The organism is Streptomyces corchorusii, from assembly GCF_001514055.1.
Lineage (GTDB): Bacteria > Actinomycetota > Actinomycetes > Streptomycetales > Streptomycetaceae > Streptomyces > Streptomyces olivaceoviridis.
This window is the reverse complement of record NZ_KQ948362.1, coordinates 100,340-321,497: the sequence shown is the minus strand read 5'-3', so window position 1 is coordinate 321,497 and position 221,158 is coordinate 100,340. Positions and strand designations below refer to the sequence as shown.

Annotated in this window: 205 protein-coding genes, 1 tRNA gene and 11 pseudogenes (1 of these 217 only partly in view); 118 read left to right on the top strand and 99 right to left on the bottom strand. The window is 71.0% G+C overall.

The genetic code is table 11. The features are described 5' to 3' along the window. Positions 1–60: 60 nt before the first annotated feature. Positions 61–1,314: a PP2C family protein-serine/threonine phosphatase gene (locus tag AQJ11_RS30155; protein WP_059265260.1), complete on the bottom strand. Its 1,254-nt coding sequence runs from the start codon at positions 1,312–1,314 to the stop codon at positions 61–63. Between the two features lie 302 nt (positions 1,315–1,616). On the opposite strand from AQJ11_RS30155, the gene AQJ11_RS30150 reads away from it, so the two are divergent. Then, positions 1,617–2,258 (top strand): carbonic anhydrase, encoded by a 642-nt coding sequence (locus AQJ11_RS30150; RefSeq protein ID WP_059265259.1) that lies wholly within the window; start codon positions 1,617–1,619, stop codon positions 2,256–2,258. A 271-nt stretch (positions 2,259–2,529) separates the two neighbouring features. Here AQJ11_RS30150 and AQJ11_RS52795 read toward each other — a convergent pair. After that, positions 2,530–2,772 (bottom strand): annotated as a pseudogene (locus tag AQJ11_RS52795) (hypothetical protein); the annotation flags it as partial. 87 nt (positions 2,773–2,859) lie between these two features. Here AQJ11_RS52795 and AQJ11_RS30145 point away from each other — a divergent pair. Continuing rightward, positions 2,860–4,788 carry a maleylacetate reductase and hydroxyquinol 1,2-dioxygenase domain-containing protein gene (locus AQJ11_RS30145; RefSeq protein ID WP_059265258.1) on the top strand — a complete coding sequence of 643 codons (1,929 nt, stop codon included), beginning with the start codon at positions 2,860–2,862 and terminating at the stop codon, positions 4,786–4,788. 19 nt (positions 4,789–4,807) lie between these two features. Next, positions 4,808–6,580 carry an FAD-dependent oxidoreductase gene (locus AQJ11_RS30140; RefSeq protein ID WP_059265257.1) on the top strand — a complete coding sequence of 591 codons (1,773 nt, stop codon included), beginning with the start codon at positions 4,808–4,810 and terminating at the stop codon, positions 6,578–6,580. A 359-nt stretch (positions 6,581–6,939) separates the two neighbouring features. Here the strand turns inward: AQJ11_RS30140 and AQJ11_RS30135 are convergent, their stop codons facing one another. The 3 genes from AQJ11_RS30135 to AQJ11_RS30120 form a co-directional block, all read right to left on the bottom strand. After that, a complete protein-coding gene (locus tag AQJ11_RS30135) occupies positions 6,940–7,809 on the bottom strand; it encodes an AraC family transcriptional regulator (protein ID WP_059265256.1) in 870 nt (289 codons plus the stop codon). Between the two features lie 491 nt (positions 7,810–8,300). After that, positions 8,301–8,849 carry a phosphatase PAP2 family protein gene (locus tag AQJ11_RS30125; RefSeq protein ID WP_059265305.1) on the bottom strand — a complete coding sequence of 183 codons (549 nt, stop codon included), beginning with the start codon at positions 8,847–8,849 and terminating at the stop codon, positions 8,301–8,303. A gap of 115 nt (positions 8,850–8,964) precedes the next feature. After that, positions 8,965–9,363, bottom strand: a complete 399-nt coding sequence (locus AQJ11_RS30120) for a winged helix-turn-helix transcriptional regulator (RefSeq protein WP_059265254.1) — start codon at positions 9,361–9,363, stop codon at positions 8,965–8,967. 174 nt (positions 9,364–9,537) lie between these two features. Here AQJ11_RS30120 and AQJ11_RS30115 point away from each other — a divergent pair, with 174 nt between their 5' ends. After that, complete coding sequence (locus tag AQJ11_RS30115; protein ID WP_079082463.1) at positions 9,538–10,263, top strand: alpha/beta fold hydrolase; 726 nt, start codon at positions 9,538–9,540, stop codon at positions 10,261–10,263. Between the two features lie 79 nt (positions 10,264–10,342). Here AQJ11_RS30115 and AQJ11_RS30110 read toward each other — a convergent pair whose 3' ends face one another. Beyond that, positions 10,343–10,543 (bottom strand): hypothetical protein, encoded by a 201-nt coding sequence (locus AQJ11_RS30110; RefSeq protein ID WP_244218423.1) that lies wholly within the window; start codon positions 10,541–10,543, stop codon positions 10,343–10,345. Between the two features lie 209 nt (positions 10,544–10,752). On the opposite strand from AQJ11_RS30110, the gene AQJ11_RS30105 reads away from it, so the two are divergent. Together AQJ11_RS30105 and AQJ11_RS46605 are read left to right on the top strand one after the other, a co-directional pair. Beyond that, a complete protein-coding gene (locus tag AQJ11_RS30105) occupies positions 10,753–11,619 on the top strand; it encodes an alpha/beta hydrolase family protein (RefSeq protein ID WP_079082462.1) in 867 nt (288 codons plus the stop codon). A 42-nt stretch (positions 11,620–11,661) separates the two neighbouring features. Further along, positions 11,662–11,754: pseudogene (locus AQJ11_RS46605) on the top strand (transposase); the annotation flags it as partial. 146 nt (positions 11,755–11,900) lie between these two features. On the opposite strand, the gene AQJ11_RS52490 reads toward AQJ11_RS46605, so the two are convergent. Next, complete coding sequence (locus AQJ11_RS52490; RefSeq protein ID WP_059265252.1) at positions 11,901–12,665, bottom strand: Rid family hydrolase; 765 nt, start codon at positions 12,663–12,665, stop codon at positions 11,901–11,903. Positions 12,666–12,737: 72 nt separating this feature from the next. On the opposite strand from AQJ11_RS52490, the gene AQJ11_RS30095 reads away from it, so the two are divergent. After that, entirely contained in the window at positions 12,738–13,667 is a 930-nt protein-coding gene (locus AQJ11_RS30095; RefSeq protein WP_059265251.1) for a LysR family transcriptional regulator, read from the top strand. 518 nt (positions 13,668–14,185) lie between these two features. Then, positions 14,186–15,529 carry a N,N-dimethylformamidase beta subunit family domain-containing protein gene (locus tag AQJ11_RS30090; protein WP_341846298.1) on the top strand — a complete coding sequence of 448 codons (1,344 nt, stop codon included), beginning with the start codon at positions 14,186–14,188 and terminating at the stop codon, positions 15,527–15,529. On the opposite strand, the gene AQJ11_RS30085 is transcribed toward AQJ11_RS30090, so the two are convergent. Both AQJ11_RS30085 and AQJ11_RS30080 read right to left on the bottom strand, forming a co-directional pair. Then, positions 15,508–15,840 carry an antibiotic biosynthesis monooxygenase family protein gene (locus tag AQJ11_RS30085; RefSeq protein WP_014677096.1) on the bottom strand — a complete coding sequence of 111 codons (333 nt, stop codon included), beginning with the start codon at positions 15,838–15,840 and terminating at the stop codon, positions 15,508–15,510. The genes AQJ11_RS30090 and AQJ11_RS30085 overlap by 22 nt on opposite strands. Positions 15,841–16,273: 433 nt before the next feature. After that, positions 16,274–16,495: pseudogene (locus AQJ11_RS30080) on the bottom strand (ADP-ribosylglycohydrolase family protein); the annotation flags it as partial. A gap of 290 nt (positions 16,496–16,785) precedes the next feature. On the opposite strand from AQJ11_RS30080, the gene AQJ11_RS30075 reads away from it, so the two are divergent. Then, entirely contained in the window at positions 16,786–17,334 is a 549-nt protein-coding gene (locus AQJ11_RS30075; protein WP_014677098.1) for a GNAT family N-acetyltransferase, read from the top strand. 54 nt (positions 17,335–17,388) lie between these two features. On the opposite strand, the gene AQJ11_RS30070 is transcribed toward AQJ11_RS30075, so the two are convergent. Next, complete coding sequence (locus AQJ11_RS30070) at positions 17,389–18,588, bottom strand: YbfB/YjiJ family MFS transporter (RefSeq protein WP_244218418.1); 1,200 nt, start codon at positions 18,586–18,588, stop codon at positions 17,389–17,391. A gap of 280 nt (positions 18,589–18,868) precedes the next feature. Further along, positions 18,869–19,435, bottom strand: coding sequence for a CGNR zinc finger domain-containing protein (locus tag AQJ11_RS30065; RefSeq protein WP_059265248.1), 567 nt, complete (start codon positions 19,433–19,435; stop codon positions 18,869–18,871). Between the two features lie 193 nt (positions 19,436–19,628). Between AQJ11_RS30065 and AQJ11_RS30060 the strand changes: the two genes are divergently transcribed. Both AQJ11_RS30060 and AQJ11_RS30055 read left to right on the top strand, forming a co-directional pair. Further along, positions 19,629–20,843 (top strand): MFS transporter, encoded by a 1,215-nt coding sequence (locus tag AQJ11_RS30060; protein ID WP_059265247.1) that lies wholly within the window; start codon positions 19,629–19,631, stop codon positions 20,841–20,843. A 113-nt stretch (positions 20,844–20,956) separates the two neighbouring features. Further along, complete coding sequence (locus AQJ11_RS30055; protein WP_059265246.1) at positions 20,957–22,195, top strand: alpha/beta hydrolase family protein; 1,239 nt, start codon at positions 20,957–20,959, stop codon at positions 22,193–22,195. Between the two features lie 77 nt (positions 22,196–22,272). On the opposite strand, the gene AQJ11_RS51405 is transcribed toward AQJ11_RS30055, so the two are convergent. Further along, the gene (locus AQJ11_RS51405; RefSeq protein ID WP_244218417.1) at positions 22,273–22,656 is read right to left on the bottom strand and encodes a hypothetical protein; all 384 of its coding nucleotides are present in this window, start codon (positions 22,654–22,656) and stop codon (positions 22,273–22,275) included. 331 nt (positions 22,657–22,987) lie between these two features. Between AQJ11_RS51405 and AQJ11_RS30045 the strand changes: the two genes are divergently transcribed. Beyond that, complete coding sequence (locus AQJ11_RS30045; RefSeq protein ID WP_059265245.1) at positions 22,988–24,166, top strand: Cmx/CmrA family chloramphenicol efflux MFS transporter; 1,179 nt, start codon at positions 22,988–22,990, stop codon at positions 24,164–24,166. 46 nt (positions 24,167–24,212) lie between these two features. Here AQJ11_RS30045 and AQJ11_RS30040 read toward each other — a convergent pair whose 3' ends face one another. Next, positions 24,213–24,674 (bottom strand): hypothetical protein, encoded by a 462-nt coding sequence (locus AQJ11_RS30040; RefSeq protein ID WP_059265244.1) that lies wholly within the window; start codon positions 24,672–24,674, stop codon positions 24,213–24,215. Between the two features lie 317 nt (positions 24,675–24,991). Between AQJ11_RS30040 and AQJ11_RS30035 the strand changes: the two genes are divergently transcribed. Both AQJ11_RS30035 and AQJ11_RS30030 read left to right on the top strand, forming a co-directional pair. Further along, entirely contained in the window at positions 24,992–25,762 is a 771-nt protein-coding gene (locus tag AQJ11_RS30035; protein WP_079082461.1) for a transposase, read from the top strand. 82 nt (positions 25,763–25,844) lie between these two features. Further along, positions 25,845–26,417 carry a GNAT family N-acetyltransferase gene (locus AQJ11_RS30030; protein WP_059265243.1) on the top strand — a complete coding sequence of 191 codons (573 nt, stop codon included), beginning with the start codon at positions 25,845–25,847 and terminating at the stop codon, positions 26,415–26,417. 215 nt (positions 26,418–26,632) lie between these two features. Here the strand turns inward: AQJ11_RS30030 and AQJ11_RS30025 are convergent, their stop codons facing one another. After that, entirely contained in the window at positions 26,633–27,034 is a 402-nt protein-coding gene (locus tag AQJ11_RS30025; protein ID WP_041665641.1) for a hypothetical protein, read from the bottom strand. A gap of 109 nt (positions 27,035–27,143) precedes the next feature. Between AQJ11_RS30025 and AQJ11_RS52485 the strand changes: the two are divergent. Both AQJ11_RS52485 and AQJ11_RS46595 read left to right on the top strand, forming a co-directional pair. After that, positions 27,144–28,277, top strand: a pseudogene (locus AQJ11_RS52485) (IS630 family transposase). Positions 28,278–28,627: 350 nt separating this feature from the next. Next, positions 28,628–29,638: a helix-turn-helix domain-containing protein gene (locus AQJ11_RS46595; RefSeq protein WP_398780915.1), complete on the top strand. Its 1,011-nt coding sequence runs from the start codon at positions 28,628–28,630 to the stop codon at positions 29,636–29,638. Positions 29,639–29,957: 319 nt separating this feature from the next. Here AQJ11_RS46595 and AQJ11_RS30005 read toward each other — a convergent pair whose 3' ends face one another. Both AQJ11_RS30005 and AQJ11_RS30000 read right to left on the bottom strand, forming a co-directional pair. Next, positions 29,958–31,193, bottom strand: a complete 1,236-nt coding sequence (locus tag AQJ11_RS30005) for an epoxide hydrolase family protein (protein WP_059265241.1) — start codon at positions 31,191–31,193, stop codon at positions 29,958–29,960. A gap of 365 nt (positions 31,194–31,558) precedes the next feature. Next, the gene (locus tag AQJ11_RS30000) at positions 31,559–32,434 is read right to left on the bottom strand and encodes a sigma-70 family RNA polymerase sigma factor (protein WP_059265240.1); all 876 of its coding nucleotides are present in this window, start codon (positions 32,432–32,434) and stop codon (positions 31,559–31,561) included. Between the two features lie 86 nt (positions 32,435–32,520). On the opposite strand from AQJ11_RS30000, the gene AQJ11_RS29995 reads away from it, so the two are divergent. The 7 genes from AQJ11_RS29995 to AQJ11_RS50455 all read left to right on the top strand — a co-directional run bounded on the left by AQJ11_RS29995 (position 32,521) and on the right by AQJ11_RS50455 (position 36,633). Beyond that, a complete protein-coding gene (locus tag AQJ11_RS29995) occupies positions 32,521–32,979 on the top strand; it encodes a carboxymuconolactone decarboxylase family protein (protein ID WP_059265239.1) in 459 nt (152 codons plus the stop codon). Between the two features lie 584 nt (positions 32,980–33,563). Then, positions 33,564–33,767 carry a cold-shock protein gene (locus AQJ11_RS29990; protein WP_014677112.1) on the top strand — a complete coding sequence of 68 codons (204 nt, stop codon included), beginning with the start codon at positions 33,564–33,566 and terminating at the stop codon, positions 33,765–33,767. Between the two features lie 48 nt (positions 33,768–33,815). Next, a tRNA-Met gene (locus tag AQJ11_RS29985) sits at positions 33,816–33,886 on the top strand. 341 nt (positions 33,887–34,227) lie between these two features. Continuing rightward, entirely contained in the window at positions 34,228–34,530 is a 303-nt protein-coding gene (locus tag AQJ11_RS29980) for a hypothetical protein (RefSeq protein ID WP_059265238.1), read from the top strand. A 218-nt stretch (positions 34,531–34,748) separates the two neighbouring features. Next, positions 34,749–34,994: a DUF5133 domain-containing protein gene (locus tag AQJ11_RS29975; protein WP_059265237.1), complete on the top strand. Its 246-nt coding sequence runs from the start codon at positions 34,749–34,751 to the stop codon at positions 34,992–34,994. 382 nt (positions 34,995–35,376) lie between these two features. Beyond that, positions 35,377–35,679: a hypothetical protein gene (locus AQJ11_RS29970; protein WP_244218416.1), complete on the top strand. Its 303-nt coding sequence runs from the start codon at positions 35,377–35,379 to the stop codon at positions 35,677–35,679. A 642-nt stretch (positions 35,680–36,321) separates the two neighbouring features. After that, positions 36,322–36,633 carry a hypothetical protein gene (locus AQJ11_RS50455; protein ID WP_208616645.1) on the top strand — a complete coding sequence of 104 codons (312 nt, stop codon included), beginning with the start codon at positions 36,322–36,324 and terminating at the stop codon, positions 36,631–36,633. A 118-nt stretch (positions 36,634–36,751) separates the two neighbouring features. On the opposite strand, the gene AQJ11_RS29960 is transcribed toward AQJ11_RS50455, so the two are convergent. Further along, positions 36,752–37,021 (bottom strand): hypothetical protein, encoded by a 270-nt coding sequence (locus AQJ11_RS29960; protein WP_148282116.1) that lies wholly within the window; start codon positions 37,019–37,021, stop codon positions 36,752–36,754. Between the two features lie 262 nt (positions 37,022–37,283). Here AQJ11_RS29960 and AQJ11_RS29955 point away from each other — a divergent pair, with 262 nt between their 5' ends. The 4 genes from AQJ11_RS29955 (at position 37,284) to AQJ11_RS29940 (ending at position 44,195) form a co-directional block, all read left to right on the top strand. Further along, complete coding sequence (locus tag AQJ11_RS29955; protein WP_059265234.1) at positions 37,284–37,655, top strand: hypothetical protein; 372 nt, start codon at positions 37,284–37,286, stop codon at positions 37,653–37,655. A 507-nt stretch (positions 37,656–38,162) separates the two neighbouring features. Beyond that, the gene (gene bdeA / locus AQJ11_RS29950) at positions 38,163–39,122 is read left to right on the top strand and encodes a bis(hydroxyethyl) terephthalate hydrolase (protein ID WP_014677117.1); all 960 of its coding nucleotides are present in this window, start codon (positions 38,163–38,165) and stop codon (positions 39,120–39,122) included. Positions 39,123–39,455: 333 nt separating this feature from the next. Beyond that, on the top strand, positions 39,456–42,866 hold the full coding sequence (locus AQJ11_RS29945) for a helix-turn-helix transcriptional regulator (protein ID WP_059265300.1): 3,411 nt from the start codon (positions 39,456–39,458) through the stop codon (positions 42,864–42,866). Between the two features lie 66 nt (positions 42,867–42,932). Beyond that, positions 42,933–44,195, top strand: a complete 1,263-nt coding sequence (locus AQJ11_RS29940) for a PucR family transcriptional regulator (RefSeq protein WP_059265233.1) — start codon at positions 42,933–42,935, stop codon at positions 44,193–44,195. 19 nt (positions 44,196–44,214) lie between these two features. Here the strand turns inward: AQJ11_RS29940 and AQJ11_RS29935 are convergent, their stop codons facing one another. From AQJ11_RS29935 to AQJ11_RS29900, 8 genes are all read right to left on the bottom strand, one after another. Next, the gene (locus AQJ11_RS29935; RefSeq protein ID WP_167360883.1) at positions 44,215–44,466 is read right to left on the bottom strand and encodes a Rossmann-fold NAD(P)-binding domain-containing protein; all 252 of its coding nucleotides are present in this window, start codon (positions 44,464–44,466) and stop codon (positions 44,215–44,217) included. Continuing rightward, the gene (locus tag AQJ11_RS29930; protein ID WP_059265232.1) at positions 44,463–45,215 is read right to left on the bottom strand and encodes an SDR family NAD(P)-dependent oxidoreductase; all 753 of its coding nucleotides are present in this window, start codon (positions 45,213–45,215) and stop codon (positions 44,463–44,465) included. The genes AQJ11_RS29935 and AQJ11_RS29930 overlap by 4 nt, the downstream gene beginning before the upstream one ends. Further along, the gene (locus AQJ11_RS29925; RefSeq protein ID WP_059265231.1) at positions 45,212–46,183 is read right to left on the bottom strand and encodes a fumarylacetoacetate hydrolase family protein; all 972 of its coding nucleotides are present in this window, start codon (positions 46,181–46,183) and stop codon (positions 45,212–45,214) included. The genes AQJ11_RS29930 and AQJ11_RS29925 overlap by 4 nt, the downstream gene beginning before the upstream one ends. 94 nt (positions 46,184–46,277) lie before the next feature. Further along, complete coding sequence (locus AQJ11_RS29920) at positions 46,278–47,210, bottom strand: VOC family protein (protein ID WP_059265230.1); 933 nt, start codon at positions 47,208–47,210, stop codon at positions 46,278–46,280. 4 nt (positions 47,211–47,214) lie between these two features. Beyond that, positions 47,215–48,216: an amidohydrolase family protein gene (locus tag AQJ11_RS29915; RefSeq protein WP_059265229.1), complete on the bottom strand. Its 1,002-nt coding sequence runs from the start codon at positions 48,214–48,216 to the stop codon at positions 47,215–47,217. Beyond that, positions 48,213–49,343 carry an FAD-dependent oxidoreductase gene (locus AQJ11_RS29910; RefSeq protein WP_059265228.1) on the bottom strand — a complete coding sequence of 377 codons (1,131 nt, stop codon included), beginning with the start codon at positions 49,341–49,343 and terminating at the stop codon, positions 48,213–48,215. Before AQJ11_RS29910 ends, AQJ11_RS29915 begins: the two co-directional genes overlap by 4 nt. A 24-nt stretch (positions 49,344–49,367) precedes the next feature. Next, the gene (locus tag AQJ11_RS29905) at positions 49,368–50,324 is read right to left on the bottom strand and encodes a cyclase family protein (protein ID WP_059265227.1); all 957 of its coding nucleotides are present in this window, start codon (positions 50,322–50,324) and stop codon (positions 49,368–49,370) included. Continuing rightward, positions 50,321–51,316 carry a fumarylacetoacetate hydrolase family protein gene (locus AQJ11_RS29900; RefSeq protein ID WP_059265226.1) on the bottom strand — a complete coding sequence of 332 codons (996 nt, stop codon included), beginning with the start codon at positions 51,314–51,316 and terminating at the stop codon, positions 50,321–50,323. Before AQJ11_RS29900 ends, AQJ11_RS29905 begins: the two co-directional genes overlap by 4 nt. Before the next feature lie 133 nt (positions 51,317–51,449). On the opposite strand from AQJ11_RS29900, the gene AQJ11_RS29895 reads away from it, so the two are divergent. Together AQJ11_RS29895 and AQJ11_RS29890 are read left to right on the top strand one after the other, a co-directional pair. Further along, positions 51,450–52,367, top strand: a complete 918-nt coding sequence (locus AQJ11_RS29895; RefSeq protein WP_059265225.1) for a LysR family transcriptional regulator — start codon at positions 51,450–51,452, stop codon at positions 52,365–52,367. Positions 52,368–53,010: 643 nt separating this feature from the next. After that, entirely contained in the window at positions 53,011–55,038 is a 2,028-nt protein-coding gene (locus tag AQJ11_RS29890; RefSeq protein WP_059265224.1) for a HelD family protein, read from the top strand. A gap of 96 nt (positions 55,039–55,134) precedes the next feature. Here the strand turns inward: AQJ11_RS29890 and AQJ11_RS29885 are convergent, their stop codons facing one another. After that, positions 55,135–59,220, bottom strand: a complete 4,086-nt coding sequence (locus tag AQJ11_RS29885; RefSeq protein ID WP_059265223.1) for a CHAT domain-containing protein — start codon at positions 59,218–59,220, stop codon at positions 55,135–55,137. A gap of 471 nt (positions 59,221–59,691) precedes the next feature. Here AQJ11_RS29885 and AQJ11_RS29880 point away from each other — a divergent pair, with 471 nt between their 5' ends. Continuing rightward, complete coding sequence (locus AQJ11_RS29880) at positions 59,692–60,621, top strand: hypothetical protein (protein WP_059265222.1); 930 nt, start codon at positions 59,692–59,694, stop codon at positions 60,619–60,621. Between the two features lie 142 nt (positions 60,622–60,763). Further along, positions 60,764–60,946: pseudogene (locus tag AQJ11_RS46585) on the top strand (hypothetical protein); the annotation flags it as partial. 3 nt (positions 60,947–60,949) lie between these two features. On the opposite strand, the pseudogene AQJ11_RS51400 reads toward AQJ11_RS46585, so the two are convergent. From AQJ11_RS51400 to AQJ11_RS51395, 5 genes and pseudogenes are all read right to left on the bottom strand, one after another. Next, a pseudogene (locus AQJ11_RS51400) lies at positions 60,950–61,288 on the bottom strand (sensor histidine kinase); the annotation flags it as partial. Continuing rightward, positions 61,285–61,947, bottom strand: coding sequence for a response regulator transcription factor (locus AQJ11_RS29870; protein ID WP_059265220.1), 663 nt, complete (start codon positions 61,945–61,947; stop codon positions 61,285–61,287). The gene AQJ11_RS29870 and the pseudogene AQJ11_RS51400, both read right to left, overlap by 4 nt. After that, on the bottom strand, positions 61,901–62,632 hold the full coding sequence (locus AQJ11_RS29865) for a phosphatase PAP2 family protein (RefSeq protein WP_059265219.1): 732 nt from the start codon (positions 62,630–62,632) through the stop codon (positions 61,901–61,903). The genes AQJ11_RS29870 and AQJ11_RS29865 overlap by 47 nt, the downstream gene beginning before the upstream one ends. Then, a complete protein-coding gene (locus AQJ11_RS29860; protein ID WP_014677132.1) occupies positions 62,629–63,237 on the bottom strand; it encodes a phosphatase PAP2 family protein in 609 nt (202 codons plus the stop codon). The genes AQJ11_RS29865 and AQJ11_RS29860 overlap by 4 nt, the downstream gene beginning before the upstream one ends. Then, positions 63,234–63,865 (bottom strand): annotated as a pseudogene (locus tag AQJ11_RS51395) (DedA family protein). Before AQJ11_RS51395 ends, AQJ11_RS29860 begins: the two are co-directional and overlap by 4 nt. 513 nt (positions 63,866–64,378) lie before the next feature. Between AQJ11_RS51395 and AQJ11_RS29850 the strand changes: the two are divergent. From AQJ11_RS29850 to AQJ11_RS29815, 9 genes are all read left to right on the top strand, one after another. After that, a complete protein-coding gene (locus AQJ11_RS29850) occupies positions 64,379–65,632 on the top strand; it encodes a L,D-transpeptidase (RefSeq protein ID WP_208616644.1) in 1,254 nt (417 codons plus the stop codon). Between the two features lie 702 nt (positions 65,633–66,334). Beyond that, complete coding sequence (locus tag AQJ11_RS51385) at positions 66,335–66,784, top strand: AraC-like ligand-binding domain-containing protein (protein ID WP_341846297.1); 450 nt, start codon at positions 66,335–66,337, stop codon at positions 66,782–66,784. Next, positions 66,778–67,383 (top strand): helix-turn-helix transcriptional regulator, encoded by a 606-nt coding sequence (locus AQJ11_RS51380; protein ID WP_244218415.1) that lies wholly within the window; start codon positions 66,778–66,780, stop codon positions 67,381–67,383. The genes AQJ11_RS51385 and AQJ11_RS51380 overlap by 7 nt, the downstream gene beginning before the upstream one ends. A 266-nt stretch (positions 67,384–67,649) precedes the next feature. Then, positions 67,650–67,769 (top strand): hypothetical protein, encoded by a 120-nt coding sequence (locus AQJ11_RS52790; RefSeq protein WP_107120896.1) that lies wholly within the window; start codon positions 67,650–67,652, stop codon positions 67,767–67,769. 420 nt (positions 67,770–68,189) lie between these two features. Next, entirely contained in the window at positions 68,190–69,023 is an 834-nt protein-coding gene (locus AQJ11_RS29840) for a PIG-L family deacetylase (protein WP_058083508.1), read from the top strand. Positions 69,024–69,688: 665 nt separating this feature from the next. Next, positions 69,689–70,090, top strand: a complete 402-nt coding sequence (locus tag AQJ11_RS49355) for a site-specific integrase (RefSeq protein ID WP_159061705.1) — start codon at positions 69,689–69,691, stop codon at positions 70,088–70,090. Between the two features lie 87 nt (positions 70,091–70,177). Further along, entirely contained in the window at positions 70,178–70,483 is a 306-nt protein-coding gene (locus AQJ11_RS29825; protein ID WP_244218414.1) for a hypothetical protein, read from the top strand. A 644-nt stretch (positions 70,484–71,127) separates the two neighbouring features. Next, the gene (locus tag AQJ11_RS29820) at positions 71,128–71,553 is read left to right on the top strand and encodes an ATP-binding protein (protein WP_059265216.1); all 426 of its coding nucleotides are present in this window, start codon (positions 71,128–71,130) and stop codon (positions 71,551–71,553) included. A gap of 426 nt (positions 71,554–71,979) precedes the next feature. After that, positions 71,980–72,381 carry a hypothetical protein gene (locus AQJ11_RS29815; RefSeq protein ID WP_059265215.1) on the top strand — a complete coding sequence of 134 codons (402 nt, stop codon included), beginning with the start codon at positions 71,980–71,982 and terminating at the stop codon, positions 72,379–72,381. Here AQJ11_RS29815 and AQJ11_RS51375 read toward each other — a convergent pair. Next, a complete protein-coding gene (locus tag AQJ11_RS51375; protein ID WP_244218420.1) occupies positions 72,348–72,659 on the bottom strand; it encodes a DUF6233 domain-containing protein in 312 nt (103 codons plus the stop codon). The genes AQJ11_RS29815 and AQJ11_RS51375 overlap by 34 nt on opposite strands. 151 nt (positions 72,660–72,810) lie before the next feature. Here AQJ11_RS51375 and AQJ11_RS29810 point away from each other — a divergent pair, with 151 nt between their 5' ends. The 6 genes and pseudogenes from AQJ11_RS29810 to AQJ11_RS29790 all read left to right on the top strand — a co-directional run bounded on the left by AQJ11_RS29810 (position 72,811) and on the right by AQJ11_RS29790 (position 75,703). Continuing rightward, the gene (locus AQJ11_RS29810; protein ID WP_059265214.1) at positions 72,811–73,830 is read left to right on the top strand and encodes a DNA polymerase Y family protein; all 1,020 of its coding nucleotides are present in this window, start codon (positions 72,811–72,813) and stop codon (positions 73,828–73,830) included. A 442-nt stretch (positions 73,831–74,272) separates the two neighbouring features. Beyond that, the gene (locus tag AQJ11_RS29805; protein ID WP_244218413.1) at positions 74,273–74,434 is read left to right on the top strand and encodes a hypothetical protein; all 162 of its coding nucleotides are present in this window, start codon (positions 74,273–74,275) and stop codon (positions 74,432–74,434) included. Beyond that, positions 74,431–74,541 (top strand): annotated as a pseudogene (locus AQJ11_RS52785) (ATP-binding protein); the annotation flags it as partial. The gene AQJ11_RS29805 and the pseudogene AQJ11_RS52785, both read left to right, overlap by 4 nt. A gap of 154 nt (positions 74,542–74,695) precedes the next feature. After that, the gene (locus tag AQJ11_RS29800) at positions 74,696–75,022 is read left to right on the top strand and encodes a PadR family transcriptional regulator (RefSeq protein ID WP_058083514.1); all 327 of its coding nucleotides are present in this window, start codon (positions 74,696–74,698) and stop codon (positions 75,020–75,022) included. Next, positions 75,019–75,375 carry a DUF1048 domain-containing protein gene (locus AQJ11_RS29795; protein ID WP_014677144.1) on the top strand — a complete coding sequence of 119 codons (357 nt, stop codon included), beginning with the start codon at positions 75,019–75,021 and terminating at the stop codon, positions 75,373–75,375. The genes AQJ11_RS29800 and AQJ11_RS29795 overlap by 4 nt, the downstream gene beginning before the upstream one ends. A gap of 1 nt (position 75,376) precedes the next feature. Next, on the top strand, positions 75,377–75,703 hold the full coding sequence (locus AQJ11_RS29790; RefSeq protein ID WP_059265213.1) for a DUF1048 domain-containing protein: 327 nt from the start codon (positions 75,377–75,379) through the stop codon (positions 75,701–75,703). Here the strand turns inward: AQJ11_RS29790 and AQJ11_RS29785 are convergent. Continuing rightward, complete coding sequence (locus AQJ11_RS29785; protein WP_059265212.1) at positions 75,658–76,044, bottom strand: hypothetical protein; 387 nt, start codon at positions 76,042–76,044, stop codon at positions 75,658–75,660. The two genes, AQJ11_RS29790 and AQJ11_RS29785, sit on opposite strands and share 46 nt — an antisense overlap. A gap of 418 nt (positions 76,045–76,462) precedes the next feature. Here AQJ11_RS29785 and AQJ11_RS29780 point away from each other — a divergent pair, with 418 nt between their 5' ends. Next, a complete protein-coding gene (locus AQJ11_RS29780; RefSeq protein ID WP_059265211.1) occupies positions 76,463–76,999 on the top strand; it encodes a hypothetical protein in 537 nt (178 codons plus the stop codon). Between the two features lie 433 nt (positions 77,000–77,432). Here the strand turns inward: AQJ11_RS29780 and AQJ11_RS29775 are convergent, their stop codons facing one another. Then, positions 77,433–78,110: a DUF4142 domain-containing protein gene (locus AQJ11_RS29775; protein ID WP_244218412.1), complete on the bottom strand. Its 678-nt coding sequence runs from the start codon at positions 78,108–78,110 to the stop codon at positions 77,433–77,435. Between the two features lie 629 nt (positions 78,111–78,739). On the opposite strand from AQJ11_RS29775, the gene AQJ11_RS29770 reads away from it, so the two are divergent. From AQJ11_RS29770 to AQJ11_RS29750, 5 genes are all read left to right on the top strand, one after another. Next, positions 78,740–79,909, top strand: a complete 1,170-nt coding sequence (locus AQJ11_RS29770; protein WP_208616643.1) for a sensor histidine kinase — start codon at positions 78,740–78,742, stop codon at positions 79,907–79,909. Then, the gene (locus AQJ11_RS29765; RefSeq protein ID WP_059265210.1) at positions 79,906–80,565 is read left to right on the top strand and encodes a response regulator; all 660 of its coding nucleotides are present in this window, start codon (positions 79,906–79,908) and stop codon (positions 80,563–80,565) included. Before AQJ11_RS29770 ends, AQJ11_RS29765 begins: the two co-directional genes overlap by 4 nt. A 113-nt stretch (positions 80,566–80,678) precedes the next feature. Further along, positions 80,679–81,317, top strand: a complete 639-nt coding sequence (locus tag AQJ11_RS29760) for a GOLPH3/VPS74 family protein (RefSeq protein ID WP_059265209.1) — start codon at positions 80,679–80,681, stop codon at positions 81,315–81,317. A gap of 15 nt (positions 81,318–81,332) precedes the next feature. After that, complete coding sequence (locus AQJ11_RS29755) at positions 81,333–82,895, top strand: carboxylesterase/lipase family protein (RefSeq protein ID WP_059265294.1); 1,563 nt, start codon at positions 81,333–81,335, stop codon at positions 82,893–82,895. A 90-nt stretch (positions 82,896–82,985) separates the two neighbouring features. Further along, positions 82,986–83,651, top strand: a complete 666-nt coding sequence (locus tag AQJ11_RS29750; RefSeq protein WP_059265208.1) for a hypothetical protein — start codon at positions 82,986–82,988, stop codon at positions 83,649–83,651. A 258-nt stretch (positions 83,652–83,909) separates the two neighbouring features. Here AQJ11_RS29750 and AQJ11_RS29745 read toward each other — a convergent pair whose 3' ends face one another. The 3 genes from AQJ11_RS29745 to AQJ11_RS29735 all read right to left on the bottom strand — a co-directional run bounded on the left by AQJ11_RS29745 (position 83,910) and on the right by AQJ11_RS29735 (position 86,665). Further along, complete coding sequence (locus AQJ11_RS29745; protein ID WP_059265207.1) at positions 83,910–84,455, bottom strand: hypothetical protein; 546 nt, start codon at positions 84,453–84,455, stop codon at positions 83,910–83,912. A gap of 486 nt (positions 84,456–84,941) precedes the next feature. Continuing rightward, positions 84,942–85,832 (bottom strand): SDR family oxidoreductase, encoded by an 891-nt coding sequence (locus AQJ11_RS29740; RefSeq protein WP_398780896.1) that lies wholly within the window; start codon positions 85,830–85,832, stop codon positions 84,942–84,944. Next, positions 85,832–86,665: a DUF1990 domain-containing protein gene (locus AQJ11_RS29735; protein ID WP_244218410.1), complete on the bottom strand. Its 834-nt coding sequence runs from the start codon at positions 86,663–86,665 to the stop codon at positions 85,832–85,834. Before AQJ11_RS29735 ends, AQJ11_RS29740 begins: the two co-directional genes overlap by 1 nt. A gap of 104 nt (positions 86,666–86,769) precedes the next feature. Here AQJ11_RS29735 and AQJ11_RS29730 point away from each other — a divergent pair, with 104 nt between their 5' ends. Then, complete coding sequence (locus AQJ11_RS29730; protein ID WP_014677155.1) at positions 86,770–86,982, top strand: hypothetical protein; 213 nt, start codon at positions 86,770–86,772, stop codon at positions 86,980–86,982. Next, the gene (locus AQJ11_RS29725) at positions 86,979–87,710 is read left to right on the top strand and encodes a DUF1990 family protein (protein ID WP_059265205.1); all 732 of its coding nucleotides are present in this window, start codon (positions 86,979–86,981) and stop codon (positions 87,708–87,710) included. The genes AQJ11_RS29730 and AQJ11_RS29725 overlap by 4 nt, the downstream gene beginning before the upstream one ends. A gap of 445 nt (positions 87,711–88,155) precedes the next feature. Here AQJ11_RS29725 and AQJ11_RS29720 read toward each other — a convergent pair whose 3' ends face one another. Beyond that, positions 88,156–89,181 carry an SLAC1 family transporter gene (locus tag AQJ11_RS29720; RefSeq protein WP_059265204.1) on the bottom strand — a complete coding sequence of 342 codons (1,026 nt, stop codon included), beginning with the start codon at positions 89,179–89,181 and terminating at the stop codon, positions 88,156–88,158. A gap of 434 nt (positions 89,182–89,615) precedes the next feature. On the opposite strand from AQJ11_RS29720, the gene AQJ11_RS29715 reads away from it, so the two are divergent. Further along, positions 89,616–90,755, top strand: coding sequence for a major royal jelly family protein (locus tag AQJ11_RS29715; protein WP_244218409.1), 1,140 nt, complete (start codon positions 89,616–89,618; stop codon positions 90,753–90,755). A gap of 63 nt (positions 90,756–90,818) precedes the next feature. Continuing rightward, complete coding sequence (locus AQJ11_RS29710; RefSeq protein ID WP_014677159.1) at positions 90,819–91,427, top strand: ester cyclase; 609 nt, start codon at positions 90,819–90,821, stop codon at positions 91,425–91,427. A gap of 89 nt (positions 91,428–91,516) precedes the next feature. Here AQJ11_RS29710 and AQJ11_RS50450 read toward each other — a convergent pair whose 3' ends face one another. The 3 genes from AQJ11_RS50450 to AQJ11_RS29695 all read right to left on the bottom strand — a co-directional run bounded on the left by AQJ11_RS50450 (position 91,517) and on the right by AQJ11_RS29695 (position 93,999). Further along, complete coding sequence (locus tag AQJ11_RS50450; protein ID WP_208616642.1) at positions 91,517–92,320, bottom strand: 8-oxoguanine DNA glycosylase OGG fold protein; 804 nt, start codon at positions 92,318–92,320, stop codon at positions 91,517–91,519. Positions 92,321–92,750: 430 nt separating this feature from the next. Beyond that, complete coding sequence (locus AQJ11_RS29700) at positions 92,751–93,527, bottom strand: IclR family transcriptional regulator (RefSeq protein ID WP_059265201.1); 777 nt, start codon at positions 93,525–93,527, stop codon at positions 92,751–92,753. A gap of 10 nt (positions 93,528–93,537) precedes the next feature. Beyond that, positions 93,538–93,999, bottom strand: a complete 462-nt coding sequence (locus AQJ11_RS29695) for a MarR family winged helix-turn-helix transcriptional regulator (protein ID WP_014677162.1) — start codon at positions 93,997–93,999, stop codon at positions 93,538–93,540. Between the two features lie 239 nt (positions 94,000–94,238). Here AQJ11_RS29695 and AQJ11_RS29690 point away from each other — a divergent pair, with 239 nt between their 5' ends. Genes AQJ11_RS29690 through AQJ11_RS29675 form a run of 4 tightly spaced genes read left to right on the top strand, consistent with a single transcriptional unit; the run spans position 94,239 to position 98,018 of the window. Next, positions 94,239–95,156: an SDR family NAD(P)-dependent oxidoreductase gene (locus AQJ11_RS29690; RefSeq protein ID WP_059265200.1), complete on the top strand. Its 918-nt coding sequence runs from the start codon at positions 94,239–94,241 to the stop codon at positions 95,154–95,156. Then, positions 95,156–96,031, top strand: coding sequence for an amidohydrolase family protein (locus tag AQJ11_RS29685; RefSeq protein WP_059265199.1), 876 nt, complete (start codon positions 95,156–95,158; stop codon positions 96,029–96,031). The genes AQJ11_RS29690 and AQJ11_RS29685 overlap by 1 nt, the downstream gene beginning before the upstream one ends. A 12-nt stretch (positions 96,032–96,043) precedes the next feature. Continuing rightward, positions 96,044–97,549 carry an o-succinylbenzoate--CoA ligase gene (gene menE, locus AQJ11_RS29680; RefSeq protein WP_059265198.1) on the top strand — a complete coding sequence of 502 codons (1,506 nt, stop codon included), beginning with the start codon at positions 96,044–96,046 and terminating at the stop codon, positions 97,547–97,549. 13 nt (positions 97,550–97,562) lie between these two features. Next, a complete protein-coding gene (locus tag AQJ11_RS29675; protein WP_014677166.1) occupies positions 97,563–98,018 on the top strand; it encodes a MaoC family dehydratase in 456 nt (151 codons plus the stop codon). Positions 98,019–98,166: 148 nt separating this feature from the next. On the opposite strand, the gene AQJ11_RS29670 is transcribed toward AQJ11_RS29675, so the two are convergent. From AQJ11_RS29670 to AQJ11_RS29660, 3 genes are read right to left on the bottom strand one after another with little or no spacing between them, the layout of a single operon-like run. After that, positions 98,167–99,102, bottom strand: coding sequence for a PDR/VanB family oxidoreductase (locus AQJ11_RS29670; RefSeq protein WP_059265197.1), 936 nt, complete (start codon positions 99,100–99,102; stop codon positions 98,167–98,169). After that, positions 99,099–99,281, bottom strand: a complete 183-nt coding sequence (locus tag AQJ11_RS29665) for a hypothetical protein (RefSeq protein WP_014677168.1) — start codon at positions 99,279–99,281, stop codon at positions 99,099–99,101. The genes AQJ11_RS29670 and AQJ11_RS29665 overlap by 4 nt, the downstream gene beginning before the upstream one ends. Beyond that, a complete protein-coding gene (locus AQJ11_RS29660) occupies positions 99,278–100,342 on the bottom strand; it encodes an aromatic ring-hydroxylating dioxygenase subunit alpha (RefSeq protein ID WP_059265196.1) in 1,065 nt (354 codons plus the stop codon). The genes AQJ11_RS29665 and AQJ11_RS29660 overlap by 4 nt, the downstream gene beginning before the upstream one ends. 255 nt (positions 100,343–100,597) lie before the next feature. Here AQJ11_RS29660 and AQJ11_RS29655 point away from each other — a divergent pair, with 255 nt between their 5' ends. Both AQJ11_RS29655 and AQJ11_RS29650 read left to right on the top strand, forming a co-directional pair. Next, on the top strand, positions 100,598–101,890 hold the full coding sequence (locus AQJ11_RS29655; RefSeq protein ID WP_244218408.1) for a hypothetical protein: 1,293 nt from the start codon (positions 100,598–100,600) through the stop codon (positions 101,888–101,890). A 515-nt stretch (positions 101,891–102,405) separates the two neighbouring features. Next, entirely contained in the window at positions 102,406–103,008 is a 603-nt protein-coding gene (locus AQJ11_RS29650) for a LysE family translocator (RefSeq protein WP_059265194.1), read from the top strand. Between the two features lie 127 nt (positions 103,009–103,135). Here the strand turns inward: AQJ11_RS29650 and AQJ11_RS51365 are convergent, their stop codons facing one another. Continuing rightward, a complete protein-coding gene (locus tag AQJ11_RS51365) occupies positions 103,136–103,858 on the bottom strand; it encodes a LuxR C-terminal-related transcriptional regulator (protein WP_237281082.1) in 723 nt (240 codons plus the stop codon). Positions 103,859–104,085: 227 nt separating this feature from the next. Here AQJ11_RS51365 and AQJ11_RS29640 point away from each other — a divergent pair, with 227 nt between their 5' ends. Genes AQJ11_RS29640 through AQJ11_RS29625 form a run of 4 tightly spaced genes read left to right on the top strand, consistent with a single transcriptional unit; the run spans position 104,086 to position 107,965 of the window. After that, a complete protein-coding gene (locus AQJ11_RS29640; protein ID WP_079082458.1) occupies positions 104,086–105,633 on the top strand; it encodes a tryptophan halogenase family protein in 1,548 nt (515 codons plus the stop codon). Next, a complete protein-coding gene (locus tag AQJ11_RS29635; RefSeq protein WP_244218407.1) occupies positions 105,633–106,907 on the top strand; it encodes a cation:proton antiporter in 1,275 nt (424 codons plus the stop codon). The genes AQJ11_RS29640 and AQJ11_RS29635 overlap by 1 nt, the downstream gene beginning before the upstream one ends. 58 nt (positions 106,908–106,965) lie before the next feature. Then, entirely contained in the window at positions 106,966–107,478 is a 513-nt protein-coding gene (locus tag AQJ11_RS29630; protein WP_244218406.1) for a flavin reductase family protein, read from the top strand. 1 nt (position 107,479) lies between these two features. Further along, positions 107,480–107,965: an aminoacyl-tRNA deacylase gene (locus tag AQJ11_RS29625; RefSeq protein ID WP_014677176.1), complete on the top strand. Its 486-nt coding sequence runs from the start codon at positions 107,480–107,482 to the stop codon at positions 107,963–107,965. 122 nt (positions 107,966–108,087) lie between these two features. Here the strand turns inward: AQJ11_RS29625 and AQJ11_RS29620 are convergent, their stop codons facing one another. From AQJ11_RS29620 to AQJ11_RS29600, 5 genes are read right to left on the bottom strand one after another with little or no spacing between them, the layout of a single operon-like run. Further along, positions 108,088–109,275: an NAD(P)/FAD-dependent oxidoreductase gene (locus AQJ11_RS29620; protein WP_059265192.1), complete on the bottom strand. Its 1,188-nt coding sequence runs from the start codon at positions 109,273–109,275 to the stop codon at positions 108,088–108,090. Further along, complete coding sequence (locus AQJ11_RS29615) at positions 109,265–110,272, bottom strand: hypothetical protein (protein ID WP_059265191.1); 1,008 nt, start codon at positions 110,270–110,272, stop codon at positions 109,265–109,267. Before AQJ11_RS29615 ends, AQJ11_RS29620 begins: the two co-directional genes overlap by 11 nt. Continuing rightward, positions 110,269–110,769: a VOC family protein gene (locus AQJ11_RS29610; RefSeq protein ID WP_244218405.1), complete on the bottom strand. Its 501-nt coding sequence runs from the start codon at positions 110,767–110,769 to the stop codon at positions 110,269–110,271. Before AQJ11_RS29610 ends, AQJ11_RS29615 begins: the two co-directional genes overlap by 4 nt. Positions 110,770–110,793: 24 nt before the next feature. Continuing rightward, positions 110,794–112,596, bottom strand: coding sequence for a gamma-glutamyltransferase family protein (locus tag AQJ11_RS29605; RefSeq protein WP_059265190.1), 1,803 nt, complete (start codon positions 112,594–112,596; stop codon positions 110,794–110,796). A 9-nt stretch (positions 112,597–112,605) separates the two neighbouring features. Then, on the bottom strand, positions 112,606–113,973 hold the full coding sequence (locus AQJ11_RS29600) for a TrpB-like pyridoxal phosphate-dependent enzyme (protein WP_014677181.1): 1,368 nt from the start codon (positions 113,971–113,973) through the stop codon (positions 112,606–112,608). 232 nt (positions 113,974–114,205) lie between these two features. Here AQJ11_RS29600 and AQJ11_RS29595 point away from each other — a divergent pair, with 232 nt between their 5' ends. From AQJ11_RS29595 to AQJ11_RS29585, 3 genes are all read left to right on the top strand, one after another. Beyond that, the gene (locus AQJ11_RS29595) at positions 114,206–114,580 is read left to right on the top strand and encodes a nuclear transport factor 2 family protein (protein WP_041665653.1); all 375 of its coding nucleotides are present in this window, start codon (positions 114,206–114,208) and stop codon (positions 114,578–114,580) included. Positions 114,581–115,418: 838 nt separating this feature from the next. Beyond that, positions 115,419–116,819: an isopeptide-forming domain-containing fimbrial protein gene (locus AQJ11_RS29590; protein ID WP_208616641.1), complete on the top strand. Its 1,401-nt coding sequence runs from the start codon at positions 115,419–115,421 to the stop codon at positions 116,817–116,819. A gap of 434 nt (positions 116,820–117,253) precedes the next feature. Then, positions 117,254–117,739, top strand: coding sequence for an SMI1/KNR4 family protein (locus tag AQJ11_RS29585; protein WP_159061704.1), 486 nt, complete (start codon positions 117,254–117,256; stop codon positions 117,737–117,739). 31 nt (positions 117,740–117,770) lie between these two features. Here AQJ11_RS29585 and AQJ11_RS29580 read toward each other — a convergent pair whose 3' ends face one another. Together AQJ11_RS29580 and AQJ11_RS29575 are read right to left on the bottom strand one after the other, a co-directional pair. Beyond that, entirely contained in the window at positions 117,771–119,039 is a 1,269-nt protein-coding gene (locus AQJ11_RS29580; protein WP_107120894.1) for an MFS transporter, read from the bottom strand. A 165-nt stretch (positions 119,040–119,204) separates the two neighbouring features. Beyond that, positions 119,205–119,993, bottom strand: coding sequence for an MBL fold metallo-hydrolase (locus AQJ11_RS29575; protein ID WP_059265188.1), 789 nt, complete (start codon positions 119,991–119,993; stop codon positions 119,205–119,207). A gap of 85 nt (positions 119,994–120,078) precedes the next feature. On the opposite strand from AQJ11_RS29575, the gene AQJ11_RS29570 reads away from it, so the two are divergent. Beyond that, positions 120,079–120,678 carry a CGNR zinc finger domain-containing protein gene (locus tag AQJ11_RS29570; protein WP_014677186.1) on the top strand — a complete coding sequence of 200 codons (600 nt, stop codon included), beginning with the start codon at positions 120,079–120,081 and terminating at the stop codon, positions 120,676–120,678. 472 nt (positions 120,679–121,150) lie between these two features. On the opposite strand, the gene AQJ11_RS29565 is transcribed toward AQJ11_RS29570, so the two are convergent. Together AQJ11_RS29565 and AQJ11_RS51360 are read right to left on the bottom strand one after the other, a co-directional pair. Beyond that, on the bottom strand, positions 121,151–122,197 hold the full coding sequence (locus AQJ11_RS29565; protein WP_208616646.1) for an alpha/beta hydrolase: 1,047 nt from the start codon (positions 122,195–122,197) through the stop codon (positions 121,151–121,153). 167 nt (positions 122,198–122,364) lie between these two features. Beyond that, positions 122,365–122,859 (bottom strand): hypothetical protein, encoded by a 495-nt coding sequence (locus AQJ11_RS51360; RefSeq protein WP_244218404.1) that lies wholly within the window; start codon positions 122,857–122,859, stop codon positions 122,365–122,367. Positions 122,860–123,277: 418 nt separating this feature from the next. Between AQJ11_RS51360 and AQJ11_RS29555 the strand changes: the two genes are divergently transcribed. Genes AQJ11_RS29555 through AQJ11_RS29545 form a run of 3 tightly spaced genes read left to right on the top strand, consistent with a single transcriptional unit; the run spans position 123,278 to position 126,580 of the window. After that, a complete protein-coding gene (locus AQJ11_RS29555; RefSeq protein ID WP_059265186.1) occupies positions 123,278–124,468 on the top strand; it encodes a DUF4185 domain-containing protein in 1,191 nt (396 codons plus the stop codon). Between the two features lie 49 nt (positions 124,469–124,517). Beyond that, on the top strand, positions 124,518–125,558 hold the full coding sequence (locus tag AQJ11_RS29550) for an LGFP repeat-containing protein (protein WP_059265185.1): 1,041 nt from the start codon (positions 124,518–124,520) through the stop codon (positions 125,556–125,558). Between the two features lie 14 nt (positions 125,559–125,572). Then, the gene (locus AQJ11_RS29545; RefSeq protein WP_059265184.1) at positions 125,573–126,580 is read left to right on the top strand and encodes a hypothetical protein; all 1,008 of its coding nucleotides are present in this window, start codon (positions 125,573–125,575) and stop codon (positions 126,578–126,580) included. A gap of 49 nt (positions 126,581–126,629) precedes the next feature. On the opposite strand, the gene AQJ11_RS29540 is transcribed toward AQJ11_RS29545, so the two are convergent. Next, the gene (locus tag AQJ11_RS29540; protein WP_059265183.1) at positions 126,630–128,972 is read right to left on the bottom strand and encodes a helix-turn-helix domain-containing protein; all 2,343 of its coding nucleotides are present in this window, start codon (positions 128,970–128,972) and stop codon (positions 126,630–126,632) included. 184 nt (positions 128,973–129,156) lie between these two features. On the opposite strand from AQJ11_RS29540, the gene AQJ11_RS29535 reads away from it, so the two are divergent. From AQJ11_RS29535 to AQJ11_RS29525, 3 genes are all read left to right on the top strand, one after another. Continuing rightward, positions 129,157–130,233 carry an AfsR/SARP family transcriptional regulator gene (locus AQJ11_RS29535; RefSeq protein ID WP_244218402.1) on the top strand — a complete coding sequence of 359 codons (1,077 nt, stop codon included), beginning with the start codon at positions 129,157–129,159 and terminating at the stop codon, positions 130,231–130,233. Continuing rightward, positions 130,230–130,928, top strand: coding sequence for a DUF6585 family protein (locus AQJ11_RS29530; RefSeq protein ID WP_059265181.1), 699 nt, complete (start codon positions 130,230–130,232; stop codon positions 130,926–130,928). Before AQJ11_RS29535 ends, AQJ11_RS29530 begins: the two co-directional genes overlap by 4 nt. A gap of 114 nt (positions 130,929–131,042) precedes the next feature. After that, entirely contained in the window at positions 131,043–131,273 is a 231-nt protein-coding gene (locus AQJ11_RS29525) for a hypothetical protein (RefSeq protein ID WP_014677195.1), read from the top strand. 832 nt (positions 131,274–132,105) lie between these two features. Here AQJ11_RS29525 and AQJ11_RS29520 read toward each other — a convergent pair. Continuing rightward, positions 132,106–133,116, bottom strand: coding sequence for a ScbA/BarX family gamma-butyrolactone biosynthesis protein (locus AQJ11_RS29520; RefSeq protein ID WP_059265180.1), 1,011 nt, complete (start codon positions 133,114–133,116; stop codon positions 132,106–132,108). Positions 133,117–133,207: 91 nt separating this feature from the next. On the opposite strand from AQJ11_RS29520, the gene AQJ11_RS29515 reads away from it, so the two are divergent. The 4 genes from AQJ11_RS29515 (at position 133,208) to AQJ11_RS29500 (ending at position 136,523) form a co-directional block, all read left to right on the top strand. After that, positions 133,208–133,831, top strand: coding sequence for a ScbR family autoregulator-binding transcription factor (locus tag AQJ11_RS29515; RefSeq protein WP_059265179.1), 624 nt, complete (start codon positions 133,208–133,210; stop codon positions 133,829–133,831). Positions 133,832–133,833: 2 nt separating this feature from the next. Then, the gene (locus AQJ11_RS29510; protein WP_244218401.1) at positions 133,834–134,697 is read left to right on the top strand and encodes an NAD(P)H-binding protein; all 864 of its coding nucleotides are present in this window, start codon (positions 133,834–133,836) and stop codon (positions 134,695–134,697) included. 72 nt (positions 134,698–134,769) lie between these two features. After that, positions 134,770–135,537, top strand: coding sequence for an SDR family NAD(P)-dependent oxidoreductase (locus tag AQJ11_RS29505; RefSeq protein WP_059265177.1), 768 nt, complete (start codon positions 134,770–134,772; stop codon positions 135,535–135,537). 404 nt (positions 135,538–135,941) lie between these two features. Then, complete coding sequence (locus tag AQJ11_RS29500; RefSeq protein WP_079082457.1) at positions 135,942–136,523, top strand: TetR/AcrR family transcriptional regulator; 582 nt, start codon at positions 135,942–135,944, stop codon at positions 136,521–136,523. A gap of 155 nt (positions 136,524–136,678) precedes the next feature. On the opposite strand, the gene AQJ11_RS29495 is transcribed toward AQJ11_RS29500, so the two are convergent. Beyond that, a complete protein-coding gene (locus AQJ11_RS29495; protein WP_059265176.1) occupies positions 136,679–137,791 on the bottom strand; it encodes an IS701 family transposase in 1,113 nt (370 codons plus the stop codon). 388 nt (positions 137,792–138,179) lie between these two features. On the opposite strand from AQJ11_RS29495, the gene AQJ11_RS52170 reads away from it, so the two are divergent. From AQJ11_RS52170 to AQJ11_RS29450, 10 genes are all read left to right on the top strand, one after another. Further along, complete coding sequence (locus tag AQJ11_RS52170) at positions 138,180–138,311, top strand: hypothetical protein (RefSeq protein WP_279616957.1); 132 nt, start codon at positions 138,180–138,182, stop codon at positions 138,309–138,311. 214 nt (positions 138,312–138,525) lie between these two features. Then, positions 138,526–139,605 carry a ParB/RepB/Spo0J family partition protein gene (locus AQJ11_RS29490; RefSeq protein ID WP_244218400.1) on the top strand — a complete coding sequence of 360 codons (1,080 nt, stop codon included), beginning with the start codon at positions 138,526–138,528 and terminating at the stop codon, positions 139,603–139,605. 299 nt (positions 139,606–139,904) lie between these two features. Continuing rightward, on the top strand, positions 139,905–140,900 hold the full coding sequence (locus tag AQJ11_RS29485) for an NAD(P)/FAD-dependent oxidoreductase (protein WP_244218399.1): 996 nt from the start codon (positions 139,905–139,907) through the stop codon (positions 140,898–140,900). Continuing rightward, complete coding sequence (locus AQJ11_RS29480) at positions 140,897–141,199, top strand: 2Fe-2S iron-sulfur cluster-binding protein (protein WP_058083556.1); 303 nt, start codon at positions 140,897–140,899, stop codon at positions 141,197–141,199. Before AQJ11_RS29485 ends, AQJ11_RS29480 begins: the two co-directional genes overlap by 4 nt. 46 nt (positions 141,200–141,245) lie before the next feature. Then, a complete protein-coding gene (locus AQJ11_RS29475) occupies positions 141,246–141,998 on the top strand; it encodes a hypothetical protein (protein ID WP_014677206.1) in 753 nt (250 codons plus the stop codon). Between the two features lie 66 nt (positions 141,999–142,064). Continuing rightward, positions 142,065–143,450: an ATP-grasp domain-containing protein gene (locus tag AQJ11_RS29470; RefSeq protein WP_244218398.1), complete on the top strand. Its 1,386-nt coding sequence runs from the start codon at positions 142,065–142,067 to the stop codon at positions 143,448–143,450. Next, entirely contained in the window at positions 143,447–144,772 is a 1,326-nt protein-coding gene (locus AQJ11_RS29465) for an ATP-grasp domain-containing protein (RefSeq protein ID WP_059265175.1), read from the top strand. The genes AQJ11_RS29470 and AQJ11_RS29465 overlap by 4 nt, the downstream gene beginning before the upstream one ends. Next, entirely contained in the window at positions 144,769–146,031 is a 1,263-nt protein-coding gene (locus AQJ11_RS29460) for an ATP-grasp domain-containing protein (protein ID WP_059265174.1), read from the top strand. The genes AQJ11_RS29465 and AQJ11_RS29460 overlap by 4 nt, the downstream gene beginning before the upstream one ends. A 70-nt stretch (positions 146,032–146,101) precedes the next feature. Next, a complete protein-coding gene (locus AQJ11_RS29455) occupies positions 146,102–147,808 on the top strand; it encodes a DUF885 domain-containing protein (protein WP_059265173.1) in 1,707 nt (568 codons plus the stop codon). 16 nt (positions 147,809–147,824) lie between these two features. Continuing rightward, positions 147,825–148,343 (top strand): hypothetical protein, encoded by a 519-nt coding sequence (locus AQJ11_RS29450; RefSeq protein ID WP_059265172.1) that lies wholly within the window; start codon positions 147,825–147,827, stop codon positions 148,341–148,343. 20 nt (positions 148,344–148,363) lie between these two features. On the opposite strand, the gene AQJ11_RS29445 is transcribed toward AQJ11_RS29450, so the two are convergent. Next, on the bottom strand, positions 148,364–148,837 hold the full coding sequence (locus AQJ11_RS29445) for a winged helix-turn-helix transcriptional regulator (RefSeq protein WP_014677212.1): 474 nt from the start codon (positions 148,835–148,837) through the stop codon (positions 148,364–148,366). An 86-nt stretch (positions 148,838–148,923) separates the two neighbouring features. Between AQJ11_RS29445 and AQJ11_RS29440 the strand changes: the two genes are divergently transcribed. From AQJ11_RS29440 to AQJ11_RS29430, 3 genes are all read left to right on the top strand, one after another. After that, on the top strand, positions 148,924–150,192 hold the full coding sequence (locus AQJ11_RS29440) for an MFS transporter (RefSeq protein ID WP_059265171.1): 1,269 nt from the start codon (positions 148,924–148,926) through the stop codon (positions 150,190–150,192). 98 nt (positions 150,193–150,290) lie between these two features. After that, on the top strand, positions 150,291–151,598 hold the full coding sequence (locus AQJ11_RS29435; protein ID WP_244218397.1) for an aminotransferase class V-fold PLP-dependent enzyme: 1,308 nt from the start codon (positions 150,291–150,293) through the stop codon (positions 151,596–151,598). Positions 151,599–151,826: 228 nt separating this feature from the next. After that, entirely contained in the window at positions 151,827–152,672 is an 846-nt protein-coding gene (locus tag AQJ11_RS29430) for an EamA family transporter (protein ID WP_059265170.1), read from the top strand. Between the two features lie 23 nt (positions 152,673–152,695). Here AQJ11_RS29430 and AQJ11_RS29425 read toward each other — a convergent pair whose 3' ends face one another. Genes AQJ11_RS29425 through AQJ11_RS29400 form a run of 6 tightly spaced genes read right to left on the bottom strand, consistent with a single transcriptional unit; the run spans position 152,696 to position 161,946 of the window. After that, entirely contained in the window at positions 152,696–154,132 is a 1,437-nt protein-coding gene (locus AQJ11_RS29425; RefSeq protein ID WP_014677216.1) for an aminobutyraldehyde dehydrogenase, read from the bottom strand. Next, a complete protein-coding gene (gene thpD, locus AQJ11_RS29420) occupies positions 154,129–155,040 on the bottom strand; it encodes an ectoine hydroxylase (protein WP_059265169.1) in 912 nt (303 codons plus the stop codon). Before thpD ends, AQJ11_RS29425 begins: the two co-directional genes overlap by 4 nt. Next, positions 155,037–157,043, bottom strand: coding sequence for a primary-amine oxidase (locus tag AQJ11_RS29415; protein ID WP_059265168.1), 2,007 nt, complete (start codon positions 157,041–157,043; stop codon positions 155,037–155,039). Before AQJ11_RS29415 ends, thpD begins: the two co-directional genes overlap by 4 nt. Continuing rightward, a complete protein-coding gene (locus AQJ11_RS29410; RefSeq protein WP_059265167.1) occupies positions 157,040–157,867 on the bottom strand; it encodes a thioesterase II family protein in 828 nt (275 codons plus the stop codon). The genes AQJ11_RS29415 and AQJ11_RS29410 overlap by 4 nt, the downstream gene beginning before the upstream one ends. After that, on the bottom strand, positions 157,860–160,808 hold the full coding sequence (locus AQJ11_RS29405) for an amino acid adenylation domain-containing protein (protein WP_059265166.1): 2,949 nt from the start codon (positions 160,806–160,808) through the stop codon (positions 157,860–157,862). The genes AQJ11_RS29410 and AQJ11_RS29405 overlap by 8 nt, the downstream gene beginning before the upstream one ends. A gap of 1 nt (position 160,809) precedes the next feature. Further along, the gene (locus AQJ11_RS29400) at positions 160,810–161,946 is read right to left on the bottom strand and encodes an acyl-CoA dehydrogenase family protein (protein ID WP_079082455.1); all 1,137 of its coding nucleotides are present in this window, start codon (positions 161,944–161,946) and stop codon (positions 160,810–160,812) included. A 455-nt stretch (positions 161,947–162,401) separates the two neighbouring features. Between AQJ11_RS29400 and AQJ11_RS29395 the strand changes: the two genes are divergently transcribed. From AQJ11_RS29395 to AQJ11_RS29380, 5 genes are all read left to right on the top strand, one after another. Beyond that, positions 162,402–163,718, top strand: a complete 1,317-nt coding sequence (locus AQJ11_RS29395) for an arginine deiminase (RefSeq protein WP_244218396.1) — start codon at positions 162,402–162,404, stop codon at positions 163,716–163,718. Positions 163,719–163,776: 58 nt separating this feature from the next. Continuing rightward, a complete protein-coding gene (locus tag AQJ11_RS29390) occupies positions 163,777–164,625 on the top strand; it encodes a class I SAM-dependent methyltransferase (RefSeq protein ID WP_059265165.1) in 849 nt (282 codons plus the stop codon). A 77-nt stretch (positions 164,626–164,702) separates the two neighbouring features. Continuing rightward, positions 164,703–164,879 carry a hypothetical protein gene (locus tag AQJ11_RS49350; protein WP_159061703.1) on the top strand — a complete coding sequence of 59 codons (177 nt, stop codon included), beginning with the start codon at positions 164,703–164,705 and terminating at the stop codon, positions 164,877–164,879. Between the two features lie 348 nt (positions 164,880–165,227). Next, positions 165,228–165,719, top strand: coding sequence for a hypothetical protein (locus AQJ11_RS29385; RefSeq protein ID WP_059265164.1), 492 nt, complete (start codon positions 165,228–165,230; stop codon positions 165,717–165,719). Between the two features lie 626 nt (positions 165,720–166,345). Continuing rightward, a complete protein-coding gene (locus AQJ11_RS29380) occupies positions 166,346–167,443 on the top strand; it encodes a metalloprotease (RefSeq protein ID WP_244218395.1) in 1,098 nt (365 codons plus the stop codon). Positions 167,444–167,932: 489 nt separating this feature from the next. On the opposite strand, the pseudogene AQJ11_RS52780 reads toward AQJ11_RS29380, so the two are convergent. Continuing rightward, positions 167,933–168,127, bottom strand: a pseudogene (locus AQJ11_RS52780) (DUF6233 domain-containing protein); the annotation flags it as partial. Between the two features lie 83 nt (positions 168,128–168,210). After that, positions 168,211–168,885 (bottom strand): TetR/AcrR family transcriptional regulator, encoded by a 675-nt coding sequence (locus tag AQJ11_RS29375; RefSeq protein ID WP_059265163.1) that lies wholly within the window; start codon positions 168,883–168,885, stop codon positions 168,211–168,213. Between the two features lie 135 nt (positions 168,886–169,020). On the opposite strand from AQJ11_RS29375, the gene AQJ11_RS29370 reads away from it, so the two are divergent. Then, positions 169,021–169,779: an SDR family NAD(P)-dependent oxidoreductase gene (locus tag AQJ11_RS29370; RefSeq protein ID WP_244218394.1), complete on the top strand. Its 759-nt coding sequence runs from the start codon at positions 169,021–169,023 to the stop codon at positions 169,777–169,779. A 121-nt stretch (positions 169,780–169,900) separates the two neighbouring features. Here the strand turns inward: AQJ11_RS29370 and AQJ11_RS29365 are convergent, their stop codons facing one another. Beyond that, the gene (locus AQJ11_RS29365) at positions 169,901–171,019 is read right to left on the bottom strand and encodes an FAD-dependent oxidoreductase (RefSeq protein WP_059265161.1); all 1,119 of its coding nucleotides are present in this window, start codon (positions 171,017–171,019) and stop codon (positions 169,901–169,903) included. A gap of 54 nt (positions 171,020–171,073) precedes the next feature. Between AQJ11_RS29365 and AQJ11_RS29360 the strand changes: the two genes are divergently transcribed. Beyond that, the gene (locus AQJ11_RS29360) at positions 171,074–171,760 is read left to right on the top strand and encodes a TetR/AcrR family transcriptional regulator (protein ID WP_059265160.1); all 687 of its coding nucleotides are present in this window, start codon (positions 171,074–171,076) and stop codon (positions 171,758–171,760) included. Between the two features lie 836 nt (positions 171,761–172,596). Here AQJ11_RS29360 and AQJ11_RS29355 read toward each other — a convergent pair. From AQJ11_RS29355 to AQJ11_RS29345, 3 genes and pseudogenes are all read right to left on the bottom strand, one after another. Then, positions 172,597–173,125: pseudogene (locus AQJ11_RS29355) on the bottom strand (alpha/beta hydrolase); the annotation flags it as partial. Continuing rightward, positions 173,121–173,606 carry a hypothetical protein gene (locus AQJ11_RS29350; RefSeq protein ID WP_059265159.1) on the bottom strand — a complete coding sequence of 162 codons (486 nt, stop codon included), beginning with the start codon at positions 173,604–173,606 and terminating at the stop codon, positions 173,121–173,123. The gene AQJ11_RS29350 and the pseudogene AQJ11_RS29355, both read right to left, overlap by 5 nt. A 1,794-nt stretch (positions 173,607–175,400) precedes the next feature. Further along, entirely contained in the window at positions 175,401–175,877 is a 477-nt protein-coding gene (locus tag AQJ11_RS29345; RefSeq protein ID WP_059265158.1) for a hypothetical protein, read from the bottom strand. Positions 175,878–176,844: 967 nt separating this feature from the next. Here AQJ11_RS29345 and AQJ11_RS29340 point away from each other — a divergent pair. Both AQJ11_RS29340 and AQJ11_RS29335 read left to right on the top strand, forming a co-directional pair. Next, positions 176,845–177,273: a VOC family protein gene (locus AQJ11_RS29340; RefSeq protein ID WP_059265157.1), complete on the top strand. Its 429-nt coding sequence runs from the start codon at positions 176,845–176,847 to the stop codon at positions 177,271–177,273. Between the two features lie 464 nt (positions 177,274–177,737). After that, complete coding sequence (locus AQJ11_RS29335) at positions 177,738–177,974, top strand: hypothetical protein (RefSeq protein ID WP_059265156.1); 237 nt, start codon at positions 177,738–177,740, stop codon at positions 177,972–177,974. Positions 177,975–177,978: 4 nt separating this feature from the next. Here the strand turns inward: AQJ11_RS29335 and AQJ11_RS51355 are convergent. Continuing rightward, positions 177,979–178,068: pseudogene (locus AQJ11_RS51355) on the bottom strand (helix-turn-helix domain-containing protein); the annotation flags it as partial. A 678-nt stretch (positions 178,069–178,746) separates the two neighbouring features. Then, positions 178,747–179,211, bottom strand: coding sequence for a DUF6461 domain-containing protein (locus AQJ11_RS29330; protein ID WP_244218393.1), 465 nt, complete (start codon positions 179,209–179,211; stop codon positions 178,747–178,749). A gap of 245 nt (positions 179,212–179,456) precedes the next feature. Between AQJ11_RS29330 and AQJ11_RS29325 the strand changes: the two genes are divergently transcribed. Together AQJ11_RS29325 and AQJ11_RS46535 are read left to right on the top strand one after the other, a co-directional pair. Then, positions 179,457–179,765 carry a transposase gene (locus tag AQJ11_RS29325; RefSeq protein WP_244218392.1) on the top strand — a complete coding sequence of 103 codons (309 nt, stop codon included), beginning with the start codon at positions 179,457–179,459 and terminating at the stop codon, positions 179,763–179,765. Next, positions 179,762–180,280: a DUF6262 family protein gene (locus tag AQJ11_RS46535; RefSeq protein WP_079082452.1), complete on the top strand. Its 519-nt coding sequence runs from the start codon at positions 179,762–179,764 to the stop codon at positions 180,278–180,280. Before AQJ11_RS29325 ends, AQJ11_RS46535 begins: the two co-directional genes overlap by 4 nt. A gap of 114 nt (positions 180,281–180,394) precedes the next feature. Here AQJ11_RS46535 and AQJ11_RS29320 read toward each other — a convergent pair whose 3' ends face one another. Next, complete coding sequence (locus AQJ11_RS29320; RefSeq protein ID WP_059265155.1) at positions 180,395–180,862, bottom strand: hypothetical protein; 468 nt, start codon at positions 180,860–180,862, stop codon at positions 180,395–180,397. A 678-nt stretch (positions 180,863–181,540) separates the two neighbouring features. On the opposite strand from AQJ11_RS29320, the gene AQJ11_RS52480 reads away from it, so the two are divergent. Both AQJ11_RS52480 and AQJ11_RS46525 read left to right on the top strand, forming a co-directional pair. Beyond that, the gene (locus AQJ11_RS52480; protein WP_341846300.1) at positions 181,541–182,191 is read left to right on the top strand and encodes a hypothetical protein; all 651 of its coding nucleotides are present in this window, start codon (positions 181,541–181,543) and stop codon (positions 182,189–182,191) included. After that, the gene (locus tag AQJ11_RS46525; protein ID WP_244218391.1) at positions 182,076–182,435 is read left to right on the top strand and encodes a TspO/MBR family protein; all 360 of its coding nucleotides are present in this window, start codon (positions 182,076–182,078) and stop codon (positions 182,433–182,435) included. The genes AQJ11_RS52480 and AQJ11_RS46525 overlap by 116 nt, the downstream gene beginning before the upstream one ends. A gap of 44 nt (positions 182,436–182,479) precedes the next feature. Here AQJ11_RS46525 and AQJ11_RS29310 read toward each other — a convergent pair whose 3' ends face one another. Continuing rightward, positions 182,480–184,909 (bottom strand): glycoside hydrolase family 65 protein, encoded by a 2,430-nt coding sequence (locus tag AQJ11_RS29310; RefSeq protein WP_059265154.1) that lies wholly within the window; start codon positions 184,907–184,909, stop codon positions 182,480–182,482. 56 nt (positions 184,910–184,965) lie between these two features. Beyond that, the gene (locus tag AQJ11_RS29305; protein ID WP_059265153.1) at positions 184,966–185,841 is read right to left on the bottom strand and encodes a universal stress protein; all 876 of its coding nucleotides are present in this window, start codon (positions 185,839–185,841) and stop codon (positions 184,966–184,968) included. Between the two features lie 227 nt (positions 185,842–186,068). Here AQJ11_RS29305 and AQJ11_RS29300 point away from each other — a divergent pair, with 227 nt between their 5' ends. Further along, the gene (locus AQJ11_RS29300; RefSeq protein WP_059265152.1) at positions 186,069–186,713 is read left to right on the top strand and encodes a CBS domain-containing protein; all 645 of its coding nucleotides are present in this window, start codon (positions 186,069–186,071) and stop codon (positions 186,711–186,713) included. 80 nt (positions 186,714–186,793) lie between these two features. Here the strand turns inward: AQJ11_RS29300 and AQJ11_RS29295 are convergent, their stop codons facing one another. After that, positions 186,794–187,714, bottom strand: a complete 921-nt coding sequence (locus AQJ11_RS29295) for a pyridoxamine 5'-phosphate oxidase family protein (RefSeq protein ID WP_059265151.1) — start codon at positions 187,712–187,714, stop codon at positions 186,794–186,796. A 116-nt stretch (positions 187,715–187,830) separates the two neighbouring features. Here AQJ11_RS29295 and AQJ11_RS29290 point away from each other — a divergent pair, with 116 nt between their 5' ends. Beyond that, on the top strand, positions 187,831–188,505 hold the full coding sequence (locus AQJ11_RS29290) for a CBS domain-containing protein (RefSeq protein WP_014677303.1): 675 nt from the start codon (positions 187,831–187,833) through the stop codon (positions 188,503–188,505). 11 nt (positions 188,506–188,516) lie between these two features. Here the strand turns inward: AQJ11_RS29290 and AQJ11_RS29285 are convergent, their stop codons facing one another. Then, complete coding sequence (locus AQJ11_RS29285; protein ID WP_014677304.1) at positions 188,517–188,804, bottom strand: DUF1876 domain-containing protein; 288 nt, start codon at positions 188,802–188,804, stop codon at positions 188,517–188,519. Positions 188,805–189,042: 238 nt separating this feature from the next. Next, positions 189,043–189,861 carry a universal stress protein gene (locus tag AQJ11_RS29280; RefSeq protein ID WP_014677305.1) on the bottom strand — a complete coding sequence of 273 codons (819 nt, stop codon included), beginning with the start codon at positions 189,859–189,861 and terminating at the stop codon, positions 189,043–189,045. A 417-nt stretch (positions 189,862–190,278) separates the two neighbouring features. Here AQJ11_RS29280 and AQJ11_RS29275 point away from each other — a divergent pair, with 417 nt between their 5' ends. Further along, on the top strand, positions 190,279–191,754 hold the full coding sequence (locus tag AQJ11_RS29275; protein ID WP_059265150.1) for a bifunctional aminoglycoside phosphotransferase/ATP-binding protein: 1,476 nt from the start codon (positions 190,279–190,281) through the stop codon (positions 191,752–191,754). A 73-nt stretch (positions 191,755–191,827) separates the two neighbouring features. Beyond that, positions 191,828–192,868, top strand: coding sequence for an alcohol dehydrogenase catalytic domain-containing protein (locus AQJ11_RS29270; protein WP_014677307.1), 1,041 nt, complete (start codon positions 191,828–191,830; stop codon positions 192,866–192,868). 122 nt (positions 192,869–192,990) lie between these two features. On the opposite strand, the gene AQJ11_RS29265 is transcribed toward AQJ11_RS29270, so the two are convergent. Genes AQJ11_RS29265 through acsA form a run of 5 tightly spaced genes read right to left on the bottom strand, consistent with a single transcriptional unit; the run spans position 192,991 to position 198,715 of the window. Further along, the gene (locus AQJ11_RS29265; protein WP_058084418.1) at positions 192,991–193,257 is read right to left on the bottom strand and encodes an acyl carrier protein; all 267 of its coding nucleotides are present in this window, start codon (positions 193,255–193,257) and stop codon (positions 192,991–192,993) included. Between the two features lie 5 nt (positions 193,258–193,262). Then, the gene (locus tag AQJ11_RS29260) at positions 193,263–194,780 is read right to left on the bottom strand and encodes a 2-oxo acid dehydrogenase subunit E2 (RefSeq protein WP_059265149.1); all 1,518 of its coding nucleotides are present in this window, start codon (positions 194,778–194,780) and stop codon (positions 193,263–193,265) included. Between the two features lies 1 nt (position 194,781). Beyond that, complete coding sequence (locus AQJ11_RS29255) at positions 194,782–195,861, bottom strand: alpha-ketoacid dehydrogenase subunit beta (protein ID WP_059265148.1); 1,080 nt, start codon at positions 195,859–195,861, stop codon at positions 194,782–194,784. Further along, positions 195,858–196,883: a pyruvate dehydrogenase (acetyl-transferring) E1 component subunit alpha gene (pdhA, locus tag AQJ11_RS29250; RefSeq protein WP_208616640.1), complete on the bottom strand. Its 1,026-nt coding sequence runs from the start codon at positions 196,881–196,883 to the stop codon at positions 195,858–195,860. Before pdhA ends, AQJ11_RS29255 begins: the two co-directional genes overlap by 4 nt. Next, complete coding sequence (acsA, locus tag AQJ11_RS29245; RefSeq protein ID WP_059265147.1) at positions 196,880–198,715, bottom strand: acetate--CoA ligase; 1,836 nt, start codon at positions 198,713–198,715, stop codon at positions 196,880–196,882. Before acsA ends, pdhA begins: the two co-directional genes overlap by 4 nt. Positions 198,716–199,427: 712 nt before the next feature. Here acsA and AQJ11_RS29235 point away from each other — a divergent pair. From AQJ11_RS29235 to AQJ11_RS29205, 7 genes are all read left to right on the top strand, one after another. Then, a complete protein-coding gene (locus tag AQJ11_RS29235) occupies positions 199,428–200,612 on the top strand; it encodes a 4Fe-4S dicluster domain-containing protein (RefSeq protein WP_059265146.1) in 1,185 nt (394 codons plus the stop codon). Then, on the top strand, positions 200,609–201,427 hold the full coding sequence (locus tag AQJ11_RS29230; protein WP_059265145.1) for an FAD/NAD(P)-binding protein: 819 nt from the start codon (positions 200,609–200,611) through the stop codon (positions 201,425–201,427). Before AQJ11_RS29235 ends, AQJ11_RS29230 begins: the two co-directional genes overlap by 4 nt. A 1-nt stretch (position 201,428) precedes the next feature. Continuing rightward, positions 201,429–202,277: an NADH-quinone oxidoreductase subunit B family protein gene (locus AQJ11_RS29225; RefSeq protein ID WP_059265144.1), complete on the top strand. Its 849-nt coding sequence runs from the start codon at positions 201,429–201,431 to the stop codon at positions 202,275–202,277. 24 nt (positions 202,278–202,301) lie between these two features. Continuing rightward, the gene (locus tag AQJ11_RS29220; protein ID WP_059265143.1) at positions 202,302–203,648 is read left to right on the top strand and encodes a Ni/Fe hydrogenase subunit alpha; all 1,347 of its coding nucleotides are present in this window, start codon (positions 202,302–202,304) and stop codon (positions 203,646–203,648) included. Continuing rightward, on the top strand, positions 203,645–204,124 hold the full coding sequence (locus AQJ11_RS29215; RefSeq protein WP_059265142.1) for a hydrogenase maturation protease: 480 nt from the start codon (positions 203,645–203,647) through the stop codon (positions 204,122–204,124). The genes AQJ11_RS29220 and AQJ11_RS29215 overlap by 4 nt, the downstream gene beginning before the upstream one ends. Before the next feature lie 138 nt (positions 204,125–204,262). Then, a complete protein-coding gene (locus AQJ11_RS29210; RefSeq protein WP_398780863.1) occupies positions 204,263–205,123 on the top strand; it encodes a universal stress protein in 861 nt (286 codons plus the stop codon). A 280-nt stretch (positions 205,124–205,403) separates the two neighbouring features. Next, positions 205,404–205,847 (top strand): universal stress protein, encoded by a 444-nt coding sequence (locus AQJ11_RS29205; RefSeq protein ID WP_014677320.1) that lies wholly within the window; start codon positions 205,404–205,406, stop codon positions 205,845–205,847. 33 nt (positions 205,848–205,880) lie between these two features. Here the strand turns inward: AQJ11_RS29205 and AQJ11_RS29200 are convergent, their stop codons facing one another. From AQJ11_RS29200 to AQJ11_RS29165, 8 genes are all read right to left on the bottom strand, one after another. Then, a complete protein-coding gene (locus AQJ11_RS29200; RefSeq protein ID WP_059265140.1) occupies positions 205,881–206,537 on the bottom strand; it encodes a potassium channel family protein in 657 nt (218 codons plus the stop codon). Next, complete coding sequence (locus AQJ11_RS29195; protein ID WP_059265139.1) at positions 206,534–207,193, bottom strand: potassium channel family protein; 660 nt, start codon at positions 207,191–207,193, stop codon at positions 206,534–206,536. Before AQJ11_RS29195 ends, AQJ11_RS29200 begins: the two co-directional genes overlap by 4 nt. Further along, positions 207,190–210,036: a cation-translocating P-type ATPase gene (locus AQJ11_RS29190; protein ID WP_244218390.1), complete on the bottom strand. Its 2,847-nt coding sequence runs from the start codon at positions 210,034–210,036 to the stop codon at positions 207,190–207,192. The genes AQJ11_RS29195 and AQJ11_RS29190 overlap by 4 nt, the downstream gene beginning before the upstream one ends. Next, entirely contained in the window at positions 210,026–210,484 is a 459-nt protein-coding gene (locus tag AQJ11_RS29185; RefSeq protein ID WP_058084406.1) for a CBS domain-containing protein, read from the bottom strand. The genes AQJ11_RS29190 and AQJ11_RS29185 overlap by 11 nt, the downstream gene beginning before the upstream one ends. 41 nt (positions 210,485–210,525) lie before the next feature. Continuing rightward, a complete protein-coding gene (locus AQJ11_RS29180; RefSeq protein ID WP_059265138.1) occupies positions 210,526–211,515 on the bottom strand; it encodes an Acg family FMN-binding oxidoreductase in 990 nt (329 codons plus the stop codon). A gap of 30 nt (positions 211,516–211,545) precedes the next feature. Beyond that, positions 211,546–212,424: a universal stress protein gene (locus AQJ11_RS46520; RefSeq protein ID WP_079082448.1), complete on the bottom strand. Its 879-nt coding sequence runs from the start codon at positions 212,422–212,424 to the stop codon at positions 211,546–211,548. Next, a complete protein-coding gene (locus tag AQJ11_RS29170; protein WP_014677327.1) occupies positions 212,408–212,698 on the bottom strand; it encodes a DUF1918 domain-containing protein in 291 nt (96 codons plus the stop codon). The genes AQJ11_RS46520 and AQJ11_RS29170 overlap by 17 nt, the downstream gene beginning before the upstream one ends. A gap of 135 nt (positions 212,699–212,833) precedes the next feature. Beyond that, a complete protein-coding gene (locus AQJ11_RS29165) occupies positions 212,834–214,228 on the bottom strand; it encodes a nicotinate phosphoribosyltransferase (RefSeq protein WP_059265137.1) in 1,395 nt (464 codons plus the stop codon). Between the two features lie 20 nt (positions 214,229–214,248). Here AQJ11_RS29165 and AQJ11_RS46515 point away from each other — a divergent pair, with 20 nt between their 5' ends. Continuing rightward, positions 214,249–214,593 (top strand): Hsp20/alpha crystallin family protein, encoded by a 345-nt coding sequence (locus AQJ11_RS46515; protein ID WP_107120893.1) that lies wholly within the window; start codon positions 214,249–214,251, stop codon positions 214,591–214,593. Positions 214,594–214,656: 63 nt separating this feature from the next. Here AQJ11_RS46515 and AQJ11_RS29160 read toward each other — a convergent pair whose 3' ends face one another. The 8 genes in view from AQJ11_RS29160 to AQJ11_RS29125 are tightly spaced (each overlapping or abutting the next) and all read right to left on the bottom strand, a layout consistent with a single transcriptional unit that may run on beyond the window. Then, the gene (locus AQJ11_RS29160) at positions 214,657–215,277 is read right to left on the bottom strand and encodes a V-type ATP synthase subunit D (protein WP_078611901.1); all 621 of its coding nucleotides are present in this window, start codon (positions 215,275–215,277) and stop codon (positions 214,657–214,659) included. Beyond that, the gene (locus tag AQJ11_RS29155) at positions 215,274–216,668 is read right to left on the bottom strand and encodes a V-type ATP synthase subunit B (RefSeq protein WP_058084402.1); all 1,395 of its coding nucleotides are present in this window, start codon (positions 216,666–216,668) and stop codon (positions 215,274–215,276) included. Before AQJ11_RS29155 ends, AQJ11_RS29160 begins: the two co-directional genes overlap by 4 nt. After that, positions 216,665–218,464, bottom strand: coding sequence for a V-type ATP synthase subunit A (locus AQJ11_RS29150; RefSeq protein WP_059265279.1), 1,800 nt, complete (start codon positions 218,462–218,464; stop codon positions 216,665–216,667). The genes AQJ11_RS29155 and AQJ11_RS29150 overlap by 4 nt, the downstream gene beginning before the upstream one ends. Further along, positions 218,461–218,970, bottom strand: coding sequence for a hypothetical protein (locus AQJ11_RS29145; RefSeq protein ID WP_159061701.1), 510 nt, complete (start codon positions 218,968–218,970; stop codon positions 218,461–218,463). The genes AQJ11_RS29150 and AQJ11_RS29145 overlap by 4 nt, the downstream gene beginning before the upstream one ends. Further along, on the bottom strand, positions 218,967–219,200 hold the full coding sequence (locus AQJ11_RS29140; RefSeq protein WP_014677334.1) for a V-type ATP synthase subunit F: 234 nt from the start codon (positions 219,198–219,200) through the stop codon (positions 218,967–218,969). The genes AQJ11_RS29145 and AQJ11_RS29140 overlap by 4 nt, the downstream gene beginning before the upstream one ends. Beyond that, positions 219,197–219,610: an ATP synthase subunit C gene (locus AQJ11_RS29135; RefSeq protein WP_014677335.1), complete on the bottom strand. Its 414-nt coding sequence runs from the start codon at positions 219,608–219,610 to the stop codon at positions 219,197–219,199. Before AQJ11_RS29135 ends, AQJ11_RS29140 begins: the two co-directional genes overlap by 4 nt. Further along, positions 219,595–221,037, bottom strand: coding sequence for a V-type ATPase 116kDa subunit family protein (locus AQJ11_RS29130; RefSeq protein WP_244218389.1), 1,443 nt, complete (start codon positions 221,035–221,037; stop codon positions 219,595–219,597). The genes AQJ11_RS29135 and AQJ11_RS29130 overlap by 16 nt, the downstream gene beginning before the upstream one ends. Continuing rightward, positions 221,024–221,158, bottom strand: partial view of a hypothetical protein gene (locus AQJ11_RS29125; protein ID WP_059265136.1) — the 3' end only. The gene runs 789 nt beyond the window's last position; 135 of the gene's 924 nt are visible here — the last part of the coding sequence; its start codon lies off the right edge, out of view; the stop codon is at positions 221,024–221,026. Before AQJ11_RS29125 ends, AQJ11_RS29130 begins: the two co-directional genes overlap by 14 nt.

Genomic DNA, 221,158 nt, shown 5'->3' with positions numbered 1-221,158 from the left:
GCTAGGTCCTCGTCGCCGGGCGTTCACCGGCAGGGGCCGGCGGACAGGTCTGGTCGCCGGTCAGAGCCGGGCGACGACCAGCGCGATGTCGTCGCGACCGCCGCTTGAGACGCCGAGGCGGGCCAGGACGGTGTCGGCGAGTTGTTCGGTGCCGAGCCGGCCGCATGCACTGAGTACGTCGGTCAGGCGTCCCAGGCCGGCGTCGATGTCCTCGCCGCGGCGCTCGATCAGCCCGTCGGTGTACAGCACGAGGGTGTCACCGGGGCTGTAGGGCAGGCTCGCCTGCGGGCGGGGGACGTGCTGGGGGCGGGCGCCGAGCGGTGGGTCGGTGGCCTGGTCGAGCAGCTCCCAGCCGCCGTCGGGGTGGAGGAGCATCGGCGGTGGGTGGCCGGCGTCGCTGTAGGTGATCAGGCGGCTTCGGGTGTCGGCGAGCACCTGGACGGCGGTGGTGCCCAGAGCGTCCTCGATGGACCGGGCGTACAGGCCGAGGACTTCCAGCGCCTGGGCGGGGCGTTCCAGGGCGCGGGTGGCGGCGGACAGGGCGCTGCGGAGCATGCCCATGACGGCCGCGGCCTGAAGGCCGTGGCCGATGACGTCGCCGACGGCGAGGGCGAGCCGGTCGGGCGGGATGTCGACGACGTCGTACCAGTCACCGCAAACGTTGAGGGAGCCGGTGGCGGGCAGGTAGCGCACGGTCACATCGTGGGGGTGCTGGGCAAGGTCAGGGGCGTGGAGCATGGCTTCCTGCAAGGCGAGGGCGACCTCGCGTTCCCGCGTGTGGGCCTGGCGCAGTTCCTCGTTCAGCCGTTGCAGCTCCCGCGCCCGTGCGTACAGCTCGGCCTCCAGCGCCTGGGTCTCCTCCAGGTACTGGCCCACCCGGACGGCGGCGGGCTGTGCGGCCTGGTGGGCCTTGACGAAGGCGGTGACGTCCTCGACGCGGTGGATGATGTAGGCGACCTGCCCGTCCGGGCCGAGGACGGGAGTGTTCACCGGGGACCACCACCGTTCTTCGAAGACGCCGGGCCGGTCCATGACGGGGATGTCGTACTTCTGCAAGCCCATCGTGTCGGGCCGGCTGGTGGCCAGGACCCGGTGCAGGGAAGCGCCGAGGTTGCGGACCCCGTCGGCCTCCGGGTCGGCGGGGTTGTCGGGGAACGCGGTGAAGATGTGCAGGCCGAGCAGGTCCTCGCGGGTGCGCTCGGTGGCCTCCAGATAGGCCTGGTTCACATCGACGATGACCAGGTCCGGGCCGAGTACCAGGTACGGGCTCGGTGTGGCGGCGAACAGTGCCGCGTGATCAACGCGCGATGCCACCGGCGGCACTCCCTTCCGGCCCCAACATCCCTTACCCTCAACTTACGGTCCGTCCTCCGTCCGCGCCCGCCGTCTCCTCCCCCCCTCAGCCGAGCCGTGACGGCCGGTAGGCGCTTCCGGCGCGGGCAGCGGGCCCGCCGTACGGGACCGGCGGCAGCGCCGCGCGCCGAGGTTCCGTGGCGGGGCGGCCACCCCGGGCGGGCGCCCGGGAATGACGCCCGGGCCGTGAGCATCACCCGACCCGGCGATGACCGAGGGGGCCAGGCGGTGCGACCACCGGAGCCGGGTTCTAAGCTGCGGTCATGACCGAGATCCAGACCCCGACGCCCCGCGACGCCTTCGAGCTGCTGCTGAGCGGCAACCAGCGCTTCGTCGCCGGCACCCCCGAGCACCCGAACCAGGACGCCACCCGCCGCGCCGAGATCGCACCGTCCCAGCAGCCCTTCGCCGTGCTGTTCGGGTGCTCGGACTCCCGGCTGGCCGCCGAGATCATCTTCGACCGCGGCCTGGGCGACCTGTTCGTGGTGCGCACCGCGGGCCACGTGGTGGGCTCGGAGGTGCTCGGCAGCATCGAGTACGGCGTGGACGTGCTGGGCTGCCCGCTGGTCGTGGTCCTCGGGCACGACTCGTGCGGCGCGGTCGGCGCGGCGTGCGCCGCACTGGAGGACGGCATGACACCGGCCGGGTACGTCCGGGACGTCGTCGAACGGGTGACCCCCAGCGTGCTGGCGGCGCGGGCCGCCGGACGGGTCGAGCCGGACCAGATCCTCGCCGAGCACATAAGGCACACCGTCGACCTGCTGCTGGACCGCTCCCGGGTGCTCGCCGAGAAGGTCGCCGCCGGCCAGGCCGCCGTGGTGGGCCTGTGCTACCGCCTGGCCGACGGCAGCGCACAGCTCGTCGCCTCGCACGGCCTCGACGCGGTGGTCCCCGCAGCGTCCTGACCACCCCGCCCCGGCTGCCGCAGTGACGCGCCGGGGCCGGAGGCACCGGAGGGGTACCGCCCGATGGCCCACCGATCCGGCCCCGCGCCGACCTGGCAGGGGCCGTGGGCAGCGAGGTGTGCCGGGGGACGGGCGAACCGGCCGTCCCCGACGACCGACGTAGCCGTCGAGGCTCCTGTCGGCACGCGCGACCACCGGTGCCGGGCCGATTTCCGAGACCTGCCCCCGAGCGACGGACCACCTGGGAGCACGTCGGCCCCTTGCGGCTGATGCCCTCGACCCGGTCGCGCAGCTCGCCGAAGCGCGGGGTGCCCTCACCCAGGGCCTCGACGACCAAGACCGCCCACCTGCCGGTGACGGCGTCGACGGGGCTGCCGGCACGATGCCCCCCGCGGCTCCTTGCTGACCGAACCGGCCTCACAAGATCGCACCGGCGCCGCGCACCGGGGCGGCAAGCCCTCCAGTGCGCCGGCCTCGGAATACACGCGCGTTTCGTGCAGCGCGGCGCGCGCATCGTGCAGGACGACGTGCCGTCCTCCTCCGCACACTCGGTGATCGAAGCCATCGACGCACACCGGATGACAGGCGGAGGCAGAACTCAATGCGGACGTTCGTCCACACATCCCGTCCCTCGCGGGTCGTCTTCGGATCCGGCACGGTGAGCCGGCTCCGCGAGGAGGTCGAGCGGCTCGGCCGCTCCCGTGTCCTGCTGCTGTCCGGCCGGTCCCTGGCCCGGACCGCCACCCGGGTCCGCGAGGCGCTCGGGGACCTCGTCGTGGCGGAGTTCGACGGCGCCGCCATGCACACCCCGGTCGAGGTGACCGAGCAGGCGCTCGACGTGCTCACCCACGCCTCGGCCGACGTGATCGTGGCCGTCGGCGGCGGCTCGACGACCGGCCTGTCCAAGGCGCTGGCCCTGCGCACGGACCTGCCGCAGGTGATCCTGCCGACCACCTACGCCGGCTCCGAGGTGACCCCGGTGCTCGGCGAGACCCAGGACGGGCGCAAGGTCACCCAGTCCTCCCCGGCGATCCTGCCCGAGACCGTCGTCTACGACGTCGACTTCACCCTCACGCTGCCGCTGCCCATGACGGTGACCAGCGCCGTCAACGCCCTCGCGCACGCCGTCGAGGCCCTCTACTCGGCCGACGCCAACCCGGTGACGGACCGGCAGGCCCTCGACGCCATCTCGGGCATCGCGCGGGCGCTGCCCCGGCTGGCCGCCGACCCCGTCGACCCGGAGGCCCGGGCCGACCTGCTGCACGCCGCCTGGCTCGCCGGGACCTGCCTCGCCACGGTCGGCATGGGCCTGCACCACAAGCTGTGCCACACCCTCGGCGGCAGCTTCGGCCTGCCGCACGCCGAGACCCACACCGTCGTGCTGGCGCACGCCATGGCCTACAACGCGCCCGCCGTCCCCGAGGTCATGCGCCGCATCGCCGACGCCCTGGGCGTGCCCGACGCACCGAGCGGCGTGTACGACCTGATCGTCTCCCTGGGCGGCCCCACCTCGCTGCGCGAGCTCGGCATGGCGGAGTCCGACCTGGCACGCGCGGCCGAGCTGGCCACCTCGACGCCGTACCCCAACCCGCGTGAGCTGACCGCCGAGGGCATCGGCGAGCTGCTGGCCGGCGCCTGGCAGGGACGCCGCCCGCAGGGCCCGCCCTCGACGGAGGCGAAGCTGGCCCGGCTCACCGAGGAGGTGGTCGCCAGCTTCGCGCACGCCCCCGACCCCCGGGTCCGTACGCTGATGAGCGACCTCGTCCGGCACCTGCACGCCTTCGTCGCGGCCAACGACGTCACCGACGCCGAATGGCAGTACGCCATCGACTTCCTCACCCGCACCGGACAGCTCTGCGGCCCGACCCGCCAGGAGTTCGTGCTGCTGTCCGACACGCTCGGCGTCTCCAGCGCCGTGGACCTGCTCACCAACTCCCGCACGCCCGACACCACGCCGTCCGCGGTGCTCGGCCCCTTCTACGTGGAGGGCCCGCCCGAGACCGCGCTCGGCAGCGACATCTCCGGCGGCCTGCACGGCACCCCGCTGTGGGTGGACGTACGCGTCACGGACAGCGAGGGCGAGCCCGTCAAGGACGCGGTGGTGGACGTGTGGCAGTCCAACGAGGACGGCTTCTACGACGTACAGCTCCCCGACCTCGACGGACCGGTGCTGCGGGCCCGGCTGCGCAGCGACAGCGAGGGACGGGTCACGTTCTGGTCCATCCTGCCCGCGCACTACCCGATTCCCGCCGACGGACCGGTCGGGCAGATGCTGGACGCGGTCGGCCGCCACCCCTACCGGGCGCCCCACCTCCACTTCATGTTCGACGCGCCCGGCCACCGCCGGCTCGTCACGCAGCTGTTCGTGGCCGACGGAGCGTACCTGGACAGCGACACCGTCTTCGGAGTCAAGGACGAACTCGTCGTCGACTTCACACCGCGGTCCGGCCCCACCCCCGACGGCCGTCCGGTCGACGGCCAGTGGTGCCGGCTCGACTACACCTTCCGACTCGCCCCCCAGGCCGGATGACCGAGGAGCGCACACACACATGACGACCACCGATCCGCTCGACGCCTACGACACCGACGTCCTCGTCGTCGGCAGCGGACCCGCAGGCGGCTCGGCCGCCCTGCTGCTGGCCACCTACGGCATCCGCACCCTGCTGGTGACGAAGTACGGGTGGCTCGCCAACACCCCGCGGGCGCACATCACCAACCAGCGCACCATGGAGGTCCTGCGCGACCTCGGCGTCGAGTCGGAGGCGCTGGCCCTCGGCAGCCCCTCCCACCTGATGGGGGACACCGTGCTGTGCACGGCCCTGACGGGCGACGAGATCGGTCGCATCCGCAGCTGGGGCACCGGCCCCGCGACGGCCACCGAGTACTCCGCCAAGAGCCCCTGCGAGATGATCGACCTGCCGCAGACCTATCTGGAGCCGATCCTCGTCGACAACGCGGCGGCCCGCGGCGCCAAGGTCCGCTTCGACACCGAGTTCGTCAGCTTCGAGCAGGACGAGGACGGCGTCACCGCCCTGTTGCGCGACCGGGTCCGAGGCGACGAGTTCACGGTCCGCGCCCGCTACCTGATCGGCGCCGACGGCGGGCGCAGCGCGGTCGCCGAGCAACTCGGCCTGCCCTTCGCCGGTCGCATGGCCAAGGCCGGCAGCATGAACATCGTCTTCAAGGCCGACCTCACCCAGTACTGCGCCCACCGCCCGAGCGTCCTGTACTGGGTGCTCCAGCCCGGCGCGGACACCGGAGGCATCGGCATGGGCCTCGTCCGGATGGTCCGCCCGTGGAACGAGTGGCTGCTGGTGTGGGGCTACGACATAGAGCAGCCGCCGCCGCGGGTCGACGAGGAGGCTGCGCGTAAGATCGTCCGCGACCTCGTCGGCGATCCCGACCTGCCGGTGGAGATCACGTCGACCTCGCTGTGGACCGTCAACCACGCCTACGCCGAGGAGTACGCGAACGGCAGGGTCTTCTGCGCCGGAGACGCCGTGCACCGCCATCCGCCGTCCAACGGACTGGGCTCCAACACCTCCGTCCAGGACGCGTACAACCTCGCGTGGAAGCTCGCGATGGTGATCCGCGGCGAGGCGGGACCCGCGCTGCTCGACAGCTACACGACCGAACGCGCCCCCGTGGGGCGGCAGATCGTCGAGCGGGCCAACCTCAGCCGCGACCAGTTCGGGCCGATCTTCGACGTGCTCGGCGTCGGCGGCGGCAGCGACGCGGAGGCCATCGCCGAAGGGATCGCGGCGCTACGGGAGCGGACGCCCGAGGGCGCCAAGAAGAGGCGGCAGCTCGAAGAGGCGATCCAGCTGAAGAACTACGAGTTCAACGCGCACGGTGTGGAGATGAACCAGCGCTACGTCTCCACCGCGGTGCTCCCCGACGGCAGCCCGGACGAAGTGTGGGCGCACGACCGCGAGTTGGTGCACCAGCCGACGACCCGGCCCGGCGCCAAACTCCCGCACGCCTGGCTGGTCGACGCCGAGGGCGAGCGGGTCTCCACGCTGGACGTCGTCGGCCGCGGTGTCTTCACCGTGCTGACCGGTCTGTCCGGCGGTGTCTGGGAGACCGCCGCGCGCGCCTGCGGCGACGCCCTCGGCGTACCGCTGCGCGTGGTCCGCGTCGGTGACGACAACCACCGCGACGCCTACGGCGAATGGAGCCGCGTCAGCGAGATCGCCGAGGACGGCGTACTGCTGGTACGCCCGGACGGACACGTCGCCTGGCGCCGCACCACCGCCGCCGAGACCGCGGAGGCGGCAGGGGAAGACCTCCTCGGCGCGCTCCGCCATGTCCTGGCGCGTTAGGGGAGGTTGCGAGGGGAGGCCCTCGGCGATGCCCTGATCGCGCCAGGGGGCGACGAGCCTCGCGGTCGTGTCGCACGACCGCGGGGCCGGCGGGCGGGACCTCGGCGTCCCGCCGCCGGCGGACGCATCGGCCGGGTCACGGGCTCGTCCGTCAACGGACGCTCCGTGCGGACGGCACCCACCACCGTCGGCAGCGCCTCGCCGCTCGACGACGGGGATCGCGGTGATCCGGCGCGAGCCGTAGGCGTGGCTGCGGGTGCGGGTGCGGGTGCGGGTGCGGGTGCGGGTGGCGGGGGGGCGGGCATCGAGCCGCAGGCACTGGTGCTGGTGCTGGAGCGCTGAGAGTCGCGGCGCCCCGGTCAGCCGGAGCGGCGCAGCGCGGCGGGGGTGGTGCCGAGCCGGGCGCGCATCACCCGGGTGAGGTGCTCCTGGTGGGAGAACCCGCAGGCGACGGCCACCTCGGCGATCGGGTCGGTACCGGTGCGCAGCAGCCGGCAGGCCCGCTCCAGACGCAGCGCGAGCAGGAACTGGTGCGGCGACTGTCCCGTGCTCTTGCGGAACTGCCGGGTGAACTGGCTGGGGCTCAGTGCGGCCGCGTCGGCGAGGTCCGCGATCGGCAGGGGTTCGGCCAGCCGCTCCTCCATGAGCGCGCGGACGGCGGCGAGCCGGCGTGCGGACAGCCCGGACCGGCTGTCCGCGGGCACCGCCTCCCGAACGTTGTGCCGGCGGGCGAGCTGTGCGGCGAGCATCCCGGTCAGGTGGTCGGTGTAGGTACGGGCCGACGGCTCCCAGGAGCGCACCGCGCCGGCCAGCGCGAGCAGGAGTTGCTCGGCCAGGGGATCGGTGGCGCCGAGTTCCTCGGACAGCTCCACGGGCCGTCCGTCGTTCGCCTCGCACAGCGCGTCGTCGGTGAGGTAGGCGTGGACCGTGTCAAGCGTGCCGCCGAGTTCGACGGAGAGAGTACGGCCGGCCGGTTGCAGGAAGAGCCCACCGGCCGGGATCGTCCGCGACCGGGTGCCCGCCCCGCGTCCCCGCCGCACGGTGACGGGGCCGCTCAGGTGCAGGATCAGCAGATGCGTGGGCGCCGGGTCGAAGGCGGCGCGATAGGGCTGCTCCTCCTGGGTGGAGAGGAACAGCCGCTCCCACCCGAGCCCAGCGCTGCTGTGCCGCGTCCGCACGCCGGGTTGCCGCAGGATGCCGACCGTGTCGGCCAGACCGAGCTCCGCCATGGTGCGACCTCCTCGTGGCACCGAATGTAGTTGAACTATAAACCGCAGCGGGGGGAGTGGAAGGCACTCGCCACCACGCCCTCGACGCGGCTGCCGCCACACGTCGTACGCCCCACCCCGGAGGCTGGACGCACGTGCGGCGGAGGAGGCGGCCGGGCCGCCACCGCCGTCCGACTCCGCGGTCAGGCGGCTGACGCCCCTGCCCCCACGCCACGGCATACGACCGCCACGATCGGGGCCACTACGGCCGCCAAGCCCGCCAACTCAAGGAAAGACTCTACCGTGTTGAGCGGGGAGGCCAGCAGGCCGGCCGTCCCGGCGAGGCCCCACGGCTTGGCGAAGGCGATCGGCATCATGAACCAGGTGAGCCCGACGGAGAACCCGCGGTGACAAAACCCAGAGCACCGCGTGGCCGACACCCCTGTTCAAACGCCGGGTCCTTCTCGGTGAGCACGTGATCGGCGACGTAGCTGCCGAAGCGGAGGACCCTGTCACCGCCACACGCGCAGCACCAGCCGCGGAAGCTGCCTGACCAGCCAGGCGCTGACGAGTCCGATTGCGGCGCCGGCGGCGACGTCACTGGGGTAGTGGGCACCTGACTGCACCCGCTCCACGGCCACCAGCGCGGCCGGCACCGCGCAGACCGCCCCGGCCGACGGCCACGAGGGGGCAACCGCAGCGGAGAAGGCCAGCGCCGCCGCGGTGTGCCCGGAGGCGAACGACGAGGAATCAGGCCGGTCCTCCACCTCATCGTGGGGAATCCACTCCTTGGGCGGGCGCGGACGGTCGATCACCTGCTTGCACACACCGTTGCACACCAACTGCGCCAAGGTGAGAGCCGCCAGACCCGCCACCGCCGCCTTGCGGCCCCTCCACCCGCCGGCCCAGACCATCACCGCGGCAGCACCGCACCACAACTTGGTGGCTTCCGCCGATTCCTCCACCACCGACAGCGTCCGATGGAGCCCGGGTTCCCGCCAGGAAGCCATCCGCTTGGTCAGACGACGGTCCATTTCGCGCACTGTGGCAAGCAACCTCATGACCTGCTGGTATCCCGCGCTCACCGGATCACGCGCGTCCGGATTCGACCACCGGCAAGGAGAGACACCCCGGCCCGTCCACCCTGGCTGGACTGGCACCCGACTTGCCGTCCCGCTATGAGGTCATCGATGGATCCCTGCGGGCGTCGTAGACGGCGCGGGCCTCGTCGATCCGGGCGAGGTGCGCGACGCTCCATTCGAGCAGAGGCGCGGTGGCCTCGCGCAGGGTGACGCCTATCTCGGTGAGCTCATAGCTCACATGCGGCGGCATCACGTCGTGGACGGTGCGGGTCAGGATTCCGTCGCGCTCCAGGCTGCGCAGCGTCACGGTGAGCATGCGCTGGCTGATTCCGTCGATGGCCCTTTTCAGCTCGGTGAAACGGCGCGGTCCGTCCTTGAGATTGCGCACGACCAGCAGCGACCACTTGTCCCCGACGATGTCGAGCACCACCCGGGTCCGGCACGCATCGCTGGGCCGCGCCGCCGACCGCGGATCGCCCTGTACCGCGTCCATGGTTACCTCCAGAGAACCGAGTCACCGAAAAGTGCCTTATTGCCTGCGGCGCGTCGTGTGCACCAGCATGCCCTTGGTACTCGAACAGTACCGAGGCATGAAAGGTAACTGCCAGAGCCGCGAACCAGCGGCATGCGCGTAACCGTGCTCTTCTGCTCCTGCGAAGGAAGATCGATGTCAACATTTCTACTGGTACACGGTGCTTGGCACAGCGGACGGTGCTGGGAGCGGGTGGTACCGCTGCTGGAGGCCGCCGGGCACCGGGTGTTCGCGCCGTCCCTGACCGGCTTCGGCGACAAGGCGCACCTGCTCGGTCCGGAGGTGGGTCTCGATACGCACGTCGACGACGTGGTCGGGCTGATCACCGAGGAGAACCTCAGGGACGTCGTACTCGTCGGCCACAGCTACGCAGGGCTGGTGATCTCCTCCGCGGCCAACCGGATTCCGGAACGCATCGCGCATCTGGTCTACCTCGACGCGATGGTCCCCGAGGACGGCGAGTCCGCAGTCGACGTCCAACCCATGACACGGCAACTGATCGAGCTCGCTGAGAAATCCGAGAGCGGCTGGCGCGTGCCGCCGATGCCCGAGCAGCCCGCGCCCTTCGGCCTGTTCGGCGTCACCGACCCCGCCGACGTCGCCTGGCTGCGCGGGATGCTCTCGGACCAGCCGGTGCGCTGTCTGCAACAGCCGGTGCGACTGGGCAACCCAGCCGCTCACGCGATCCCGCGCACGCACATTCACAATGTCGGCGCCATGCCGGCGGGCGTCACCCGTCGTCCCGTCCCCCCGATCCAACCCAACGGCACTGCCGCGCAGGTCTGGGAGCTGCCGACCGGCCACGACTGCATGATCACCATGCCGAGCGAACTCAGCGAACTGCTTCTCAAGCTCTCCTAGCCAGGGGTCACCGTCAATGTGTCACGCGGCGCGGGGCTGGGGGAGAGGCGCTGTGCCAGCCGCCGGTTGAGCGCTGACGTCAGATGGAGGAACCGTCGGCGGACGGGGCGGGCGGGGCGGTCTCGGCCGCGCGGCAGGCCGCACAGACGACCTGCGCGGTGGGCCCGTAGCGGCGCGTCAGCCCCTGGCAGCGTGCGCAGTAGCCGACCTGGTTCGGAGCGCATCCGAGCAGTACGGCGGCTGCGGCCCGGTCCGTCGAAGGGTCGATGCGCTGAGGCATCTCCTCCACGTATCCGAATGTACGACCGTCCGCCGGTCGGAGCAGTTCGTAGGGGACTGGGCGCGCACGCCGGGCCCATGCCCAGTGCGGTGTCCGGCCGGCGGAACCGGCACGGTTCGACGGTCGGGTCGGTGAGCGCACCCCCCGTACCTCGTCTGCCCTGGCAGTGACCTGATCCTCGTCGTTCGGGCCGAACCTACGATGTCGCCATGACGATCTCCGGGCAGCAGCCGCTGGTACGTGTTCTGTACGACGAGTCCCGCAGTGACCTGCGGGATCCGGCCCGTCCGCGCCCCGTCCGTATCTACGTGTGGGAGCCGCATCAGCCGCTGGCTCTCCTCGCGCCCCTGGTTGTCGTCTCGCACGGCACCGGAGGTTCCGGCAGCAGGATGGAGTGGTTGGCAGGACCGCTGCACGAGGCGGGTTTCCGCGTCGTGGCTCTGGACCACCACGGCAACAACTTCGTCGACGGCTACGAGCCGGAAGGCTTTCTGCATGTGTGGGAACGGCCTCGCGACGTTTCCTTCGTCCTCGACGTACTCGCTCGCGAGCAGCCGCTCGGGCCGGTTGGTGTGGCGGGTTTCTCCCTGGGCGGCTATACGGCTGCGGCACTCGCCGGTGTTCGTGTCGATCCGCGGCTTGTGTGGGCGGTGATGACGGGGGCGGTTCCCTTGCCGGAGATTCCCGAGTTCCCCGGCGCGCTGGAGGCGCTGCGGAAGAAATACCCGCTGGACGAGTCGTTGCGGCCCGCGCTCGACAGCGCCGGCGCCGACTTCTCGGATCCCCGAGTCCGGGCGGTCTTCCAAGTGGCTCCCGGAGTCGGCGGTCTCGTGACCCGAGAGAGCCTGGAAACCGTGCAGGTGCCGGTAGGCATTCGCTGGGGTGGAGCGGACACGGTCAACCCCTACGAGGTCGACACCCGGCCGTACCTGGACCACATCCCCACGGCAAGTGGCCGCTCAGCCGGCCCCGACGTTCGCCACGAAGACTTCTTCCTCCCGGAACCTGCCCACTCCGCCGTCCGTGCACGGGTGGGCGGGGAGGCTGCCGCCTTCTTCGAGCAGCACCTCGCCTGAACCTCGCCGCGTTCGGGAAAGGCGTCTTACCTCGACGAGCCGGGGCTGCCCTGGAGAGACCTGCCGTCCCGCTGCGGGCAGTGGCAGACGGTTCGCGACCGTCATCGCAGGTGGTCAGCGGACGGAACGTGGGAGGAGTCCCGCGGGCGATCCAGGACAGGATCCGCCTCGCTGTGAGGGCGGCCGTCGCCCGCTCACCTCCACCCACACGCCCGGCCAGGGGGGCGATGCCCCTCAGGTGGTCGTCGTGCTCGGCCGGCCGGCCGTCTTGTCGTCGGGCTCTACGGAATCCCGGCGCGCGTGAACCCGTGGCTGCGCTCCACTTTCGCCACATGCAGTGTGTAGCTCTGGTACCACTCGGCTCGCCCGCGCTGTTGCGCCGCGCGGTGCTCGACGTCGGTCCGCCACTGGGTGAGGGCGTCGGCGTCGCGGAAGTACCCGACCGTGATGCCCAGGCCCCCGGGAGTCTGCGCGTGGTCCATCCCCAGGTACCCGGGGACGTCCTGGACCAGCTCTTCCATGCGTGCGTTGGTCTCGCTGTAGCCGCTCTGGTCCGGGGTCCGCACCGTAGTGAAGACAGCCACGTAGTAAGGGGGTTCGTACGCCTCGACGGGCACGACCGGCGCTACCGAGTGCTCGCTCATGGCCCTACCGTGAGGCGGGGTGCGCCGCCGCGCGTACACCTCAATTTCGATCTTCATCCGAGGGTCGGCGAGACCGCACACGAGCATCGTGGCGGCCGGCTGAACGTCGCCGAAGCAGCGACGCAGGACCGGCCAGCAAGGCTCGAAGTCTTCGCGGTCGGGCAGCAGGTAGCGCACCCGCACCACGTCGGCGAAAGTGCACTCCGCCTCGGCCAGCGCGGCCTCGATGTTGCGTAGACACTGCTCGGCCTGCACCACCACGTCGTCGGAGATCGTCATGGTGGTGTAGTCGAAGCCGGTCGTCCCGGACACATGCACCCAGTCACCGTCGACCACGGCACGGGCATAGCCGATCTGCTCCTCAAAGGTCGAGCCGCTGAGGATCGCGTGTCGCTCTGTCATGCGCCGAACGCTAAGTGACCAGCACAGATACGTCTAATACAGCTGAAGGGATGGCCTGATATCTCTAGGCGTATGGAGCGCCCCGAACTTCCCCTGCCGCAGCTGCACGCCTTCGTCGTGCTCGCCGAGGAACTCCACTTCGGCCGCACGGCCGCCCGGCTGGGCATCGCCCAGCCGCCGCTGAGCCAGCAGATCCGCCGCCTGGAGGACAAGGTCGGTCACGCGCTGTTCACCCGTGAACCGGGACGCGTCACGCTCACCCCGGCCGGCCGCGAACTGCTGCCGGCCGCCCGGCGGGCACTCACCGACCTCGCGGACGGCCTGGCCGCAGCCAGGGCCGTCGGCAGCGGCCGGGCCGGCCGCCTAAGGATCGGCTTCGCCGCCTCCCTGGCCCTGACCGTCCTGCCCGGCCTGCTGCGCACCTTCCGGCAGCGGTACCCCGGCGTGCACCTGGACATCCACGAGATGACCACCGCTCCGCAGATCGCCGCCCTGCACGACAAGACCATCGACATCGGTCTACTGCGCGAACCCCCCACCGACGAGACAGGGCTCGGCTTCGCTACCGTACTCAGCGAGCCTTTCGTGGCCGTGCTGCCGTCCACCCACCCTCTGGCCACCCATCGGACCGTACAGCTCGCACGGCTGGCGGACTCGCCCTTCGTGCTGCTGCCCCGCACGGTCGGCCCGACACTGTACGACCAGATCATCGGCCTGTGCACCGCGGCAGGCTTCACACCGCGGATCGCCCAGCACGCGGTGGAGTGGCAAACCGTGTGCGCCCTCGTGGAAACCGGCCTGGGCGTCTCCCTGGCCCCGGCGAGCACCCGACGCATCCGCCTCAAAGGCGTCGCCTTCCGCGGGATCGAACCCAACACCGCCCGTACCCGAGTGGCCGTCGCCTGGCGGAAGAGCGACCACAACCCCCTGGTCGCACACCTGCTGGCGACCATCAGCCCAGATCCGCCGGACAGCACACCCAGCGCTTGCGGGCCGTCGTGAGGCTCATCGAACGGAAGCCTGGTGCCGCGCCGTCGCTCGCGGCCCCCGTGGGCTGTCGGTGAGGGGCCGTGTCCGGGGCGGGCCACAGCGCACAGCCGGTGACGGTGGTGTGCGGAGGGCTGATGTGTCCCGTCCGCCCGCGCCCCCGTGACGTCTGGCGGCCGTGTGCGGGGCGCGCCGCCCGTATGGCTGTGTCACCTTGGCCCGGAGAGACGGGTGACACGCGAGCCGCGACTACGGGAGGCGTCATGGGGATGGGTCCTGCCGCGCAAGGGGGTCCGGACCACGGGACAGCACACGCGGGGCAGCCCGGACGCAGGCGCTTTCTCGGAGCCTGCACCGGCCTTGGGCTCGCCTCGGTGACGGCCGCGGCCTGCGACGCGTCCGCTCCCACGCACGAACACTCCCCGGCGGCGTCCTCCCACCGGCCCGAAGCGGAACGGGACCGGTCCGGGACACCCGATTGGCGTATCACGTCCCGGGGGCCTGCCCCGGCCGTCGCCGGCTACGCCGACCGGGTGAGCGTGACACCGGGCGAGGAATGCGGCCTGTACGTGTCGACGACCGCGTCGTCCTTCCGGGTCTCGGCCTTCCGCGTCGGCTGGTACGGCGGCACCCAGGCCCGGCTCGTATGGTCGTCCAAGCCCGTACGTGGCCGCGCCCAGTCGGCACCCCGCTTCCTGCCGGACACCCGCACCGTGCGCGCGGACTGGCCGCGCACGCTCACCTTCGGCACGGCCGGCTGGCCGGAGGGCGCGTATCTGCTGCGGCTGGAGGCGGACAGCGGCCACCAGCGCTACATCCCGCTCATCGTGCGCTCCGCGCAGGGCACGGGCCGAACGGTCCTGATGCACGCCCCGGCCACCTGGCAGGCCTACAACCGGTGGGGCGGCTACAGCCTCTACGCCGGTGCCTCCGGCGCGTACGCCACCCGTTCCCTGGCCGTCAGCTTCGACCGCCCCTACGACGCCGACGGCGCGGAGAAGTTCATGGTGTACGAACGAGCGGCGGTGGTGTTGGCGGAACGGCTCGGCATACCCCTCGCCTACACCACCGGCATGGACGTGCACCGCGACCCGGAGGTCCTGCGCGGCGCGACCGCGGTGGTCTGTCTGGGGCACGACGAGTACTGGACCCCGGAGCAGCGCCGGCATGTCACCCAGGCCCGCGACGCCGGCGCCAACGTGGTCTTCCTCGGCGCCAACACCTGCTTCCGCCGGGTCCGCATCGAGCAGGGGCGGACACAGCCGGACCGTACGGTGGTCTGCTACAAGTCCTCCGCCGGGGCCGACCCGTTCTACACCACCAAGCCCGCCCTGGTGACCACCGACTTCCGCCAGGCCCCGGCACCGGACCCCGAGTCCTCGCTCACCGGAGTGCTCTACGAGGGCTACCCGACGGACGCGCCGTACGTCGTCCACGCGGCGGACCACTGGCTGTACGAAGGAACGGGCGTACGGCCCGGCGACGGCTTCGCCCATCTGGTCGGCGTCGAATACGACAGGGTCACACCCGCGGCCCCCGTCCCCGAGGCACTGGAGATCACGGCGCACTCTCCGCTGGTGTGCGGTGGCCGCCGCAGCCACAGCGACTCGGCCTACTACACGGCTGCCAGTGGCGCGGGTGTGTTCGCCACCGGCACCATGCGCTGGGTGGAGGCCCTCATGGCCGGCACCCCCGACGGCGGGCGCGACCACGGGATGGACGCCCGGACCCGCACGTTCGTGACCCGCACCACGGAGAACGCCCTGCGAGCCTTCGCACAGGGCCCCGCCGCCCATCACCGCCCGGCTGCCCGCCCGAACATCAGCGAGCTGTACAAGACCCGGACACAAGACCCTCAGTCACGACTGAAGGCGTAGACGCGCTCCACCCGCGCGACTTCCACGCTGTACGAGGAGTACCAGCGTTCACGTCCGAGCCGCTGTGCCTCAAGGTGTTCGGGGTGAGCCTTCCACGCGGCTATCGATGCCTCGTCCGAGTAGTAGATGACGACGAGGTCCCGGCCGTCCTCGTCCGTCAGCGACTCGCGGCCGAGATAGCCGGGCTGCGTCTCACCGAGTTCGGCCATGCGCTCGCTCATCGCTGCGTAGCCCTCCAGATCCGCGGCCGGCCGGGTAGTGATGATCACCGCGTAATACGGCGGCTCGGGACGGACGAACGAGGTGGTCATGCGAGAAGCCCTCCGTCAGTCAGGAGCACAGGGCGCCAAGGCTACTGACGTGATCGTTCGGTGGCTACCGCCTCCGCCGAGGAACACCGCCAGGGGCTGGTCGGCGCCGCACGCCGGTTCCCGCAAGGCGCGTCGCGGAGCAGGATCCGGTTCAGCCTGCGAGGCGGTGTGCGAGGTGGAGCAGATCTGCCAGGTGGAGCACCCGTCCGGCGAATCCCGGGAGGGGGACATGGAGCGCCCGCGGTGGTCGGGGTGGACGTGACCAACGGCATGCCCTGGGACCTCGCCGCCGCGATCAATTTCCAGGCCAACCAGCGAGCAGCCGGAAACGGCCCCTTGATGCGAGCGTCGACCTCCGCGGTCCACGACGCTGCCGCCGACCCAAGGGGCAGCATGGACGCGGCCCGCCGCATCGCTGCCCTCATCCATAGTGACCGCGCGGCCGCAGGGACTCCGCGACCAGAACGGCCATCTGCGTGTCGTCAGTGGCCTCGCCGGGGTCCCAGCCACCGCCTCCGCACATCTCGCCACCGGCACCAGGCGCGGGAAACCGCGCGGAGAACGCTCCCTGGGGACCGAACTCGAAGGGACCGCCCAGGGCGTCACCCACCGCCGACCCGACGACCGTGCCCGCGGCCCGCTGGATCCGCTTCATACGCGCAGGTTACCCGTGCCGCACCGACGGGCCCGCGGCCCGATTCCTTCTTCGGCTCCCCGAACCACCGGCGAGCGAACGCGTCCGGCTCACGGCGGCGTAACCCCGTCCGGCGCTGCCCCGTCCGGCAACTGCGCGCTCCCGACCCGCACTTCCGGGAACACCGGCAAGAGGTTGGTGTCTGTCCGGACCGTGATGTGTCTCGGAGACACGGAGCCCAGGTCTCCTTCGCCCCCCCGTGTCGTCCGGGCGGTGGCACCGCACACCTGTGAAACGACTAGGTTTGCACCATGTTCGAAGGAATGCTGGTAAGACTGCGCGCGCTGCGCCCCGAAGACGCCGAGCACCATGTGCGGTGGCGCAATGACCCCGAGGTGGTGCGCTGGGCCGCGGGCGGTGACCCGTTGTTCGGCCCGGTCACAGCGGAGGCGATCCGGCTCGGCTTCGACACCATGCTGCGACTGAACCCCAGGGAGTCGGCCGTGTTCACGGTCGAGGACCTGGCGGACGGCACGGTGATAGGCATGGCCGACTACCGGGACCTGGACCCCTACGCCGGAGTGGCCACGCTCGGAGTCACCATCGGCGAGCGGGAGTTCTGGGGCCGCGGCCACGGCAGGGACGCGTTGCGGCTGCTCGTGGACCACCTGTTCGGTGCGTACGGTCTGAACCGGCTGGAGCTGGACACCTGGAGCGGCAACGAGCGTGCCGTGCGCGCCTTCACCAAGCTGGGCTTCCGCGAAGAAGGCCGCCGCCGGTCGGCTGTCCTGGTGGAGGGGGAGCGCTACGACCGCGTGCTCTTCGGAATGCTCCGCGAGGAGTGGGCGAACCCCGCGTGACGCCGTACACGCCCTTCACGGGTCTTCATGCCCGTTCGGCTGACCGGGGGCACCTCACCGTTCGCGGGAGACGACTCCCGCCTCCTGCCCACGCGTCACGTCGTCCTCCGACCGCCGCGCGGGGGGCCGGAAAGCCAGGCTGATCAGTGCCACGGCCGCCGCCACGAGGAAACCCGCTCGCAGGCTGTAGTGGTCCGCCACCGCGCCGAGCGTGGCGGGCCCCGTCAGGGTCCCCAACCCGAGCGCCAGCACGGTGGCACTGAATCCGGTCGACGGCTGCTCGGGGAAGACGCGGTAACTCCACAGGGCGAGCAGCGACGACGTGGCCATGAACGCGGGCCCGTACAGCACGGCCGACGCGATCACCGGGCCCAGGGCGTCAGGGGCCAGCCCGAGGAGGGCGATCGCGGCGGACAGCGCCAGGAACAGCACCGCCTGCCCGAGCCGCAGTCCCAGCCGCAGGAAGAAGGCACCGGCGAAGACACCGCTGAGCCCGGCCAGCCCCATCAGCGTCCAGAAGAGCGGCGCCACCGGGGAGCCTTCTCCCGCCGCGTCCGAGACGGCCTCCACGGCGAAGGCCCAGTAGAAGGCGCCGATGACGCCGTACACGAACGCGGTGACGTACAGCGGTACGGCTGCCGGGCGCAGGAACCAGCGTGCCGTGACGGCATGTCCGCCACCGTTCCCGCCGGCGTCCCCCCGGTGGCGTCCGGCGGGCAGGACCCGCGCCGCGTACCAGGCCATCGCGAAGGCGACGAGCGCGAAGCCGATCCAGGCGTACCGCCAGTTCGCTCCCCGGGCGGCCAGGGCGAGCGGCCCGGCCACGGTGACACCGAAGGCGGTGCCGCTGGGAATCAGGGCCATGACCCGCTCGCGTGTACGGTCCGGCAGCAGGCGGTCGGCGGTGTCGGAGAAGGGCGCCCAGGAGAAACCCGAAGCCATCCCCGCCACCACGAGCCCCACGACGAGGACCCAGGTGCTGCGGGCCACAGCCACCGTCACCATGCCGATCCCCGCCGACACTCCCGCCGCGACCACCATGGGGCGTGGACCCAGACGCGAGACGAGCGCCCCCACCGTCACGAGCGCCAGCAGATACCCGCTGTAGGAAACGCTGTTGACCAGGCCGAGGACCGAGGTCGAGAGTCCGAAGCGGTCACGCAGACTCGGCAGGAACAACCCGTAGCCGTACCGGGCGAAGCCGTAGGCCACCGCCTGGGCCGCCACCCCCACACCACCGACCTGCCAAGCCACGCTCGACACCGCTGACTTACGCCGTCCGGTCACACGGACACTCCTCGTGCTCGGGCCGATTCCGCAACGCCGGTTATCCAGGTGGCGCCCTGATACACCGTGGCCCGCCGTGACACGAGTCGAACCCGGCCAAGGTCACACGACTGCCTCGCAGTTCCTCCGGCGGAAGAGGCCGGGTGGCGGCACGGCCGGTTGCAGGGCGCTCGGACGGTTCCGGGACGGGGGCGGAGCGTCGCTGTTCGCGGCTCCCTCGACCGTCGGGGTGAGCTCGATCCTCGGGTCAGGTCTGTACGTCGTCACGGGTGCGGCGGCGGTAGGCAGCGGCGTTGATCCGGCTGCCGCAGCTTCGCTTGGAGCACCAGCGTCGGGTACCCGCCTGGGAGCGGTCGACGAACAGCCGGGTGCACGGCTCGCCGGCGCAGTGCCGGATGAGCAGGTGGTCGGGGCCGCCGAGCAGGTCGCTGGCGCTCGCCGCGAGGGTGGCCAGCACCTCCTGGACCCCACCCCGGCGTTCCACCCGGCCCACGGCCTGGAGCGTGAGACGGACGGGTGGGTGCGCGGCGGCCCGTCGGACCCGTGCGACGTCCGCGGAGTCGGATGGTCCTCCCGCCGCCGGCGCTCCTTCCGTGGCCGCCAGGGCCAGCCGGTAGATCGCCTCACGCAGCGCCCGTGCCTTGGCCAGTTCCGCGTGGCTCACCGCCTCCAACCGGTCCACCACCCCGGCCTCGACAGCCCACCGGGCGAAGTCCTCCGGCTCGGCCAGCAGTTCCTTTGGCTGCGTCGTGCGCCAGGCCACGGTGGCGGCGAAATCAAGGGCGAGGTGATCACTGACGAAGGCGAAGCTCACCCCCCGAGTATGAGCGGTTCGGACGCCGGACACACATGTCGTCATACCTTCAGGGTATGACGAAGGGAGGAGTCGTGCGGAGCGCCGCGCGGCAGAGCCGCCACGTGAAGCGCCCGAGCAGCACAGTCCCGGTCCGGTCTGGAGGCATGCAGTGCGTACGCAGACGTCAGTGAAACCGGAGGGGCGTCCAGGCGTGCGGAAGTGGGTGCTCGTCCGCTACCTGCACGTGGCCCTGCTGGTCCGCCTCGCCTGCGAAGGAGCACGAGTCGGCCTGGTGGTGCTCGCCGTGGACCGTACTCGAAGTACCGGCTTCGGGGGTGCTCTCGTCGCGGCACTGCTGGTGCCCGGCGTCATCGCCGCCCCGCTGGCCGGCGCCCTCGCCGACCGGGTCCGGCGACGCAGGCTGTTCCACGGCGGCTGCCTGGTCTTCTACGGAACGGGACTGGCCGCCGTCGCGATGCTGGCCGGGCGGGCCTCCGCTCCTGTCGTCCTGGCCGTGGCGGGTACGGCGGGCTGCTGCACCCCCCTGCTGACGGGAGGTCTGACCAGTCTGCTGGGCGACCTGCTGCCGCCCACGGCGCTGAACCGTGCCTTCAGCCTGGACGCCGTCTCCTACAACCTGGCAGGGATCGCCGGGCCGGCCCTCGCCTCTGCCCTCGCGGCGGCAACCGGTCCCGCCCGCGCCCTCGCAGCACTGGGCGCCGCAGCCGCCGCAGGCGGTGTGCTCGTCTTCGCCTTACCGCTGGCACCCCGCGCCGGCGGAACCCCTGCGCCGCGCCCCGCCGATTTGGCAGCCGCGGCCGTCCTGCTGCTGCGCAACCCGCCACTGCGCTCGCTCACCTGGGCCAGCGGAGTGGGCCAGCTCGGGATCGGCGCCCTCCCCGTGGCCTGCGTGATGCTCGCCGCCCGCTACCAGACACCCTGGGCCGCAGGCGGTCTCATGACCGCCATGGCGCTCGGCTCGCTGACCGGCTCCCTGGCGTACGCATGGCGACCGTGGGGCACCCGCCGTCCCGAACGGACCGTCATCATCATGCTGCTCGCGACCGGAGCGGCGCTGGCCACCGTGCCCTGGGCGGACAGCGCCGCCGCGACAGCCTGCGGCTTCGCCCTGGCCGGGTGCTGCACCGGCCCGCTCTTCGCCGCGCTGCTCACCGGGCGTGACCGCTACGCGCCCCCCACCACCCGCACCCAGGTGTTCACCCTGGGAGCGAGCATCAAGACCGCCTTCGCCGCGGGCGGGGCCGCACTCGCGGGCGGCTGGCAGTCCGCCGGGTCGGGAAGCCTCGTCCTGGCTGTGGCCGGTTGCCAGGTCGCTGCGGCCGTCCTGGGCGCGCTTCTGCTGAAGGAACACCGGGCCGAGGCGGACGGCCCGCTCCCGGAGACGAGCTCTCAACCCCTTCGATAGGGGCGGGTTACGGGTAGCCCCCGTGTGCGTCGACCGGCCTGCCGGATGGTGGTGACCGAGTCGATCCGCAAAGGTGAAAGGGCTGTGAACACGTACAGACGAGGAGGCTTGCCATGCAGACTCGCCGCGCCGCCCTGCGATCGGCTGTTGCCGCCGTCACCCTGTCCGCCATCTCCGCGCGCACCGCTTCCGCCGCGCCGCGCGAGGCCGGGCGTGTGCGGCTGACGTTGCCCGCACCCAGTGGGCCGTACCCCGTGGGGACGATCTCACTGCGCCTCGTCGATGCCTCACGTCCCGATCCCTGGATGACATCGCAGCCGTACCGGGAGCTCATGATCGGCATCCGCTACCCGGCCCGCGCCGTCGGCGCGTACCCGACCGCACCGCAGATGCTCCCCGGGGAGGCCGCCGGATTCGCCGCTCTGAACAACTTCTCCGATGTGCCCAGCGATCAGGTCGACTGGGCGGCCACGCGCACCCACGCTCATGAAGGCGCCCCAGTCGACCGGAACGCGGGCCCGTACCCGGTCGTCTGCTACTCACCCGGTGCCGGGGACCCGCGTTCCCTGGGCACCACGCTCTGCGACGACCTTGCCTCCCGGGGCTACGTCGTGGTCACCCTCGATCACACCTACGACGCCACGGCTGTTCAGTTCCCCGGCGGGCGCGTCGAAAGCACGGTTCTTCCCGCGGAGTTCGCCAAGGCGTACCCGGACCCGGACCGCATCACCGCGCTCCTGCGAAAGACGCTGGCCGTACGGGTGGCCGACATCCGCTTCGTCCTCGACGAACTGCCCGGTGCGCTGCCCCGGGAGCTGCGCGGCACGCTGGACCTGGCCCGCCTCGGCATGTTCGGCCAGTCGGCAGGGGGTTTCACCGCCTTGCAGGCGATGTACGACGACCCACGCATCGCGGCGGCAGCCGACCTCGACGGCGTTCTCGCATACGTCCAGGAGGACAGCACCCCCGGCAACCTTTCCACCGTCGCGGCCAACGGCCTCGACCGCCCTTTCCTGCTGATCGGCAAGGAGGGTAACGACCTCGGCACCGTGCCGTCCTGGGACTCCCTGTGGCGGCACAGTCACGGCTGGCACCGGGGCCTGACCCTGCATGGCGCGGAGCACGCGACCTACACCGACGCGGAGGCGGTCATCCCGCAGATCGCCCATCGGCTCGGCCTTCCCCGGAAGACCGTCGTCGAGAACATCGGCACCATCGCACCGAGGCGCGCGATCAGCGCCCAACGGGCCTACCTCGCCGCCTTCTTCGACCGCTGGCTGCGCGACCGGGACGACCAAGGTCTGTTCGACGGGTTGTCGGACCGCTACCCGGAGGCGCGCTTCTTCTCCTGATGGCCGACCGGGTCGGCGCTGACGGCCGGCGATCCAGCGCATGCCGGAAACGGCCGGTCTCCTCGGCCAACGGCGTATCAGTGGGCCAGCAGGACCGCGGCACCCAGCATGACGAGCACGGAGGCGCCACAGAACGCGAGGTGTGAGCGGGGATAGTCGTACCGCTCGCGCGTGACTCCCTTGTTGATCTCGTGCGCCCACACCGTGAACAGCTTGCGGGTCGGGTACATGCCGATCGTCAGTCCGATGAGCGCGAACGAGCAGAGGACGAGCATGTCTGCCAGCGCGAAGCCGCGCCATGATCCGAGGGCCACCGCTCCAGTGCCGCACACCACCCAGATGAAGGGATAAACCGTCCAGAACCTCTGGATCGGTATCCACTTCGCCATCGCGGAGCAGTGGATCACCAGTGCGGTGACAGCCAACAGCCACGGCCAATCCGTGGTGACCGACGTGAACACGGACTTCCCCCTGAGTCAGTTCGAACCCGCGAAGAGTAGCAGCGAGGCGAGAGGAGGCTTGTCGGTCGGCGTTGGCGGTGCCGGGGTGCGGCAAGAGGAGGCCGAGGGTCTCCTGGAGGTGCTTCGACCGGCATCGGTCGGGTAGCGTGCGGATCATGTCGAGTCCTGAGTCAGACAAGGTGGGGGCTTTCGGTCACGCCGTCAGCCCCCTGAACCACTGAGCTCGTAGCCCTGCCGTCGCGCCGCTTCCGCGGTGGGACGCGTGTGCGCTGGGGGCTGGCCGCGGTGACGAGATGACCTTCTCGTGCCTCTCTCACCTCGGAGCCACTCGATGCCTCTGCCGCTGTATCTGCTTGCCATGGCGGTCTTCGCCATGGGGACCTCGGAGTTCATGCTCGCCGGCCTCTTGCCGGACATCGCCTCAGATCTTGACGTCACAGTCCGGACAGCAGGCGCCCTCACCTCGGCCTTCGCGATCGGCATGATCGTCGGTGCGCCTCTTGTGGCCGCGACCGCCCGCAACTGGCCCAGGCGCGCCGGCCTTGTCGGGTTCGTGCTCGTTTTCGCGGCAGCTCACGCCGTGGGCGCCATCACCACGAGCTTCCCCATCCTGTTCGCTACCCGAGTCGTCGCCGCGCTCGCGAACGCAGGGTTCCTCGCCGTCGCCCTGACGGCAGCCGCCACGCTGGTCCCGCCCGACAGGAAGGGACGCGCGCTGGCCGTGCTGCTGTCGGGCACGACGGTGGCCACGATCGCCGGTGTCCCTGGTGGGTCGGTGCTCGGCACACTGCTCGGCTGGCGAGCCGCGTTCTGGGCCGTCGCCGCTCTCTGTCTGCCTGCGACTCTCGGCATCCTCAAGGGAATCCCAGCAGGACGTGGTGAGGACGAGGCGACTGGCAGGCCAGCCCTGCGAGCGGAACTCGCCCAGCTCACCAGGCCGCGGTTGATCCTGGTGATGCTGCTCGGTGCGCTGGTGAACGCGGCGACGTTCGGAAGCCTCACCTTCCTCGCCCCCGTGGTGACCGACAGCGCCGGGCTGGGCCAGTTGTGGATCTCCGTCGCTCTGGTGCTCTTCGGCGCCGGTTCCTTCGCAGGCGTCACCGTCGCCGGCCGGCTGTCCGACCGGCGTCCCGGTCTGGTCATCGCAGTCGGCGGTCCGTTGCTGCTCATCGGCTGGCCGGCCCTGGCGGTGCTGGCCGACGAGCCGGTCGCCCTGTTCATCCTCGTGTTCGTGCAGGGCGCACTGTCGTTCGCGCTGGGCGGCACGCTGATCACGCGGGTCCTCTACGAGGCCGCCGGAGCCCCCACCATGGCCGGTTCGTATGCGACCGCGGCGCTCAACGTGGGAGCCGCAGCCGGCCCCGTCATCGCCGCGGCCGGCCTCACGACCGAAGCCGGGACCCTCGGGCCGCTCTGGGCGAGCGGACTCCTCGTCGCCGTGGCGTTGCTCATCGCGTTCCCCCTCCTCACCGCCATCACGGCCGCCCGCAGCACCGAGGTGCCACGGTGACACATGGTGTGGCCCCAGTCCTCAAGTCCAGGCAGACAACGGCTTCTTACGGCAGATCAGAGCGGCCCAGCCACTTCGGCCTCACTGGCACGCCGTCGGGGTATCGCTCATCGGACGGCGAGGCGGGCGGCACGGTGTCCACAGGCTCCGGCTCAGGCTCGGTGGCCTCGCCCTCGCGTGTGTCCGTCGACTCCCTCGTGTCCTCGCGCGCATGCGTTGGCTTCGCCGGTGCGGCGGTGTCCTCCAGCAGCTCCGCGACCGTGTACCGGATGCCCGAGGACCGCCAGGCAGCGTCATCGACGACCATCAGGAAGTCGTCGCCGTTACGGAAGAGCCGACGGCGCTTGCGCTTCTTGGGGTGATGAGCCATTGCGTGCCGAGCATGCCGTTCCAGCTCCACCAGAGCTTCTTCGTACGTACCTTCCACATATGCGAACACATGTGTCTCCGTGATGTAGCTGTCCCAGTGCTTGACGCTTGCCTCGCGGATCAGCCCCCAGGTCGCCATCGGCACCTCTTTCCGTCGGGATCAATACGAAGTGCGGCCCGTACGTCGGCGTGCGCTGCCGACATCGCCAAGCCTGTGATGCCCAGGCACGCGGCAGCGAGAACCGGGGTGGCCCGATGTGATCCCGACAGCCGAGAGCCGACCTGGGCCGGCCCGTTGGAGCGGCTGATGCACCTCCTGTGCTGGGCCGGTAGAAGGCCGAGCCGCACAGGGGGCTCATACGGGGTGGCACGCATCCCTCCTAAAGGCTGTCCCGCAAAGATCGCGCTGGTCGGGTGAGCGGCCCGGACGTTATCTGACCCTGCGAAGATCTTGCTGTGGCAGGACTGATCACCGCAGCGGAACCATCATGGATACACCCGTTCACCGGGCTACGGCCGCGTGACTTCCGCAAGTTGATCACGACGCTGCGCAGAGAGGGGGCCGATCGGACTCGCCGAGGGCGTCCCTGGTCATTGCCGCTGGACGACCGGGTGCTCCTGGTCGCCGCGTACTGGCGGACCAATCTGACCCTGCGACAGCTCGCGCCACTCTTCGGCGTATCAAAGTCCAGCGCCGACCGGATCATCGATCGAACCGCCCCGCTGTTGGCCCTCAAGCAGCGCCAGCGTCTCCGCAGGGACACCGTCCTGATCGTGGACGGCACCCTGGTACCCACCCGCGACCACTCGATCGCCGAGCAGTCCAAGAACTACCGGTACTCCACCAATCACCAGGTCGTCATCGACGCTGACAGCCGTCTTGTCGTGGCCGTTGGTGTGCCGGTGCCAGGAAACCGCAATGACTGCAAGGCATGGACCGAGTCCGGCGCCGCGGCCGTAGTCGGCACGACGACGACCATCGCCGACGGCGGCTACCGAGGCACGGACCTGGTGATCCCGCATCGCCGTCCTGCGGGCGGAAAGCTTTGCGGCTGGAAGGAGGAACACAACCGCTCTCACAAGCAGGTCCGGGCTCGCGTCGAGCATGTCTTCGCTCGGATGAAGACCTGGAAGATCCTGCGTGACTGTCGCCTCAGGGGCGACGGCGTGCACTACGCCATCCTCGGCATCGCACGCCTTCACAACCTCACGCTGAGCAATTCGTAGCCTGGCTCCTCAGGCGGACGTCTGCCCGTTCACACGCAGTAATGACGTTGCGCGTTACCTTCGAGGCAGGAATAGTCCACGAATGGCACAAGCATCGATTCCGCAGCCCGTCCTGCGCCCTGGCGACGTACCCGAGCGCATCGTGATCGAGGGCCTATTGCTGCGGCGTTGGCAGGCCGGGGACCGCGAAGCAAGATACCGCGCGATCTTGGCTTCCTTCGACCACCTGCACGCCTGGATGGATTGGGCTGACAACCCGCCGACCGAACACCAGGACGCGGAGCGCCTCGAAGAAGCGTTGAACTGGCCGAGCGACCGTAGCTACAACTTCGCCATCTTCGACGAGCATGAGCAAACGATCCTCGGCATGGCCGCCATCCACGACAACCTCGGCGGCAAAGCCGTTGAGATCGGCTACTGGTGCCACGTCGATCACGTGGGCCGCGGGGTCATTACCAGGTCCGCTCGCGCGCTGACCCAGCTTCTGCTCGGCCTGGACCACCTTGCCCGAGTCGAGATCCACTGCGACGAAGCCAACGTCCGCAGTGCCGCGGTCGCGCGACGCCTGGGTTACCGCCTCGACCGTATCGAGGAGGACGGCATAACGGCGCCGCACGAGTCTGGCCGGAGCATGATCTGGGTCAAGGAGCGCTGACGAACCCCTACCGCCCGGTGGGCAATGCGTGCAGCCGGGGGGCCTGCTGACGATGTAGCCGGCTGAGCGTGCCGGGCCTTTGACTTGGCCGTACTTTCTCCAGTTGCGGGACAGCCCTTAGTGCCGCATCAGGCAACATTTGCCCTTTAGTCGACGGCGCGGGGATGTTGTGATCCTGGGGCTGCTGGTCGCGCTGCGATGTGCGGACGCCGTGGTCAGATCCCAGGTCCGTAACCGGGGTCTGGCTGCCGGCGGGGGGTCCACCACTCGGTGAGCCCCCACACCGCGAGCGCGAGCGTGGCCAAGGCTACGAGTGCCGCGACCCAGGGGCGGTGCACCCATCTGGTGGCCAACGCCCAGGCGAAGAGCGGAACCAGTGCGCCGCCGAGCACGATGAGCGGCAGGTCGATGAAGAGTACGCTCAGATCGCGGGCATGGCCCTCGAATCCTCCGTCGATACTGACCGCGGCGCGCGGTGCCCAGACAAGCGGCGCGGCTGTCGCACCGAGGCCGGCGAGTAGGCATCCGGCGCCGCCCTCAGTCTTCGGGTTCATACCCGTGGCCCGTTCCGCGGTTCTCTCGCCCATGCCCGTGATAGACGCGGCGGCGTGGTGCACGGTTCCGACAGAGCGGCCGCGTGTTGTGACAGCGAACGTTGGGCCTGTTGTGATGTGACGCGCCGTCCGGGTGCTGTACCGGGTGGTAGGGGGCGGCCACTCTGTGCTGATGGCGATACGCGTACAGGTCCGAGAGATTGACGATGCCGAGGGCCAGCGGTTACTGCGGATCATCCGCAGGGGCACTGGATCGGTGGTGACCTGGCGGCGGGCCCAGATGGTACTGCTGTCCGCGCAGGGCATGCCGGTGGCGAAGATCGCCGGGGTGACCTTCACCAGCGCCGACCGGGTTCGCGATGTGATCCACAACTTCAACGCCGACGGCTTCGACTCGCTCTACCCGAAATACAAGGGCGGTCGGCCGAAGACGTTCACCCTGCCCGAGCGCCGCGAGATCAAGAAGTTCGCCAAGTCCAAACCCGTCGAGCACGGCCTGCCGTTTTCCACCTGGAGTCTGTCCAAGCTGGCGGAGTTCCTAGTCGTCGAGGGGGTGGTCGACGACATCAGCCACGAGGGCCTGCGCATCTTGCTCCGCGAGGAAGGCGTCTCCCTTTCAACGCCTGAAGACCTGGAAGACCTCCCGTGACCCCGACTACGCGGCCAAGAAGGCCCGCGTCGAACACCTCTACGCGATCGCCGACGGCGAGGTCATACCCGAGGAGGGCGAGCCCGAAGGATCTTGTGCATGGACGAGTTCGGGCCGCTCAACCTGATGCCGCACCCTGGATGGCAGTGGGCCGAACGCGGCGGCAGGCACAAGGATCAAGGCCGTGAACCTCGCCGTAGACGCCGGGCCACCTACAACCGCTACGGCGGCGTGCGACACCTGTTCGCCGCCCTGGACCTGGCCAAGGACAAGCTCTACGGCCACATCAAGCCCATCAAGAGGCACACCCAGTTCCTGGAATTCTGCCGCTACCTGCGCACGCTCTATCCTCCGACCGTGCGGATCGCGATCGTGTGCGACAACTTCTCCCCGCACCTGACCACGAAGAAGTGCCAACGGGTGGGCACCTGGGCGGCGGCAAACAATGTCGAGATCGCCTACACACCGACCAACTCCTCCTGGCTCAACCGCATCGAGGCCCAGTTCACCGCCCTGCGCTACTTCACCCTCGACGGCACCGACCACGCCACCCACAAGGAGCAGGGCAGCATGATCCGCTGCTACATCATCTGGCGGAACCGCAACACCGACGACCGGCGCCTACGGACCGTCGTCGACAGGGCAGACGTTGCCTGATACGGCACTAGACTGCCGGACGAATCGCCGGGGTGTCGTTAGCGCTGAGTCTTCGGTTGGCTTGGAGATGCGTCTACTCGTGTCGAAGAGTCAGCGCTGATTGCGGGTAGCCGCCGGATCCACGGCCGAGGAGCGCAGCCGCTGGTCGATGGCGGTGCCCGCTTCGGGCGCCGGCAGCCTCGCGGCCGGCCGTGCGCATCGCCCGCGGGCCAGCGGCCGTTGACACGGTTGTTTCGACGAATTTAACCTCCACCTCAGGACTTGACCTGCGATTATTGCCAGACAGCCAGTGACGTGGAACGTCTGACCAGCGCCCCTCGTCCCTGCTCGGCCGCTTCCCAACGGGGTTTTTGATGATCGAGAAGACGTTCCGGAGCCACGACGTTCCCTCGACCGATCGCTTCGATGCCTGGCGGAAACGGCTGGGCAGACATGTCTCGCCTCTCGGCTCCGGCAGTGACGAGGGAGAGGGTTTCCGGGCGGAGACACGTCTGCTCAGGCTCGGTGGCTCACGCGTGTGGTCCACAACCGTGGACCCCGCGACCATCCGGCGCACACCGGAACTCGTTCGGCAGTCCGATCCCGGGGTCTACACGTTGATCCTGCCGCTCAGAGGCGAAAGCGAAGTGGCCCAGGGTGACCGGGAAGCCGTCCACGGCCCCTTCGACATGCACGTCCTGGACTCGTCCCAGCCCGTTCACCTCCGTCTCCTCGGCGGCCCATCGGTATATCTGATCGGCGCCGACGTACCCAAGGCCGGATTTCCGCTGCCCCCTTCATGGATGGACCAGCTCCTCACCCGACGATTACCGGGCCGGGAAGGCGTCGGGGCCTTGCTGTCGGGATTCCTCATGCAACTGACCGACGACTCCCAGTCCTACCGCTCGTCAGACGGTCCGCGACTTGAGGCGGCACTCCTCGAACTGCTGACGGCGCTGTTCGCCCATCACCTCGACGCGAACGACAGCGGCGCGCCCAACAGTGCCCGGCACGCTCTGGTCCTGCGGATCCAGGCTTTCATCCGCCAGCATCTGCGAGATCCCCAACTGACCCCGTCGGCCATCGCCGCCGCGCACCACATATCCGTCAGCTATCTGCACCGTATCTTCCAGGGAGAGGGCACCACCGTCTCGTCCTGGATCCGTGAGCAACGTCTGGCGAACGCCCGCCGAGACTTGGCCGACCCCACATTGCGTGACACACCCATCCACGTGATCGCCTCTCGCTGGGGCTTCCCCCGAGCCGCCGACTTCAGCCGTGTGTTCCGCAACGCCTACGGCATACCGCCAAGGGACTACCGGGACCACGCACGCCTCAACCCAGCTCTCCCTGCCTCCCACTCCGTGACACCAGCCAAGTAGAGCCAACCCACTCCCACTGACCCCGGATACGGTCCGCCTGAGTGAGCGGGGGAGGAGTGGGCGGTGGAGCCCGGGGCGTGTCCCTGCCGCTACGTTCAGCCCGGTCAGTCTTCCGGGCCGGGTAAGCCTTGTGAGGCTGCCGACGGGTGTTGAGGTGCGGTGGCGGACGTGAGCGCCTGTGCGCCCCGCCTGCGCTGGGGGATCCGGGGGAGGCCGGCCAGGGAACCGCGGCGTAGTCCGATCGCGTGCCCGCCTTTGTGGGCTGCCCCCGCCCGGACCCCGGCTCCCACCCGTTGCCGGACGAGCCCCCCGAGGTCGTTCAGGGCCTGCGGCCGCGGAAGGTGCGGCGCAGGTCGTTCACCCAAGCGTCGGGGTTCTCCCAGGGAATGAAGTGGCCGCCGTGGTCGTGGGCGTTGACGTTGACGTGGTTGAACCAGTCGGCCTGCGGGCCGGACGTGAAGGCCCGGACGCGCTCGTCGGCGGTGTGGATGCCCGGCGGGTTCTCGTACGTGACGAAGGTGAGGCCGACCGGGGCCTGCACGACCGGGGTGCGGTCGTGGGCGGGGGACCAGGGATAGCGGTTGGCGTTGGCGTAGTAACGCATCGACGTGGCGATGGAGTTGTTCACCCAGTAGATCGTGGCGTGGGTGAGCAGGTCGTCCTTGGTGAAGACGGATTCGAGGTCGCCGCCGTTGTCGCTCCAGGCGTTCCAGCGCTCCAGCAGCCAGGCGAGCAGTCCGGCGGGTGAGTCGCTCAACCCGTGGGCCAGGGTGGCGCCGTCGAGCATGTGCACGGCGAGGTGGGACGCGAAGTGGTGGTCCAGCTCGATGATGCGGGCGCGGATGTCGGCGGGCTGGTCGTCGGTGAGGGGCCGGTTCCGGGCGAAGTCCCAGGCGCGGGGGCCGGTGAAGAAGTCGAGCGGGAGCCCGGAGCCGATGTGGATGCCGTAGAGCTCGTCGGCGTACTTGTGGCCGAGCTGACTGGTGACGATTGCGCCGATGTCGCAGCCCCCGGCGGCGAACTTCTCGTAGCCCAGGGTCTCGGTCATCAGGGTGTGCCAGAGGTCGGAGACCTTCCAGAAGTTGACGTCCGGAAAGCCGGTGAGCGGGCCGGGGAAACCGAAGCCGGGCAGGGACGGCACGATGACGTCGAACGCGTCGGCGGGGTCACCGCCGTACGCGGCCGGGTCGGCGAGCGGGTCGATCACCTTCGACCAGTGCCAGAACGTCCACGGCCAGCCGTGGGTGAGGATCAACTGGATGGGGCGGGGGCCGCGGCCGGGCTTGCGCATGAAGTGCACCGGGACCCCGGCGACGCTCACCTCGTAGTGCTCGTAGACGTTGATGGCGGCCTCGGCCTTGCGCCAGTCGTAGCCGTCGCGCCAGTAGGCCACCAGCTCGCGGAGGTAGCTGTCCGGGACGCCGTAGGACCAGTCCTCGTTCCCCTCGTCCAGCGGCGCACGGGTCAGCGTGAGACGGGCGCGCAGGTCGTCGAGGGCCTCGTCGGACACACGGATCGAAATGGGCTCCAGGGGGAAGGCGCGCGGGACGGTCATGCCGTGATTCCTTACTGGATGACTGGATAACTGGTGACTGGATAAGGGGAAGCGGTGCTGTCCGCCGGTTGGATGGGTGGGCCGGACCACCGATGCACCCCCCTTCCGTCGCGACGCGACCATCTTGGCACCGGCGGGCGCGACGCGCGCCGGCACCGCCCGGCTGTCGGAGAGGCCCCGGAACCGCAGAGGCGATTGAGTTGCGGACCCGCGCCTTGCGCGAGTTCAGCCGGTACGCGTTCCCCACCTGCCCCCCGGCGGCCGGTTTGCCCGATCGAAGCCGCCTGTTCCGAGGCCGAGTTGAACGTCTATGCAGGATCGGGCGGGGACCACTTCGAGTACGCGGAACCTTCGTCGGCAGGGAGTCAGAACGGGTCCGGTAGGTCCATGAGCGCGAGTTCGGCCGGGTCGACCACGGCGGTGATCTCGGTGATGAGGCCTTCGGCGACGGTGAAGGCAAGGAGGGAGCGCGGGGTGCCGTCCTCGTTCCAGGAGATGACGCCGGGGCGGCCGTTGACGGTTGCCGCATGTCCGCGTGCCGCGCTGCCGGCCACCCGCGCGCGGATGGCGACTTCGGTGGCCCCGAGCGTGACGAACGTGCCGTTCGCGGTGTGTACGGTGAACTTCACCTCGGGGTGGAGAATCTCCAGCAGTTGCTCGAACCGGCCGTCGCGGGCCGCCGTCAGGAAGGCCCGCACCACCTCGCGTTGCTGTCGTCCGCCGCTTGCCGGCTGCCGGGCGGCCCGTACCTTCCTGCGGGCTCGGCTGGTGAGCATTTTGGTCGCGTCGGCGGATTTGTCGAGGATGGCGCCGATCTCCCCGTGGGGCACGGCGAACACGTCGTGCAGTACGAACGCCAGTCGTTCGTCAGGGCGCAGCGAGTCGAGGACCGTGAGGAGCGCGAGGCCGACGGAGTCCCCGAGCGTCACGAGGTCGTCCGGAGCAGGAGCGGCGTCGAGCGTCACGGTGAATTCCGGCAGCCGGGCGTCCAGGGGAACATCCGGCTGGGTACGGCCCGCCCTCAGGACGTCGAGGCTGATGCGGCCGACCACGGTGGTCAGCCAGCCGCCGAGGTTGTCGATGGTGTCGGTGTCCTGGCGGGAGAGCCGCAGCCACGCCTCTTGGACCACGTCTTCCGCATCGGCATGTGATCCGAGCATGCGGTAGGCGACGGCGCGGAGCCGGTCACGGTGGGACTCGAAGGCATGGGCGATCGGGTCGGCGGGATGGGTGCCGGCCATGGTGTTACCTCCTTGGAAGCTGCTCCGTCATAGGGATGACGCGCACAGGCGCCGCAACGTAACCCGATGAAGGAGAGCACTCCCGCATGGAAAACCGGCTCAAGAACAAGAACACCGACAACCCCGATGTGTGGACCGCGATCCAGCACCTCCAGAAGGCGATCGCCGTCGGCGGCGTCGACCCGAAGCTACTCGCGCTGGTCTACCTGCGAACCAGTCAGATCAACGGCTGCTCGGCGTGCGTCCACGCCAGCGTCGTCGGCGGGAAGAGGGCCGGTGACACCGACGAGCGGCTGCACAACGTGGCGGCGTGGCGTGAGGCGCCGTTCTACACCGATGCGGAACGCGCGGCACTGGCGCTGGCCGAGGCCGCCACCCGGCTCCAGGACGGTGCGCAGGGCGTCACCGACGAGATCTGGGAAGAGGCCAACGCGCATTTCACCGAGGAACAGATCGGCGCGATCAACCTGGAGATCGCGCTGACGAACTTCTTCAACCGGATCAACCGCACCATCAAGGAACCGGCCGGCAAGACCTGGGGCTGAGCCCAGCGCGGCACGCACCCACTGAGGCTTCGCCAGCGAAATGCATCTTCGGGTGGGCCGCGGGGCCAGGGGTGGGCCGCCGGGCCGGGGTGGGCCACGGGGCCGGGCAGAGGTGAAACCCCTGGCAGGGCCGGGTGGCCAAATGTGCGGTGGAGCGCACAGCCACAGGCTTGTGCAACCCCCGCTTGCAGTAACGCGAGCAAATCCGCACCGGCTCCGACCTGGCCGACGGCATTCACCGGATCCGGGACCGTCGTCCGGGACCGTTGTCCGTGACCGTCGTCCGGGACCGTTGAAATGCAGCGTCCCGGTGGTACGGGGGAGACCACCGGGACGGCGCGGCCAGCCTACTCAGCACTGTTCGCCCGCGTGGGGAGATTGCGGGACGTGTCCGGAAGCGGTCGTCCGGGCCGGCCGCTGCGCGGGCCGACGCCTGCCACCGGACGACACCGCATCCGACTCATGGACGAATGATCGAATGACACGGCCCTGGTCGGGGTAGAACGGACGATGGCGTCTTCCCGTAGGGGGAGATGCCGCTACTCACCCCGGCCGGCACCCCCGGCAAGATCGAAGGACGCAGTATGGCCAGCGGCACCGTGAAGTGGTTCAACTCTGAGAAGGGCTTCGGTTTCATCGCCCAGGACGGCGGCGGACCGGACGTCTTCGCCCACTACTCCAACATCTCCGGCAACGGCTACCGCGAGCTGGTCGAGGGCGAGACGGTCACGTTCGACGTCACCCAGGGCCAGAAGGGGCCCCAGGCCGAGAACATCGTTCGCGGCTGACATCTGCCGCTGGCCTGCGGAGCATGTGCGGAGCGGCACCACCGACGAGGCGTGGAGCAGCTCGGTAGCTCGCTGGGCTCATAACCCAGAGGTTGCAGGTTCACCTCCTGTACCCGCTACGAACGTCAGGAGGCCCGGCATCAGCCGGGCCTCCTGACGTGTCGGACAGCCGCAGCCACAGCGCCTACGAGGCGGGCCCCGTCCCTCGAAGGGACGAAGCCGAGCTGCCCGATCACCCGCTGACCGGTGGCTGGCTTGGGCTGCCACGGCTGGGCCGGCCGGGTGAAGGAGTTCGGCCGGGCCGTCGGCGGCACGAGCAGACAGTCGGCCCTTGGACAGCCGACGAGGCGCAAGCACTTCATCGGCACCCCGTGAGGCACGGCCTTCGGCGGGGTAGCCGCTGCTGTGATCGACACATGGCGCTGACGGCGTCCGCTTCGCGGGAGAGGAGAGCGCGCGCATGGCTACCGGCGCGGACTCGGCGAGGATCACGGCGAAGGTCCACGGCAGGGACATCACCTTGGACGGCCCCCTGACGAAGGACGAGATCCGCAACAGGATCTGGTGGTGGCAGAGCGCCGACCCCCGGACTTCCGAGGAACAGGAAGACGGTCAACACGAGCGCGACAACCCCCACGACGACTCCCGCAAGGATGTGATCATCACCCTGGGCGGGTACTACGAGGTCTCCGCCGACCCTCGTACGCCCGAGGCCGAGAGACTGGTGGAGCTGGTGTACGACGAGCTCCACCCGGACGAGTGACAGCGCGGCACAGACAGAGCAGCTGGGAGCCAAGTCTCCGCAGTGCCGGAACGTCCTCAGCGCGGTGCGGCAGCAAAGTGCATACGGTGATCAGCTCGGGGCAGACGACTCCCTGAGCACGCATCCACCGTTCCCGACCGTGCAGCCACCCGGCGGGTGCGCGCTCACGGACGTCGCGGGCCCCGTGGAACGGCCCGCCTTTCGAGAAGGTTGTCGCTGTGTTGCTGCCTGCGGAGAAGGAACTACGCGGGGTACTGGCCCGTTTCGCCGACGCCCGCTTTCGCCATGATCTGCACCCCACCGGCCACTCCAGCCGGGAGCTTGAGGACGCCTCCCACACGCTGTGCGTCATGACCGGCACCGAGTCGGTGGACCAGGCCCTCATCGCCGCCGACGCCCTCCTGGAACGGCTGCGCGCGGACCGCACCGCGGCGACCAAGGTGACGCAGCCTTTGGCCGCCTGACGCCCCTGCAATCCACTCAGTGATCAATCCGGACAGGCTCACCCACGCTCGGACCGGGCGCCGGCGCGTGGGCCATCGGCCGAGAGGCGGAGCAGGCCCGCCGCCGGACGCTGGGACCTCGGAGGGCGTCGACATTGCCATGTGCGGTGCGTGCCGTGTCAAGGCTGGCCGGCCATCGGAACCCTTGCACAGCGTGAGCAGTCTGCACCGCTGGTGAGGAGATACGGAAATAACTCCGATGCCTGAAATATCACCGTGTGTGCGAGGCGTGGGGAACGGGTATGCGCCGTCTGGCCGCCACCGCACCACTGCCGGAACACGCGTCACGCGTTGTGCCGCCGAGATGGACAGCGCGACGCGGCCCGGCAAGAAGGAGAAGATCATGCAGATGACTCGACGGATCGCGATCGTCGGCGCTTCCACGGTGCTCGCCGCAGGCGCCATGGCGATCGGCAGCGGTCCCGCGACGGCGGCCACAACCCAGACGCCCGAACACCACCCGGCCGTCGGCGTACCGGGTGGCGCTCAGCGCTCCACCGACCGCCCCCATGCCGCCCGGCAGCCTACGGACCGGTGGATCGAGGACCAGCTCGCGACCTTCTACCCGTCGTCCAAGCACCGGCTCGCGGTGTTCGACCCCTGGGTTAAGGACCAGCTCGCGCTGTTCCAGAAGACCGGCCGGTGAGCGGGGCGACGGCCCCTCTCAAACCTCGGAGGCCGCAGTTGCCGGTCCGGCGCAGTCGGTCCGGTCCCTCGGCGCCGTGGTGCGTCCCTCCGGGCCGGCGCACTGTGCCGCGCTGATCAACCGGGTGCCGCACGAGTGCGTCCGGTCCGTCGGCGGCGGTCAGGCCGGAGATGCTGCTGGCTATAGAGATGCCGCCTGCCAATACGTGGCCCGCCCCGCCGTAGCTTGCCTACGCCAGCCCTGATGCCTGCTGTGTGAGTACCCCGCCCTGCTCGGCCTCGGCGCTCCTCGCCGACGCTGTCGCCCGCCGCAGTCCGGCACGGTCGTGTGCACATGGTGCGGCACGGCAGGGACCGCTGCTGCGGCCGTGCCTGCTGTGCCGATTGCGGCGCCGCCTGCCATCAGAAGAGAGCACCCCCGGGCTGCGGCCCTACTTCCCATGCGCCAGTGGCGCCCTTCTGGATTCCTCGGCGCCAAGCGCAACGCGGAAACATGGTTCCCCCGCAGGGCGCGCCGCTGCGGTGGACGCCGCTTACGCTGGGAGGACGGGCCGCTCACGGCAGCCTGGGAGGTGCGCCCGTGTCCCGCTGTCACCGCTTCCATCTGGACGTGGCAGGCCACTCCGTCACGGTGCAGACACGCATGGCCGCACATGAGACCGAGCTACTGGTGGACGGCAAGGTGGTCGGCTACCAGGGCGCGCGGGCGGGACACCGCAGGCCCGTCGCGCTCACTGCCGAACTTCCCGGCGACCCGCCCCAGCCCTTCGGCGTCACTGTCCATGCCGGCGATGCCGCCGTCTGTGTGCTGGAGATCGCCGGGCGCAGACAGCCCATGCCCGAGGTGCCCCTGGGACGAGGGGACGGCCCGCGGCCCGGTGTGGACCGGCCCGCACTGCGCCGCATACGCAGACTTCTGCGCCACACTCTCCCGCGACGCGCCCGCCGTCGCTGAAAACGGGGCATCCGTGGGACGGTGCGGCCCGGCGCTACCCGCGGTGGTTCGTGCCCGTGTTCCAGCCCGACCTCCGGTGGCCTGACCCGCCGCCCACGGCTTCCGGAGGCGATCCCCGCTATGCGGCGGTACGCGTGCCGGAGCCGGCGAGAGGAGTCGCCGCGGTCGCGAGCGGCACAGGCGTGCTCACCTCACTGTTTGTGTCCCGTAGCTGCTGGGTGGTGTGCAGCGCGGCGTGAAGCAGGAGACGTGCGGGCAGTCCCAGGCCGCTGGCGTCGATGGCCATGCCAAGGAGAGGCGCGGCAAGGGGGGTGAGGGTGCGGACGAGCGACCGCACCGGGGGAACGAGCGAGGTGCGGGGGAGCGTGATGACGAGCGTGAGGGGCACTGCGGTGTCCTTGAGCCGATCAAGCCACATCGAAGGCGGCTGGTTTTGCCGGTTTTCCTCAGGAAAATCCGCTTCCCAGGCGCGTAAATGGCCCCAATCTCTCAACTGTGCCAACAAAAGGTGAACAGGAGTGGTGAGCTGCTCGGACGCTGATCGCCGACTCCTGCGCGGTCGGTCGGCCGATCCGCAAGCGGACGGACTCCGAGATATGCATGTATCGGACATAATGTAGAAGGGTCGGTAAAAGTGATGGGGTGATCACATGACCCAGACGACAGCTCAGCCCCCCGCAGCGGCCCCCACGGACGCGACCGTCGACCAGACGCGGCATGACCACGACCGGCATACGATCACCATCCCGCTCGACAGCGTCGCCCACGCCGCGCAAAAGGCGGTCACCCTTCCCGTCACCGCCGCCCAGCGCATCCTGCCGGCCAAGGGGGGACTTCCCCTCTATGCCGGGCTCGGCGCCCTCGCGCTGGCAGGTGCCCTTGAGTGGCCCGTCGCCGCCGGAATCGGCATCGGCTACGCCGTTCTACGCCGCGGAGGGGCGTTCCCGCCCCCACCACCGGCACCACAGACGCCCGCAGAGGCGATCGACAAGCCCACAACCTCAGCCCCCGGAGCCGACTGAGGAATATCTCGCGGTCGAGGTCGGCGAGGCCGGTGCGTACGGCCTCGCCGACCTCGACCTGTTGTCAGCGGTGTTCGCCTGGTCATCGGGGTGATCGCGGCCAGGTGATCAACGACTCCGAATGCTGGGTGTGCCGTTCTCGGTCCCGCGTGTTTCGACGGGGCGTGCATGATCCGGGCCGGCGACCGTTCGACTACACAGCGACGGGGCGGATGACGCATCCCGGGATGCTCGGGGGTCGGGCCGGGGGAGGGCCGGGCGGGCTGGACGGCGGATGGCCGTTGCGGGGGAGTGGGAGGCCCCCCGTCGGCAGCGGACCCGGTGGAGTGGGCGCGGTTCGCCGGGCGCGTGATTGACGAGACCGGTGACATTGCCGGTCCCCTCACGCCCGCCCGGCGTCGACAGTGGCACCGCCAGCCCCATGGCGGTGCCCTTCGACCGTCGGACGCATGCGCGCGCCGTCGACGCCGAACGGGCAGCTCGCCGCGACAGAGAGGACGACTCGTCGTGCAGCACCCGCACACCGGCACCACGTCACCGGTCCACCGTCCGCACCCGGCCCTCCCCGACCCGCGTACCGGCCGTCGTGGCCGTCGCACCGGACGGCTCGCGGCCCTCGCCGCCGCCGTCAGCGCCGTCTTCACCCTGACCGCACTCGGCGGGCCGGCGGCCCACGGCGCGGACAACCCCTTCGAACGTGGCCCCGCGCCGACCGAATCGAGCATCGAGGCGCTCCGCGGGCCGTACGCGGTGTCGGAGACGACCGTCTCCCGGCTCGCCGTCAGCGGATTCGGCGGGGGCACCATCTACTACCCGACCAGCACCGCCGACGGCACCTTCGGGGCCGTGGCCGTCTCGCCCGGCTACACCGGCACCCAGTCCTCCATCTCCTGGCTGGGCCCGCGCCTGGCGTCACAGGGGTTCGTGGTCTTCACCATCGACACGCTCACCACACTGGACCAACCGGACTCCCGGGGGAACCAACTGCTCGCCGCGCTCGACTATCTGACAGGGAGCAGCTCGGTCCGCGGTCGTATCGACTCCACCCGTCTCGGCGTGATGGGCCACTCGATGGGCGGCGGCGGCAGTCTGGAGGCCGCGAAATCGCGTCCCTCGTTGCAGGCGGCGATCCCGCTGACCCCGTGGAACCTCGACAAGACCTGGCCCGAGATCAAGACACCCACCCTGATCTTCGGTGCCGACGGTGACACGATCGCTCCCGTCGCGACCCACGCCGAACCCTTCTACACCACTCTCCCCAGCTCCCTCGACCGCGCGTACCTGGAGCTGAACGGCGCCACCCACTTCACGCCCAACACCTCGAACACCACGATCGCGAAGTACAGCGTGTCGTGGCTGAAGCGGTTCATCGACAACGACACCCGCTACGAGCAGTTCCTGTGCCCGCTGCCGCGGCCGAGCCTGACCATCGAGGAGTACCGGGGCAACTGCCCGCACACCAGCTGAACGCGTGCGCGCACCCGTGAACTGATCGTCCGTCAGTGACCCGGCGGCGGTCGCCCGTGACGGCGACCGCCGCCGGCGTTGTGCCGGAACGCCGCTCGAAGCCCTGCGCGTTGTGCCGCAGCACCGTTCGGAGCCGCGCGCGGTGTGCCGCGGCACAGACCGCTTCCCGCCAACTCACCCGGAACGCGCAGGTGATGTCCCTGAGACTGTGTGCAAGCGGCCCGGACGCCGGGCTTCCACGCTTACTTACGCGTCAGTAAGGTCGTGGGAATGACCGGACAGACGCCCATGGGACTCGCCTCACCGCGGTACCGGCCGGGTCCCCAACGGCACGTGATGGCAGCGCTGTCGGACCGGCTGCGTGGCGGCGGTGCCTGTGTGGTGACCGGCGAGCCGGGGGGTGGCCGCTCGGCTCTCCTCGCCCACGTCGCCCGCGCCTTCACCGCCGGGCCCGTCGTGACCGTGCGCGCCCGCGCCGGGGAGTCCCGGGAGCCGCTGACCGGGATCCGCTCGTTGTGCCACGCGGTCGGGACGACCCTCGTCGGCGCCGCCGACCCGGTGCGGGAACTCGTCGGTGCGCTGCGGTCCACGGCCGCGCACCGGACCGTCCTCCTGTGCGTCGACGACGCCCACCTGTGGGACGCCGCCTCCCGGTCCGCACTCGGCCGACTCGCCGCTCACCTGTCCGACGGGAGCCGTGTCGCCCTCCTGCTCACCGTCGCCGGACACCGCCCCGTGGACCCGGAGTTCACCGGCCTGCCGCTGCTGCGCCTGGCTCCCCTGTCCCCGCCGGACGCCGCCGCCCTGCTGGACGACATCGCACAGGACGGACTCGACCCTGGCGTGCGCGACGAGATCACGGCCGCGGCGGAGGGCAATCCGGCCCTCCTGCTCAGAGTGTTCCACCGCCTGACCCCGGCCCAGTTGCGCGGGCTCGCGCCCCTGCCACGGCCCGTGATCGATGCCGAGACGCTGACCGCGCTGGTCGGCGGCCACCTCACCCGGGCGCTCCCCGGACAACGCGACCTTCTGCTCGTGACCGCCGCTGCCTCACAGGTGACGGGAGAGGCCACCGTCGACGCCGATCTCGCACGGCGCGCGACCGCGTGGATCTCCGCGGGCGCCCCCCGCCTCGGGCCACCGCCGCGGCCACTCGCCGACAAGAACCGTTCCGCGCCGAACTCCGGCCCGCCGTCCTGGCGGTCCGACGGCTCCGAGGGACGGTGTGGTCCGCCGCGCGGGCCGCATGCCGCCGACAGCGGCCGACCGGAGTCGTACCGCGACCCCGCTCCGTACGACAGTGGCGACAGCGGTGACGGCCGGCTCTCACCGTACGTCGCCCCCCTGCCCGAGTTGCTCCATGCTCGCGACGGCCGGATCGGTTTCCGCAGCACGTTGTTGTGCCGCACCGTGTACGCCGACGCGTCGGCCGAGCGGCGCCGTGCCGCCCACGACGCGCTGGCCCGTGCGCTGCCCGACGGGCGCGGCCTCATGGCGCTGCTGCACCGCTCGTGGGCCGTCGCGGGTCCGGCTCCGTCGCTGGCGTCCGACCTCGCCGCCGCCACGACCCAGGCGGATCCGGCGGTGTCGCCCGCACTGCGCTGCACGGCCCTCACCCGCGCCGCCGACCTCACCGCGGACGGCGCTCGGCAGGTCCGGTGGTACACGGCCGCCGCCGAACAGGCGCTGCTGGCCGGGCAGTCCGACCGGGCCCTGCGGCTGCTCGACACGGCCCGCGATCGCCCGGCGCCGTCGACGGTACGCGCGCGTGCCGAGCTGCTGCGCGGAACGGTGCTGCGATGGGACGGCCCCGTCGACGACGCCCGCGAGACCTTGCTGCTCGCCGCGGAGTTGTTCGCTCCGCATGACCCTGAGCGGTCCGCCGAGGCCGCCTTGGCCGCCGCGGACGCCGCCTGGTCGGCGGGCGACCTGGCAGCGTGCCTGAGCGCGCTGGCGGCTGAGGGCACGGCCAGGGTCTGCTCGAGGTCCGGAACTCACAGCGGGGGAGACGCGAGCGGCCCGGATGGCGGGGCGCAGTCGCCCGGGGGCCGGGGCCTTCTCCCGTCGGCCGGTCCCCGCTTCGCGGGCGAGCCGGTCGGCACCGTCGTACCGTCCCCGGCCCTGCGCGACCACCGCGCGGGCATGCGGGCCGTCCTGCAAGGCCGCTTCGACCTTGCCGCCGCGCCCTTGCGGCGGGTGGTGGACCGCGCGTGGACGACGACCGAACGTGAACGGCTCGCGCACACGACTGACGCCCATGACGGCGGGCTCGTGCCTGCTGCCGGCGACCATGACGGCGGGCTTGCGCGCACTGCCGACCACCACCACGACCAGTTCGCGCACACAGCCGACGACCGCCGCGAAGAGCCGCACACCACCGACGACGGCCCCGCGCAGGCGCATACCGCATCCGCATCCGCATCCGCATCCGGAGGCGGAGCCGCAGCTCCAGCCGGAGCCGCAGCCGAACCGCTTTCGCCCCCGACGGCCGACCACCCTCGGCAAGCGCACATCTCACGCTCCCCCGATCAGTTACCCCGCACGACAGGCACCCTTCGACAGCCCCCGCCCCCACCGAACGCCCCCGACACGCTCCTGCGAGCGGCCTCGGCGGCCCTGTTGCTCGGTGACACCACCGCCGCCCGGCGGGCCGGTGCGCGGGCGCTCGCGGTGGCCCGTGCGGACGGGTCCGCCGTGCACGAGGCGCGGGCTCTGGAGTTCCTGGCCTACGGCGAACTCCGGGCGGGACGGCATGCGTCTGCCCGGGCCCATGCCGAGGAGGGCCTGCGCAGCGCGTACCGCACCGGGCAGCGCAACACGGCCGCCCATCACCACGCCGTGCTGGCCCTCGCGGCGTCGATCGAGGGCGAGGCGCACACCGTCGCCGAGCACGTGACCGCCGCGCTGGCCACCGCACGACGCCACGGGCTGGCGCAGGCCGCCACGCTGGCCCAGTGGGCCGCCGCCCGCGCCGATCTGGGCCACGGCCGTCCGCGTGAGGCCGCCGAGCGGCTCGGCCCGCTGGTGCGGCCCGGCACGGGGCGCGGGCACTTCGCCGTCTGGATGCTCGCCGTGCCGTGTTACGTCGAGGCGTGCGCGTTGGCCGGGCAGCCGGACGAGGCACGGGAGGCGGTCGAGGACTTCGCGCGCTGGGCCGCGTGCGACGCCGACCGCCAGGCCCCGGCCCAGCTGCTGCGCTGCCGCGCCCTGCTGGCTCCGCCCGAGCCGGCCGACGCGCTGTACCGGGAGGCCCTGCGGCGGCACGGGGAGGCCGCCGGTGACTTCGAGCGCGCCCGCACCGAGCTGCTGTACGGCAAGTGGCTGCGCAGGCGCCGTCGGCTCCGCGAGGCACGCGGCCAGCTGCGGGCCGCCCTGCTCGGCTTCGAACGCTGCGGCGCTCGCCCGTGGGCGCAGCAGGCGGCGGCCGAACTGCGGGCGAACGGCGTGGCCGGGACGGCGAGGACGGCCGGGGCCGGGGCGGGCGCGGCGGTGCGAGGGGGCGGCGCCTCGGCCTCGGGCGAACTCCTGCCGGACGGGCTGGACCGGCTCACCCCGCAGCAGTTGCGCATCGCCCGCCGCGTCGCCCAGGGCCTCACCAACCGGGAGGTGGCCCTGAGCCTGTCGGTGAGCACCCGCACCGTCGACTACCACCTGCGCAACGTCTTCGCCGCCCTCGGCGTCCGCTCGCGGGTGGAGCTGGCACGGCTGGTGGAGCAGGCGGAAAAGACTGGTGCACACCTCTAGGGACCGACCGGACGGTATGTCATTCTTCGGAACACGACGCGTCAGCCGACCCTGGGGGAGACTTCCATGCGCCCTGCCGTACGGCCACGACCCGCCTTCCGCCCGGGACCCCAGCCCGCACCCCGGCCGCGCGCACCACACCCCCGGTCGCTGATCGACGCCGAGGCCCTGCGGGTGCTGCACCGCGCCGCCCGGGCGCTGCTGGACGACCTGCCCGCTCTCACCGACCGGTTGGTCTCCGCCCTGCGGGAGAGGGAACCGGCCTACCGGGCCGCGCTGGACGACGACCGCCCGGGCGTCTGGCAGGAGGCGCACCGCTCGTTGCGGCACAGCGTCTCCTCACTGCTCGACCCGCGCGGCACCCGCGACTCCGCATACCGCTGCTCCTGGCGCATCGGGGTCGACCGAGCCGAACAAGGGCTGCCCCTGGACGCCCTGTTGCACGCCTTCCGGCTGGGCGGCTCGCTGGTGTGGCAGGAACTCGTCGACGTCACCTCCCGCAGCGCTCCGGAGGACGTACGGCTGCTGGTGCACGTGGCCGGCGACGTCTGGGACTTCGTCGACGAACACTGCACGCTCGTCGCGGACGCCTACCGGCAGACCGAACGACGCCTCGCGTGGCGGCGCGAGAACCGGCTGCGGCTGCTGGCCGCCGCGCTGCTGGACGGTACCGGCCGCATCGCCGACCTGCCGGAGACCGCGCAGGCCCTCGGTCTGCCCGAGCAGGGGCGGTACGTCGTCGTCGCGGTCGCGGGCGAGCGGTCCGCCGAAGCCGTACGGGCCCTGCTGCCCCCGAGAGTGCGGGCCCACTGGCACACCGGTCCGGAGACGGACCACGGCATCGTCCTGGTCGAGGACGGCGTCGTGCCGGCGCCGGACCAGCCGCCGCCCGGGCTGCGCGTCGGGATCGGGCTCCCCTCCGACGGACTGGCCGGCGTCGGCGAGGCGCGCCGGCTGGCGGACACCGCCCTGCGGCTGTGCGGCGACGCGGGCGGCACGGTACGGCTCGACGAGCATCTGCCCGAGGCGCTCGTCGTGTCCTGCCCGGAACTCGCCGGCCTGCTCGTCGAGCGCGCGTTCGGTCCGCTCGCACGGCTGGAACCGGCCGACGCGGACGTGCTGCTCGACACGCTCGCCGCCTGGCTGGCCTGCGACGGCTCGGCCCAGCGGGCGAGCAGGGGGCTGTACTGCCACCGCAACACCGTTCTGAACCGCCTGCGCCGCTACGAGAAGCTGACCGGCCGTTCCCTGTCCCGCCCCGCCGACCTGGTCGAGATCGCCCTCGCCCTGACCGTCCGCCGCCTCGGCCGTCAGCGGCCAGCCTCCTGACCGCCCGCCGACTCGCCCCTCAGCGTGCGTCGACCACGTCGTCGGAGGTGCCGGTGCGGCCGAGGGGGATGGGGCGGGCGATGCCGCGCAGCGGGTGGTCGTCCGCGAGGAGATTGGCGCGGGAGCCGTCCGTGTCGATCCTTCCGAGGATGACGCAGTTGGCGCGGATGCCGAACGGCGCGCCCTCGGCGGCGAACCGCAGCGCGGCGGCCCGGCCCTGGCCGCGGGCCGTGCCGGAGATCAGCGCGACCTTGCCCTCCAGCCGCTTCACGAGGGCTCCTCGCGCAGCGCGTCGGAGACCGACTTGACCCCGCCGTGCGCGGTCAGTCCGCCGTCGACGGGGATCTCCGCGCCGGTGATGAACGACGACTCCTCCGACAGCAGGAACACGACCAGCCCGGCGACCTCGTCGACGGTCCCGGTGCGGCCGAGCGGTGTCTCGCGGACGTTGGCCTCGCGGAAGGTAGGAGCGGCGGAGGCGGTCATCTCCGTCTCGATGTAGCCGGGGTGGACCGTGTTGACGCGGATGCCGCGCGGGCCGAGTTCCAGCGCCGCCGTCTTCGACAGACCCCGCAGCGCCCACTTGCTGGCGGTGTAGGCGACCGGGTAGTGGGCGGTGAGGGCGGCCGAGGAGCCGATGGTGACGATCGAGGAGCCGGGCGGCATCAGCGGGGCGAGGTACTGGATTCCGAGCAGCGGGCCGGTGACGTTGACCGCGTGCACACGGTCGAAGTCCGCGGCCCGTACGTCGCCGAGGCGGGCGCGCCAGGTGATGCCCGCGTTGTTGACCAGGCCGTGCACCTGCCCGTACGACTCCTTGAGTTCGGCGGCGAGGTCGGCCCAGTCCTGTTCGCTGCTCACGTCGAGGCGGCGGCAGTCGCCTTCCGGCCGTACGTCCGTGGCGATCACCCGCGCGCCCTCCCGTGTCAGCGCCGCTGCCTCGGCGGCGCCCTGGCCACGGGCCGCGCCGGTGACCACGACCACTTTGCCCAGCAGTCTCGTGGAGTGCGGGGCGCTCACGACCGCTCCCGGGACCGGCGCCGGCCGTAGGGCAGCGGAACCGGTTCCGCGCCGGGCACGACGGTGTTGGACACGCTGCCGATCCCCTCCACGGTGAGGGTGACGGTGTCACCGGGTTCCAACGGCGGCGGCGTCCGCTCGCCGCGCAGCCCCCACAGTTCGGCGAGGCAGCCGCCGTTGCCGCAGGTGCCGGAACCGAGCACGTCACCCGGCACGACCCGGGTGCCGCGCGAGGCGTAGGCGGCCATCTCCTCGAAGGTCCAGCTCATGTGGGACAGCAGATCCGTGCCGACCGTCTCGCCGTTGACCTCGGCGGTCAGGGCGAGACGCAGGAAGCCGTCGGCGTCCCGGTGGGGCTCCAGCTCGTCGGCGGTGACCAGGACCGGGCCCAGCGTGGTCGCGGTGTCCTTGCCCTTGCAAGGGCCGAGGCCGACCGCCATCTCCGCGGACTGGAGGTCGCGGGCCGACCAGTCGTTGAAGACCGTGTAGCCGACGATGTGATCACGGGCCCGCTCGGGCGTGAGGTCGCGGCCCTCCCGGCCGACGACGGCGGCGACCTCAAGTTCGAAGTCCAGCGCACTCGACCCGGGCGGGACGGGGATGTCGTCGTGCGGGCCGTAGATCGCGTGCGGGTTGGTGAAGTAGAAGGTCGGCGCGGCGTACCACTGCTCGGGCACGCCGACCGCGCCGCTCACCGAGCGCCGTACGCCCTCGACGTGCTCCTCGAAGGTGACGAAGTCCCGGACGGAGGCGGGCTCAAGCGGCGGCAGCAGCCGGACCTCGGACAGGTGCGGACCCGGCGGTACGTCGAGCGCCGCCGCGCCTGCGGCGAGCAGGCCGGACAGCCCGCCGGACTCCCGCAGCAGGCCGGTGAGCGAAGTGGTGCCGGGCAGCGGCAGCAGGGTGCCGTCGTCCTCCACGACGGCCACGCGGCGGCGGTGATGGTGTTCGTAGGCGGCGAAACGCATGGTGCGGCTCCGGGGAGGCTGGCCCGAGGGCGCGGCGGGACTGGGTCGGGGCAGGTGGCAGGGCCGGCCGCGCCCCGGGAGCGAGGGGGTGGGATCAGACCGGCGGGGCGACGAAGACGCCCCGGTCGGGGTCGTTGAAGGACTCCTTCGCGACCAGCTCGTTCATCGGGTTCGCGGTGCCCCACTGGTCGGTGACCTCGGGCTGGGAGAAGTCGTACACGTGGGGGTGCCAGGTGTCCTCGTCCAGGCACTCCAGCTCGGTGGTGTACTCGACGGTGTTGCCGTGCGGGTCGAGGAAGTAGGTGAAGGTGTTGTCGCCCGCCATGTGCCGGCCGGGCCCCCAGATCTTCCTCGCTCCGGCGCGGATCACGCGGCCGGAGCCGCGCATGTACTCGTCGATGCCGCGCATCTCGAAGGAGATGTGGTGCAGGGAGGTGTGCGGGCCCTTGGCCAGCGCCATCGAGTGGTGCTGGTTGGAGATCCGCATGAAGTGCATGACCTCGCCCATGTGCGGCGAGCTGAGGGTGTCGGAGAGGCGGAAGCCGAGGTGGCGCTCGTACCACTCCCGGGTGCGGTTCAGGTCGGGGGAGTTGAGGACGACGTGGGAGAGCTTGACCGGGATCGACTCCTTCTCCTCGATCCTGCGGTGCTGCCGGACCTCGACGTCGGCGGAGACCTCGACGGTGCGGCCGTCGACGTCGAAGAAGCGGAAGCCGTAGCCGCCGCCGGGAGTGTCCACCGTGCCCGGCTGGGAGATCAACCGCACGCCCCCGGCGCTGAGTCGCTCGGCGAGCGTGTCCACGTCGGCGGCGCAGGCGGCGCCGTAGGAGACCAGGTCGAGGCGCTTCTCCTCGGCCTTGCGCAGCCGCACCACGTACTGCTCCGGGGAGCCCTCGGCGGCCAGGAAGGAGATCCCGGAGTCCTCGGCGACCTTCGTCAGGCCCCAGACGCCCGCGTAGAAGTCGAGCTGCTTGGCGTAGTCGGGCACGGCGAGGTCGACGTGCCGCAGATGGGTGAGAAGTCGCATGGTGTCAGTTCTTTCGGAGGAGTGCGGCGGCGTTGCCTCCGCGTACGGCGTGGAAGTCGGCGTCGGCCAGTCCGGACGCGCGCAGCGCGCCGACGGGGTCCTCGGTGCCCATGTCGAAGGGGAAGTCGGAGCCGAGCAGCACCCGGTCCGCGCCCGCGGTCCGGACCAGCTCCCGCAGCACGTGCGGATCGTGGACGAGGGAGTCGAAGTACAGGCGCTTGAGGTAGCTGCTGGGCGGGTGCGCACAGCCCGCGCCCGCGTCGGAGCGGGCCGACCAGGCGTGGTCGGAGCGGCCGATGTGGGTGGGCAGGTAGCCGCCGCCGTGCGCGGCGATCAGCCTCAGGCCCGGGTGCCGGTCCAGGACGCCGGAGAAGATCAGGTGGGAGAGCGCGACGGCGTTCTCCACCGGCTGGCCCACGGTGTTGGACAGGTACCACCGGTCGAGCCGCTCGTCGAGCGTGCAGCCGAAGGGGTGCAGGAAGACGAGCGCGCCGGTTTCCTCGGCCCGGGTCCACAAGGGCGCGTAGGCCGGGTCGGAGAGTTCCCGCCCCGGTGCGTGGCTGGAGAGCTCGACGCCCAGCAGGCCCTGGTCCAGCGCGTGATCGAGGGCGCGTACCGTGTGACCAGGATGCTGGAGCGGCACGAGGCCGAGCCCGCGCAACCGGTCGGGCGCGGCGGAACAGTGCGCCGCCGTCGCCTCGTTGGCCAGCCGGTACACCTGCTCGGCCGTTTCCTCGTCCGCCCAGTAGTGGTAGTGCGAGGGGGAGGGGCTGACCAACTGGACGTCCACGCCCTGGGCGTCCATCGCGGCCAGCCGCACGGCGGGGTCGGTCAGTTCCGGGACGCGCTCGCGCACCATGGAGCCGCTCACGGCGAGTGCCGCCGGACCGTTGCGCCGGGCGTCCAGCGCCTTCGCTTCCGCCAGCCCCGGCAGGCCGGCCACCAGGGCCTCCACCTCGGGGAGCAGCACATGCGCGTGGACGTCCACGGTGGGGGCCGTGCTCACGGCAGCTCCCGCAGCATCGTCATCGTGCGTCCCATCAGGCCGGGGAGGTCCGCGTCACGGACGCCGTCGAGCTGCCACTGCCCGATCCGCACGGACGCCTCCACGACCGGGCGGACGCGGGCCACGCGCCGCTCGTAGTACGCCTGGAAGAGGGCGTCGTCCCAGGTGTCCGAGGCGGTCAGCAGCCGGGCGAGCACGAGTGCGTCCTCCAGGGACAGGGCCGCGCCCTGCGCCAGCGTGGGTGGGCAGCAGTGCGCGGCGTCGCCGATCAGCACCACTCGGCCGCGGTGCCAGGAGCCCTCCACCAGCAGCCGGTCGAACCAGGTGTAGTTGACCTTCGCCGGGTCGGTGATGTGTTCGGTGATCTCGGGCCAGTGGCCGCCGTAGGCGGAGGCGAGGCGGCGCATCTCGTCGGCGTAGGTCTCCGGCGGGATGGAGGCGCGGTCGCGGTTGTCCTCGACGACGTACGCGTACAGGGTGGTGTCGCTGGTGGGGCAGTACCCGGCGATGTAGGCCGGGCCGCCGTAGGCGAGGTCGGTGCGGACCACTCCGGCCGGGCGCGGGGCGGCGACCCGCCAGATGGCCATGCCGGTCGGCTCCGGCCTGGCATCGATGCCGATCGCCGCGCGGGTCGAGGAACCGAGGCCGTCGGCGGCGATGACGAGGTCGTACCGGCCCTCGCCGCCGTCGGAGAACCGTATCGAGACCCCGTCCGCGTCCTGGCCGAGGATCTCGGCGGTCGTGCCGAGCCGCACGGTGGCGCCGCCGGCTCGTACGGCGTCGATCAGGATCTGCTGGAGCTGCGGGCGCTGCATGCCGACGGTGGCGGGCAGGTCGTCGCCGCCGGTGCGCAGGTCCCGGGCGACGTGCAGGAGCGTGCCGTCGGGGGCGGTGATGCCGACGGAGTCGAATGCGAAGCCGGACGCCTTCACCCGTTCCCATACGCCGAGTTCACGCAGGACGCGCAGGGCGTTGCCCTGGAGGGTGATGCCGGAGCCGGCGGTGGCGTTCCAGTCGTCCTTCGCCTCGATCAGGTCCACCGTGAGGCCGGCGCGGCGCAGCAGGACCGTCACGGCGTTGCCTGCGGCGCCGCCACCGATCACCAGGACCGTGCGGGCTGTGCTCATGAGGGAACTCCCTTGTTCCGTTCGTTACTTCACGGCGATCGGGTTGACCGGGGAGCCGACCGCGCCGGTGACGGGGAGGGGCGCGGCGGTCAGCCAGAACGCGTACGTGCCGTCGCGGACACAGTCCTCGGCGAGCGCCTCCAGGTCCCACATCTCGCCGATCAGCAGCCCGATGTTCGGGATGGCGACCTGGTGCAGGGGCTGGAAGGCGTGCTCGAACTCGTTCGGGCGGACCTCGAAGCCCCAGGTGTCGGTGGCGATCGCGGCGATCTCGGTCGAGTGCAGCCAGCCGGCCGCGGTGAACGACAGCCCGGGCGCGGGCCCGCCGGCGTAGTCACCCCAGCCGTCGCGGCGGGCCCGCGCCAGCTGCCCCGTGCGCACCAGCACGATGTCCCCGCGGCCGACGGCCACCCCGTGCGCGTCGGCCGTCGCCGTCAGGTGCTCCTCGGTGATCGCGAAACCGTCCGGCAGCTCCCCGTCGCTGCCGATCACCCGGCCGACGTCCAGCAGCACACCCCGGCCCGCGACGTACGGCGCCATGTGCTCGATGCCGGTGACGAGGTCGCCGTCGGAGGTGACGACCCTCCCGGCATCCCGCCCGTTCCACGCCTTGCCGTGGTCGAAGATGTGGCCGAGCCCGTCCCACTGGGTCGAGCACTGGAGCGGCATCGCGATCACGTCGTCCGCGCCGCCGATGCCGTGCGGGAAGCCCTGCGTGCCGAGGGCGGCGTCGGTGCCGGTGTCCAGCATGGTGTGCACCGGGTTGGTGCGCCGCCGCCACCCCTTCTGCGGGCCGTTCATGTCGAAGGACTGGGACAGCGAGAAGCTGACGCCCCGCCGCACCAGGGCCGCGCCCTCACGGCGCTTGCCCTCGTCGAGGAAGTTGAGGGTCCCGAGCCGGTCGTCCTCGCCCCAACGGCCCCAGTTGCGGTACGCCTTGGCGGCCTCGGCGATCGCGCCCTCGGGGTCGTCGCGGTTCACGCGGCGCCCTCCGCGACACAACGGGTGCGCTGGACCCCGAGACCGGTGACCGTGCCCTCCATGACGTCGCCGTCGCGCAGCAGCCGGCCCCAGTGCATGCCGTTGCCGGCCGGGCTGCCGGTGAGCACCAGATCGCCGGGGAGCAGACGGGCGGTCTGCGAGGCGTACGACACCATCCGCGCGACCTTGAAGATCATGTCCTTGGTCGACTCGTCCTGCATGGTCTCGCCGTTGAGCTTGAGCCGGACGCGAAGGTCATCGGGGTCCGCGACGGACTCGGACGGGACGATCCAGGGGCCGATCGGTGTGAAGCCGGGCGCGTTCTTGCTGCGCAGCCAGTCGGTGCCGATCTGCGGCATGTCCCGGCGGAAGACGGTGGCCCGGTCGGTCAGGTCGTTGGCGATGGTGTAGCCGGCGATGTACCGCGGCGCGTCCTCCACCGGCACCCGGTAGGCCGGCTTGCCGATCACGACCGCCAGTTCCAGCTCCCAGTCAGGCTGCTCCGCCCAAGCGGGCAGCACGACGTCGTCGTACGGGCCGGTGATCGAGGTGGGCAGGCCGATGAAGACGTACGGCAGGTCCTCGGCGGCCCGCCGGTCCATGAGCTCGGCGGCCTCCTCGCGCCGCTCGCTCTCGGGCCGGTCGTCACCGGGGGCGCGGTGGGCGACATGCAGGTCGATGACGTGCTGCCGGTAGTTCGCGCCCGACTGGAACACCTGCCGCGGGGCCACCGGCGCGTGCACGCGCAGGTCCGTGACGTCCGTGCGGGCCCCTCCGGTGCCGGCCGCGAGCGCGCGCAGCCGCGGCAGGGCCGTCTCCCAGCGGTCCAGCACGTCCAGGGTGGTCAGCCGATCGTCGCCGAAGACGTCCCGCAGGTCGAGGGCCTGGCCGTCGGGGGTGACGAGGGCGGGGAATTCCGGCCCGTCGGGGGCAGAGAGGGTGGCGAGGGCGAACGGTCCCGCGAAGAGCGCGGACGAGGGTTCGGGTTTCACGGACGTGTCCTCCTGATTGCGGTGGGACTAATCTGGACCCGCTGTCCGTGATCAGGGAAATCGATTCTGTGGATGACGAGCATCCACCGTGTTTATTGCCCCCGCTCACCGCCCCACCGCAAGGGACCGATCCGTGAACCTGGCCCGTCTTGATCTCAACCTCGTCGTCGCCCTGCGCGCCCTGCTGGAGGAGCGCAACGTCACCCGGGCCGGGCAGCGAGTCGGTCTGAGCCAGCCCGCGATGAGCGCGGCCCTCGCCCGCCTGCGTCGGCACTTCGATGACGACCTGCTCGCCCGCGTCGGCGGCCACTACGAGCTGACCGCGCTCGGCCAAGTGCTCCTGGACCGCACCTCCACCGCCTACGACGTGCTGGAACGTCTCTTCTCCAGCCAGGCCGACTTCGATCCGGCCAGTGAGAACCGCGAGTTCAGGCTGCTGGCGTCCGACTACGCCGTCGCCGTCTTCGGCACCGAACTCGCCCGCGTGGTGCACGCGGAGGCCCCCGGCATCCGGCTCCGCTTCACCCAGACCCCGCCGAGCGTCGTCGACGACACCGCGACCCTGCTGAGCGCCACCGACGGCCTGCTCATGCCGCACGGCGTGATCAGCGACTTCCCCGCCACCGACCTCTACGACGACCGCTGGGTGTTCGTCGTGGCACGGGACCATCCAGGCGTCGAGGGCGGGCTCACCCGGCGTGACCTGGCCCGGCTGCCGTGGGTGACGTACCAGCGCACCTACGACGCGCCCGCCGTACGGCAGTTGGGCATGCTCGGCATCGAACCGCGCGTCGAAATCTCCGTCGACAACTTCCAGCTCCTGCCCCTGATGGTCGCCGGCACCCGGCGCATCGCCCTGATCCAGGCGCGTCTGGCGCGGATGCTCGCGCCGATCGCCGCCGTACGGGTGGTGGAGCCGCCCTACGAGGCGGTGCCCCTGCGGGAAGCGCTGTGGTGGCACCCGGTCCACACCCATGACGCGGCCCACATCTGGCTGCGCGAGACGGCCGCGCGGGTCGGGGCTTCACTGCCCCGCACGGCCGAGGACTGACACGAGGAGAGCGCCTCACCAGGAGTCGGTCCTCTCAACACCCTTCGTTCGTGGACCTCGCTTCCCATGCGCATCCACTGGTCCTGGCCGACGACGCGCGTACTGCCACCGGCTTCGTCGGCACCCCGCTGATCCGAGACGAGCGCTGATCGGCACCGGTCATCTGGACATCCTGTACCGCCTGTCGATCCCGACCGAGTGCCCTTTATGACGCGACCCGGTGACGATGGGGGTCCGCGAACTCACCTTCCGGCCGCGCCCCGCAGCCGGCATCACCTGGGCTCGTACCTGGCTGTGGGCCCGTCGGCCTCGGGGCGGGCGCCCCCGTGCTGGAAAGCACGGGGGCAGGCTGATCTCCATCTTTTCCTGAGCGTGGCAAAACATCGCAGGAATCCATGGGCGGCTCGCTCAAAAGGCAGGCGGCATCGGGGGCGTAATCAGCGATATATGGAACAGCGGAATGCGTGATAAGTCATACGGTCAGCCGTCACGGATTCATTCGTAGGGGCATGACTTCGCCAAGTAAGTCAAGACTTACCCTCAGGGAGCTTTGACCGTATGGTGTGGCTCCAATCGAAGGAGCCCACTGTTGTCGAAAACAAATGATCCCGCTGTGCGTGCGGTTGACTCGGAGCAGGATTATGTGTCCTCCTTGTATGAGTTGCTCACCGAGCGGATTTCCGAGGCGCGAGCACACCGAGCGAGTGTGCTGAAGGCCCCGGCGGACAGCGCCGGTGAGGTGTATGAGAGAGAAATCGCCGCCGAGCGTCTGGCCAAGGAAATCGGCCGGCTGGAGGGCGCCGAAAAGGGGCTGGTCTTCGGGCGCATCGACTGGACGGACGGCACGGCTCTGCGCATCGGGCGGATCGGACTGCACACGGAGGAGGACGACCTGCCTCTGCTCGTGGACTGGCGGGCGAACGCGGCGCGGCCCTTCTACGAGGCGACACCGGTCCACCCGATGGACCTGCGGCGGCGCCGGCACCTGCGCCTTGAGGAACGAACCGTCATCTCGGTGAGCGACGAACTGCTGGACGGGACCGCCCCGACCGAGGAGGACGTCGTGGGGGACGGCCCGTTGACCGAGGCTCTGTCGGCACGGCGCACGGGCAGGATGCACGCGGCCGTCGCGACGCTCCAGGCCGAGCAGGACGCGATCGTCCGCTCCGCCCACCGCGGGGTGACCGTGGTGCAGGGCGGGCCCGGCACCGGCAAGACGGTGGTCGCCCTGCACCGGGCGGCCTACGTCCTGTACGCGTTCCCGCGCGCCGCGGAGGAGGGTGTCCTGGTGGTGGGCCCGAACGCCCGGTTCCTCGACTACATCTCCCAGGTCCTTCCCTCGCTCGGAGAGAACGACGTCGTTCTGGCGACCTGCCGGGAACTGGCCGGAGTGTCCACGAGCACGGTGGACCCGTTCGACACGGCGCGTCTCAAGGGCGGCTCCGACCTCGCCGACGCCTTGGCCGGCCTGCTGCGCGTCCACCAGGCCCCCGCCGGTGACTTCACCGTGCGGGTCGGACAGGAACCGGTTCACCTGTCCGGCGAGGAAGTCGCCACGGCACGCGACGCCGCCGTGGCAGCCGCACCGGGGCACAACCCCGCGCGCCAGGTGCTCAAGGAGCTCTTGGTCGACGCCGTCACCGACAAGATGCAACGAGACATGGGCGACCTCCTGGAGCAGATCGACGCCGATGCCGCCAGGATGACGGGCATGGACCTCGACCGGTTCACGGGAGCCGCCCAGCGCCGTGCCGAAGGTGCGGCCGACTCGGGTCCGGTCCACGAGCTGGACCTGGACGCCGTCCGAGCCGATCTCCTCGACGACGCCGATGTCGACCGGGCGGTCGAGGTGTTGTGGCCGCGGCTGGTACCCGGTGACCTCGTGAAGGCGCTCCTGACGAACGCCGGCGCTCTCGCCGAGCACCTGCCCCGCCTGACCGAGCGGGAGCGGTCCCTGCTGCTGCGCGGTCCGGACGACCCGTGGACCGACGCCGATGTGCCGTTGCTGGACGAGGCGGCGAGCCTGGTCGACGGTCCCCCCGAGCGGACGTACGGGCACGTCGTCGTCGACGAGGCGCAGGAACTGACCGCCATGCAGTGGCGGATGATCGTCCGCCGCTGCCCGGCAAGGGCGATGACGCTGGTGGGTGACTTCGCCCAGGCAGGTCCGGTCGCGACAGCACGCGACTGGAAGGAAGCGCTGAGCCCCCACGTCGGACCGCGGTTCAAAGTGCACCACCTGACCGTCAGCTACCGCACCACGCAGGAGATCCTGGAGAGCGTCCGGGACCTGCTCACACGGATCGCTCCGGACCAGAAGCCCACACGGTCCCTGCGGAGCGGTGAGAGCCCGCGCACCGTGACCGCACCTCCCGACGGGTTGGCCACCGCCGTCGTCCAGGAACTCCGCGCCCAGAGCACCGCGCACCCGGGCGAACTTCTGGGAGTGATCTGCGCGGACACCAGGGTGAGCGAGCTGACGGCCCAGGGCATCGCTCACCACGCACGCGTCGTGCCGGCCTCCGAAGCACGCGGCCTGGAATTCGACGGGGTCGTCGTCATGAACCCCGAGGAAATCGCCACGGCCCGCCCCGGTGGGGAAAGGGACTTGTACGTGGCCCTGACCCGGGCCACCAAGCGCCTGTGCACCATCACCGCCCAGCCCGCCTGACGACTCGGCGCCCGCGTCACCGCCGCGGGCGTACGTACGCCACCGGATCCAAGCCGCTCGCACCGCCATGACAGTCCGGCTGGTCCCGAGCCGACGCTAGTGACCTTCCGCCCCAGCCCCCTCCCGGGTGCGGCGCGCACCGGCCGGCCCGAGGTGAACGAAGCCTGCCCAGGCCCATGGGTTGACCGGGTTGTCACAGTCCGTGTCTGTCCTGGCCGTCAGTTGTTCCCGCATTTCCCGCAAGGTTTCATGCAGTGCGATGCCCGGATCGGGCGTGTGGGCCAGGTGCCGGTGGAAGGCGGCTGCGGTGTTCGCCGCAACGCGGTCGTCGATCTCCTGCCGGGCCCCGATCACGTGCCGGAACCCGACCACGTGAATCGCCGCGGCAAGATGCAGGCTCTCGTCCGGGTGGATGGCACTGCCGGTGACCCCGTGGCATGTTGACAGGTACGCCAGTTCGGCTCCGTCCAGGGGCAGCCCCACCAGGTCCGTCATGCGCAACGGTGCGTCGAAGGCGATCAGCGCCGCGTCCGTCGGGTCCGTGACACCGCCGGCGCCGTGCCCCGCGAAGTGGAAGTGCGTGTGGGTGGGGAGTTCTCGCAGCAACGTCTCTCGTGTGGCTGTGGGACCGTACAGGTCGGTGACTTCGATGGACGTGGAGCCCAGCACCGCCGCGCGCTCCTCCTGCGCACCGCGCAGGACGTCGCCGCGGTTGTACGGGGTCGGCACCGCGACGGCCAGGAGCCGAGGTGTGTTCCGGGCTGTTCCCCGCTCCTGGGCCTCGGCAAGACTGCGAAGGGTCGGGGCCTCCGAGGAGACGACCCGGTCGATGACAGCCCGACCGGAGCCGTCGTGGTGTCCGGTAGCGGCGAGCGGGAAGGCGGTGAGCGGACCTGTGGGGCACCACCACACACGCGGCCACTCGGCGTTCCCTGGAAAGCGGTCCTCGTGGCCCAGGGCATTGAGTACTGGTCCTGTCAGGGTGTCCCAGCCCCATGCGAGGAGTTCGCCCAGTTCGTCGATTGCCGTGCGATACGTGGCGACCACCCGCCGGGGTGCCTGGCGGCCCCCGAGGGCTGCACGGTTCAGCTCACGGCGGGCTTCCTGAGCAGTCCGCAAGACGGTGGTCCAGCGGCGCACCTGCTCAGCGACTTCCACCCCCGGGACTGCAAGGGGCACCGCCCGGATCTCGGAGCCACGGAGCACGATGGCATCGCAGTTCGCTCTGCTCACGTTGAGGATGACGACCGTGCCCTCTCCCATGGCCGCGGTGAGCCGGCCAGGAGACGGCGGACCCAGGAAGGCGTCGAAACCGTCCAGGGCCCGGATCCGCGAGACGATCCGCCGATGCTCTGCGTTGACCTCTGCGAGCTGCTCCCCTCTTGCGGTGTCGGGAACAGCGCTGTCGGTCAGTTCACGTGCCGCATCCCGGATCGCGAGGAATTCCTCGGCAAGCCTCGCATCCACGGCCCGCAGCCGTTCGAGATCGCTGACGTGGCCGGTGAGCTGCCCCCACAGCAGTCCGCGCCCCCGCTCCAGGAACTCCACCGCGCGAGCGGGATCGTCCAACCGGAGGGCCCACACCGCGACTTCACGGGCGAATCCGTCCCAGTCGCTGATCACGTCCAACCGGTCGGCCAAGGTCATGCCGTGCCAGTCGATCTGCTGCAACAAGTCGAAGGCGAACTCTGCGCCGTCGATCGCAGCGTGTGCATCGCCTGCCGCCGCACGGACCGCAGCCCATTTCCGGGCGGCGATACCCCGGAGGTGGACCAGCGACGGTTGGTGGCGTCGTGCTTCGTCGAATACGGCGAGCACCTCGCCGACGGAGACCTCACGCGACCGCAGCGAGCCCGCCGTCAACAGCACACCGCCGAGGTTGTTGAGGTACTCGGCCCGATGGGCCTGATCCGCCGAGGGAGTGCGGACAGCCGCCCTGGCCTGGGTGACGGCACGGCTGAGATCCGCAGGATCACCGGTAACGCGGTAGCGCTCGACCAGCACATTGCTGAGGGTCGTCAGTCGGCGGCCCCGCTCGATGTGGTGCAGGGGAGTCGCCGCGACAGCCCGGTCCGCGTACGCCAACGCCTCCGTCAAGTGAGCGGGATCGCGGTCGAGTCCGTACATGTTGCCCAGAGCCCTCGCGAGGTTGTCCCAACGCGTCGCCGCGTTCGCGTGTTCCGGATGAGTCAACCGGGCGCACTCGCGCCAGCATTCGATGGCCCGTTCCAGGTCGGCACGGATCTGATGACGCCGGAACCGATGCGAGTAGGCGCCTCCCAGATTGTTGAGCACAGAGGCACGCAGCTGGGGGTGGTCCACGGACAGGTCGACAGCTTCGAGATACACGTCGATGCACTCCTGCATATCCACCAGGTCCCGGTTGTGTTCATACCGGCGGCCAAGGGACAGCCCCAGCCTGTTGAGCGCAATAGCTCGCTCATGGCTGTCACGGAGATCCCTCACGGCAGCGTTGCCCCGTCGGACGGCTTCCTGGAGGTCAGCCAAGTCACCGCGCTGTTCGAAACGCAGCCGGAGCAGTTGTGCCAGGCGTGAATCAAGCTCTGCTCGCCCGGGCGTGCCGGCCTGGGACTCCGCGGCGCCGGTTCCGGCGTAGGCGATGGCACGATCCAAATCCGCGGCCACACCCGATCGCTGGGCCTCGTGCTCCCACAGATGAGCGAGTAGCCGATTGAGTTCGCCGTACAGGCTGTGCTCCGGCCCGATCGTCTTCACCGCGTCCTCCGCCAGGCGGATGGCCTCGGACAGGAACATCGGATTGGTGAACATGACGTACGCGTCCCCCAGACCGGCAGCGGTCTTCGCGGCCATGCCGATCTGGTCGAGGGACCTTGCCTGCGCGAGAGATTCGGCCCGGCGGACGACAGCCGATTCGAGTTCCTGAAGATTGTGCTGAACGGCTGGTTCATCGGGCAGATCCGTTGCGGCGGAGCGCAGCAGTGCGAGGGCTTCTGCTCGGTCTTCCGGATCTCCGCAGTGCTCGAACCGTGTGGCGAGTGCGACGCCGAGATCGGCGCGCATGCGCGGGCGAACAGGGTCTCCCATGGGGAACGCCTCCGCGGCGCGACGGGCGATCCTCACATGCTGGTCAAGTATTTCGGGGACGGCCTTGAGTGTGACGCGGGCGTGCAACAGCGCGGACTGGATGGACAGATGATGCCCGTGTCTGGGATCGCGGTCGCCGTGCTGTTCGAGCAGGGCGTTCCCCTTGCCGATGGCCGTCTCCAGATCAGCAGGGGTGCGGCAGACGCGGCATGTGATCTCCAGGGTCCGCCACACTTTGTCGATGGCCTGCCAGCGATCGGAGTCCGTGCTGTGCAGCCCGGCCACCTCCATGAAGCGGTCGACGGCCTGCCACAACAAGGCCGGGTCACGGCGAACCAGCGCCAGGGCATGTAGGGAGGCGCCCAGATTGTCCAGGAAGCCCAGACGCCGGGGTCCGTTCTCGGGCTCGGCGGTAAGAGCGCGTGCATGGCTGTTCACCGACTCCACCAGCAGGTCCACGTCGTCCGTGGCCTCGTACAGGAAGTAAGTCGTGGTGCCGAGACCATCGATGACGGTCGGATCCGGGCCCGGGTCCGCATCGTCCTCGACGACGGGATCGGCCGCATCCCGAAGACACTCGACGGCGGTCACCAGATAACCGAGGTCATCACTGGACTTGTACCGGTCGAAGAGCAGGTGTCCAGCCGTTGCCTGCACGCGGCGCCGCAGCGCACGATCGCCGGTTCCCTTGCCGATCAACATCAGCACTTCGTGGACTACTGCTGAAAACGCCGGATCATGAGCCAGGTGGTGCGCGTTGACTGAGAGAAGCCCGCACCAGCCTTCCGCTGTGATCTGCCCCGCGCCCACTGGGGGAAGGCCTGCGGCATGGCCTGGCAGGTACTCCTCCAGGAAGATGGACAAGAGGCCCGCGACGGGCAGGTCACTACTGGAGAGATTGATGTGGCGGCCGGTCGCGCCGCGATAGTAGTGGAGCCAGCAGACGTTCAGCAGCGCACCGACATCGAGCGATCCCTGCCCGAGGCGGGCGGCCACCGTGCGCATCACGCCCAAAGACTCGACGAGCGCTTCGGGGGCGTCGAGCAGCGTACGGTCCTGGCTCTGCTCGTAGACCTCCAACCGGTCCGAAAGAGCGGTTACCATCGCGTCCGACATCGATCCGTTCCCCCCGGTTGGAGCAAGCGTGCCAGACGTGAGCAGGACTCAGCGGACTTACCGCCATCTCGTCAGCACCATGGATTCCCAGCCTCACGGTGCTCCCGTAGCGACCCTCAGCGAGGATCCCAGCTTGCGCACGGCAACTGAGCGCGTCCAGCATGCCGCAGGGCAACTTCAGGCCATATTTGACGCCTTTCCCACGCTCACCTCGCTCACGGTCTACGTGGGCGACTCCCGGATCGGTGTGGCCACGCATACGGACTATCCGCCGGAGGAAGTCCAGGAAACCGACCAGGAACGTGACGGTTCCTGGTCCCGCGGCGACGGCGACCGGTCGCTCTTGCCAGGAGCCTCACGGCACTACAAAGCCTTCCGTTACTCCTGTGCCCAGTGCCTCCACACGGTCTACAGCCCCGCTCCCACTCCACCCGCTTGCCCCACCTGCGGCAACCCCACAAGCGAGGACTCATGAAGCTCTCGGCCCTGGTGGGCGCCGCCGGCGGTGTGCTCGGCAAACGATTCCTGCTCGTCTCGTACCTGCCGACGATCGGATGCGCCCTGTTCCTCCTGGTACTCCTCTGGGCCGGCGTACCGGGGACGGCACCGGACTTCGACCGGGCCTGGGAGACGGCCGCGAAGCTCGGTGTCGGTGAGATCCTGGGCCTCTGGCTGGTGGCCACTTTGGTCGCTGTCGTCAGTCACCCGTTGCAACTGCGCCTGGTCCGCCTCCTGGAAGGCGAGTGGCCAACGCTGCTCAGTCCGCTGCGCCGACTCGCGGTCCACCGCCAGACATCCCTGCGTCGAAGGCTCGGGAGCCGTATGGTCGCGGTCGGTGATCCGCCGTCGCCGGCAGAGGTGAACCGCGCGGGCGCCGCGTACGCCCGGTGGAGCACGCTGTACCCCCCGGCCGAACTCACCCCCGCCCCCACCTCCCTTGGCAATGCCCTCGCCGCCATGGAGCATTACGCCGGGTTCAGCCACGGGCTGGATGTGGTGGTCACCTGGCCGCGGCTCTACCCGCTCGTCGAGGGGATGCACAAGGAGGCCGTGGACACCCATCGCGACGCCATGGACGCCGCGTGCCGCTTCTCCGTCATGGCCGCCGTCACCGCGGTGACCGCTGCCGGCCTGCTGTGGCAGTCAGGATGGTGGCTCCTGCTCGCCCTGATGCCGGCTGTTCTGTCCCGGCTGTCGTACCGTGGCGCCGTTCAAGCCGCCATGGCTTACGGTGCCTCCCTCGACGCGGCCATCGACACTCACCGCTTCGCCCTGTACGACAAGCTCTGCCTGCCTCGCCCGAACACCCCGCGCGAGGAACGAGCCCTCAACGACACCCTGTGCTCACACTGGCGCCAGCGGGTCCCGTTGCCCGATGCCCTCGTGTACTCCCATCCATAGCCGGAGTGAACCGGGGGCGACCGCACATTTGGTGCCCATGCCGCTGGTGCGAGAGGTTCGGTGCGCACGGGGCCACGCGACCACCCACAGCACCTTGGTGATCCAGAAGTAGACGGTGAGCTCGGGCACGTTGTTCCAGCGCACGACGGTCGGGGAGACCGCGGCCGACCTGCTGAACGAGAAGGCCGGCATGGGGCTGACCGGTGTGTCGGTGCCGATGAGCGCACTGCTCGCCGTGGTGTTGGCGGTGCAGTTCCGCACGACGGCGTACCGGGCCGGGGTGTACTGGCCGGCCGTGGCTCTGATCAGCGTCGTCGGCACCCTGGCCGGCGGCCTGTCTCACGGGGCTGTCGCGCGAAGTGGACGGCGGCCTCTCCAACAGGCGGTTTCCGGCGTAGATCCACACGTTGGCGTCGAGCAGGCCGTCGTTGACGGTTTCCAGGACGCGCACCCGGGGACCGCTGGTATCGACGGTCATGGCCACCGCCGCCGCCCGGTCGCGCAGTTCGTCGTCCGCCTGGTGCTCCAGATGCCGGTCCATGACGGCGTTGAACACCACGGTCAGCATGGTCATCAGCAGGGCGGCCGTGGTCAGTGCCACCAGGGAGAGCCGACCGCGCAGAGTGCGTGGGACACCGCGGCGGAGGACGCGGAGGGCGCGGCTCATGACAGGCGGTGTCCGATGCCGCGCGCCGTACCGATCGTGAGGCTGCTGCCCGCCTCGCGCAGCTTGCGGCGCAGCCGGCTCAGGTACTGGTCCACCGTGTTGTCACTGACCTGCGCGCCCTCGGGCCAGCCCGCCCGCACCAGGTCCCGGCGGCGCACCAGGGTGCCGTCCGCGGCGACCAGCGTGGCCAGCAGCCGGAACTCGGTGGGGGACAGGGTGCTGCGGACGCCGTGCACGGTCACGCTGTGGTCCACCGCGTCCAGGACCAGATCCCCGGCCGGCACCGCCATCGTGGCGACCGTCCGCCTGAGGGCGGCTCTCAGCACAGCGGCGAGCTCGACGAGGTGGAACGGTTTGGGCAGGTGGACGTCACCGCCGGCGGCGAAGTCGGACAGACGGTCGGTGAGCTGGTGCCGGGCGGTCAGGAAGATCACGGGGGCGGCGAAACCGTTGGCACGCATCGCCTGGCACACGTCCCGTCCGTCGGCGTCGGGCAGGCCGACGTCCAGCACGGCCGCCGCGATTCCGCCGGTCGCCAGCCGCAGAGCGGTGGCACCGTCGGCGGCGAGGACGGGCTCGAAGTCCTCTTCGGACAGGCCACGGCGCAGCACGTCACGCAGGGCGTGATCGTCCTCGACGACCAGGATCCTCGGACGCATGGTCCTCCGTCGGAGCGTGAGCGGGGTCGGTCGGTTCGGTGAGGAAGGACGCGGGGAGGAGGTGCGCGGCGAGGCACAGGCATGTCCCCAGCCAGCCGGCGGCGAACAGCCAGCCGCCCAGGACGTCCGTGAACCAGTGCACGCCGAGGTAGCCCCGGGTCAGCCCGACCGACAGGCCCCAGCCGCACACCGCGATCCGCAGAGCCGTGCCACCGCGCGGCGCGCGCAGGGTGAGTGCGACGGCCAGCAGACCCGCGGCCAGGGCGGCCGTGGTGGTGTGACCGGAGGGGAACGCCCAGCCGCTCGCGTGTGCCCGCCAGTCGGCCTGCGGAGGGCGCGGTCGGTGGACCAGTTCCATCACGCCGTAGCGCAGTAGCTGTCCCAGACCGAGGCAGGCGAGGCAGACGGCGGTGGCGAGCAGCCGGGACCGCGCCGTGCGGCCCGCGACGGCGCCGGCCAGCGCGGCGAGGACGTAGGGGACGAGGCCGGTGCCCGTGGCGGTCACCGCGCGGGCCAGTGCCACGACCGCCTCCGGGCGGTGGCCGACGGACCATGTGAGGAAAGTGTCGTCCAGCCACAGCGGTGCGCCGGCCCGGCCGATGACGACCAGCGTCAGGACGCTGAACGCCGCCCACGCGCCCAAGCCGACGCTGCCCGCCAGGTCGGCGGTGCCCCTGCGGTTCATGAGCCGGACAGCAGCAGTCGCAGGGGCCCGGCCGCCGTCAGCCGTCGGGCCAGCCCCGTCGACCGGCGCTGGAGCACCAGGAGCGACGCCAGTGCGACAAGCCCGCCCAGGACCAGCCCGACCAGCACGTCGTGCGGATAGTGCACGCCGACCCAGACCCGGGACGCCGCCATGGCGATCGCCGCCACACAGGCGACCGCACCCAGCCGCCGCGACACGAACAGCAGCGCCACCGCCGCCGCGGCGGCGATCGCCGCGTGGTTGCTGGGGAACGACCAGTCACCCTGCGCCGGACACGCCTCCAGCGTCCGCACCGGCAGGCCGCGGCACGGCCGGTCCTCTCGGACCAGCAGCTTCAGGACGGCATCCACCCCGTACGCCAGGAGCACGACCACCGGAACCGCCAGCGCCGTCATCGCCGCCGCCGCATTCGCGCGTCGCGCCCGCCACCAGCCCAGAGCCATGAGTAGGGCGAACACCGCCAGCCCGTATGTCGACCACACCTTGATCGTGGTGTCCAGCCAGCCCGGCGAGTGCCGGGCGAGGTCCACCACGTCCTGGTAGACGGAGCCGTCGATCGACGCCCCGCCGAACGCGAGCATCATCCGCGGACCTCCTCGGCCTTCGTACGCCTGCCGCCGCGGTACGGCGACGCGGCGAGCGGAATCAGCGACACCGTCACGATCAGCCCGACCAGAGGCAGCAGCCAGCGGTCCACGTCGGGAATCGGCGAACCCAGCGCGAACCCCGCCAGGGCCAGGCCGACGCTGCACACCAGGCCGCCGGCCACCTCCGGCAGAGTGACCATCCGGCCGGGCACCGCCAGGACCCCCGCGAGCGGGAGAGCACGGTACGCGCCACCGGCACGCATCGCGCCGGCACGTTCGTCTTCGCGTGGCCGTAGCGCGCGAGCGGTTCCTCCGCTCTCCGCGCTCCTTCCCGCAGCGGGGCCGACCGGCCGCGGGCCGGCAGGGCCCCGCCCACCCGGCGCCCGATCAGACAGCCACACGGGGCACCGGCCGGCGCACCGACCGCCGTGGCGGCCGGCAGTGGCCCGAGCGACGGCTTCACCCCGTGCTGCCTGGTGCCGGTGCGCAGAAGGCCCGCCGTGAACAGAAGGGAGTCGCCCGGCAGGAAGTGGCCGACCAGCAGCCCTGTCCCGGCGAACGTCACCGCGCCGAGGCCAGGGGCGCCGAAGGCGGTCGGCGGCGACTGCGCGCTGAGAGGGTTCACCGCGAGCTGCGAGGGGTGTGGTCATCGGCAGGAGTCCCTTTCTGTGCGGGCGACCGGATGCACGGCGCCCGGACCGTCTGTGATCAAGAAGACGGTCTACAGAACTGTAGACGATTGCGGAGTGAGGATCGTTCCCCTGCGTGCAGAACCCGACGAGCTCCAGGGCGCGGTGAAGGGCGAACGTCGGCCGGCGCCGAATGGGGGCCGTGGCGATGGTCGTGCTCTACCCGTACAAGCGGGTCGGGATCGCCACCGCGGTGGTCCGGGCCGGGCCCGGGGCGAGTTCTGCCTGCATCCGGGCGGGTCGGGATCCGTCTGCGGACCGGCATCGGCTCCCAGGCCCAGCTCCAAGGCTCCCGGCCCGAGCTCCAGGTCCATGCCCTCGGCGGCGCGCTCGACAGTGCGTGGCCTTCAACACAATTTGCCCAATTTGGCGAGAGGTGTGCCTATAAGTGATGTCATGGCTGGTTGCACTCCTTCGGCGATCAGCGCAGGGATGCAAAGACCAGTGACATGGAGAAACGCTTGATCACGCTGTTCACACGTCGCACCGGGCTGGTGGCTACGACCGGCGTACTCGGCGGCGTACTCGCCATCACGGCCCTCGGCGGTACGAGCAACGCTGCCACCGGCGGCAACGATGCCGGGACCCCCCCGACACCGCAGGCACGGGCAAGTCAGCCAGGCACCCAGGAGGCTTCCGACGTCCGAATAGAGATCACGCCCGGGCAAGGCGCCTACAACGTCGGGATCGACGGGCCGGTCGGTGTGGCCGTCGGCAAGGGCAAGCTCACCAAGGTGACCATGACCGCCGTCGCGACCGGAGCCGAGGTCCCGGGCACACTGGCCGCGGACGGCACTTCCTGGAAGCCGAACGGCCGACTGGAGCGTGCCACCAAGTACCAGATCACCGCGGAGGCCGAGGACGCCAAGGGGCGCTCCGCCACCGGCAACGCCACGATCACCACGGTTTCCCCGGCCAACGACTTCATCGGGCACGTCTCCCCCGCGGACGGCTCGACCGTCGGCGTGGGCATGCCGGTGACGGTCACGTTCGACAAGGCGATCGACGACAAGGCCACCGTGGAGTCGGAGATCCAGGTCAGCTCCAGCAGCGGCCAGCAGGTCGTCGGTCACTGGCTGAACGACCACCGCCTGGACTTCCGCCCCGAGAAGTACTGGAAGTCCGGCTCCACCGTCACCGTCACGCTCAGCCGCGACGGCATCCAGAAGACGGTCACGTTCAAGATCGGCCGGAGCCAGATCAGCACCGTCGACGCCAAGACCAAGCAGATGACCGTCGTACGGGACGGCAAGACGATCAAGACCATCCCGATCTCGTCCGGCAGCCCCGAGCACCCGACGTACAACGGCCAGATGGTGATCTCCGAGAAGTTCGCGCACGTCCACATGAACGGTGCGAGCGTCGGCCTCACCGAGAAGGACGGCAAGCCCTCGTACGACATCAAGGCCGTCCCGCACGCCATGCGCCTGACCGACTCGGGCACGTTCATCCACGGCAACTACTGGGCTGCCGACTCGATCTTCGGCAAGGTGAACACCAGCCACGGTTGCGTGGGCCTGAAGGACGTCCGGGGCGGCGACGACGGCAAGCAGCCCGCCGCGTGGTTCTTCGACCAGTCGATGCTCGGCGACGTCGTGGTCGTCAAGAACTCCGACGACAACACCAAGTTGGCGCCGGACAACGGCCTCAGCGACTGGAACATGCCGTGGCAGCAGTGGGTCGCGGGCGGCCCGACCGGCTGACACCACGCCACTCTCCGGTCAGCCGAACCGGCATCCCTTCCGCCAGGCGGTGGCCGACACCAAATCGGCCACCGCCTGCACGTCAGGACCCACTTGGGCTCGCCCGCGCAGCCCGCCCGCGGATCCGGCGTGGGCACGGCAACGCTCAGCATCAGCTCCGTAGCGATGTGCTCCGCACACGTGGCTCTGCCAGATTCGCATGTGTTCGATGGCGGCTTCCGGGGTCGGCAGGGTCCCGTTGCCGCGCCCCGACATCTCGCAGAGTGCGTCCCAGGCGGCGGGCACAACGGCGGTGACGATCCAGCCGTCTCGCGCAAGCCGCCACAGTAAAGCCCCTCCTGCAACGCCAGGACGAGCGGACCTTGCGATGATCCGTCTGAGCGGTGGACACGGCTCGCTCATACAGGGCCCGCCATCGCCATCGTCGGCGCCGGCCCCCAGCTCGGCCTCGCCATCGCGCGCACGTTCGGTACCCACGGCTACGACGTCGCACTGATCGCCCGCAACCGGGCCAAGATCGAGGCCCTGGCCGGGAGCCGATGTGGCAGCGGGGGAGCGGGGCTTCGGAAGCGGCGTAGGGGCGGAGCATGTGGCCGACGAGGCGCTGCCAAGTGGAGGGCATTGAGCCTTCGAGGGACCACCTCGTCGGACAGCTCGCGGAGCGCGCCGGACTCATCAACCACTCTCCACACCACGGACTCGGTGCCGGCCCACCGCCGACGGCTGTACTGGCGGGAGGCGCTGTCCCGAACCTTCGGAGCGGTTGACATCAGCGTTCCTGAAGAGGTGTATTCCGGCACGGTCCGTACGTCACCGCTGGGCCGCATCCGGGGTATCACTGTGGAGGGCGACCCTATGCAGAGCCTCCGCACCCGACGCCTCATCGCTGGGAGCACCAACGACAACCACGTCGTCGTGATGCTGCTCAGCAGGGGGAACGCCCGGGTCGAGCAGGACAAGCGCGACGTGCACGTGCGGTCAGGAGCTCTCTTCGTCTATGACAGGGCGAGCCCCCTACGACTAACCTTCCCCGAACCGTTCAGACGAAGTCCCTCGTCCTGCCACGGCACGTCCTGGATCTGGACGAGTCCGACCTGCGACAGATCACGGCCGCGCCGCTCGGCCGCGAGTCGCCGCTCGGCACGTTGCTGACGCCGTGGCTGTCCCGGCTCGTGGAGACCGCCGCGACGTACCCGCAGCGGACGGGCGAATCGATCGCTCGCAACGTCGTGGACATGGTGCAGACCCTGGCCGAGGAGCGACTCGGCAGACCCGGCACGGACACCCCAACTGCCGCCCGGATGTTGCTGCTACGCATCCGTGCATACATCGATCAGCACCTGTCGGACCGGGACCTGACGCCGGACACCATCGCCCGGGCCCACCACATCTCCGTCCGCTATCTGCACAAACTCTTCGAGCTGGAGAACATCACCGTCAGCCGGTGGATACAGAAGCGCAGACTGGAACACTCCCGACGCGACCTGGCCCGCCGGTCAGCGGAGCTCACGATCGGCGCAGTGGCCCACCGCTGGGGATTCACGAGCCCCTCGCACTTCAGCCGGGTGTTCCGCGCCACCTACGGCGTCTCCCCTGCCGAGTGGCGGAACTCCATGGTGCTCGCAGCACCGCTTCCGCGACGCCCCGCCAGTACTCCGTTACGTCCCGATGGTGACCGGGACCGCCTGCTGGAGCCGGGGATCGCGGACGAGTCGCACCAGGATCGCCAGCAGCTCCGTGGCCCCCACTGATTCACTGATGCCGATCTGCACCGGTGGCTCGTCGAGGAGGGGCCGCAGCAGGGCATGGCGGACCTGAGGACGGGCCACGGAATCACCGAGCGGAATTCGCCCCGGCTACCAAAATTCATCCTGCCGCAGAAGGCCACTGTGGCGCGCTGGCCTTCGTCATCACGCACGGGCCAGGCCGGTGACGCAAGAGCCGCAGATTCCGGTCATCGCCATCTCCACCCTCGACCGGGTCGCAGAACAGCGCGCCGCGCGCCGAAACAAGACCCATGCTCAACGACTCACGAGACTCCGGCGCGCTCGTCGAGGACAACGCGGACGCCGTCATCCTCATCCACCGTGATGACGTCCACGATAAAGCCCCCCCCGCGCCGACGAAGCCGACCTGATCGTGGCGAAGCACCGCGACGGCCCAACCGCCGCCGCCATCACCACCGTCTACTCCCCGTCCCACCACTCCCACTTCGTCGAGAGGACGCGGACGTGACGCCGCCTTTGCCAGGTCTCAAACGTCACGTCGGAGTATCACGGCTGGTGCCGGATGGATGCCGGAACCGGCGTGGCGCTGAGACCTGCGGGTCATGCCTGTACGTTGTTCGCGTTGAACGCCGACGTCTGGAAGGACGAGCGGCCGTGCCGGGAACAGCCGGTCCGGCCGGCACGGTTGCATCGATCGAGGGACCGGCGCCGCACGGGCGGGGAACACGGAGACCACAAGGTCGTCCGCCCCACCAGGATGCGGGCGCCACGATCGTGGTACGCCGGCCGCACACACAGAGCAAGACGTATTTCTCCAGGAGGATCGCTTCATGACTGACCGGCCCTTGACACTCATGGCAGTGCACGCCCACCCCGACGACGAGGCGACCGGAACCGGAGGGATCCTCGCGCGGTACGCGGCGGAAGGCATCCGCACGGTTCTCGTGACGTGTACCGACGGCCGTTGCGGTGACGGACCGGGGGGTGTCAAGCCCGGCGATCCCGGGCACGATCCGGCGGCGGTCGCCTTGATGCGCCGTCAAGAACTCGCGGCGAGCTGTGCCGTCTTGAAGGTCAGCGATCTGGAGATGTTGGATTACGCCGACTCCGGGATGATGGGCTGGCCGAGCAACGACGCCCCCGGATCCTTCTGGCAGACTCCCGTGCAGGAAGGCGCGGCCCGGCTCGCGGAACTCATGCGGCACTACCGACCTGATGTGGTCGTCACCTATGACGAGAACGGCTTCTACGGTCACCCCGACCACATCCAGGCCCACCGCATCACGATGGCGGCGCTGGAGATGACCACGCTGGCACCGAAGGTGTACTGGACCACGATGCCTCGTTCGATGATGCAGCGGTTCGGCGAGGTCATGCGCGAGTTCGATGACGACATGCCGGAGCCGGATCCTGCCGAGGCCGCCGCGATGGCCGAGATCGGCCTCCCCGACGATGAGATCACTACGTGGGTGGACACGACCGGGTTCAGCGGGCAGAAGTTTGACGCGTTGGCCGCGCACGCCAGTCAGGGCGACAACATCTTCTTCCTCAAGATGGGGAAGGAGAGGTTCGGCGAATTGATGGGCATCGAGACCTTCCTGCGTGTCCAGGACACCACCGGCGCGGCCATACCCGAGAACGACCTCTTCGCCGGACTGCGCTGATCCGCGTCCGTCCGTCCGACCGGACGGGACGGGACGGGCATCGGCCGCACGGGGGCGCGAGCGAGGGGATCACACACCCGCAGTCTCGTCTTGAGGAGCGGCTGCGCGAGCAGGCGGCCACCGAGGCGGAGGACTTCGTGCGGCGTCGGGAGCAGGCCCGCGGGGAGTAGGCCAGCGGGGGAGCAGGCCCGCCGCGATGCGGCCCGCGCGGCTGCCCGATTCAGCCGATCCACCGGCCTGCCTGAACTGGAGGGCTCCTGGGGCGCCATGGTGGCGTCCGTGACCTGGATGCTGCGCGAGGGTCGGCGGTACGGCACCGGTTACGCCCCAAGTTCGGCGTCCACGCATCTGGCCGCCGTCGTCGTCGGGCTGCGCGGGCGCGGCGTGAGGTCTCCGGCGACCACCAGGCCGAGGCCCGCGCCGCGCTCGACGAGGGGCCTGGCGGCCAGGCTCGTGCAGGCCAGGAGCGGCGGGGCCGCGGGCAGGCGGTCGGCGCCGACATCGACGGGCTGCGCGCCGTCACCCGTGCATGCCCCGACACCCTCACCGGCGACCGGGACAAGGCTCTGGTCCTGACCGGCCTCCCTACGCCGCCCGCAGCCAGGATCCCCGCCGGGCTGCTCGCCGACGACGCCACCCTGAACCCGCGCGGCCTGGTCATCGCCATGCTCACCGGCAAGACGAAGCACTCGTTGCGCGACGCCAGGATCCGCTACGCCGGCGATCCCGAGAACTGCCCGGTGCGCGCCTGGACCGCCTACCGCGAGCGCCTGATCGCCGAGCACGGCCCGCGCTGGGCCGACCCGTCCACCCCCGCCTTCGTCGGCATCGACCGCTGCGGCCACATCACCGGCGGCATGGGACCGGACCCCGTCACCCGCGCCATCAACCGCATCTCCGCCCGGGCCGGCATGCCTATCGCCTGGACCGGCCACGCCCCGCACATCGGTGGTGGTAGGGGGCGCCAGTCAAGGCCGGGCGCAGCAGGGTTTCCAGGGCGTCCGGGCCGGCGGCGCCGAGCTGTTCGGCGTGGCCGGCCAGTTGTGGCCGAGCGGTGTCCGGAGTGACGGCGGCCAGAGGCCGGTCGCTCCGTCGGCCAACAGCCGGTCTGGATCGACTCGGTGGCCCGCCCCCGCATACTGGTATCGGCCTCGTTGTGGCAGGACACCAACTACCAGGGGGACGTACAGATGGACGTGGGTCCGATGCTCGGCGGTATAGGCCGGGTGGCGGCTGGGGTGGGTCGGTTCCTGTGGGCGGTGGTGACCGTGCCGACCACGGGCACAGAGGATGACGCCCGGTACGAGATCGGCAGGCTCGCCGACAAGATCGAAGACGAGGTACCGGAGGAACTGCGGGACCGGGCGTGGGGTCTGGTCCTCAAGGCTCTGTACGAGGTCCCCCGCGAGATAGAGGAGTTGGTGGAGGAACACCGGGAGTTCGACGGCGAGGGGGGCTGAGGAGCCGCCGGCCAAGCAGTGATGCCGGGCTCCGAAGGCGTCCATCACCCCGCAAGGAACGGGGGCCTTCGGTCTACTAACGGCGTTGTGTTAGCCGTTGTAGGAGGCGCAGTTGATGACCGACCCGATCGCTTCTCACCCAAAGAAGGGAGCGCGGGAGGGTGGCGCACGGGGCGGTGCGGTATGGCGGAGGCAGATGCCTTCGATGTCGGCGTCAACAGCGGCCTATTCGACGGCTGGAACTACGACGACTACGACGAGACTGAAAGCTACGCGATCGGCTCCTGAGGCTCATCGAGCGAGGATCCAGCCGCTGCGGCGGGGTGCGGTGCCGGGAACTTGCCAGGGGCGGCATTCCTGGGGGAGTGCAAGGCGCAAGAGCCGCGCCCTGCACTCCTGGCGACGGCCGCGACGCCGCCGAAGTCATCCTCCGCGAAGCCGAACTGCTCCACCCAGCCGTCCTCGCGATCCCGGTGCGACAGCCGGGGCATCCACAGGGCCGGGCGCCATGTAGTGATCTGATACGGGTTGCGCCGGACTTTCGGGGCACCAGTGGTGGGGTAACTAGTTGCGCTTCGAAAGTGAGGCGATCTGTGCCCCGTACTGCCCGAAATCAGGGCCAGGGCCCGCCTGCCGACCGTCGAATGGCAGTCTCCGTCGCGTTCGAGGGCAGCGCCGAGATCGCCGAAGCTCGCAGCATGGCTCGCGACTTCCTCACCTCGTTGCAGGCCGTACATGGTCTACCGGTGTCGGCTCGTGCGATGGGGATGGTCCAGCTCGTCGTGAGCGAGCTGGTGACCAACGCCCGCAAATACGCGCCTGGCCCCTGCCTGCTCGACCTGGAGGTCAGCGGGGGCGCCGTGGAGGTGAGCGTGTGGGACAGCAGTACGACGCTGCCGTCGGTGAGCTCGGCCGACCCGGACCGGATCGGTCAGCACGGCCTGGAAATCGTGATGGCGGCCTCCCAGACCTTCTGTGTTCACCGGGAGCCGATGGGCAAGCGCATCACCGCGACCATCCAACTCGCCGACGACCCGGACGGCGACGTCGCCGGCCGCCAACTCATATGACGTCAAGCCCTGTACCGGACCCTTCCCGGTCACGGGCTCCGGTGGGCGCGGTCGCCAAGGCAGCGCGCGCCGCGGGGAGCGGATATCCCAGCCGCGCGGCGACGTCCTGAGCGCTCGCGGCCGGTTCCCGCTCCAGCAGCGCCGCATCCGCCGCTGCCCGCAGCTCTCTCCCGAACTGGCGGCGCGGCATCGAGGCGGCCACCCGGTAGCGGTGTGAGATCAGCAGCAAACAACCGCGGTGGTCGGTCGGACGGTCCTACGTTGTCGGCCGCCGGGTTTCGGGGAGCGGCCAGCCCGATGAAAGGCCAGGTCATGTGGCTGATGTGGCAGCAGTGGCCGCTGTGGCGATGGCGGCTTGGAGTGGCGGGAGTGGCGTCCCAGCGCCAGCCTGGGAGGGTCCGTTGAGCGACAGGACGGGAGACACACATGACCTCCGTACTGCGTCACCACCGCCTTCGTACGTTCGGCGCCGGTGCTCTCTCCGTGGCGCTGCTCTCCGGCGGGACGAGCGGAGCCCTGGCCGCGAGCCCGTCCCCCAGCACCATGGCCTCGATCACCGTGAAGGCCGACAAGACCGAGGTGAAGGCCAGGGACAAGGTGACGTTCACCGGCCGTACCAAGGGCCTGAAGGTCGGTTCCCCGCTCGTGCTCCAGCACGAGAAGTCCGGCAAGTGGATCCCGCTCAGGGCGACCGCCAAGGTCAAAAAGGGCAATTCGTACGCCCTGATCGCCAAGCTCAACACCAAGGGCGCCGAGCATCTGCGGATCGCGGGCGTGAGCGGCTCCGAGAAGGTCTACTCGCCCACCGTGGCGGTCAAGGTGAAGTGAGCCCCCACACCCACAGCGGCAGACGCTCGACCGCCTCGCATCCCCGGTGGATGCGAGGCTCTCTTGACGATGCGGGGAGCGGTGCCGGGGCGGCAGTGGCTGCACGCGCTGGTGTCGTCGGTCAGCAGTCGCCGGGCCTCTTCCGGGCTGACGGGCCGGGTGTCGTTTGCCCGCCATGTAGCAGGTGCTCGGGGTGGGCCCGCACGAGCGGCCGGTCGGCCCGGATACCGAGTTCGACGATCCAGTCCGGCGGTGCCGGCCTCGCGCGCCGGCCGCATCGCATGCCACACCCACAGAGTGCGCAGCCGCTCCGGGGCCGGCGGCGCGCCGTCGAACAACATTTCTCGGTTCTACTTCCATGATCGTCTCCGCCCCGACTCGCGTGTTCGATTTTCTGTTCGATAACGTGAGGGGTGGGAGGTGAGGACCGTGAACGACGTCGAGAAGCCGGTTGCGACTGCGCGGGCGACGGTGATGCATGTGCGCTGCCCGGACCGGCTGCCGGAGGAGATCTACCGGCGAGTGCTGGAGCTGCTGGCCGGCCTGTCCCCGGTGGTGCAGGCACTGCCGCCGTCCGCGGCCCTGGTCGAGCTGAAAGGCGCCCTGCGCTACCACGGCACTGACGTGGCTCACCTGGGCGAGATCCTGCGCGTGCGGACCATCTCGCACCTCGGGGTCGACGTCCGGGTCGGCATAGGGCCCACGATCACTGTCGCGGCCACCGCCTCCGCCCAGGTCACCGGTCCCGGCGGTGCCCTCGCCATCGCCCCGGACCAGGTCGCCGACTGGCTCGCCCCGCTGCCCGTGGACGATCTGCACGGGATCGGGCCGCGCCAGGCCGCCGTGCTCCGCGACTACGGCATCCACACAGTCGGACTGCTCGCCGCCGTGTCCCCGGTCACCGTGCAACGTCTGCTGGGCAAGAAGGCCGGCCGGCTCGCCGCCGACCGCGCCCGCGGCATCGACCCCCGCCCCGTCGTCCCCCGGAACCTGCCGGCCTCCGCTGCCGTACGCCACCGCTTCACGAGCCACACCCTGGACGGCGCCGTGGTCCGGGCCACCCTGCTCGATCTCGTCGTCCAGCTCGGCCTCCAGCTCCGCCGCCGGGGTCAGGCCGCCCGCGCGCTCACCCTGACCCTGCGCTTCGCGGGCGGCACCGCCTGGGAGAAGACCCGCCGCCTGCCCGAACCTTCCGCCCACGAGGACGACCTGCGCACACTCGCGTACCAGCTGATGGACGCCGCCGGCCTGCAACGCGCCCGCCTGACCGGGATCGGCTTGAGGGCCGAGGACCTCATTGACGCCGGTCAGGTCGCCGAGCAGATGAGCCTGGACGGCGCCCGCGAGTCCCGCCTCGTCGCCGAGCAGGCCATGGACCGGATCCGGAAGAAGTTCGGGCCCGGATCCATCGGGCCGGCCACCGTCGTGCCCTTGCGCCGGGCCTCGTGACAGCACTCCCGGTGAGCGGGGCGCGAGTGCGCGAGCACCCGCCGTTGAGCAGGGTCCGCGCTTCGCCGTAGTACCGGCCGACAACGGCGGTGGGAAGGAAGGAGCGCAGGCTGTGGCAAATGTGCCTGGGGTAGTCGACGGCTTCGCCCCAGTCGGCGGGGGCTTGGTCGGTGGAGAGCAGGACCCAGGGTTTGCTGGAGTAGATCGCCGCCAAGACTGGCAAGGGCGGGCTTCCACGGGCTCGCCGACTTCGGCATGAACGGCGCCCTCCACCTCGACTCCGCCTGGCACCACGGCTGGGAAGCGGTCGCGGCTCTGGTCGCCATCACCAAAGCGACCATCCGTGGCCGGCCGCGCCCGTAGCCGTCTGTGGACCGGGTGCGTGCCTCGCTCGGCATTACCCTGCCCGCCCTTCAGCAGGTCCAGGACGACCTGAACGCCGATGACGTTGACGCCCGCGAGCTTGCCGCGATCCTGCGCGAGCTCCAGGAAGGGCGTCGACGTTCCCGGTGGCCTCTTCCCGATGCTCGCGCAGGTGGTCAGCACCGCAGCGCGTCGGGCGGAGCAGATCGAGCCGGACCGCGACGGCGAGGAGAACGGCTGATCGTGCTGATCGGCGCCTCCGGCGCGGGCAAGTCCACACTGGCCCGCACCTGGCCGGCCTCCCAGATCCTGTCGCTGGACGCTCGACACTCGGCGCGCTCAACCGATGACCGGGTTGCCGCGTTCGACCGAACCCGGTCCCTCGCCGAGCGAATCGGCCCGGGATTGCGTCCACCGGAGACGTTGCCGTTCCACTACTCGGTGATACCGTATAGCAGTACTCGGTGCCACGTAGTACCGACAGGGCTGAGGAGCACCCGCGATGGACGACCTGACGGAGATGTTGAAGGGCACGCTCGAAGGGTGCGTGCTCGAAATCATCGGCAGCGAGGAAACCTACGGGTACGCCATCACCCGCCGGCTGAACGAGCTCGGCTTCACCGACGTCATCGAGGGGACGGTGTACACCATCTTGCTGCGGCTGGAGAGGAACGGGCTCGTCCAAGTGACGAAACGGCCGTCCGGGGTCGGTCCGCCGCGCAAGTTCTACGCGCTCAACGACGCCGGACGCGAGGAACTCGCGAAGTTCTGGGCGAAATGGCAGTACCTCTCATCGCGCATCAACAGGCTCAAGGAAGGCGGGAGATGAACTTCTGGGAGAAGGTCACGGGCAGCGATCTCACCAGGGAATGGAAGGCGTTCGAAGCCCGGGTCGAGACCCTGCCTGACGACTACCGGGTGGCGTGGGGACAGATCGTCGCCCACCTCTTCCCCTACGGGGACTTCACCGGCCGCAATCTGATGCCGATCCTCGACTCCGCCCTGGGGCTGCTCGAAGTGTCGGCAGCGGACGGGCAGAGCGTCCACGAGGTGCTCGGCGACGACGTCCGGGGATTCTGCACGGCGCTGGCCGGCGGAGCAGGGGCCCGGACTTATCGCGACCGGTGGCGCGAGCAGTTGAACAGGAACGTCGCGAGGAAACTGAGCCGGCTGGGAGGCTGACGTGAGCATCCAAGACATCATCGAAGGCAAGAAGCAGTGGCGGGCGCACCTGGCCCGGGTCAAGGCACTCCCGCCGGACTACCAGATCGTCTACAAGGAGATGCAGAAGTACCTGTTCAAGGTCGGCCCGGTCAGCCTGTCCGACGGACCTCTCCTCCCTGGAATCGTTGACTTCTTCGAGGAGGGCGTCGCCGCGGGCAAGGGAGTTCTGGAACTCATCGGCACCGACGTCGCCGCCTTCTGCGACGACCTGATCAAGGACTCTCCCACCTACGCGGATGCCTACCAGGAATCCGTCAGCGGGGGATCCGACGCGGCCAGGAAGTGACACCCGCCGGACCGGTTCGCGACACTGCCGGGTTCCACCACGCGGGCTCGTGGAGTCGTCTGCGTCGGCAGCACGTGGACGCTCCCTTGTGCACGCCGGTTGGCGAGCTGCCGGTGCAGGTGACTGTTCTCCGCCGTGGCCTGGTGCAGCGCAGACACCAGTAGTACCTCGACACCAGCCTTGAGCTGGGTGATCCCCTGCGTGTCGGCTGCCCTGGGCTCCTTGAGCCGCCGGACCCGCAGGCGCATACGCCGCTCGCCGTCCGGCGTCCCTCCCCGGGCCCGGACCTGCTCGCAGAACTCCGCCTTCAGGTCGGTGTCGTACCTGATCGCTGAGGCCAAAGCTCAAGATCTGAGCGGGCCTCTCAAGGTTTGGGTGGGACCTGCGGCGCATCGGGCACATCCACTGGCCGGATAGGTAGCCTGTGCGCCGTCTTGCACTGAGCCTGTTCGCCAAAGCGACCATTCGCTTGCCAACGCCCCACCCCCGTGTCCCCTCGATGGGCAGACAGTAGCGGTATGTGCTGGGGCCCGCGGGCGCAACTCTTTCGAATCCTGCGATTCTGGTCGACTCCGGCATCGAGGATTGCTCGCATGTCCCGCAGGACGTCGCGCCCCAACCCTTCGATCCGCGCGACTGGAAATGCGCCCGTGCGCACCTCCCCCTGTCGCCCGACCTCGCGCATCCACCACACCGCCAGCACCCGGGGCGCGGGACGAGGCGCGGGCCGGTGCCGTACCGGAGCAGCCCGACATCGCCGTGGTGGTGACGGTCGGCGCCGGGTGTACCGAGGCGTGTCATGCCGGGCACGCCGCCTGCGACCGGCTGCGCGGTCTGCTCGACCCGGCGTACATCGGTACGGAGCGGGTGCCTCGGGAGTGGGCCGAGGGCCGGTATCCGCCGGTGCGGTTCGCGGTGCTGTGGGGCCCGACCGAGGTTGGGGGCCGGGCGCAGACCAGGCCGGCGCCCGGCGGGGACGTGGCGATGCTGCGCCAGGACCAGATGTTCCTCGCCGAGGACGGCACCCCGTGGGTGCGCACCGATCCGGCGCCGGACGCGTTGGACGACGACATCCGCTGGCACCGCCCGCCGCGGCGGGAGTACGACCGGTCGGCGGGCGGTGGTTTCCTGTGGCTCGGCGGGGTGCCGGCCGCCGCGCGCGAGGCGGTGTGGTCGAGGGTGCGTGGTGGGCGGCCGGCGGGCTCGCCGTCGGAGTACTCGGGACGCTGCTGGTCCGCAACGCGGCGGCCAGGGGTGGTGCCGGGCCGCCGCGGGACGCGCCTCGTCGGGAGCTGATCGATCTCTGAGCGGATCCGGGGGCGGCACCTGTGGCGCCCACGGATGCCTGGCCTGCTGCTCGATGCTCCGGCGTAGGCCGCATCCCGGTTCGCCCTGTTCGGCAGCCGTTCGAGACCGTCGGAAGTGCGATGGCCGGCAAATCCAGCCGCACCGATCAGCCGGCGGGTCCGGAGCGTCCGGCACGGCATCTCGGCCGCTCCTTCGGTCGCTCCTGGCCACTGCCCAGCACAGCGCCCAGCACTCGCCACTCACCGGTGCGCACCGCGTCGCCGTGCGCACCTGATGCGCCGCGCTCCAGCCAGCCGACCAACCAGCCAGCCGCGCCGAGCCGCGCCCCAGCCAGCCGGCCGCCGCCGCGCTCAGCTCCCACGAGATTCACGCGCGCGACGGTCGGCCGGTGACGTTCCCCGGTGCCTACTGCTGCGAGTGGCTACTGCGTCCTGGTCGAGCGGCGCCGCATGAGCAGCCAGGTGGCCCCACCAGCGGCGAGTAGCCCGCCACCGGCCAAGCCCGCGGTGCCCACCGCCGCGGTGTCGGCCTCAACCGTGGCCGGTTCGCCGCTAGTGCCGGCTCCGACCATGCCGGTGTGACCGGCCATGTGGCAGGTGCCGCCGCGAACCATGTCCAGGTGCATCGCCACGACCGGACGGGCACTGCGCGCAGCGGCCACGACCTGGCTGTTCTTCCCGGCCTTGATCTCCTGGTCGATCAGGGCAAGCGTCTGGCGGTGTCCGGCTTCCTGAGTCCTGAGCCACGCCGCGTCGTAAGCCGACGTTCCGGCTTTCGCCTGCACGGCGGCCAGTTGCTTCTTCTGCTCCGCGGACGGGGAGGCAGGCAGCCGCACCTTCAGCTTGTCGGCCAGCGTCTTCACGTCCGCGTCCAGCTTGGTGTGGTCGCGTACCAGTACGGCACCGACCTGCTTCACGCACTTGCTGGTGGCGTGCCGCCCAGCGTCTTGGCCCGCCGCGATCTCGGCGAGGTTGCCCTGGTGCACCTGTATCAGGAACGTTTCGTCCTGGCCAGCGGGCCGTTGGGCGAATGCGTGGGGTGCGGCCGTACCGCAGAGCGCTACCGCCGCCACCGCGGCGGCCACCGGTCGTTTGCGCATGGGTTTCGCTCCCTTCGCGCCGGCGCGGCACATGCGCATCGCACCGGCGATCGGAACGGGGCGCGCGATGGAGCGCCCCCATGGATCTGTACCGGGGCGCCACCCGCCCGTACCGGGATGAGCCCGTGTTTCACCCGAGTGGCCCATGCGGACAGCTCCGGGGTGTGCACGTACGTAGGCTGGATGGATCGGCCGGGCCGAGGGGCTGCACCGCCGGTACCGCGGCCCGGGCATGGTGATCGACTGGCACGTCGAGTGCTGGCGGCGGCAGGCGTAGCACCGTCGCTTCCTCGGCTGGTAACACGCCGGTGCGTTCGGCAGGGCCGATTCCCGCGTTCCGGGCGTTGAACCGAGTGATCAGAGCCTCGCGCAGGGCACCCCAGAATCCCGGCAGGGTTGCCGAGCCGAGCTGAGCCGAGCCGGGCCGGAGCCGCACCCGCCCCTGCACCTCCCGTTCATCTCCGGAACGGTCTCCGCATGGGGAAGGCCGATGGGAGTGCCGGACCTTGTGACGACGCCGGGCAACAGCGCGGCCGGCCCCGGCGTCCGCGCGACGTCCGGGTTGAAGGGCGACGTCCGCATTGAAGGGGAAGCGCTGATATCGCCGCGCCGCTGGATAAGGTCGGCATGTGGAGGCCAGCACAGGTCAGCAGAACGACGTGTTCGCCGGCGAAGCACGGGGTGAGTTGTCGCCCCGGACGGCCCGGGCGCTGTGGTGCGGGTCGGCGGGCCTGGTGATCGCCGCCCTGGGCGTCCCGGTGTCCGTCGCCGGTGCGGAGGACGGCCGCCGACTGATCGTGGCCACGGCCCTGGTCGTCGTACAGATCGGTGCCCTGAGGTGGCAGACGCGCGCCCCGGTCCCCGTACTGGCCGCGAACGCGGCGACGGGGATCGTGGTGTGGGCGCTGCTGCCCGCGGTGACCTTGACGGGGGCGCTCCTCGCGGCGCAGGTCACGTTGTGCGTGCTGTCGGCCACCCGACCACGGCGGGTGTCGTTGTGGGCGCTCGCGGCGATGTGTCTGCCGGTTCCGTTGGCGTTCGGGGCGGGTGGCAGTGCGAGCCCGGCGGTCTATGTGCTGGCGGTGGTCCTGGCGTGGACCCTGGGGCAGTGGCGCAGGGCGCAGCAGGAGCGGATGAGGGCGGAGATGCGCCGGGCCGTGGTGGAGGAGCGTGCCCGGATCGCGCGCGACGTGCACGACGTGGTGGCGCACACCTTGTCGGTGATGGTCGTTCAGGCGGGCGCCGCGGACGATGTGTTCACCGAGCGGCCGGACCAGGCACGTCAGGCGCTGCGGGACATCGAGGGGGCCGCCCGCTCCGCGCTGGGTGAACTGCGCCTGACCTTGGGGGCGTTCGGGCCCGAGGCGGGCGAGGGCGCGACAGGGGAGCCGCGGACGCCGGGGCCCTCACTGATGCGCCTGGACGAGCTCGCCGACACGGTGCGCGCGACGGGGATGACCGTACACGTGCACCGCGAGGGGGCCGCTGACGGGCTGCCGGCCGCGGTGGACCTGACCGCGTACCGGATCATCCAGGAGGCCCTGACCAACACACTGCGCCACGCGGTCGGCGCCGATGAGGTCAGTGTGCGCGTGATGGACGAAGGACACTGCTTGGAGATCACGGTGGTCGACAACGGACGTACGGCGCAGGGGCTTTGGGCGGGGACCGGCGCGGGACGCGGACTGGTGGGGATGAAGGAGCGCACACGGCTCGTGGGCGGCAGTCTGCACGCCGGCCCACGGCCCGGAGGCGGGTTCGAAGTGGCGGCGCGGCTGCCGGTGGAGCGCGCCTCATGACACTGCGGGTGGTGGTGGCCGACGACCAGACCCTGGTCCGTACCGGATTCCGCATGATCATCGACGCCCGTGAGGACCTGGAGGTGGTCGGTGAGGCGTCGGACGGCCGGGAGGCGGTGCGGCTGACGCGCGAACTGGCGCCCGATGTGGTGCTGATGGACGTACGGATGCCCGTCCTGGACGGCATCCAGGCGACCCGGCGGATCGTCGCGAGCGGGAGCCGGGCCCGGGTCCTCGTGCTGACCACCTGGGATGTGGACGCACACGTGGTTGCCGCGCTGCGGGCAGGAGCGAGCGGCTTCCTGCTGAAGGACATCCGTCCGGGTGAACTCGTCGACGCCATCCGCGTCACCGCGCGGGGCGACGCGCTGCTCGCACCGAGCGTCCTCAGCCGTGTCCTCGACCGGTTCCTGCGCACGACCCCCGACCCGGCGCCGCCGCCGTCCCTGAAGGACCTCTCCGCCCGCGAACGGGAGGTGCTCACCCTGATCGGGCAGGCCCTGTCGAACGCGGAGATCGCCGAGCGGCTGCGCCTGTCGGAGGCCACCGTCAAGAACCACGTCACCGCGGTGCTGCGCAAACTGAACCTGCGCGATCGCGTCCAGGCCGTCGTCGCCGCCTACGACCACGGCCTCGTACGGCCACGACGCCCCTGACAGCCGTCTCCTCCCCAGGGAGGAGACCCGGGCCGCGCTCCTCCCGCGCTCCCAGTGCCGGTCCCCTCCCGCGGCCGATGTGCGACCGGAGGTGCCGGACCTAGCGTCGAGGTGTGATCGACGACCTGCCCTGCACCTTGTATCTGCTGGCCCACGACGAAGCAGCCGAAGCTCCCTACGACCGTTCCCGCGCGGCTCTGCTGGTCCGTGCCGCCGCCCTGATCGACCTCGCGATGCGCGGCCGACTGGAGGAGCATGCCGGCACGGTCACCGTTTCCGGTACGGAACCGACCGGCAACCCCGTCCTGGACCGCGTTCTGCGCGACGCGGCCCACGGCCACAGCTGGAAGCACCTCGTGCGCCGCCACCGCACACACACCCTGACGGACGCGGAGGACCGGCTCATCGCGGCGGGACTCCTCACCGCGAAGGCGCCCCGCACCCGCTTCGGCACACGTCGGCTGAGTGTGACGGACCGCGCCGTGCCCGCCGCGCTCCGCGCCCGCCTGTCCGCGGTCCTGCACTGGGACGGCGCGGTGCGGGACATCCCCGCCGCGGACGCCGCGCTGCTGGCGCTGGCCGCGGCGGGTGGGGTCCGTTCCGTGGTGTCCCGGCAGGACCAGAAGACCTTCCGGGCCCGCATCGACACCTGCACCGCGTCTCTCGCCGCCTTCGCGCCGGGCCTGGAGAAGGCGGTACGCGCCCTTCCGACGACCATGATCGCCGCGCAGGGCGGCATGGGCGGCAGCTGACCGAACGGGGAGATGATGACCACGCACCGCGTCCTGACCACTCTGGGCTGCGCCCTGATCACCGTCCTCACGACGGCCTGGTCGGCTGCGCCACCGGCGCAGCCCGCCCCGCCCGCCGCCACGGTGGTCCGCACCCACCACGGCCCGGTGCGGGGTGTCCACCGCGACGGCTACCGCACCTTCGCGGGCATCCCCTACGCGGCGCCCCCGATCGGCAGCCTGCGCTGGGCGCCGCCTTCCCCCGCGGCCACCTGGTCCGGGACACGGGACGCGAACCGCCCCGCGAGCGCCTGCCCGCAACCGGCCGGCGAGGTGCCCGCCGGCAGCACCGACGAGGACTGTCTCCACCTGAACGTCACGACGCCCGACGGCGCCGGACCGGCACACCCCCGGCCGGTCGTCGTGTGGCTGCACGGCGGCGGGTTCACCACCGGAGCGGGCAGCTCCTACGACGCCCATCGCATGGCCGTCCGCGGTGACGTGGTGATCGTCACCGTCAACTACCGCCTCGGCGCCCTCGGTTTCCTCGCGCACAGCGGGCTGCCCGGCTCCGGCACGTTCGGTCTGGCCGACCAGCAGGCAGCGCTGCGCTGGGTGCGCGCCGAGATCGGCGCCTTCGGCGGCGACGCGCACAACGTGACCCTGGCCGGCGAGTCGGCGGGCGGCTACAGCGTCTGCGCCCAGCTGACCTCGCCCGCCGCGGCGGGGCTGTTCGACCGGGCGATCATCGAGAGCGGCCCCTGCACCGGGCGTCCCGAGCGACCGTTCGCCCCGTCGTCCGTCCCCTTGCCCGCGGCGCGCGCGGCGGGCGCGGACTTCGCGGCGAGAGTCGGCTGCGGTTCCGCACGCGACGTCCTGACCTGCCTGCGGCACGTGGCGGTCTCCCGTCTGCTCGCCGCCCAGAGCGCGGACCAACAGCCCGCCACCGGGACCCCGTTGCTGCCCGACGACCCCGCGGCGGCAATCACCGACGGCCGCTTCCACCACGTCCCCGTACTGATCGGCCACACCCATGACGAGGGCAACGGGTGGGCCGCCGGGATCATCCAGGCCGGCCATCCCGTCACCCCCCAGACCTGGCCCGACGTCGTGGCCGCCTTCTTCCCCGCACCGGGACAGGCGAAGGCGATCGTCCGCGAGTACCCGGTGCACCGCACCGACGGCGGCCCGGTGTTCGGCGCGGTCATCGGCGACGCCGACTTCGCCTGCCCGACGGCGCGCACCGGCGGCCTGCTCGCCGCCCAAGTGCCCGTGTGGCGCTACGAGTTCGCCGACGAACACGCCCCGCTGCTCACCCCGGGCACGCCGCCCTTCCCGCTCGGCGCACCGCACGCGAGCGAACTGCCGTACCTCTTCGACCTGGGCGGCCGTCCCCGCGAGCTGACCGCGGCGCAGCACCGGCTGGCCGACACCATGATCGACTACTGGACGCGCTTCGCCCGCGGCGCCGACCCGAACGGCCCGTCGTCACCGCACTGGCCCCGGCGGACGGTGCTCTCCCTGGCGCCGGACCACATCGTCGCCACCCGCACCACGCGGTCCCGCCACCACTGCGGGTTCTGGAACGGCCTCGGGTGATCCCGGAAACGACCGTCGCAAGAGCCCGTCGAACCGTACGCCGTGGACGAACCGACGAGGAACCCACCACACGAACTCAGGGGGACAGCCATGAACGAAACCGTCGCCAGGCGTCTGACAGGTCTGGCCGGCATCGCCGGCGCAGCCGCCTTCATCATCGAAGTACCCCTGTACTTCCTCTACTCCGGCCCGCCACCGGACTCCAACGTCCTGGCCAGGCTCCTCATCGGAATCCTCGCGCTGGCACTCCTGGTCGTGTTCGTCACGGCCTTCCGTGAGCTGGTCAGGAGGACGGATCCCGCGAGCGAGTGGATCGGCACCCTGGCCTTCGCCGCCGGGCTGGTCTACGCGACGGTCACCCTGGTCTCCAGCGGACTGGAAGGCGGCGCGGTCATCGCCGCCGACCGCCCGATCGACCCCACCGTCACGGTCCACGCCACCTACCTCCTCTACGGGGCGATCGGCCGCCTCATGCTCGCGTTCTTCCTGACCGCCGTGGGATGCGCAGTCTCGCGTACGAAGGTGCTGCCGCGCTGGACCGGCCGCTCCGCCCTCGTTCTGGCAGGGATCAACCTCGCCTTCGTGCCGTCCGTGTTCTTCGGCAACACCCCCGCACACTTCTACGCGGCGAACGGCTGGGGCACGACCGCCCTGATGGGCGCGCTGTTCAGCTACTGGCTGCTCGCCCTGGGTATCTCCGCCTACCGCAGCGCGGCAGGACACACGCCCGCCGGCTCACCGGCTCCGCGGCGCTGAGGCCGCCGGCGCGGCGGAAGCCGGGGGAGCCGGGCGGGGCGGGGGCCGTGTGCGCGTAGATGATGGGGGCGCTGCTGCTGCTTTCCGAGCGGCTCAGCTTGCCGGTGCTGTCGGTGTTCCCGGTGCGGGAGGTGTTCGCCTTCGGCTCGCGTTCACGGCGCCTGCCGGCCCGACCCTGCGGCCGGCAGGGACGGAACGCGACGGGGCACTGCTGAGCGGACAGCGGGCCCAGCGGGCACCCCGCCCGGCAGCGGTGGGTCAGGCGGACGTCGTGGCCAGCGCTTCCTCGGCCTGGCGCAGACGCCACTCCTCGATGGTGTCCTGCTGCCGCCGGGCACGCTGGAGCAGCGCCTCGATGCGTGCACGGTCCAGGCGCTCGTCCGTCGCGCTGAGCCGGTGCAGGGTCTGCCAGACGGCCGCCTTGCCCTCGACCGCCAGCCGCAGCGCTTCCAGATCCAGCACGGTGCCCAGTGGAGAGGGGCGTACCAGCCGGCCGTTGGGTTTCAGCCGTCCCATCTTCTCGCCCGCCCAGCCGGCGCACACCTTGTAGTGGCGAACGGGAACACCGAGGTCCCGCATGACGGCCAGCAGCGCTGTCCGGTCCTGGGCGATCTCTGCCGCGACGGGCCCGAGCGCGCGGGCGAGTGCGGAACCCCGGGAGGTGCGCACCAGACGGGCGGCGCGTTCGGCACCGAGGGTGTCGACGGCGAGGTGGTCATTGAGATAGATGCCGAGCAACTTCACGTCGCGGCCGTGTCCGGCGGGGTGGTGCCGGAGCGCGCCGGAACGGGGAGGGGTGTTCATCTGCGCACTCCTTCGGTCGCTGTGGATTCCCTTGTGCGAGCGGCGGATCGCCGCGAAGCCCGGAGTGCGCGTCGCCGGCCGTCGCCGACCCACCGCACCTGCACAGGGACGGCGCCGACGGTCCGGTCGGGCGACGGACAACTCCGGGCGGTGCGGCACGCGATGCCGTACCCGGTGCTACGTCTTCGTGAGTCGCCGCTTCCGGCCGGGCGCCTCCGTGTAGGACCAGCCCGCCCCCCACCTCGTCCTCGGCCTGGATTCCGTGACTGCGTGACGTGACCTGATCGCCCGCCTCGGCTCCCTGCTCGCCTCGCGCTTCCTCGGCATGCCCGCTTCCCTCGGCACCGGTGCCGAGGGATCTGTTGCCGCTCTTCTAGCGTGGGGGTTTCCGGCCGATTCCGCGACGCGGAACCCGCCCCGCCCGGTGTGGCTCCGCCGCGCTGCCGCAGAACGCTTCCGGTCCCGTCCGGTGCTGTGGGCAGGGGATCAACCCCGCCGGTCGCCATCCGGTGTGGCCGCGGCACGGTCGGCCCGTCCTCCGGTGCCCAGACTGCCCGTGGCACGCAATGGCCGTCCGGCGTCCCAGCGGGGCAGATGGTGCCGGGCCAGCCGCAGTACCAGGGGCGGCAGGGCCCAGCGCAGGGGCTGGACGAGACGCAGCCACGCCGGGATGTAGACGGCGGTGCTGCGGCGCTCGACGGCGCGCGCCAGTCGGGCGGCGACCGCCTCCGCCGGACGGATGTCCCGGACGCCGGGCGGCATGTGCACGCGCAGTTGGCGCAGGGCGGCGAAGTCCTCGGCTTCGCGGATCATGTCGGTGTCCGCCCAGGCGGGATAGGCGACGCCCACCGCGATCCCCTCGTGCGCCACCTCGGCCTGGAGGGCGTGGGCGAAGGCTTCCACACCCGCTTTGGAGGCGCAGTAGGCGCTCATCATCGGGGTGGCTCCGAGTGAGGCGAGCGACGCGACCTGGAGGAAGTAGCCCGCCGTCGCCGTCAGATCGGGCAGGAACGCCCGCGCCGTGTGGGCACTGCCGGTCACGTTCACGTCGATGACACGGCGCCAGGAGGCGGGGTCCGACGTCGCGAAAGGGCCTCCCTCGGCGATTCCCGCGTTCGCCACGACCGCCGACGGCCGGCCGAGGTGTTCGCGGACCTCGCCCGCCGCATCGTCCAGGGCGGAGCTGTCGGTGACGTCGACCTCGACCGCCAGCGCCGGTGTGGGCAGGCTGGCCGCCAAGGCGTCCAGTTCGGGCCCCTCATGGCCGAGAAGTGCCAGGCGCGCCCCGCGCCGGGCCAGTTCGTGCGCCAGTGCCGCTCCCAGTCCGCGCGCGGCTCCGGTGATCACGACGGTCCGGTCCTGGAGCGGGCCGGCCATCACGTGCCGTCCCTTCGCCAGTGGTCCCGGCCCGCGCCCGGCTGACCGAACCGGTCCGCCGACGGTGCCCCCTGGGCCGGCGCGCCCGAAGAGTCCTTCCCGGCCGGGGAGAGCGGGCGCACCGGTGTCCTGTCCGGGGATTCGAGCCATCGGGTGGAGATGTGCACACCGTCGGCCGGCCGGCCTCCCGACATCGCGGCGGCGGCCAGACAGAAGCGGACCCACATGTTGAGCTGGATCTCCTTCGCCAGGCGCAGGTGCGAGTACAGAAGGTGCACCAGGCGGCTGCCGGGGCACGCCCAGAGCTCGATCTCGAACACCAGCAGACCGTCCTCCTCCCGCGCGCGGAAATGCACCTGACCGGCCTCCATGTGACCGCGCAGGGTCACCAGATGCAGACGGTCGACGTCACGGTGGACGACCTTGACGGGTCCGTTCCAGGGTCCTGGCATCTCCACCAGCAACTCGTCCCCGACGTCCAGACCGTGGTCACGGAGCTCACCGGTGCGGATGTCGACCACCTCGGAGGGAACGAAACGCTTGAAATCACAGCAGACCCATTCGATGAGCCGCTCCGGACCGACGTCGGCATCGGTGATGCGCACGCGGAAGAGGCGGTGGAAGAGGGGGCCGTAGCCGTCCTGGGCCCGTTGCACCCGGCTGTCGGCCGCTGCGGGCGGCAGCCGCGGTGGGAGGTCCGTCTCGTCACCGCGGCACTCGCCGCCTCGGTGCAACGGCGTCGTCTCCCACAGGTAGCGCCACGAGACCAGCCCTGTGCCCAGAAGCCACCGCGCGAGCACGGCCAGCGTTCGAGGACAGCGTGGAGGCGTCATCCCTGCCCCTTAGACTCCGTATGAAACGCTATTAATCGGCGTATATCCTGACAAAAGACGCACTCTCGAAAATAGTGACACAAGCAAGCGATCCGGAGGTTCCCATGGTGGTCCGGCTCCTGCACCGCGCAGGTGTGCGGAGTACTCATCTGCACCTGGTCTCGCTCGCCTCCGTCGGCCTGTGCGTGACGTTGTGGGTGCGCGCGAAGACCGTCGACCAGGAGCAACGGGGGAACGCCGAGCGGCGCGCGCTCTTCGTGGGTCTGTGGCCGCCGACGCTGTGGCTGATCGGCGACTCGCTCGAAGGTTCCCAGTGAGTTCCCTGGGCAACTGGGCCTTCGGACGCCTCGACGCCGTACAGGCGTGGCGGGACCTCGCGGACGCGCGCGTCAACTACTCGGTCGACGAGGTACGCCGGCCGTCCTGGAACATCGACGTTCACCGCACCGCGCTGCCGGCGGAGCGACCGGGACCACCGGAGCCGGCAGGCCCATGGGAACGGGCCTGCCGCCTGGTCCGCGACTACGAGTTCTCACCGCCGGAGATCGTGCGCGCGCTCTACGACCCCGCCGCACCGTTGCTCGGCCGCGACATGTTGCTGGAGGCTCGGTTCCACGGCATGCACTTCTACTGCGGTGTGCGCGTCACCAGGGTGGTGGACGAGGTGCGCGACGGGGCCGACCGCGTCTGGGGATGGGCCTACGAGACCTTGGAGGGCCACCTGGAACGCGGCCGGGCCACCTACGAGGTGGTGAAGCGGCAGGACACCGGCGAGGTGCTGTTCGTCGTCTCATGCCATTCCCAGGGTGCCCCCACCCTGGACCGGATCACCTTCCTCGGGTGGCGCGTGTTCGGCCGCCGCACCCAACTGCGGTTCTATCGCAGGTGTGCCGAACGGCTGCGCCTGTTCGTCGAGGCCGAGCTACGCGGCCAGGAACCGCTGCCCGGCCGTTCCCCGGTCGTCGGGCGTCTGGTGTGCGCGCCCTCCGACACGAGGATGCACCGCACGGACGCGCTGGCGATCCACCGGGTCGCTCCCGCCTGAGGCGCGCGGGCGCGTCCGCGCGGGCAAGGGCGAACTCGAAACGTCCGTCGAAGGAGTCCGCGTGAAGGTGCTCGGCGGCCGAAGTCATCGCGGGATACCCCACCTTGTCGAGCTTGCTGCCTTCCGGAGCGAGAGCGCCCCCAACACCTTGCTGTTCCTGAGTGATGCCGGCCTTGGGTGTCGGTCCCGCCCCAGCAGCGTGCTGTTCATGACCTCGGCGAACCGGTGGGCGGTCGGCTCGGGGGAGTGCACCCCCGACACCAGCCGCGCAGCGTCCCGGTGCGTGAGGGGCACGCCGCGGCACCCGCGACCGAGGACGGAACGCGCCCCTCGCCGGTGCCGGACATGCGGATCGGGCCGCCCCCCGGTGGGGACGGCCCGTCGGACACCCGGTGCCGGGGCCGCTGGCCCGAGGCCGTCCAGCCGCCGGCCTCGCGGCGGCGCTTCAGCAGGCTGCCGTCGCCGGGTGCGCGGTGCGGCCGGTGTGGTGACGGCGCATCCGGTGGAAGGGGACCAGGGCCAGGGAGCGGACCGCGACGGCTCCGATGACACCGGTGGCGACGGCGACCACGACCCAGCCCACCGGGGCGCTCCACGTCGCCCCGGTGAGGGACAGCAGCCGGATGCCGTAGGTCGCACTGGCCGCGGTGGTGAAGGTCAGGGCCCAGAAACCGAGGGTGAAGGGAAGCCGCAGGTAGTCCTTCACGAGGAAGAGGTGGGGCAGGAGCAGGGCGGCCATCGTGCCGAGCAGGATCTCGTGGACCGTTCCGGGCCGGCCCCCGGTGATCACCCACCAGGCGTTGCCCGCGACGGCCGGCGGCGCCGAGAAGATCGCCAGGGTAGGCAGCAGGGGCCGCGGGAGTTCGGGACCGGTCGCGAAGCGGACCAGCAGCAGGCTCCCGATCAGCAGCCAGAACAGGATGCCCGCGGCGAACAACACCTTCGCCGCACCGGGGTGACCGATCGTCGCGACGGATTGGGCCGAGATCAGGGACGCCGCGACCGTGGGCAGCAGATGACCGCCGTGCAGCGTCGCCGGGTCGCGCGGCACGGTCAGCAGCCTGGCGACGAACCACGCGCCGAAGCCGGCGCCGAGGGCCAGCATGGCCCACACCAGCCCTCTGCCCACCAGGGGGAACGACACGGCAAGCCGGGCCGACATCAGCGAGGCGGCGACGGGCACGAGGGCCGCGAACGGGCCGAGAACAGGGTGGCGCAGATCGTCGGCGACCTCGTGCGGCCTGAGCCCGGCCGCGGCGTACCGGAGCACGGTCACCAGCCACGCGGTCGCGGCCACCAGCCAGAGGGCGGTCCCGATCACCCGCGGCGCCCCCAGTTCGGCGGCGGCCGTCCAGGTCCCCGCCAGCCCGGACAGGCCGAAGGAGATGCCGAAGGTGTTGAGCGGAAGCCGGGCCCGGGCGGGTCGCGCGGTGCCGGCGGACCGGCCCGTACGGGAGGTGGATGCGGACATCGGGACTCCAGTGGTGCGTCGAGCGGGCGGCGCCACCAGGGCACCTCCGCCTAGGGATGGTTGACGTCCTGTTTCCGAGGACGCTCCGATCGTGCGCTCCCGCCGCCACATGAGTCCAAGGAATGGTTCTCATCCTATCGATAGGTACAGCGCATGACATGCCTGCGGGGGACTCGATCATGCATGGAACCTATGGAAGCCAGCACATCCAATCATTGGAATCATCGCGGCTCCCGTACCAGAGTGATGCGGGACCCCACCGGCGTCAGTCGTTCGACGGAAGCACGCGGGCAGGGGCCGTTGTGCACTGATGTGCGGAATGCAACCCGAGGTGACCTTCTTCGTGAAGGCCCCAGCACAGTTGGGAGCCAGTCCTTATGCGTACCCCCGATCCCGCTTCGACGACAGGTCCGGACCGGCGTACGGTGCTCGCCGTGCCACTCGCCGCGGGCGCGGCCCTGGCGGTCGGCGCCGGGCAGGCGGAGGCCGCCCCACGGCCGGTCAGCGGCGCCCCGCACGCACACCCGCACGCACCGCGGTTGGAGACGGTGGCCACGTTCGACGGTGCGATGCCGACCGGTGTCACCGTCTCACGTGGTGGCCGCGTGTTCGTCAACTTCCCCCGGTGGGGCGACGACGTGCCGTTCACCGTGGCGGAGATCCGGCACGGCAAGCCCGCCGCCTACCCGGACCGGGAGGTCAACACCCCTGACACGACCGCCCCGGAGCGGCACTTCCTGGGCGTGCAGAGCGTCGTCGTCGACGCCGCCGACCGCCTGTGGGTGGTCGACACCGGCCGGGTGGAGTGGGCCGACGCGCCGTACGGCGGGCCCAAGTTGGTGGCCGTCGACCTGGCCACCGACAAGGTGGTGCGCACCATCGTCTTCCCCGCCTCGGTGGCCGGTCCGCGCAGCTTCGTCAACGACGTGCGCTTCGACCTGGTCCACGGCTTCGCGTATCTCACCGATGCCACACCGGACGGCCCCAACGGGCTGATCGTCGTGAACCTGGCCACGGGGGAGTCGTGGCGGCGCCTGGACGACACCCCGTCGACGCTGCCGGTTCCGGGGTTCGTGCCGACGATCGACGGCCGGCCGATGCTGAACCGTCCGGACGGCACGTCCGCGGGGACGCCCATCGGCATCGGTGTGGACGGGATCGCGCTGAGCCCCGACGGTGAGTGGCTGTACTACTGCCCGCTGTCCAGCCGGCGGCTGTACGGGGTGCGCACACGCGACCTCATCCGTCTGCGGAAGACCGCCATACAGGTGCACGACCTCGGTGTGAAGGGGATGTCCGACGGTCTGGAGACCGACCGTGCGGGGCGCGTGTACGCGGGTGACATCGAGCGCAAGGCGATCGTCCGCCGCGACACCGACGGCAGCTATCACACGCTGGTGCAGGACGAGCGGCTCAGCTGGCCCGACACGTTCTCCATCGGCTACGACCACAAGCTCTACGTCGTCGCCAACCAGCTCAACCGCCAGGCCGCCTACAACGGCGGCACAGACCTCCGGCGCAAGCCGTACGTGCTGTACCGCCTGCCCATCGGCAGCGGACCGGCACGCCGTTGACCCGAGCCGGCTCAGGCCGGACTCCTCCCTCCCGCAACCGTTCGACCGAAAGGCGGATTCCCCATGTCCCGCAAGTTCACTCGTGCCGCCGTGGCGGCCTCCGTCGCCGCCGCTGTCGCGGCCGGTACCGCGCTGGCCGCCCAGCCGTCCGTCGCCGAGGACCGACAGCGGACCGGCTCCCACGCCTGGCCCTGGAAGCTGGTCGACGGCTCGCCCGACCTGGTGAGGCCGACGGCGCTGACGGTGGACCGCTCGATCGGTGAGCGCCGGGCGGTGCTTGAGGTACGTCTCGCGCAGCAGCTGTACACCTTCTGGAACACCGGTGAGGAGAAGTACCTCGACGCGTCGGTCAGCCCGGACTTCGTGGACAACACCCTGCCGCCCGGTCGGCCGCAGGGCCCCGAAGGCCCGGTGTTCGCCTCGCGGAACTTCCGCGCCGCCGTGCCCGACCTGACGTGCGAACTGGCCGACCTGCTGATCGCCGGTGACAAGATCACCGCTCGGCTCGTCTTCCGGGGCCACTTCACCGGCACCTTCGACGGAGTCCACGGCAAGGGCCAGAAGGTGGACTTCAACGCCATCGACATCCAGCACGTCGGCGAGCGGCAGATCGTCGAGGACTGGCACATCGAGGACAACCAGACCCTGCTGTCCCAGCTCGGCGTCGACTGACCGACCGTCCGCACCGACCCCCGCCCCCGCCACGCGGTGGTCCCTCCCGGCCGTCCACCAGGCGCGGCACCGGACCGATCGGTGCCTGACTACTTCCATCCGGCCTTGAACAGCGCGCATTCGAGCAGGTCGGGGCCGGCATCAGGCGGCCAGGTGCCGGTGGAGGTCAGCTGACGGGTGGCTGCGTGCATGAACGAGAGGTAGACCTCGTAGCGGTGGGGCGACCAGTTCCAGTCCGCCCACACCCAGGCAGCGACCGAGCCGTCGGGGTCGTGGCCTGTCTCCCTTCCGACCGCGGCGGCCAGGGACCGCATCCGCAGGGAAAGAACACGGTCGAGGACGAGCGGTCTCGGGCCCCGCACGGCCGGCAGTGCCGCGCCTGCGAAGTACAGGAACTTGGTGAAGAAGGACGGCCCGAGCCCGGGGATCCGCTGATGGAGGGCCGCGTACGCCTGCCGTGAGCCGTGCTCGCCGAGCGTGGTGACCGCGAGAGCCAGGGCCGCGTCCAGGCTGTCGGCGGCCAGGATTCTCTCCAGTGTGACCGGCCCGCTGCCACCGGCGGTGCCGCGCTTGCCCTTCCCCCAGACGTACGTCGTCACGAGGGCCTCGCGGAAGGCCTCGCGCCGTAGCGCGTCCGCGACGGCCGAGGTCACCTGCGCCCGGCTGACTCCGGCATCACCGGTGTGGGAAGGGCGGGCCAGAGCAGAGGGCCACGGAGTGATCCGCGCCCACCGGCTGGGCGTGTAGCGGATGGTGTGCGCACCCGGTGTTGCGTCCGTGTACGTTGCCGCGTTCTCCGCCCACCAGCGGCCCAGGGCCGTCACCGCGGCATCGGGCAGCCGCCGCGCGGCGAGCTCCCGGTCCACCGCATCCGCGCGCTCTTGTCTGTTCACGTTCCCCCGGCGCCCTTCCCCGGTGGGGCCAGCGCCCCGCGTGCACCGCTGCCGACCCCCACAAACGGTGCGAGCGAAGGAAGTTGACGCCCCCGCCTCTCCAGCAGCGTTGAGTATGACATGTGCTCCGGGTCCTGATGCGTGGGGTCGAGCCAGGTCTCGCAGTGGTCCTCGGTGAGTGCGAGGGGCATGCGGGTGCACGCGGCCGGCTGCGTCGGTGTCCTCCGCGTCCATGGTGCCCGCGAGGCGACATCGCGGCGGGTGCGACGACTTACGGCGCGCTGACACCCCCGTTCGCCCCGGACGGCTGGTGCGCAGGACTCCGCCGGGCCTTCGACCGCCCGCCGGCCGCCGCAGAGCGCCCGCTCCTGCCGTCGGGCTCCGGCACCCCGGCTTCCCGCCCCAGAGCCCGAACCGCGCGGACCTCGGCTCAGCGTGCCTCCGGCCGCCACCCCAGCGCCCGTGATATTCCCCGAGCCGCGAGCCGTACCGCCGGGACCAGCACGGCTGCCTGGGCCGTCGCGTGGGGGACCACGATCGACACCGCCGCCGTCACCCCGCCGTCGCGGCCGTGTACGGGGGCCGCCACCGACAGGGTGTCCTCGGTGATCTGACGACTGCTCACGGCCACGCCCGATCGCCGTACCTCCGCCAGTTCGCGGCGCAGTCGCGCGGGATCCGCGATGGTGTACGGGGTGAACGCGGTCAGCGGCCCCGCGCAGTACGCCTCCTGGAACGGCTGCCCGCTGTGGGCCAGCAGCGCGAGCCCGACCCCGGTGGCGTGCAGCGGCCAGCGGGCGCCGACCCGGATGTGGACGCCGACCGCGGAGCGCCCGGAGAGCCACTCGACGTACACGACCTCCCCGCCGTCGCGCACCGCCAGCTGCACGTTCTCGTGCGTCGCCTCGTACAGGTCCTCCAGGTACGGCAGCGCCACCTGCCGCAGCGCGAGTCCGCGCGGAGCGAGCGCCGCGATCTCCCACAGCCTCAGCCCCACGTGGTAGAGACCGTCCGCGTCCCGCTCCAGGGCGCCCCACTCGGTCAGCGCCCCCACCAGCCGGTGCGTGGTGGTGAGGGTGAGCCCGGCCCGGCGGCTGATGTCGGTCAGACAGAGCGCCGGATGCGCGTGGTCGAAGGCCGCGAGCACGGCGAGCAGCCGGTCCGGTGCGGAGCGCACCGTCCGCGGGGGCAGCGCGTCGGCGGTCATCGGGACGGCGTCACCCGAGCCCGTTCTCGGCGACCCTCAGCAGCAGCGTGTGCAGGGCGTCCCGCTCCTCGGCGTCGAGCGGTCGGAGCAGTTCGCCCGTGACCCGCGAACCCGCCTCGTCGGTGTCGCGCAGGAAGACCCGGCCGGCCTCGGTCAGCACGACGATACGGCTGCGCCGGTCGTCCGGGGAAGGACGGCGCTCGGCGAACCCCAGCCTCTCCAGGTCGTCGACCAGGCCGACGATCGCGCTCGGATCGTAGCCGAGGGAGGTGCTCAACTCCCGTTGCAGGGCGCCCTCGGAGGCGGCGAGGAAACGCAGCAGCGCGTAGTGGCGCAGCCGCAGGCCGGACTCCTGGAGGAAGGCGTTGAACAGCTGGCCCGAGCGCAGCCCGAGCCGGTACAGCAGATAGCCGGTGTCCGCGTGCAGCCCGCGCATCCACGGCTCCCGGGCGTCGATCGGGGCGGAGCCCACGGCGTGTTCTGGGGCGTGCTGCTGGCCGGTGATGGCGGGCTCCCTGGGCCGGGCCTCCGTCCGGAGGCGGGACGTACGTACGTGCTGCCCCCCAGCATGCCGCACGGACCGGTCGGCAACAACTATTGACGACAACAATGATTGTCCTTAGCTTCGATCTCGGACCGCACGCCGCCCGAGTCACCGGCGCACCCGCCGCGGCGCGCCCGGCGGCCGACCCCTTGGGAAGGGACCCGCTCGTGCCCAGCATCGATCTCACCGGCAAGGTGGCCGTCGTCACCGGAAGCGGCCGTGGCCTCGGCCTGGCCTACGCCCATGCCCTCGCCGCCCACGGCGCCGCCGTGGTCGTGAACGACGTCGACGAGGCCGTCGCCCAGCAAGCCGTGAAGTCCGTCACCGAGGCGGGCGGCAAGGCCGTGGCCGAGGCCGTCGCGGTCGGTACCGGCGAGGCCGCCGACCGGCTGGTCGCCCGCGCCGTGGAGGAGTTCGGCCGCCTGGACATCCTGGTCACCAACGCCGGCATCCTGCGCGACAAGGTGCTGTGGAAGATGACCGACGACGACTTCGACGCGGTGATCACCACCCATCTGCGCGGTACCTTCACCTGCGCCCGAGCCGCCGCCGTCCGGATGCGTGAGCAGGGCGAGGGCGGCACGATGATCCTGGTCGGCTCCCCGGCCGGACAGCGCGGCAACTTCGGACAGACGAACTACGCCGCCGCCAAGGCCGGCATCGCCGCCATGGCCCGCACCTGGTCGATGGAGCTGGCCCGCGCGCACATCACCGTCAACGCGATCGTTCCGGTCGCCGCCACCGCCATGACCGAGACCATCCCGGCCTTCGCCCCCTACATCGAGGCCATGAAGCACGGCCAGCCGCTGCCCGACTTCCTCCGCAAGGGCGAGGGGTTCGGCACCCCCGAGGACTGCGCCGCTCTCGTACCCTTCCTCGCCTCCGAGGCGGCACGCGGCGTGACCGGCCAGGCCATCGGCATCGGCGGTGACAAGGTGGCACTCTGGTCGCACCCGCAGGAGATCACGGCGGCGTACGCGGACGGCGGCTGGTCCCCGGACACCCTCGCCGACGTGTGGGCCACCTCCGTCGGCGCCGAACCGCAGACCGTCGGCATCCCGGCGCCGAAGTTCCCGGAGGCGTGATGGGCCTGGACAAACTCGTCGCGATCGACGTCCACACCCACGCCGAGGTCTCCTCCAAGGGACACTCCTCGCTGGACGACGACCTGCACCACGCCTCCTCCGCCTACTTCAAGGTGGAGGGCGACCGGAAGCCGACCCTGGAGGAGACGGCCGCGTACTACCGCGAGCGGAAGATGGCCGCCGTGATCTTCACGGTCGACGCCGAGTCCGCCACCGGCACCGAGCCGGTCCCCAACGAGGAGGTCGCCGAGGCCGCCGCAGCCAATCCGGACGTGCTGATCCCGTTCGCCTCCATCGACCCCTTCCGCGGCAAGGCCGGCGTGAAGCAGGCCCGGCGCCTGGTCGAGGAGTACGGGGTGAAGGGCTTCAAGTTCCACCCCAGCATCCAGGGTTTCCTGCCCAACGACCGCTCGGTGGCCTACGGCCTGTACGAGGTCATCGAGGAGACCGGGACCATCGCCCTGTTCCACACGGGCCAGACCGGCATCGGCGCCGGCGTCCCCGGCGGGGGCGGCATCCGGCTGAAGTACTCCAACCCGCTGCACGTGGACGACGTCGCCGCCGACTTCCCCCACCTGAAGATCATCCTGGCGCACCCCTCGTTCCCCTGGCAGGACGAGGCCCTGGCGGTCGCCACGCACAAACCCGGCGTGCACATCGACCTGTCCGGGTGGTCGCCGAAGTACTTCCCGCCACAACTCGTGCACTATGCCAACACCTTGCTCAAGGACAAGGTGCTCTTCGGCTCGGACTTCCCCGTCCTCACCCCCGACCGCTGGCTCGCCGACTTCGCGAAGCTGTCGATCAAGGACGAAGTGCGCCCGAAGATCCTCAAGGAGAACGCCGCCCGGTTGCTCGGACTGACGACAGCGTGAAGGGGCCGTGAGATGCGCAACGAGGGACTGGGGTCGTGGCCCGCACGCCGGGCCCGCAAGACCCCGCACCGCACCGCCCTGATCCACCGCGACCGGAGCGTCACCTACGCCGAGCTGTACGAACGCACCACCCGCCTCGCGCACGCGCTGCGCGCCCGGGGAGTCCGCCCCGGCGACCGGATCGCCTACCTCGGCCCCAACCACCCCGCCTTCCTGGAGACGCTGTTCGCCGCGGGCACCCTCGGCGCGGTCTTCGTCCCGCTCAACATCCGCCTCGCCGAACCCGAGATCGCCTACCAGCTCGCCGACTCGGGCGCCAAGGCCCTCGTCCACGCGCCCTCGCAGGCCCCGCCGGCGGCCGGACCGCCGGGCAGCACCGAGGTGCGGACATACGTCGAAGTGGGCGCCGCGTACGAGGACTTGCTGGCCGCCGCGAGCGACGAGCCGATCGACCAGCCCGTTCGCCTCGACGACACCTGCATCATCATGTACACCTCGGGGACCACGGGCCGGCCCAAGGGCGCCATGCTCACGCACGGCAACCTGGTCTGGAACGCGTTCAACGTCCTTGTCGACCACGACCTCACCGCCGACGAACGCGCCCTGGTCTCCGCCCCGTTGTTCCACACGGCCGGGCTGAACATGCTCACCCTGCCCGTCCTGCTCAAGGGGGGCACCTGCGTCCTGGTCGAGTCCTTCGACCCGGACGACACCTTCGACCTGATCGAACGCCACCGGATCACCTTCATGTTCGGGGTGCCGGCCATGTTCGACCAGGTGGCCCGGCATCCGCGCTGGGACGGGGCCGACCTGTCCAGCCTCCGCATCCTCACCTGCGGCGGCTCGCCGGTCCCGACCCCGCTGATCGCCACATACCAGGAGCGCGGGCTCACCTTCCTCCAGGGCTACGGCATGACGGAGGCCGCGCCCGGCACCCTCTTCCTGGACGCCGAGCACGCGGTCGGCAAGGCGGGCTCGGCCGGTGTGCCGCACTTCTTCAGCGACGTACGGGTGGTGCGGCCCGACCTCGCACCGGTCGACGTCGGCGAGACGGGCGAGATCGTGGTGCGCGGGCCGCACGTCATGTCCGGCTACTGGGGACTGCCGAAGGAGACCGAGGCTGTCTTCGCCGACGGCTGGTTCCGCAGCGGGGACGCGGCCCGCGTCGACGACGACGGGTACGTCTACATCGTCGACCGCATCAAGGACATGATCATCTCAGGCGGCGAGAACATCTACCCCGCCGAGATCGAGGACCAGCTCCTCGCCCACCCCGACATCGTCGAGTGCGCCGTCATCGGCGTGCCCGACGACACGTGGGGCGAGGTGCCGCGCGCGGTCGTCGTCCCCCGCGAGGGCGCAACGCTCGACCCGGACGAGGTGATCGCCTCACTCTCCGGCCGGCTGGCCAAGTACAAGATCCCCAAAACGGTGGTGATCGCGGACGTCCTTCCGCGCACCGCCTCCGGAAAGCTCCTGAAATCCCGTGTCCGCTCCCGGTACGGCACCACCTCCTAGACAAGGACCACAGATGAGCATCACCGTCAACGGCCTCGACGAACTCAAGAAGCTCGCCGGCGGCGACCTCGGCACCAGCGAGTGGATCGAGGTCACGCAGGAGCGGATCGACACCTTCGCCGACGCCACGGGCGACCACCAGTGGATCCACGTCGACCCGGAAAGGGCGAAGGACGGCCCGTTCGGCGCGCCCATCGCCCATGGCTATCTCACCCTCTCCCTCTTCATCCCGCTCTTCACCGAGCTGCTGGAGGTCGAGGGCGTGTCGACGAAGGTCAACTACGGTCTGGACAAGGTGCGTTTCCCGGCCCCGGTGAAGGTCGGCTCCCGTATCCGGCTGGTCGCGAAGCTCGCCTCGGTGGAGGACGTGCCGGGCGGGGTGCAGATCGCCGTGGACGGCACGATGGAGATCGACGGCGGCGGAAAGCCCGCGGCCGTCCTGCGGAGCCTGTCGCGGTTCTACGTCTGAGCAGGGGGACGCGTGCGACAGGGAGCATGTCCGTCACCGAGGCGTCCCCCTGCGCCGCACCAGCTACTGGGAGCCGACCGACGACGCCGGCTGGCTGAAGCCCGGTTCGGCGAGGGGGAGGTCTACCTCTCGTGACCTGACGGACCTGTCACAGATCGAGCACCAACCGCCCGCCCCGGCACCGGGACACACAGATCATCATGGTCTCGCCGGACTCCCGCTCCTCGTCCGTCAGGACCGAGTCCCGGTGCTCCGGTGTGCCCTCCAGGACGTCGGTCTCGCAGGTGCCGCAGGTGCCCTCGGTGCAGGAGTAGAGCACCTCGACGCCTGCGGCACGCACGGTGTCGAGGATCGACACCCGCGGCGGGACGGTGAGCGTACGGCCGCTCCGCTCCAGGACGACCTCGAACGCGCCGTCGTCTCCGGCGGGTCGCTCCGTGGGCCGGAACCGCTCGACGCGCACCGCCCCGGCCGGGCAGCGCTCCTCCACCGCGTCCAGCAGCGGGCCCGGACCACAGCAGTAGACGAGCGTGCCGTCGGGCAGGCCGTCCAGTACCGGGGCCAGGTCCAGCAGCCCGGTCTCGTCCTGCGGGGCGAGCGTGACCCGGTCCCCGTACCGCTCCAGCTCCGCGGTGAACGCCATGGAGCGGCGGGTGCGGCCGCCGTACAGCAGGGTCCACTCGGCGCCCGCCGCCTCGGCCGCGGCGAGCATCGGCAGGACGGGCGTGATGCCGATGCCGCCCGCGATGAACCGGTAGCGCGGGGAGGGGTGCAGGGGGAAGTGGTTGCGCGGCCCCCGCACCCGTACCTTGTCGCCCTCGCGCACCCGCTCGTGGACGTACGCCGAGCCTCCCCGCCCGTCGGCCTCGCGGAGCACGGCGATCCGCCACAGGCGCCGGTCCGAGGGATCGCCACACAGCGAGTACTGGCGCTCAAGTCCCGGGCCGAGCAGGACGTCGACATGGGCGCCCGGCTCCCAGGCCGGCAGTTCCTCGCCCAGCGGATGGCGCAGGGTCAGGGCGAGCACGCCCTCGGCCGCCGGCTCGCGGCGGTCGACGACGAGTTCGGTCTCGTACACGGTCATGAGGTGGTTCCTCCGGGCTGGTGTCCTTCGGGGTGCGCGAGCATCCACTCCCACATCCGCACCGGGTCGTCGGCGGTGTTCTCGGCGCCGCAGTGACAGGTGCCGTGCAGGACGTCGGTGCCCGGGAGCCAGTCGATGCGGTAGACCTCGCGGCTCACAGCGGCGGACGGCGTGCTCACCGGACCTTCTCCACCGGCTTGTCGCCCTCCTCGACCAGACGGGCGAGGATACGGCGGGCGGCGAGACCACCCGTGTCGATGTTGATGCTCAGCTCCTGGTAGCCGGCCCGCTCGGTGCCGAGTGTCCTCTGCAACAGGTTGAGCGCGTCGACGTCCTGCATGACGACCGTGTGGTTGAAGTCGCGCAGGAACGTGGTGACTTCCTCGTCGTCCTTCGCGAAGTCCCGGGAGACGGCCCAGAAGTCGAACACCTTGCCGTCGGTGGACGGGGTGATCGCATAGGTGATCTCGGTGTGGAAGCCGTTCGGGTCGCCGCCGTCCGGCTCGGGCAGCACGCCGACCGGCGCGATCCGGCTGTGCAGCAGGTAGAGGCAGGGCGCGTGGTACTCGATGTCCTGCCAGCGGGTGATACGGCCCTCGATGCCGGTGGAGCGGGCGTAGAAGGGCGGGCACTCGGCGTCGTCCATGTGCCGGCTGACCCGTACGATGCCGGCGGCCTCGTCGACCTCGGTGGTGATCGGCGTCTCGGCGACCTCCGGGGTGCCGATGTAGCCGCCGTGCAGATACGTCTCGTGGGAGAGGTCGAGGAGGTTGTCCACCAGCAGGCCGTAGTCGGCGTCGATCGGCTCCATGCCGCGCACCGTGACCCAGTCCGGGGAGTCCAGGTGCGGGGCCCGCGGAATGGTCCCCGCGTCGGCGAGCGCCGGGTCGCCGATCCACACCCACACCAGCGAGTCCTGCTCGACGACCGGGTACGAGGCGACCCTGGCCGTGCGCGGGATGCGCTTCTGCCCCGGCACGTACACGCAGGCGCCGGTCGTGTCGTAGGTGAACCCGTGGTACCCGCACACGATGCGGTCCCCGTCGAGCCGGCTCTCCGAGAGGGGGAAGCGGCGGTGGACACAGCGGTCGGCCAGCGCGACCGCGGTGCCGTCGTCCTCGGCGCGGTAGAAGACGAGCGGCTCACCGAGGATCGTACGGCCGAGCAACTCGCGCCCGACCTCGTGGCTGTAGGCGGCGACGTACCACTGGTTCCTTGCGAAGGCGGTCGTGTGAGGCATGGGGGTCGGCTCCCGTCTCTCGTGGTGGCGCCATCGTCGGGAGAGCCTCCGCAGGGGCGCAATACGGCTTCCGCCCCACGGAAGAGGCGATACGAACGCCCTGTTCGTGATGCACGGCTCGTGCGGTGCCGGCATCGGCGCCCGCCGGCCCCTGTGCCCGCGCCGACCGCGGACACGGCCACCGCCTTGATCACCGGCCGGCGGTCCTGCACATTCCGTATGTCTCCCACGGCTGCTGATGTAGCGTCAGCGCGCATGAACAGAATCATGTGCGGGACAAACCGCCGGTGGAGCGGGGCGGTCGGCGCGTTCCTGGCCCTGCTGCTCTCGGCGGTCACCCTGTCCGTGGCTCATCCGGCGGCAGCCGCCTCCGTCCTGGCCCCGATCGACCCCAGCGGGTTCACGATGCGGGCGGGGGACTTCACGAACCGCGGCGCCGCGATCCAGCGGATCGAGGCGTCGGGAAGCGTCTCCGTGCGCACCTCGCCCGAGCAGGTGCTCGCCGACGGCGGTCACGCCGGGCGGGCGGCACTGTGCCACAACACCAACCTCGACGGCTCGTTGAAGTACGACGGCTTCTGCTGGGACCAGGTCGATGACACCTCCGCCGTCTGGACGCCCCAGGGGCTGACCGGTTCGCACGACGCCCAGCCGGGCGGCACCTGGAACGGCCACTACCTCTACATCGCCTCCTGGCACTACACCGACAACGACTACGCGCGGATCACCATCGCGGAGTCGACCGGCACCTCGGTCACCTACCAGCACGTGCTGCTGGTCGACCCGTACTCCACCGGCAGCGGCTCCACCTTCCGCCCGGTGGGCGGCGCCGGTGACCGGCCCGGGACGGACGTGCTGAGCGGTCACGCGGACGGTGTCACCTGGTACGGCAACATGCTCTTCGTCGCCACCGGGCACCAGATACAGGTCTACGACCTGCGGCACCTGTGGAAGATGAGTGACACCTCCACCGACCAGGTCGGCATCCTGGGCAACGGCAAGTCCTCGGCCCGCTACCACAACTGGGCGCTGCCCATGGTCGGCATCTACTTCAGCGGCGACACGGGTGACCCCTGCGACGCCACGCGGCCCTGCCTGACCTCGCTCAGCCTGGACCGGACGTCCTCACCGGACGCCCTGGTCACCTCGCAGATCGCGACCAAGGGCGGTGGGCCGCTGATCCGCTGGCCGCTGAACGCGAGCACGGCGCTCCCGGACACCGACACCGCGAACGACTACACCGGGACGGTCACGGCGACCGGTGCCTACACCGTGCCGATCTGGAAGGTGCAGGGAGCCGCCACGGACGGCACCTCCTACTACTTCAGCGGCGAGTGCCCCGAGACGGCGGGCACCACCGACTCCGACGTGCCGTACTGCATCCACCGGGCGCTGCCGGGCGCCGCGCCGCACGTCCTCACCCATGCCCCGCCGCTGACCCAGAACCTCTCCTACGCCCCGTCGTCCGGGCGCCTGTGGGGGCTCAACGAGCGGGAGAACACCACCACCGGGAAGCGGGTGGTCTTCTCCCTGGTGCCGTCCGCCTGAGGACCGCCGGGTCACCGCGTCCGGAACCGGCCGTTCCGGACGCGGTCCGTGGTATTGGTCGGGGCAGTGGAGCATCCGCTGACGGACCCGTACCCGTCGCCCTCGCCGGCCCGCAAGGCCGGATGCGCCGAGACCGGAACTTCCCGCGAAGACACCCGAGGGCGCCGAGGACGAGGTCGGCCATGGGCTGGCGGTCGCGGGTGAGGACCGGGTGGACGAGCAGATCGGCCGTGTGCAAGGCCAGGCGCTTGGCGAAGTGGGGCAGGACCCGTGTCGTGGCCGGAGGTGCCGCCCCTGGTCCGAGGTCGGCGACCTTGGCCGGATCGAGGCGCTCGCGGCGCGGCCGGCGCGATCCCCTGGGGTGAGGGAGCGGTGCGCGGTGGGCAAGACCAGGCCGAGAAGAGCCGAGTGGTTCCGGCACGGTTCACTGATTTCCGCGAACCCCGGGGCGATGAGGGCCGGGCGCGTATCCTGTGCGGGTGATCGGATTAGATCGTCTGGCTGTCTTCCTGACCGTGGTGACCGTGCTGATCTCCGTGCCGGGGCCGAGCGTCCTGTTCGTGGTGAGCCGGGGGGTGGCGCTGGGGCGACGGGCCGCCGTATCCACTGCGGTGGGGAACGAGGCGGGGCTCCTCGTCCAGGTCGTCCTGGTGGCGTTCGGGCTGGGGGAGGTACTCACGCGCTCCCTCCTGGTCTTCTCGATCCTGAAGTTCGCCGGCGCTCTCTACCTGGTCTATCTCGGTGTTCAGGCCTGGCGGCACCGCAAACTGCTGATCGTGGAGGAGGAGCGGTCCGCAGCGTCGGCCGGCCGGCCGGGACGGGTCTTCCGGGAAGGTTTCATCGTCGGGGTGAGCAATCCCAAGGGTCTGCTGATCTTTGGCGCGGTGCTGCCGCAGTTCGTCGACTCCTCGGCGGGAAACGTCCGGGTCCAGCTGTTGCTGCTGGGCCTGATCTGCGTCCTGATCGCGTTGGTTTCCGACGCGACATGGGGCCTTCTCGCGGGAACGGCCCGCAACTGGCTCGCCAGGTCACCGCGTCGGCTGTCGTGGATCGGTGGAGCGTCGGGCGTGGTGATGGTCGGCCTGGGAATCCGGCTGGCGTTCAGCGGACGCGAATGAGGCAGGGGACGGGCCCGCCGACCTGATGTCAGGCGCGCAGGAATCCGCGGGCCGGACAGCCGAGGGCATCCGGTCGGCGATCCGGCTGCCGGGAGCGGTCCGCCTCAGCTGACCCGTTCGGACCACGTCACCGCGGCCATTCACCGCGGGTGATGCCCAATTCGTATGCGACCGCGACCGCACTGGCACGATTCCGCAGCCCGAGCTTGACCAGCAGATTCTGTACGTGTGTCTTGACCGTACTCTCGCTGACCACCAGCTCTCCGGCGATCTCGGCGTTCTTCATGCCGCGCGCCAGGAGTTTGAGGACTTGTCGCTCACGAAGCGTGAGCAGGTCGAGTGCCGTATGGCGGACGGACTTCCTGCGGGGCAGCCTGTTGTCAGGCTCCTCCTGGTCAGGTATGCCGATCCGGTACCCCCCGGAAACGAGCCTGATGGCGGACACCAGGAATTCCGGTTCTTCCCAGGCCAGCACCACACCCCCGGCGCCCAGTTTGTCGGCATCCGCGCGGATGGGATCGTTCGCGTCATTGGTCACCAGCAGCATGCGCGAGACACCGGAACCGGAGTAGTGGACGGCCCGGTGCATCAGGTCCACCACGTTGATGGACCGGCATGCGGTGTTGATGATGAGCACGTCCAACGAGGAGTTGAGGGTGGCTTCGAGTGCCGTCGGGCTGTCCCGGGCGCTGCCGACGAGGGTGAGGTCGGGATACTCCCGCAGAACATGCGCAAGCCCGGCGTGCACCAGGCTCGAATCATCGATCAGGAAGATCCGCAATGGTTCCGGCTTCTCAGCGCCGGCCAAGTCGCTCGACGCTGGAATCCGGTCGGATCGAACTTCGTCCACGAGCCCCCCTGCACCGCGAGTAGCGGCTACGGACAGAGTCGAACAACGCCTCATCTAATCCCACGGCCGCGACCCCGGAGCACACGATTTCTTGCCACATTCGGCTGGCAAATGCGGAAAAGGGGTGAGCCGGTCACTTCGGCCTAGTCCGTTCGGCTCGTGGGCTGCCGTGATCCGTCCGATCTACCGAAGACACCACCCGGAGAGCACGCCTAGAGTCCCGAGCCATGACACAGAGCGTGGTGATCCTGGGTGGCGGAACGGCTGGATGGATGACCGCTTCCTACCTGCGGGCGGCCTTCGCGGACAGAGTCGACATCACTGTGGTGGAGTCCCGGCGGATCGGCACCATCGGGGTGGGCGAGGCCACCTTCAGCACGGTCCGCCACTTCTTCGACTATCTCGGTCTCAGCGAGGCCGACTGGATGCCGGAGTGCAACGGCACGTACAAGCTGGCGGTGCGCCTGGAGAACTGGCGGGCGCCCGGCACGTACTTCTACCACCCGTTCGAACGGATGCGGGTCGTCGACGGGGTGCCACTGACCGACTGGTGGCAGAAGGTCGGCGGGACGGGCAGCTTCGACCGGGACTGCTTCCTCATACCCTGGCTCTGCGACGCGAAGGCGTCCCCCAGGTATCTGGACCACCGGCTCTTCGAGCAGGACTTCGACGAGGACCCCGACCGTCCGCTCTACCGGACCACGCTCGCCGAACAGAACACCCAGTTCCCCTACGCCTACCACTTCGACGCCTCGCTCCTCGCCGACTTCCTGTGCCGCTACGCCGTCGGACGCGGCGTCCACCGGATCATCGACGACGTCGTGGACGTGCGCCTCGACGAGCGGGGCTGGATCGACCGTCTCGTCACCCGCGAGCATGGAGACCTGACCGCGGACCTCTACGTCGACTGCTCCGGCTTCCGCAGCCGGCTGCTCGGCGACGCACTCGGCGAGCCCTTCGTCTCCTTCCAGGACTCCCTCCCCAATGACCGCGCGGTGGCCCTGCGGGTCCCCGTCGACACCGCGGTGCGGGGCATCCGGCCGTGCACCACGGCCACGGCCCAGGACGCCGGATGGATCTGGACGATCCCGCTCTACGACAGGATCGGCACCGGATACGTCTACGCCGCCGACTACTGCGAGCCCGAGGAGGCCGAACGCGTCCTGCGCGACTTCGTCGGGCCCGCCGCCGCGGACCTGGAGGCCAACCACATCCGGATGCGGATCGGCCGTTCCCACCGGGCCTGGGTCAACAACTGCGTGGGCATCGGACTCTCCGCCGGCTTCGTCGAACCGTTGCAGTCGACCGGCATCTTCCTCATCCAGCACGCGATCGAACAACTCGTCAGGTACTTCCCCGGCACGGACAGGGACCCGGTGCTGCGCGACACCTACAACCTCAGCACGGCCCGGGCCATCGAAGGCGTCCGGGAGTTCCTGATCCTGCACTACCGGGGCGCCGCGCGCGCGGACAACGACTACTGGCGCGACGCGAAGAAGCGCCCGGTGCCCGAGGACATGGCAGTGCGCATGGAGCAATGGCAGAGCAAACTGCCCGACAACGACACCACCTACCCCTACTACCACGCCTTCGAGCCCTACAGCTACGTCTGCATGGCCCTCGGCCTCGGAGGCATCCCGCTGCGCCACCCGCCCGCGCTGGACCTGCTCGACACCCGTGCGGCACGGGCCGAGCTGACCCGGGTCCGGGAACAGGCGCGGAAGCTCGTCGACACGCTGCCCAGCCAAGTGGAGTACCTCTCGGGGCTGCGCTGATGGTCGTAGCCCTCCACGCCATGGTGGTGCTGGCCGTGGTGCTGTTGGCGGCCCGGCCGGCCCGCCGAGCGGCGACGCTGGTACGCCAGCCACCCGTCATCGGGGAAATCGCCCTCGGCCTCGTCGTCGTCCCCGTCCTGACGACGGCCGCCGGACCCGGCCTCGTCGAGACGGCGCTGCCGTCCGGGGTCACCGGCCACCTGCACACCATCGGCCTGGCCGGGCTCGCGTTGTACCTGACGGGCGTCGGACACAGCGCCCGCCCGCGGCGCGGCGAGCTGTCACCGCGCTCTTACGGCCGACTGCTGGCGGGCTCCCTGCTGCCCGGGCTGATCGCCGGGGCGTTGGTGTCCGTGTGGGTGGTGTGGCGGGACGCGGCGGGGGAGCGGGGCACGGCACCCACCGCCGCGCTGGTGCTGCTGCTGGCCGCCGCCTTCGCCGTCACGGCTGTTCCGGTGCTGGCGCGGATCCTCACCGACCGGGGCATCGCCGACACCACCGAGGGCCGGCTGTCCCTCCTCGTCGCCGTCTCCATCGACGCCCTGACCTGGCTGATCCTGACCTGCGCGCTGGCCGCCGCCGCGGGCAGCGGCAGGCAGGTCGTCCGCTCCGTGGCGGTGATCGCCGTCGGCGCGGCGGTGGCCGTGGCGCTCCGGCGGCTGCTGGGCCGGAAGGCCGCCGGCAGGCTGTGCGCCCGGTGGCCGGCCGCCGCCGCGGCCACCCTGGGCGCGGTCGCGATCGCGGCGGCCCTGGCCACCGAGCGGGCGGGACTCACCGCGATCTTCGGCGCGGTGCTGGTCGGTCTCGCCGTTCCCCGGGACGGCGAACAGGGACCGCGGACCGAAGCCGTACGGAGCGTGGAGCGATGCGGCCTGCTGCTGGTCCCGGCGTTCTTCGTGACGGTGGGCTTCCGGACGGCCACCGACGGGCCGGACGGCTTCTCCTGGGCGACCCTCGCGCTGGTGCTGCTTCTCGCCACGGTGGCCAAGCTGGGCGGCGGCTACGCCGGCGCGCGGGCCGCGCGGTTGCCCACCGGGACGGCACTGCGCTTCGGGGTGCTGATGAACACCCGGGGCCTGACGGAGATCGCCGTGCTCCAGGCCGGACTGTCGGCCGGGATCCTCTCGTCCGGGCTCTTCCTCGCCATGCTGCTGATGGCGCTCGTGACCACGGCCGCCACCGGCCCGCTGCTGTCGTTCGCGGACCACCGTTTCCCCGCCACCGGGGCCCTGCCACGTTCCGCGTCCGAGGAGCTGTCCCATGACAAGGCCTGACATGTCTGCCACGGCCCCCCGGGAAACGACGGTGAGGGAAGGCGACTTCAGGACCCTGATGTCCTTGTTCCCCACCGGTGTCGCGGTCATCGCCACCCTGGACGGCGCTCGCCGGCCCTGGGGCATGACGTGCTCGTCCCTGTGCAGCGTGTCCCTGAACCCGCCCATGCTCCTGGTCTGCGTGCGAACCGGCAGTCCCACGCTGGCCGCGCTGGAGCGCACCGGGGCGTTCAGCGTCAACCTGCTGCACGACTCTGCCCGGGACGTGGCGGAACTGTTCGCCTCGGGCGACCCGGACCGGTTCCGGCGGACGGCCTGGCACCTGCCCGACGCGGCGGCCGGCCCGCACCTGCTGGACGCCGCGCACGCCGTGGGCGACTGCCGGGTCGACGGGGTGCGGCAGGCAGGGGACCACACCATCGTCTTCGGCCGGGTGTTCCGCGTCAGTGTCCGCACCGGACACGCACAGCCCCCGCTGCTGTACGGGCTGCGCCGGTACGCCGCCTGGCCGGCGAGCGGTAGCGTGGCGGAGCCCGGCCGGTCCCGGCCGGACCCAGCCGACGAGGAGTGAGATGTCGCAGCCAGCGGAGCCCACCAGTGTCCTGTCGCCCGAGGAGGTGCTCCGCAAGGCCGGGGTGCCGTTCACGGTCCTCGACCACGTCCCGATCGTCGGCCAGGAGGATGCCGAGACCAAACTCGGCCTCACCACCGAGCAGTTACTGAAGACCATGGTGTTCCGGACGGCCGACGGCGGCTTCGTGCTCGCCGCCCTGCCCGTCACCGGACGCGTCAACTACGGCCGGCTGGCCCGGGCGGCGGGCGTCTCCCGCGCCAAGCTCCGGCAGGCCGAACCGGGGGAGCTGAGCCTGCTGGGCATGGAACCGGGCGGCGCGAGTCCGGTCTGCGATCTGCCGGACGTCGTGACCGTCTTCGACACAGCGGTGACCCGGATGGGCACCGTGTACTGCGGCAGCGGTCGCGCCGACCGGACCGTACGGATCGAGGCCGCGCACCTCATCGAGCTGGTCGGGCCGAAGATCGAGGAACTGTCCCAGTGACGAGGCGGGCCCTGTCACCCGGTGGCCCGGCCCCGGCCGGACACCCGCCGGGGTGAACCGGAAAGGCGGTGCGCGCCGGATGCCCGGACCGCACCGCCTCCCTCATGAGGGGGACACCCGTCCTACTCCCGGTCGTCGAACCGTTCCGGGGCGAACGGCTCGGCACCCGCCGGTCGCCGGCCGGACACGAGGTGCTCCGTCAGGAGCCGGGCCGTGCCCGGGGCCAACGGCATGCCGTCGATGCCGAACCCGGTCAGCAGCCACAGCCCCGCGGCCCCGGACGCCGGGCCGACCATGGGCAGACCGTCGGGGGACATCGGGCGCACACCCGACCACGCCGCGCGCACCGGTGTCTTGGCCAGCACCGGGGCGTGCCGGGCAGCCGCCGCCGCGATCAGCGGGACCGCCACGTCGCCGTCCCGTACGTCATCGAGCTGGAGCGCCGGACCACTGCTGGAACCGAGCACCACCTCTCCACCGGGCAACGGCTGCAACGAGAAGACCACCTGAGTGGCCGTGGCCGCGGGAGCGGCGATGTCGGCCAACAACGGGGGGCCGTTGCGCCTCAAGCCGACCGGGCCGTGCCACGTGGACTGCATCAGAGTGTGACGGAACACCGCGCCCGTGACCGGCGCGGTGCGCAGCAGCCAGCCACGTGCCCCGAACACCGGCACATCGCTGCCGGCCTGCTGGGCCAGGCTCCGTGACCACGGCCCCGCCGCGAGCACCACGTTTCCCGCCGCCAGCGGCCCGTCGTCCGTGACCACACCGGTGACCCGGTCGCCGGCCGTGGTCAGACCCCGGACCGGTGCGTGCGTCCGGATCTCGGCGCCCGCACGGGCCGCCCGCCCGGCCAGGGCCGCGGCGGCCAGGACCGGGTGGAGGGCGTACGCCCCCTCGACGATCACCGCGCCCGCCAGGTCAGGCGCGAGGCCGGGCTCCAGATCCCGCAGTTCGTCGGTGCCGACCACGCGGGCCGGGAACCCGGCCGCGGACAGCGCCTGGCCGTGGGCGCGGGCCCGGTCCAAGTCCTCCGTGTCCGCGGCAACCAGCAGATAGCCGTGCGGACGGAACCTGAACGGCACCTCGCTCTCCAGCTCGGCCCGTTCGTAGTAGGCGATCGCCTCGGCGAACAGCCCGGCGCACGCGGGCAGCGGACTGGGGAGCAGACCGCCCTGGTTGCGGCCGGTCGCCCCGCCGGCCAGGGCGCCGCGCTCCAGCAGAAGCACACTCAGCCCCTGCCCGGCCAGCCGCTCGGCGACCGTACAGCCCGCTATACCGCCGCCGACCACGATCACGTCATGTGCCATGGGATCCGCTTCCTTCCAACGGGTGCTCGTATACGCGGGTGGGGGAGGGAGCGCGCGCCTCGGGAGCGGAGAGCCGCACGCAGTCGCGGGCGATCTCGCCGAGGAGCCGGGGAACGGTGTGTTCGATCTCCTCGACCCGTGCCGTCCGCAGTGCGTCCGGCTTCTCCGCTCGGCTGGAGGCGGCGGCCGGGTACAGGCCGTTGGCCGCCAGGTCGTCCCGCACCACCCGTATCCGGCGCAGGAGCTGCGCGGCGACCTCCGCGGGCGAACAGGGCGCGCGGAGGGTGAGGAAGTACGTGTCGAACAGAACCGCCCGGACGTCGCGTGGCAGGGCCCGGCCGTCGCCCGCCGCCGACTGGAGCAACGAGGGGGCGTCGGGCACCAGCTTCGCGGCGATGCCCTCGTGCACGGCGTCGTTGAGCGCGCACTCGTCGAGCATGACGTCTTCCCAGCCGGCCCAGGCTTCCGGTAGCCGCCCCCGCAACAAGGCCCGCACGGGGCCGTAGTCACGGGCCCAGGCACCGCTGAACGCGGGATGGTGCAGCGCCATGCTCGGCCGGATGATCCGGTGGTAGACGTCCCGGGTGCACGACGCCGTGTACAGCAGCATGGCCGAATAGCCGCGCACCAGCCGGGCCGCGGCGGCCACCTCCTCCGGTGGCGCCGGGACGGCGGCCTCGGCGGCCCGCCGTCCCAGCTCCTGCCAGAGCATGAAGGTGAGTTGGTGACCGGTGATCCACCGGAACCAGAACAGCTGCTCCTCGGAGCCCGCGGCACCCAGCGGCACCAGGGCACCGGGGTCTACCGCATCCGGGTCCGTGCGGGTGCGGGTGGTGCCGAGGAGTTCCGCGTACCGTCCGGTCAGGTGAGCGTCGCCGCTGCTCGGCACTGGGGCGGGCGGCAGCACCAGAGGTTCGAGCCCGTAGGCGCGGCCGCCGTACTCGGCGACGCCGGCTTCCAGCAGACCGGTGGTCGAGTTGCCGTCGAGCGCGCTCACCGTCCCTCTGCCTCCGCCGGTATGTGGGTGAACTCGTACTCCAGCCCGTTGACGTCGTAGGCGTAGAAGCTGCTCACCCCGTCCGAGTCCACGACGATCTCCGTCGACGGCTCGGGACGGGCGAACACGTAGCGTCCGGAGGCGAACAACCGCTGCCAGCGGTCCCGCCACGCCCGTAACTCCTCGGCCGTCGCGGCGGCCAGGCACACATGCTGGAACTGGAACATGTCCGGATGCGGGAGACAGTAGGCGGCCGAGCGGGTGAACAGATGGAACCGCATGCCGACGGCGGCCACCTCGGTGAGCCGGGTGATGCCGGGCAGCCGGTCGCGGGTCAGGTCGGAGAAGGTGTCGAGGGTCCAGGTGGCGGTGCCACGGAAGAAGTCGGTGTACCACGCGACACAGTTGTCGAGGTCGGCCGTTTCGACCGCCAGGTGGTGCAGTCCGGCCCGCAGGGCGCGACCGGCCGCTGGGGGTTCGTCCACAGGGAGGGGCACGGTTCGGGAATCCTTTCCGATGGTTCATCGGGCGACGGCGTACGCCTGCTCGCCGCGCGGTGACGCTGCGGCGCGCAGCAGGCCGTCACCCGGTTCGACACCCACGGCGCACACCTTGCCCAGCGACCAGTCCGGTACGGAGACCAGGGCGTGCCCGCGGCGGGTGAGGCCGGCTGCGGCCTCGTCGCCGCGACGGCTTTCGATGCGTACTGCGAGCGGCCGGTGGGTGCGGGGAGCGAACGAGGAGGGGACGTGCTCGGAGTGGAAGGCGAGGGTCTCGGCGGCGTGTTGCAGATCCAGTCCGAACTCCGCGTGCGCCAGGAAGAACCCCAGCGTCCACTGGTCCTGCTGGTCCCCGCCCGGCGTGCCGAACGCCAGCCGGGCCTGGCCGTCCTGGACGACGAGGGTCGGGCTCAGGGTCGTACGGGGCCGCTTGCCCGGCGCCAGGGAGTTGGGGTGCCCCTCCTCCAACCAGGCCATCTGGCCCCGAGTGCCCAGCGGGAAGCCGAGCCCCGGGACCGCGGGGGAACTCTTCAGCCAGCCGCCGCTCGGCGTCGCGGCCACCATGTTGCCGTGCCGGTCGGTGACCGTCAGACAGCACGTGTCACCGCGGGCCTCGGTCGCCGCCACGACCGGGGGAACCACCGTGGGCAGTCCGTCGTACAACTGGCCCTGCCAGTAGGGTCCACCGGGCGGTTCCGCACGGTCCAGCGGCGGGATCCGTGGCGGCCGTCCCGCCGGCGCACCGGGACGCAGCGTGTCCGAGGCACGGTCGCCGACCAGTCGGCGGCGTTCGTCGGCGTAGTCACCGGACAGCAGCGCGGACAACGGTACGTCGGTGAAGTCCGGGTCGCCGTACCAGGCCTCCCTGTCCGCATAGGCCAGCTTGGCGCACTCGATCACGGTGTGCAGATAGTCGGCGCTGTCCAGGCCCATCGCCGCGAGGTCGAACCCCTCCAGCAGGGCGAGTTGCTGGAGGAACACCGGGCCCTGCGACCAGGGACCCGGCTTGTGCACCTCCAGACCACGGTAGGCGCGGTGGACCGTGGCCTCCGTACGCGGTTCCCAGCGAGCCATGTCGTCGCCGGTGAGCAGTCCCCGGTGCCGCCTGCCCGTGGCGTCCAGGGCGGCGGTGCGCAGATGCGCGTCGATGGCCTCGGCGACGAAACCGCCGTAGAACGCTTGGTGGGCGGCGCGTATCTGCTGCTCACGGCCGGGTCCGGCGGCCTCGGCTTCCTTGATGATCCGCCGGTAGGTCTCCGCCAGCGCCGGGTTGCGCAGCCGGGAACGGGGCCGGGGCGGCGCGCCGTCCACCAGATACGTGCGGCCGGACTGCGTCCACTCATCGCGGAACAGCTCCGCGAGAACGGCGATGGCCTCGGCCGCCTTCGGCAGGACCGGGTAGCCGTCCGCCGCGTAACCGACGGCGTACCGGAGGACCTGCGCGAGCCGCATCGTGCCATGTTCCTCCAGCAGCCGCAGCCAGGCCCCGAACGCGCCGGGGACGGTGGCCGGGAGCAGACCGGAGCCGGGGATCCGGGGCAGGCCCAGCGCCTGGAACGCCTCCGGTGTCGCCGCCTGCGGCATCGGCCCCTGCCCGCAGATCACCTGGACGCGACCCGACGCGGCGTCGAAGAAGAGGATCGGCACATCGCCGCCAGGTCCGTTCAGATGGGGTTCCACCACCTGGAGCACGAAGCCTGTCGCGGCGGCGGCGTCGAAGGCGTTGCCGCCGGCCTCCAGGGTCGCCATGCCCGCCGCAGAGGCCAGCCAGTGTGTCGAGGACACCGCGCCGAACGTACCCCGCAGTTCGGGACGCGTCGCCATGACCGCCCCTCAGACCGAGGCGGAGGGCGACGGCAGATCGCTCAGGCTTGCCGCGATCTGCTCGTCCGTGACCGTCGGATTCTCCATCGTCCCGGCCAGGAAGGAGTCGAAGGCGGCCAGGTCGAAGTTGCCGTGCCCGGAGATGTTGAACAGGATGACCCGTTCCTCCCCCGCCTCGCGGGCGGCCAGCGCCTCGACGAGCGCTGCCTTCAGCCCGTGCGACGACTCGGGGGCGATGACGAAGCCCTCGCTCCGCGCGAAGCGCACCGCCGCATCGAAGATCTCTGTCTGGGGGAACGCCCGGGCCTCCACCAGACCGTGCTCCTTCAGCAGGCACAGGCTGGGCGCGTCGCCGTGGTAGCGCAGGCCGCCGGCGTGGATGGAGCCGGGGATGAAGCCGTGTCCCAGGGTGTGCATGTACAGGGGCGGGGTCAGACCGGTGGTGTCCGGGAAGTCATAGGCCAGCTTGCCGCGGGTGAGCGTGGGGCATGCCTCGGGCTCGGCGGCGACGAACCGGGTCCGCGGGCGTTCGCCGCTCAGCCGGTCCCGCAGGAACGGGTAGGCGAGGCCCGCGTAGTTGGAGCCGCCGCCGACGCAGCCGATCACCACATCGGGGTACTCGCCCATGATCTCCATCTGCTTCCTGGCCTCCAGACCGATCACGCTCTGGTGCAGCAGCACGTTGTTCATGATGGAGCCCAGTGCGAACTTGGTGTCGTCGCGGCTCAGCGCGTCCGCCACGGCCTCGCTGATGGCGATGCCGATGCTGCCGGGCGAGTCCGGGTCCTGGGCCAGGACCTGACGGCCGGCCTCGGTCCGCCGGGTGGGCGAGGCGTAGACCTGGGCGCCCCAACTCTGCATCAGCGACTTGCGGTACGGCTTCTGCTCGAAGGACGCCCGGACCATGTAGACGTTCACTTCCAGCCCGAACAGCGCACCGGCGAACGACAGCGCGGAACCCCACTGGCCGGCCCCGGTCTCCGTCGTCAGCCGGCGGACGCCCTCCTCGGCGGCGTAGTACGCCTGGACGACCGCCGTGTTCGGCTTGTGGGAGCCCGAGGGGGACACACCCTCGAACTTGAAGTAGATGTGTGCCGGGGTGTCGAGCGCGCGCTCCAGTCGCTCCGCCCTGACCAGCGGGGAGGGTCGCCAGATCTTGTAGACGTCCCGCACCCGCTCCGGGATCTCCACCCAGCGGTCCTGCGTGAACTCGTGCTCGATGACCTTCTGCGGAAGCAGGTCGACCAGATCCCCGGGCTGTAGGGGAGCCATCGTCACGGGGTTGAGGGGGCCGGGGAGAGGCGAGGGAAGATCGGGAAGGATGTTGTACCAACGGTCGGGCAGGTCGTTCTCGGAAAGCAGGACTCGCTTCAACACCGGTGATTCCCTTCGAACGCCAGGACATTCCTGTTGCGGAATCTTAGGAAGGGAATAGCAGGAAGGCTTCGCCCTTTCTGCTTGCTCGCGGGGATGAGCACTCCACAGATCTGACTAGTCCCAAATGCGCACGACTCCGCACCCTGTCCGGATGCAAACTGGCTGCTCGAAGTCGCTGCGAGTCGCACCAGCCACGCTTTGACACGAAGCCGGGCCCGAGGCGGAGGAACACGTGACGGCAACTGACACGGACGTCATTCGCGCACTGGAGAAGCGCCGTTTCGACACCCTTGTGGCGCGCGACCTCGGCGGCTTCGCTGATCTCTGTCATCCCGACCTCGCCTACGTCCATTCGAGCGGAACCCTGGACACGCTCGATTCGTTCACCGAAAAGTGCGAGAACTCCCATTACGTGTACCACCGAATCGATCACCTTGTGGAGAGCGTCAAAGTGATCGGCGACACCGCCGTGATAGTCGGCGAAATGCACATCGACATCACTGCGGGGGGAGTGCGAAGGAAATTGGCCAACCGCGCGCTCGGAGTGTGGGCCCGTGTCGACGGCAGATGGAGACTCCTCGCCCACCAAGCCACTGCGAAGCGGTAGGGGAGCGGTACCCGGGGAGCACCGTACCCGGCCCCGGCCCGGGGTGGCCGGTGCGTGAAGTGGACTTGGTGGAAGCCGAGTCGGCGGCGTCGGCGGCGTCGGGGCGATGATTCTGGTCGGGCTGACGGGCCTGCTTCAGTCTCGTTCCACTGGCGGGCCGTCTCCTCCCCGGCAGCGGCAAAGACCTGGCACAGCCACCGACGGAACACCGGGAAACCCGCTGGGGCAACGGGACGCGACCGGTTGGGCCCGGCTCTCCTACCGCCGGGCCGAGGCAATCTTCGAGGAGAACACCCGCCTCCTGGCCACCCCGCTCCCGCCATGCCACCGTCCGCTCCCTGGAGCGGTACGCCCGCCCCGGCGTCGACGCGATTGCCCGACACGTCACGGAGCGCGGCCCCGCCGCGCATCCCCGGAACCGATAGCGGACGTGGCTCTCCCTTGCACCGTGGGTCAGAGATGGGAGACAGGGACCCATATACGTGTGCCGCTGCGCGAGAACCGTCAACCCGCTGCTGACCGATTCACCTTGAGCGAGAGTGACGGCAGCGCGTGCCACATGGGCTTTGAGCCATGTCGGCGATGAGCGAGGGAGGGCTGAGGAGCCCCTGTGACGGAAGTGGCGTACCGACGCGTCAGCGAGGACGTCGGGACGCGGGAAGCACAGGCGCGGCTCCCGCAAACGTACCTCCCGGGTGTTGGCTGGACCTCCCCCTTCACGACTGTACGTAATCACATCCATGCGGTGCGCTACGGAGCGTTTCGGCTCCGCCACGGCGCGCAGAGGTGCGGCCTGTCGGCGGCGCATACCAGCAGTGCCGACCCAAGGGGAAGACCCATGGCCACACCTCCCGCTGCCCCGCTCCGCGTTGCCCTGGTCAACGGCAGCTTCGAACAGCCCTCCGTGACCGGCGTAGAGATCCTGCCGGACGCCTCGCAGACACAGGCGGCCAAGCGGGTCCCGGGCTGGCTCACCACCGCCTCCGACCACAGGATCGAACTGTGGCATTCGGGCTTCCAGGGGGTGCCGGCGGCCGACGGCGCCCAGTTCGCCGAGCTCAACGCCAATGAAGTCTCCACGCTCTACCAGGACCTGCCGACCACACCCGGTACGAAGCTCTACTGGCGGCTGTATCACCGCGGTCGCCAGGGGCAGGACACCATGGCCCTGGACATCGGCGCACCGGGCTCCATGGTGGAGCAGAGGCGCTTCACCGACGGCAACACCGCCTGGGGCTACTACACCGGCACCTACACCGTCCCGGCAGGCCAGACAACGACCCGCTTCGCCTTCCGTTCCATCTCCGCCGCCGGCGGCAACCGCGGCATCGGCAACTTCCTGGACGGCATCTTCTTCGGCACCGCCCCCTACGTGGTACTCGACAAGACCGCCGTCCCGGCCGGACCGCTGGACGTGGGCGACGTCGTCACCTACCGCATCACCGCCAAGAACGAAGGCGGCGGCGCGGCCGAGAACCTCACCCTCACCGACGTCATCCCCCAGGGCACAACGTACCTGCCGGGCTCGCTGCGCATCGTCGACGGCCCCAACACCGGAGCGAAGACCGACGCGCAAGGCGACGACCAGGCGTACTACGACGCCCAGGCGAACAAGGTCGTCTTCCACCTCGGCAACGGCGCCACCTCCGCGGACGGGGGCGGCCTGCCCAACACCGAGACCCTGCCGGCGGGAACCACGGTGGAGTACCGGGTCACCATCGACCGGGCCAGCGGCGGCAAGCAGATCACCAACACCGCAACCGCCTCCTACGAGAACCGGCTGGGCGACACACCGGAGCCCCTGACCTCCACCTCCAACGAGCAGGTCACGGAGGTCAAACCGGCTGCCGACCTGACCGTGGCGAAGGCAGCCGACGCCACCACCGTCACCGTCGGCCAGACCGTGACCTACCGCATCACCGTCCACAACGCCGGCCCGAACGACGCCACCGGCGTCACCGTCACCGACCGGCTCCCCGAGGGCCTCACCTTCCTGTCCGCCGAAGGCCCCGGAAGCCACGACCCGGCCACCGGGCAGTGGACCGTGGGCGACCTGACCAACGGCGCCAACGCCACCCTCGTGCTGCGGGCCAAAGCCACCAAGGCCGGCCTGATCGACAACACGGCCACCGCCACCGCCAACGAGAAGGACCCCGACACCGCCAACAACACCGACACGGTCAGCGTCTGCGTCGAACCGGCCCCCTCCTGCTGCGACCCCTGCGCCGGCCAGAAGTAGCCCCGAGCCAACGACTACTCCCGGCCCACCCCCTGTGGAGGGACCGGCCGGGAGTACATCCACGGCGAGGACGGCTGCCCCGGATGCGACGGCAACCGCGGTCCGGCCGGCGTCGACTGGGAAGCCCGACTGCACACCATCACCGAGATGCAGCCGGACATCGCCAAGTGGGTCGCCCGCGAGGGGTGGACCCGGGCGGTCAACGACACCGGCTACCCCGTCACCCGCCGCTCGGGCGCGAACATTCCGGAGCCGGGCGTGTCATAGCGCTGGACGGTATCGGCGTCCCAGATCTTCTCCTGCCGTATTCCGTCAACGCTCGCCGCCGGCCCATGCGATGGCCACCGAGTCTTTCAGGCATCAGGAACAGCTCCGCAGTTTGACATTCAACCTCGTGCCTCGTGCCTCGTGTCCAAGTCTGCGAGGGTGCTTTCGTGACTGACGATGAGGTTGTTGAGGCAGTTCGTGATCGTGCCCGGGCAGGCTCTCTGCCGGCACCAGCACCTCCAGCGGCGGTTACGGAGGCGGAGCAGACCATCGGCTTTCCGCTCCCGCCGCTGCTACGGCGCCTCTACCTGGAGGTGGCGAACGGAGGCTTCGGCCCGGACGACGGCATCCTGGGTGTGCGTGGCGGTGCTTGCCAGGGCGACTGGAACGATCTGGCAGAGATCTATCAAGAGGGACCGGATCCTTCGGGCCAGATCCCGGCCGGTCTGGTGCCGGTGTACGACTGGGGTTGCACCATCTGGTCCTTGGTCGACTTCCGAGATCCCACCGGACCAATGTGGTGCACCCACGAGGGCGACTGCTGGCCGCAGGGGATCAACTTGGCCCAGTGGCTAGCCGAAACCATGACTGACACCCTTACCGTCCGCAGGCTCCTCGCAAGCCAACCTGCCTCGGTCTGGCCGCCCTTGTAGGCGTACAAGCGGAAAACGTTGACTGCAACACTCACCGACTGCGCGCTGTGACGACGACCGCCGGCACGATGGCCAGCGCCAGGGTGCCGCCGCCGACTGCCAGGAGAGGGTAGCCGACGGCTGTGACGACCAAGCCCGAAGCCATGCCGCCCATGGCGCCCGCGGCGGAGACGGAGACATCGACCAAGCCCTGGGTCCGGGCACGGGTGGCCAACGGGACGGCATCGGTGATGATCGCGGTGCCGCTGACGAGACCGAGACTCCAGCCCACACCCAGCAACGCGAGAGCCATCGCGAACACGGCGGCGGAACTGTCAGGTGCGTTGGCAGCAACGATCCCCGCAGTCAGCAGAACCAGCGCGGCGCCGGCGGCGACCGGCAGTGGGCCGTACCGGTCGACGAGCCAGCCGGACAGGGGCGCGGGCAGATACATCGCCCCGATGTGGATCGCGATGACGAGGCCGGAGGCGGCGGCGCTGTGGCCGTGGTGGTGCATGTGGACCGGTGTCATCGTCATGATCGCGACCATGACCAGCTGCGTGAGGGCCATGACCAGCGCACCCAGCAGTACGCCGGCGCGGCGCCGTCCGGCTGCCGGCCGCGCCCGACTGCCGGGATCGTCTGAACGCGCGAACGTTTCGGCGGTGCGCTCAGCCTCCAGCGTGCGGGCCAGCAGCAGTGGGTCAGGGCGCAACCAGATGGCCAGAACCAGCGCGGCTGTCGTGTAGGCGGCACTTGAGAGAAGGAACAGCCCGGCCAGGCGGGGGACGCCGAGGGTATGAGCGAGGTTGCCGGCGGGTGCGACGAGAATGGGGCCGACCACGCCGCCCACGGTGGTGGCGGTCAGCACGGTGGACAAGGCACGGGCGCGATGCTCGGGAGCCGCCAAGTCGGCACCGGCGTAGCGGGCCAGCAGGTTCGTGGCCGTACCGGCGCCGTAGACGAACATCGCGACGAACAGCAGCACGGAGCTGCCGGCGACGGCGGCGGCGATGACGCCCGCGCTGCCGATGGCGCCGGCCAGATACCCGGCGGCAAGACCGGAGCGACGGCCACGGGCTTGGGAGATACGCCCGACTACGACGGCCGTCAGCGCGGAGCCGGTGATGGACAGGGCGCTGAGCAGGCCGGCAAGGCCGGTGGAGCCGAGCATGTCCTGCGCGAGCAGGGCACCGACGGTCACCCCTGCCGCCAGTCCGGCGCCGCTGAGGACCTGAGCGACGATCAAGACAATCAGGACGCGGCGCTGCGCCTGGGACCGCGGGAGAGCCTCGGTGCGAGCGTGCGGGGTGGTCGTCACAGAGTTCCTTCGCTGCGCATGGCCCTGCCGGACGGCGCCTGTGGCGGTTCGGGAGGTCTGAAGAGGACGCGGGTACAGCGCCGTGGCAAGCCGAGCCAGGGGAGGCAGCCCCCTACCGGCCCTGCCGGGGCATCGGTCGGTGTCCCGGTTCGACCGGCTGCGTGATCAGGCCCGGTCGCAGAGGTCCAGGCGGTCGAGCAGCCCGGCGTCGGTGAAGGCGGCGATCAGTTCGTCACGGCCCTCGGTGAAGTGCGCCCAGCTGTGGTAGTGGACGGGAACCACCCGTCGGGCGCCAAGGATCCGGGCGGCCTCGGCGGCCTGCGCACTGTCGAGGACGATCAATGCGCCGTCGAAGAGCACGGGGAAGCGGGGAGCTCCGGCGAACAGGATGGCGGTGTCCACCCCGCCGAACCGTTCGGCGATCTCCTTGACCAGGTCGAGCGAGGCGTTGTCGCCGCTGACGTAGACCGTGGGCAGACCGTCCCCGGTCAGGACGAATCCGACGACCTGGCCGGTGACCGGTTCGACTTCCTCCCGCGGACCGGGCCCGTGGACGGCCGGCACACCCGTGACCGTGATCGTTCCACCGCCGGGGCGGTCCAACTCGATCGGCTCCCAGTCGGCCAGCCCCCTGGCGCCCCCGCCCAGCCGCTGCCCGCCCCCGGGCGTGGTCAGGGTCAGCGGGACGTCGGCGAGCAGCGCCCGGCCGGAGTCGTCGAGATGGTCGGGGTGCTCGTCGTGGGAGAGCAGGACCACGTCGATACGGCCGAGGCCGGACGGCGCGGCGGAGGCGGGCGCCGTCTTGGTCAGCCGGCCGCCCGGCACGTGGTAGTCGCGGGGTGCGTCGAACGTCGGGTCGGTCAGGAATCGCAGGCCGCCGTATTCGAAGAGGGCGGTCGGGCCGCCGAAGACGCGTATGGGGATCTGCTCAGTGGTCGTGCTGGTACCAGGCATCAAAACCTCACGGACAGAAGGCAGTTCATCCGTGAAGAACGGTAGAGGTGTGTCACGGATGAACGCAAGCCGTACCATGAGAAGCATGAGTGAGCCCCTGACCGCCGCATCCGCGCCACCGCCCGCGCCGGGCGGGGAGGAGTACCTCGCCCTCGACTTCGTCAACAGCGCCGTCGCACTCCCTGGAGGGCACTTCATCGATTTCCTCGGCACCCCCGAGGCCACGAACCGCTGGCTCACCGAACACGGCCTCGCGCCGGCCGACGCCGGGGTGCAGGAGATGTGCGCGACGCAGTTGCGCTCCCTGCGCGAACACATCAGGGCATTGTTCGCCGCCCGCGTCACCGGACTGCCCCCGCTTCCCGCGGCACTGTCCGCCGTCAACGACGCCCTGGGCAGAGCTCCCACGGCCGCCCTGCTGTACTGGGATGAGAAGAACGGCCCCTACCGCACGGCGCCGTGCCCCACCGACGAGATCCTCGACCGCGCTCTCGCGACCCTGGCGGCCAACACGGCCGACCTCCTCACCGGCCCCGACGCCGACCGCCTTACCAGCTGCGATTCCACCCCCTGCAACCGCTACCTGCTGCGCCACGGGCGCCGCCACTGGTGCTCCACCCGCTGCGGCGACCGCGCCCGCGCCGCCCGAGCCTACGCCCGACGCACCCAGCCGAAAGCAGACTGACGAACCCGTACCGCCCGGGAGAGTGCCGCCGACACCAGGGGGCGGGGGCAACGGACGTGACAATGCAAGTGCGTTCGCCCCCCACCGGGGCCGTGAACCCGCGTCGGTCCCTTGCCCCTGCTGGAGCGCCGCTCTCCTCCCCGGCCGGCAGCCCAGCCCGGTCGGCCCCCGACGGCCGCTGCCCCGCACCCGGCGGTCGCCGACCCCGCGCCCGGACTGGCGCCGCTCCCCGACGGCCGATCCGACGGCCGGGACGATTGAGAACAGGTTGTCACGCTCACCAAGCGTCACAGTCGGGGTGTCACGCACCCCACCACGTCCCAGGACGCAATAGGCCGCCTACAAGTACTCGTGCCGGTGCGGTGCGGTGCGGTGCGGTGAGGCGGGCGTGGCGCGCGGACGCCGGACGGGACGGCCGTCGCGTGGGAGGCGGCAGCCGGCCCGGTCCTTCGTCGCGCGCGCGTGCGTACTGTCAGGAGGCGAACGCCCGCTCCAGCCTGGGGATCAGGTCCCGCAGATCCTGTTCCCAGCAGCCGCCGTTGTGGCCGCCGTTGCACTGGGTACCCCAGGTGGAACCGTCGCCGTAGTCGACGTAGTGGTACGGCATGCCGAGCGCGTCCATGCTGTCCTTGACGTGCTGGGCCGCGCCTTCGAGCCAGAACTCCGGTTCGGTGGGGACTCCGCCGCCGTTGCCCACGTAGATGGAGATGCCGATCCCGGCGAGCTTGTCCATGTGCGCGGCCGGGTCGACCTCGTTCCACCGCCAGTCGGCGTTGAACACCGGGTAGGGCGAGCCGAACAGGGCGTCACTGTCCACGCCGGGCTTGTAGGGGGAGTTGTCGGGGTCGCAGGCTCCGGACGACGAGCCGCAGATCGCGCCGAGCGCGTCGGTGACGGAGGCGACGACGGCCAGCCGCAGGTCCATGGACCGGACCGACAGGTCGATGTCCCCCGACAGGGACGCCGTCTGACTGAACAGGTCGGGCCGGACCTGCGCGTAGTGCAGGGCGCCGAACCCGCCCATGGAGACACCGGCGACGGCCCTGGCCTTCTTGGTGGGGATGGTCCGCAGGTTCGCGTCGATGAACGGGATCACCTGCTTGAGGTGGAAGTTCTCCCAGTTCTGGGCGCCGAGCTGCGTCTTCTGGTTCAGCCAGTTGGCGTACCAGCCCCGAGCGCCGCCGTCCGGAATGACGGTGATCATCGAGTCGGACGTGGTCAGCGCCGGATAGTTCTGCTGGATCGGGTCGTCGGGCGAGCCGTGCAGGAAGTACAGCACGGGGTAGCGCCTGTTCGGGTCGCCGTAGTAGCCGCTAGGCAGGATGATCTTGATGTGGTGCTTGCCGGCGACCTCCGGCGTGGTCACCGTGATGGTGAAGTTCGTGGGACCACCCACGGCCGTGTCGACCTGCGTCAGTCCGAATCCGTTCGTCAACGGCGGCGGTGCGGTGCCGTCGGCAGCCTGGGCCGGACCGGCCGGCAGGGCCAGGGCCAAGGCCAGGGCGACGGCGGTGACCATCCCGGTCGCCGTCAGCCGCCAGCGGTTCGATGTCCTTGCCACAGCGTTCCTCCTTGTGAGCCTTCGTGTGATGCGGGGCGAGATGCGCCGGGAAGCGGTGACGCCCCGGGAGGGGAGGAGCACGCCGAAGACTGTCATCGGCGTTCCGGCGTGCTCACACGTCGATCTCAGTTCAGCGCCTCGACCTCCAACTCGCGCAAGCTCGCGACCTGTTCCTGGGTGAAGCGCACCTCCTGGATGCAACTGGACCCGAAGACGACATCCGTCTTGCCGTCGACCCGGCCCGGAGTGATCACGTCCAGCACACCCGACTCGCCGGTCGAGCCGTGGTCCCGGATCCGCTCACCGTTGCGGACGGCCTTCCGGACGTCGGAGAACCGCGCGTTCAGCGGAATGCCGGCCTTGCCCTGCGCGAACACCGCGCGGGCGAGCGCGTCGCGGACGGCCGAACTGCCCGGGTCCAGCGAGTGCGGGGTGTGCACCGGGTCCTTCGGGGCGAAGGTCACCCGCCAGGGCGGCTTCTCGATGGCCTGACCGCCGAGCGGATACGACCAGCAGTCGGCGAACCACCAGGACCCCCGGCTGTCCGCCGTGTGGTCGCAACTCTTCCAGCCGGCCAGGATCAGGCAGGCTTCGCTCACGTTGACCAGGTTGCCGTCCACGTCCCTCCCGTACCGGCGGCTTTGTCCAGGCACGGTCACGCTAATGAGGGCCGATGAAATCCCCATGACACCGCTGTGGGTGTGCGACGGTCCGGGCCGACGGGGGACGGCTGCGCGACGACTCCTCCACCGAGGCTCCCTGGACGCCGAATCCGTTCGCTGAACGGGGATTTCATCGATTTTTCAACGCCCCCCGCCAGGATGAGCCGACCGCCGCGGGCCCTCAGGTCCGTCCGGTCCTTATCCGCAGCCGTGGCGCGGCGACCACCTCGTGCCGCCCCGGCACCGGCCGCGGTGCCCGAACACGCACAGCCGCCCGCACAGCGCCGGCGGCCCGCATCCCCGACCGACACCCGGTCCGCCGCGGCGGACCGACCGGCCGTGTCCACCGCGGCCGACCGACCCCGAAGGGACGACCATGTCCGACTCCGCACACCCCGACCGCCGTCCGCCCACCCGCCGAACCCTGCTCAAGGCCGGCGCGGGCGTCGCCCTGACCGCCGGCGCGTTCGGCGGCTCCCTCGCCGCCGCCCCCTCCGCAGCCGCGGCCCAGAACGGTGCGCCGCTGTGCGAACAGCCCGGCGACTCGGCCCGTGCGCAGGGGCTGGGATCGGGCGACCTCGCCATCCCCTACTACCGGGAGCACGACAACAGTTGGGGTTACGTCTTCGGCGACTCCTTCAGCGAACCCGCGCTGGGAGGGGAGTATCTCGGCTCCCCGGTCATGCTGAACCAGGCATCCTTCGACGCCTCAGGCTCCACGCCGATCTCGTTCACGTGGGCCATGCCCACGGGAGGCGGCGCCCGGCAGCTCTTCGACTACCAGCACAACGCCGACAACGGACACGGCTTCGAGGTCAGCCGCATCCCGAACGACTGCATCGAGTTCGGCGGCCGCACCTACATCCAGTACACCTCCGTGGAGGTGTGGCAGCCGCCCACGGGCTACGACGGTTCGCGGATGTCCGGCGTCGCCTACTCCGACGACCACGGCGTCACCTGGCACGACTACCCCTACCACTGGGCGGGGGACACACAGGGCGTCAACCAGTCCATGTACGGCATGTGGTCGTTCGCGGGCATCGACCCCGACGGCTGGCTGTACGTCTTCTCCAAGCGCTGGAACGGCAGCCACCTCAACACCGGTGACGGCGGCGCGATCCAGCTCTTCCGCATCCGGCCGGAGGAGTTCCGCGCCGGCAACTTCGGAGCGCAGGAGAACTGGGCCTACCTGGACGGCAGGTGGCAGTGGACCCGTGCGGTGCAGCCGTCCGTGATCCTCTCCGGGAACAACATCGGCGAGTTCTCCGTCAAGCGCATCGGCGGCACGTACTGCATGAGCTACTTCGACGTCGCCGACTACTCGATCTGCACCCGCACCGCCCCCCGGCCCGACGCTGTGTGGAGCCCGCCGAAACCGCAGATCGTCGGCAACGCCACCTGGCCGCCCAACCACTGGGGCAAGCCCCAACTCCCCTTCCTCTACGGCGGGTACATCCACCCGGGCAGCGCCGGCCCCACCTCTCTGACCCTGATCGTCTCGCAGTGGAACGGCCAGCCCCACCAGTCGCCCTACCGCGTCCTCCAGTACGACGGCATCAACCCGTGAGTCACCCCCGCACGTGTGCCTCGGAGAACACACCCCCCGGAGGAAACAAGTGAGCGCAGCCCGCTTACGACGTGTGAGAGCAGGCGGCACAGTCCTGCTCGCCGCCCTCACGGTGCTGACCGCCCTCGGCAGCGGCCCGGCGAGCGCCGACAGCACCCGGCCCCCGAAGATACCCGGCCCCCTCGGCCACGCCGCGCCCGCCACGGCGTACTGCGACATCCCCGCGGAACGCGACATCGCGGTCACCCGCAAGGTCTATGAGGTCGGCCAGCGCATGAACGTCTCCCCGAAGGTGATGCTCGCCGGGTTCGAGACCGGCTGGGTCGAGTCCCGGATGAACAACCTGGCGTGCGGGGACCGGGACTCGCTCGGCGTCTTCCAGCAACGCCCCTCGCAGGGCTGGGGATCACCCGAGCAGGTCCTGGACGTCGACTACGCCGCGGCGAAGTTCTTCGAGGTCGCCGAGCAGATGGAACCCGGCATGGAGGGCAGCACCGCCGGGCAGCTGGCCCAGGCCGTCCAGCGCTCCGCCTACCCGCTCCGCTACGACCAGGCCGAGGGCACCGCCGTGGAGCTGCGGGACGAGGCGTTCCAGCCCTACGGCACGATCGGGGCGAAGTACGGCGGCATGGGCGGCCCCGGCAGTGTCCTCGGCGCGCCGGTCCGGGCCGAGGAGGCGGCCTCGCTGGGTGGGCGCTTCCAGCTCTTCCAGAACGGGATCATCCTGTGGCATCCGGACGTGGCGTACGCGGTGTACGGGGATGTTCTGAGCAAGTTCTGGGCGACGGACGCGGAGCGGCGCTGGGGTTTCCCGACGATGGACGAGGCGGATGCTTCGCGGGCGCCGGACGGGACGAGGGGGCGGTACCAGTTCTTCGAGCGGGGGCTGTTCCTGTGGTCGCCGTCGACGGGTACGCACGTCGTGCATGACGCGATCTACGACGCGTTCCATGCGGGGGGCCACGAGAGCGTCCTCGGGTATCCGACGACCGACGAGACGGACGAGGCCGGCGGCGGGCGGATGCAGCGTTTCCAGAAGGCCACCATCCACTGGCATCCCGACAAGGGCACCTGGATCACCGACAACTGAACAGGAGGACTCCCTTGAAGTCCCTTCACCGCAAGGTGCTTCGCATGGCGGCCGTGACCTCGGCGTTCCTCGTCGCCACCCTCTGCGCCGTACCGGCCGCGAGCGCGTCGAGCCCCGACGGGCCGATCGGCCGGGGCGAGGCCATGGACCGTGCCTGGTCGTGGATCGCCGAGCAGGTGCCGTACAGCCAGTCCGGCTGCCACGAGAACCAGTTCGGCTGCTACCGCCCGGACTGCTCTGGCTACGTCTCCATGGCCTGGCACCTGAGCAGCTCCCTCACCACCTGGGGCCTGTGGGACGTCACCTCCGGCATCCCGGCCGACGACCTGCAACCCGGCGACGCCTTGCTGCGGGACTCGGGCGGCGTCGACCACGTGGCGCTGTTCCTCCGCTGGGCGGACCCGGCCCACACCCGGCCGGTGGTTCGCGAGGAGTACGACTTCGGCCACGTGGCCGAGGAACGCGTCTGGAACGACGGGCTGCGCGGCTTCTCCCCCCGCCGCTACAACGCGCTGGACGACCTCGTGCCGTACGGCACCATCGCCGTCAAGTACGACAGCATGGGCGGCCCCGGCAGCGTCCTGGGACAGCCGATCCGGGGCGAACGCGACTCGTCGCTGGGCGGGCGCTTCCAGCAGTTCCAGAACGGGATCATCCTGTGGCATCCGGACGTGGCGTACGCGGTGTACGGGGATGTTCTGAGCAAGTTCTGGGCGACGGACGCGGAGCGGCGCTGGGGTTTCCCGACGATGGACGAGGCGGATGCTTCGCGGGCGCCGGACGGGACGAGGGGGCGGTACCAGTTCTTCGAGCGGGGGCTGTTCCTGTGGTCGCCGTCGACGGGTACGCACGTCGTGCATGACGCGATCTACGACGCGTTCCATGCGGGGGGCCACGAGAGTGTCCTCGGGTATCCGACGACCGACGAGACGGACGAGGCCGGCGGCGGGCGGATGCAGCGTTTCCAGAAGGCCACCATCCACTGGCATCCCGACAAGGGCACCTGGATCACCGGTATCTGATGGAGATGCCGGCACATCGCTCGACGGACGCGTCCCCGGGGCCGCCGGCTCATCCTCGCCGGCGGCCCTGCGCGAGACGGCTCTGCAGCCGGGCGTGGCGGAACTGGTACACCGCACCCGCCTGGCGCAGGACGCCGCGCTGGTAGGCGTCGTCCAGGAAGGCGGCGACCGCCCAGGGGAGACGTCCGGTCAACGGCAGCCAGATGCGGGTGAGCAGACACCACTGGCCCCAGGCGGTCAGGGTCAGCGTATAACCGAGCGCGCCGCCCAGACCGCTGATGGTGCCGAGCATGAGACTGCCCGCGGGGTCCATGACGAGCCGGCCCAGGCGCCCTTGCAGCAGATCCACCACCACCCCGGTCCCGAATCCGACCGCCGCGCCGAACACGGGTGCCCAGAAGCACAGTTGGGTGAGCACCGTCCGGCGGTCGGCGCGCAGGACGCTGCCCGGGCTGACGGCGGAGACGATGTCGAGGGGCGTTTCGAGGAGGCCGAGGAGACAGAAGGAGAGCCCGGCAGCGCCACCGAAGACCAGTCCGAAGACGATCGCGTCGATCAGCCCGAGCTCCAGCGCGGACGACAGCCCGGCGTTCCAGCTGAACGCGTGCAACAGGCCGACGACGAACCCGTAGGCGAAGCCGAAGAACGCGCCGCCCAGGGCGCCGATCACCAGCCGGGGCCCCGCCCGCCACGTGGTGGTCTCCGGCCGGCCGCGGATGCGCAGCCGTACGGCGGACGGCTGGACGTCCTTGCCCGTGACCGTGTACGTGAACCAGTGCACCAGCCCGAACAGGAGACCGGCCAGCGGGCCGACGATCGCCCCGTCCAGCACGCCGCCGGCCAACGAGCCGCTGAAACCGGCGGCCATGGCGCCGTCGACCAGTCCGATGACCAGCGCGGTGACGAGGGCGGTGACCAGAGTGCGGGTGGAACCGCGCAGACCGTGGCCGAGCCGCCACCAGGCCAGGTCCGGAGTCCTCAGTTCCGTCAGATGGCCGGCGAGGTGGCCGAGCCAGCGCTGGACGCGCTCGGGGTCCCAGCCGCGCGCACCCGGTCGGGAGCGGCGATAGACGGTGGGAAGGAAGTTGTCGAGCAGGTGCTCCTCCAACTCCCGCACCCCGGGGAACAGTTCGGTGTCGAGCAGCTCGGCCGGATCGTGCTCCGGCGTATCGCTGTAGACGGTGCGGGCGAGCGCCACCATCAGCGGCGTCGACAGCACCGTGGCGAGCGGGGCCGGTGACCTGTCGGGCGAGGGCTCGCGCAGCTTCTTCAGCACGGACTGCCAGGCGCCCGCCGCCGGGTCCGAGCGGTCCGTCTTGCGGGTGGTGCGGGGCAGATAGTGGTCCAGGTCGTCCAGGGTGAGATCGACGAGTTCGATCGGCGCGGCCGAGGTCAGCACATCCGTCTCCTCGACCGCGGCGGCGTACTCGGCGGGGCGGCTGGTGAGCACGAGCGGCAGCGTGGTGGCGTTGAGGGCCTCCAGCGCGGGGCGCCGCAGACCGTCGGCCATCTCGTCGAAGCCGTCCAGCACCGGCAGTACGCGGCCGGAGTCGACCAGCGCGGAGGCCAGGCTGACCTTGCCGGGCCCCGGGGCGGCCGTACCGGGATAGTCACGCGTCAACTGCTCGGTCAGCCAGTCGCGCAGGGTGACGGCCGTGGGGTCCCAGGCGCCGATGCTGAAGATCACCGGAACGGGCTCGGCGGGCGTCCGCGACCTCAGATGGTCCAGCACGAAGCGCAGCGCCAGGACCGACTTCCCCGACCCGGACCTGCCGAGGACCACCAGCCGCCCGGAGGGGATGCTCCGGTAGGTCTCCGCGATGCCCTCCAGCCGGCCGCTCAGATCCAGCGGCCCGCTCGGGGCGCCCGGCGGGAGACGGCGGATGTTGGCCCAGTGGTCGGTGAGCGTCTCGCAGGCGGCCTTCCAGCGGACCGGCAGCGGGTACGGGTCCTGGATCCGCCGCTGCTCCTCCTCGCGCTGCCAGCGGGCCGCCACCGCCCTCGCGAGTTGCTCGGCCGCCTCCGTCGGCGCGGCCTGCACCGCAGGCGGCGCCACGGCGGGTTCGCCCGCTTGCGCCGCGCCCACTCCCAAAGCGCCCGCTCCCAAAGCGCCCACTCCCGCAGCGCTCGCTTCCGCCTCACCCGTGGTGCCCGCGCCGCCGCCCCTGCGCCCCGGGACGGCGGCACCGAGTAACTCCTCGCGGTCCTCGCTGCGCAGGGCCAGCGCGTCGGCCAACTGCTGCACCGTGGTCATCCGCGGATTGCTGCGCTTGCCGGTCTCCAGACCGCGGATGGTGCTCACACTGACACCGGAACGCCGCTCCAGCTCGTCCTGGGTCAGTCCCGCATCCTCGCGCAGCCGGCGCAGCACCGCGCCGAACTCACCGGCCACAGGCCATGGCCCTTCCCCCCTTGAAATGTCCGTTTCCGCAGGTCGGGACTCTAGCGCGGGCACCGGTCACATATGACCGGTTGAATGCTCTGTCCACATTTCCTGCACGACGGCCAGCCTCGACCACATCGACGAAACGACCGGGGCGAGGGGATCGACCGGTCCGGAAGAACGGGGAGTGGCCATGCCGACGACGACCGCGGGCCGGTGCGACCGGGGCGTCACGGGTCTCACCGCCGAGGAACGCGAAGTGCTCTACGCGCTCGGTTGCGGCCTGGGGAACGCCGAGATCGCCGCCACCCTGGTCCTGCCCGAACAGGTGGTGGCCGAACGGCTCGGCCGCGTACTGGAGAAGCTGGGACTGCGCGACCGGGCCGCCGCCATCGTGCACGCCTTCGACTGCGGTCTGGTCGTACCGGGCCAGGGACCGCGCCGGCCCGAGCCGGGGAACACCGCCGCACGCCGCACCGGCACCGCGTCCGGCCCCTGGCTCCGGGTGTCGGTGCTCGGCCCGCTGCGGACGACCCTCGCGGGCCGGCCCGTGGACGTCGGCCCCGTGCGGCAGCAGGCCGTGCTGGCGGCGCTCGCCCTGAGCCCGCGCCGTTCCGTCAGCAGGCGGCGACTGTTGGAGGACGTCTGGGGCAGGGAGATGCCGGACGGCAACGTCGTACCCGTCTACGTGTACCGGCTCCGCAAGATCCTGCGTCTCGGCGAGCGCCCGGACTCGGTGATCCGGCGCGACCGGTACGGATACGGACTGGTCCAGGGCATCGCCGAGGTGGACGCGCTGTGCGTGGACGACCTGGTCACCCGGGCCGAGGAGGCCGAACGCACCGGCGACCTGCCGGGGGCCGTACGGCTGTGCGCCCAGGCGCTGGAGCTGTTCCGCGGCGAGCCGCTGGCCGGGCTGCCCGGGCCGTTCGCCGAGGCGGAGCGGGTGCGGCTCGCGCAGCGCAGGGTCGGCCTGGCGCAGCGGAAGGCGGACTGGCAACTCAGGCTTGGCCGGCGCCTGGAGGCGATCACCTCGCTGTCCGCGCTCGCCCTGGAGGAGCCGCTGAACGAACCGGTCGCCGCGATGCTGATGCACGCGCTGCGGCGCGACGGCCGGCGGGCCGAGGCCCTGGCCGTCTTCGACCGCATCGCCCGGCGCCTGGGCGACGACCTCGGCGTCGCCCCGGGCGACCTGCTCGTGCGGGCCCGGCGGGCGGCACTGCTCGGGGAGGACGCCGGGCCGGGCCGGGGCCGGGCGGGCGCGGCGTGAGCGGGGCGGCGGACGACCGTGAGCGCGCCGAGGAACTGCTGCTGGCGCGGATCTCCGCGACCGCCGGCAGGGCCCGACTGGGCAGGCGACGCGCCACCTACCGGGCGCCGCCCACCGAGCCCTGGCGGCGCCGGCCGGCCACCGCGCGGGTGCGGCGCCTGCTGCGCGCCGACGGCGGAGTGGCCACGAGCCCGGGCGCCCGGCTGGACCTGTACCAGCACGGTCTGACAGCCGCCGTCGGCCGGACGATCCACGTCGTCCGCTTCGACACGACGGTGGTGCGCCGGCGCACGGTGCTCACCTCGCGCGGCGTCACCGGCGCCCTCGTGCTGGTCGACGTCCACGGCGAACGGGTCGTGCTGCGCTGCGGCGACTTCGCCCGGTCGCAGGAGTGGTGGTCCGTGATCTGCGGGGCCGTCGTCGCCGCGCAGGCCCCACGGGCGCTGGCCGCGCTGCGGCAGGGCGCGCGGCTGGCCTTCGGCCCCCTGTGGGTCACCGCGGACGCCGTCGGCTCCGCCCGGACTTCCCTGCGCTGGACCCAGGTCCAGCGGGTCGAGGTCCGCAACGGATGCGTCGCCGTCCGCGCCGACGGCCGCTGGCTGGTGTGGTCCACCGCCGCGTCCGGGATCCCGAACCTCTTCGTCTTCCAGGCCCTCACTGAACACCTCGCCCGCGCCGGGCGGGACGACGACTGACGTACGGCGCCTGAACCGGCCTCGGCGTCCGACGGACTCGGCCGGCGGCCACTCGCCCCATCGAACCCAGAACGACCGACGCATACAGACCGACGCATACAGAAGGAGACAGTCATGGCCGACAGCTACCGGTACCGCTGCGGTGAGTGCGGGCACCGCACCTCCTGGGGGAGCGAGTCCCAGGGGGAGAAGGCGATCGAAGGGCACTACCGCCGCAGCCACCCGACCGTCGTCCCCGGCGGGATGGTCGAGTTCCGCAAGGGATCGTCCGGCGGCGGTGGCGGCGGATGCCTGCTCGCCCTCGTCATCCTCGTCGTCATCCTGATCATCGCCTCCCAGCACTGACCGAGCAGGGAACACATCTCCTGGGCGGCCACTGCGGGCGGGTGCGGTACCGCGTGCGTGACCGCACCACCGTCCGCCGGGCGGCACCCGCCCGGCGGACGCCGTCACTTCTCCCGGCCGACCGTCTCCGGAGCGGGTCGTGGAAGCGATCGGTGACGACCTGGGGTCTCGCCTGTCGAGGCCCGGTGCGAGGCGGTCACACCGACGTCGCGTCGGCGGCGCGGCGGCGGAGGCCGCCCGGCGCCGGGGGAGCGGCATCAGGAACTGCTCGGTGGCCGCGACCCGGGGACGCAGGAGGTCGGCGTCGTGCGCCCTGCCCACAGCGTCGAGGTAGCGCCGGACCCGGTACCGGAGGAGGAAGGAGACGGGTATGGGGCGGCGCAGCGTGCTCGTGGCGGGAGCTGCCCTGGGGCCGGGCGCTCGCGGTGGTGACGGCGGTGTGGGCGGCCCCGACACCGAGGTCGTCCGCCGGTGACATCGCCGGGGCGCGCCGACCGGAGCGCAACACCCGCAGCAGACCTGCCACCTGGCGGCCGGACAGACGGCCGCCAGGTCTTCGGCGTCGACCTGGACGAGATCCGCCTCCGGCCCGGTCCCGCCGGCCACCGCCGCCCCATGCACTGCGCCGCGCCCTGCGGTCCCGGCCGGAGCACGGTTCGCCATTCGTGGTGATCGTGCAGAGGAACGCCGGACTCCTTCGACGAGCCTCGCGCGGGGCTGCGGGCACGGCAGGACTGGCAGCGGTGGCCGCCTACCCCCTACACCTTCCGGCGGCTCGACCCGACGGCCGACGTCGTGATCCAGCCGTGGTTTCCACGGTGAGCGGGGCGGCCTACCGGGGAAGCACCTGACGCCGGCTGTCGGGCACGACGTGACCGCCATCGGCGGTGCGGACCTGTGACGGCGTCGAGGACGGCCGGTCCAGGGGCCGGGCCGGGTCCGTCTCGAACACGACCTCGCCGCTCAGACAGGTCCTGTCGTCCTGTTCTATGACGGCCTTCAGCGCGTTGCGGCGCAGGAACGCGACCGAGACCCAGGCGGGGCTGTCCAGTTCCACCCAGCCCTGGAAGGACACGGACATCCCTGTCACCGTGCTGCCGGCGGACGGGCAGACCGCGTGAGCGGCCTGACGGAGCGCTTCCAGGAGAAGCATGCCGGGGGCGTGGTCGACGGGGTGGTCGAACAGCACCGGATGGTCCTGGTCGGCGCGTAACTGCCAACGGCCCGCGTGTTCCGCTTCGGCCAGGACCACGTTCCCGGCCAGGGCGTGCCCGACCGCGGCGGGCGGCAGGGCAGGGGGAAGCGGCAGGGAACGGTGTCCTTCCCCAAGGTCGCACCGACCGCGCAACCGGCGGTACACGGCCGGGGAGTGGTTGGTGAACCGGGTGCGGGCGGTGCCGACGTGACGGTCGTTCAGGCGGACGGCCGCGTGCATGGTCATCGAGACCAGGCAGTCCTTCCTCATACGGACGTCGGAGCACGTGATGTCCAGGACGACGTCGGCCGGGGACCGCGGTATCAGCATGGCCCGCGGCTCGACCTCGAAGCTGAAATCGTCCCAGACCAGATGGCTGCCGAAGGGGACGCCGTAGGCGACGTGGGACAGCAGCGGGAAGGTCTGGCGCACGGTCTCGACGAAGAGCAAGGAGTCGAAGCGCCGGTTGCCGGGCCGGTAGAAGGCGTGGAAGCGGGGCCACCGGGCCCGGACGGTGTGCCGGTCGCCGCCATGAGTGGTCCAGCCGGTCAGGAGCACTTCGGTGGCCGCATGCTTGTGGACGAGTTCCTGAGGGACCTTGTCGATGGCCTGTGGTCCGCTGCTTCCGTAGCCGTGCAAGTGGGACATGCCGACGTTTCCCCCCGTATCGATGGCCTGCTCGACAGCGATGCGGTTAACATAAATGACGCTATCTATGTCTGTCGAGGAGTGATCGCCAGTGCCGACTGCCAAGGCGGAGCAGGCTGCCCGTACCCGCCAGAGAGTCCTGCTGGCGGCGGCCGAGGTCTTCGACGAGGCCGGTTACGAGAAGGCGTCCGTGACCCAGATCGTGGAACGGGCGGGGCTCACCCTCGGTGCTCTCTACTTCCACTTCGGCTCCAAGCAGGGACTGGCCGAAGCCCTGATGAACGCCCAGCCGACGACGATAGAGCCCCGGCTCACCTCGACCGGGTTGCAGCGCCTGGTGGACATCACCCTGGTGTGGGCGGACCGCATGAAACGCGATCCGGTCCTTCGCGCAGGGGTCCGTCTCGCCACCGAACAGGGCAGCCACGGCATGAACGACGCCACCTCCTTCGAGGAGTGGCGCGCGCTGATGTGCAGTCACCTGGACGTGGCCCGGTGCAGCGGTGAACTCCGCGACGGGCTCGACACCGACCGGCTGGCCCGCTTCGTCGTCGGCGCCTGCACCGGGATGCAGGTCTACTCGGATCTCGCGACCAAGCGCGACGACCTCATGGAACGTGTCTGCGACATGTGGGACTTCCTGTTGCCCAGCATCGCCTCGGAAGCGGTGCTGCGCGACATCCACGTCGGCCCCACGCGCCTGCCCGCCCAGTGACCGTGACAGCGGCCGGGTCCCGGCACATCGTCCTCACCGGCGCCACCGGGCAGATCGCTTCGCTGATGGTGACGCATCTGGCGCCCCGTCACCGCCTCACCCTGACCAGCCGCACGCCCCGTCCCACAGGGCAGCGGTCCGGCATCCGGCACGTCACCTGTGACTACGGCGACGTGGACAGCGTCGTGGACGCCTTTCGCGGCGCCGACGCCGTGTTCGTCGTCACGAACGACCCCACACGGCCCGAACACGACCGCAACATCGTGCGCGCGGCCGGCAGGGCTTCGGTGGGACACATCGTCAAACTCTCCGCGGCGGCGGTGCGCGACGCCGCGGCGCACGATCTGATCACCGAGTGGCAGCGCACCAACGAGGACCGCATCAAGTCGAGCGGCATCCCGTGGACCATGATCCAGCCGCGGTCGTTCATGTCCCATGCCCTGGCGTGGGCGTCGAGCATCCGCGGCAGCGGCACCACGTACGCGCTGCACCCTCACAGCCGCAACGCGTGCATCGCGCCCGAGGACGTCGCAGAGGTGTCGGCGCGCGTCCTCGGTGACAGCCGGCACCACTTCCGGTCGTACGAGCTCACCGGCCCGCAGTCGCTGTCGGCCCACGAACAGTCGGCAGTGCTGGCCGAGGTGCTCGGACGCCCCCTCACCTGCCGGGAGCTCTCCCGCGAGGAGGCCCACGCCACCTATGCACGCAGGTACTCACCGGTGATGGCCGACGCTCTCCTCGAAAGCGCCGAGCGCCAGCTGGCCGGTGCCAAGGCATTCACCACGGACACGGTCGGGCGGCTGACCGGGAGGCCCGCGACCACCTTCGCCCAGTGGGCGACCGGTCACAAGGACCGTTTCGAGTGAGAGGGCGGCTGCCGTGCCACGGAGAGCCGTGCCCGACCAACCCAGCCACGTTGAGTCACGCTAAGGAGACCCATGCCCTCACAGGGCTTGCTGCACGGCAAGACGGTCCTCATCACCGGAGCGAGCAGCGGCATCGGTGCGGCGGCGGCGGAGCTCTTCGCCCAGGAAGGGGCCCGCGTCGTCCTGGCCGCCCGCCGCGCGGACCGGCTGCGGGAACTGGTGGCCGCGATCGGCGCAGCGGGTGGGCAGGCCACGGCCGTGGTGGCGGACGTGACCCGCGCGGGTGACATGCACGCGGCCGTGGAGACGGCGCTGCGGACCTACGGCCGGCTCGACGCCGCCTTCAACAACGCGGGGTGGACCTCCACCGGTACGCCCATGCACCTGATGGACGACGCGGAGTACGACCGCATCATGGACGTCAACGCCCGAGGCGTGTGGAACGCGATGCGGGCACAGATAGCCGTGATGCTCGAACACGGCGGCGGCTCCATCGTGAACACTTCCAGTGTCGCCGGGATCCGAGCGACCGGCGCCTCCGCCCCCTACATCGCGGCCAAGCACGCCGTCATCGGCTTGAGTAAGGCCGCGGCCGACGAGTACGCGGAACAGCGCATCCGCGTCAACGCACTCGCCGTCGGCAGCACCCGGAGCGAGCTGATGGACCAGGTGCTCTCCGACACGCCCGCGCTGTTCAAGCCGTTCACCGAGCGCGCCATGCAGCACCGCCTGGCCGAACCCGTGGAAATCGCCCAGACGGCGGCCTGGTTGTGCTCGGACCGCTCGTCGTTCACCACGGGCGCCGTCATCGCAGCCGACGGGGGATGGACGGCCCGTTAGCCGCACGGCAGCGGCGGACTTGCTCGAAACGCTCCGGGTTCCCCTCGTTCTCGTGCCGGTCACCCGGTGCTCACCATAGGGTCGGAGCGCCCGTCGAGCCGCCGCCGCGGGACCGCTCCGCCCGCGGCCACGGGCAGCCGAACCTGGGGACGGTACATGGGAGACCTGACAGGCCTCGTCATGGCGAAGGCCGACAGGAAGCCGGCACGAGGCCCGCAGCGCGCGACGAGCCCCACGACGCCGCCCCCAGCGGGGCGGGCGGGACGGGCTCGGCGGGAGACGCCCGCGCAACCGCCCGCCGTGACGCCGACCGGCGTCTGACCGGCCCGACCGGTCCCACCGCATCCGTTGTCCGTGGCCCGGCCCGCACCCTCACAGACGTTCTGACCCCCCGAGGCCCTTCCATGAAGAACAGAGAACGCGCCGCATGTACCCGCGCGAACCTCGTCCAGGCAGCAGCGCGCCACTTCGACCGGCACGGTTACGAAGGTACGACGCTCAACTCCGTCTGCGTAGAGGCGAACGTGACGCTCGGGGCCCTCACCTTCCACTTCCGCTCCAAGGCGGCTCTGGCGTCGGCGGTGGTGGAGGAAGGCATCGTCGAGCTGGAGCGCCTCAGCACGGCGGACTCCGCGACCGGTCGCCCCCTCGGTGACCTGTCCTCCCTCGCGCTCCGGGTGGCCACGGCACTGCAGACCGCCGTGCTCACCCGGGCCGCCGTGCGGCTGGTCGAGGAGGGCCACGTGCGCTCCGACTGGCCCGGTGCCTTCCGCGCGGAGGTCCTGCGACTGCTGGAGGAGGCCTCGCTCGCAGGTGAGCTGGCCGCCGACGTACGGCCGGCGACCGCGGCGCACCTCATCATGTACGTGATGGAAGGGGTGGCGGCACAGTCCCGGAGGGCCGCGGCCGAGGGGGGGTCGACGGTTGCCGACATCGCGGAGGTATGGCGCGCCGTGCTCGGCGGCCTGGCACCGCGCATGCCTTGAGCATGCCGTGTCGCCAGCCGCTGCTTCGAGCGGGTGACGCGCTCCCGGCCACGGCCGTGCCCCGGGGCGGCACCCCCACGTGGGGCGGGACGCCCGTTTCGCCGGGCGGCAGCGGCTCCCGGCGCTCACCCGCGCGGCCGGTTGCGGGATCCGGGTCAGGTAGGGCGGCCGTGGAGCCGGGAGTAGGCGAACGCGACGGACACCAGCGTGGTGTGGTGGTGCCAGCCCGGGAACGACCGCCCCTCGAAGTCCCGCAGCCCGAAGTCCTCGTGCAGGGTGTTGACCACGCCCGCCGCCAGACTCGGCTGCCGCATCAGCGCGCCCAGGTCGGGCAGCGGACGGTCGACCAGGTTCGTCAGCCAGTACTGTGCCGAGTCGTCCCGCCGGTGCTGGACGAGCAACCGCAACCGGACGCGTCCACTCGGCGGACCGGACGGGGACACCGGGAGCGTGAGGACGCGCTGCCGTTCCTCCGCGGTCACGTTGCCCTGCTCCGTGAGGAGTTCGCGCACGGTGAGCGGTGGCGAGCCGGCCGACGGGGACGGCGCGTGCACGACGCGCATGGTGCCGGGGACCTCCACCACGAAGGGCAGTTCGCTCCGTGTGAGGTGAGCGAGGAACGCCTCGCGGTCCGGCAGCCAGGACAGGTCGGCCGTGACAGGAGCACCTCGGCCAGGAGACAGCGAGGCCGTTCGTCGCAGGAGATCCGCGGCCTGGGACCACAGCGGACCGCGGACCTCGTCCGGCACCCGCACCTTCGACCGCCGTGCCCGCGTCCAGGTCCGGGGAATGTACAGGCTCCAGTCGACGGGCAGCGGGCCGTGCTCGCCCGTGGCCAGCACCACCAGACCGAGCTGGCAGTTCGACAGCCGGCCCAGTATCGGGTCGAACCTGCGGTGGACCCCGGCGGAGTACTCGCCGCGCTTGGGTATGAAGGCGGGTGCCAGTGTCCAGGCCGTCACTGCTTCGCCGGTCGGTACCACCCGGCGCAGGAGGTTCCGGCGTGCCGCCGTCCAGTCCCACGGGCTGGCGTTCACGAACTGGTGCAGAGCCTGTGAGGCCGTCGGCGAGTCGCTGACGGATTCCGCCAGCCGCCGCAACGACTTCTTACCGGGTGTCCGCAACAGTGCCCGCACGTGCAGCTCCGCCCACCTGCGCTGGTCCGCTCGGGGCAGATGGTCGAACACGGCCTCGACGAACGACCGGAGACACGGGCCCTGGGCGCCCTCGGCGAGGGTCGGCGGCGCCGGCTCGTGCAGCACTGTCATCGGGACATCCCTCCCATGCGACGTACCGCTCTCCACGATGCGTGTGCGCGGCCCCGCCGCCGACGGCGGGGGATGCACCGGCGGCGAGGCCGCGCCCAGCATAAATAGTTATCTATCTAAGGCCAGGGGGGTGGCGGCCCGCGTGACGATTCGAGCCAGTTCGGGGACGGGACCGGCCGGCCGCTGAAGTCCGCGCCGGTGCGGCAGAGTTGAGAGGGCTCGTACGGGCGGACTTGGCCAAGTGGCGCCACGGCCGTCCCGCCGACTCACATGAATAGCGCTCTTTATGCTTGACTCGGCCTCGCCGTCGGTTGATCCCCCGCAGTCGGCGGCGAGGCCGCCGCACATCGATCGGGGACAGCGGTACGTCGCTTGGGAGGAAGTCCCGATGACACTGCTGCACGAGCCGACACCAGGAGCATCCGCCGGGCCCGTCTTCGGCTGTACGGCGCGGGCAGGCCGACGGTGGGCGGAGCCGTACGAGGCGCCGCTCAGCGCCCGCCGGCCCTCCGGGGACTGACGGACGTGCCGTGCCGGTCCCGCCGATTCGCCGGCCGGCCACCAAGCGGGGACTTAGCCGCGTCATGACGGTCCGCGCCCTCGCTGCGAGATGCGCTCCACCGTCTTCCCCCGCACGGCACCCCTGTGCCGGGCGCCACGCTCACCGGAACCGATGACGTTCTCCTCGGTACTTGCAGCCCCACATGCAGAAAACGACAGAAAGCAGATCTTCGGTGCCTTCAGACCTTGTGGACAACCCGCCCCCCACCCTCCTGCCGGACCGGTCGCGGACGCCGGCCCGGGATCCCGCCCCGACGACGTCGGCACCATCTGCCGACGTCCATCTGGCGCCCGTCGCCTCGCTGGTGGATGCCGACTCGCCGCGTCTGGAAGGGCTCAGCCAGGACCACATCGACGTCCTCGCGCAGGGCGACATCGAGCCGATACTGGTGCACCGGGACACCCTGCGCGTGGTCGACGGGATGCATCGGCTCCGGGCCGCCCGGCTGCGCGGGGACGAGATGATCCCGGTCCAGTATCTGGACGGGCCGGCCAGTGAGGTGTTCATCCACTCCGTGGCGGCCAACGTCAGCCATGGTCTGCCCCTGACCCTGCGGGACAGGAAAGCCGCGGCCCGGCGAATCCTGGCCCAGCACCCGGATCTGTCGGACCGGGCGGTCGCGCGCATCACCCGGCTGTCGCCCAAGACCGTGGGCGCCGTCCGCCGTGCTTCGAGTGAGGAAGTTCCACAGTCGAAGGTCCGGGTCGGTGCGGACGGCCGTTCTCGTCCGCTCGATGCGGCACGACGCCGGGAGGCGGTCGGCGCGTTCCTCGCCGAACATCCCGCCGCCACGCTCCAGGAGGCGGCCACCGCCGCCGGGGTGTCGATCAGCACGGCGTGCGAGATCCGGCAGCGGATGCGGCGTGGCGAGCAGGAACCCAGGCCACCGGACCGGAGCACCGCACGCGAAGCACGGGACCCGTCTCCCGCGGGCGGTGCGGGCGACCCGGTGAGCAGCCGGTGCACAGGGCGCGGCCGGGCCCGGCGCATCGAGAGCCTGGCGAAGGACCCGTCCCTCAGGTTCACGCAGTCCGGGCGCGCGTTGCTGCGCTGGCTCCACGAGCGGGCCCCCGATCTGGAGGCGGGGCGGCAGTTGCTGGCCGCGGTGCCGCCGCACTGTGCCGTCGCCGTCGCGGACCTGGCGAACTCCTACGCCAAGGAGTGGGAGCGGTTCGCCAGCGCATTGGGCCAGGCGGTCATCGACGCGGACGAACAGCGCAGCGCACCGGAGCCGCGACGCCCGGTGCGGTGAGCGGGCCGCCCGTCCGGCGCGGAGCGGAAGAAGTCCTGCACCGCGCGGTCCGTGAATAGCGGCGGACGGAGTTTCGAATCCATTTCTTGACGGCAGATCAGGGCCGGCGAATGATGAGATGCAGTTCGGCGGCAACAGCGCCGGATATCGACGGGAAAGCGCCGGGTGGCAGGAAGGCAATTTCCTTCGTGTCACTCGGGCGACCGGCCCTCGGAATGGGGCAGCAGAGTTCTTCGACCGAACGCTAGAAACACCTGGAGTTCAGGATGGACCGAGCGGGGGTTCGAGTGGAGACGACCGTGGCCGACGCGGAAGCGAGCGCGGACGTGGCCGTAGTCGGCGCAGGGCCGGCCGGTCTGTACACCGCCTGCTGCGCGGGCTTCCGAGGACTTTCCAGCGTGATAGTCGATGCGCTGCCGGAGCCGGGCGGGCAGGTCGCGGCCCTGTACCCGGAGAAGAGGATCCACGACGTCGCCGGCCTTCCGGCCGTACGGGGCCGGGAACTGGTCGACGGTCTGATCGCCCAGGTGGAGCCGTTCCGCCCGCGTTACCTGCTCGGCCGGACGGCGGTCTCCCTGGTGCCGGAGGAGGGCAGAGGCTGGGCGATACGGCTGGAGGACGGCGGGTTGGTGCGTGCCGGAGCCGTCGTGATCGCAGCCGGACTCGGCCGTTCGGTCCCGCGCACCCTGCCGTGCCTGGGGCCCTATCAGGGGCGTGGCGTGGCCCACCACGTGCCGCGTCCCGACGAGCACCGGGACCGTGACGTGGTGATCGTGGGCGGTGGCGACAGCGCGGTCGACTGGGCTCTCGCCCTCGCGCCGATCGCACGGTCCGTCACGGTCGTGCACCGGCGCTCGGCCTTCCGCGCCCATGAGCACAGCGTCAAGCAGATGTACGCGTCGGGCGTTCGAGTGGTGACCGACGCGCAGGTGACGGCCTGTAAAGGAGCCGGAAATCTGGAAGAAGTGTGGGTCCGGGCGGAGGAGGGCGAATTGAAAATGCCCGCACAGGCTCTCGTCGGGGCGTTGGGATTCATCACCAACATCGGCCCGATCGCCGATTGGGGACTCCGGATGAGTAATCGCCTCGTTCTGGTCGACGGAGCGATGCGGACGAATATGCCGGGAGTGTACGCGGTCGGCGACATCTGCCATTACGAGGGTCGCGTTCCCCTCATATCGGTGGCCTTCGGCGAGGCGGCGACCGCGGCGAATCACGCGGCGGTCGGGCTGCGCCCGGGAGCGCGCCTCGCACCGGAGCACTCCACCGACATCGACGCTACCAACCTGTCATGAACCTGAAAAAACTGACCATCCTTCCGGCGGGAACCGAAGTCCTGCTGCCGGCGGGATCCCCCCTCACCGAAGTCGAGTACGAGGTGCCGCGGCTGCGGCCCATCCCCTTCGGATGCCGCTCCGGATCGTGCGGCGCGTGCGTCATCGAGGTGCTGGAGGGTCTCGGCTCCCTCGGCGAACCCGACCCCGACGAACTCGACTTCCTGGAAGACCTCGGCCGCACCGGCGGCACCCACCGCCTGGCCTGCCAGTGCCGGCTGCGGGGCGACGCGACCGTTCGCGTCGCCGACGACATCTGAATCCGCTCGCACGAAGAGTCCGAGTGTCCGAACCGAAAGGTGAACCATGCCGAACCGCGTGACCAACGTCGGCTACGGGGACCGTACCCCGTTCCTCAGCAGCACTGCCGCGGCCCAACTGCGCGCCGAGATCGACGCGCAGCTCGACCAGCAGGTCCTGGAGTGGTACGCCAACGTCCCCGAGGCCGCCCATCTCGAAGGGAAGAACGTCGACTCCGCGTACTACCGGCGGAACCTGATCGAGACCGCCTGGCGCATCCGGATGCTGCGCGTCTCCGAGGCCAAGGCACTGGTGGAGATCGCCAAGACCAGCCCCGAGGCGGCGCAGGTCTGGGCCAACTACGAGCAGGAGGAGATGCTCCACGACGAACTGTTCATCGCCGACCTGGAGAAGGCGGGCGTGTCCCGCGAACAGTTCCTGGCCACCGAGCCGTACCTGTCGACCAAGCTGCTCACCGGCTACTTCTCCTACCTCCTGGACCACGAGGGCCCGCTGGGCGTGGTGGCGTACTCCTACCTCGTCGAGTACGTGAACGTGCAGCTGGAGCCGAGGAAGCTGGAGGCGCTGAAGAAGTCGGTCGGCGAGGCCAACATCGGCGGCCAGATCAACCACTCGCACACCGACATCAACGACGACCACCCCGGCGAGGTGTGGGCGGCCGTCCGGCACCTGCTGCGCAGCCAGGACGACATCGAGGCGTTCAAGCGGTACCTCCGCGAGCACCAGCAGATCCTGGCGCAGTACTTCGAGGAGCTCTACCTGGACACCATCGCCGGGGCCGAGAAGCAGCCGGCCTGAGATCCGTCCCCAGCGGGGGCGCGGTGCCGCCGCGCCGCGCCCCCGCCTGCCGGCAAGGAGGCCGGAATGAGCACCGAAAACGCCAGGGGAGTGCTGCTGCTCAGCCATGTCGGGTTCTCGTTCATGGAGGACCTCCTCGGCACGGTCACGGCGCGGGGGCTGAAGGGCTATGTGCTCAGCTCCTTGCCGGAACCGCAGCACCAGGCATCCAGGCCGGCGACGCTGGCCGACCTCGCCGCCGATGTGCGGGTGACCGGCGGGCACGTCCTGACGGCCCGCGACGTCGAGGACTACCTCGACCACCTCCAGGCAGCGGGTGCGGCGGTGCAGTGCTGCCTCACCGTCTGGGAGGGCTACCGGCATCTGATGGCGCTGGCCAACGCCCGTCTGGGTGTGCCGGACCTGGACGAGAAGCAGGTCCTGGACCTGCGGGACAAACTGACGCTGCGAAACCGGCTGGCCGACGCCGGACTCAGCCGCGGCCGGGCGTCCGCCCTGACTCCCGAGACGCTCGCCGAACGCCAACGCGCGGGCGGTCGCTACTTCGTGAAACCGGTCAGCGGCATCGCCTCCTTCGGGACGTTTCCCCTCACGGCCGACACGACCTGGACCGAGGTGGAACGCATCGCCGCCGAGGCCCGGTCCGACACGGTCTACTCCAGCGCCTTCACCGCCGGGGGCGGTTCCGGCAGCCCCGGAGCCGGCTCGGGTCACGGTGTCACCGGCGGGATGGAGTTCCTCGTCGAGGACTATGTGCCGGGGAGGGAGTTCAGCTTCGAGGTGATCGCCGTCGACGCCGAGCCGCACGTCGTGGCCGTGCACGAGAAGTGCCAGGTCACGGAGACGGCGGGGACCGTGTTGGAGAACGCCTGCGTCAGCCCGCCCACCAGCCTGTCGCAGGAGGAGATCGCCGCCGGGATCCGCTGGGTCACGAGCGTGCTGGACGTCCTCGACCTGGACTGGGGCTGTTTCCACATCGAGGCGAGGCACGCCGCGTCCGGCTGGGATCTGATCGAGGTCAACCCGCGGGTGGGCGGCAGCCTGATCTCGCCCAGCGTGGCGGCGCTGACCGGCGGCCCCGGCCTGCTCGACCTCTGGCTGGACTGCCTGCTCGCGGCCGGCAGCCCGGCCGACTTCGGCACGGCGCTGAAGAAGCTGTCGTTCGCGGCGGACGGGACGACGCAGGGCCGTCACGCGACGTTCTTCCGGGTCTTCTTCGCCGAGCCCGGAACGATCCGGTCGGTCGGCCTGAACGGCGACCTCCCCCTGGAGCCCGTCGTGTCGCACGTCCTGCTCGAACCCGGCGACGTCGTGCACTCGTCCTCGCGCGAAGTGTTCCTCGGCCAGGTGCTCTGGCGCATGGACCGAGCGGACCGCGATGCGGTCCTGCCCTGGCTGCTGCCCGCCTCCGAGCACGCCATCGAGATCGTGTACGAGAGGGAGCACGGATGACCAGGCCGATCCTCCTCATCGTCGACTACAACCTCAGCCGCATCGACGAGGTCCGCCACCTGCGGGACCACGCGCGAGACCACCACGGCGCGACGGTGATCCTCGTCCGCGCCGACCCCACCGAGGCCGACCGCTCCATCGCCGACGAGGTGATCGACCTCGATCCGCTGCGCGACGACTTCGCCGAGATGGGCGAGAAGCTGCTCGGCGACCGGCGCGAGCGGATCAAGGCGGGCATCGTCTTCTCCGACAACGCCGTACACAGCGGGGCCGAACTGCTGGAGCGGTTGGGCGTCCCGGTCGACGCGTCGCGGCCGGCCCAGGGCGCGTTCTCCAAGTACCGCTACCGGCTCGCCGAGGCACGCGTGGCCGACCTGCTCCGGACGCAACGGATCATGGTGCCCGCGTTCGCCGAGATCGCCTCGCTCGACCAGCTGAGGGGATTCGCCCGCGATCACCCCCAGGGCTTCGTCGTCAAGCCCGCCGCCGAGGGCAACAACCGGGGCGTCGTCGTGGTCCGGCCGGGCGACGACCTCACGGCGGTGTTCGCCGAGGTCCTCCCCTACCTGGAGGGCGGGGTGATCTGCGAGGAGCTCATTCCGTACCGGAGGGAGTACTCCTTCGACGGACTGGGGTCGCTGGAGTTCCTCACGGAGAAGATCAGCGCGGTCGGCCGGTACCCCGTCGAGATCGCCCAGGTCCTGCCGGCCCGGGTGGCCGAGCACGAGCGCGCGACGCTGGAACGGGCGGGACGGCAGGCGAACCTGCTCGTCGGCCAGTGCGACGGGCCCTTCCACAACGAGATCAAGTTGAGCGACGACGGGCTGCGCGCCGCGGTGGTGGAGCCCAACCGGCGACCGGGCGGGATGAAGATCTGGTCGCTGGCCCGCTGGGTCTACGGCATCGATCTGCACCACCGCTGGGTCGACGCGGCCTTCGGCACGGCCTCCGGCAGGCCGGAGCTGGTGCCCGGGTGCTCGGCGGCGACCGTGCTGCTCGGCGTCGCCACCGACCGCTCGTTCTGTCCGGATGACGTCCTGTCCGGCACGGACCCGTTCGCGGACGCCGTCCAGGCCACCGCGGAACGCCTCGGCCTGGCCGAGGGGGAACTGACGGCCAGGGAGTTCTCCTGGCTGTCGGCCGAGCGCCGCGACCTGCACGCGGTCGCCCGCGACAACGCGGACTTCGCGGCGCAGGGCTGCGTCGTCCTGCGCGGCGGCCGCACCGATATCCGCACCGTCGTCCACGCACTGCGCGAGGCGTGGTCGGACGCCCTGGACCGCGCCCTTCGCCCTCCCGCCTCCCTCAGGAAGACCCGATGAAGATCCTCATCCTGCACCGCGTGCCCTACTTCAAGATCGAATACCACCGGGGGATCTCCCACGACCGGCACGACGTCACCTATTTCGGGACCGACCAGGCGCTGGCCACCTTGCCACCGCACCTGCGCTGCGAGCGGGTGAGCCGTCCGGGTCTCGGCTCGGCCTTCGAGGAGGCACGGGACTGGCTGGCACGCCGGCCCCGCGACTTCGACCGGGTCATCTCGGTGTCGGAGTACGAGCTGCTCGACGCCGCCCTGCTGCGCGAGTACCTGGGCGTGCCCGGCGCACCGGCCGACCAGGTCGCCCTGGCCCGGGACAAGGTCCTGATGAAGCAGGCGGTCGAGGAGGCGGGCCTGCGCGTGCCCCGCTTCCTCGCGCTGCCCCGCTTCCTCGACCTGGACGGCCGGGTCCCCTGGGACGGCCGGACCGTACTGAAGCCGCATCGCGGTGCGTCCAGCGAGGACGTCCTCGTCTTCGACACGCCCCGGCAGGCCGCCGCGGCCGTCACCGGGGGCCGCACCGGCATCCCCGGGCTCGACGCGGGCAGCGGCCTGGCGGACTTCGAGGTGGAGGAGTTCGTCCCCGGGCCGATCAGGCACTTCGACGGCCTGGTGCAGGGCGGCGAAGTCCTGGTCCTGAGCGGCAGTGAGTACGTCGGCACCTGCCTGCAGTACGCGCAGGGCGGGCCACTGGGGTCCTTCCAGCTCGCCCTGTCCGAGGAGGAGCGCGCCTGGGTGTCCCGCGCCCTGGCGGCGGTGCGCATCCAGGACGGCAGTTTCCATCTGGAGGCGATCGCGCACCGGGGGGAACTGGTCTTCCTGGAGGTCGGCAACCGGGTAGGGGGCGCCGACGTGGTGGCGACCGTCGAGCTGGCCACCGGCGTCCACCTCCCCTCGTACGAGCTGCGCGCGCTGCTCGGCGAGCGCGTCACCGGAACGATCCCCGAACCGCCCGCCGACCGGCGCCTGTACGGCTGGTTCGTCTGCCCCGGCCACCACCTGGCCGGACAGGAGTTCCAGGGGCTCGACGGGACGGCGGCGTTCCGGGACGACCCGGCCGTGGTCGCCTGGAACGAACTGCCGCCCGGCTCGCCGCTGCCCGACCACATCACCTACCAGTCCGGCGAGACGGTGCTCGCGGGGATCGTCGCGGGCGACAGCCCCGAGGGCGGCCGGCGCTGGATCGCCGATCTGTTCGCCTCGCTCTCGGTCCGCACCCGGCCGGCCGTTCGGACGACGTCGGAGCAGGTGCCGGCATGAGGACTCGGCACCTGTCGTGCGCGGTGGCCGTCACCGCTGCCGGGCTGCCGCCGCAAAGCGGGTCCCGATCATGACGGCACTGAACGATCTCGCGGACCAGTACGTGGACGAGCTGGCCCTACTGGACCCCTGCCTCGCCGCGGCGATGGGCATCGCCGGTCAGGAGACCCGTCTGACCGACTTCGGCCCCCAGGCGGTGCGGGAGCGGGCGGCGTCGGCGCGCCGCATGCTGAAGGCGGTCGAGGACACGCCCGTGGCCGGGGACGCCGAACGCGTCGCGGCAGCGGTGCTGCGTGAGCGGCTCGCCACGCAGGTGGCGCTGGCCGACACCGACGCGTACGGCACGCTGCTGGACACCCTCGACGGGCCCGTCCAGCGTGTGCGGCAAGCGGTGGGTCTGCTGGACCAGGGCCGCGACACCGCGTGGGAGGTGCTGCTGGCACGGCTGTCGGCCGTACCGGAGGCGCTGGCGGGGCTGCGGGAGAGTCTGGAGGCGGCACGGCGCGGCGGCCGGGTGGCACCGTACCGCCAGGTGATCCGCAACGCCCGGGAGTGCCGTGACATGCGGCAGTACCTGGCCGGGTTGCCCGCCGGGCACGGGGACGGCGTGTTGCGCGGCGCACTGGAGCAGGCCGTGACGGCCGCGAACCACGCGCTGGCACGGATGGCGGCGTACCTGTCGCGGGAGCTCGCGGCCCACGCCCCGGAGCGGGACGCGGTGGGCGAGGAGCGCTACCGGCTCGGGGTGCGGGAGTTCCTCGGCACCCGGCTGGACCTGCGGCAGACCTACGCCTGGGGCTGGGAGGAACTCGGCCGGGTACAGCGGGAGATGGCGGTGACGGCGGCGCGGATCGCGCCCGGCGAACCGGTGCCGGCCGTGCTGGCGGCGCTCGACGAGGACCCGCGCCACCAGATGACCGACAGGGCGCAGTTCCGCGACTGGCTCCAGGAACTCGCCGACGCCGCCATCACCGACCTCGACGGGACACACTTCGCGATCCCCGAGCCGCTGCGGCGGATCGACTGCCGGATCGGCCCTGCCGACGGGCCCGCCTTCTACCTGGCGCCCAGCGAGGACCTGTCGCGCCCCGGCACGGTGTGGTGGACCAGGCCCGAACCGGGCGCGCCGATCCGGACGTGGACCGTGCCGGGCACGATGTTCCACGAGGGCGTCCCGGGCCACCACCTCCAGCTGGGCGTGACGACGCTCAACACCTCCGTGCTCAACCGGTTCCAGCGGCTGTCGTGCGAACTGCACCCGGGGCACGTGGAGGGGTGGGGCCTGTACGCCGAGCGGCTGATGGACGAACTCGGATACCTCGCCGACCCGGCCCACCGGCTGGGGATGCTGGCCACCGGGCAACTGCTGCGCGCCGCACGGGTCGTCCTGGACATCGGGCTGCACCTGCAGCTCCCCATCCCCGCGGGCACCGGGTTCCACGAGGGCGAGCGGTGGACGCCACAGCTGGGCCGCGCGTTCCTCACGGAGCACTGCGGGCTCGGCCCGCCGGGGTTCGTCGAGTTCGAGATCGACCGGTACCTGGGACGCCCGGGGCAGGCCCTCGCCTACAAGCTGGGGGAGAAGGTGTGGCTGGAGGCGCGGGAGGCGGCCCGCCGCCGCGACGGCGCCGCCTTCGACCTCAAGCGGTTCCACCACCACGCGCTGAACCTGGGGCCGATGGGCCTGGACCTGCTGCGCGCGGAGCTGACGCGCGCGGACCGGCCCGCTGAACAGGTGTGGACGGGACGGATACGAGCGGAGCGCACCGCACGGTGAGGAAGCGAGCGATCGGATGATCACGGCAGTGGGACATGCCGACCTGACCCCGGCCACATGGGAGCTGGTGCGGGCCGAACTGCGGGAACGCCTGCGGGGCCTGCCGCCCGACGCGACGGCACTGGTACGCGCCGGCGCCGGACTGCCCCTGGCGTTCGGGCGGGTGGTGCACGAGGTGGGGCGGCGCCTGGTTGTCCTGCTCCCGGAACGGGGCGATGCCTTCGCCGACGCTCCGTTCCACGACCGGCGGGCCCACCGGGAGCTGCTGGCCCTGGCCGGGCGGATACGGATGCTCCCCTTCGACCCGCTGGACCGGGACGCCTGTGTGAGCGCGGACGAACGGCTGGTCAGCGGCTGCACCCGGCTGCTGGCCGTCTGGGACGGTTCACCGTCCAGCGGGCAGGACGCCACCGCCCACATGGTCGCCTACGCCCGTGCCCGCGGTATCGCCGTGGAGGTCGTCTGGCCCGCGGGTGCCGCCCGTCAACCGGCCGGGCACACCGCGTCGCCGCGCGTGCCCGAGCACCGGCGCTGACCGTCTCGCCGGCCGTCGCCTCACCGCTGTCGTTCGCTGCCGGTCTTCTGCACGTGAGTGGTGTCGGCGTCGAGGAGGGCACCGTCGGCACCGGTCGGCCTGATGTCCGGCACCCGGGCGCCCTGCCGGTCGACCAGAACGGAGTGCGCCTCGCCGGGTTCGAAGGCGTGGCGCTCCCCCCACTGGCGGAGGGTGAGCAGGACGGGGAAGAGATCGCGGCCGACGTCGGTGAGGACGTACTGCAGGCGGCGGCCCGAGGGCGCGGTCCGCTGGGCCAGGACTCCGTGTGCGGTGAGCTTGCGCAGGCGGTCGGTGAGGATGTTGCGGGCGATGCCGGTCCGTTGCTGGAACTCGGTGAAGGACCGTGCGCCGTCCATCGCGTCCCGGACGATCAGCAGGCTCCACCGGTCACCGACGAGATCGAGCGTGCGGGCCACCGGGCAGTCGGGATCGGTCCAGGCGGGGCTCGGAGTGCCCGTGGAGGGGCGCGGCATGACACCTCCCGATGAGTTGCGGATTGAGACCATCATGCCCTACGGTCGAAACAGTTTCACTTTGCTACTCATTTGTAAGGAGTGCGATGGACGTCTGGCGACGGTTACTCCTCGCGACCGTGTGCGGTGTCGCGGTGGCGAGCATCTACGCCGCGCAAACGGTGCTGCCGCCCATGGGAGACAGCCTCGGGGTGTCGGCACAACACGCCGGGTGGATCGTCTCCACCGGCCAGTTCGGCTATCTGGTCGGTCTGGTGCTGCTCGTGCCGCTCGGCGACGTGGTCGCCAACAGGCGCCGGCTCATCGCGGTGCACATGGCCGTCACCGCGGCGGGCCTGTTCGTGACGGCCGCGGCTTCGGCCGCGTGGACGGCCTTCGCCGGCCTCGCCCTGGCCGGCATGTTCGCGGTCGTGGTGCAGACCACGGTGGCCTACGCCGCGACGGTCTCGCCGCCCGCCGAGCGCGGACGCAACATCGGTGTCGTGACGTCGGGTGTGGTGGTGGGCATCCTGGGCGCGCGGTTCGTCACCGGCGTGCTCGCGCAGGTGTGGGGCTGGCGCAGCATGTACGCCGTGCTCGGCGTGCTCGCCCTCGCCCTCGCCGCCCTCGTCCTGCGCGCGCTGCCGCCCGAGGACGGCTCCCGCCGGCCCGCGGGCTACCGACAGGCCGTCGTCTCGCTCGGCGGGCTGTTCGGGCAGCGCCTGTTCCTGACGCGCGGTCTCATCGCGTTCTTCCTGTTCGCGTCGTTCGGCACCCTGTGGAGTGGCCTGTCCCTGCCGCTGGCACACGCACCCTGGCACCTGAGCGAGAGCCAGATCGGACTGTTCGGCATCGCCGGACTCGCCGGCGCTCTGGGCGCCGCACGTGCGGGGCGGTGGGCGGACGCGGGACGGGCGATCCCGATCAGCGGCCTCGCGCTGGTGCTGCTCATCGCCTCCTGGGCCGCGACCGCGCAGCTGTCCTGGTCCCTGTGGCTGCTCGCCGTCGGCATCGTGGTGCTGGACTTCTCGGTCCAGGTCGTGCACGTGAGCAACCAGCACGTGCTCACCACCGCGTACCCGGAGCGCACCAGCGGCGTCATCGGCGGCTACATGGTCTTCTACTCCCTCGGCTCCGCCCTCGGCGCAGCCGCCACCACCTCCGTCTTCTCCTCCCACGGCTGGGCCGCCTCCAGCCTCCTCGGGGCCGCGTTCGCGACCTGTGCGCTGATCGTCTGGGCAACCGACGCACGCCGGCGCTCCGGGACCGTGCGGGCCGGCGCCGCGGCGGCGGACGCGCACCGCGGCGAGGAGGAGAAGCAGAGGAGCGAAACGGAGCAGGTCGGCCCGAGGGCGGACCGTTCCGAGGTCCTCTGAGAACTCCCCAGGCTCGACCCCCATGCGCGACCGGCAGGTCCGGGCCGTGGTCCGGCGCCCGCACACGTGCAGCCCAGTCACCGTCAAGAGGAGTGATCGTGTCCCTTACGAACCCGGCAAGCCTTGTCGACTCCGACCTCGCGAGTGTCCCGCGGGTCACGCCGCAGACCGCACCCCAGCCTTTCGATCCGGACGACTGGAAATCCGTCCGCGCGCAGTTCCTTCTGTCGCCCGACCTCGTGCACCTGTCCAATTTCTACCTCGCCTCGAATCCGACGCCTGTCCGTGACGCCATCACGAACTACCGGCGCGCGTTCGACGAGAACCCGCACAGCTTCCTCGACGACAACATGTTCGCCCGGGAAGAGGACATGCTGTGGCGTACCGTCTGCGCCGAGGCGGCCGAGTACGTCGGCGGGCAGGCCAACGAGATCGCCCTGACCAGCAGCACCACCATGGGACTGGCACTGACCTACAACGGCCTGCGGCTGAAGCCGGGCCAGGAGGTCCTGACCACCACGCACGAGTTCTACCCGCACCACGAGGCGATCCGCCTGGCCGCCGACAAGTGGGGTGCGACCATGCGCTCGATCCCGCTCTACGACTCCTCGTTCGACTTCTCCGCCGACGAGGCCATCGCCCGGCTGCGCGCCGCCGTGCGCCCCAACACCCGTGTGTTCGGTGTGGCCTGGGTGCATTCCAACACCGGCGTGCGCCTGCCGATGTCCAGGATCGCCGAAGCCATCGCCGACCTGAACCGGAACCGCGACGAAGCCGACCGCATCCTGCTGGTGGTGGACGGGGTCCACGGGTTCGGCGTCGCGGACGAGGACGTCGCACAGATGGGTTGCGATTTCTTCTCCGCCGGTACGCACAAGTGGATCCTCGGACCGCGCGGCACCGGAATCATGTGGGCGAAGGCGGAGAACTGGGCGCTGCTCCAGCCCACGATTCCCAGCCTGATGAGCAAGGAGACCTCCGCGGCGTGGCGGCAGGACCGCCGGCCGGCCGGCCCCACGGAAGCCGCATGGGTCAGTCCGGGCGGATTCTTCTCCTACGAACACCAGTGGGCCGCCGCCGAGGCGTTCCGCTTCGTCCGGCAGATCGGACGCAAGCGGATCCAGGACCGGATCGCGGAGCTGAACAGCCAGATCAAGGAAGGCCTGGCCGCCATGGAGCACGTGACGCTCCACACGCCCCTCGACCCCGAGCTGTCCGCGGGCATCGTCACCTTCGACGTGGAGGGCTACGCACCGCGGGAGGTGGCACGCATCCTCCGCGAGAACCGGGTCATCGCCAACGCCACGCCGTACGGGATTCCCCACGTACGTCTGTCGGCGGGGATCGTCAACTTCCCCGAAGAGATCGACCTGGCCTTGAACGTCATCCGGTCGCTGAAGGGCTAGCGGCCCGGCGCCCGGGGAGCCGGGGAGACACCCCGCCCACCGTCGCGGCACGCTCAACGGCACAGCCGGGACTGCCCGGGTGAGACGTCCTTCGTCGACGCCGGGCAGTGGTCCCTCAGCCGGGTGTCATCATCGTGGCGATCCCGGGTAGGGCGCTCGGTATGTGTGTGCGCGCCGATGCCTTACCGCCCGGAAAGAGTCCGCAGCAGCCGCCCGCGGGGAGGGCCCGTGAGTGAGACGCTGGCGCTGGCCTCCGCGCTCTGCTTCGGAGTGACCCACTTCGCGAACGGGCTCGTCTCCCGCCGGGTCGACGGCATCACCGTGGCCCTGTACGCACAGCTCGCCGGGACCGCGGTCGCGCTGGTGGCGGCCCTGTCGTCCGTCAGCGGCTCCGCGACGGCGGGTGACTGCTGGTTCGGGGCGCTCTCGGGCGTCGGCACGGGCGTGGGGGTCGCCTTCCTCTACCGGGCGATGTCCCAGGGGCAGATGAGCGTCGTCGTCCCGGTCAGCGACGTGGGCGCCGTCGCCCTTCCCGTCCTGGTGGGGGTGGCCCTGCTGGGCGAACGGCCGGCCGCTGTCGCCTGGGTCGGCATCGCGGCGGCGGTGCCCGCGCTCTGGCTCGTCTCCCAGGCGTCGGGACCGGGCCCGGGCGGCGGGTCGCCCGCGACGGCGGGCGTGCCGGCCGCGCTGGCCGCGAGCGCCGGTTTCGGGGTGCAGTTCCTGGCGATGGCTCAGGTGGGCGCGGGCGGCGGCCTGTGGCCCGTCGTCGTCAGCCGCGTCGCCTCCGTGCTGGTCATCGCCGCCGTGCTCGTCCTCTACCGGTCCCCGGTGACGATGCCCGGCCGGCCGGCGGCGGTGGCCGCCGCGGCCGGTGCGGTCGGCACGGTGGCGATCATCCTGTACCTGGCCGCCACCCGGCACCAGCTGATGGCCGTGGCCACCGTGCTGTCGGCGCTCTATCCGGCCATCCCGGTGCTGCTGGCGCTGGTCTTCCTGCACGAGCGGCTGACGCGGTGGCAGGCCGCCGGCCTGGTGTGCGCGGCAGCCGCCATCGCGCTCATCGCCCTGCGCTGAACACACCGGCCGCACCGGTCACTTCAGGTACCGGTGTAGGTCATGACGTGCTTGACGCGCGTGTAGTCCTCCAGCCCGTACGCCGACAGGTCCTTGCCGTACCCGGACTGCTTGAAGCCACCGTGCGGCATCTCGGCGGCCGTGGGCATGTGACAGTTGATCCAGACGATGCCGGCGTCGATGCGCCGGGCCATGGACACGGCACGGCGGTGGTCCCGCGTCCACACCGACGAGGCCAGGCCGTACCGCACGTCGTTGGCCATGCGCAGCGCCTCCTCGTCGTCGGCGGACGCCTGCACGGTCAGAACGGGCCCGAAGATCTCCTCCTGCACCGCCTCGTCGTCCTGGCGCAGCCCCGTGACCACCGTGCCCTCGTGGAAGAACCCCTCACCCGGCAGCGCCGAACCCCCGGCGACGGTACGGGCGTGCGCGGGCAGCCGCTCCAGGAAGCCCCGGACCCGCTCCCGCTGCGCCGCGCTGTTGAGCGGTCCGAACCAGGCGCCGGGATCGTCGGGCGGTCCCGGCGTCAGCTCCTTGACCTCGCGCACCAGGTGCTCCACGAACGCGTCGTGCACCGAGGCGTCGACGACGATCCGGCACGCCGACGCGCAGTCCTGGCCGGCGTTGTACAGGCCCGCCTCGGCGATGCCCCGCGCGGCGTGCGCCAGGTCCGCGTCGGCCGCGACCAGCACCGGCGCCTTGCCGCCCAGCTCCAGGTGGACGCGCTTGACCTCGGCGGAGGCGGCCGAGGCCACGTCGGTGCCGGCGCGCACGCTGCCGGTCACCGACACCATGGCCGGCCCGGGATGCCTCACCAGCCGTCGCCCGGTCTCCCGGGTGCCGCAGACCACGTTGAGGACGCCCGGCGGCAGGAACTCCGCCGCCAGCTCGGCCAGCATCAGCGTGGTCACCGGGGTGGTGTCCGAGGGCTTGAGCACCACGGTGTTGCCGGCCGCGACGGCGGGGGCGAACTTCCACACCGCCATCATCAGCGGGTAGTTCCAGGGCGTCACCTGGGCACACACGCCGACCGGCTCCCGGCGGACCGAGGAGGTGTGGCCGGGCAGGTACTCGCCCGTGGACCGGCCCTCCAGCATCCGGGCGGCCCCCGCGAAGAACCGGATCTGGTCCGTCAGGGGGCCCATCTCCTCGCGCACCACGAGGTGCAGTGGCTTGCCGGTGTGGACCGTCTCCGCTGCCGCGAACTCCGCGGACCGCTCCTCCAGGGCGTCCGCGATCCTGAGCAGGGCCCGTTGCCGCTCGCCGGGCGGGGTGTCCCGCCAGCGCTCGAACGCGTCCTGGGCGGAGCGTACGGCCGCGTCGATGTCGGCCTCGCCGGAGACGGGAGCCGTTCCGGCCGGGCGCCCGGTGGCCGGGTTCACCAGAGGCACGGTCTCGTCGGTCAGGGCCGGACGCCGGGCTCCGCCGACGAAGTTGTGCAAGGGTTCGCCGAGGTTCACCGGGCCTCCCCGACGGGTGTGAAGTCCCGGGAGGCGATGTACGACGGCCGGGGGGCGGGGGCGGCGTACGGCGGCCCGAGCGTGTTCTCGACGCTGCTGTACACGAGGAAGATGTTGGAGCGCGGATAGGGCGTGATGTTGCCGTTCGAACCGTGCATGCAGTTGGAGTCGAAGAACGTCGCGGACCCGGGCGGCCCGGTGAACTGGTCGATCCCCCCGGCCTCCTCGGCCAGCTCGCGCACCGCGTCCTGGTCCGGCATGCCGACGGTGGGGGAGTGGGTGCGCAGCGAGGTGCGGTGGTGGCCGGGCGGGGTGCGGCCCACGCAGGGCACGAAGGTGCGGTGCGAACCCGGGATGATGAGCAGACTGCCGTTGTACGGGAAGTTCTCCGTCAGCGCGATCGAGACGCTCAGCGCGCGCGGTCGCGGCATGCCGTCCTCGGCGTGCCAGGTCTCGAAGTCGGAGTGCCAGTAGAAGGGCCCGCCGGTGAAGCCCGGCTTGTAGTTCACCCTGCTCTGGTGCACGTACACCTCCGAGCCCAGGAGCTGGCGGGCCACGCCCGCGAGGCGCGGGTCCGCGGCCAGCCGGGCGAACGCGGGGCTGACGCGGTGCACCTCGAAGACGGAGCGGACCTCCTGGGAGGCCTCCTCCACCACCGTGCGCTCGTCGGCGCGCAGGGCCGGATCGGTGCGCAGCCGGGCGGCTTCCTGCCGCAGGACGTCCACCTCGTGCGGGCCGAACAACGGCTCCGGAGCATGGTGGTGGCCCCGGTCGGCGAAGCCGGTGCACTCACCGGGGGAGAGCGGCCCGTCCGCCGGGTCACCCCACACCACCGGATCGTGCCGGGGCACGCGCGGACCGGGTTCCGGCAGCCGGGTGGGATAGCGGTCGGTCAGTGTGGTGCTCATGGTGCGCTGTTCCTTTCCGGGGTGCGGTCATCGGGCAGTGGGTCGTGGCAGGAGTCGGCCCGGCAGGCGTCCGGCGCGGGCAGGTCCAGGGCGGGGTTGCCGTCGAAGAATCCGTTCGGCCGCAGCGTGAACCCCGTCGCTACGACCGGCATCGCCGGCCAGTCCTCGGGCCGTACGACGTGGTGCTCGCCGAAGGTGTGCCACAGCACGATGTCGGTGTCGGCCGTGGGCCGGTCGTCCCGCACGTACTCGGGCAGACCTCCCTCGCCGGGATGCTGGTTGGGGTAGTCGCCGGCGGCGTACATCTGCGCGGGGTCGTGCGCGGTGACCCAGAGGTGGCCGTAGGTGAAGCGGGCCCGGTGCCAGGCCTGGCTGCCCCGGGGCTGCATGGGCAGCAGACCCGAGGACGGGACGAGCTTGTAACCGACCGGCTCCCCGAGCCCGTTGCGCCGGTGCGGGTTGACGATGTTCCAGAAGCGGCCGGTGGCGGCCTGCGCGGTGCGCTGCTCGGCCTGCCGCTCCGTGGCCAGCAGGCGCGCCTCGGTGCGCCAGGCGTTGCCGTAGGGATTGTGCTCGTCCATCGGCAGCGGCACCGAGTCGACCTCGTACACCGAGTTGCGCGGTCCGTCGACGGCCATGTCCAGACGCATGGAGAAGAAGTGCTGGTGGTGCGGGCCGTACAGACCGGGCGCCACCGCCGCGCCGTACGGCGGGCAGGGGCCGGAGAACGCCCCCGTCGAGATCATCCCGGTGAGCTTGACCTCGAAGCCGATCGTGCCGTCCAGGTACAGGTACCAGAAGTACCCGTACTGGTAGTTGCCGAGGACGGCGAAGGAGGAGATGACCAGTCGGCGCTGGCGCCGGGTGACGACCCTGCCGGTGCGGAAGTCCGTGTGCTTCCAGGCGATGTTCATGTCCTCTTCGTGCATGCAGATGGCGTGCGGCAGCGTGACCGGCTCGCCGTCCTGGTCGTGCACCACGGCGTCGAAGTAATGGATCTCGCCGAGGCAGTCGCAGCCGAGTTCGAGGGCGTTGACCATGAACCCGGCGCCGTACTCGCCCTCGTCGAAGGCGTTCTTGCGGTAGTGGGTGAAGCCGGGGTCGCCGTACGGCGTGTACATCTCGGCGAGGGAGGCACGGTGCAGCACCGACCGGACCCGGCCCTTGTCCTCGTATCCGAGCTGGTGCAGCACCAGACCCTCACGGACGGTGAAGCCGAGACGCAGCCGCCACTTCTGCCAGCGGACCGCGTACCCGTCGACCGTGAAGCTCGGCCCCTCGGGCTGGGTGATGTCGATCGGTTTCAAGTCGGTGCGCTCACGCACGGCGGGCGGCCAGTTGCCGTCGTCGTCGCGCTCGTCCGGGTCGTAGTTCCCGGAGAGCGGCGGCAGCGGCACCACGCCCCGGTCGGTGACCTCCAGGACCTCCATCGAGTCAAGGTCCACGAGCGCCACCAGGTTCTCGACCGGGCGGGCGTAGCCGTTGTCGCGGGGACGGGTGCGGAGGAAGGTCAGCGCGTAGGACAGCCGCCGTCCCGGCCAGTCGGGGTGGTCGCCGGTGTGGCCGGTCGGCCAGGCGTCGACCATGGCGAGGGAGAAGTCCCCGCAACCGCGCCGGCGCATGCCCTCCTGCCAGCGGGGGTCCGCACGGACCGCGGCGTCGCACTGCGCGAACTCCTCCTCGGTGATGGCGGTGTGGACACCGGGACACGGGCGCCAGAGGGTGACCTTCTCGGTGTCCAGACAGACCACCGCCTCGTAGGTACGGCGGTGCCGCCGGTCGCGCAGGACGACGCTCACCTCGCGTGGCGGGCAGTGCCGCGGATCCTCGTCGGCCAGCCGGTCCTTGGCCGGCTCCTTGAGCGACATCATCACGAAACGCACGTCCGCCGTGAGCCCGCGCCCGGACTTCAGCAGCGTGGCGGCGAGATGGATCTCGTCGGCGGTCAGCGGCTGGAGCGGATGCCGCGTCGCCACGGTCGTCGTGGCCGGGGAGACGGTCACAGGGACCTCCTGGACAGGTGGGCGGTCGGGGTCCGGGGCGGGGCGTGGTACGGCGTGGCGGCCTGCATCAGGTCGTGGCGCAGGGCTTGCAGGACGAGCGGGCGGTCTGTGTCGAGGTAGAAGTGGCCGCCGGGAAAGCGCCGGTGCCGCACGACGGGGACGCGGGTCAGCTGGCCCCAGTCGTCCAGGCGGCGCGGTACGAGCGTCATGTCCTCGGCGCCGGCGTAGACGGCGATCGGGACCGGCAGCGGGAGACCGCCCGGGCGGTGCCGGTAGGTCTCGGCGGCGGCGAAGTCCGCGCGCAGTGCCGGCAGCATCAGCCGCAGCAGCTCCGGCTCCTCCCGGATCTCCGGTGAGGTGCCGCCGAGCCGGATCACCTCCGCGAGGAAGGCGTCGTCCGGCAGGCCGTGGCAGGGGCGGGCCGGCGGAGTGAGGCGGTGCGGGGGCTCGCTGCCCGAGACCACCAGCATCGCCGGCGGCCTGCCCCGGCGCAGCAGGAGCCGGGCGGTCTCGTAGGCGGTGATGGCACCCAGGCTGTGCCCGAACAGGGCGTACGGCCGGTCGTCCGCCGTGTGGTCCAGGACCTCGGCCACGTCGTCGGCACAGCCGCGGGCGAGGGCCGTCACACTGGAGCGGGGCGGCTCGGTGTAGCGCCCGTCCCGGCCCGGCAGCGCCATCGGGTGGACGTCGACGTCGGGGGCGAGCGCGGTGAGCCAGGCGCGGTAGGCGCCGCTGCCCGCGCCGGCGTGCGGGAAGCAGAACAGGCGGATCCGGGCGTCGGCAGGCCCCTCCTGGCGCCGGGTGCGGGGCTGTCGGTCAGTCATCGGGGTGGTCGCCTTCCCTTGCGTGCGCTGCGCTCTTGACCAGGTCCCGGACGGTGGGGGACGCGAGGAAGTGCTCCAGACGGACGTCCAGGGCGTGTTCGGCGCGTGCCCGGGAGACGAACCGGGCGGCGTGCAGCGAACTGCCGCCCGCGGCGAAGAAGTCCTCGCCCGGATCCAGCCGGTCCCGGCCGAGCAGCCGGCCCGCGAGCCCGGCGAGCGCGTCCTCCAGGGCGTCCGGCCCGCCGCTCCCGGTCTCCGTCTCGTGGCGCTCCGGCCGCAGGCGCGGCAGCGCGGCGAAGTCGGTCTTGCCGTTGCCGGTGACGGGCAGCGCGGGCAGGAAGCCGTAGGCCGCGGGGAGCATGTAGGCGGGCAGGGTGCGGCGCAGGTGCCGGGTCAGGCCGGCGGTGTCCGGGGCAGTGCCGTCCGCGGCGACGACATGGGCCTCGATACGGTCGTCGACGGCACGGACGGCCGCGACGCGGACGCCGGGGTGCCGTTCCAAGGCGTGCTGGATCTCGTCGAGTTCGACGCGGTGGCCGCGGATCTTCACCTGGCGGTCGGTCCGGCCGAGGAAGTGCAGCACCCCGTCCCGGTCCATGCGCACGAGGTCGCCGGTGCGGTACATGCGCGCGTCGGGCCGGCCGGCGAACGGGTCGGGCAGGAAGCGCCGCGCGGTCAGGCCGGGGCGCCGGCGGTAGCCGCGGGCCACACCGGACCCGCCGACGTAGAGCTCGCCCGGCCGGCCGGGCGGCACCGGCTCGCCGTGCTCGTCCAGCACGTGCACGCGGACGTTGGCCAGCGGCGTTCCGATCGGCACCGGCGCGTCACCGGCCCCGGGACGGCACTGCCAGGACGTGACGTCGATGGTGCACTCGCTGGGGCCGTAGAAGTTGTGCAGCTCCGCCGGCAGCCCCAGCGCGTGGAACCGGTCGACCAGCCGCGGCGGCAGGCTCTCGCCGCCGCAGAAGACGTAGCGCAGGCCGGTCACGTCGGCGAGGGCCGGATCGTCCTCGTCCAGCAGCACGTCCAGCAGGGAGGGCACGCAGGCCAGCACGGTGACGCCGGTGTCCCGCATGAGAGCGAGCATCCGGTGCGGGTCGCGCAGCGCTCCGGGCGGGGGGACGACGAGCGTGGCGCCGGAGATCAGCGGGGCGAAGATCTCCCACACGGAGATGTCGAAGCCGAGGGACGTGTGGTGCAGGACCGCGTCCGACGGGTGCAGCGGGAACGTGGCGGCGTCCCAGTACAGCCGGTTGGCCAGATTACGGTGTTCGACCTCGACCCCTTTGGGCGTACCGGTGGAACCGGAGGTGTAGAGGACGTACACGAGCGAGTCGGCAGCCGCCGGCCGCCTCGCGCTCCGCGGGCCCGCCGCGTTCCCGGCCGGCTCCGGCAGGGGCACGACCGGGACGCGCAGCGGCGGCAGACGGTCGAACAGCCGGGCGTCGCTCAGCACGAGGGCGGCGCCCGCGTCCTCGGACACCAAGGCGTTCCGCTGCGGTGGATGGGCGGGATCGAGCGGCAGATAGGCGGCACCCGCCTTGAGCACCGCCAGGATCGCCGTCACCGCCCCCGGACCGTGCTCCATGTGCAGCCCCACGAGGTCACCGGCGCCGACGCCGCGGCGGGACAGGGCCTCGGCCAGGCGCTCGGCGTCCGCGTCCAGCCGCGCGTAGGTGAGGTCGCCCTCGGCGCTGCGGACGGCGACCGCGCCGGGATGGCGGGCCGCGGCTTCCTCGAACAGCTCGTGCACACACCGGCCGGCCGGATACCGCACCTCCGTGTTGCGTACGCTCGCCGGTTCCCGCAGCCGGGCCAGCCGGCGCTGGGCCGGCTCGCCGCGGGGACCGGGGTCCGCCGTGGACGGCGGGAGGAGCGGACCGGCCGGCTGCCTGTACGGTCCCCAGCGCGCCGTCTCCGTCATCAGGCGGCGGTGGCAGGCGGCGACGGGACTCCCGTCGTACAGACCGTACGCCCCGTGGACGTGCACGGCGTGACGCACGCAGTCGTCCAGCAGCGCGGTGACCGCGGCCGTCAGAGCCAGTGCGCCGGCCAGCGCCCGCCGGGCCCGCTCGGAGCTGATGTCCTCTCCGTCGGCGTCGAGTTCGCGCAGCCGCGCGTCGTTGGCCAGGCGCAGCCCCTCCAGCCGGGTGCGCTGGGCGGCGAGGGGAAAGGCGACGGCCTGGTACGAGCCGATCGGGCGGCCGAACTGCGACCGCCTGCGGGCGCGTTCGACGGCCCGGGTGAGCGCGGCGCGGGCCAGACCCAGCAGGTGCGCGTTGCGCAGCAGCGCGCACCCGGCCCAGAGCGGACCGGCGGACGTTTCCGCCAGACCGGAGTGCGCGGTGCCGGGGCCGTCCGTGGCCACGGCCATGAGCGTGTCGCCCGGGGTCGGGTACGGCGTCGCGCCTGCCGGCCGCCACCCGGTCACGACGTCCGGCGCGTCCGCGGCCGGGAGAAGGACGAGGTCCGGTGGCTCCTGAGTGAAGAGGACCGGCCCGCGGGGCTGGGTGGTGTGGCTGTTCTGCGCGGTCGTCCGGCCGTCGTACCCGCCGCTTCGGCCGTCGCGTTCGGCGTGGTGAGCAGGGTGGCCCGTCCCCTGGGCGCCGGCGTCGGGCCAGGGTACGGCCACCCCGACGCCGCACGCGCCCGTGCGGACCTCCCGGACCAGCCCGGATGCCGCACGGGTGAGGAACGGAAGCGCCGCCAGGACGTCCACAGGGTCGCTCGGGCCCAGGGCGAGACCCAAGTGCTCGGCCAGTGCGGCCGCGTCGGCGAAAGTCAGCCCCAAGCCCCCGTCGTCCACCGGGAGACAGGCGCCGGTCCAGCCGTCCCGCGCCAGCGCGCGGCGTACGTCGGTGACGCGGGAGGGGTCGCACGAGTCGAGGGTGGCGGCGAAGTCCCGGAGCAGCTGCTGCTGCCAGGTGCTGCGACGAGGCATGTCAGATCGGCTCCTCCCACGGGTCGCCGCCGTCCAGCAGGTCAGTGACGACGGTCGACAACTGCATTTCCGAGGTACCGGCGGCGAGCGTCAGCCCGGGTGCCTCGCGGACGGCCACCATCAGGTCGGGGAAGGCGGGCGAGCCCTGCGGGCCGAGCAGCTCCCACGCCAGCCGGGCGACCCTCTGGGCCAGTTCGCTGTTCCACCACTTGGCCGCGGCGGCGGCAGCGGCGCCCAGCCGCCCGTCCGAGAGGTCCGCCACGGCCCGCCAGCCCAGCAGGCGCGCCGCGGTCACCTCGGCGTCCAGCCGGGACAGTTCCTGCGCGCCGCCCGGTCCGCCGCGCGCCTCCAGCGCGCGGACGAGCTGGTCCAGCCAACGGCGGGCCCGCCCGGCGAAGCAGATGCCGGTGCGTTCCAGCCCCAGGGCCTCGGTGAGCATCGACCATCCGGCGTCCGGCGAGCCGATCAACGCCTCGTCGTCCACCTCGGCGCCGTCGAGGTGCACGGTGAAGAACGGCTCCGGGTTGACCGTCGGCAACGCCTCGATCCGCACGGCGGGATGGTCCAGGGGCACGACGAACAGGGCGGTGGCCGCGTAGGCGTTGTCCCCGCCGCCCGCGACACGTGCCGCGCAGATTCCGTAGCGGGCGTCCGCCGTGGTGGCGTTCCAGGTCTTGGTGCCGGTCAACCGCCAGCCGTCCGCGGTGCGTTCGGCGCGGGTGGCCATGCCGCCGAGGTCGCTGCCGGCGTCCGGTTCGGTGTACAGCACGGAGAAGACGACACGGCCCGCGGCCATCTGGGGGCAGTGGCGGCGGCGCTGCCGCTCGGTGCCGAACGTCAGCAGCGTGGTGCCGGCGTTGTCGATGGTGTTCACCCGTGCGCTGTCGGGGACACCGTGCAGGGCGAGTTCCTCGGCCACCGCGGCGCCGGCGGACACATCGGCGCCGCGACCGCCGTACTCCGGCGGCCAGTGCGGGGCGAGCAGTCCATGGCGGCCCAATTCTCGGTACGTCAGCCGGGGGACCGGACACTCCCCGTGCGGCGGAGTTCTCCATATCCCGTTCAGTTCTTCGCGTAATTCCGGCTCCGCCAGCAGATGCCGTACTTCGTTGCGTAAATCGGAGTTCTCAACGGGCATGAGTAAACCGGGCACGAGAGATTCCCACTCGATCGATGTCCTGTCGGCAGTCCTGCCTTTCCTCCAGTGTGAGAACGTCGCTGGACCGTGTGTCAAGGGCTGTGCAACGTCGTTCGCAGAGGCCGCCATCCCGCTGTTCCCCGCACACAAGATTCAAACGCGCGACTTTGCGTCGCGTTTTTCCAGAGTGTTCGAGCAGGTGAACAGAATGCCTTCACACAACCTTCAGACCAGGCGACTTCACACAGGTCAACGCCGTCCCCAGGAGGGATTCAACGGCATTTGGCGCGCTCCTCCTAGATCATTTACGGGTTAGGCCGTTGACGCCTGCACATGGTTTTCCCTACGTTGACCGGACACGGCACCGCTTCCACGACCGGGGTAATGCGCCGCCTGCATTCCACGTGCTTTCTTCGGCCGGCCCCGGTCACCCCTCCCTCATCCCAGGAGCGGTCATGAGGCGTTCTCCCGCCCTCTTCGACAACCATCGCCCGCGACAGCGCGCACCCACCAGCGGCCCACCCCCGGAGCCCGCCCGACCACCGGCCCTGAAGGCCCTGCGCGACACGTGCGTCGACAACGAGACCGGCGTCCTGCGCCGGGTGCTCACGCACCGCCCGGGAGCCGAACTGAGCCGGCTCGGCCCCGGTAACTGTCACGACCTTCTCTTCGACGACGTGCCCTGGGTACAGCGCGCCCAGGCGGAACACGACGCCTTCACCGACCTGTTGCGGAGCCACGGCGTCGATGTGGTGGAGCTGGAGTCGGTCCTGGCCGCCGCCCTGGCGGAACCCGGCGCCGGCCCGCCGATGGCGCGCGCGGTGGTGGCCGCCCAGCGGCTCGGCCCGCCCGTCGCCGCAGCGGTGGACGCCATGTGCCAGGCGGTGCCACCCCGTGACCGGGCCGGACTGCTCCTGGCGGGCATCACCGTGCGGGAACTGGCCGAGGAGCACCCGCGCGCGGTCGCGGCCTCGCTCAGCACCCTGACCCGTTCCCCCGACGCATTCGTACTGCCACCGCTGGTGAACTCCCTCTTCGTCCGGGACAGCAGCAGCTGGCTGGGCCGGCGTCACATCGCCCACCCCATGGCGAGCACGGCACGGCGGGCCGAGGGACTGCTGTTGGGGACGGCCGCCCGCGCCGCCGGAGCACATCCGCTGGCCGTCCCCGGACCGGGCGAACCTGTGGAGGGCGGCGACGTCCTGCTCGCGGGCCCCGGGTGTGTCCTCGTCGGCGTCGGCCAACGCACCACGGCCGCCGCCGCGGAACAACTGGCCCGCGCCCTGCTCACATCCGGGCAGGCCCGACACGTGTTCGCCGTCCTGCTGCCACGGGCCCGCCAGTGCATGCACCTCGACACGGTGCTGACCATGGTCGACGGGGACACCTTCCTGGCCAGCGGCCCGCATCTGAGCGCGTGCCGGTGGTTCACGCTGCGGCTCGACCGGGACGGGGCGGTGGTGGCCACGAGCGTCGACGACCCGCTGACCGGGCTGGCCAGATCCCTCGGCCTGCCCGCAGTGCGGCTGATCGCGGCCGGCGGCGAACGCACCGGTGTCGCCGCGGAGCGGGAGCAGTGGAGCGACGCCGCCAACGTCCTGGCCGTCCGCCCACGCACTGTCATCGCCTACGACCGCAACGTCGTCGCCAACGACCAGCTGGCCGCCGCCGGCATCGAGGTGCTCACCACCCCCAGCGCCGAGCTGGTCCGGGGCAGAGGCGGCCCGCACTGCCTGTCCTGCCCCCTGCTCCGCGACCCGCAGGAAGCCTGACCCCGAACCCCTCCCCCCCCTTCCCGCACTCCCCTCTCCCTGTTCCGAGGAGGAACACATGACGACGTACGACCAACGCCCTCACACCCTCGCCGACCAGGCCGAACAGCAGAAGGACCAAGTCCGGTCCGTGTACCGCAGGGTGGCCGAGGAGTACGACGAGCGCATCCCCGGACTCGGCCCGTGCGACGAGCTGTTCACCACCACCGAGCACCGCTTCCTGTTGGAGAAGATCCGGCCCGGCGAACGCGTCTTGGACATCGGCTGCGGCACCGGCCGCTTCACCGTGCCCATGGCGGAGCTGGGCGCCCAGGTCAGCGGGCTGGACCTGTCGGAAGCCATGCTGGAAGTGGCGGCGGGCAAGCTCCGCGAACGGAACCTGACCGCGGACCTGCGCGAAGGCGACATGGCGCACATGCCCTTCCCGGACGGCTCCTTCGACACCGTCACCAGCATGCTCGCGCTCATGCACCTGCCGCTGGAGGACAGGCCGGCCGTCTTCGCCGAGGTGCACCGCGTGCTGCGGCCCGGCGGCCGGATGCTGCTCGGCGTGAAGAACGCCCTGTTCGAGGAGATGTTCACCGGCGACCGGTTCGCCTCGGTCGACGTCACGGACGTCGCGGCCAAGCAGTTGCAGTTCACCCGGACCCGCAGCGGCGAGGACTACCTCGCGCCCTGGTACAGCTTCAGCCCGCAGGACCTGACGGCGCTGTTCGCCGGCGCCGGGATGACCGTCACCAGGATGCGCGGCAACTCACCCCTGGCCGCGTGGCTCGCGGACGAGGTCCTGCGGGACGCCTCCGTCCGCTCGTTCGTCGACCGCATCGAGCGGTTCCTCGGCGAGATACCGCCCTTCAACCACCTCTGCTACCACCTGCTCGTGGAGGCGGTGAAACCAGCGGTCTGACCACGGCGTCCCCGTGCGGCGGTTGCCCACCGCGGCGGCGCGCGTGGTGAAGGACCAGCGCGATTCTCACGTGTGGGGTGACCGCCGACGTCGCCAACTCCGCCCTTCAGTACGTCCGTGCGGCGGCTGCGGCGATCCGGGCCCGTGTCGCCGCCGTGGTCGACATGGCGTCGGCGGCCGGCGACGTCACCGCGGCGGTGTTGGTGATGAACGACAGAGACCGAGGCTCTCTACCCCTTCAGGTATCACTCTGAGGATGTCCGCTGGAGTGTGGTCGCCTGCCACCCCGGTCCGTGCCCGATTACCGAGGCGCGACAAGGCTCGCACCTGTGCGGTGAGTTGGCGAAGAGGAAGATGGGTCGTGGGTGTCGGCGTGGGCCAGTACCTCGTCGGCGTACATGTCTGCGTCGAAGAGGTCCCACGCTCATGTCAAGTTGATCCGGACCCGCTGCGTCCGTACCGACCAGCGCCGCTGTCGCCGTCACCGCGTGTCCGTGCGGGGCGGCGACAGTGTCGCCGTCACCTCCTCGACCCGGCGTTGCGCCGCCGGGTCGAGCTCTGTGGCGTCTTCCAGGCAGGCCATCACCAGCAGATGAACGCGCTTGTCCGAGGAAGCCGTCAACAGGTCCATCCGGCCCTTCATCCCCGACCACACCCACTTGCTCTCGGCCGTAGCAGCCCTGGCCCTGGCCCGCCGCTCCTTCCCGCAGCACCGCCAACTGCTGACGCGCACCGGCGCCTTCCTCGCCACGCACCAAAATGCCGGCGGCGGTTGGGCCTTCACCGAGCGCGTCACCCAAGCCGACGTCGAGAGCACCAGCGCGGTCCTCGAAGCCCTCCACGCCATCAACCCCACCCGCTACGCCGCCTCCCTGATCCGCGACCACACCCATCTCGCCCACCTCGGTGACCGGGGCGGCGGCAGGCGCTGTTATGTGGGCGGGGCCGACCGAGGCAGCGGGGTGTGGTGCGAAGGGCAGGACCGGCGGCAAGGGGCGGTGAACGTGTTCGGAATGATCAGGAAGGTGGGGTGCCCGCTCTGCCCGCCGGGCGTTCGTCAACTCGTTGGTGCGACACTCCACCCCTGCGGATGAGGCACCAAACGTATCGGCGATGAATTTCCCGCCATTCACGTTTGCGGCAGTCGGTGGCACCGGGGCATCTGTGGTCTGAGCGATAGGAAGATGTACGAGACGGAGCCGACGCCCCGCCGCGTTTCAGGCAAGCGCCTCACAAACCGGCCTGCCCGCATTGGCCGGGAGACGCGATCAGCCGCTTCCTCTGATCCATCGCATGCGCTGTGATGTCTTCCCGCCGATTCCGAGCCGAGCGACTTCACATGATGGGCCGTCCGAGCAGAGCACCGGCATCGGCGGCATGCCCTCGACCACTGCTTTCCAGGTCCAGCTCAACCCTGCTCCGGGGCGGCAGGCGCCCCCATCCACTACCCGCGCCGCGGTGACCGGTGTGGCCGGGCAGACCGTGCAACTCCCGCTCACACGGCCGACTTGTGCCACCCGCCAAAAGACAGCCACCGCTGTTCCACCCTCCACCTGCAAAGGGAGTCCACGTGCCACAACCGTCCTCCTCGCTGCGGCTCGCCGCTCTACGCCACCTCCGCAGACGACGACTGGACCCTGCGCCCCACACCGCAGACCCCGCTGCCCCCACCATCCGGAGCCGAAGGACACGTGCCCTCGTCCGTGGGCTGGTTCCCGCAGTGCTGGGCCTGCTCCTGTCCGGCACTCCGCTGGCAGCACCGCGAGCGAGTGCCGCCGCGTCCCCCGTCTGCCTGAGCGGAGCCCTGGCGTTCGACCACCGCGACGCCGAGGCCGGGACCGCCAAGCCCTGGGTCACCTCACCGGCCCGCAACGCCAACTGGGAACTGTGGGGCCAGACGTCCCCCGGCTCCGCCTCGCGCCTGCTGGCCTCCGGACTCACCGGCGTGGACGGCGGAACGTTCAACGCCTGCTACCAGGCCAGCGGTCCCCTGCCCGAGCTCCACATGAAATTCCTCTCCGCCAGCACACAGACATGGCGCGTCATCCCGGACCGCCGGTCAGCCACCCCGTACTCGTTCACCACCGCGTCACTGACCGACGTTGCCACCAGCCGAAACCTGGGCACGGTCAAGGTACCCAGCCCTATCCAGGGCGCCTGGAACGTGGAGGACACCCTCAACCTGCTGTACTGGAAACGCAGCAACCCCGACTCCGGCTGCTGGACCAGCCACCAGGCCAACGGGGCCTGCGACCAGCTCACCGTGGTCTGGGACCCGGGCGCCAGCGACGGTGGCTACTGGGACTACGGCAACACCAACTACGTCATCCTCGCCGGCGACATGCCCGACTCCCACCACCTGGTCCTGCACGAGGCAGGCCACTGGCTGCAGTGGCAGCTCTACAACCACTGGTTCCCGCGAGTCACCAACTGCAACCCGCACTACATCAACAGGAGCAGCTCCACCACCTGCGCCTGGACCGAGGGATTCGCCGACGCGGTCGCCGCCTACGTCCTGGGCGACTACCGCTTCGTCTACCCAGACGGCACCTCGTACAGCTTCGCCAACGGGCGCTCCACCCCGGGCTGGGACGCCGGTGACACCGTCCAGGGCAGGGTCGGCAGCTCCCTGCTCGACCTGTGGGCCGCGAACGGACCCGACGGCGGCGCCTGGAGCCGCACCATCCGTCTGATGACCTACAACGCCAGCACCGACTTCCGTGAGTACTTCCTGACCGACCGGCCCACCGCCTCACCTCCCCTGAGCACCACAGGGACAGCCAGAAGCATCATCACCAGCCACACCATCGACTACTGAAGCGGTGATCGACCGCTGTAGCTGACGGACCCCTCCTGCCTGCCTGACGGCGCCCCGACCACGGCAGGCCGGAGTTCGGTTCGCCGCCTACGCCGACGAACTGGGGCAGCTCGCCGGAGTCGGCCCACTCGGCCGAGCCGTCGAGAACCGGCCGGAAGACCAGACCGAAGGACCGGACCGCAGATCCACCTGGTCCCCCCCGGCCCAGCACACCGAGGACCGGGACGGAGGCCGCCGCCGGGGAAAACCTCCAGCGGTGGCCGCCGACCACCCGCGCGACAAGGCCCCAGCTGGGAACCGAGGTCGGCAGGGCGGGCGGCACAGCGCGGGAATGTTCGCCGGGCGAGTGTGGTTGGAAGGGGCGTGATGGTGAAGGGAACAGTGTCCCCGGGCCTCATCCACCGCATGCGAGGACGATCGTTCGGCTGAAGCCTCGCATTGCCTTTCGCCGCGTAGGCGACCGCCCTTCACGATCACACTTTTGCGGGTTCAGCCCCGGCCGGCACACCGGCCGGGGCGTTCTCGTTTTTGGTCGGTGCCGAGGGCCGTGCCGGGTCGGCAGTGCACGCACGACGGCACCTGGCTGAGCGGGTCGAGGGCCTGCTCGCGCGTGACCGACCGGCATAGGCCGGCCTTCGGCGTGGCCTGGCAGTCACCGACGTGAACGGCCGTCGGCGTTGATCTGGTTGAGGGCTGTTTCTGCCGGCGTGAGGGCGTTCAGCTGTGCCCGTCGGTGTCCGTGGTGGGAGGGGTTGGTGGGGTGGTGGTCATTGGTCCGCCCTGGCGAGGGTGCCGATGATGAGGGTGGTCAGTATTTCTTCCAGGGTGGTGGTGAAGTCCATGCGCAGGGCGGCGAGTGAGGGGTCGGCTGCGTAGGCGGCGAGCATGGCGGTGGAGGGCCGGGCATGGGTCCATACCGCGCCGCAGACCATGATCGCCTGGGCGCAGAGCTGGTCGGCGTGGCCGCCGAGTTCGGGGAGGTGCCGGCGGGCGAGTGCGGCCAAGGCGGCGACGTTGTCGAGGGCGGCTCGTTTGTAGCGGGCGGCGACGTCCACGGAGACGTTGTGCTCCAGGACGCCTGCCTGGGCGCTGAGCAGGTCGCACAGGACCCGGCGCTGCGCGAGGGAGTGGGCGAGGACGGCGGCGAACTGCTGACCGCGCTGGGTCGGCGGGGCGTCGGGGGTGAGTGATGCGGCGAGCTGTTCGGGAAGGGCGGCGGTCCACTCCCGCCAGTCGCGGTCGAGCAGTTCCAGCAGGACGGCTTCGCGGGACTCGAAGTAGCGCAGCACGTTGGACTTCGCCAGGCCCACGCGCCGGCTCAGCTCGTTCAGGCTGAGTGCGCTCACGGACATCTCGTCGAGCATCGCCGCCGCGGTGTCGAGGATCGCCCGGCGCCGGATCTCGCGCTGTTCCTCGCTGCGCGCTCGCTGGAAGGTCGTCATACCCCCCATCTTACAGACTGCCGGTCTTTTGACATCGGACCGTCGGTCTCTTAATCTGAAGCACAAGAGACCGGCGGTCTTCTATAGCGGAGGTCGTCGGCTGTGCTCACCTGTGTGCGAAAGAGGTCCACCGTCATGAGCGTTTCCAGCGTCGCCCTGGTCACCGGAGCCACCACCGGCATCGGCAAGGAGACCAGCCTGGCCCTGGCCCGCGCCGGCCACGCCGTCGTCGTCTCCGGCCGCCGTAAGGAAGCGGGCGAAGCCGTCGCCCGCGAGATCCGCGACAACGGCGGGGAAGCCGCCTTCGTCGCCGCCGACGTCGACTCCGAAGAGTCCGTCGCCGCCCTGGTCGCGGCCACCGTCGAACGCTTCGGCCGACTCGATGTAGCGGTCAACAACGCCGGGGTCTCCCTCGACACCGGCCGCCTGGCCGACGAGCCCACCAGCCGCTTCCAGCAGATGCTCACCACGAACGTGCTCGGTGTCTTCTGGGGCATGAAGTACCAGATCCAGCAGATGCTGGCCCAGGACGCCCCCGGCGGCTCCATCGTCAACCTGGCCTCGATCGCGGGCCTGGGCGGCATACGCTACGCGGCCAACTACTCCGCCACCAAGCACGCCGTGGTCGGTCTGACCAAGTCCGCCGCACTGGAGTACGCCACCGACGGCATCCGTATCAACGGGGTCGCTCCCGGTTCGATCAAGACCGACATCCTCAGCACCGCCATCGAGGCCGGCACGTGGGACGAGGCCTCCATCGCCGCCCTCCAGCCGGTCAACCGGATGGGCCACCCCGCCGAGGTCGCCGAAGCGATCACCTGGCTCGCCTCGCCGGCCGCGTCCTTCGTCACCGGAACCATCCTCAGCGTCGACGGCGGCTACAAGGCCCAGTAGAGGTCCTGCGACGGCGCAGGCCCGACAGGCGTCCAGCCGGGGGGCGGCTTCTGGTGCTGGCGCGTGGCGCTGCTGTTGGTGCCGACGCTGCTGTTGCTGCTGGTGCTCGCGTGCTGGGCGGTCAGGAGGGCTGGACCTGGTCGAAGAGGGCGAGGGCTTCGGCGGGGTTCGCGCTCACGAGACGTTCCAGACCGGCCGCCGTGATCTCCGCCCACCTGCCGGCGCGTGCCCACATCTGTTCCTCGAAGGCGCGGACGGCCGCGTCCAGGTCTTCGGGGCCGGTGGCGATGGACTCGGCGAGTTCGGCGCCTTCCAGCATCGCGAGGTTCGCGCCCACCCCCAACGGGGGCATCAGGTGGGCGGCGTCGCCCAGGAGCGTCACCCCGGGGACGTGGGTCCAGGTATGGGACACGGGCAGGACATACAGGGGGCGGTGGACGAACGCGGTGCCGTGGCGCAGCAGGTCCAGGACGGGAGCGGCCCAGCCGTCGAACAGAGCCAGCAGACCCGATCGCACGGCCTCGGCATCGTCCAGGTCCAGGTTCGCGTGCCAGTGAAGCGGTGCGCGGAACTGGGCGTACACCTTGACGTGGCCGCCGCTGTTGCGCTGGGCGACGAGCGCGCGGTTCACCCCGTACACGGCGACGGAACCCTCGCCGATCAACCGGGCGAGGCCGCGGTGGCGGGTGTCGACGTCGTCGAGGGAGGTCTCGACCGAGGTGACGCCGGTGTAGTGCGGTGTCACCGGCGAGACCGCGGGGCGCACCCGGGACCAGGCGCCGTCCGCGCCGATCACGAGGTCGAACGTCTCCTGTCGCCCGTCCGCGAAGTGGACCAGTACGCCGTCCCGCCTCCCCGGCACCACCTGCGTCACGCTCCGGCCCCACTGGACGTCGAGAGGGCCGAGCAGCAGGTCACGCAGGTGCCCGCGGTCGATTTCGGGATTGGCCCGGTCATCCGGACGGGGCCGCCAGGCGCGCAGGACGGTCCCGTCCGTGTCGAGGATGCGCATGGCCTGCCCCTCGGGCCGGGACAGCGCCTGGAAATCCGCCAGCAGCCCCGCCTTGTCCAGCGCACGCTGGCCCAGCCCTTCGTGCAGGTCCAGTGTGCCGCCCGCAGGGCGCGCGTCGGGGGCGGGGTCGCGTTCGAGGACGGTGACGGGGTGGCCATGGCGGTGCAGGACACGGGCGAAGGTCAGGCCGGCAGGACCACTCCCGACCACGGCGATACGACGTCTCATATCAATACACTGTATTGCTGCGATGCTGTGTATCACAACAGTACGATGTCACCCATGACTGTGTGGGACAGGCCGGAGCCGGCGAATCGCCCCGTGCCGCTCGACCGGGAGCGGATCGTCGCCGCCGCCATCGCGCTGGCCGACGAGGGCGGGTTGGAGGCGGTGTCGTTGCGCAGGGTCGCCGCGCGGCTGAACGCCGGCCCGATGCGGCTGTACGGATACATCTCCACCAAGGGGGAGCTGTTCGACCTCATGGTGGACGAGGTCTACGCCGAGATCCTCCCCGAGGAGCGGCCCGGTGACTGGCGGGAGGCGCTGCGCGTCCTCGCCCGCCGCACCAGGCAGGCAGCTCTCCGTCACGAATGGCTGGCCGACCTGCTCGGCCGCCGCCCGGCCCTGGGCCCGAACGGCCTCGCCGTGACCGAGGCCACGCTGGCCGCCCTCGACGGCCTCACCGACATCGACACCGTTATGCGAGCCGTGGAGATCGTCAGCGCCTACTTCACCGGCGCGATCAGGCGCGAGATCACGAACCTGCGAGCCGAGCGCGCCACGGGCCTATCCAAACGCGACTGGCAGCGCGCCCACGGCCCGCATGTGACAAGAATGCTGGCCACGGGCCGCTTCCCGGCACTGGCCAAGGCCGTGTACGACGGCACGGACGTGGACGCCGAAGAATCCTTCGAAACCGGCCTGGACTGGGTCCTCGATGCCGTGGCCGCCAAACTCGCCCAACCCTGATCGATTTCTTGGCCCGGAAGGGGGCCAGCGCACTTGCAGAACTCCATGCCCAGGTACGGCCTGACGCGCTGAGCGCAGCCGTAAGTCAGATGCCGAGCACCTCCACACCCACCCCCAGTGCTCAAACCGGCTGGCCCCGAACTCCCGCCCCAGCCACCAGGGGTGACGGCCGAGGGCCTGACCATGGTGCTGGAGGACGACAACCGCGGGATCGTGAGGAGAACGCCACCGCGACGTGCCGGCGTCGATGCGGTCACGGGCCTTGGCACTGTCGGGTGAACGGGTAGCGGTCGCCGTTGTCGACGCTGATGACACCGACGGCGGCTGCGAAGGTCGGGTCAGGCGGACAGCCTGGCATGCGGCCCCGACGGGGAAATCGTCGCCGCCTCTCAGGCACAGGATGACGTGGTTGAACAGCCATGCCCATAAGCAGATCGCGGTGCCGCCGGCACATGTGGCGTATACGGCGACGAACGCATCACCGGCGACAGACCGACCGCGTGTACCCCACCAGCCCGGCACCTCGACGGCTCCACCGAAGGCACCGGACCGACCCCCGATACCCCGACCTCACCATGACGAACCGAAGTCAGCAGAGCCCTCAGCCTTCACCCCGGCCCGGCCGACAATCCAGCCGCCGCTGAACCCTCCGATCGGGTGAGCAGCACAAGAAGCGCAACACAACACGATGGGGCCTGGCCACGCGCCACAGCAAGACGCCTGCGAGCCACACGGCGGGACGCAACTACACGGCCCCTCACCTATGTGCGCAGCCTGAATTCCGGAGGCGCGGGTGTGACGCCCGGCCGGCAAGCCAGACGCCACACCGGCACACATCAAACCGACGCGGCCGACGAGGTGATTGCCCGGCCCAAGTGCCGGGCGAAGAAGCGGACCGCGCTATCGGCCTCGAACCGGGGCAATTCCTTGTGCTTGCCCGAGTTCACGTGCAACGACTTCTCCTTCGAGGCGAACGCGTCGAACAACGCAAGACCTGCCTGGCGCGAGATGTGCTCGTCGTCCCACTGCAGGTCGAACTCGATCGGAATGGTGATCTGCTTCGCCTTCTCGGCCAGGACGTCGGGCCAGTGCCGGCCGAACACCGCGACAGTGATCCTGGGCTCGATCGCCACGAACGGCATGCCGATTGCGGTCCCCATGTTGATGGCCCAGCAACCGACCGGCTCGTCGACGCCGATCACCGCAAGGTCCTGGAGGGGGCACGGCGAGCGTGGCCAGGCAGTCGTTGTAGCGCACGACGATCGGACCTTCCGCCTCACCCGCCGCCCGCGCCCGGAACAGCTCGGCGATCTCCGCCTCGTCGTGCGCCGTGCGCGGTCGGTCGCCGTGACCGGGCGGTTCAAGCCTGCGGCAGCTCCCGGATCAGGCGCTTGATCATGTTGCGCCCCTCGGTCACTTGCAGCCTCGGGTGCTCGAAGGCCAAAACGCCCACCTCGGCTATGCCGATCTGCACGCGAAGTGCCTGCGCAGCGCCGGGGATCAGTTCCGGCTCACCGACCCAGGCGACTTGATCGAGCGCGAAGGAATGCAGTAGCTTGCCGGGTTTGCCCACTACGACCCCGCCGACCGAAAAAACGAGCAGCCGCTGGTCGGTCAGCGCGATGATGATTCGGCCGGGCAGTTGGAGCGGCACATCCGGCGCCGCCGCCCGTCCGCGCGAGGTGATCGCGGCCATCGCGGCCGCACCGGCCGCCCCGGCGAGACCGGCCGCGCCACCGATCATCGTCGTGCGGACCCCGCCGACCCGGAAGGCCAGTACCCCGTAGAGCACCCGTTCACCAGGCAACTTCTCGTCCTTGAGCCTGAGTTCGACCTTCTCTGCCATCGTTCTTGCCACGGGATAACCTCCCCCTCGCCTGGTCAACGGAGCAAATCTACGGGCGTCAGGCCGACCGCCCGAACAACAGCCGATCGTGCGCGCCGCAATCGGGCCATCCGCCACGGCGACGTTCGGGGCCGACGCGGTGAACCCTTCGTCGCCCGGCTACCGTTTGCCGAAGAACTGTCGCAACCTCCGGGGCGATGTCTGCTGCAGCGGAACCGTCGGCGGCAGCACGCGGCCCCCGGCCATCGCCGCCCTCGACGCTGTTCTGTATGAGGGGCGCGCGGCCCGCATCCATGTCATCTACGACGGGCCCGCCACCGTCGGAGGTCGCCTCATCCCTGCGTCCGGGAGCAGTTTGCCACCGTCATCCTCGCCCGGGTCAGCGCCGGCATTGTGGCAGCGACTCGCCCTGATAGTCGCTCCCGCCCCCATAGCAGCCCGCTCCCGGGCCGCGTCCACGTCGTCCAGGACGGCGACGCCCACCCGACCCAGGCGGTGCTGATGACCGACGCCGAAGCCGCCGACTGGCTCACCGCCACGGCGGCTGGGGAGATCTGCCCCACGTCCGGACACACCACGGGCCCCGAGGGATCAGCTATGACGTCCCCGGGTCCCGCTGTATGGAGTCGCGTTGTTCAACGACGGTGGGACGACGCCGTCATGCCTCGGGCTGAGGCTCCACCTGGCACAGGCAGTACACGCACCTGGACTTCGAGTCGAGGCGGCCCATGCACCGCCGACAGTCACCGCGTTCACGCACAGGCCCCCGGCCGTCCGCGCAGCCGGGGCAGGTCATCACCGGCTGCCGGAATCCGAAGCTGACCACCCACCCGTCGCCTTGAGCGACGTCGCGCGCCAGCTGCGAGACCTCGGAGGCGGAGCAGGCATCTGGTCTCCTCCTCGTAGCAGTTCAACCGGGCCATGAGTCATCGGCGCGCCACGGCGTGAGGCCAAAATCGAGCGCCGTGGGGACACAGCACAAGAGCATTGGAGAACGAACTACTTCACCGGCTGGCTCCTTCGGGCTTCCCCGCGCCGGTTTCCCGTCCCAAACGGCGATCAGCTTGTCTACCAGGCCGACGAGGATCTCGGACCCGGCCTGATGGGCTTCGGAGGTCGACGCGGTCATGCCGGTGTGGTGGAGGTCGGCCGCGCGGGCCGTGCCGGGCCGGGGCGCATACCGGCTGCCCACCACTCATGGAGCCCCCGGCCGGGCTGACGGCTCCCTGGCACAACCCTCGATCAAGGGCAGCGGCTGTGCCGTTTCCGTCCCCACTGACCCGCACCGTTGCCGCCGTCACGACTGCCGCGACCACCGCGCTCGCCCTGGGTCGCCCGCTCCCCGCCGGCGGCGATACTGCCTGGCGCCTTGTTGGTGCCCTTGCTGACCGTGGCCGGCCTGACCGTCACCACCTCGCCCTGCCGGGCATGTCACCTGAGGCGGTCGGCTGGCAGTCCGGCGCGATCCGCCTCGACCCGGCCGGCGGCACCGCCCTGGGCGGCCCGGCGCCTGCGGGCACGCATGGCACAACCTGCCGATGGCAACCGAGCAGCCATAGCACCGGCCACTGCGGCTCAGGCTGGGCGCTGAGAACTCAACGACCCGCCCACGCACAACACCCGGCTGGGACACGGTGCGGCAGTCCGCCGGACGGACCGGGCCGGCGGCAGGAGGCCGGATTCCCCCCACCCCTCAGACCGCTACGCCAACTCCTCTCCCGCACACCGGAATCAGCAGAGCTTCTGACCTTGACGTTCATCGTCAAGCGTCGAGCACCGAGTCGTGCTTGGACGTCAGTCCCATGCGTTGAAGAGCACTCCGCCCAATGTGGTGATGCCGTAGAAACGGACTTCGCGCCACTCGCTCTGGGTGAGGACCGAGGTGTCGATGTCCGAGAGCGGCAGAGTGAGCTGCGTGCGATCAAGTACTACGAACCCCAGGTCGGCAAAGGTATGGGCCCACGGTGGCGGTGCGAGGAACTCCTCGGTGTACCAGTCCCGGCGTTCCTGGGCGAATGCGATCCAGGGGTGGTGGGCGTGACACAGGATGACGAATTCGCCTGTGTCTTCGATGACCGTTGCGGTGTGGAACGTACGAGGGTACGTCTGTTCCTCTATCTCGCCCACATGGCCTTTGGCCGCCCGGGCGGCTGCATACAGCGCTGCTCGGAACGTCCGCTGGTCGGTTTGCGGTAGCGGCCCGTCTTTCGGCTGGAAGAAGCCCGTGGCGCCTCGCGGCAGTGTGAACGCTGCGTCCTTGTCTACGGCCATGTGGCTCATTCTGCCGAGGGGAAACCCCGCCGACGTCTTACCTGGGCTCTATGGAGAATCTGTCTTCAGGTGCGCAGCCCCGCCCTGCATCACCTGCTCCTGATGCTTGCCACGGACGAGGCGGAACGCTGCGCAAGGCGACGGCGCTGTTCGGCAGCCTGGCGATGGACCTTGCGGCGGGACCCGTTCACCGAGGGCTTTCAGGTCCGCCGCGCCGACGGCGACCGCAGCCTCGGTCCAAGTCCTTTCTTCGCCGTATGCGAGGGCAAGGGCCACCCGCCGCTTGTCCGGGTCAGGGGGAGCAGCCCGGTGTTGAGCCGCTCTTCCTCGAAAACCCGCCCGCCGTGTGCGCCAGATAACCGGCATCGGCAACAACCAAGTCGTGAAGCGACAGCCCGTCACCCAGAGCGGCATCCAGGGACAGCACCCGGCCGTCCCAAGTCCGGCAGGAGGCCCTGCCCATGCGCGTGCCCGTTCCACGGGCACGCGCGGCAGCCTTGGCTCGTGCCACGTCACCGCAGTCTGCAGAGCGCGAGCCGCGAACATGTCACACCCGCTTCATGCGAACCGGGCTGCCAGGGAGGAAGCCGGCCACCTCTTCGGCGGCTGGGATGGGTTGCCGAAGGCTGTTACTCACTTCCGGGTGAACTGGCTCGCACTGGTGGGATGGGGTGGGCGGACCTTGGCGATGCGTTGTCTCAGGCCACCGATCTCAAGGGCACGCGGCCTCCGACACCTCGTCAACTAGCTAAAGGCTGTTCCGCAACTGATCTTGGTCTGAACGTGGTTGGTCGGGATTGGATCCTGGGGCCTACTGGGGGCTCCGCTGCCACGGTCGCGTCGTTCTCCTGGACTGCTCGGTTTGATCACTTGATGCTCAAGGCGGCCCAGGATGCGATGGGTGGCGGACGGATCCGCCTGGGGAAATGAGCGGCGGGATCCCCCCGGAACGCGGTACGGTGCGCCGATGTCAGAGATCAGGACGTTCCAGGTCACCTTCGACTGCGCGGAACCCGAGCGCCTCGCCCGCTTCTGGTGCGAGGTGCTGGGCTACGTCGTACCGCCGCCACCCGCGGGGTTCGCCACCTGGGACGATTTCAAGCGTTCGCAGTCGCCTGAGGAGCGGGATGCATGGTTCGCCTGCGTCGACCCCTCGGGTGTGGGCCCGCGTCTGTACTTCCAGCGCGTCCCCGAGGGCAAGGCTGTCAAGAACCGGGTGCATCTCGATGTGCGGGTCGGCACGGGACTCGTGGGTGAGGAACGCCTCGCCGTACTTGAGGCCGAATGCAAACGGCTGATCCCGCTCGGCGCGGTCCACGTGCAAACGCTGTACGACGGCAACGACTCGTGCATCCCGATGCTGGACATCGAGGGCAACGAGTTCTGCATCGACTGAACCCCCTGTGTGGCGGGGAGGCAGGGAGCCACCTCCCTTGGGCCTCCCTGGTCTCGTATAGGGCGGGAGTTACCTCGCGAGGGCAAGGTTGTACAGCCGGGCGATGCCGAGCATGGCGGTGTGAACATCGTGGACGGCTGGACCCTCGCGGACGAGGACGGCCATACCTACACCTTCGACCACTACCGGCTGAACGGCCGAAGGGTTCGCCGAGCTGATGCACTCGGACCCCGACGAGTTCAGCCGACGCATCGGGCAGGTCCGCGACCAACTGCAGCAGGGGGCCGCCGACTACCCCGCGCCCGCCCCCAGCGACCGGCCACCCACGACCACGGCCAGGAGCAGACCGCCACACGCCAGCAGCACCGGTCCCAGGGGACGCACCTATACCTCCCGGACTGGCCCACGGCAAGGAAGACCGAGCCGCTGGCCGGACCGCGCCCGGGAGAAAGCGAAGGCCCCACATGAACGATGCGATCGACCACCCCGAGGAGGCACAGCTCGTCGACTCGCTGGTGGCCTCCGGCGGAGGCCACGTCGCCTACGAGTTCGGGGCCCCCGGCCGACAGATCGCGGTCGCCGCGGGAGCGCACCTGGCCGCCCGCACGGGCACGCCGCTGACAGTGATCGGCTTCCGCCACCTGCACGTTTGCGGCCTCGTCCGCCCAGGTCTTCCAGCCCGTCCAGGCCCAAGCGGTTGAAGCGGTGCAGCCAACGCCGCACCGTCTTGGGGCTGCACCTCAACTCGTCTGCGATGGTCGGAACTCGCTGTCCAGACCAGCTCAGCTCGACCATCCGCGCCCGCAGCACCAGGTCACGCGGCGCCTTACGCGCTTGCGACAGTCGACGCACGACCCGCTGCTTGTTCTCATCACGGCTCGGCCGTGCCCGTAACACCATCGTCCAGCACCCGCCCCCGAGCACCCGAACCACCCCGCCACCCGGACATATACCCAGCGAAAGAGGAACCCAGCACTAGTACTGCAACGGTGCTTGTGCTGAGTGTTGGGCAGCTGTGTCCTCGTTCCTCCGCCCTGCGGGCCGGGTCGGTGGCCGTCCGGCCGGCACGCGGATGGGCGCACGAGCCGGAGCCACACCATGAGGAAGGACCCCGTGTCCGCGGTCTGACGACCAGAGCCCTGCAGTGTCCGTTCGCCTGGACCACGCCCTTGGCGGGTGGGTTTGTCCGTGATCCACACCACTCCGCCAGGGCGGAGTTCCACGGGCGGGACGAGTGCTGGACGGCGAGACTCCGCGCCGCCCATCCGAGGGCCTCTGGCCTCGGAGGTGCGCCTGACTGTCCGGTGGGAACGGCGCCTCGATCTCCACAGTGCCTTCGTCTCGCTGGGCTGTGGCCTCATCTGCCGGCGACGGCGCAAGAAGACTGCCGTTCCATGATCGCAGCAGTCCCCGTGGCGGCAGGTGCCTTGACGTCAGCAAGGTAAGCCGGGGCACCCTCCACGCGCTCGCCGGCTACTCCCTCGTCTCGTACTCCGAACGATCGATGGCGGGCGGCTCGTTGTAGGTGATGACGACCGGCGCGTTCGCCTCCGCCCGTACGCGGTCCGACGCCGCCGCGATCTCCTCGTAGCTCCATTCCCTGTGCAGGCGTTCCCCTTGGGCATCGGTGATGTCGATGACCAGGCTGGTCCACTCCTCTGCGGGCTGTTCCGGAACGAGTCCCAGCTTGTACCTAGCGTCCTGGAGGAGGGATTCCGTCAAGCGTATGCCGGTGAGCCTCTCGGCCAGAGCGAGGACCGCCGCCTTCCCGTCGACGTCCGGGGCGCTCTCGTCACACGCCGCATCCATGCCCAGGCCGCGCACCCGCGCCTGACCGCCGCCCTTGCAGCCGCCGACTTCACCGGCGTCGCCGGGCAGCAGCTGGGCACCGCCCGCCTCGCGGACTGGCGGGAGGAGGCCTCCACCCTGGCCCTCCACGATCCCCTCGGCCTCTCATGTGAGACACGGGGGCGGTGGCGGGTCCGGTGCCGAGCGGGCGGTGCGATCGGTCATCGCTCCATCATCGCTGTGGGGCCGGAGTTCTTCTGCACCGCCCCGGTCACCCGCGCCGGCCCGGCCCAAGGTGCACGCGTGTCGCGCACGCGCGAGGTGGTGAACTTCCCGGCCCAGACTGCGCTGTCCGCCCGTACGGTTCTGCTTCCTCGAAGCCCGGCATCGCTGCCGTGATCAACGGGCGCCAGCCGGAGCTGAGGACCTACCTCGACACCCTGCTCCGGGATCGCGAACGCCTCGCCGCAGCAACTTACTTGGATGCTTGGGCCCGCACCGAGGCGACTCCCTCGGAGGAGGAAATCAAGCGCACTCGCACGCTGATCCGCCGCGTCGGGACCGACCTGGACGGGCTCACGGACAACGAACGCGAGCAGATCACGGAGGCCACGCGGACCCTGCGCAAGACCCGCGCTGTCTCCCTGGGCATGCCCGGCGTCCGCCCGCCCGAGCCGGACCTGCGGCTGGAGCGTGACGCGTGAGCCCATCACCGGACCACCTGGCCCGAGCACGGGCAGCGGACTCCGACCGGCGGCGGACCCGTGTCCTCAAGGTCCTCGACAAGCTGGCCGCGGACGGCGAGGAGATCACCGTCTCCTCCGTTGCCCGCGCCGCCGGCGTCCACCGCAGTCTGATCTACCGGCATGGTGACCTGCACGCGGCCGTTCTCGCCCGCGCGGGCGAGCCGCCTCCCGGCGCGACGGCCGGAACGCAGGTCAGCCGTCAGTCGCTGCTGGCCGCCGTCGCGAACCTCACGGCCCGCAACGGCCGCCTGTCAGTGCACATCACCCGGCTGGAACGACGTCTCTCCGAGGCCCTCGGGCAGGCTGCCTGGGAGGCATCCGGCCTCGGCGCCCCCGCCGACGTCGAAACGCTCACGGGCCACCGAGTTGGAACAGCAATTCCTCGATCTCCGCGCCGAACTCGCAGAACGGGACGAGGACCTCGCCGCCGCCGCGCCGCGAACCGGGGGCTGATGGCCCAGCTCAACCGCTGAGCTCGCCTTGTCTTCGAGACGCTCGCCGAACACACGCGTCTCGAAGATACGGAACGAGCTCAGCGTGTGACAACCGACCCGGATGGCGTGTGGTTGCCAGCGCGCTGTGGATTGCTAGACCAAAGTGCTGCCGGTGTTCCGGATCATCTGCTGGAGCACCCTCAGCGCGGTGACGTAGTCGGCATCGTCGATGCCCCGGTGGATCCGGTCACGGATTTCCGGGGCGTGCCGCTTGATGTCGAGGCGAGCCTCTTCCCCCGACTCAGTGATCCACAGCAACCCCTCGCCGTCGCGGCTGAGCCAGCCGCTCTCCAGCAGCACCTCCGCCTCAGTCTCCAGGTCGTCCTCGGCCCTGAGGTAGGAGCTCATGGCTTGGCGGAGTTCGGGGATGGTCATGCCGTGACCGTCGGGCGAGATGTCGTTCTTGGACAGGTTGCGCAGCAGCCAGAACTGGGGCTGGGTGAAACCGAGGTCGGCCTGCCGGGCTCGGGTAAACGCGATAAGGGCCTCGTAGGCCACTCCGGTCCAGTAAGCCGCGGGCTGTGCGGCGAGCTCCGCGTCTGAGGTCTGCTGGGTCGTCATGTGCGGTTCCCCCTATGAAGGATCGTTGATCAAAGCACCGTAGAACCTAAAGTCACGTTGAGGTCAATGACAGATTCAGGCGGTGTAGGGCGGACGCGGACTGGCGGCAATACCGAAGGTCGTCGTCGCGCCGCGGGCTTCGACCCTGGGTTGAATATTTGGACAAAACGGTCTCCGGCCGTGTCATCGCCGTCACCCCCACCACGTCAGGGCGGCGGCGTTGATCGCCAAATGCGCAGTGTTGTCCGCGACGATGACCAGCGCGTTCGCAAGGCCGGACGGGACGGTCGCCGGCGACCCTTGGTTCGCCTGGACGCCCAGCCCACTTCACCCGCCGTGAGGCGGGCGCCAAGAGGTTCCTCGCCCAGACCAGGTACTTCGCCGCCCGATAGCGGTCCAGCACGACATGCGTCACCACGATCACGGACAGGGCTAGCGGAGACTGCGTGATCAGCAAGAACTCAGTCTGGCCGCCGAGATCCAGTGCCAGCTCCTGCCCTCCGCGTACGGCGGTCGGTCATGACGACGTAGGCCAGCGCGTGCGCGGCTTCCTGGACCTGCTCCAGCACCTCCGGGCCCGTCTGGGGAAGGAACAGCTGCCACGGCGGCAGCTGTGCGAGGGCCGCCGCCCAGACCCGTCCGGAGAACCGACACGACAAGCTCACGCGGGACGACCTGTTGGATCTGGAGGAGGACCAGCTGGTGAGGATCGAGTCGGTGAGGGAGGATCAGCGGAAGGTATGGGTACTCACCGCGCGAGGTCACCGCGAAGCGAAAAGGCTCCTGGAGCCGAAAGGCATACGGGTCTCGGTGCTGCGCAAGCAGGAGTACGACCCGGCGACCGGGGAGCTGCTGGGCACTGGCTACGACGACCACGCCGCGGCGGTCACCTCGACGGCCGCCGAACTCCACCGCACCCGGATCGGCCACCGGCTCGGCAACGGCTACGTACAGCGGACGGACCTGGTGGTGCGGGCGCCGGAGGCCGGGGTGCCGGTGCTGCTGGAGACCGACCGCCGCACCGAGGACGCGTTAATGGCCCCGAGTGAGAATGGCGATGACTTCCCGCCGCCCCCGGCCTCCGACCAGCGGGACGCCTCCGGGCGCGCGATCCCCGAACCCGTGAACGAAGCCGACGCACGCCTCGCTCACGTCGCGGTCACCCGCGCCCGGTCGCGACTCGACTTGGGCGGACTCGCGTGGGTCAGGTGGTATGAGGCTGATTGGCGGACGCCATGGCGACACCCGACGGACCGAACCCTGGCGGCACTACGGGGCGGCCACGGTTGCCGTGGCGGCTACGGCCGTGGCAGGTGCCAGGGCAGTTGAAGCGGACAGCGCCTGGTACAAAGCCTTGCGGAAACCACTGTGGCAACCGCCGTCCTGGACGTTCGGGGCTGTGTGGACACCGCTGTATGCCACGATTGCCTACGCCGCCGGGCACGCGCTCGGGAGGACCATGACCCCTCGGCAGCGGACTCGGCTCATCAGCAGCCTGGCCGTTAACCTGACGCTCAACGCGGACGGATCTGGCTGTTCTTCGCTCGAAGAAGCTCCTTCGCCACCGCGCTGAACGCCTCTCTCGTCAGGCTGAACCGCTCCAGCGACAGGGCGAGGTCAGGTCTGATCCGTCGGGCGGTCCGGGAGAGGGTCCGGCACTACGAGCGAGCAGGTTTCCCCGGGCGCGATGGTCACCGCCCGATCGACGAGCATCACGCGAATCGGGGATTCCTCCGAGTCCGGCACGCTGATCTCCAGCTGCCCGCTCCGGCGGCGTATGCCTACGCCCCAGTGACCGCGATAGTGCACCGTGAACCCGTACTCGGAGAGGGCCGGCAGAGGTACCGGGTCCAGCCACAGGGCGTCCTCACGTGTCTCCAGCCCTGACAGGCCGCGCTGGACCAGGTCGAGGGTCCCGGCCATGGCCCCGAGATGGATACCTTCGCCGGTCGTGCCGCCCTGGATATCGGCAACGTCCGACTCCAGTGCCTCGTGGACGTACTGCCATGCGTCGGCGCGTCTGGCCCGGGCGAGGACGAAGCCGTGGACGAGTTCGCTGAGGGTGGAGCCGTGGCTGGTGCGCTGGAGGTAGTAGTCCACGGTTCCGCGCCAGATGTCGTCGTCCATGTCGTACCCGAGACGCCGGAACAGGGCTCCGAGCTCGGCGGGTGAGAACAGGTAGCCGAGCATCAGGACGTCGGCCTGCTTGGACGCCTTGTAACGGTTGGCCGTGTCGCCCTCTGCTTCCAGGATCCGGTCCAGCCTGCGAATGGTGCTGTAGCGCGCACGGTAGGCATCCCAGTCCAGTTCGACGAGGTCGTCGTAGCCCTCGAACTGGCTGATCACGCCCCGGTGGAACGGCACCCGGAGCCGGCGGGAGACCTCCTCCCACTCCTGCAGCTCGCCGACGTCGAGCCGGAGCCGATCGAGCAGTTCCTCGCGGCGCCATGCGGGCATGCCTCGCAGGAGTTGCAGGGTGCGGGTGAGAACCCACGCCGCGGTGACGTTGGTGTAGGCGTTGTCGTCCAGTCCCGGCAAGGCGGCACCCGGGTAGCCGTCGTGGTACTCGTCGGGGCCGACGACACCGCGGATTCGGTAGCGGCCGGTCTCGGGGTCGAAGGCGGCGAGGTCCGCCCAGAAGCGGGAGATCTGGAGCAGCATTTCCGCGCCCCTGGTGTGCAGGTACTCCGTGTCGCCGGTGGCTTCGCAGTACTGCCAGACGTTGTAGGCGATCGCGGAACCCACGTGGTGCTGGAGGCGGGAGTGGTCGGGCAGCCAGCGGCCCGACGCGGGGTTGAGGTGCCATTCCTGGGACTCCTCACGGCCGTCGCTGCCGCTCTGCCACGGGTACATCGCGCCGGATCGGCCTTTCGCAGTGGCCGCTCCGCAGGCCCGCGGGAGGCGACGACAGCGGTAGTCCAACAGGGACCGGGAGACTTCCGGGAAGTGCAGGTTGAGGTACGGGAGTACGAAGAGCTCGTCCCAGAACACATGGCCCCGGTACGCCTCGCCGTGCAGGCCCCGGGCGGGCACTCCCACGTCAAGGTCCGCTGTGTTGGGTGACAGCGTCTGCAGGACGTGGAAGAGGTGGAAGCGCAGGATGCGGCCGGCTTCGCCGCGCACCCGGATGTCGGCGCGCCGCCACAGCCGTTCCCATGCGGCGCCGTGGGAGTCCAGCAGGGCGGGGAAGTCCGGTGCCGTGGTCACCCGGTCGACCGCTTCGCCGAGCGGGTCGCTGATCGCCGTGTCGCGCGAGGTGTGGAGCGCCACGGTCTTGTCCACGGTGATGGTCCGGCCTGGTGAGAAGGCGACCACCAGACGGTGGACCGCGCGTTGGCGGGCTGGGCGAAGCACTGACGAGGCCGGAGCTCCGTCGGCGGTGACCGTCGTCCGGGCGGCCAGGGCGATGGAGATGTCCGACGTGTTGGTCCGGCAGGTCAGGCAGACCGTGTGGGGCTCGTGGGCACCGGTGCGTACATGGGTCACATGGTGGCGGTTGAGGGCGCGGTAACGGTGCACGTTGCCGTTGATCACCTCGCCGTCGATCGAGCTTTCGATCTCGACCTCGCCTGACCAGTCCTCGGCCGTGATGACCGTGCGCAGCGCGGCCAGGTGGGGATCCCCCATGTGCACCAGGCGGATCTGCTCGACGCTGAGCTCACCCCTGCCGTCCATCCGGTGGCGGAAGGACCGGGCGAGCGTGCCGCGGCGCAGATCCAGGGTGTGCCTGTGGTCCAGGAGGGCGTGCGTGCTGGGAGAGATCCACGGGCCCCACGCTCCCTGGGCGTGGCGCAGACGCAATCGGAGAAGCAGCCAGTTCGGGAGGTTGACCAGATCTTCGTTCACCACACGCCGCCCCGTCACCGTCGACTCCAGGCGGTTGTAGCAGCCGGCCACATAGGTCGCCGGGTAGTGCACCAGGCCGGCCCGGCACTCGGGCAGCGCGCCCCGCGTGGCGAAGTATCCGTTGCCGAGGGTGCAGAGGGATTCACGCAATCGTTCGGCGGCGGGGTCGTAGCCCGTCCACTCCCACGTCCACTCCGGCATCCGCCACACTCCCTATCCTCCGGAGGCCCTGGAAGCCCAAGTACGTGCGGCGAGTCTCAGACCGGTTGGGGAACGACGGCGACCGGGCAGTCCGAGTGGTGCAGAAGGGCGTGGGCGACCCTCCCGAGCTGCAGACCGAAGTGTCCGTGTCGTCGCTGGGCGCCGACGACGATCAGATCGGCCTCGGCCGATGCCTTCAGGAGGATCCTGTGGGCGGGGCCTTCGAGCGGCTGACGTTGCACGTCGACCTGTGGGTGCGCTCGTACGGCCTCGCGCAGCGCGTCGTCGAGGCCTGTGGACGCCCGCTCCTCGCGCAGCCGGGCAGCGTCGTCCGCGATCAGCATGTGGTCCACGGGCTCCTGCGACGGATTGCGCCAGGCCCGCACGGCCGTCAGGGCGCAGCCGCGCACCTCGGCCTCGCGGACGGCGAACCGTACCGCCGCCGCGCTGCCGGTCGCGTCCCCGACGCCCACGACGATGCGGCCGAGGGCTCCCCGGCGGTTCGGTTCCTTGCCACGGACCACGACGACCGGGCAGACGGCGCGAGCCGCGACCGCGAGGCTGACGGACCCCAGGAGCATCCCGGCGATCTCACCTCGCCCGCGTGAGCCCGTGACCAGAGCGAACGCCTCGGGACCGGCTCGCAGCAGCGCTGATACGGCGTCCTCGGCCAGTACCTTGCCCGAGACCTTCACCTCGGGGTTGCGGCGTCGAGCCCGTTCCACGCAGGACGCGACGATGTGCTCGGCCATGACCTCCTCGGCCGGGCGGCCCGTGGTGAAGGACGGCTGGGCTCCCTCGTAGATCTCCCACAGGGAGGCATGGACGAGGTGAAGGGGCAGCCTCTGCCGTGCCGCCTCGTCCACGGCCCAGTCGACCGCCGTCAGACTGGAGTCCGATCCGTCGACGCCCACGACCAGTGGGAGGTCCATCGCCGTCACCGCCTTTGCCGCCCGGGTGCCGAGAGCCCCTGTGAATACCGTCGCACTGCCTGCTCGGCGCCGCGACACGCCACTGGGCCGGACTGGTCGGTCACCGGCCGGTTTGCGGTCAGCGCGCTCGCCGCGATGCTGGAGGCAGTGGCCGAGCCAACCCCCTCCGGAACTGTTCAGGGACGCAGGACATGCCTGTCGCTGTTCCACACATAGTGAGCGATGTGATGACCGCGCCCGCTGTCGCCGTCGGGCGCGACGCGCGCTTCAAGGAGATCGTGCGGGTCATGGACGAGCGCTGTGTGAGTGCCGTGCCGGTCGTCAGTGGCGAGGGGCGGGTCGTCGGGGTGGTGTCCGAGGCCGACCTGCTGCCCAAGGAGGAGTTCCGGGGCCGTGAGCTGACCCGCTTCGAGCGGATCCAACGCCGGTCCGACCTGACCAAGGCGGAGGGCATGACCGCCGAGGAGGTGATGAGCACGCCCGCTGTCACGGTCCGACCGGACGACACCCTCGCCCAGGCGGCCCGCCGCATGGCGGTACACCACGTCAAACGGTTGCCCGTGGTCGATGACGCGGACCGGCTGCGTGGCGTCGTCAGCCGCGGCGACCTGCTGAAGGTGTTCCTGCGTCCGGACGAGGACATCGAGGAGGAGGTCCGCCGTACGGTGGTGTCCTACCTGTTCCCCGTGCACGCTCATGCCATCCGCGTGTCCGTGCGGCATGGGGTCGTCACGCTCCGCGGGCCCGTCCACGACACTTCGCTCAGCTGGGTCGCCGAGCGCCTCGTCCATGGCATGGAGGGCGTGGTGGGTGTCGAGTCACAGCTTCGTGGGGAGGAGTCCGGCCCGGGCCGACCCTGCCCGGCTGAGTAACCCCGTGGACGTCGGTAGGGTCCCCGGTCCATCTCATAGGGTCCCCGGTCCATCTCACAGGGCGGGTAAGCCGTGATCCTCTACTGATCAGCCGGAGTGATCCGGCGGCCCGTGAGGCTTGTGGGCCGGATCGACACCCACATCTCGCGCTCGCCACCGGCCCATGGGGTGGTGTGGGCCTGCTGGGCGAGCCTGCGTACGGCCTCGGGCTCGGTCACCACGCTGGCGGGGCCGACGGCGAGCACACTCCAGCCCTGGCTCAAGGCGTCGTCCACGTGGTCGACCTCGAAGGCGACCTCCGTCTCGGCTGCCGCTGCGGCCACGGAGTCGGGCGCGGTCCGGAAGACGATGGCGTCGTCGACGATCTCGTAGTTGACCGGGACGATCGCCGGGCGGCCGTCGGACGCCGACACCGAGATGCGCCCCACGCCGTGCGTGGACAGCAGGGTGTGGCACTCCTCCGGGGCCAGGTCCCGCAACCGGGGGTGCAGCAGTGCGTAGCCCTGACCGGGTGGAAGATCCATGCCTCCGCCACGCAGTGCGGCGACCGTGGTGCCCAGGGCGTCGGCCAGCCGGATGAGGGTCGCAAGACTCGGGTCGGCGGGCTGGTCCTCCAAGTAGGCGAGGTAGTCGGGCGACATCACGGCACGGCGCGCCGCTTCCACCAGGCTCAGCCCTTGCCGTCGGCGTTCGACCCTCACGCGCCGTCCGATGTCGCCGGGATTGGTCGCTCTGGGCGACCGCGGAGCGGTGGACACGGTCTCCGCCTGGTGTGTGTCTGGCCGGGGCTCGCGTGTGGCCACTGACTGTTCGTGTTCGAGATGGTGGATGTGGGCGTCTGGCCCGGGGAAGACGAGCGTCACTTCGTCCGTGTCCGACCAGCGCACGTCGTAGGGGGGAGTTCCGTCCTCGTGATGCAGTCCGACGATTTCGCCGTCGCGCCTGGCGGCGCCGGTCGCCGGACTTTCGACGACGAGTTGATCGCCGAGGTGAGCTCGCATGATCGCCGCCCTCTCCTCAGAATGGTGCTGTATCCAACCTGCCACGCGGGCCGCACCGCCGCACGGGGCGGCTGCCCCGTCTCCGCGAGGTGGGCGGCACGTTCCCGGGAGGCGACATGCACCACCGAACGGTCGAGGAGCTCATGAGCCGGGACGTCGTCCGGGCACGGCGTGACACGCCGTTCAAGGAGCTCGTCAGATTGCTGGAGGAGAACGGCGTCACCGCCGTGCCCGTGGTGGACGAGCTGGACCGTCCGCTGGGCGTGGTGTCCGAGGCCGACCTGCTCCGCAAGAGCGCCGACCAGGCCGACCCCTCGGGCAGGACACCCATCCCTCACCTGGAGGCCTGGGAACGGGCCAAGGCCGAGGGCTCCCGTGCCGAGGAACTGATGTCCGCTCCCGCGGTCTGCGCACGTCCGGAGTGGACCGTGGTCGAGGCCGCCCGCCTCATGGAGACCCAGAACGTCAAACGACTGCCTGTGGTGGACGAGACGGACCGGCTCCTGGGCATCGTGAGCCGTGGTGATCTGCTGCGGGTCTTCCTCCGTCGTGACGAGGCCATCCGCGAGGAGATCACCGGCGACCTGCTGCGGAGCACCTTGGGACTCGATTCACGGGACGTGAGCGCGGAGGTGCGCGACGGTCGGGTGACGCTTGCCGGCACCGTCGAGTACAGGAGTCTGATTCCCGTCATCGAGCAGCTGTGCCGTGGCGTCGACGGCGTGGTGTCGGTGTCAGGGAATCTCTCCTACCGGAAGGACGACGCGCGGGGTGCGTCCGGCGACAGTTGAGTCCGTCGGGGTCACGCGGGCCGTCCAGCGGCCTGAGGGGTGCTGGGACGGGACGCTGCCATGCCTTGGACGTCGCGATCGGCGGCGTTCAGCAGTTGGTGGGCGAGGTCGTGCATGGCCCTCCCTGCCGCCAGTTCGTCGCCGATCTCCGGCACGTTCGTGTCCACCGGGTTGCAGTGCGCGGTTCCGTGCCCGGTGAGCGCCGTGGTGCCGGTGTCCAGCGTGACGTGTGCCTTCGTTGTCCCGTCGTCGTCTTCGAAGAGGTGGAGACGCACGCTCCACTGTCCGGTGTGCGACATCGTTCTCTCCCTGCCTGTGTGCAGCGCCCCGCTGAAGTCCGAGCAGCGGTGTCCAGGTGACCGCACCGCACGGGCCGGCTGGAAACCAGGTGGATGGCATCCAGCCGTCCACTGGGCGGCCTCCCGTCTTTCCACCATCGGACGACAGTGTTCGACGGCCACAGGGCCGAAAGTCCCTGTCGAGCCGGCGACCGGCCCTGGAAGCCGGCCGCGTTGCGTTCGCCTGGTGGTGGGGCGGTCACATCTGGGGGACGACCGCGACGGGACACGGTGCGTGATGCAGCAGTGCGTGGTTGATCAGGCCGAGTTGCAGGCCCGGATGTCCAAGTCGTCGGCGGGCGCCCACGACCAGCAGATCCGCTGTCGAGGCGGCTTCCAGCAGCGCCGGGCGCGCAGGTCTCTCGATCAGTCTTCGGCTCACCGCCGCGTCCCGATACCTTTCAGCGGGATGGCGCAGAGCGTCGTCGAGAACCTGTGCCGGCGGGCGCCGGTGGGCTTCCAGGAACCACGACGAGGCTTGTGGGGTCGTACAGGCCCCGGACGGTGCGCTCCAGGCATGCACCGCCACGAGCCGGCAGCCTCGCACATCCGCCTCGCGCAACGCGAAGTCGACGGCCGTGCCGCTGCCTTCCCCGTCCTCGATGCCGACGACCACGTTCCCGAAACGGCCGGCACGGTGCTCCGGGGAGCCCCGGACCACGATGACCGGACAGTCGGCGCGTGCCGCCACAGCGAGGCTGACCGAGCCCAGGAGCATGCCCGCGAGGTCTCCGAGTCCTCTGGACCCCAGGACCAGCGCGAACGCGTTGCGGCCCTGCCCGACCAGCGCTGAAGCCGCGTCCTCGTGCGAGATCTCGCTGGACAACCGGGCCGCTGGAGCGATCTCCCCGGCGCGCGCGGAGGCGGCGCTGATCACGCGGGACGCTTCCTGCTCTCCGGCCGCCGCGTGCAGCAGATGAAGCGGGATCCCGTGCCGGGCCGCCTCGGCGGCGGCCCAGTCGACCGCTTCCAGGCTCGCCTCGGATCCGTCGACGCCCACCACCAGGGGAATGGTCACTGCGCCTGGCTCCTCTCATGCCGGATGCCACGGCTCCGGCCCCTCCGCCGCGCCCCCACGTGCGCCACGGTGAGGCCCAGGGGATCCTCGAAAGGGAGATGCGCCTCGCGCCCGGTCATGCAAGTGACGTGCGGACCGCGTACCCGGTCGGGCTCGTCCGCCGCTCCCTCCAGCTTCTTACGAGACGGAGGCCGTCGCCATGCCGCCAGTCGTCACTGTTGGCCTCACAGCACATCCGGGAGCCTGGCCGCCGCCTTCCGGGCCGCCGACTCGCAGACGGGGACGACACAGATCACGGGCGCTTCCCTGTCTCCGCCGTTCCTCATGACCGAGCCCAGCCATCGCGCGTCGCGGGACGGCGCGTCCGCGCTCCAGTCGGCTGCCGGGCACGACAAAGAGCCGCTCCCACGCGCCGGGGTGTGCGAGACCCACACCGCGACGCTGTTCTTCGTCGGCGATCGGGCCTACAAGCTCAAGAAGCCGGTCGATCTGGGGTTCCTGGACTACACCACGGTCGCGGCGCGCCGGGCCGCGTGCGAGCGTGAAATCACCCTCAACCGCCGGTTCGCCCCCGACGTCTACGTGGGCCTGGGCGAGTTCCGCAGCCCCGATGCGGAGGTTCCAGAACCGGTCGTGGTGATGCGCCGCATGCCGCAGGACCGCCGCCTTTCCCATCTCGTCGGGGCAGGGGTTGCCGTGGATGACGTCCTTCGGACCGTCGCCCGGGACCTGGCGGCGTGGCACGCGGCCGCATACCGTGGCCGCGATGTGAACGAACAGGGCACGCGCGACGCGCTGTCGGCGCGTTGGGAGGCCGGCTTCGCGCAGCTGCACACGCTGGCCGCGGAGGGAGTCGTAGCCGACGGCCTGGCGGAGATCGAGCGGCTGGTGCGCCGCTATCTCGCCGGTCGCAAGCGGCTGTTCGACACCCGGATCGAGCAGGGCAGGATAGTCGACGGCCACGGCGACCTGCTCGCCGAGGACGTGTTCTGTCTCGATGACGGCCCCCGGGTCCTGGACTGCCTGGAGTTCGACGATCGCCTCCGCTACGTCGATGGCCTGGACGACGCCGCCTTTCTCGCCATGGACCTGGAACAACTCGGCGCTCCGGACGCCGCGGGGTACTTCCTCGCCCGGTACGGCGAGTACTCAGCGGACCCCGCGCCTCCTTCCCTGTGGCACCACTACGTCGCCTACCGGGCCTTCGTCCGTGCCAAGGTCTCGGTGATCCAGGGCCGCCAGGGCGCGCCCGGCGCGGACGCAGCGTCGCGGCGCCTTGCCGGCATGGCACTGCGCCACCTGCGCACCTCCGCCGTCGGGCTCATCCTCGTCGGCGGGCTGCCGGGTAGCGGGAAGTCCACACTCTCCGGGGCGCTGGCCGACCGGCTGGGGGTCACCCTGCTCAGCAGCGACCGCATCCGCAAGGAGCTGGCGGGCATCCCGGCGGAGCAGTCCGCGGCCGCCGACTACAGGGAGGGGCTGTACACACCCGAGTGGACCGCCAGGACGTATGCGGCCCTGCTCGACCGCGCAGCTCTGCTGCTGTCCTTGGGCGAGTCCGTCGTCCTCGACGCCACCTGGTCCGATTCCGTCCAACGTGAGGCGGCGGGGCGGGTCGCCCGACGTACCAGTGCCGAACTGGTGGCCCTGCACTGCCATGTGCCGGGCGACGTGTCGGCGGCCCGCCTGCTCACGCGCGCCCCCGGTGCCTCCGATGCCGGCCCCGAGACAGCCGGTGCCATGGCCGTGAGGGAACCACCGTGGCCCGAAGCCGTCCCGGTCGACACCAGTGGCGCGCTGGAAGGCGCCGTCTCTCGGGCGCTGGCGGCCGTGCGCCCGTGGGGCACCGGCCAGGCCCCGGTCTTCCGCCGTCCGTACATGCTGCCGGACTGAGGTACACGGGCGGCCGTGTTGCCCGGGGGCACTGTCGGGGTGACCGTGGAGGGGGGAGCGAGGAGTGAGTTCGGTGCGAGCGCTCGTCTACCACGGCCCTGAACACACCTCCTGGGACACCGTGCCCGATCCCGTGATCGAGGAGGCGACCGACGCCGTCGTGCGCGTCGACGCCACCACCGTGTGCGGCACCGATCTCCACATCCGGCGGGGAGACTTCCCCGAGGTGAAGCCGGGAACGGTACTCGGTCACGAGGCCGTCGGCGAGGTCATGGAGATCGGCAGCCAGGTCCACCACCTGCGTCCCGGCGATCAGGTGATCGTGTCGTCCGTCTCCGCCTGCGGAGATTGCAGGGAGTGCCGCGACACCAGGTACGGGCAGTGCCGTGGCGGTGGCGGCTGGATCCTGGGGAATCTGGTCAACGGCACCCAGGCCGAGTCGGTACGCGTGCCCTTCGCCGATCACTCCACCACCCGGCGGCCCTACGACCTCCCGCCGGACGACGCCGTGCTGCTCGCCGAGCTCCTTCCGACCGCTTACGAGGTCGGGGTGCGCAACGGACACGTCTGCCCGGGAGACACCGTCGTCGTGGTGGGCGCGGGCCCCGTCGGGCTTGCCGCCGTGATGCTCGCGCGGCTGTACTCGCCGCGCAGGATCATCGTCGTGGACCTGGCCGGCGCCCGACTGGAGAACGCCGCCGGCGTGGGGGCCGACGCCGCCGAATCACCGGGGAAGATGATCACCGACCTTTCCGAGGGGCCGGGCGCCGACGTGGTCATCGAGGCGTCGGGCGATCCGGACGGCTTCGTGCTGTGCACGCGCGCCGTCCGCACGGGAGGGCACATCGCCAACATCGGCACGCACGGCAAGCCGGTGACGCTCCACCTGGAGTCCCTGTGGCGCAAGAACGTGACGATCAGCACGGGTCAGGTGGACACGTCCTCCACGTCATGGCTGCTGGAGCTGGTGAGGTTCGGGCACCTGCCCGTCTCCCGGCTGGTCACCCACACCTTCGGTATGGACCGGATGGAGGACGCGTACGAGGCGTTCGCGCGCGGCCCCGGCACAGGAGCCCTCAAAGTCGTCCTGCACCGCGTCCCGATCCCCGGATGAGTTCCGGGGCGCTGCGAGCGTCCGGGTGGGGTGGCCTCACGGGGCTGGCGCCGGGCTCGGCCGGCGAGGCTCCGCCGCACTGTGCGCACTGCCCCGTCGCCGTCGTGCGAGGCGAGACGCGCTCATGACCGGTCGGCAGCAGTCCTGTCGACCAGAAACCGTGCCGAGTCGGACAGTGTGGTCAACTCCGGGTAGTCCTCCTCGTCGATACGAGCTCCGGTGCGCTCGGACAGAAGTTCGACCAGGCTGAGGAAGTCGAGCGAATCCAGTTCGAGCACGTCGCGGAACTTGTCGTCCGGTCGGATCAGGGTGAAGTCGGCGTCGGGGATGATCTGCGTGATCGACTCCTTGATCACCGACAGAGCCTCCGCGTTGTTCAGGGGCTTCATCTGACTCACAGCTCCTCGGGTTGCTGCAGCAGGCGGTCGACCGCCGTGAGGTAGCGCGCTCCCACGGCTCCGTCCGTGGCCCGGTGGTCGGCGGCCAGGGTCGCGGTCACCACCGGACGCACGCCGAGCATGCCGTTCGCGGCCCAGGGCCGCTCGACGACCGCCCCGAAGCCGACCAGGGCCACCTGGGGTGGGTGTACGACCCCGAACACCGCGTCCACGCCCTGGTCGCCCAGGTTGGTGACGGTCAGGGTGGCGCCGGTCGTCTCGCTGCCGCGCAGCCGTCCGCGGCGGGCTCGTTGGACCAGGTCCTTGAGGCGGGCCATGAGGGCGTCGAGCGGCAGTGTGTCGGCGCGGTGGATCACCGGCGCGAGCAGCCCGCCCTGCCGGAGCGACACCGCGACGCCCAGGTTGATCTCGGAAGCGGGGGCGAATCCGTTGTTCCGCCAGTAGCCGTTGAGAGTCGGCACCTCGCGCGCTGCCAGGGCGGCGGCCTTGAGGAGCAGGGCAGCGGGCACGAGGCGGCCGGCGGGCGGACGACCGCGGTTGATCCGGCGCAACCAGTCCTCGGTCGCCGTGAGGTCGACGGTGGTGGACAGGTAGTAGTGCGGGATCTCCCGTTTGGAGCGGCTCATGAGGTCGGCGATGGCACGGCGCATGGCGTCCGTACGGTCCTCCGGGCGGCTGTCGGCCGCGACGGCCGCGTGCGGACGCTGCTCGCCGCCACGCGGGCCCCGACCCGGTCGCTCGGCCCCGGCGCCTGCGCGCACGGCCGTGTGCACGTCCGCCGCCCGCACGGCTCCGCCGTCCCCGGTGCCCCGCACCGCCGCCAGGTCGATGCCGAGGTCGCGGGCGAGGCGCCGTGCGTACGGAGTGGCCCGGACTCCGGACGTGAGAAGCGGCGCGGCGCGGTCCACGTCGGCACGGGTGATCCGTCCGCCCGGTCCGGTGCCGTGCAGAGTCGTCAGGTCTACGCCCCGGTGCTGCGCCAGGTGCCGTACGAGGGGCCCGGTGCCGATCACCGAGGTGGTCGCGGCGGACGGCTCCGGCAGCGCTTGCACGTGCTGCCCGGCCGGCTGCTTCCGGGGCTCGGCCTGTGCCGGCTCGGGGGCGTGCTCGGGCTCACGGGCCGTCTTCCGTCGAGGTTGCGGGCTTTTCTGCCGTGCGGCCGGTTCCCGGTCGGCTTTTGCGCGTGCGGCGGTCGGTTGCGGGTGAGTCTCCCCGACGGGCTCACCGGCCCCGGCCGTCACCGGTTCCCCGGGGGCGCCTGCCGGCACGCCGGAGGCGGCTTCGCCCTCGATCACCGCGAGCGGCGTCCCCACCGGAACCCGGGCACCCGGCGCAACGAGCAGCCGCCCCACGGTCCCGGACTCGAAGCACTCGACCTCGATAGCAGCCTTGTCCGTCTCCACGACCGCCACGACGTCGCCCTTGTGTACCCGGTCACCGGGGCTCACGAGCCACTCCTGCAGCAGCCCCTCCTCCATGTCCGCGCCTAGTGAGGGCATGGTGAACGCGGTCATCTCACCCCGACCTCCCGCTGGCCGGCGGTCGTTCCGGCGTGTCGGCTCCGGTCGGCAGGGGTTCGCCTACGGCTCGCCGCGCGGCGGCGACGACCCCGCCCACCTGGGGCAGCGCGGCCTCCTCCAGCCTGCGCGCGTACGGCATGGGCACCTCGACGCTGCACACACGCTCGACGGGGGCGTCGAGGTCGTAGAAGTGCTGTTCCGTGAGGCGTGCCGAGATCTCCGCGGCGAGGCTGCCGGTGCGCCAGCCCTCGTCGATGACGACGGCACGGTGTGTGCGCGCCACAGACTCGCCGATGGTGGCGTCGTCAAGGGGGCGCAGGGTGCGCAGGTCGACGACCTCCGCACTGATGCCGCTGCTCGCGAGGTCGTCGGCCGCGGCCAGGGCTTTGGGCAGGGAGCCGCCGTACGTGATCAGGGAGACGTCGTTACCGGGCCGGCGGACGGTCGCGTGGTCGATGTCGACAGGCCCCGCGTCGGCGGGCGGCTCGCCCGAGACGTTGTAGAGGCTGCCGTGCTCGAAGATCAGCACCGGGTCCGGGTCGGCGAGCGCGGGTGCCAGCATGTACCGGGCGTCGGTGAGGGTGGCCGGGGCGAGCACCCGGAGACCGGGGATGTGCGCGTACCAGCCCTCCAAGCTGTGCGAGTGCTGGGCCGCGAGCTGTCGCCCCGCGCCCGTGGTCATCCGGATCACGATCGGTACGGGCAGCTGGCCGCCCGACATGTGCAGCAGGGTCGCGGCGTTGTTGAGGATCTGGTCCAGGGCCAGCAGGCTGAAGTTGACCGTCATGATCTCGACGATCGGCCGCATACCCGCCAGGGCCGCACCTATACCGGCGCCGACGAACGCCGACTCGGACAGCGGGGCGTCGCGGATCCGCTCGGGCCCGAACTCCTCCAGCAGGCCGAGGCTGACGCCGAAACAGCCGCCGTACCGGCCCACGTCCTCCCCCATCAGGAACACACGCTCGTCCGTGCGCAGCGCTTCGCGCAGGGCCTCGCGCATCGCCTCCCGATAGGTCGTCTTCCGGTCGTCGGACACGGCGGGTCCGGCGGTACGCGTGCGGGTCGCGGTCATGGCCGGCTCGCCTCCGGGCTGGTGACGTACCTGAGCAGATCCTCGACCGGTTCCTCGGGAGCCTGATCGGCGGCCTCGACGGCGCGGTCGATCTCGGCGGCCAGGCGGTCCTCCATGGCGGTGCGGGCCTTGTCGGTCAGCTCCTTCGCCTCGCGCAGTCGTCGGGCGAGCCCTTCGACCGGGTCGCGTTCCTTCCAGTGCTCGATCTCGGCCTTGTCGCGGTAGCGGTCGGCGTCGTACATGGAGTGGGCGCGGAAGCGGTACGTGCGTATCTCCAGGAAGTGCGGTCCGGTGCCGGCACGCACCCCTTCGGCCGCCTTCCGGGCGGCGTCCCGCACTGCGAAGACGTCCATGCCGTCGACGGCCCAGGAGACCATGCCGTACCCGGCGGCACGCAGCGCGAGGTCGGTCTGGGCCTGGTGCCGGGCCAGGGCGGTACCCATCGCGTACAGGTTGTTCTCGCAGACCAGCAGCAGCGGCAGCCCCCACAGCGCGGCGAGGTTGGCGGTCTCGTGGAACTCGCCCTCGGCGAAGGCGCCGTCGCCGAAGAAGCAGCAGGTGACACGATTGCGGCCGGTCATGCGGTCGGCGAGGGCGAGGCCGGCCGCGAGCGGGAGTCCGCCGCCGACGATCGCGTTGCCGCCGTAGAAACGGCGGCCGGCGTCGAAGAGGTGCATCGAGCCGCCACGGCCCCGGCTGCAGCCGGTCACCTTGCCGAACATCTCCGCCATGATCGCCTCGGCCGGAACCCCGCGGGCGAGTGCGTGCCCGTGTTCGCGGTACGTCGACACGACCGCGTCGTCGGCCGTGAGTGCCTCGTTGACGCCGACGGCCACGGCTTCCTCACCGATGTAGAGGTGCATGAAACCCCGGATGCGTGCCGCGCTGTACAACTCCACGCAGCGTTCCTCGAACCGGCGTACGCGCAGCATCGACTCCAGCAGCGCCAGACGGTGCTCGGCGGCTCGGCGGTTCGGCCGGGAGGCGGTGCGCGGTGAGCGGAGGGCGTGGGTAGCACTCATGCGGGCTGCTCCGTCCTCTGCGCGGAGGAGGACGCCTGCGGGGTCGTCTCCTCCAGGGTGGAGATGTCGCCCTCGGGCAGGCCGAGCTCCCGGGCCCGCAGCAGGCGGCGCATGACCTTGCCGCTGCGGGTGTGCGGCAGGTGCTGGTCGAAGGCGATCTCGCGGGGCGCCACAGCCGGGCCCAGCCGGCGCCGGGCGAAGGCCAGCAGGTCCTGCCGCATCGTGGTGGTCGCGTCGAAGCCCGGCCGCAAGGTGACGAACGCCTTCACGATGTTCCCGGCGACGGGATCGGGGCGGCCGATGACGCCGGACTCGGCGACTGCCGGGTGCTCCATGAGGGCGCTCTCGACTTCGAAAGGCCCGATGAGGTGGCCAGCCGACTTGATGACGTCGTCTGCTCGCCCGACGAACCAGTACCAGCCGTCGGTGTCGCGTCGTACCAGGTCGCCGGTGAGGTACCAGCCGTCCGCGAAGGCCGCCGCGGTGCGTGGCTCGTCGTGCAAGTAGCCGCGGAACATGGACGGCCAGCCGGGGCGGAGCGCCAGTTCTCCCTCCACTCCGGGCTCTTCCAGTACGGTGACGTGTCCGTCTGCGACCTCGGCCCGGCCGTTCTCGCCGCGCCGCAGCACGGCCGCCTCCACCCCGGGCAGTGGGCGCCCCATCGAGCCGGGGCGGATGTCGCAGGCGGCGAAGTTGGCGATCATGATGGCGCCGGTCTCGGTCTGCCACCAGTTGTCGTGCACCGGCAGTCCGAGCACGTCCCGCCCCCACACCACGGCCTCCGGGTTGAGCGGCTCGCCGACCGACGCGATGAACCGCAGCGCGCTCAGGCCGAAGGAGCGGGGCAGGTCGTACGGGCCGGTCCTCGGCGTCGTGCGCATCAGCATGCGCAGGGCGGTGGGCGCCGTGTACCAGACGCTCACCCGCTGCTCGGCAAGGATCCGGTACCAGCGGCGGGCATCGTATTCGCCCTCGTCCACCACGACCGTCACACCGTGCAGGAGAGGGGCGATGATCCCGTAGGACGTCCCGGTGACCCAGCCCGGGTCGGCGGTGCACCAGTACACGTCCTCCTCGTGCAGGTCGAGGGCGTACAACGCGGTCACGTAGTGGGCGATGGCCGCCTCGTGCACGTGCACCGCACCCTTGGGAACGCCTGTCGTGCCGCTCGTGAAGTGCAGCAGGGCCATGTCGTGCGGGGAGGTGGGCGGAATGGTGAAGGTGTCGGCCGCGTCGGCCATCAGCGCGGCGAGGGACAGCGTGCCGGGCAGGTCGTCCGGGCCCTCGCCGACGATCAGCACGTGGCGCAGGGCGGCAAGCCTTTCGCGTTGCCCGGCGATCTTCTTGCGGTACAGGTCCGCCGTGGTGACCAGCACCTGTGCGTCGCTCAGCGTCATCCGCTGGAAGACCGGGTCCGGTCCGAAGGCGGAGAACAGCGGGCAGAGGACACTGGTGTTCTTCAGCGTGCCGAGGAGCACGGTGTACAGCTCGGGGCAGCGCCCCAGCAGCGTCACGACCCGGTCGCCGTGACCGATCCCGAGGCCGCGGAGCACGTTGGCGAACTGCGCCGTCGAGCGGGCCAGATCCCCGTAGGTCATGGAGGTGACGGAATCGTCCCGCCCGACACAGCGCAGCGCGACCGCGGTCGCACGGCCCGATGCCACGTGCCGGTCGACGGCCTCGTGGGCGATGTTCAGTCCCCGTCCGTCGGGCAGCCCCGCCAGCCTGCTGCGCGCCGCCTGCCACGAGAAGGTGGCGCACTCCTTGTCGTAGTCGCGCAGATGGGGGACGACGCGCGGCGGGGCGTCCTTCCGGATGGTCTCCCACGGCATGGCGGCCCCTCCTTCCTCCGGGCCTTCTTCGACCATCCGTCCGGTCCGTTCCGTCCGCACTGGGTCGAACGGACCCCTTCCGTGGCCGGACGGCTCCGGTTCACGTTGCCGGGCGTGGGCGCCATGGTGTCCCCGCGCTGCGCACCGGCCGGTCTGCCGGTCGTCTGCGGCCGTCATCGTGTCGCGTACGACGGCGGTCCCGGGGCGGAGCCGCCCGAGGGCCGGCCGGACGCCTGGCTCGTCGCCGATGACCACGCCGAACTCCGCTCCGCCCTGCCGCGTCTCGCCGCCGAGCGAGGGCTGGAGCCGCGCATGACGGACGCGGAACCCGGGGAGCTGCGCATCAGGGCGCTGCCGGTCGCGCACACCTCTCGTCCGACGTGGGGCTTGCCGGATGGAGGGAAGCGAGGGGGTGGTGGTGTGGGCGCAGGAGTTCCGGACCTTGCCGGCCTGGGCGGCGGACGCGGACCTGATGTTCGCGCAAGCCCTCCTCTCACCGCACGGCCGAGCGTGCTGATGGTCGTGGAGGCATCTCCGACGCTCGCCCGAGACCACGGTTGTCGGCTCGTCTGAGGTCACGGGGACCAAAGGCCCCCGCGGACGTGCCCATGTGGCTCTGTCGGCGCGGCGCTGTACCGACGAGGCTGCCGTCGTGGGCCCGAGGAAACGGCAGGGCCCGATGCGCCGTCCGCCGTGCTGAAGGAGGTCGGCCATGAGTGCTGACACCGATGTGAACGCCGTCCCGGCCCCCGCGTCCGAGGGGCTCGTGATGGGCAAGGACGGCATGGCCGCGCTCGTCGACGTGCTGGTCCGGCGCGGCTTCACCGTGATCGGCCCCACGGCCCGGGACGGCGCCATCGTGCTGGCGGAACTGCGGTCGGCCGACGACTTGCCGTACGGGTGGGGCGTGGAGCTGGAGGCCGGGCGGTACCGGCTGCGGCAGCGGTCGGACGGTGCGGCCTTCGCGAACGCGGCGGGGCCGCAGTCGTGGAAGTCCTTCCTGCATCCGGCGCGGGTGAGGGAGTGGAGCGCCGACCGGGTGGAGGGGGAGCTGGTCCTCACGGCGGACCAGGCCGCGCCTCCTCGGTATGCCTTCCTGGGCGTGCGTCCCTGCGATCTGCGGGCCATCGCCATCCAGGACCGGGTGCTGATCGGCGGGGCATACCGCGATCCCCACTACGAGGGCCGGCGCTCCGGGGCACTGCTGATCGTCGTCGAGTGCACGGAGCCCGGCGCCACGTGCTTCTGCGTCTCCATGGGCACCGGACCCGCCGCCGGCCCCGGCTACGACCTGGTGATGACCGAAGTGGTCGACGAGAACGGGCACCGCTTCTGGGTCCGCAGCGGCAGCGAGGAAGGCGCGGAGATCCTGGCCGAGCTGCCCGGACGCCCGGCCGACCCGGAGACCCAGGAGACGGCTCGCGCCGGCGTCACGGCCGCTGCGGACCGCATGGGACGGACCATGCCCGAAGCCGACCTGCGGGAGCTGATGGCCGGAACACTCGACGCGCCACGCTGGGACGACGTCGCCGGCCGCTGCCTGACCTGCGGCAACTGCACCATGGTGTGCCCCACCTGCTTCTGCACCACCACCGAGGACGTCACGGACCTCACCGGTGACCACGCGGAGCGGTGGCGGCTGTGGGACTCCTGCTTCGACCTGGACTTCTCCCGCCTGCACGGCGGCCCGGTCCGCGCCTCCTCCCGCAGCCGTTACCGGCAGTGGATGACCCACAAACTGGGCACCTGGTACGACCAGTTCGGCTCGTCCGGTTGCGTCGGCTGCGGACGCTGCATCGTGTGGTGCCCGGTCGGCATCGACATCACCGAGGAAGCGGCCGCCCTGCACGACTGGACGCAGTCCGGCGCAACGGCGGCGGAGCCGAAGGGGGGATGACCACCGTGCCGCCCCCGCTGCCGTACCGCGTCGCCGATGCCTGGGCCGAGACCGCCGACACCCGGTCGATCGAGCTGGTACCGATCGGGGAAGAACTCGCGCCCTTCTCCCCGGGGCAGTTCGCGATGATCTACGCCTTCGGGGTGGGTGAGGTGCCCGTCTCGGCCAGTGCCCTGCGCGGCCGCCACGGGGGTCTCGTGCACACCGTGCGCGCGGTGGGCGCGGTCTCGGCCGCGCTGTACCGGCTGCGCCCCGGTGACAGTGTCGGACTCAGCGGACCGTACGGCACCGGCTGGGACCTCGAAGCGGCAGCAGGCTACGACGTCCTGGTGGTCGCCGGCGGCATCGGGCTGGCTCCGTTGCGTCCGGTCGTCCACGAGGTTCTGGACCGGCCCGCTGAGTACGGTCGCCTTGCGATCCTGGTGGGCGCTCGTACTCCTGCCGATCTGGTCTACCGGGAGGAGATCGAAGGCTGGCGCGGCCCGGCCCGGGTGGAGGTGGCCGTCGACCGGCCCGGTCCGGGCTGGCAGGGCGCGGTGGGCGTGGTCACCACGCTCCTCGACCGGCTCGACCTGCGTCCCGACCGGACCTGCGCGCTGGTGTGCGGACCCGAGGTGATGATGCGGCACACCGCACGTGACCTTGTGACACGGGGCCTGGTCCCGCACCGCGTCCAGGTGTCGTTGGAACGCAACATGCACTGCGCCACCGGCCACTGCGGCCACTGCCAGCTCGGCCCGCTCCTGCTGTGCCGCGACGGGCCGGTCGTCGGCTACGACCGTGTGGCAGACCTGCTCCTCGTGAGGGAGTTGTGACATGGTCACCGAACTCGGCCCGATCATCCGCACCCGGCCGACGCTCGCCGTGTGGAAGTTCGCCTCCTGCGACGGCTGCCAGCTGACCCTCCTCGACTGCGAGGACGAGCTCCTCGGCCTCACCGAGCGGGTACGGATCGACCACTTCGTGGAGATGACCCCGGCCGAGGGCGCCGAAGGGGAGCGCGCGGGGCTGGACGGCCGGGGGCCGTACGACCTCTCCCTCGTCGAGGGATCGATCACCACTGCCGAGGACGCCGAGCGGATCCAGCACGTCCGCCGTATCTCCCGGTACCTGGTGACCATCGGAGCCTGCGCCACCGCAGGAGGCATCCAGGCACTGCGCAACTTCGCCGACGTCGACGACTTCCTCGCAGCCGTCTACGCCCAGCCGCAGTACATCGCCACGCTGGAGACCTCGACCCCGATCTCGGCCCACGTGCCGGTCGACTTCGAACTGCGCGGCTGCCCGATCGACCGCCGCCAGCTTCTCGAAGTCATCACCGCCTACCTGGCCGGCCGCAGACCCCAGATCTCGGACCACAGCGTCTGCTTCGAGTGCAAGAGGCGCGGCACCACCTGCATCACCGTGGCCCACGGCACCCCCTGTCTGGGTCCCGTCACCCACGCGGGGTGCGGCGCGATCTGTCCCGCCTACGGACGCGGCTGCTACGGCTGCTTCGGACCGTCGAGCAAGCCCAATCTGCGCTCGATGATCGCGCAGCTGCGTCGCGACGGGATGAGCGAGCGGGACGTCCAGCGTGTCTTCCGCACCTTCAACGCCGCGTCGCCGGAGTATGCCTCTGTACCCGACCTCGCGGCCGAGGAGCGGCAGAGCCCTCCGGCCTGACGGACCCCGCCCGGAAAGGCGCGCATGAACCATCGCGGAACCCGCGTCCTGCGACTGGACGCGCTGGCCAGGGTGGAAGGCGAGGCATCCCTCCACCTACGCGTCGAGGGTGACACGGTCGCCGAGACGCGGCTGCGCATCTACGAACCGCCGCGCTTCTTCGAGGCCTTCTTGACCGGCCGGGGCCACACCGAGCCTCCCGACATCACCGCGCGCATCTGTGGCATCTGCCCGGTCGCCTACCAGATGAGTGCCTGCCGGGCGATCGAGGACGCCTGCGGTGTCACGGTGGACGGCCCTCTCGCAGACCTGCGCCGCCTGCTGTACTGCGGCGAGTGGATCGAGAGCCACACCCTGCACGTCTACCTGCTGCACGCTCCGGACTTCCTCGGGCGTGCGGACGTCGTGGAACTCGCCCGCGATCAGCGAGCCGCCGTCGAACGCGGCCTGAGGCTCAAGCAGGCCGGCAACGCGCTCCTCGAACAGCTCGGCGGCCGCCCCATCCATCCCGTGAACGTGCGGATCGGCGGTTTCTACCGGACGCCGGCACCGGACGAACTGCGTCCGCTGACGGAACGGCTGCGGCAAGCCCGGGAGGACGCGCTGGAAACCGTCCGGTGGGTGGCGGCGTTCGACTTTCCCGACGCCGTGTGCGACCACGACCTGTTCGCACTGCGCGACCCAGGCCGCTACGCCATCGACACCGGAACACCGGCTGTCATTGCCGCCGACGGCAACGGCGGGGCGCCGCGCGAGTTCCCCCTGCCCGAGTTCGAACAGCACGTCCGGGAAGGCCAGGTGCCCCACTCCACCGCCCTGACGGCCACTCTCGACGGCCGTCGCTACCTCACCGGCCCGCTGGCCCGCTACGCGATCAACGGCCGTTGGCTTCACCCCGTTGCCGCCGAGGCGGCGCGGGACGCCGGGCTGGGCGACCCGTTGACGGGCGCCCTCTGCGACAACCCCTTCCGGAGCATCGTCGTACGCGCCGTCGAGGTGGTACAGGCCGTCGAGGAAGCGCTGCGGATCATCGACGGATACGAAAGACCTCCGCGGCCGGCCGTCGAGGTACCGCCTCGCCAGGGCGTGGGCTTCGGGGCCACCGAGGCGCCCAGGGGATTGCTGTACCACCGCTACGCCCTCACCGGGGACGGCACGCTCACCGAGGCCCGCATCATCCCACCCACGGCACAGAACCAGACGGCCATCGAGACGGACGTACGCAGAGCGGTCCAGGCCCGCCTGGACTCGGCCGGGCCCGCTGTGGACGACGAGGAGCTCGCGCACCTCTGCGAACGGGCCATCCGCAATCACGATCCCTGCATCTCGTGCGCCACCCACTTCCTCGACGTGACCGTGGAACGTCGATGAACGGCCGGGTCGTGGTGATCGGTGTGGGCAATCCCCTGCGCGGTGACGACGGGGTCGGTCCGGCAACGGTGGAAGCGTTGCGCGGCCGTGTCCCGGACGACACCGTCCTGACGGTCAGCGACGGCGAACCCGCACGCATGCTCGACCTGTGGCGCGGTGCGGATACGGTGTTCGTGGTGGAAGCCCTCCGGACACGGCCGGCCCGGCCGGGGGAACTGCACACCCTGACGGCGGCTGACGCGGCCGACCGGACAGCGGCGACGGCGAGCACCCATGCGCTGGGCCTCGGAGAGTGCCTTGCCCTGGCGGAGGTACTCGGCCAGCTGCCGCAGAGGCTCGTGGTGCACGCCATGGAGGTGGCGGACGTCGAACTCGGCGCGCCCCTGAGTGAAGCGGTGCGGTCGGCGCTCCCCGAACTGATCGACCGGGTCGCCGCTTCCGTTCGGCAGGCACACGAACCGAACCGCGAGCAGTAGGGGGCCGATGGTCCTCCAGCACGGGCCGAAGCGCCCTCGCGACCACCGGCACGAGGTGCGACGGTGAAGTTCAGCCCCCAGTGCCGCTCGCTTTCGGCGGCCCCATGAAAGGCGGTGGGGACAGTGACACTTCCTCTGGTGGTGGGCGTAGACGGATCGGACTCGTGCCTGCTGGCGGTCGACTGGGCCGTGGACGAAGCCGCCCGTCACGGTGTTCCGCTCAGGCTGGTGTACGCCTCCTTGTGGGAGCGCTACGAGGCGGGCCTTCCCTCGGTGGACCCGAGGCGGCCCTCCGAGCAGGTGCTGGCCGAGCACATCGTGGCCTCGGCGGCCGATCGGGCCGAACGGCGCAACCCGGATGTGAAGGTCACCACCGACATCGTTCCGGAGGACGCTGCGGGCGCTCTCGTGAGCGCGGGCGACGAGGCGTTCGCGCTGGTGACGGGTGCGCGTGGCCGTGGTGAGCTCAAGGGTCTGCTGCTGGGGTCGGTCGGTCTCGGAGTGTCCGCCCGGGCGCACTGTCCGGTGGTCGTGGTCCGGGGTGATCGCGTGGGCCTGGCGGGTAAGCACGAGCGGATCCTGCTCGGCCTGGGCGAATCGGACACGACCGCGGAGGCCGTGCGTTTCGCCTTCCGCGAGGCCGAGGTGCGAGGGTGCGTCCTCGACGTCGTGCGGGCCTGGCGCAGGCCTGCTTTCGACAGGCACGGCGACCGGTTGCAGCCCGGCGGACCGGCGGACACGTACGAGGAGCGTGCCTCCGCCGTGATCGACGCTCTCCTCAAGGCGGCGAGCGCCGAGCATCCGCACGTCCGGACGCGCCGGTCGGTCGTTGAAGGGCCAGCCGGCAAGATACTCGTTGACCGGTCGGCGGCTGCGGACCTCGTGATCGTCGGGGCACACCGAAGGACGGGCCACTTCGGATTCCAGCTCGGCCGCGTGAGCCATGCGCTGCTGCACCATGCCCAGTGTCCGGTCGCGGTCGTGCCGCAGAGGCAGTGAATGCCGAATCGCCGGCGTGGCGGTGCCCTTCGCCATGGGGGTGGCGGCGTGGCCACCGCATACGGCGTGTGAAGGGTTGTCGGCAGCAGCCTTGACCGGCACGGTCCGGCCTGGCGGGACGGCGAGTGGACAGGCGTGGAGCCCAGCTGGGTCACGAGCCGCGGAAGCTGACGGACAGCGCCGCCTCCGTCGTCCGTCATGCCGCCGGATGCCCATCTGTGGCGGTATGGGGATGGGTCCCGCAGCGTGGAGAACAGGCACCCGAGGAGAGGTGGGACGCATGGACACGAATGCCTCGAAGCCACGGGTGGTGGTCGGCGTCGACGGATCGCAGTCCTCGTACGAAGCCCTGCGCTGGGCCATGCGCTACGCCGGCCAGGTCGGCGGCACCGTGGAGGCCGTCGCAGTGTGGGAGTTGCCGGGCCTGTACGGCTGGTCCGGACCCGCCGTCGACATGCAGGTCGACGAGGACGAGACCCGGCAGAAGATGACCCAGGAGCTGACCGACGTGCTCGGCGCGGACGCCGCCGACTCGGTACGGACCCATGTGGTGCACGGCAATGCCGCCGATGTCCTGTTGCGGGCCGCCGAAGGAGCCGAGGTCCTGGTGGTGGGCAGCCGGGGCAGGGGCGGGTTCGCGCGAGCCCTGCTCGGCTCTGTCAGCCAGCACGTGTCGCAGCATGCGAGCTGCCCGGTCGTGATCGTACGTTCCCAGGAGCGGTGACCAGAGGCCCCCCGGAGACTGGGTGGGGCCGGCTCACTGGAACGCCGCGTGGATCTCCTGCTCGGTCGCCTCGTGTGACACGAGCAGGAGCTCGTCGCCGGGAAGCAGCTGCACCTCGGGGCCCGGGACCGTGGGCCGGCCCTCGCGTACGACGGTGGCGACCACGGTGCCGGCGGGCAGCTCGATCTCACCCAGCTTGTGTCCCGCCGCCCGGGACTCCTCGGTGATCGCGGTCTCGATGACCTCGACGCCCGCCTTGCTCAGCCGTAGCAGGGCCACCGTGTCCGTAGCACCGGTGGCCTCCTCGATCAGGGAGATCAGCGGCGTGGCGGCCGGCACGGCCACGTCCACGCCCCACCGCTGGTCGAAGAGCCAGGCGTTCTCCTCCTCGTTGACGCGCGCGGCCACCCGCTCCACGCCGAACTGCCGCTTGGCGAGCAGGCTGATGACGAGGTTGTCCTCGTCGCGGCCGGTGGCGGCGATGACGAGGTCGCAGGCGAGGGCTCCCGCGTGCTCCAGGAGCGCCGGCTCGCAGGCGTCCCCGGCCACGACGCGCACGTGAGGCATGTCGCCGAGTTCGGCCACACGGTCGTCGTCGTACTCGACGAGAGTGATCTCGTTGCGAGCGACGGACAGCACTTGGGCGATCTGGGCACCGAGCCGGCCGGCGCCGGCGATCAGGACCTTCACGTTCCCAGCTCCTTGTCGAGAAAGCCGCTCAGCCGGCCCAGCGCCGTGGCGGCCACGCTGAAGGTAACCAGGTCACCGGGCTCGGCCAGGACACCGTGGGCGGGGAGCAGTGAGCGACCGGCACGGGTGATCTCCACGACGCGGATCTCGCCGTCGACGTCGAACTCGGTGGTCTGTCGTCCAGTGAGATAGGAAGGCAGCCGGGAGCGTACGAGGAGTGTCTCGCCGTTGCCGAAGGTGAGTTCGGGGGTGAGGTGGCGGTGCAGCAGGATCTGGTGGATGCGGCCCACGGCCCAGCGGACACTGGAGATCGTCGGGATGCCCAGTTCCCGGTAGATGTCGGCGCGGCGCGGATCGTGGATGCGGGCGAGGACGATCGGGACCCGGTACGTCTCCCTCGCGGTCCGCGCGCTGACGATGTTGCTGTTGTCCCCGGACGTGACCGCGACGAAGGCGTCCGCGTGAGCGATTCCGGCAGCCTCCAGTACGGAGCGGCTGAAGCCGTTGCCCACGTGGAAGGCGCCGGGGAAGCCCGGCGACAACTTCTGCTGCGCCCTTGCTTGCCGGTCGACGAGCCGCACGTCGTGGCCTTCCGCGACGAGCTGTGCGGCCAGGGTGGCCCCGACCCGGCCGCAACCCGCGATGATCACTCTCATCGCCTTCCTCCCTCCGGGGACGTCCTCCGGTGCCGCAGCACCCACTTCCTGAGTTCCTCGGCGGCCAGCAGCAGCGCTCCGAACGCGGCCAGGACCGCCCAGTCGGCGGGGGCCAGCGGTGCGGTGCGGAAGATCGCCTGGAGCGGCGGCGCGTAGCTGATGGCGGCCATCAGACCGATGCCGAAGCAGCCGGCGGCCAGCAGCCAGGGGTTGGTCAGCAGACCGGCCCGGAACACGCTCTGCCGGTCGGTGCGCACGGCGAGGGCGTTGAAGAACTGACTGACGACGATGCCGGCCTGGACCATGGTGATCGCCTCGCGGTAGACGGGACTGTCCTTGGTGAAGTCGGCGTAGGGGATGCCCGAGGCATGGATGTGCCAGAAGAAGACGGCGCACACGCCGAGGGCCTGGATGCCGCCGAGGAAGAGGATGCGGCCCACGACAGACGCCGAGAAAAGTCGCTCCTGGCGGGGCCTCGGCGGGCTGTTCATGACGTCGGGCTCCATCGGTTCCGCACCGAGCGCCAGGGCCGGCAGCACGTCCGAACCGAGGTCGATCGCGAGGATCTGTACGGCTGTGATCGGCACCAGCGGGAACCCGGCGAAGGTCGCCGCGAGGATCGGCACGAGTTCGGCGATGTTGTGGCTGAAGAGGTAGATCAGGAACTTGCGGATGTTGCGGTAGACCGAGCGGCCCAGTCCCACAGCGGTGGTGATCGAGGCGAAGGAGTCGTCGAGCAGCACCATCACCGCGGCCTCGCGGGCGACGTCGGTGCCGGAGGCGCCCATGGCGACACCGATGTCGGCGTGCTTGAGGGCCGGCGCGTCGTTGGCCCCGTCGCCGGTGACGGCGACCACCTCGCCGCGCCGCTGCAGTGCCGTGACCACCCGCATCTTGTGCTCGGGACTGACCCGGCAGAGCAGCAATTCGCCGGAGCTCGCCAGCAGAGCGTCCAAGCCGCCGTCGTCCAACGCGTCCAGCTGGGTGCCTGTCGCCACGGTCGGAGCCGGATGGCTCACGATGCCGACACGGCGGGCGACGGCCTCCGCGGTGAGGGGATGGTCCCCGGTGACCATGATGATGCGGACCCCGGCCCGCCGGCAGGCGTGCACCGCCTCGCGCACCTCGGGCCGCGGCGGGTCGTACATCCCGGCGAGCCCCAGCAGCGTCAGCTCCGACTCGACGTCTTCGAGTGGGGGTCGCGGATCGGCTGCCTGCCGCCGGGCGACCGCCAGTACGCGCAGGCCCTGTCCGGCCATGCCGTCCGCAGCCGCCGCCACTTGTGTGCGGACCGGATCGGACAGCGGTGTCTTCGTGCCACTCCGGTCGATGGCATCGCAGCGGGCGAGCAGTTCGAGCGGTGCGCCTTTGACATACGCGAAGAACGTGCCGTCGCTGTCGCGGTGCACGGTACTCATGAGCTTGCGTGCGGAGTCGAAGGGATGCTCCGCCACCCGGGGGGTGCGCACCTCCTCCTCCGCGGGATCCAGGCCGGCTTTCCGGGCGGCCACCAGCAGGGCCCCCTCGGTGGTGTCTCCGAGCACCCGCCACGCGTCCCGCCCGGTCGGCGGCACCAACCGGGCGTTGCTGCACAGAGCCGCCGCCCGCAGCAGCTCTCGCACGGGCTCCGCGTCGGTGATCTCGCCGATCGGTGCGTACCCCACGCCGGACACGGCATGGGGCACACCGTCCGCCCACAGCTGCACGACGGTCATCTCGGCCTGGGTGAGGGTGCCGGTCTTGTCGGTGCAGATCACGCTGGTCGAGCCCAGTGCCTCCACCGCGAGCAGTTGCTTGACCAGCGCGTGCCGGCGGGCCATGCGGCGGACACCGATCGCCAGCGAGACGGAGAGCGTGGCCGGCAGCCCCTCCGGGACCAGGGCGACCATCACACCGAGCGAGAAGACGAACGTGTCGACGAACGGCTGCCCGCTGGGCACGCGCACGGCAAACAGAACGGCGCCGGTCGCGAGCGCGACGCCCGCGACCCTGCGGGCCATGAGGGCCACCTGCCGTTGCAGCGGGGTCTGCTGCCGCGGCGCGGCGGCGGCCAGACGGTAGATCCGCCCGAACTCGGTGGCCGCACCCGTGGCGAACACGACGGCCTTGCCCGTGCCCGCGACCAGATCGGTGCCCATGAACACGCAGTTGCGAGCCTGGAGCAAAGGCCCTGACGGTACGGGCTCGGCAACGCGGGCGACGGGATCGCTCTCGCCGGTGAGCGCCGCGTTGTTGACAGCGGCTTCCTGCGCCTCGATCAGTCGGCAGTCGGCAGGCACTGCGTCCCCGGCCTCAAGGATCACCACATCGCCCGGCACCAGATCCCGCGCGGGCAGCTCGCGCCGCTCTCCGTCGCGCAGCACGCGGCAGGTGTGCGGCACCATCGCCTGAAGGGACTCGGCCGTGCGTTCGGCGGAGTACTCCTGCGCGAAACCGATGCCGGCGTTCAGCAGCACCACGCCGAGGATCGCCAGGGCCAGCTGGAGGGTGGCTGGATCCCGGGGCCGCCCCAGCCAGTACGCGAGAAACGTGATCGCCGAGGAGACGAGCAGGACCACCGCGAAGAGGTCGGTGAACTGCGCGGCCAGCCGACGCCACACCTGGCCTCGGCTTACGCCGGGCAGCTCGTTGGGGCCGTAGCGGTTCCGCCGCACGGCTGTCTCGGCCTCCGTCAGACCGCGGAGTGAGCTTCCCAGGGTGGCGATGACGTCCGGCACCGGCAGAGCGGAGACGGACGAACGGGAGGCATCTCGTTGGTCCGGGGGCGGCGCTGTCGTGACGCCCGTCGGCGGTCCGCCCTCGCGGAGACCGACCGTCCGCTGCGGAGCCGATTCAGGGCTCATGCGGGGCTCCGGTCTCCGAAGGCGGGCCGGGCGGCTCGTGCAGGACGCTCCAGGCGACCGGTCCCAGCAGGTCGGCGAGCCGCCGGAAGACGTCGAGGAGCAGGTCGTCGATCGTCAGCACGCCCACCACTCGGCCTGCGTCGAGAACCGGAAGACGGCGTACCTCTGTGCGGCGGAACGTCCGGTAGGCCACCTCCAGCTCGTCGGTGGCCTCGACCGTGACGACACGTGGCGACATGACCGCGTCCACCGAGGCCTTCGGGTCCAGGCCGCCGCCCAGGCCGCGTACGGCGAGATCGCGGTCGGTGACTATGCCGTGCGGGGCTCCGTCCTCGACCACGAGGACGGACCCGACGGCACACTCGGCCATCAGCCGGGTCACCTCGGCCAGGGAGACATGGGGTTCGACGCACACCGGAGGAACGGTCATCACTTCGGAAACCTTCATGCGACCACTCCTCGGTGTCCGGTGCTGTCCGATGGGGCCGTTCAGAGAATGTCGAGCAGATCGGCCACCGGCCGCCGTGGGCTCGCGGGGCCTTCGGGGCCGTAGCCGAGCCGGATCACCATCTGGACGTGTGCCATGGACGAGACGGGGTCGCGGACGATCCATCGGATCTCCGGCCATTCCAGGGGCTGGGAGGTGATTGAGGCGACGAGCCCGTCCGCCGTGGCCCGGAGCAGCACCCGCTCCAGTGCCTGGCCGGCCACGAGCCAGTCCGCAGGCTCGTCGCGGGCCGTACCCAGCAGGGCGATGTTCGGGTTCTTCTCGAAGGGCGCCCAGCCACGTCCGGGCATCGGACGGCCGGCGGCGAAGTCACGCACAGGAGCTGAGGTGCCGCGCTGCCGAGGACCGAACGCCTCGCCCGGGATGCCGTCGGTCACCCCAGCGGCGTGGGGCAGCTGTGTGTGCGTCCAGCGCGCCGTTTCCTCACGCACCACCGGTGCGAGCGACTCTCGGAGCTCCGCGTCCCGCACCAGTTCCAGGATCGACTGCACATGCCATGCCCCGGGGAACAGCAGCTGGGCCCCCTCGTCGTGGGCCGCCTCGGACAGCCCCTCCAGCACCGCGCCGGGGATTTCCTCGTCGCGGAAGGGCAGCCGGCTGGAGTGGCGGCGCCGGACGGCGGGGCCCAGCTGGGCGAGCGCCCCGTCGGGCGGTCCGGTGCCGCACAGATGCACTTCTGCGAGGAACTCCGGGTAGGCCGGGTCGGGCAGCAAGCGGACGAGCGGCGCCAGGCCCGCCGCCGCGGCGGCCACGCGCAGGTTCAGCAGCGCGGCGCCGCAACCGATGTGCAGGCCCCGACGCTCCGGGTCGGTTCGCGGCAGGCCGCGCCTCAGGTCGGCGTACAGGCGGAGGACGCCGATGCCCCCCAGATAGCGGAAGGTCCAGGGCTGCGCGTTGTGCAGGGAGGGCGCAGCGGCGGCGTCCGCCACGAGTGTGGTGACGGTCTTCACGTCGAGAGGTTCTGCGGTCACGGCGGCTTCCCTTCGTGCCGGACCTGGGTTTCACCCTGGTGTCGGGACGGCGATGACAGGGCAGGCGGCGTGGTGCAACACGCCTAGGCTGACCGAGCCCAGCAGCATGCCGGCGAAGCCTCCACGGCCCCGCGTCCCCACCACCAGACCCAGCGCATGCGCCGAAGCATCGGTGAGGACTTCGACGGGATGCCCGAGGACCACTTCGTGACGCAGGTCGACCTCGGGGAAGCGGGCCTGGCGGCCTGCCACGATCTCGGAGAGCAAGCGCCTGCACTCCTGCTGCGGCTCGTACTCGTCGAAGATCCGGAACGGTCCGGGCTCCCAGACGAGCAGGGCGCGAAGCTCGGCGCCGCGCAAGGCCGCCTCCTCGAACGCCACGTCGACCGCGGCAGCGGAGTGTTCGCTGCCGTCTACGCCGACGACGAAGTAGGCCGGCTCCTGGGTGACGTGTTCCGGCTCGGGGACGACCACCACGGGACAACGCGCATGGGCCATGACTGGCAGGGCGACCGAGTGCGAGCCGAACACCTCCTGCCTGCGGCTGAGGTGCCGGGATCCCAGCACTACGGCAGCGGCACCGCGACTCTGCTCGCGCAGCACCCACGTCGGGTCACCCTCCGCGAGCAGAACGTCCACCTCAAGCTGTGGGCGCCGGGCCGCGACGAAGGCTGCGGCCTCCTCCAGCACCCGCTGGCCGGCTTTGTGCAGCGCCTCGTTCCACTCCTCCCACGACGGTAGGACTTCCCGCCCGCGATAGCCCCTGGTGGGCACGCCCTCGGCATGGACCAGGCGCAACGGCAACCGCCGACGGGCGGCCTCGTCGGCCGCCCAGGCCGGCGCCATCCGATGGCCGGGATCAGGATCGAGACCCACCACGATCGGCCGGCGGTCAGCGGGCCCGGGCATGGTCTCCTCCGGCCACCGGATGTCGGATGTACGCATCAGGACCCGCGAAGTACAGGGTCACCCGTCCGCTGTCGGCCCGGCGCACGTCGTAGGGCGGGCTGCCGTCCGGGTGATGAAGGCCGACGATCTCACCGTCCCGTGCGATGACTCCGGCCGTGGTCCCCCGTACGAGGATCTCGTCGCCGGCGCGGGCGCGCATCGAGGCGCCTGTCGCCTCGGGGCCGGTAGCCGGTAGGTCCTGGTCGTTCTTCTTCAGCGGTGCGGGAGCGGACATCGCCCTCGCCTCCTCCCTGTGGTGGCGCGGAGGGAATGCTGCCGCCGATTCCATGGAAGTCTTCGGTACTGTCGGCCTGCCAGGGGCCGTTGGTCCCCGTGGCGGCCCTGTCGGCCCCCGCACGCGGCCCACCGGTCAGTGTGTGCGCGCCGAGAGGGGGACGGAGCGGGAAATCGGCGTGCCCGCAGGTGCGACGCGTCCCTCCGGTCGCAGTCGGGCTTCGATGTCCGTGCGCACCGAGGCGGTGAGCCGCGTCAGAGCCTTGGACCATACCGGCGGGACCGGTTCGGGGTCTTCGATCCGGAGTACCGGGCCGGGCAGAGCGGCGAGGTCCTCGCGGAAGCGCTTGCGGGCGTCCTGCCAGTGGTCGGGCGACCATGTCCGCCGCCCGTCGCGCATGACCGTGCGCAGCAGTGGCTGAGCGGCCTCCGGAGGCTCTTCCCCGGCCAGGGCGATCACGTCGGGCTGCCCGGGACGGCGGAAGACCTGTTTGCGGCCCGGGGCCGTGACCTTCGCCGAGGACAGTTTCATCACGGGGTGGCCGTCGTACTCGACGAGCTTGTACGCGGCGTCCAGGTAGGGGGCGTCCGCGGCCACACCGACCTTCGTGCCCACCGCGTACACATCGATCGGGGCGCCGGCACGCACCAGGCGGTCCACGCCGTACTCGTCGAGCCCGCCGCTGGCCACGATCCGTACGCCGGTCAGTCCGGCAGCGTCCAGGATGGCGCGTGACCGGCGCGAGAGTTCGTCGAGGTCCCCGCTGTCGAGGCGGATGGCGCAGCCTGGTCCGCGTCGGAGCTCGGCCAGGACCCGGGCGGCGATGCGTACGCCCTCCTCGGTGTCGTAGGTGTCGACGAGGAAGGTGACGGGGCCGGGGTGGGCATGCGCGAACGCACGGAACGCCTCCTCTTCGCCGGGGAACGCCTCGATGTAGGAGTGGGCCATGGTGCCCGAAGCCGGGATGCCGAGGGCCACCGCCGCGGCCACGTTGCTCGTGCCCGCGAACCCCACCAGGGCACCCAGCCGGGCCGCTTGCAGGCCCGCCCACGGGCCGTGCGTGCGGCGCAGGGAGAAGTCCACAACCGGCCCTCCGGCCGCGGCCAGGACACAGCGCGCCGCCTTCGAGGCGACCGCCGTCTGGTGGCACAGCTGGTTCAGCAGGTACGTCTCGACGAGCTGGGCCTGGGGGAGCGGGGCGGTCACCTCCAGCAGTGGCTCACCGGCGAACACCACATGGCCCTCGGGCACGGCGCGCACTTCGCCCTCGAAGGAGAGTCCGAGGAGAGGTTCGAGATCCCGGACGGGGCGGTGCAGGGCGTCAGCGAACTCCTCGATGTCTTCCCGCCCCACGCGGAAGTGGCCCAGGAAGTCCAGGGCGGACTCCAGGCCCGCGGCAACCAGGAAGCCCCGGCCGGAGGGGAGGTCGCGGACGAAGAGGCTGAAGCTGGCCGGGCCCCGCATGTCCTCCCGGAGGTAGGACATGGCCATGGTCACTTCGTAGAGGTCGGTGGTGGTGACGTCGGACATGGTGATCGCCGCCGGGTGTCTTGGTCGCTTGGTTTCCAGTCTGGCCTCGACTGCTCAGGGCGAAAGGGACCGCAGGTCCCGAGACGTGGGCTGTTCGGCCTCAGCGGTACGGGCCGCCCGAGGACATCGACGTCTTCATCAGCGACGACATTCTCACGGTCCAGCCCGAACGCTCCGAGAAGGACGTCACGAAGAGCCACAGCGAGATCCGGTACGGCGCGATGAGCCGCAGTGTCACGCTGCCGCCGGGCGCCGACGAGGACGAAGTCAAGGCCGACTGCACCGCCGGCATGCCGACCGCCAGCGTGGGACCGGGCGCCGAGAAGGCGGAGGCGAAGCACGTGGAGATCCGGCACGGCAACTGACGCCGGCCGACGACGGACGGCGGGCCCCGGAGCCCGTTACCGGCGCGTGCTTGCGCGAAATACTCAGGGGCCGCCATGGCCGGCGGCCCAGCGGCGCCGCACCGCTTCCTCGTGTTCCGCCTCCTCCAACGCCAGCTCCGCTACCGCCAGTTCGTCCTGCAGCCGAGGTATCCAGTGCCGGCGCAGGGCACGGACCCGCTGCCGCGTCCGAACGGCCTCGGCGGCCAGAAGCTCGGCGGCTGCCTGGTGGGCCGCGAGTTCCGCCGCGGCACGGGCCGCGGCACGATAGGCCGTCTCGGCGTGCACGAGGGCGGTGTTGGACGGGGTCTGTTCCCACGGGGAGCGGACGGGACCCGTCCAGCTGACCGCTGCCGGATGGCGCACGCCCATCAGCGCGCCCCACTCGACATCGACGCGCGCCCGCTCCGCCGGCGCTGCCTCGGCCAGCGCGCGTTCGCCGCCGAGCAGCACGCCTCGCACCAGCCACGATTCCGCCTCGGCCAGCCTCTGCCGCCACGCGCGGCCCGCGCCCTCGGCTGCCTGCCGTGCCGTGTGCTCCCGGTCCAGCAGGAGCCGGAGTTTGCGTTCAAGGAGGTCCGCTCCGCGAACCGCCGTGGCGAGACTGCGGCGCAGCCGCAGGCGCCCGGCGCGTCCGGCCGGGACTCGGCGTGCCCGCGGACTCATCGTGCCTCCTGGTCCTGCGGCGGAGCGTGGGCGTCGAGCAGGTCGGCCGGAAGCATGCCGAGCTGGCTGCGCGGCAGGGTCAGCAACACTTCCCAGGCTCGGTCCAGGGAATCGTCCAGCGATCGGTTCTCATCGGTGCCTTGCGCCAGGAACCGGTGCCGGAAAGCGTCCTCCAGGTCCAGATGGCGCAGATCGGTCGGGCTGAGCGCCGAGCGTCCGATCAGGTCGGCGAGCTCTCGCACCTGCCGGGACCGGGCCAGCGCGGCGATCAACTGCGCCGCGACGGCGGGGTGGTCCGCGCGGGTGCGTCCCACTCCGGTTCCCTTGCGCATCAGCCGCGACAGCGAGGCCAGCGGATCCACGGGCGGATAGGTACCCGCCGCCTGCGCCTCGGCGGTCAGCACGATCTGGCCTTCCGTGATGTAGCCGGTGAGGTCCGGGACGGGGTGGGTGATGTCGCCCGCGGGCATGGTGAGAACAGGAAGGATTGTCACCGACCCTGGCCGGCCTCGGATGCGGCCACAGCGTTCATAGAGGGATGCGAGGTCGCTGTAGAGGTAGCCGGGGTAGGCCCGGCGGGCCGGAATCTCGCCACGCGCGGCGGACACCTCGCGCAGGGCCTCCGCGTACGCCGTCATGTCCGTCATGACCACCAGGACGTGACGGCCCTCGGTGAACGCCAGGTGCTCGGCGACGGTCAGGGCGAGTCGCGGGGTGAGCAGCCGTTCGATCACCGGGTCGTCGGCGGTGTTGAGGAGCAGGACCAGTTCCCTCGCGGCCGAGCGGGCCGCCAGTCCTTCGCGGACGAACCCTGTGTCGGCGTGGGTGAGTCCCATGCCGGCGAACACGACGGCGAACGGCTCCCCTCCGCATGCCGCCTGCGCCGCGATCTGCACGGCCAGTTCCAGGTGCGGCAGCCCGGCCGCCGAGAACACCGGCAGCTTCTGGCCCCGCACCAGGGTGGTGAGCACGTCGACGGCGCCCACACCGGTGAGTACCGCCTCGTTCGGCGGTTCCCGGCGTACCGGGTTGATCGGTGCGCCGCCGACCTCCGCGTACGACCCGCCCAGTACTGGTGGCCCGCCGTCGGTCGGTTCGCCCCGGCCGTTGCACACCCGTCCCAGCCATCCGGTCCCGACCGGGATCCGCAGCGGCGCGCCGGAGAAGGCGACGCGGGTGCCGGTGCGGTTCATGCCGGCCGTGTCCTCCAGGACCTGCACCACCGCGAGGTCGCGGTCCACTTCCAGGACCAGGCCGTGCCGTCGTTCACCGGAGTCGAGGACGATCGTGGCGAACTCGTCCCAGCCGACCCCGCTCACCCCCTCGACGAAGAGGAGCGGACCGCGCAGATCCCGGACCCCCGTGTACTCGACGTCCACGGCGTCGGTCATGCCGCCTCCCTGAGCCTGGCCAGCACGGTGTCGCGGGCCGCGGCCACCGGAGCCGTCTCTGCGGGCCCCGCCGTCTCGCGCGCCCGCAGCAGCGGGGTGAAGTCGACCGCTTCGACGGCGTCCGCGGGGATGCCGGAGTCCACCAGTTCCAGGCAGCGGTCGATGACCGTCAGTACGGCCTCCACCAGGGCCGCCGTCTTCTCGGGGGCGCTGTAGGCGTCCGCCGGGGACAGTGCGTTCTGCTGGATCGCGGCCTCGCGCAGCAGCCGTCCGGCGAGCACACTGATCCGTTCCCGGGGCGGCAGCGCCGTGATGCCGACCAGTTCGACAAGGTCGGCGAGCCGGTCGGCCTCCGCCAGCTGCCGCGCCACACGTCCACGCCGCTCGGCCCAGTCGGCGTCACCGGCCCGCGCATGGGCGGCGGCCAGCGTGGTGGCGTCCCGGGAGAAGGACTCCGACCAGGACACAGCCGGATAGTGGCGTGCGTATGCGAGATCGCGGTCAAGGCTCCACAGGCAGCGCACGAAGCGCTCGGTGTGTGCGGTGACGGGCTCGGCGCGGTCACCGCCCGGCGGAGACACGGCACCGATCACCGTGACCGAGCCGGTCGCGCCGCCGAGGGTGCGCACGGCGGCGGCCCGCTCGTAGAACGCGGCCAGTTGCGAGGCGAGCCCCGCCGGATAGCCCTCCTCGGCGGGGAGCTCGCCCATACGGGAGGCGAACTCGCGCAGCGCCTCAGCCCATCGGGAGGTCGAGTCGGCGATCAGAACGACGTCGAGGCCCATGTCGCGGAAGTACTCTGCGACCGTCGCGCCCGTGTGCACGCCGGCCTCGCGGGCCATCATCGGCATGTTGGAAGTGTTGGCGATCGTCACGGTCCGTTCGGCCAGACGGCCCCCGGTACGCGGATCGGTCAGCTCCTCCAACTCCTCGATGACGTCCGCCATCTCGTTGCCGCGCTCGCCGCAGCCGACGTAGACGATGACGTCGGCGTCGCACCACTTGGCGATCTGCTGCAACAGCATGGTCTTGCCGGTGCCGAAGCCGCCGGGCACAGCGACGGTGCTGCCGCGTGCCACCGGGAAGAGCAGGTCGACGGCCCGCTGTCCGGTGTTCAGGGGCACATCCGCCGACAACCGCCGTGCGACCGGCCGCGGTCTGCGCACCGGCCAGGACTGCGCCATCCGCACTTCCTGGCCGCCCACCACGGCGAGCACGTCGGTCGAGCGGTGATCGCCCCCCGCCGCGACCCACGTCACCTCACCCGACAGGTCCAGGGGCACCAGGAGCAGCAGCGGCACGCCCGCGCCGATCTCCCCGAGGACGTCACCGGCCGCGGCCGACGCTCCCGCGGCCACTCGCGGTGTGAACGACCAGGCGCGCCGGTCCGGTTCACCGGTCATCGGTCCGCCTGCCGTGAGAAGGTCGCCGATGCCGGCCAGAGGGCGCAGCAGCCCGTCGAACACGCCGCCGAGCAGATCCGGTGCCAGCCGCACCGACAGGGGGCGGCCCTGGGGCTCCGCAGGGTGTCCGGGTGCAAGTCCGCCGGTGTACTCGTAGGCCTCGATGGTGGCCGTGTCGCCGTGGATGGCGACCACCTCGCCCGACAGCCGGGCGGTGCCCAGCACGACCAGGTCGTGCATGGCCACGGTGGGCGGGCAGGTGATCTCCACCAGGGGGCCGGCGACACGGAGGATCCGTGGGCGGTCCGCGCCGTCCGGCGCGGCACCGGACGTGCTCTGCGGAGGCGTGCGCGTGTCCGACGAGCCCGACGAGGGATTGCCGACGCTGGTCATGCCGGCTCCCACAACGTCTCGGCCCGGACACCCAGCCGGTCCAGGGCGCGATCGGCGAGGGCGTTCGCCGAGAGATCGATCCGGCGGCCGGGCACCTCGGCCGTCACCCCGCCCTCCGAGGCTGCCGTGACCCTCGCCTGCGGGCCCAACAGCCTTCGTGCCGCCTCCGCGCAGCACGACCGCACAGACGCGTCTTCCGTGAGTTCCCTTCGCACACCTGCGCGGACCGCAGCCCTGAGAGCCGCGTGGACCTCGGCTCTGGCCGCCAGTTCTGCCGTCCAGGCGTCCTGGACCGCCCGCACCCGTTCCCGAGCCGCCTCGGCGGCACCGTCGGCTCTGCCGAGGTCCCGGGCCCGTGCGAGCACCGCCTCGGCCGTGGCGCGGGCTGAGCGCAGGGTTTCCTGCGCGTCGGCCTCAGCGCGGTCCCGTACGGCGTCGGCGGAGGCCCGTGCCGCGCGCAGCAATGCGGCGCGGACGGGGCTCAGCGCGTCCACAGGCGCGGTCATCCGGGCATCACCACCGTCAGCGGCTGGGACGGGGACGGCGCCGTGGCCGCGCCGCCCAGCGCTTCGGCTGCCTCGGCCGTGAGGATCACCAGGCCGACCGTGCGGGGCAGCGTCCGCCATGCCTGGCGGACGGCGTCCGGATCCTCAGCGACGAGCACGTCGACCCCCGCCAGCGCCAGACCGGACACGCTGGTCCGTGCGCCGATGGCGGCCACGGCAGCCACCGTCATGCCTTTCCGATCAGCAGGATCGCGACCACCAGCCCGTACACCGCGATGCCCTCCGCCAGACCGACGATCACCATCGCCCGGCCGAACATCTCCGGTCGCTCGCTCAGCGCGGCCAGCGCCGCGGCGCCCGTGTAGGCGACGGCTATCGCGGCTCCTATCGACGCGCCGGCCACCGCGATGGCCGCCCCGATCAAGGCGGATCCGTTGACCCCACCGGACGCGGCGGCCCGCGCCGAAGCCTGTGCCGGACCCGCCAGCGCGGTGGCGAGGACGACGAGGGCGCCGCCCAGGAGGGCGACGTTCGTGGCCAGCAGCCAGCGGAAGGCGTGTCGGGTCCGGCGCCGCCGCAGCAGCCGGACGGCACCGAGCACCGCGACCAGGACCGGCAGGACGATCAGCCAGGTGAGCATGGGATCACCTTCGTAGCGGGGTCGGCAGGCTCCGCCGGGGGAACGTGCCAGGGGCGGAACGGCCGGCCCTCCGCCTCGAAGAGCCGGGAGAAGAGTTCGTAGAACTCCAGCCGCAGCGCCTGCACCCCGGCCACCAGGGCTTCCAGACCGAAGGTCACGGCCGTGCCGATGACGAACAGGAGAGCAGCGCCCACGACTCCGGCGGCGCCGCGGCCGGCCAGGCCGGTGGTACCGCGCCACACCAGGCCGGCGAGGGCGGCATGGGTCAGGCCGAATGCGGCCAGTCGGGCGAAGGAGAGTGTATTGGTGCCGGTCCGCACGACGACGTCGAACAGCCGCACCACCGTCTCGGCCACTCCCGCGCCGCCGCCCGCAGTGGCCCGGGACAGGCCGAAGGCCAGCAGCACCAGCCCGGTCACGGCAAGAGCGGCTCCGGCGACGGCCGGAGGCTGCCGGTGCAGGACCAGGCCCGCAGCAGCCAGAGCGAGGCCCAGGTAGAACAGCAGCCCGGCACAGCCGGACGCCGCGTACAGGGCCGAGCCCCAGCCGCCCTCACGCACCCGGTTCACCGCCCCGGCGGCGTGTGCGAGGGCCAGCAGACCGGCACCGAACACCACGGCGGCGGCAAGCAGGCGCGCAGGACTCTCCAGGGGGCTCAGCCACAGCACCGGCAGCAGGCCCGTCGGCCCGAAGAACTCGCCGTAGGCGGCCCCCGCCGCCATGGAAGCCACGCCCGCACCCCCGAGGAACGGCCACAACCGGCCCAGCCCGGCCAACCGGCGCGGCCACCCGAGGCGCAACGCGACCGCACCGAGGACCAACAGCGCCCCGTGCCCCACGTCGCCGAACATGATCCCGAACATCGCGACGTAGGCGAGGCCCGCCGGCCACGAGGGATCCAGGTCCGCGTAGGCGGGTGTCCCGTACGTCGTCACCAGCGGGGTGAAGGAGGCGGCCCGGCCCGTCCGCAGCAGTGTCGGCGGATCGGTCCCGTGCGGGTACGGCAGCGGCAGCAGAGCGCCTCCCGCAGCGGCCAGGCGTTCCGCGACGCGGGGTACCTCGGCGGCCGGGCACCATCCGGCGAGCGCGGCCACCTCTCCCTGCCGTACCGCGCCCCCCGCGCGCTCCTCCAACTGAGCCTCGCCCGCCAGCAGTGCGACGTTCTCACGGCGTTCGAGCAAGTCGAGGTCGGGCGCGGTGGAGGACAGCACTGCGGTGGCGGCGCTGTCGGGGCCGGCCGCCCCGCCCCGCCCCCGCACCCGTTGCAGGCGCGAGGCCGCCGCCCCCGGAGCCGCTTCCTCGGCGCGGTCCAGTTCCACGCAGCCCTCCTCGGCGATCCGCACCAGAGCATTCCGCAGGGTCGCCCGCGGGACGACCACCGCCACACGGCGCATCCGGACCGGCGTCACCGCCTCAGACCAGGGCATCGAACACCTCCCCGGGCCGGCCCCCGCGCGCCGCCGACTCCAGCGCCGCCCGCACCCGCCAGGCGTCCACGGACAGCAGCGCCACCGCACCGACCACCACCCGGGGCCCGGGCCGGCCCGC

Coding starts and splice junctions, on each gene's coding strand:
- AQJ11_RS29290 (WP_014677303.1), top strand. CDS start 187,831: ATGCACCACCGAACGGTCGAGGAGCTCATGAGCCGGGACGTCGTCCGG.
- AQJ11_RS29870 (WP_059265220.1), bottom strand. CDS start 61,947: ATGCGTCCGAGGATCCTGGTCGTCGAGGACGATCACGCCCTGCGTGAC.
- AQJ11_RS29590 (WP_208616641.1), top strand. CDS start 115,419: ATGGCCACACCTCCCGCTGCCCCGCTCCGCGTTGCCCTGGTCAACGGC.
- AQJ11_RS29840 (WP_058083508.1), top strand. CDS start 68,190: ATGACTGACCGGCCCTTGACACTCATGGCAGTGCACGCCCACCCCGAC.
- AQJ11_RS29350 (WP_059265159.1), bottom strand. CDS start 173,606: ATGGCAGAGAAGGTCGAACTCAGGCTCAAGGACGAGAAGTTGCCTGGT.
- AQJ11_RS29195 (WP_059265139.1), bottom strand. CDS start 207,193: ATGAGAGTGATCATCGCGGGTTGCGGCCGGGTCGGGGCCACCCTGGCC.
- AQJ11_RS52170 (WP_279616957.1), top strand. CDS start 138,180: ATGACACTGCTGCACGAGCCGACACCAGGAGCATCCGCCGGGCCCGTC.
- AQJ11_RS29320 (WP_059265155.1), bottom strand. CDS start 180,862: ATGACGACCCAGCAGACCTCAGACGCGGAGCTCGCCGCACAGCCCGCG.
- AQJ11_RS29165 (WP_059265137.1), bottom strand. CDS start 214,228: ATGTCCGACGTCACCACCACCGACCTCTACGAAGTGACCATGGCCATG.
- AQJ11_RS51375 (WP_244218420.1), bottom strand. CDS start 72,659: ATGCGGCCGGCGCGCGAGGCCGGCACCGCCGGACTGGATCGTCGAACT.
- AQJ11_RS29335 (WP_059265156.1), top strand. CDS start 177,738: ATGAACGATGCGATCGACCACCCCGAGGAGGCACAGCTCGTCGACTCG.
- AQJ11_RS29230 (WP_059265145.1), top strand. CDS start 200,609: ATGACCACCGTGCCGCCCCCGCTGCCGTACCGCGTCGCCGATGCCTGG.
- AQJ11_RS29970 (WP_244218416.1), top strand. CDS start 35,377: ATGCAGATGACTCGACGGATCGCGATCGTCGGCGCTTCCACGGTGCTC.
- AQJ11_RS29630 (WP_244218406.1), top strand. CDS start 106,966: ATGTCCTTGTTCCCCACCGGTGTCGCGGTCATCGCCACCCTGGACGGC.
- AQJ11_RS30145 (WP_059265258.1), top strand. CDS start 2,860: ATGCGGACGTTCGTCCACACATCCCGTCCCTCGCGGGTCGTCTTCGGA.
- AQJ11_RS29570 (WP_014677186.1), top strand. CDS start 120,079: ATGAGTGAGCCCCTGACCGCCGCATCCGCGCCACCGCCCGCGCCGGGC.
- AQJ11_RS29260 (WP_059265149.1), bottom strand. CDS start 194,780: ATGACCGCGTTCACCATGCCCTCACTAGGCGCGGACATGGAGGAGGGG.
- AQJ11_RS29735 (WP_244218410.1), bottom strand. CDS start 86,665: ATGACGCCTCCACGCTGTCCTCGAACGCTGGCCGTGCTCGCGCGGTGG.
- AQJ11_RS29480 (WP_058083556.1), top strand. CDS start 140,897: ATGAACCTGAAAAAACTGACCATCCTTCCGGCGGGAACCGAAGTCCTG.
- AQJ11_RS29405 (WP_059265166.1), bottom strand. CDS start 160,808: ATGCCTCGTCGCAGCACCTGGCAGCAGCAGCTGCTCCGGGACTTCGCC.
- AQJ11_RS29475 (WP_014677206.1), top strand. CDS start 141,246: ATGCCGAACCGCGTGACCAACGTCGGCTACGGGGACCGTACCCCGTTC.
- AQJ11_RS29160 (WP_078611901.1), bottom strand. CDS start 215,277: ATGAGTCCGCGGGCACGCCGAGTCCCGGCCGGACGCGCCGGGCGCCTG.
- AQJ11_RS30120 (WP_059265254.1), bottom strand. CDS start 9,363: ATGGACGCGGTACAGGGCGATCCGCGGTCGGCGGCGCGGCCCAGCGAT.
- AQJ11_RS29885 (WP_059265223.1), bottom strand. CDS start 59,220: ATGTCGGACGCGATGGTAACCGCTCTTTCGGACCGGTTGGAGGTCTAC.
- AQJ11_RS29285 (WP_014677304.1), bottom strand. CDS start 188,804: ATGTCGCACACCGGACAGTGGAGCGTGCGTCTCCACCTCTTCGAAGAC.
- AQJ11_RS29525 (WP_014677195.1), top strand. CDS start 131,043: ATGGCCGACAGCTACCGGTACCGCTGCGGTGAGTGCGGGCACCGCACC.
- AQJ11_RS29450 (WP_059265172.1), top strand. CDS start 147,825: ATGATCACGGCAGTGGGACATGCCGACCTGACCCCGGCCACATGGGAG.
- AQJ11_RS29235 (WP_059265146.1), top strand. CDS start 199,428: ATGAGTGCTGACACCGATGTGAACGCCGTCCCGGCCCCCGCGTCCGAG.
- AQJ11_RS29815 (WP_059265215.1), top strand. CDS start 71,980: ATGACCTCCGTACTGCGTCACCACCGCCTTCGTACGTTCGGCGCCGGT.
- AQJ11_RS29130 (WP_244218389.1), bottom strand. CDS start 221,037: ATGCCCTGGTCTGAGGCGGTGACGCCGGTCCGGATGCGCCGTGTGGCG.
- AQJ11_RS30125 (WP_059265305.1), bottom strand. CDS start 8,849: ATGAGGTTGCTTGCCACAGTGCGCGAAATGGACCGTCGTCTGACCAAG.
- AQJ11_RS29305 (WP_059265153.1), bottom strand. CDS start 185,841: ATGGACCTCCCACTGGTCGTGGGCGTCGACGGATCGGACTCCAGTCTG.
- AQJ11_RS30095 (WP_059265251.1), top strand. CDS start 12,738: ATGGAGCGCCCCGAACTTCCCCTGCCGCAGCTGCACGCCTTCGTCGTG.
- AQJ11_RS29455 (WP_059265173.1), top strand. CDS start 146,102: ATGACGGCACTGAACGATCTCGCGGACCAGTACGTGGACGAGCTGGCC.
- AQJ11_RS29395 (WP_244218396.1), top strand. CDS start 162,402: ATGAGGCGTTCTCCCGCCCTCTTCGACAACCATCGCCCGCGACAGCGC.
- AQJ11_RS30040 (WP_059265244.1), bottom strand. CDS start 24,674: ATGGCGACCTGGGGGCTGATCCGCGAGGCAAGCGTCAAGCACTGGGAC.
- AQJ11_RS29750 (WP_059265208.1), top strand. CDS start 82,986: ATGAACGAAACCGTCGCCAGGCGTCTGACAGGTCTGGCCGGCATCGCC.
- AQJ11_RS29755 (WP_059265294.1), top strand. CDS start 81,333: ATGACCACGCACCGCGTCCTGACCACTCTGGGCTGCGCCCTGATCACC.
- AQJ11_RS29620 (WP_059265192.1), bottom strand. CDS start 109,275: ATGGCACATGACGTGATCGTGGTCGGCGGCGGTATAGCGGGCTGTACG.
- AQJ11_RS29655 (WP_244218408.1), top strand. CDS start 100,598: ATGAACAGAATCATGTGCGGGACAAACCGCCGGTGGAGCGGGGCGGTC.
- AQJ11_RS29145 (WP_159061701.1), bottom strand. CDS start 218,970: ATGACCGCGCCTGTGGACGCGCTGAGCCCCGTCCGCGCCGCATTGCTG.
- AQJ11_RS29340 (WP_059265157.1), top strand. CDS start 176,845: ATGTCAGAGATCAGGACGTTCCAGGTCACCTTCGACTGCGCGGAACCC.
- AQJ11_RS29445 (WP_014677212.1), bottom strand. CDS start 148,837: ATGCCGCGCCCCTCCACGGGCACTCCGAGCCCCGCCTGGACCGATCCC.
- AQJ11_RS29880 (WP_059265222.1), top strand. CDS start 59,692: ATGAAGCTCTCGGCCCTGGTGGGCGCCGCCGGCGGTGTGCTCGGCAAA.
- AQJ11_RS30055 (WP_059265246.1), top strand. CDS start 20,957: ATGCAGACTCGCCGCGCCGCCCTGCGATCGGCTGTTGCCGCCGTCACC.
- AQJ11_RS29310 (WP_059265154.1), bottom strand. CDS start 184,909: ATGCCGGAGTGGACGTGGGAGTGGACGGGCTACGACCCCGCCGCCGAA.
- AQJ11_RS29940 (WP_059265233.1), top strand. CDS start 42,933: ATGCGCCCTGCCGTACGGCCACGACCCGCCTTCCGCCCGGGACCCCAG.
- AQJ11_RS29910 (WP_059265228.1), bottom strand. CDS start 49,343: ATGAGCACAGCCCGCACGGTCCTGGTGATCGGTGGCGGCGCCGCAGGC.
- AQJ11_RS29170 (WP_014677327.1), bottom strand. CDS start 212,698: ATGTCCGCTCCCGCACCGCTGAAGAAGAACGACCAGGACCTACCGGCT.
- AQJ11_RS30005 (WP_059265241.1), bottom strand. CDS start 31,193: ATGACCGTCCCGCGCGCCTTCCCCCTGGAGCCCATTTCGATCCGTGTG.
- AQJ11_RS29220 (WP_059265143.1), top strand. CDS start 202,302: ATGAACCATCGCGGAACCCGCGTCCTGCGACTGGACGCGCTGGCCAGG.
- AQJ11_RS29990 (WP_014677112.1), top strand. CDS start 33,564: ATGGCCAGCGGCACCGTGAAGTGGTTCAACTCTGAGAAGGGCTTCGGT.
- AQJ11_RS29555 (WP_059265186.1), top strand. CDS start 123,278: ATGTCCGACTCCGCACACCCCGACCGCCGTCCGCCCACCCGCCGAACC.
- AQJ11_RS50455 (WP_208616645.1), top strand. CDS start 36,322: ATGGCCGCACATGAGACCGAGCTACTGGTGGACGGCAAGGTGGTCGGC.
- AQJ11_RS29535 (WP_244218402.1), top strand. CDS start 129,157: ATGCCGACGACGACCGCGGGCCGGTGCGACCGGGGCGTCACGGGTCTC.
- AQJ11_RS29360 (WP_059265160.1), top strand. CDS start 171,074: ATGACTGTGTGGGACAGGCCGGAGCCGGCGAATCGCCCCGTGCCGCTC.
- AQJ11_RS29925 (WP_059265231.1), bottom strand. CDS start 46,183: ATGCGTTTCGCCGCCTACGAACACCATCACCGCCGCCGCGTGGCCGTC.
- AQJ11_RS30135 (WP_059265256.1), bottom strand. CDS start 7,809: ATGGCGGAGCTCGGTCTGGCCGACACGGTCGGCATCCTGCGGCAACCC.
- AQJ11_RS29980 (WP_059265238.1), top strand. CDS start 34,228: ATGGCTACCGGCGCGGACTCGGCGAGGATCACGGCGAAGGTCCACGGC.
- AQJ11_RS29370 (WP_244218394.1), top strand. CDS start 169,021: ATGAGCGTTTCCAGCGTCGCCCTGGTCACCGGAGCCACCACCGGCATC.
- AQJ11_RS29955 (WP_059265234.1), top strand. CDS start 37,284: ATGACCCAGACGACAGCTCAGCCCCCCGCAGCGGCCCCCACGGACGCG.
- AQJ11_RS29520 (WP_059265180.1), bottom strand. CDS start 133,116: ATGTCCCACTTGCACGGCTACGGAAGCAGCGGACCACAGGCCATCGAC.
- AQJ11_RS30105 (WP_079082462.1), top strand. CDS start 10,753: ATGACGATCTCCGGGCAGCAGCCGCTGGTACGTGTTCTGTACGACGAG.
- AQJ11_RS29500 (WP_079082457.1), top strand. CDS start 135,942: ATGAAGAACAGAGAACGCGCCGCATGTACCCGCGCGAACCTCGTCCAG.
- AQJ11_RS52790 (WP_107120896.1), top strand. CDS start 67,650: ATGCTCAACGACTCACGAGACTCCGGCGCGCTCGTCGAGGACAACGCG.
- menE (WP_059265198.1), top strand. CDS start 96,044: ATGCGCAACGAGGGACTGGGGTCGTGGCCCGCACGCCGGGCCCGCAAG.
- AQJ11_RS29775 (WP_244218412.1), bottom strand. CDS start 78,110: ATGCGCAAACGACCGGTGGCCGCCGCGGTGGCGGCGGTAGCGCTCTGC.
- AQJ11_RS29505 (WP_059265177.1), top strand. CDS start 134,770: ATGCCCTCACAGGGCTTGCTGCACGGCAAGACGGTCCTCATCACCGGA.
- AQJ11_RS29765 (WP_059265210.1), top strand. CDS start 79,906: ATGACACTGCGGGTGGTGGTGGCCGACGACCAGACCCTGGTCCGTACC.
- AQJ11_RS29390 (WP_059265165.1), top strand. CDS start 163,777: ATGACGACGTACGACCAACGCCCTCACACCCTCGCCGACCAGGCCGAA.
- AQJ11_RS29265 (WP_058084418.1), bottom strand. CDS start 193,257: ATGAAGCCCCTGAACAACGCGGAGGCTCTGTCGGTGATCAAGGAGTCG.
- thpD (WP_059265169.1), bottom strand. CDS start 155,040: ATGAGCACCACACTGACCGACCGCTATCCCACCCGGCTGCCGGAACCC.
- AQJ11_RS29795 (WP_014677144.1), top strand. CDS start 75,019: ATGAACTTCTGGGAGAAGGTCACGGGCAGCGATCTCACCAGGGAATGG.
- AQJ11_RS30115 (WP_079082463.1), top strand. CDS start 9,538: ATGTCAACATTTCTACTGGTACACGGTGCTTGGCACAGCGGACGGTGC.
- AQJ11_RS29140 (WP_014677334.1), bottom strand. CDS start 219,200: ATGACGGTGGCTGCCGTGGCCGCCATCGGCGCACGGACCAGCGTGTCC.
- AQJ11_RS46520 (WP_079082448.1), bottom strand. CDS start 212,424: ATGCCCGGGCCCGCTGACCGCCGGCCGATCGTGGTGGGTCTCGATCCT.
- AQJ11_RS29255 (WP_059265148.1), bottom strand. CDS start 195,861: ATGACCGCGACCCGCACGCGTACCGCCGGACCCGCCGTGTCCGACGAC.
- AQJ11_RS29670 (WP_059265197.1), bottom strand. CDS start 99,102: ATGACCGTGTACGAGACCGAACTCGTCGTCGACCGCCGCGAGCCGGCG.
- AQJ11_RS30085 (WP_014677096.1), bottom strand. CDS start 15,840: ATGACCACCTCGTTCGTCCGTCCCGAGCCGCCGTATTACGCGGTGATC.
- AQJ11_RS29400 (WP_079082455.1), bottom strand. CDS start 161,946: ATGCCCGTTGAGAACTCCGATTTACGCAACGAAGTACGGCATCTGCTG.
- acsA (WP_059265147.1), bottom strand. CDS start 198,715: ATGCCGTGGGAGACCATCCGGAAGGACGCCCCGCCGCGCGTCGTCCCC.
- AQJ11_RS29700 (WP_059265201.1), bottom strand. CDS start 93,527: ATGACCGCCGACGCGCTGCCCCCGCGGACGGTGCGCTCCGCACCGGAC.
- AQJ11_RS30030 (WP_059265243.1), top strand. CDS start 25,845: ATGGCACAAGCATCGATTCCGCAGCCCGTCCTGCGCCCTGGCGACGTA.
- AQJ11_RS29675 (WP_014677166.1), top strand. CDS start 97,563: ATGAGCATCACCGTCAACGGCCTCGACGAACTCAAGAAGCTCGCCGGC.
- AQJ11_RS29225 (WP_059265144.1), top strand. CDS start 201,429: ATGGTCACCGAACTCGGCCCGATCATCCGCACCCGGCCGACGCTCGCC.
- AQJ11_RS29860 (WP_014677132.1), bottom strand. CDS start 63,237: ATGATGCTCGCGTTCGGCGGGGCGTCGATCGACGGCTCCGTCTACCAG.
- AQJ11_RS29300 (WP_059265152.1), top strand. CDS start 186,069: ATGACCGCGCCCGCTGTCGCCGTCGGGCGCGACGCGCGCTTCAAGGAG.
- AQJ11_RS29190 (WP_244218390.1), bottom strand. CDS start 210,036: ATGAGCCCTGAATCGGCTCCGCAGCGGACGGTCGGTCTCCGCGAGGGC.
- AQJ11_RS29460 (WP_059265174.1), top strand. CDS start 144,769: ATGAAGATCCTCATCCTGCACCGCGTGCCCTACTTCAAGATCGAATAC.
- AQJ11_RS29410 (WP_059265167.1), bottom strand. CDS start 157,867: ATGACTGACCGACAGCCCCGCACCCGGCGCCAGGAGGGGCCTGCCGAC.
- AQJ11_RS29185 (WP_058084406.1), bottom strand. CDS start 210,484: ATGAAGGTTTCCGAAGTGATGACCGTTCCTCCGGTGTGCGTCGAACCC.
- AQJ11_RS30150 (WP_059265259.1), top strand. CDS start 1,617: ATGACCGAGATCCAGACCCCGACGCCCCGCGACGCCTTCGAGCTGCTG.
- AQJ11_RS30045 (WP_059265245.1), top strand. CDS start 22,988: ATGCCTCTGCCGCTGTATCTGCTTGCCATGGCGGTCTTCGCCATGGGG.
- AQJ11_RS29375 (WP_059265163.1), bottom strand. CDS start 168,885: ATGACGACCTTCCAGCGAGCGCGCAGCGAGGAACAGCGCGAGATCCGG.
- AQJ11_RS29365 (WP_059265161.1), bottom strand. CDS start 171,019: ATGAGACGTCGTATCGCCGTGGTCGGGAGTGGTCCTGCCGGCCTGACC.
- AQJ11_RS29710 (WP_014677159.1), top strand. CDS start 90,819: ATGTCCCGCAAGTTCACTCGTGCCGCCGTGGCGGCCTCCGTCGCCGCC.
- AQJ11_RS29740 (WP_398780896.1), bottom strand. CDS start 85,832: ATGGCCGGCCCGCTCCAGGACCGGACCGTCGTGATCACCGGAGCCGCG.
- AQJ11_RS29465 (WP_059265175.1), top strand. CDS start 143,447: ATGACCAGGCCGATCCTCCTCATCGTCGACTACAACCTCAGCCGCATC.
- AQJ11_RS29565 (WP_208616646.1), bottom strand. CDS start 122,197: ATGGTCACCGCCGTCGCCCTGGCCTTGGCCCTGGCCCTGCCGGCCGGT.
- AQJ11_RS29215 (WP_059265142.1), top strand. CDS start 203,645: ATGAACGGCCGGGTCGTGGTGATCGGTGTGGGCAATCCCCTGCGCGGT.
- AQJ11_RS29850 (WP_208616644.1), top strand. CDS start 64,379: ATGGAGAAACGCTTGATCACGCTGTTCACACGTCGCACCGGGCTGGTG.
- pdhA (WP_208616640.1), bottom strand. CDS start 196,883: ATGAGTGCTACCCACGCCCTCCGCTCACCGCGCACCGCCTCCCGGCCG.
- AQJ11_RS29470 (WP_244218398.1), top strand. CDS start 142,065: ATGAGCACCGAAAACGCCAGGGGAGTGCTGCTGCTCAGCCATGTCGGG.
- AQJ11_RS29155 (WP_058084402.1), bottom strand. CDS start 216,668: ATGACCGACGCCGTGGACGTCGAGTACACGGGGGTCCGGGATCTGCGC.
- AQJ11_RS29865 (WP_059265219.1), bottom strand. CDS start 62,632: ATGAACCGCAGGGGCACCGCCGACCTGGCGGGCAGCGTCGGCTTGGGC.
- AQJ11_RS30000 (WP_059265240.1), bottom strand. CDS start 32,434: ATGGCCGGCACCCATCCCGCCGACCCGATCGCCCATGCCTTCGAGTCC.
- AQJ11_RS29995 (WP_059265239.1), top strand. CDS start 32,521: ATGGAAAACCGGCTCAAGAACAAGAACACCGACAACCCCGATGTGTGG.
- AQJ11_RS29345 (WP_059265158.1), bottom strand. CDS start 175,877: ATGGCCGTAGACAAGGACGCAGCGTTCACACTGCCGCGAGGCGCCACG.
- AQJ11_RS29575 (WP_059265188.1), bottom strand. CDS start 119,993: ATGCCTGGTACCAGCACGACCACTGAGCAGATCCCCATACGCGTCTTC.
- AQJ11_RS29150 (WP_059265279.1), bottom strand. CDS start 218,464: ATGACCAGCGTCGGCAATCCCTCGTCGGGCTCGTCGGACACGCGCACG.
- AQJ11_RS29135 (WP_014677335.1), bottom strand. CDS start 219,610: ATGCTCACCTGGCTGATCGTCCTGCCGGTCCTGGTCGCGGTGCTCGGT.
- AQJ11_RS29605 (WP_059265190.1), bottom strand. CDS start 112,596: ATGGCGACGCGTCCCGAACTGCGGGGTACGTTCGGCGCGGTGTCCTCG.
- AQJ11_RS52490 (WP_059265252.1), bottom strand. CDS start 12,665: ATGACAGAGCGACACGCGATCCTCAGCGGCTCGACCTTTGAGGAGCAG.
- AQJ11_RS29805 (WP_244218413.1), top strand. CDS start 74,273: ATGACGTTGACGCCCGCGAGCTTGCCGCGATCCTGCGCGAGCTCCAGG.
- AQJ11_RS30075 (WP_014677098.1), top strand. CDS start 16,786: ATGTTCGAAGGAATGCTGGTAAGACTGCGCGCGCTGCGCCCCGAAGAC.
- AQJ11_RS46525 (WP_244218391.1), top strand. CDS start 182,076: ATGAGGCTGATTGGCGGACGCCATGGCGACACCCGACGGACCGAACCC.
- AQJ11_RS29625 (WP_014677176.1), top strand. CDS start 107,480: ATGTCGCAGCCAGCGGAGCCCACCAGTGTCCTGTCGCCCGAGGAGGTG.
- AQJ11_RS29440 (WP_059265171.1), top strand. CDS start 148,924: ATGGACGTCTGGCGACGGTTACTCCTCGCGACCGTGTGCGGTGTCGCG.
- AQJ11_RS29295 (WP_059265151.1), bottom strand. CDS start 187,714: ATGCGAGCTCACCTCGGCGATCAACTCGTCGTCGAAAGTCCGGCGACC.
- AQJ11_RS29920 (WP_059265230.1), bottom strand. CDS start 47,210: ATGCGACTTCTCACCCATCTGCGGCACGTCGACCTCGCCGTGCCCGAC.
- AQJ11_RS29660 (WP_059265196.1), bottom strand. CDS start 100,342: ATGCCTCACACGACCGCCTTCGCAAGGAACCAGTGGTACGTCGCCGCC.
- AQJ11_RS30140 (WP_059265257.1), top strand. CDS start 4,808: ATGACGACCACCGATCCGCTCGACGCCTACGACACCGACGTCCTCGTC.
- AQJ11_RS29800 (WP_058083514.1), top strand. CDS start 74,696: ATGGACGACCTGACGGAGATGTTGAAGGGCACGCTCGAAGGGTGCGTG.
- AQJ11_RS29685 (WP_059265199.1), top strand. CDS start 95,156: ATGGGCCTGGACAAACTCGTCGCGATCGACGTCCACACCCACGCCGAG.
- AQJ11_RS29205 (WP_014677320.1), top strand. CDS start 205,404: ATGGACACGAATGCCTCGAAGCCACGGGTGGTGGTCGGCGTCGACGGA.
- AQJ11_RS29640 (WP_079082458.1), top strand. CDS start 104,086: ATGACACAGAGCGTGGTGATCCTGGGTGGCGGAACGGCTGGATGGATG.
- AQJ11_RS29730 (WP_014677155.1), top strand. CDS start 86,770: ATGGTGGTCCGGCTCCTGCACCGCGCAGGTGTGCGGAGTACTCATCTG.
- AQJ11_RS29820 (WP_059265216.1), top strand. CDS start 71,128: ATGGCAGTCTCCGTCGCGTTCGAGGGCAGCGCCGAGATCGCCGAAGCT.
- AQJ11_RS29495 (WP_059265176.1), bottom strand. CDS start 137,791: ATGACAGTGCTGCACGAGCCGGCGCCGCCGACCCTCGCCGAGGGCGCC.
- AQJ11_RS29720 (WP_059265204.1), bottom strand. CDS start 89,181: ATGTCCGCATCCACCTCCCGTACGGGCCGGTCCGCCGGCACCGCGCGA.
- AQJ11_RS29745 (WP_059265207.1), bottom strand. CDS start 84,455: ATGAACACCCCTCCCCGTTCCGGCGCGCTCCGGCACCACCCCGCCGGA.
- AQJ11_RS30110 (WP_244218423.1), bottom strand. CDS start 10,543: ATGCCTCAGCGCATCGACCCTTCGACGGACCGGGCCGCAGCCGCCGTA.
- AQJ11_RS49355 (WP_159061705.1), top strand. CDS start 69,689: ATGCTCACCGGCAAGACGAAGCACTCGTTGCGCGACGCCAGGATCCGC.
- AQJ11_RS29635 (WP_244218407.1), top strand. CDS start 105,633: ATGGTCGTAGCCCTCCACGCCATGGTGGTGCTGGCCGTGGTGCTGTTG.